Below are 225,251 nucleotides of genomic sequence, written 5' to 3'. Positions count from 1 at the left end.
CGCCGGAATACACAAATAGACCATGAATTGGAATCACGCCACTCAGCGAAGTCCCCCTCAGCGCCATCAGAAAACAAGCTCCATCCCGAAGCTCCGGGGCCAGAGCAGCGGAGCGTGTTGATTAATTTTCCGATGCATATGCCTCCCCATCACCTTACGTAATTTCTACGCTTTTTCTTATACCGGTATGTGCCCGGAGGCGTTGACGGCCCCGTGCTGTAGCGAGGTCGACCGGCGACAGCGAACCGCCCGACCTTGCCGGATACTCATCAATGGAAGCGTCTGGGAAAAGCCCCCAACCAAGACCACTCGGGAAGTTCTATTGAACGATCGAGCGCTGCATGTACTCGAAAAAGCACGACCACTTACGGCGGCGCGCTCTGATGATGTGTTTGCGCCGGAAGGAACGGGTGAAAGATCAGAGCACTATGTCCGTTCCAAAACAGGACCTGACCGCTATGGGTTGAGCGTGCTGCGAACACCTGGTTTGAGGTATCGCAGTGGGTATGTGCCAAGCACCCATAGCCCTGGAAGGTCCGGAACACATAGGGTTTAAGCACCATGTGCGGATTAGCTGGAGTATTAGGAAATGGGGATATAGGGGCTTTGCGGGGCAATAAACACCCCTGAAACCCCCTGAAAAAACCTCATTTGGTACAGAAAGTGGTACGAGCAAATACCCTTCCCCGGCGTCCTGCCGACCGAACACAATCTCAATCACGCGACTTGCAATACCACGACTGCGCATAAAGAAAGCAGTCAATCTCTTCCACGCTACTCAGTGCGAAATTGCACTCCACTTGATTCCCGTGTTTGCATTTGATCTGACCAACGATTGCTTCGGATTTGACCAACACGCTTCGTAGCCATGATCGGTAGAAAACTGCCGATCGGTTCCGATTCAGACAATTGCGCATGCCAGCCTCCAGAATAGGCTGCGGAAGTAATATGTAACGTTCCCAAATCCGGAGTAATGCCTTCAGCGATCTACCCGGCAAGAGAACTGCGGCAATCGTATTGCCGTCCCTCAGTCTCAGCTAAGTTTCGCTAAGTATCTTCCCCCCTGCGCAAGTTCAGCGCCGCTCAGGAGAGGCTACCCGCACATGAATCCCGAAAAATCCGGATGGCTCAACAAAGTACCCGAGGTGACGCTGTCATTCTGGGTGATCAAGATTCTGTCCACGACGGTGGGTGAAACCGGAGCGGACTTTCTGGCCGTGGATGCCGGTTTTGGCGCTGGTTGGACGAGCATCGGTATGGCCGTCTTGCTAGCGCTCGCGTTGTGTTTCCAACTGCGTACCAAGGCCTATTCACCCCGGATCTACTGGTTAACCGTGGTGCTGGTAAGCATCGTCGGGACACAGATCACGGACATCATGACCGACATGCTCGACATCAGCCTGTACACCAGCACGGTGGTCTTTGCCGTTCTGCTGACGATCAATTTCCTGGTCTGGTACCGGGTGGAGCACAACCTGTCGATCCGCGAAATCGTCACCCCGCGACGGGAGCTTTTCTACTGGACGACAGTGCTTTGCACCTTTGCTCTCGGCACAGCAGCGGGCGACCTAGCCACTGAAGCGCTGGGCCTGGGCTTCACCCTCGGCGCCGTGATTTTCGGTGGGCTGATCGCCACCACCCTGGTGGCCTGGCGCTTGGGCGGCAATGTCGTGCTTACCTTCTGGATCGCCTACATCCTTACCCGTCCGTTTGGCGCCTCCCTCGGCGACTTGCTGACCCAGGCCAAAACCTACGGCGGCCTCGGCATGGGCGCCGCCTGGACCAGCGCTATCTTCCTGTGCGTCATTGTTCTTCTGGTTGCGGTCGCGCAAATCAGCATTGGCAACCGCAAAACCGTCACTCAGTAACCCTTCAAAAGCCAATCAAGGATTTGTCATGCGTCCACTTCAAAATGTCATTCGCCACGTTGCCATCGTCTCGTCGATCTTTTTACTCAGCGTCGCCGCCGGCTGCTCGAAACCTGCGGACAAACCCGGTGCCGGCACGCCGAACACATCGGTGAGCGCATCCGCCCAGTCCGGTTCAAAACTGGGCGATCTGTCCGAGTTCCGCACCATCGCCACCGATGTCGCCGCGCTCGTCGATAAAAATGACCTGCCGGGGGCGAAAACCCGCATCAAGGATCTGGAAACGTCCTGGGACTCCGCCGAAGCTGGCATCAAACCCCGGGCTGCAAGTGACTGGCATGTGCTGGACAAAGCCATTGATAGGGCACTCGACGCCCTGCGCGCCAGCACACCGAAGCAGGGCTATTGCAAGGCTTCGATGGATGATCTGTTGAAAGCCTTCGACTCCATGAAGGGCAAGCAGTGACCGACAGCCGCACATTGCGTTGATCCGGCGACGGACAAACGCCGGCCCAGATGCTTCAATACAGGCGCGACGGTCATGATCGGCGCGCCTTTTTCTGGAGTGATAAATGCGGATATTGCTGGTCGAAGATGACCCTATGATTGGGGATGCCATTCAAGGCGCGCTGAACGATGCTAGCTACGCCGCAGACTGGGTAAAAAACGGACTCACCGCCCTTGCAGCACTGGAAACACAAGCTTATGACATGGTGCTGCTGGATCTCGGCTTGCCCGGCAAAGACGGGCTCGATGTCCTCGATGGCATTCGTGGACGCAACAACCCGGTACCGTTGCTGATCATCACCGCAAGGGATGGACTCGATGATCGCCTGCGCGGCCTCGACGGCGGCGCGGACGACTTCCTGCTCAAACCCTTCGCAATGGCAGAGTTACTGGCACGTATGCGCGCCGTTTTACGCCGCAAAGGCGGCAGTGCCCAGTCAGTGCTGGACAACGGTGTAGTGTCGCTGGATCTGCTATCCAAACAAGCGGCTACCGCCGAAACCCCCGACATTCAACTCTCCAGCCGCGAGTTCGCCCTGTTACAGGCCCTATTAATACGACCTGGTTCCATTCTCTCGCGCAGTGAGCTGGAAGACCGTATTTACGGCTGGGGTAATGAAGTGGAAAGCAATGCGGTGGAGTTTCTGATTCATGCACTGCGGCGAAAATTGGGGAACCATGTCATCAAGAATGTCAGGGGAATGGGATGGATGGTTTCAAAAAGCGCTTGAATGACTCGGTACAGGTACGTTTGTCTGTAACGTTGTCGCTGGCCATCCTGATCGTGGCGGTACTGGCAGGTTTTTTCGCTTTTGTCTCTGCGATTAAAGAGACGCACGAAATGCAGGACGAGACCTTGCGTCAAGTGGCCATCCTTTTTGATCGGCAAAAGATGACCTTTCACTATCCTATGGTTGAACAGGTAGTTGGCGACGACGAAGAGTCCAGGGTTATCGTCCAATACCTGACCGACAGCAGTAAAGCGACCGGCAGTGATGACGCAACAACACCGTTGCCCTTCCCGGCAAGACTAGCCGATGGCTTGTCGACCTTGAGCGTGGCAGGCGAAAATTTTCGCGTGCTGGTTAGAACAATGGTCGGTGGCGAACGCATCGTTGTCGCCCAAGAAGCTGACGTGCGTGAAAAAGAGGCGCGAAAGAGCGCTTGGCGTAGTCTGTTGCCGTTTCTCATTCTGTTTCCGGTGCTGTTGCTGGTGGTTAGCGATCTGATACGCAAACTGTTCCGTCCCATAGCAACCCTCTCGGACGAAATCGATCAGCGCGACGAACAGGCGTTGCATCCTATCGACGATAACCACCTGCCAACCGAGATCCGACCTTTCGTCGTGGCCATCAATCGATTGTTGACGCGCGTTGCGCAGTCCATGGAAGCCCAGCGTCGCTTCATCGCCGACGCAGCCCACGAACTGCGTTCCCCGATGACGGCCCTGTCACTACAAGCCGAGCGACTGTCAGCCATAGAAATGTCGGCGGCGGCCTATGAACGTTTTTTGCCATTGTCTCGGGGAATTGAACGCAGCAGACAATTGATCGATCAACTGCTGGCCCTGGCGGCAGCACAATCAAGCTCGGATCGATCACAGACATCAGTTTCAGTCCATGAAGTCTATCGACGGGTACTAGAGGACTTACTGCCGCTGGCAGAGCGCAAGCGCATCGATATCGGTGTTGAAAGCATCGAAGACGTACAGGTCAATATCAACGCAATGGATCTGTTAATCCTGGTCAAGAATCTGGTGGATAATGCTATCCGTTATACCCCCATTGGCGGACGAGTCGACTTGACGGTCGAGTTGGCGCAGGAAACAGTGATCCTTCAAGTCAAGGACTCAGGCCCAGGCATCAGCGCAGAAGAACAAATGCTGGTGTTCGATCCGTTCTACCGCAGTTTGGGAACCGATGAAGCAGGCTCCGGGCTGGGTTTATCGATTGTAAAGGCGATAGCCGATCGTGCGGGGGCGCACATCCGATTGAGTTTTTCGGATGAGATGAAGAAGAGCGGATTATGTGTTTCGGTCTGTTTTAAAAGAGGTAAAACGTGAAGCTTTTGTGCTGGGTTGTGAAGCGTCTCCAATATCCTGGAAACCATAACGAGCAGCTATGATTCGACTTCTGCCGGTCAAGTCCGATGCAAAAGGCTGGTCAGGTCGAATGCTAACGGGTGGGCAAGTCAGTGCAATTACCCAACTCAGCGCGAATCCACCGGTAGCCATCCCTGACAGCCTGACATCGAGCAAGGGGTTGAGCTGCTCCGGCCCGACCGGATTGCTCTTCCTGACGGTGGCTATCTCCGCATTCCGGTTCAACGCTTCGCACTGAGCTGACTGGACATAGATGTCGCCCTCCAGCGGAAAGATGGCATGAATTTTATTCCAGGGTAAAGCGGCTTCGCGTCGCCTCATCTACCGAATAAAAAAGTACATGGCGCAGCCCTATAACTGCTTATCCATACAGTTAACTTTCATTTAGACTCAACGTCAATTACAAGCATGGATAACTCGACGGAGGGCTGACCGGGTGCGGAAGACCGACCCGGTATCGGGGAGCCACGCTTAGGCTTTTCTGCCTATGACGTATACGATATCGCTCGGGAGCAGACGTAATATTGGTAGAGATGCTGCCACTACACAATAAATAAAGATTCGTGATGCAATGCTAATCTTCCCGGCATTAGAAATCCTGGTGTAAAGCCCGTGCAGGCCAAGCGTAGGAAGCGTTCCCGATTTTATAGTTACAAATCCACTCTTTGTCAGAAGCTCGGAAATATTTTTAGCGTTGAAGTAGTGAACGTGAGGTGAAGGAAGGCCCTTCTGCCATAGCCGTTCAAAAAAACTGAATTTACCTACCTTCGTGAATATTCTAGAGATTTGGTAAAAAATGCCATCGCTGCTTGGCAGATTCAATACGAGTAAGCCATCCCCATTAAGTCTCTCATGGCACGCTTTCAGTACTTCTTCTATCTTAGGTATATGCTCTACAACGTCGTTGAACACTATTACGTCGAATGCTTCCCCGGCTTCCAGTGCATCCGGAAAATATCCCTTCCTGACTGGCAATCCCTTTCCTGCTGTAACGTTGAATACTGCTTCGTCGGGCTCAATGCCAAGAACGTTGAATTGGGTTTTTGCTGCTTCTAAAAACCATCCATGAGCACAGCCAACATCGACTAGCGTTCCGCCAGAAGGCTTAAGTAAAACTATTTCTCTCAACAGCTGTCGGAAATTACCCATCCTAATTTCGCGAAGGCCAGCTTCCCTTTCAGGCTCATTAACGAGTTTGTGTGATGATGTTTCGTTAATAGAGGGCTGCAGATTGCTTTTTTCGTAGAGGCAAGCACGGCATTTGTAGTGCCACGACTGGACTCCAGCAGAAAGATTGCTGCTGCATACGGGACAAGTACTGTTAGTCATGCGCATCCAAATATCCATATTTAATGGTCGCAAACCTACTACATCACAATTACCACGTCCACGTATAACTGCGGGAGCCCAGCACGAATGGGTCGCAGCCATCTCTATATGTCCTGCCGAACGAACACATCCCTATCGACACACATTCATCACATACGACCGCAACGCCTTCAAGGCTGCTTGGTCGGCAATGATCCCGGCCCTGATGGAAAGAATAGTTGATCCAGAAGCTGGAGAGAGTTCGACGGTTCCTGCATCGCCCATGCCGGAGCTGATGGCGGTGCTGGGCACGCTGCCGCCACTGGCACTACAACTTCCCGCGATGCGCAGCCAGCGAGCACCAGAAGCAATATCAGCGCGCAGCTTGTCATTTTCAGCGAGTGCATTCGTTTTTTCCTCTGTGGCTTTCTGATCGAGAGCGGCCAGGGCCTGCTCAGCGGATTGTTGTTTGGCGAGAGCCTGGCGTGACTGGGCCGCGCCATCGTTGGCGATGCTGGTCAGATCAGTGTCGAAGGTGGACTTCTGGGTGGCGAGTTGCTTGTCGTAGCTGTTGGCCTGCCAGTTCCATGCGCCTGCTGCGCCGATCCCGATCAGGGCCAGCGCGACCACCAGAGCCCCGATGAGCTTTGCGACTTGATCGTTCATACCAATGCCCGCCGCACGCCTTCCGCAATGACTGCCGGCGCATAAGGGTTGCCGCCGTTCTCATGCTTGATGATTGCGGTCACTACCCCCAGCAAGATGCTCGGTGTGCGGATGTTGATAGGCGCGTTCGGCGTTACGCCAGCAGCATCAGCTACGGCATCAACATAAGCCTCGGTGTCGTTCTCCACGGAGGGCGCCCAACGATTGATCGTCTCGCGTACGGTGTCGATGCCATTGAGGCCGATACCGGGCATGCCATCCTTGCCGCGATAGTTGATGAGCAGCTTACCCAGTGCCCGAATTCCATTTTCAGGGCAGTCGAAACGAGCGAAGCGCTTCTCGATGGTAGGGTCGGGCGGCAATTGGCCCTGCCAGTCATTGCGTGGGTTGTAGTCGATGTTTCCGGGGTTGTTATTTCTGAGGCCGCGAGCAATGGGCATTTACTTTTCTCCAGGCAAAAAATACCCGCTCAAGGCGGGTGGGGTATTCGGTGGATAGCTAGATCAATACATCTGGCGCAAATATAAAACGCCGGCAACTGGGTCAGCGTTCGGGAGGATCTGCAGCACCTGCTGCTGGGGGATGGGAATGGTTTCACCTAAAAATTAATTTAATCGGCAATTTGGCGTTGACGGAAGATAGCCAGCGGTTAGGCTATACCCGCTTCGCAGTGAGGCAGAGCACTGGAGATTTATTAAACAATGACGTCGTTAAAGCTTGAGGATAAATTGCAGGGCGCCGCGAAACACTCGCCGATTCAATACCGTAGTGATATTGATGGGTTGCGCGCAGTTGCAGTTATTTCAGTTGTGCTCTTTCATGCATTCCCCTCGCTACTTGCTGGCGGGTTCGTCGGGGTCGACATATTCTTTGTAATCTCAGGCTTCTTAATTTCTTCGATACTTATCAAAGAACTTCAAGTAGAAAAATTCTCAATCGCAAATTTTTATTCAAGACGTATTGCCAGAATTTTCCCAGCGCTTATTACGATTATGATCGCCTGCCTCGTATTCGGCTGGTTCGCGTTGCTCGGCGATGAATACAAGTTGCTCGCCAAGCACTCAATTGCAGGAGCCGGGTTCGTTTCCAATCTAGTTCTGTGGAGCGAAACAAGCTACTTCGATGTTACTGCTGATACAAAACCGCTGCTTCATCTATGGAGTCTGGGCGTTGAGGAGCAGTTCTATTTCGTTTGGCCCCTGCTGCTGCTCGCCATATGGAGGCTGCGCTTACACCTTCCGACTGCGATTGGGCTGCTCATAGCTGTGTCTCTGGTCCTTAATATTTGCCAGTCCGTAAACGACCCTACGGCTGATTTCTACTCCCCGCAAACGCGATTCTGGGAGCTTCTGGTTGGCGCACTGCTGTCCTGCTTGGCTGAGCGCTGCAGCCCATCTGCACGCCTTGCCAACGTCATGTCCCTGGCAGGGGCGGCGCTGATTGTGCTTGGCCTTCTGACCATCACTAGTGACCATGCATTCCCTGGAGAGCTCGCGCTGATTCCGGTTTGCGGCGCAGCACTTTTGATTTCGGCGGGCGCACGCGGGGTGGTAAATCGCACGCTGCTTTCTAATCGATTGATGGTATTAGTCGGCCTAATCAGTTACCCGCTGTATCTCTGGCACTGGCCACTGCTTTCTTTTGTGCGAATAATTGAAAGCGAAACGCCAGCGATTTACGTTCGAGTACTGGCAGTAATAGCAGCCACAGCATTCGCTTGGGCAACCTATCAGTTTGTAGAAAAGCCTGTACGAGCAATAGGCTCTGGAAGCAAGACAAAAACACTGTCGCTTGTCCTCCTCATGCTCCTAACAGTAATGGCATCTATCGCTATATACGTGAATGAAGGGTTTTCTTCTCGGGTAGGCGCAACCCCTGTCGCAAAATTTTCTAACGACATAGGTAGGGACCCATACATCATATACATGAATACAAAATTCTCGAAGTGCTCCAATCAAAAGTTAAAAGAGCTTTCCTCGCTGGATCCAGTTTATGGATATAGGTGCTTTCAATCTCAGCCCAACACTCAGATCGACACCTTAATAATTGGCGACAGCCACGCCGAGCAACTTCTTCCAGGAATGGCTGACCAGCTCAAAGGAGTAAATGTCGGCGCATTCACACAGCTAGAGCTTCCGGGAGTTGACAGTCCGCAATTCACGCAAGCACTAGAGCTAATTTCCCAAGACAAGCATATCAAAACGATAATAATAAGCGCGCTATGGACCGACAAAATAAAGCCAGGAGTAAAAGACCCAGAGCTGAGCATTACGAAAACTTTGAAAATGCTGCTCGACTCCGGGAAGTCAGTATACCTATTTGGCGATATACCCGTTTTTTCGTTCAGTCCGGAAAAGTGCAAATATGGTCGCCGATTCAGCTTGAGCGATAACAACTGCGAAATGCCTTTGCAGGAACACATAAATGAAAAATCTTATTATCTTGGCATACTCATGGACTCAGTCAAGGCTGCGAGTAGGGCAAGGTTTGTACCAGTAGATCAGTTTTTCTGCAGCGAAAAAACCTGCAGTATGGCAAACAAAAACGATCTTCTGTACCGAGACTCTATACACCTAAACGTTGAAGGCTCAATGTATATAGCCAAGATGATTATTGGATCCGGAGCGCTGAAACTATAGCGTTTGAATCTCGGATTATCATGATGCGCTAGCGACATTAGTTCCGGCGCATCTTCCAAGACCGAGCGGACGGTACCTATGGAGCTTATTACCCCGGAATGTCCGGCCATGTCGGCGATTCTACCGTTAGATCTACCACCTGCACTGCTCGATAGTAGGCCTGCCACGACTTCGCCAAAGCAGTCTCATCAGTCGTGGCATTTCCCAGCTGCAAGGATAGAAGCAGAGGCGTCATGGCCTGCGTTGCAGCTGTAAGTAGCAGTGTTTGAGTTCTGGTATTGGCTGCCAAAATCTCGACAGTAGTCGGAGGTACAGCCGGAGGGGCAGAAAACGCGCCATCCGCATAGGTCCAGCCGATACTGGCGACATCCGTCTGAATGACGATACAATCGTCCGGAGGGCCCCAGGCTGCGCTGTCATCTAAAACAATGGTGTTTACTACCATGCCCGTAGAGATTTCAATCAGTGCGTAATTACTCATGCGTATTCCTCGATGATTAGAATGCCTGAAGATCCAGCAGTGCCACCCTTGGCTGCTGCCGATGGGTTGTTTGTTACGCCTGACGCACCTGGCGCGCCAAGATGTGAAGATCCTCCCGCACCAGGCGCAGTACCGCCGTTAACTGTCAGACCTGAGGCGCCAGCACTGCCGACACCATTAACAATGTTGCCTCCCGTAGCAATCGCCCCCTGAGCCCCGCCCGGAGATACGCCTGCCGAGCTGGTGGATACTGCTCCTGCGGCACCACTACCTAGACTACCCGGGGCGTTAAGTAGAGCTCCGAATGAGGTCGCACCCCCCGCACTACCGTTTGCGCCCGCCGCACCCGCAGCGCCCGCTCCGCCAACGATTACCGACTGACTAGCCCCGATTGTTGCTGCCGAAAGCCACGCATCAAAATAACTACCCGCCGCCGTGCCGCCAGACACTGCGGTCTGTGCAGCCGCGGTGGCTGCAACTCCGCCGCTACCACCAGTGCCGCCCGCCCCTCGCACCCGAGCGTTATTCATGCCGGCCGTGGGCGTGTAGGTTCCGCTCGCCGTAAACTCCTGGATATTGAGTACGCGGCCGACGGCCTGGCCGAGCTGCATCGCATGCTGGCTTTTCGTGGCCGTGGCTACCTGCTCAGCCGCGCCTGTGCAAAACAGCAGGACATAAGACCCGGCGCCCACGCTGGGATTCCACTGCACCCACGCATCACCATTGGCGAGCAGTTCGCCACCCTGAAGCGGTGTATGCGCTCCACCTACCAAGGGGGCCACGCCAAGGCCATCATTGAGCGTGCAGGCTGCGGTATTGGTGGTTTTTACCTTAATCCGCAGCGGGGCCGATTCATTACGAACCGTAAGCGCGGGCGTGAAGGCGCACACATAGGCATTGGCCACCCCAGTATCGGCGGCAAAGCTCGGGCTGCCGGATTGCAGTTGACCAATAGTGGCGGCATGGCTGGAGGCTGAGCCGGGAGCGACTTGGACGGCCCCGCCCAGCGCCTCAGTAATAATCCAGGCACCATTACCGCTGTTTACCCCCGCCTGGACCAGATAGCGCAGCACGGCGATGCCCACGGGCAGTTCGCCACCCTGAAGTGGCTGCAGACCCAAGCCATAGATCGGCTTAGCGGCCAGGCCATCCGGCGCATAAGTCGCCGCCCCGGGGTTGGCGTGCGCGATGTTGACCCACTGCGCGTAGCCGGTGGACGGAAGCGCAGTAAGCGCCGGAACGTTCACCGCCGAGTAGGCGCCGGCAATGCCAGTATCAGCAAGGATAGCGGCCTGTCGGTTCACGCCGCGAATCGCTGTAGCCAGCTGGGTGAAATTCGACTTTGACGGTGCAACGCCAGCAGCAGATAGAACCCCCAGCATCTCCATCATCAGCATGTTCATGAATTCGGCGGGCAGGATCGTCGCCGGAATATTGCTCACCGGGTTGCCATCGGTGAAAAAACCGGGCGAACCTACCGCCGTACTCGCGGGGATGACAGCAACGGCGGTTGAGTTATCAATTTGATACATCTAGGGCCTCACGAATAATGGAATTGCAAAATGGTATGGGCGGGCTTGGCTTCGGACAGCTCGCACTCCAGCACCGTGTTGCCCCAGCAGGACAAGGGCTCGCCCATGGCCGATTGCCCGGACTGGAAGTGGCTGATGGTGTTGATCGGGGCATTGATCGCCCAGGCGAAAAACCAGTCGAGGCCGCCGAGCTGCTGACCGCAGATGCTTTGCCCGCAGCGAAACGGAGCGTATTGCGTGACGGTCACGGCGTACCCCAGCCCCAGGGCAAACGCCTGAAAGAACTGGATGGATTGCCCGCCGCTGTTGGTGAAGCGGGCTAGCACCTGGTTGCGCCGACCCTGAAAGGTGGGTGACATGCCTGCGCAAGGATCGGGCAGGCCCAGAGTGGCCTCCCACTCGCCCAGAAAGTTGATCGTGGTCGCGGGGAACATGTCGCCCAGCAGGCCCACAGCGCTATCACTCAGGCGCTGGAAGGTCGGGGCGAAACAGGACACGGCCTGCGCTTGAATGCTGCTCAGATCCTTGGGCCATACGCGCCCGCGCGGGAGCAAGCCCAGCAGGGCCGAAGTAAAGTCAGCACTGGAAAACGAATATTTCGACATGGCGGCATCACCCATAAATGATGCTGCCCAGCGTCGGCAGGTAGCCGGCGGTGTTCGTCAGGTTGGCCACCGGGGCGGTGATGACAAAGCCTTTGGTCGAGGCGATGGCAGCGATGGCCGACTCGATGTCGCCTAGAGCGACAAAGGAGCCATCCGCCTGCGGTGCGCCCTGCTCGACAAACAGCTCGGCGATGGCCGCCGCAATCGCGGCGCGGACCGTGGCAGAAGCCCCGGTCAGGCCGGTGATGGTGAAGTTGATCGGCTTGGGCAGCGCCGCGCAGACGTACACCATTGCCGTCACTGGCTGGAGGCTGAACAGGCTGTTGGCCACCGTCAGTTGATCGCCAGCCGCCAGACTCGGAGCCGTCACCCGGTTATCGCTGGATGAGATCCCATTCGTGCCTTGGGGAAACCCCAGGTAGGCCGAATTGGCATCATCGAACATCACATACACGACCACGGTGCCGGTGCCGAAGCCATTCGGCGTACACCAGGCGCGGGTCACCCCCTGAACCGCCTCGGCCCAGAGCACGTAATCGTTGCTGGAGCCACCATTGGGCGTGCTTTGGTAAGCCGCCAGCATGCGGCTGAACAGCGAATCGTCTTGCTCCTGGTCCGCACCGCCGGTGATCACGGCGGTGACCGCCCCTGTCGACTGCACCCCGGGAAGCGAAGCACCCAGGGTCATCAAACTGCCGGCTGGGGTATTGCCCGCCTCACCGACCACGTCCGCACTGACCAGGACCGTAATGGTGTTCCCCGCCCCGGCCGTCGCCTGAGCCTGGACACTGAAGGTCGCCGTGTCGGCGCGCACCACTTGCGTACCAGCGGCAATCATTACCCCGGGGGTCGCCGGGAAGGTCACCGCCCCCGGTGCCGCAGGCAACACCCCAGCGGCGGTAGGGGTTTTCCGATAGACCTTTTTCAGTGCCGCCCAGGCTTCCAAAAACTCGCCGGACGCGGTGTAGGGCACCCCCTGGCGGGCGATCCAGTCCAGATAGCCGTAATTCAGATGACCGAGGCCCGCCACCGCCTTGCCCATGATCTGTAAATTGGAGAATCGCAACAGGCCGTCCGCTGTCGGCAGCCCCGAGGTGATATCAGCGGCCACCATCGACCGCAGGTCCGAGAGTGAAGGTCTTGCAAATGGCATGGCGGATAAACTCCAGGCAAAAAAATACCGCTCAAGGCGGTCGGGGTGGGGCGCGGGTTCAGCTCTATCGCCAGGCCCAGCTGAAGCTAAGCGGGATCACGCGGCCATCGCTGCGGGCAATATTGATCAGGGTGTTGAGCTGGCTGTTGCCGGCAATCGCTGTCAGCACCGTGACACTGGCGGCCACGCCATCGTCGATCAGCCATTTCAGTGCCTCTTCCATGTAGATCCGCGCGGTATTGGCGGTCTTCGTGTCCAGGCGCGAGCGATCCAGCAACCACAGGCGCGAGCCCAGAGGGATGTCCTCACCCGCGTCCCCCCACCAGCCTCGGCGATCCGTACTGCCATCCGGGGGAATATCGGACTCATCGGCCAAGCGATCCGTAAACAGGCTGAGCAGGACCGCCGTGGCCAGGTCATCGCCGCTGGCCAGGGCACCGTCACTGATCGACCAATCGCCAGTGCCGTACTCGACGAGCCAGGTGGTGCTGATATCGGTCATTACGCGGTTACCACTGGCGGAACTGCCACCACGCACTGCTCAAAGCTTGAGGCCTTGGCCGCGATGGCGGTCGACAGCGCAGACATCTGCGCCACCAGTTCCGCCAGCTGGGCGGTATAGGTGGTGCACGGCTTGGTCAGCGGGGTCAGGAAACTCGCAATAAATGAGTTGATCCAGGTAACGATTGCGCCCAGGTTAGCCGACGGGCCACTCAGCAGACTAAGCACCGGGGCTAACAGTGCCAATTGGGCCTCAATGCTCGCGATCATCGTATTGATCGAGGCATACGCATCGTTGGTCAGCGTCTGCAGATCTGCGCAACTGGCCGCGCCGTTAACCTGGTCAGTCAGCGACTGGAAGTAGCTAGTATTAACTGGTTGTGATCCCTGGGGATTCATAAGCACCTCAAACACAATTGGTGGTAATTCCGTCTTGTACCGTGACGACTTGTCCGGTCGGGGTGGAATATGAACCGGTCCAGCCAGTACCGACCTTAACCACCCCACCGACGCCATTGAGGCCGGTCACCTGCAACAACGGCGTATTGAGCTGGACCTTTTCCGAGGCGTTTATCGTCACCACCGTGGCGTTATTGACCGTGACCGGGGTGCCCTGCGCCTCGATCACGATGCCGCCATCCGCTGTCAGATAGATGCTCTTGCCCCACAGGTCGTAGAGCATGCTTTCACCACGCACCAGGTCCCGGGGGCGGCTGGGCTGATGCCCCGTCGCCACGACCACCCCTTTCGAACGATCACCGCCCAGAAACACCAGCACCACATCCGACTCATCCGGCGGCCGCGAGGTGAAGCCAAATTCCGCAATGCGCGGGGTGCCGTCGCGGGTTTCCGAATCATTGAGTTTGATCTGTAGCAACTGCGCCGATTGGCTGTCATCACTGAAGCTGACCCGGCCCCAGCCCGTGACCAGTTGCAAGCGGCGCCATAGGCGTTGCATCACCCCGTGGGCATCGTTCATGGATGCACCTGAGCGACATCGCCATACAGGCGCATGAGGTTGATAGGCTGCGGCAGGAAGGCTTCCGGGGCCATCAAGGTCAGTTCGGCCGTGGTCCCCGAGTAGGCATTGCGCATAAAGGTGACCTCACTGATCAGCAGGCTTTCGGCCCTGAACTTCAAGCGCGGCAAGGACACCGGCACCAGGGTATTGGGCTCCCACAAGGCGCCAGAGGCATCACGCCAGCTGTCGGTGGTCAGACGGATGATTCGGGACCGGCCAAACCGCCGGGCCGATTCCCATAGCGCCCGCTGCACTGCCACCTCGTTGCCCAGCCCACCCCCTTCGGAAATGATCACCATCGCCCGGTGCCGCTTGCAGTTCAGGTCATGGGTAGGGATTAGCTGGTTACCGCCCTGGCCCAGGTCGGTATAGGTGTCGATAGACTGGATATAGGTGTTGTAATCCGAATAGATCTGGTCCGCCGAAAAGTCGATATATGCACGCTCGACATTCACCCCTTCGGTAAAACCACTGGCTGCGCGCCGGGTCCCGGCCTGGGTCAGGAACAGGCTGCCATCGGCCAGGTCATAGGCCAGCACCGCCGAGAAGCGCGCCATGCGGTCGATGATTTCAAAGGCCGACTCGCCCAGCATCAGGTTGGTCTGCGGCAGGATAATCAGGTCTTTGACATCCGTCGTCACGGCAATGCCCTCCGGCACACCGTTGATCAATGGCCCATATACCGAGCCCAGCTTCTGGGCGATGCCCAGCACCGTGGTCGCGCTGATCTGCCCCCCCGACCACTCGGCGGCACAATCCACCAGGTCTGAACACTTGGACCGGCCACTGACGCGGATGGAATGATCGCCCGGGCCAATGCTCGGTACAAAGTGGTCCACATAGCCGGTAATCACCGGATCTTCACCTAGACGCACCTGGCAGGGGGCGCCGGGCTCGATGACCAGGTGCGCCAGTTCATCGGGGTACAGCTCAGTCAGGCCAATATTGAAGTCGCTGGGCAAGCGCTCAATGCCCCGCGTGACCCGAATATCTGTCCAGCCGGTGACCACCTGATCGCCTGAGGTCAGATAGAGTTCGTCGTCTTTCACGGGGTGTCCTTACTTGGCCAGCGCCTGAACGCTGATGGGCATAAACGCCGGATGAATCGGGTTGGCCTGCTGGATCAGCTCATCAGCCCGGGCGGGGTCCTGGTACAGCCGATTGGCCATGACCAGGGCCGGCAGTGGCGCCCGGAAGGAAAACGTCTCCAGCGCGGGCAGCGTGGCGCCCGTGGTGGTCAATGCACTGACCACACCCTGGCGCAGCCCGATCAAGGCCCGGTAACTGTCATCGTCCCCGGCATCGCCAGCGACCAGAATTTCCGCGTCGATGAAGCCGGTCACCGTGGTCAGGGTGCGCATGGCTTCGTCATAGGAATTGGGCACATAGGCCGCCACCACCTTGCCTATTGATGCCAGCGCAGCACGGCGCAATAGGGCCGCCGTAGCATCCTGGGCAATCCCACGGGCCACACCAATACTGCCGCTGCCATTGAAGGCGGCCGGGGTGTAGCGGGCCAACGGGGCCAGCAGGGTCAAGGCATGCCCCGGATCGGCAATCCCGGCGACCAGGGCATCCATCACGCCCTGAACCGCAGCGGTGAAGGCCAGGCCGCTGCTGGCGTCCAGATTCGCCGCTGCACTGACCAGGGTATCCAGGGCCGTATCCACTGCCGCCCGGTTGGTGGTGTTCTTGGCGATCAGATCCGCCATGGTTGCACTGCTGTTCTTGGCTTTTTTGCTGTCGATCCGGGCGTTGCTCAGGTTGCCGTCTGCGTAGCGCCCAAAGTTCCCGGTCAACAACCCGGCCAGACTGGTGATGCTGCGCACATCGCGCATGATCCGCCCCACCAGCATTTTGAACGAGGCAATCACCCCGACGACCATGCCGACAATCGCCTTGCCGAACTTGATGACCCCCTCGACCACATTGATGACCGCCGTGATCCCGCCAATGACCTTGCGCACAAAGTCCAACACCGACGACAAGCCCAGGGCCGCCGCCAGCTTATCCAGCAGGCTGCCGGTGGACGTGGTGATACTGGGAAAGATCCGGTTGCCTGACTCGATGAAGGTGAAGCTGATCTCGAAATAGCGACCCATGTCCCAGCGCTCTATAACGCTCAAGCCTTGGTCGGGGATACTGACATTCAGAGCCCCTAGCGTGGGGTGCATCAATGCACCAGGGCCTGACTGCTCTGCCGCACCCACCAATAAATCGCGCTGCGCCAGAACGTTGCCGCCGCCATAGACAAGGCTGTCCGTCACCAGAAAGCCCGTCATCCGGATGCGGCGAGTCGAGCGCCCCATGTCCTCGACAAATGGTTTATCGCGACCAGGGTATTCGTGCAGCGCCAAGCGGCGGCCGAACCGCGCCTCGCCTCCGTAGACCGCAAACGGTACACCCCGGAACGAAGCCTGGTTGAGCATTTCGGGCCATGTCTTATTGGCGTCTGTGGCGATCTGGATGATATCGGACAACAAGCTCATGCGATTGACCCCACTCCAGAATAAGCGATGCGGCTGGATGCCTGGACGTTACCCTCTGACTTCACATTGACCTTTGTGCCTTCTGGCAAGTTTTTGTGCTCGATCTCGACCTTCACCGTTCCGGTGGGACCGGCGGCTCCCGCGGCCCCATTGGCGTCAGCTGGTTTGCTGTAAGGGCCGGCCGGTGCCAGAGCAGGCAGCGTCAGTTGATTGGCTAGGGCGCCGCGTGTGGCGGCCTCTCTTGCCCTTGCTTCTTCACTTGTTCCAGGACGTAGCCATGCCCGCGACCCTACTTCGCCGGCAGACTCGGCATCGGTGGTGCCTTTTAACGCTCTGCCCGCTGCAGCCTCCTTTCCCTGGGTGAGCTCGTAGTTGGCAAATTCCAGTTGTTTCAGTCGGTCGGCTCGATCATCTGTAATTTTGAAGCCAGCCCAGCTCTCAAAGTCTTTTTGCCGATCGGGATGTAACTGAAAGATCCCGCGGGCCGTAGGCCCCGTTAATCCCCAGTCGCCCGTTGCTTTAGGATCAAGATTGCTCTCGGCAATGCCGTTGCCGACGATGCCAGCGGCCTGCTCTTTGGTCCAGCCCTGAGCCTTGAAGTAATCCATGGCGGAGGTTGAAGTGTCTTTGTCGACACCCTTCAACTTCTTCCAGGCATTGGAGGCGGCATCCAAGCCCGGGGTTTTCCCTTCGGTTGCCGAACGACCTTGTGACAACCTAATGCGCTCAACCTCTTTGTCTTCCCCATCGTTCAGCGTGGGCGAATAAAGCATCGCGGCCACGCCTGTCCCGACTGCGGCCGTACCGGCGCCAATCCAGCCCAGCAAACCTCTACTCGCTGCTGCAGCATCAGTTGCAGCGCCTGCCTCCAGCGCCGCGACTTTCCAGCCGCTGAGCAATCCCGTGAAAGCCACGATGCCGACACCGGCACGGAGCAGCGTTGCACCCAGAGAAAGTACGCTGCCGATCAAGCCGATATTCATCACGCCGACGACTACAAGCGCTGCGTTCTCCCAACCTCCCAGCCAGCCAACGACCTTTCCAATACCGTCGCCAAATTTGACGATTCCATCGCCGACGCCTTTCCAGTCGATGCTGTTGATCCACTTGGCGAAGCCTTTCGCCCACTCACCGATGTCGGTGGCGATTAACTCCCGGTTGGTCGCCAGCCATATGCCGAACTGGTCAACCAACGGTTTCATGACAGGAATAAGGTTGTCACCGATAGAGTTTTTGACCCCATCAACAGCAATGCCGAGGCCGGCCAAACTCATGGAGAATTCTTTTCCGCGCTTCACGGCGTCATCACCCATCACATAGCCCAGGCGCTTGACCATCGTTTCGTAGCGCTCGATGCCGTCCGCACCTTCCCGCAGGAATGGCAGCATTGCACCAAGACCTACGCTGTTGGCGATCAGCGCCTGAACCTGCGGGTTTGTTTCCTTGGCGATCGCGTTGGCCACCGCCTTGTATTCACCAATGACGTCGCTCGCTCCTTCCTTGGTCTTCTTCAAGCCGATACCGAGCTTGTTGAGCATCAACAGCGCTCCCTGATTACGACCCCACTGCGCATCCTGCATTGTGGTGGCCAAGCCATCCAGGCTGGCAGTAGTCGTCGACGCATCAATGCCGAGCAACTTCGCCGCACCTTGGGCGCTTTGTAGTTGACCGGCAGAAATGCCGATGCCGCGCGCGCTGTTATCGATGGACCGGCCCAGGTGAGCCCAGTTATCGGCGAGTGCCGCTATACCGGCAACGGAGCCAAGGCCAGTGATAGCGGCCATAGGGGCAACAATGTTGCCGATACTGCGTGCCGCGCTCCCGGCATCCCGCCCTATGCTGCCAAGGCTTTTACCGATTTTTTCGAAACCCAGTTCGTGGCCGAGGCTTTTGAAGGACTTGCCGACGTCTTCGAACGGACGAGTCAGGCGACCAATAGCATCGTTGACCTTGCGCACGGTCGCCGTGGCTTTATCCACCGCGCTGATCGTGATCGTGAAGCTATTGGCCACGTTGCTCACCCTTTTATTCGTAGAGCCTGATCATTCCAATACATCAGCTCGGTCAGATTCAGGGACCACGCCTCACGCGGGCCCCATCCGTAAAACTTGGTCAAGTCAGCGATCAGCTCTGGCCAGCCGCCTCCTCCTGCTGGCCAGCGGCTGTAAAAGTCTGGAAAAACTTGTCAGCCGCCATCAGGTCACGGCGCGTGATTTTTTCGACAACACCGCGCGGAATTAAGGCAATCAGACTGACCAGGGTAATTACAGTGCCGATGTTGGTGTCAGCCCGAGCGGCCTTCTCCATCTCGCCTGCAGTTGGCTCGCGAAGCTTGAGCTCTTCGTAGGTCTGAGCTGTGGCGTCTTTGCCGATGATCACCGGCTTACTCAGGGTGATGGTGATTTCGTCTTCAAACATGGATCAACTCTCCGTGACGGATGCGCCTTCCCACTTCATTTCGATAGTGGCGTCGGCAGCTTTGGATTCGGGTTGTTCGGTAGTCCACATGGCGCTACCAATGACGGTTTTGCCGTTGGCCAGTTCGGCCACAACGGTGACGTTGCTCATGGCGTTGAGGTCGGACAGGCTCAGGTTGGAGGAGTCGCGTAGCGTGCCCGCGATGTACCCCTGTTCGGGCTTCTCGCTATAGCCATGGACGCCATCCATACCCTTCAAGGTTTCTCGCGAAACACCGGAAACCTTGTAGGAAAAATCGCCAGCCAGCATGTAAGTCACACCGTCAACGGACAGGTATGCCGTGCCGGCGAGACGATTGGGGTTATCAGCCATGTTTTTCTCCAGGCGAAAAAAAACCGCTCAAAGGCGGATGTGGTCGAAGGGCCTGGATTACAGGCGGAACTGCAGGAGCAAGGCGAAGACGCTCAGCTGATCTATCAAGGTGTCAGGCGACAAGACATCAACACGGTTCCGGTTCGTACTGTTGCGCTCAACAATCAATGCCTTGGCATAGAGATCAGCGTCTTGAACCATGCCGGTAGTTTCCATCTTTCGATAATTGGCAATCAGATCAGCGCGGATCATGTTAGGAGTCACAATTGCGGAACCAGGTGCGAACCGTGTGCCGTTGTCGGCCAGCTTCACCCGTGCGTATTTGGAGGTCACCAGGGCTTGCTGGGCGCGCAGGACGTACATCAGCAAAAACAGAGTTACCACTTGCAGATAGCTGTTGTCAGCGGCGCCGAAGCTGTTTTTCTGGTAGGTGGTGATCAGGTTTTCAATCGCCACCGTGCCGTCACTGGCCACGGTGAAGGTGGAAATCCCGTCCCAGAGCATGGTATTGCGCTCGCCTACATCAAACTGCGAAGCCACTGGCGGTGGCAGTGCGGTACCCAAAGTCAGGGTCTGCAATGGGCGGCCCGGGTCGGCACGCAAGGCAACCGCCGCCGCACCAGCCACATCCGCCGCCCAGATCCAGGCCGGCGACGGCGAGTCGTAAACCCCCATGATGCTTTCATGCTGGTTGTTGCGCGCATTCCCGGCCGTGGCCAGGGTCGCCAGCGTGCCCCGCTGAGCCGCAAACACATGGCCATAGATCTGGCTCACATAACTCCAACGCCCGGTCTTGTCGCTGAGCAGGGTTTTCAGCGAGTCCAACGAGGCCGTATCAGTGTACGGGCAGACAATGAAGTCGAAGGGCTCGTTGGCCAAGTTACTCAGCGCCGTATCCAGCACCGGGTTAGTGGCGCCTGAGGCCATAGCCGTGATCGTCAGCGTCAGACCGGCCGGAGTGGCTTCGCCGTTAGCCGTGCCCCGGTAGTTCAGGCGCAGATCAATTTCGTTACCGGCTAACCCCTTGTTCTTGGCGGTCAAGGTCACCGTTGCGGTGACAGCCGTGGCAGTCACAGGCAAATCCGGGGTGGCGTTCACCAAGGCCGCCAACGCCGTCGCGATAGCCGCGGCGGTTTGGGCGGCCGTGACCACCTGGCTGATCACCTGCCCAGCGATGTACAGCGAGATCACACCGTTGGCCGTCGGAGTTCCGGCGATCAGTAGTGTGCCTGTCGCGGCTACACCAGCGGCAGCGTCGGCCAGCGGCAGAAACCAGACCTCGCCAAACCGGTCAGAGCTCACATAAGCCGCTGTCATCAGGGCGAGCATAGAGCCTAGGCCGCCCTTCGTCTTCGCATCGCTAACTCCCTGACCAAGGACCGGGATATTCAGCACAGCATTACCACTGGCGGTAACCTGACCAATGATCAGGGTGCGCTGGTTTTGTGCGCCACTGTTGGCCATGGAATTGTCGACTTCCGCATAAAACAGCGGAACCCGTAAATTGGCCGGCGTATTGTTAAACGGTACGGTCACTGTTCATCGCTCCCATCAAGGGGGTGGATGGGGCTGCGGCGATCTCATCGCTCACCAGATCCGCTGCCGAGGCAGACAGGTCCAGGGTCGCGTCCCCGCAGGAAATGCGGCGCAGCCAGTAGAAGTCGCCATCGGGAACATCGCGCCCCTCTGGAGGGAGAAAATCGCGCATGACTGGGTCACGTACCAGTAACCCTGGAGAGGGATAAACGTGCATGAGTGCTCCTATTGAGTGAGATCGATGTCGAGCTCGCCTTCTGCGCGGCCGTCAGGACCAGCAGTACGCGGAGCAGCGGTGACCGCACCCGGGAATGGGGGGTTGTCGTAAACGCCAGTGGCATCGAAGACGTTGGTAAGGTCGGTGGTGATGTTCATGTGTTGCAGCGGTGCGATCGGCTGAAGGGCTGCAATCTCAGCAGCCGGGTCAAGTACCGGCGTCGGGGTCTCGTTCACTTCCAGTGGGTAGAAATCTTCGGGGCCCTGGTAGAACTCCATGCCGATATCCATTACCAGCTCCGCCAGTTCGGTCTCCCCCTCACCGTTGTCGCGGAAGTGAGACCTAACGAACGGGTACTGCTGGAGGCGCCTCATTAGCGGCGGGAAGTTGATCAGCGCCATCTTGATCTGCTGCTGCATGTCCTCGAGTTGGGCCTGCGCTACTGCCGCGCCGCCATTCCTTGGCAGGTTTTTCACCTGGACGCGAGCGCTGACCCGGATCGTGGCGGTGACAGTGAACTGAGGCGCGCTGACAGTACCGAGCGAATCCATGTCTTCGTCAGGCGAATGCAGGTAGAGAATCGGGTAATTCCCGTCCCACGTAGACCAAGTCCTCGCCACGAACACATTGTTGCCCGCGATGGTTTTCCCCTTCAGGCCTTCGGCCGAAAGCAACCGCAGATCAGACGTCGTCGTCATTTACATTTTCCCCAGCATCAATTTTGCCCATCCATGGCTATCGGGCCGGATTTCCTTGATCAGGTACATGTTGCCGGTGCTCGGGATGAACACCTGGTCATCAGGAATCGGGGCCACGGGGAAGATGGCGAGACGAACACCCAGCACAGGGACGACGGTGTTCGCATCGACAAAGGTGTCGACCAGGTGAATGTCGCGGTAAGCCGCGTCAAACACCCCGTCGATGGGGTAAGGCGTGCCGCCGTCGGGATAGAACATGATCGGCCCGTCGGCCTGCACACCTTCGCCGAATACCTTGGCCAGCGGCCCGAGCACGGCCTTATCCCAGTCGACGGCCACAGTTACTTCAACTTGGCCGACTGGAGTACTTCAGGACGAGTGCAGATGTGCAGCGGGTAGCTGTACGCCTCGACCTTCCACCAAGCCTTGCGCTGGGTATCGAAAATCGGCAGGAGGTAGATCGGCTTGCCGGGGGTGTTGACCCACTCGAAAGTCTCACCCGGGGCATAGGCCACCTTGAAGATGCCAGGTGCGCCTTTCGGGAAGAACTTCACCTCGTCCGGCTTGATGCTGATGGTGGTAGCGTCGTCCGAACCGCGGTAGTTGAACCAACTGATACCACCGAAGCGCATCGCCTGGAACGCGCTGCCCTCACGTAGTTCTGCAGCCGCCGCCCAGTTGTAGTAGGTCTTGATCACATCCGGGTGATTGGTAAGGGCATCCCAGAATGCGTCCCCACACAAGGCGTAGACCTCGGTCCCATTTTTGAACGCACCTTGGGACTTGCGAGCCATGGTGCGCACGATTTCGTTGCACAGAGGGCGCACCGAATTCGGCTTGGTGGCAGACCCATCAGCGGTCAGGGTCAGGTCAAAGACGATGTCCTTAGGCTTGCTGATGCCGAACTCTTGGAACCAGTCGTACTTGATCGAGCCATCGGAATCGAGGCACTGACCCTGGATCGCGGCCAGCCGCTGGAATTCCCAGGTGTACTCGATGTTACTGGTCAGGCCAGTCGGGCCATTGACCCGACGAGCGACTTCGGTCTCCAGTTGCATCAGCTCCGATTCGGTACCGAAGGCGCGGATGTTCTGGATTTCCTGAGCGGTGATGGTGTCGTCGTGCATCAGACGCGGAACTTCGAAGTAGCGCGCTTTGCGCTTCTCGGTCTCGCGCTGAGTACCTTCAGCACCGCGCTCACTGAACGGGATGAGGGTAAGTTTTCCTTGGCGCTCCTCGACCGCCAGCGCGGTTGTGCGAATCGGGTCAGGCTCGAACAGCTGGAGATCACCAATGCCAGTGGGCTGGAACGGGTATTTTTCAACAAAGGTAGTCAGGGCAATCGTGGAAAAGATGTCCTGGTGAAACACGTCCAACGTGGCCATGGATACGGCTCCTTAAAAAAGAAAAAGCCCGCAAGTGCGGGCTTCTGTCGGTGGGGTAAGGCGCCTGATTAGCGCGAAATGACGCCTTGGGCCTTGAGGCCGGCCGTAGCTGAATCCTGCTGTGCAGCGCTCAACGAACTGTCCCAGACCAATTCGGCCTGGTTCACCTCTGCCTGACGAACCACCACGGCCGCGTGCGCGGCACCATTGGTGGTGTCGACGCCGCGATACAGCAGGCCGTATTGGGTGATTCCGCTCGAAGTGCTAATAACGGGAGCCCAACCAGCACCGGTATCGGTGACTGCGATGGTGAAGCTATCGCCCTCGATGAAGGCTGTTGCACCAGCAGTGACCAGGAAGCCGATCCCCTGCGAGTTGAAGACCACGCCAACGGTGCCTGGGCCGGTGACGACCTGATCGCCGCCTAGGTCAACGGTGCCCCCCAGAGCCTGAACGGTTTCGCCATTCGGGTTGATCACCATGAACTCGGTAGCCGAGATCATCGAGACCGTATAGGTGCCAGCCAATGCCGGTACAACAGCTGCAGCGCCACCGAGAGTGCCGTTGCCAGTGTTACCAGCGGTGGCAGCGCCAGTGGCGGTGAAAGTTTCACTGGTGAAAGCGATGACGGTGCCAGCCTGTAGACGACCGTGGGCGCCAGCCAGGGTCACGGCGTCAATCGACTGATGACCGTTAGCGAGCGAAACAATAAAGCCGCCCGCGTGGCGGTTTTCCACCAGCGGGGTTTGCGGGGTGTAAGTCATGGTGGTTCTCCTGGTGACCTATGAGCCGGGCGCGATCAGCGGCCGGGGATCTTCGACATGGCACGATCCCAGCGACTGGCGATGGTTGCTGCACGGCCTGGGGCCTCACCGCCACCAGAACCCAACTCGGGGTTTTTCTCGGACCGGGAGTTGTTGACGTTGGCGTTGCCGCCAGCGGGCGTATCACGCAGGACATTGATGGCCTGTGTACGCGTCATGGTGGTGTTGAAGGCCAGGTTCGCGGCCAAGACTGGATTGCGGCTTGCGTAACGGGAGCCGAAGATTTCAGCACAACGAGCGCGCTCGCGACGGCGGGCGCCTGCAGCAGCGCTTTTTCCGTGCATTTCTTCGTCGTCGTCCTCGGCATCAGCATCATCGTCATCGGCCTTGGCGCGCTTGGACTTTTTACCCTTGTCCTTTTGGTCGTCCTCTTCACCCTGATCTTCGTCGTCGCCTTCGTCATCACCGGCATCCTCACCAGCCTTGGCGCGCTTCGCCTTACGGGACTTTTTGTCGGTCTTATCCGACTCTTCGTCCTCATCATCGTCCTGATCGTCTTCGGCACGAGAGTCTTTTTCGCGTTCGTCTTCTTCGTCTTCAGCGCGAGCTTTTTTGCCGCGCATTGGCCCGATTCCGAACAGATGAGCGAACGAAAGCGCGCCCGCCACGCGTGGAAGCTTGGACATGTGAACCTCGATTTTTTAAATGGAGTGGAATGCTTCAGCCCAACTCGGCGAGCAGGGAACGGAACGCCTCGTCCGGCGCCATTACAGCGTCAGCGAAGCCAATCTCGACGCCGGCGGCGCCAAGGAAAGTAGTGGCCTGGGTATCCCGGACCGTCTTCACCGAAAGCCCGCGGTTACGGGCAACGGTTTTACCAAACAACTTGCCCATGACGTCGACATCGGACTGGTACCGAATGCGCGCAGGGGCTGAAAGCGGCTCAGTGTCTGCGCCATCAGCTTTGCGGGCGCCGTAGTGGATCAGCGTGACTTCAATGCCTGCCTTGTTGTACGCACGGGAATACTCGGTGTGGGCAGCGATGACACCCACCGAACCGGTCCCGCCTGTGCGGGGGACGGTCACTTGAGCGCAGGCGCTGGCCAAACCATATGCCGCTGAATAAGCAACCTCGCTGCAGATCGCCAGGCTTGGCTTGATGGACCTGGCTTTGTAAATCATGTCGGCAAGATCGAACAACCCAGCGCAGTCTCCGCCCCCGCTATTGATGTTGAGCACGATCGCATCAACATCCGGATCGGCCAAAGCCTGCAGGAAGTTGATTCGTATCCCGTCATAGCCGGTCACGAAACCCCAGCTATGGACCGTCCCTAGGTTTTGAACCAGCGTCCCCAATACGGGAATCACGGCAACGCCGTCGACAACCTGGTAGCCACAACCTCCTGATTCGACGTCGTCATACCCGCGCGCATCGATGGCCATCGCTGCCTGGAAGTACCCGGGGTGAATAGCCAGCGGTTTGCCCAGAAGCAGCCCGGAGAGGGCAGTTGGTTTTACGATCATTTCAGAGCCCTGTGGTTTAAGTCGCTCGAAATCACTGAGCGTTCTGCGTGTCTTCAGGAGTTGAAGCGTTGGTCGCATTCGCTCCGAACCAACTCGGAGGTGGTAGACCCGCCTCCTGGAACGCTTTCACTTCTGCGGCGCGCTGCTGGATGACCTCTTCGTAGTCGAGGCCCTGCTCAGCACACTCGCGCTTGAGTGTGGACAAGCCAGCGTCCATGCCGAGGATCGCGCCCTGCTTCTCTTTCACCGGATCCACCCAGCCCCGAGCGACACCAAGCCAGTCACAACGGGAGTAAGCGGTGCGAGCCTCCATAAAGTCAGGTGCACCGTTGGGCAACGGCAGATCGTTGCGATCCATCGCCTCATGCAGCCAGCTGGCAAACATAGGTGTGGCCGTGCCGATCTTGAATTCGGTGTTGCGCCGGGTGAGCGTCTTCCAGCTTTCCAACAGGGCAGCCCGCGCACTGGAGTAGTTGGTCTTTGACCAGTCCTGCGTGATCTGCTCGGCAGAGATCCCTGCGGCTGCGGCAAACGTCCGAGACATTTCACTGGCAAATTCGCCGAATCCGTTATGAGGGTGCGCGGCGCCGACAGAAGTGATCGACTCGCCAGGTGCAAGTGTTGGAATTCGAGCACCAGACAGCATCGCAGGACGCTCTTCCGCCCAGTCAGCTCGCATGCCTTGGTACGCTGAAAGCTCATCGGAACTGTCCAGGGCTTCTCGGACCTGATCGGGATCATAGGGGCTGGTGACATAAGTGCCGAAAGTCGCAGCGATGGTTGCGGCCTGCAGTTCGACACCGTAATAACGCGCGAGCATCTTGAAGCGCGCCAGCACCGGAGTGAACACACCAACGCCCCGATTTTGTCCGGCGCGATCGTGTTCGAAGTCATGAATGACGCGGTTCCAGCCATCCTCGTCCTCGCGCAGCACCCGCTCCCAATCCATGCTTTCGATTGAGTTGTACCAATCGTTCTGGTGGGCCTTGCGAATGTGATAGGCGACCGGGACGCCGTGGTCATCAATCTCGACCCCACCGCGCATGTATTTACTGTCGACCATCTGGAATGGATTCGAAAGCCGATCAGGATCAACCACCATGAACGCCGTGGCGTAGTCCGCGCGGCCATAGCCCACACGCTCCGGCATCCAGTAGTTGACCACCAGCGAATCGCCATCGATGAGCTTGTGTCTTAGCGCCAAGCGCATCTGCTGAGAGACGGTCAACTGCCGCGAAACATCTCCGTAGCGCCCGATGTCATCGGCATATCCGCGCCACAGCGCCTCAACCGTGCGCCGATATTCCTCAGCCCACACTGAATCAAACTTGCGATTGCCAGTGCGCGCCGCCAGCGCCCGATAATCAGGGTTAGCTGAGAGACGCAGCGAGGCGCCCACGGTGTTGTCGAGAATCCGGGTGATACCGCCGGCGGCCAGACCATCATTTCGCACCAGATCACGGTGGCGCGCCACCATGCGGTCACGGAACTGGTTTATCTCGGAGTCAGGCGACCGAATCCACGGCAACCAGCTGCCCATTTCCTGGGTTTCCCAGGCGGCCGCCTCGTAAGGGAAAACCGACTGGCCGGCCATTCCCTCAGTCAATGTGGTGGCATTGCCCCGTGCCTTGGGCGGCATGGGGGTGAGTGGCTGACCGCGAGAGTCGACGATTACCGATTCTATAGTCATCAGAACACCGGCCGGATCGCACGGCGCCGACGCATGCCAAGGGCATATTGCAGCGCGAGGATATGAGCTTGCAGCGCGCCGAGATCAGCGCGGGTATAGGTCACCGACTTGGAACCGTCGCCCTGGGTGTAGCTGTAAGACTCGCCCTTGGCGCCGGTGCTCAGTTCATGCAAAGCCTGCTGCGCTTCGATCAGCCATTGCTGCAGGGTGGCCGGTGGCATGCCGCTGAAGTTATTGAGGCGCGGTGTGAACATTGAAACTCTCCTACGCCATGCGTGAGATCGACGACTTTTTGGACGATGGTTTTGCTGGGGCGGCGCGCTGGATCACCGCATCGAGGACTTGTGGTGCCTGCTCAGTCGGTCGTTGAAGCGGTAGCCCAATCAAGGCGTTGACCTCGTCGGCGCGCTTATTCAGTTTGAGTCCGAGGTGCAACAGGCCGCATAGCGCGGCATAGGCATACACGCGGCAGTCGAGCGCTTCGTTCGCGCGCCCTGGCGGGAGCTCCCACATGCGGTAATGTTGTCCACCGGATGTTTTCCGAACGGAACGTTCCGAGGTCAGTTGCGCGAAATAGTTGATGTCGCGTTCAGTCGGAAAGTGCATGTAGCCCGGGCCTTTTTCGACCAGGTGCAGCCGTGAGCGAACCGAATCCTTGGCCGCGTTGACGCCAATGATCACAGGCCGGAAGGCCGACTTGTTCCGCTTGCTTGGGGTCTTGGTTGGCCAGACCGGAGAGCGCTTACCGCCGACTGCTGACTCACCCTTGATCGCCCAAACGCGCCGACCAATACGGGCCTTCGCGAAGTCATAAACTTTTTGCGTGTGGTGACCGCCAGAGTCATGACAAACCGCCATGGCCTCAAAGCCCCGACCATCTGTCCGGTACCAGATTCGCTTCAGATAAGCGTCGAGACGGTCCCAGATATCAGGCGTCTCCATGTCGCCGGAAATGACCTCGAAGTCGATGGACCAACTTTCCTCATTCGCCCCCCACCCAACCACTTCACATTCAAAGCGGTCGCCTTGGGTATCGACACCCACGGTCACGACAGCAACGCCGTCGGGGACTTCGGCGCCCCACACTTCGCAGCGGGCGGCAAGCTTGTCTTCCTGCAGCGCGCGATCGCCGCGGTCCTCGTAGGTCTCGCCCAACACCAGGTTGACGAAGGTCTGCCGCATCAGCGGATCGTCTTTGACCTCCAGCCATTCGGCAACCAGGTTGCGCCAGGCCGCGTTGACAAAAAGGCTGTATGCCGCCCAGATATGGAAGCCTGCGTGCCCTTTGAACGGTTTGGTAGCACGCCACTCGCCCCGCCCGACCATCTCCTCCTTGTCGGTTTCGAAGATAACGCAGGCGGTAGCCTTGCAGACATAGAACACGCTTTCGGGAATACCGACGCCGTTTTCGTCCTTGTCCCACTTCATGCCGTAAGGCGTATCCGGGCCACCCCATTCGAGGACCTGATACTCACCGCAGTGTGGGCAGGGGACGTAATACTTGCGCTGGTCGCTGTTGGCGTAGCTCTTTTCAATCCGGCTTTCGCCCTTCACCGTTGGCGTGCTGCCCAAGATGATCTTGCGATTCCAGAACGACTCGGTACGTTTGATGCCCAGCTTGATCTGGTCGCCTTCCTTGCCGGCGCCCATCACGGGGTAGCCGTCGACCTCATCAAACACCACCACTCGGGCAGTGATCCGCCGGAAGCCGCCAGGGCTGTTTGCCCCGACGAACGATATCGAAGCGCCGTTGCGAAAGATCCGCTTGGCGATTTTCTGTTTCGAATCCTTCCGTTTCAGGTCTCCCGTGATTTCGGCAAGCACTGGCGTGTCGCGCAGCATCGGCTCAATTTCGGTGACGCTGTAGTCCTCGGCATCCTCAACCCGCGGTTGAACGACAAGAATGGGGGCCGGGTCCTGGTGAATATGAAAACCGGCCACATGGTCCATGATCTTCGTGTAGCCAACCCGCGCCGACTTCTGCACGGTGACCGTCTCGACCGTCGGGTCCGTGATCGCGTCCATAATCCCGTTTTGGTACGGGAAAGCATGAAAGCGGCCGGTCTGCGCGCTGGTCTCAGGGGAAAGCATCGCGTAGCGATCAGCCCATTGGCTGAGGCTTAACTTCGGGGGTGGCTGAATGTTCCGGCGGCGAGCATTTAACAGGCCTGCTTGCAGGGCGGCAAAGCCCTCGGCATACCGGCGTCCTTCAAGGGCTGATCCCATCTCCGTCACGGGTCAACTCCTCAAGCGCTTCAACAATGATTCCGTGCAGGGCGTCTTGGATCTCCAGTACGGACTTCAGGCGATGGATTCGGGGGGCATGTTCTGAGGGGATGGCGAGCAAGCGCGTTCGCACCCTGGCGTATTCCACGCCGACGGCCCGCGTCACATCCTCGACGGCTACAACCAGGCGGGCTTCGCGGTCATATTCCAGTTGCTCGCGCAGGGCCAGGTAGTTCTCCTTGACCCGTTTCGCCTCATCGATATTCATGTTGGCGCCGATCGCGATCAGGATCCGAGCGGTGGCCTGCTCGAGCGTCTCACCTGCCTTGATTGTTACCCTGGCGGAAGCGCGGGTAACGGCCTTGGCCGCGCCCGCCGAGCTGTTACCCGAATCCTCTTGGGTAACAACATCGCTGCCATCGCGACGGTACTTTGCGATCAGCGCATTTGAAGCGTCGACGTCGAGCGAATTTCCCTCAAACACAAGCCAGCCGCGCTCTTTCCACTTGGTGACTGTCTTCCGACTGACACTGTGGAGTGCCGCAAATTCGCTCTGGTTCATGGGTCGCCTTGTTACCTGTTACCCAAATTGAAAAATTGCGCAGCTAGAGAAACAGAAAACTGCGCAATGCCCTCGATGCCAGAAGGGCGGGGAGGGACCCGTTGAAGGGGGGGGTCCACCTCGACGGACGGTCACCCTGCCCTCACCCTCACCCCGCCGGGGCAGACGCAGGCCTCAGCCCTGCCCGCCCAGCACCTGCACAGCACGCGCCACGTCAGCGCCTGTCAGCCCGCAGTAGTTGTTCGTCAGCACCACTTGGTGCGCGACCTCAAGCAACTGCTGGAGCTGGTCATCGATGACGACATGATTCGGATTGCCATGCTCAGCAAGCCAGCGGCGAATCTCATTGGATCGCATCGGACCATCTGCATCCGTGCGCCAGTCCTGGTGGAATTGCCCAGTGAACCCACGCTGCGCAAAGATCGCTCGTACATCACGATCAATGCGCCACATGCTCGAGACCACGACGTCGGCGCCGGTATATGCACACAGATCGTTGAGGTGTCGCATCGCAACCGGATCAATCGCCCGTGTTGGACGGCGTACCAGACTGCGGAACAGAGGACGACCATCTAAGGTCCAGCCGGCGCCCTTGCGGGTGCAGATCACACCATCGATATCGAGGAAGATGATCATCGCTGTATCCCGCTACTTGGCAGTGGCCAGCGCCTTGCGCATCGCCGTGTCGAACGCTGACTTAAATTTTCTATTAACAATGGCTTGCGCCCGACTGCGATAGTTGAGTCGCTTGTTGACGGCAAGCGCATCACCAAACCGAATCAGCAGTTTCAAGTGACCAGGCTGGGCGGCTGTTGCTGCTCGACCACGTCTTGCCTTCTGCCCGTCTTTCGGTGGTATCCGCTGCCAAACGCCATTGATAGTTCCAGACTTCGCCTTGACCGGACCAATGAAGATGTCCTTACGTGCGCGCAATTTCTCCAGAATGTTGCGCGGCAACTGACCGAAGCTGTCGAGCTTGATGTCCTTGGGGTTCAGCAGCTTCTGGCCCGGCAGCACATGCACGCCGCCATCCTCATACGGCCGCAGGTATTTCGCGGCGATGGGTTTGACGAAGACGATCGCGGTCAATGTCCTTTTGGTGGCGCCCCGCATGCCAACTGAACGCTGAGTGAACAGCCGAGGCTTTTTGAACGTCGCCTTGATGTTCGCGATTTCTTCCGCTTGGACTTCCTTGGCGATCTCGGTCAGTGCCAGCGCCGTAGCGAATGCAATCTGCTTATGGGCCAGCGCCGAGAGCTTTTTGCTCAGCTCTTTGACATTGGCGCGAACAGAGATGTCGATCGGGCTGGCCATGGCGTCACTCCTTCGAGTCGGCTTGCGGATCATCTTTAGGCGCTTGGCTCAGCACGCGCACCACGGCAACGCCGATGCCAAGCCCCATGTTGATGGCGGCATAGATCAGCGGGTTTACGGCGCCTTGGAACACGGTCCAGCCGATGGCGCCCGCGTTCAGAACTGAGCCAGCGAGTGCCAGACGTACCGACCAGAGTTGATGCCACTTCATAGTTCGCCCGCCTTGCGTTCAGACCAGCGCTTGCCGAGTTGGCGCACCTGGTCAACGCCGAGAATCCCGACGAAGCCAGACGCGAAGAATGCCCAGCCGCTGCTGAGCCCAAAGTTTTGAACCGTCAGGCCGACGACCATAACCATCAGCGCGCCAAGCGTTGCCTCGATCAGCTTGCGGACAGTGCTCGTCTCTTTACCTTCGTACTGAACGCGAAGAAATATCAGGGCGAACGTCAGGGCCATAGCCAGGCCATTATCCCGCAGCGCGGTGAGGACCAAGGCCCAGAACGAGGGGTCTTTCTCGGGCATGATCTTCATCCGGCTTCCTCCCTTCTGGGAGTTGGGAATAAAAAAGGCTGACTGCCAGCCAAAGGAATAGGTGCCTCCCATCTACGCGTTGCCGAAGCAAGAGGCTTGGAGGTCTTTGGGGGAAATCGTTATTCAGCCAGGGTGAAGTCGATGTAGTACGCCCTGCCCGGTTCGAGCTTGTCAGCGACGGACTTGACGATCTTTGCCGTGTAAGAAGCCATCGGCGTGAATTTCCCGAACACGGCGTTCTCACCGGGCAGATCGCCTGGCAGGGCACATACAGCACCGAATCGAACGTCGCAGAGCGGATCTACGCGATCCTGATTGACGTGACGGGTATGCGTGACTTCGTGACAGGTCATTTTGCAGCGCACAACTGGAGACATGATGTTTCCTCGGGTTGTGAGCAGGAGGGCCTATCAGTCTTTCGCCTGCGGAATTTTTGTCACAAAAAACCCCGCACTTCGCGAGGTCATTCATCGAAACGTTTCATCTACTGAATTTTTTCTGCGTTGTCGGTGATGAAAATGTAGTAACCGATCGGCAGTGGTGATTCACCCAAAGCGATCTTCGTTTGAGAAAGCTGTAAGAAATGATCTGGCCCACAGAACTCATCCCAAAGCTCGCCGAGCAACCGCCAGTCAGCAGCAGTGATCTTCTGCTTGTCGAAAATTGCAACCATCTCCCAGCGGTCAATCCTGACAATGCCTTCAGACCATAATTGGTCAAACTTGAGATACAACTGATTTTTATGACGCGTCTGCATAGCCATTGCTCATTGCTCCACACCCCGCTTGCGAACTGCTGCGGGTCAGAGAGCAATCTACCTAGCAAATATAAGAATTTCAATGAATATTAGAATTTTTATATGTATTAAGATTTTAAGAGCCTGCTCGGGGACCACAAAAAACCCGACACAATGGCCGGGCTTTCTCTGCGGTGTCGCGCTGAAACAGCTAAACACGGTGCTATAAAAACAGAGATTATCCGCGCGGAAAAGCTTTTTTACGCGGCCTCGCTCAATCCCTCCAAAACCCCGTCGATCCATGCAGAGCCTTGCCGTACAATTTCCCGCGCAGTCGCTTCGCCCATCTTGTAATGCCTGGCTAACCGAAGCATTGGCCACTTAGCACCGAAGTAGAACCAAACGAAGTCACCCATCTGAGGGCTTCGCTTGCAGAGCCTAGCGACCGCCCCATCGATAACCAGTGCTTGGTCGTCGGTGATGCAATAGCTTGGCATGGAGCTTTCGGCTACGACGCTGTCGCGCATCAAGGCATAAGACGGCGAGATGTACCGAGGTACGCCCATCCCACTCATTCGCCAAAGCCCCCATTGCTCGAGCAAGTTTTCGGTGTCGCCAAGTGGTCGTTCCTGCGGTTTTCTAACAGTCATGCTGCTTTCCTCGGATCTGGATCACTCAAGCCAAACAGGTCACGCAGCAACCGATCAGCAACTTTGTTTTTTGCGCCGCCATCAATCAGCCAGCGCTGACCAAAATCATGAAAACCAATCTCGGCCCGACTGCCGTGCCAGCTGGCGACCATGTTCAACAAACAAGCCAGGGCAGTCGGGCCACCCATCTTGACCTTGGCTAATTCTTCACCCGCGATCTTGAGGAACTGACGCTCCAGGTCGCTCATGGATTTGCGTGGCAATGCTGCAGATACCTTACTCATTGCCGTCTCCTGGCAGGGTTGGGAAAGTGCTGAGGCTGGGGGCTTCATGAGCCTTTTCGGCTAATAAGCTCCTCCCTTGGGATGGATGCATGGAATCGCTAGAGGCCACGCCACTAGCGGTCTGCATGGGTAATGGCGCTCCCGCGTGTCCCGGATATGTCTCACTGTGCAAGGCAATGAAGCCATGCCCATCAAGGTGCTGATGCCACGTCTCCAGGGCTTTGCGTTTCATGCCCTCGGCAGTGGTGTGGATGTAGGTCGCATCGAGGTCTTTCATGGCGTGGTTGAGCAGCATTTCACCCACCATGTAATCCACCCCCAGATCCGCCCACGCGGTGCGCGCCACCTTGCGCAGGTCGTGGCTCGACCATTCACCATTGGTCATCCCCTTGAACAAGGTGCTGGCCGTGGACGCGCTAATGGCCCCACCAGTGCGCCCAGGGAACAGGAATGGCCCCTGATACCCAATGGCCTGTTGAGCGGCCCGGTAACGCTCGATCAGGGCGCAGGCTTGCTCGGTCAGTGGCAGCGTGTGCTCTGCCTTGGTCTTGGTGTCCGGCGCCGGGATGAACCATTGGCGGGTCGTCAGGTTGATGCTCTTCCAGCGGGCCAGCCGTGTTTCGCCCAAGCGCGTGCCGTGGCAGAGCATCATCAGCGCGAGCATGGATTCCACTGGCGCTCGCTCAATTCGCTCCTGCAGGTCCAGCAGCAGCTCGGGCAGGTCATCGCCGCGCAAACGGGCAGGCTTGGGTTTAATCCGGGTGCGCACGAAGTCGGAGTACTTGAGGTCCGCCATGGGGTTCACCCCCAGCAGCGCCAGGCGGCTGGCTTGCCGAAACGCAGCGGCCAACACGCCATAGACCGAACGCACAAACGACAGCTCGTATTTTTCCTGCATGGGCCACATCAGCAGACGGTCCAAAGTGGCGCGGTCGAGGCTGGCCAACTCCAAATGCTGAAGCGTTGGCACCAGGTGGCAACGTAGCGCGGACTGGGCACTGGCCTTGCGCTTGGTCGACAACCCACGGTCACGGCTCATCCGGTCGGTGTACCAGGTCAACACATCGCCGACAGTGGTCCAACTGGTGGTGGTCGAGGCGGCAGCAGGATCGGCAGAACGGCGCGCCAGAATGGCCGGTAGCGTCGCCTGCATCAGCTTGGCGTTGATTCCCGGATAGTTACCGGCCTTGCCCCACTTGCCGCGCACCACGACATGCCACGACCCTTTGGCGCGGTCGACGGTGGAATACCGAAAGTGCAGTGCTGGGTGGCGGGCATCACGCAGTGCACGAACATGCAGACGCTCAGCGTGCCGACGAATCTCGGCATCGGACATGATGATGGTCAGCGTTTTCACTTGATCACTCATCGCTGCCTCTCCCGCGATAGGTGTTGCCCTTGAAGTTGCGGCCCATTTCAACCTCTTCGCTCGACGGATTGGATTGACCCGCGAAGTCAACAAACCGGGCGTACTGACCCTGCTGCTGTACGTTGCGCGAGCCCACCGGCGCGTGTCGGCACTTGGGCATGATCAACTCGGTGACACCGTTCTGACCTGGCTCTGAATCCATGTCGCGATGAACCAGGATGATGCAGTGCGCGTCGGCCTCGATCTGGCCAGAGTCACGCAAGTCGCTGGCAATTGGCTTTTTGCCCGGGCGCTTGGTGGAGTCGCGGTTCAGTTGCGCCAGCAGGATGACCGGTACGTCCAGCTCCTTGGCGATATTCACGATGCCGGTGGAGATCGCGCCCAACTCAGCGCTGCGGTTGAACGCCTTCCCCTCCGACTTGATCAGGCCTATGTAATCGATCACCACAACGTCAAGGCCGTGTTCTCGCTGGACCTGCCGGGCAATGCTGCGGATCTTGGCGACAGTGAGCCCGCCCCGATCGCAGACGTACAACGGCTTGTTGTTGATCTGGCTCACGGCGGAGGTGAGCTTGGGCCAGTCCTCATCGCGCATGGACACCCCATCATCCAAGCGCTTGAGGTCCACCGTCCCCAGAGAGGCCAGCACACGGTTGGCCAACTCCTCCTCAGGCATTTCCAACGAGAACACCATGCCAACGCCAGCGCCAGTACAGGCGACATGCTGGGCGACCTGCAGGCCAAGCGTTGTTTTGCCGCTGCCAGGCAGGCCTGCGAAGATGGTGACGGTCTTCTTCCGCAAGCCCCGGATCAGCTCATCGAGCGCCTCAAGACCAGAGGACAGGCCGCTTGGCAGCGCCCCGTTAAATTTGGCATCCAGCGTATCGATGCTCCGGCCAACCACCTCATCCATCCGCTTGAAATCGCGCTCACCGGTGTCCAGGTCGCGCAGGTCTGCCATTGCCTGCTGACAGCTGGCGATGATCTCGGCGGCCGGGCGTTCGTCGTAACGCATTTCCACAGCCAGGGCGCCAAGCTGAGCGATCTTGCGCAGCGAGGCCATTTCCTGAACGTTCCGGGCATAGGCGCGCCAGTTGGCCAGAGACGGAACGTCACGGCTAAGGGTGGCCGCGAACGCCAGGGTGCTGCCGCCACTTGGCAGCAGGTTACGGTCGTAACTCACCGTGACGGGATCGACTGGCAAACCCTGCTCACGGCACTTCACGATCGCTTCGAACAGCGCGGCATTGTCGTCGTGGCAGAAGTCGGTCGTTTTCATCATGCCGATGATGTCCTCGACAATGCCCTCGTCCTGCTCCAGCGCGGCGAGCAAGATTGCCCCGAGCACACCATGCTCGGCTTCTGGCAAATAAAACGGAACGATCTCGCTCATGCTGTGGCCCTCATCGATGACCAGGTGAAGCCCACCGCCTGCCCACCGTTCTGGCGCAGTCGATCCAGCGCGCGATCACCGATATAGCGGCTCAGATCGGCGGTGGCCAGATTGCTGATCAACACTGTCGGCAAGACCAACTGATAACGCTTGTCGATGATTTCGTGCAGCAGACCCAGTTCGTAATCACTCCCCTTCTGCGCCCCCACCTCATCGATGACGAGCAGATCGAGGCTGGCCAACTCGTTGAGCACATCCCGGTCGGTGTAGGTGGCAGCCTTGGCCATCGTGCCACGCGCTACCCGGACAATCTCCGCGACCGACACGATGAGTGCCCCGGCACCGTGGCGACGAATCACTTCCTGCACCATGCCGCTGCCCAAGTGCGTTTTCCCGGTACCGACGTTGCCGGACAGGATCAGCGAACGACCGGCCTTGTGGTTTTCTTCGAACTGATCGACGTAGGCCTTACAGGTGGACAGCGCCTTGGCCGCAGACAAATTACCCTCAGTTCGAAAGTTTTCGAGCGTACAGCCTGCAAAGCGAGGTGTGACTCCAGAGCCTATGAGTGCGGTGTTGAGGCGCTCCGACTCGCGGCACGCAATCGCCCTGCTCCGGCTGTCGCTGCCCCGTGGCGCTAGGTTGAGGGCTTCCCACATGCAACGCTTGCAGGTGCGGACAAGCATCGAGCCGTCGAACTGCTCGACTTCGGAACCGTCGACCTCTCCGTGGATAGCGCAGTTCTCTGCGAAGTAGCGGACACGCGGCGCCCGACTGAAATTAGAAATTGGGTTGGCCATCGGTCATCTCCTGATACATGTCGTCGGTGTGCGCTGGCAGGTTCTGAAAATTGGACGCCTGGTTGCCCGCAGGCTTCAGCACGTCAGACCAGCGCTCACCGTTGAGCCAGGTAGCGGCGTTCAGCACGTAGCGGCCACCATCCTTGGTCCAGTCTTCGGAAATGCAGTGCTTGCCTAAGGCTGTGATCAGGGTCTGGCGTAGCTCATTGTTCGGTTTCAGCTTCGCCCAGGCCTTGGCGGCGTCCTTGCGTCCCTTCTTCTTCGGGTACAGTTTCCAGAACTGCTCGAACCCCTCCATCGGTTCCGATTTGCACAAAGGTTTAGGTTCATTGACTGGTTCAGAAGGGTGACTGGTTCTGGTGCTTTCTGGGCCTACACCCCCTGTAGGCTGTGTGCCTACACCTGTGCTTTCTGGGCCTACAGGTGTGCTTTTTTGGCCTACACCTCGGAACGTCAGGTAATAGAGGTTTGTAGAGTTTCCTTTTGGACCCTCTCGGTTCTCAATGCGCAGCAACCCTTGCTCCTGCAACTGCTTGATATGCCTACGAACAGTGCTGCGGTCGATCTCGCATTGGTCGGCAATATGCTGATACGACGGCCAGCACTCGCCCTGGTCATTGGCGTTATCCGCCAGCTTGATCAGCACCAGCTTACGCAGCGGACTGCCCACCTTGGTTTTCATGGCCTTGACCATTAATTCCATACTCATTGCAGCGTCTCCCCCGGTTTGCGGCTGATCTGCGCAGCCATGGACTCCAAAGAGCCGCCTGAAAGACGCAAGACAAGCTTGTGCAGAACAGTGGTTGTGTCGATGGCATGGACACGCGCCTGATCCACGGCCAGCGCCTGCGGGGAGCTGGTCAAAATTGCGTCGCGCACACGCTCGCTGTAGTTGAATGCAGCGCAGGCCATTTCCTGATCGGTGAGATCTTCAAAAGCCTCTGACGGCAGCGGGCTCATTGGAGCGGTAACCATAGGAATGAACTGTTCGGGCTGCGGAGCACCTTGCAGCAGATAGCGCCCCATGGCCTCCCAGTGATCCTGCGCGACACGCTTGGCGTCATGCCCGGTCTTGCGCTTGAACAGGACCTTGAGCGCGTAGAACGCCCTGATCAGGTCGACATGCGTGTCGTCTTCCACCTCAATCGTGCATTCGGGTTCACAGATCACTTCCAGAGTGTCCTTCACGACCTCGAAACACTTCAGCAGCAGCGCAGCATCGGCGTATTTTTCGAAGTAGGCCTCGTCGATGACTTCCACCATTGGCGGGGCGAGATTCACAACGTTGGTCATAGGGTCTTCCTCCGGCACAGCTTGAACCGGCCTTGCTGGATATCGGGATGGGTTGCGAACTGCTCTGTTTCGAACGTGCATTCGGAGACGAACCGGTCGAAGAGCCGCGTGATATCGGCTACCGGGTACACGGGATAGGGCTTTCCGCCATCGTCAGCGTGTTTACTTTTGACGAACCCGAAGGGCTTGGGGCAGTAAGGCAAAGCCCTCATGACCTCATTCACAACCCAGGCAGGCACGCCATGACGAAGGCCTATGCGCGAACGCAAGCCCGTAATCGACTCAAAGCCCGCCGGTATCGATTCGAAGTAACGGGTGTGCTCGACTTGAGCCACGCGCGTCTCGATGACTGCTACCGCCTGTTCGGTGTGCACCTGGCGGCGCTCCATGTCGACCATGACTTGGGCGTTGGCCAGCAGTTGCTCGGCTGGGGATAATGGTCGTGAATAGCTGCCTGTCTTGCGGATAGCCGGCAAAACCTCACCCACCACCCATTCCTCGAACGCCTCAGCGGCAGGCATTTGCGAGCGCATAACCAAGCGGTAAAGGTCGCGTTCCGGGATGACTTTCACGTGTCGGACCTGACCCGCCATTTCGACGGGGTAGGTTTTGGATGCCTTGCAGTGGGTGCGAATAGCCTTGTCTGTATCGGAGTATTCGAGAAGATCGGCCACATCCTTTGCGATAAACCAAGGTTCTCCCTGATCATCGGTTATGACGCGAATGTCGCTGCCTTTAAAATTGAAAGGGATCAGGTTCATTAGATGACCTCCGCTTTATCGGTGGCGCAGTCGAACGTCCGGAACGTCTCGGCAGCTGAAGAAATAACGCTGTGCAACATCAGCTCCGGGATATCGGCGACCTGCGCTTCAACGGCGAGATGAAAGATCACGCCGCCCAGGACGACGCCGATGGGCATACCTGCTTGCGTTGAGTGGTCGCAGGCCTGCTCAAAGAACTTTTCTGCAAGTTCCGCATAGTCCGACAGGGCCGGCGATTCGATTCGATTGGTCATTTGGCAAACCCCGCCATGAACGAGGCGTCATCGCGCAGCAGGTGACCGTTTGCCTGCTCGACAAATGACTGCTGCGAAATGGCGTCAAAACTTGATCCAAGCTGGTAAGCAGCAGCGCCGAGCCAGTATGAAAGTTCGCCCAAGAAGCCTGTCCGCTGGCCTGCTAATGCGCGCTCCTCGTCTTCGGTGGAGGGTTGTTTTGCGGCAAGACTGGCGAGCATCGACGAAAGAAGTGTCGATGTGAGACCGACAGGGTTGTCCCGCTCGTCCCTGGCGTACTTCAGATACAGTCGAGCAGCGACTTTTCCGGCTTCGATACCGCCAAAGAAGCCGCCGGTCATGGGGATGTCCCAGCAGGAGGCGTGTTTGCCGTGGTCCTTACCTACAAATGGCAGGCGGTCCCATGCACTAGCTTGCTCGGAGTGGAGGCGCAGGCCCAGTGGCTTACCTTTTGGCAGTGGACGCTTGGATTTAGGGATAGAGGTCTTCATTGGGCGGCCTCCTGATCGACTGCATAAAGAGCTGTCTCTGCACGCTTGATCCAATCCGCTGCATGGGTCGACCATTCATCTGCATGCTTCACTCCGAGATGCGCCAACTCATGGGCAGAGTCTCCTGCCGGCTGGAGCTTGCGGATGGCCACGAAAAGAACCTTCGCGTCATCCAAGGCTTCTTTCAGGCTTTCGAGGTCGTCGTGAAGCTCGTCAGCAATGGCTTGCAATTGGGCGCTCATGCCGGCACCTCCACAGTGCGCGACACGTTTTCGTTTTCAGCGTTTTGTGTCGCGGAATCGAGACGCCTTCTAACCTCTGTAGCCTCATCGGAAAGAACCGCGCCCGCGATCCGAAGACCTGCACCAAGCCCGTCCAAAACAACCTCACCGCCGATCTCGTTGAGAAGGTCGTGATCAATGATCCCGCTAAGCAGTTTTCCAACAGCAAACAGAAAGCTTCCCGCGTCACTCATTGAATGACAGCTGTTCTCTAACATTACGTGCAGGCTGACTTCGCGATTCATTGGGCACCAACTTGGCGGTTGCCATGCTCGATGCTGCAAGCGGATGCATCAATAAGAGCGGCAGACGCATCAATCAGAAACCTAATACCGTAGATTTCGTTCGCGCTCATCCCGTGCTCAGTGAGGCGCTCCATAAGCTCAACCGCTGAATGCAAGAGCATTGAACTCTGAGAGAGCGCCTCGGAAGCCGACTTCCCAGCGCATACTTGAAGTAGGCTTGAATCTCCGTCTCCGACTGCAAGGTAGAAAAAAGGCATGGCTTCGGTAAATGGGGCCTCTTGCGCTTTGGTTGGGGTGGTGGTATTTTTTGAGTGCGTCATTAGTTCGTCCTTTCGGAAGACGATGAGAAACAAAGCACCTGTTGAAGCAAGTGCCGATTTAGAAAGCCCGCCTACGAAGCGGGCTTTTTGTTGCCTGGCAGAAAGTCAGCCGGACAACAAATACGGGGATGGGTAATGCGGGATCATGCAGTCGCCTGCTTAGCACTGTACAAAACGCCAGCACCATCAGAGGACTGATCAGCGGGCGAGATTGGGCGTATCTTTTGGTTCAAGGTCGGAAGCGCCTCTGCCCTGAGGCTTCCCTCGGTCAACCTCTCCAACTGGTACTGACGGAGCTCGGGGACTTCCTCCCACTGGCGAACGGCCTCGTAAGTAACCTTGAGGACTTTTGCCAAGGCAGAAATTGAACCGAAATGGTTGATCGCTTGTGCTTTATTCATATTTGAGTCCTTTGAGCTATATTAATTCAAGCATGCTTGTGCTTACAAAGCAAGCATGCTTGCCAAGTCCTCTTGTAGATTGCCCACATGAAAATCACCGATCGTATTACCAGCCTCGTCCTGCTCAGAAAACCTGATCTAGGTGCGCGCGGCTTCAAAAGGGATGTAGCAGCCACCTGTGGAGTGAGCTATGAAGCCGTTCGTCAGTGGTTTGCCGGTGACACAGGCAACATCAAGAACGAGAACCTGATTGCGATCGCCGAAGGCTATGACACGACCGTCGACTGGCTGCTTTCAGGGAAAGGTGACCCGCCACGGCGCAAGGAGCCGGGCCAAGCGAAAACAGACTTCAAATCCTCGGCCGCCATGGTTCAGCAAATGCTTGCGAAGCACGGCAATAATCTGTCTGAGGATGCCCGGCAGCGGATTGCCGACGCAGTTGAAGAGACGGCGAGCGAAGTAAAGTCTGGCAACGTCATCCCGGCGAACTACGCAGCTCTGAGCCCTACCAATGGCGAAATTCTGATCCCTCAGTACGACGTGCGCGGTGCCATGGGCCACGGCCAGGTTCCCGGCGACTACAACGAGGCTGTCCGAAACCTTGTCGTGCGCGAAAATATCCTGCGTGAGAAAGGCGTCACCTACACGACAGCTTCAGCCCTCGCAATGATCACTGGCTGGGGTCAGAGCATGGAGGGCACGATTAACGACAAAGACCTGGTGATCGTTGATCGCGGTGTTAAAGATTTTATCGGCGAAGGCATTTACGTCGTGACTTGGCACCAAGAGCTATACATCAAGCGGATGATGCGTCTGGACGAGGAACACTACAGATTGATTTCAGATAACCAACATTACGAAAACCAGACAGCGCGGATCGATGATGTGACGATTCATGCAAAGGTATTGCTGATATGGAATGCCAGGAAGGCTTGATGCATCAAAACGAGAATGCGTTTGTCGCAGGAAGCAAAAGCTAGGAAGCGAATCTAGACATGATCCAGTTGAATCCGATTGACGTTGCAGATTGGGGTCGTCACTTAGAGTTTTCGGAAGCCTACCCTGAGGGCGCGCGCCCTAAAAGAATAGTCGTTTCGCCTGCAGTGCCGGTTCAAGCTGTCATCAGGCCGAGCTGGCAATATATGTTTAAGCTTTCCGACCCTAAATATCTAGAGCAATTTTGGGCTGAACTCATAGCTTACCAAATAGGGCTTCTGCTTAGCATTCCCGTCCCGCCTTCTCATGCTGCTTATGATTCCATGACAGGCGAATGCGGCTCTTTAAGCGAATGGTTTTATAAAGAAGGCGAAGATATGTTTTTCGCTGCAGGCCATTTCTTTTACAGAGAAATACGAGGTTTCGACAAGGAAAAAGGAACCCAGCATAATTTGCTAACCGCTCAAAAGCTAAATATAGACTTCATAGGTGAAAGTCAAATTTACGACTTCTGGTCAATGATGATGTTTGACTCAATCATTGGAAATACTGATAGACATCAAGAGAACTGGGGATATCTTTTGAGCTTGTCCGCCAACACAAAAAGCGTGGCAAGGCGTAAAGGTGAACATTACAGTGTAAAACTTCGATTTGCCCCTTGGTTTGATAATGGGACGAGCTTGGGATACCAAATAATCCCAAGAAAATTTGAACAATGGGATGATACACGCCTAGATAACTACATAAAGAAAGGGCGACACCACATTCGGTTTGCGATGGATAACTTAACTCAAATCGGACACCTAGAATCGATAGAATTTATTGCAAAACATAATGCTTTGGTGCGCACGTTGCTCCTTAAGAAACTGAATTCATTCGATACTGCAAGTTTCGTAGGCATGATGTATGCGCTTGTTGACCTGCCTATGCCTTTGCATGCTAGACTCACAAAGAGCAGAGCTGAATTTGTAATTAGGCTAACCTTGAGGCGTATCGAAATTATTACGGGCAAATTAAATGAACATAATTGATCATATATTTGAACCATCACGCCTTTTCCTTGTTTGGCACTGCGCATCTGAGGGAGTGGATCACCACAGACGTATAGTTGGTGAACTATATAGAACTGAAAACTCAGTATCCTTTCAATATTTAAAAGACACCGAGGACTATGTAAAAGCTGAAGAGGAAGGCTTTATTGGCTTTCCTGCATTTACTATGAGAGGTCATGAAAAGTTTGAAAATGCTATTGGCGCTTTTATGAGTCGATTGCCGCCACGCAAGAGGGCTGACTTCGCTAAATATCTAGCACAGTACGCACTACCGGCAAATTTTTCAGGATCGGATCTTTCTCTGCTTGGATATACCGGCGCGCGCCTAGCTAGCGATAGCTTTGAGCTTTGCCCAGACTTCTCGGATGCGTCAGAACCAGTTGATTTAGTCCTAGAAGTTAGCGGCACCCAGTACAATATGGAGAAAGAAACGGCTCTTATTGAAAATGAACCAGTCCAGTTTAAACTAGAACCAGATAACATCTATGACCCAGACGCTATCGCGATTCATGCCAAAAGCGGAAAGCTGGGCTACGTCAGCCGAGCTATGAATAAAAGCTTCAAGTCTTTACTGCAAAGGTGCAATGTAAGTGGCTCTGTTTTGAAGTTTAGCCAACAGCAACACCGATTGCAGGTATTAGTCTTAGCAAGCTTCAGGTAACTACATATCCATATTCGAAAGCCCACCACCCGAGTGGGCTTTTTTGTGACTGTCAAAAAGGCGTAGGCACCTCCACCGATACAAATTCATCCTGCGCCTCTACCTGGGGATCTTGATCGGAGGAAGCCTCCCACTCCAGCAGCACTGATCCGTCCTCATCACTGAAGGTCATCCCAATCCCGTCGGTCTCGCCAAGCACGCTCATCACCTCCTCCCACTCTCGATCTCCATCCGTGTCTAGTCGATGAATTTTCACCCAGCGCTGATCCTGCGCAATGGGGTGATTAATCATTGATGACACCCTCAAGCCAAGCCGCTCGATACCACTCATTTCCTGCCGGACTACCGGTTTAGCCTGTTTTTTTGCCATGCCGCCCACTCCTTTGAAAAACTGTATATCCGTACAGTACTAAAAATTTACACAAGCTTGCTTGCATTATTGATCACCTCATGTTTTTATTAATGCAAGTTTGCTTGCCTTAAAACACAGGCATGCTTGAATATCTATCACTCGGCACGGAGCACTACTCATGACAATCACTTTCGCAGGATTAACCGGCCAACTCGGCAAGGGCGTGGCTCCAAGAGAGCTGCAGTGCCTGCTGGCAGTAGCAGCAGGCATGACTTCAAAAGAAGCTGCCCGCGAGCTGGGCCTGGCGCCAGATAGTGTGGACAAGCGCCTTCTTGCTGCATCGACAAAGCTGGGCTGCACGAAGCGCGCAGCATTGGTCGCCAAGGCTTTTGCAATGGGCCTCATCAGCTTCTCGGGCGGCATGATCCCTGCCCCGCAACGTCAGCAAGAGCAGGAATCTACCCAGGGCATTTTCGTTGCGTGATTGCGTGCGCAGCGGCGAGCCACTTCAGCGGTGTGGCTGTCCAGTGCTCAAGCGATAGCTGACCACGTAATCCAATACAGATTTTTGCGAAAGCCAACAGCGCGGCGGGCATTTGCTCGCTCTGAATAAAGCCAACAAGGAGTTCAAATGCTAATCCTCACGCGCCGCATAGGCGAAACCATCCGCATAAATGACGACATCAGCGTCACAGTTCTCGCAATCACCGGTAGCCAGGTGCGGCTGGGTATCGAGGCGCCAGAAAGCGTCGACGTGCACCGCCAAGAAATCTATGACCGCATTCGTGCAGGTATCCCGGCTAAAGAAGGGGCGCGCCATGCCGCTCAGTGAATTCAAGGCGCGGCCAATCATTGACCGCATCAGCATTGTTCTTCGCCCGGCAGAAGGTGGCTCTCTGGAGCAAATCGCCCAATACGTAAAGCTCGGCGCGCCAGTCGCGATTGGCCGTGCAGGCGCGGTGATCGCCGCGGCGAGCGATGAAGACTTCCACGTCACCATCGGCCGTGAGCGCGAGCGGCACGCCGAGCAGGTTGACCTGCTGCAGGCGGCGCTGGCGGTTGATCCGCTGCTCACCGCGTGCGCACCCGAAATGTTCAGCCTGCTAGAGCGGATCGAAGTTAAGTGCGGAGGATTGAATGCAGTCTTGGGTCACGGCATGGAGCCTTCAGAACAAATGTGGGAAGACTCGCGGCAAGCGCTAGACGATGTATGGCCGCTGCTGTGCAAGGCCCAAGGAAAGGAATACGCGCCCGATCCAGTTGACACAGAGCAAGTCAACCAAATTGCCCACGAAGGCGAAAACGTCAACCAAGAGACAGAGTTCTGCATCGACGATCACGTCCGCATGGCAGCCAACGCCAAGCGCTACGAGTGGCTGCGCAATGTAGCTTTCGATACGCCCCGCCAGGATTTGGTGCCGCGTGATCGCCACCAGAACATGCTGATCGAACAGGGTCTCGACGCAGAGATTGATCGTGCAATGAAGGCTTATTCGGGCGAGCGGGAGGCCTACCCATGCGAGCGGTAATCGCCATCACCCTGCTGCTGATCGTTGGTCAGGCCAGCGCCGGTCAGGCCGAGCAAGTCATCGACGTTCAGCACGATGCCCGCCGTGGCGTCACTTGCTGGATCGTGAACGGCACCGGCATCAGCTGCCTGCCCGACTCGCAACTGAACGGCAAGCCCAACCAGACATCAGCCGCCGACCAGGATCAGCCGACTCCTGCTAGCACCCCTACCCCTCGCAGCCATGAGGAGATATTTCAGCTATGAGACGCCACAACGGAGCCAAAGGCCAGCGCCTGATCGAGCTGTTCAACGCCCTTCAGTGCCGGGAAACCACCTTCGGCCAGATCTACGCCATGTCGGCATCGTGCGGGATTGATGCGCGCCGGGTGCTGGCTGACCACTTTCAGCGCGGTGCTAGTTATGGGTAGCCAAGACGAGCTGAACCGAATGAGCTTCATGGATCACCAGGACGGGGAAATCGTCAAGTGCGCCCACTGCTGGAACAAGGTGAGCCGGGCGCATATCAGCCTGAACGACAGTGCCTGCCCGCGCTGCGACCGATACCTCGACATGGATGAGGAGCCCTACGTCTCCTCCAGCCTGGGAGAGCAGCCATGCGAATGAAGCCTGAACACTCCGACCGTTTACTTCAGATGCTCCAAGTGCAATTCAGTACCCCGCGTAGCGAGCTGATCATGGCGCGACGTGTTGCCCAGTACATCCATGGTGAGCGGAAGTTCTTCAGGGCTTTCAATGATGTGGAAATCCCAAAGGCTGAAGCGGGCCTCCCCTTCACTGCGTCACGCCTGAAGATGCTGAAGGAAGCTCGACGCGAAGCCTCAAAGGCTCACCGCGCGACCCTGGAGGATGTCGGCGTGTGGCTGTACCACAATGACTGCAACCTTACCGCCAAGTATGGCTTCGACGGCATTTGCGACATTTTGAATGTAAACCCAGCTCATCGCCCCGAAGCACTCGACTGCATGGAGGACAAAGGCCGAGCAATTTCCGCCATCGCCTTCATCGCGGGGATCGAGGATAGCGCCAGCATTCGCTCGGGACGCAACCAGCCCGACTTCAAGGATGGCCCTCTCTTCAACGCCTACATGGAGGTGATGATGAAGACAATGCGCGAAAACCCTGGCGCTATGCCAGATCCAGCAGCGCCAGGCGGACCGCTGTACGGGCTACCAACCTACACATGCCAACCAGACGGAACCATGGCGAGGAACAAACCGACGCTCACGGTGCACAGCCCTGATGGGTCGTCGAAGGTTATCAAGGGTAAGCAGGGGGTGAATCATGGCTAAGACAGTCCTCAAGGTCCGTCAAGACGGTGTCGCCTTTTACCTCAACGAGGTGTCGGCCGGAACATCGAACAGCTGTAAGCGCTACGCGCTGAGCCGCACCAGCCAACACAGCGGAACCAAGGACGGATGGGTTCGGGTCAACTCAACGGAATGCCGGGTACTGATCGGCATATCCACCGAACCGGATTTATTCAGGGCGTTCGTGAATATGTTCGATGGCAAAAAGCAGCGTCCACATGCCCACCACGGTGGAATCCGCGGCCTCGCAGGAAAGTGGGAAGGCGAGGCTTTTCCGGCGCGCGTGACGCTCGGCCGTGACGCATCAGTTTCCATGCATTCGGAAAACCTGATGAGTCAGGAGGAATAGCCATGTCCGCAGCCGAAAACCTGCACGAAGACGCAGGGCACGACAAGATCACTGAAAAACGGATGGGAGAGTTGGTGGGGTGTACTGCGAAGGCGCTCCAACGCAAGCGGGAGAAGGGAGTCATCCCCAACTGGGTGTGGATGAAGATTGATGGTCGGATCATTTACAGCAAACGGAGATACGAGGAATGGGTAGAAAGCCTGTGGACCTGCCAGCCGGGGTCGAACTTATCGGGCGGTCAATCCGAATTCGTTTCTCCTGGAACAAGAAGCGGTGCTGTGAGACGCTCCCCCTCCCCCAAACTGCGAAAGGAATCGCAGCAGCAGCGAATTTACGTGCTCAAGTAAAGGGCCTAGACAAGCTCGGCGCTCTCACGGCAGAGAAGTATGCCGGGCTGTTCCCCAATACGCGCAGCGTGGCCGTGCAAGATCAAGTCGCACCTATTTTCTTTGACTACGCCCAAGACTGGCTGGACAGCCTCCAGATCGTCGACGGCACTCGCAGAAACTACAGGTCGGCCCTGCAAGTTTATTGGATTCCGTATCTAGCCAAAATGCCTATCGACACCATCACGTCGGTCAGATTGCGCAAGATCATGAACGAGATCGAATGGACCTCGCCGGTGAGGCGCAAGGGCGTGGTCGGCTTATTGGTGTCGATATTCCAACAGGCCATGATCGACGAAATAGTTACCCGAAACCCAGCCCTATCTATCCCCGGCGCGAAAGTTCCCAAGCGTGACGTTGACCCGTTTACGAAGGAAGAAGCAGATCTCATCATCGCCCACCTGTACAAAACGACGAGCGGATTGACTGCAATCTACGCGGCCTATTTCGAGTTTTGCTTTTACACAGGGATGCGCCCGGGTGAGGTGATGGCGCTGCGCTGGAGCGAACTCGATACCCGCAAAAAAACCGCACATGTTTGCCGAATTCAGATCCGTGGAATCATCGAGGATCGGACCAAAACGAAGAGGCCACGCACAGTTTTATTGAACGATCGCGCTTTGCACGCACTCGAAAAGGCTAGACCACTCACAGCGGCGCGCTCTGATTATGTTTTCGCGCCGAGCGGAACAGGTGATAAATCGGAGTTGTACATACGCTCTGAGACTGGTCAAAAACGTTACTGGCTTACTGCTTTGCGGAAATTAGGAATTAGACGCCGCAGGATGTACGACACCCGCCACACGTACGCAACGATGTGCTTGATGGCCGGCATGAACCCGGCATTCATCGCCGCGCAACTCGGGCACAGCGTACAGGTACTGCTTTCTACGTACGCCAAGTGGATCAGCTCGCCGAACGATTGGGCAGAGCTTGAGAAGCTGAAAATGCTGGAAAGTGGTACGAAAGTGGTACGAGTAAAAAGCCAGTGACGCCAAGAGTGCCGAAACACATAGGGTTCAAGCTACATGTGCGGATTAGCTGGAGAGTTACGTTTCGACCATCAACCGGCAGACCTCGCGGCGGTTGAACGGATCACCCATCATTTGGCCCCTCGCGGCCCGGACGCCTGGGGCTTTCATAGCCAGGGGCCTATCGCGCTGGGTCACCGTCGACTGAAAATCATGGACCTGTCCGAAGGCTCGGCACAGCCCATGGTCGACAATCAGCTCGGACTGGCGCTGGCGTTCAACGGTGCCATCTACAATTTCCCGGAACTGCGCGCTGAACTGGAAGCACTCGGCTATCCGTTTTATTCCGACGGCGACACCGAAGTGCTGCTCAAGGGCTATCACGCCTGGGGCGTCGATCTGCTGCCCAAACTCAACGGCATGTTTGCCTTCGCCATCTGGGAGCGTGACACCCAGACCTTGTTCATGGCGCGCGACCGGCTGGGCGTAAAGCCGCTCTACCTGTCACACACCGACAAGCGCCTGCGGTTTGCCTCATCGTTGCCTGCGCTGCTCAAAGGCGGCGATATCAGCCCGATGCTCGACCCGGTCGCGCTGAACCACTACCTGAACTTCCACGCAGTGGTTCCGGCGCCACGTACCCTGCTCGCGGGCATTGAAAAACTGCCACCTGCCAGCTGGATGCGCATCGACGCCAGCGGCAAGTCCGAGCAAAAAGTCTGGTGGCGCCTGCCCTATGGCCCACGCGCCGACGAAGCGAATCTGACCCTCGAAGACTGGACTGACCGGGTGTTGGACAGCACCCGTGATGCCGTGGCGATTCGTCAACGTGCCGCGGTGGAGGTCGGCGTTTTGCTGTCTGGCGGCGTCGACTCCAGCCTGCTGGTCGGCTTGCTGCGTGAAGTCGGGGTCAAGGAGCTGTCGACCTTCTCCATCGGTTTTGAGGACGCAGGCGGCGAACGCGGTGACGAATTTCAATATTCCGACCTGATCGCCAAACACTACGGCACTCAACATCACCAGTTACGCATCAACGAAAGCGAAATCATCGAGCAGTTGCCTGCGGCGTTCCGCGCCATGAGCGAACCGATGGTCAGCCACGACTGCATTGCCTTTTATCTGCTGTCACGTGAGGTGGCCAGGCACTGCAAAGTGGTCCAGAGCGGCCAAGGCGCTGATGAGCTGTTCGCCGGGTATCACTGGTACCCACAAGTGGACGGCGCCAGCGACCCTTATGCGGCCTATCGCGCGGCGTTCTTCGACCGCACGTATGACGAATACGCCGCCACCGTGCAGCCCCAATGGCTGACCGCCAATGATGCGGCGGGCGACTTTGTTCGCGAGCATTTCGCCCAACCCGGCGCTGACGCCGCAGTGGATAAAGCACTGCGCCTGGACAGCACGATCATGCTGGTCGATGACCCGGTGAAACGTGTCGACAACATGACCATGGCCTGGGGTCTGGAAGCGCGTACGCCGTTTCTCGACTATCGCCTGGTCGAACTGTCGGCCCGAGTGCCGGGGCGCTTCAAGTTGCCCGATGGCGGCAAGCAGGTACTGAAAGAAGCGGCGCGAAGGGTGATCCCGACCGAAGTGATCGACCGCAAAAAAGGCTATTTCCCGGTGCCGGGGCTTAAGCATTTGCAGGGCGACACGCTGAATTGGGTACGCGACCTGTTGCTCGACCCGAGTCAGGACCGTGGCCTGTTCAACCCGGCCATGCTCGACAAACTGCTGACCGATCCCGAGGGTGGATTGACCCCCTTGCGCGGCTCCAAACTGTGGCAGCTCGCAGCGCTGAACCTGTGGCTCAGCGAACAAGGACTTTGATTGATGAAACAGAATGCTTCGGCTTTTAGCCAACGCCTGTTGCGCGGTCAGGCGCCCTCTTATGAGCGCCTGCAAGCACGCTTCGCGGAAGACGGCAGCGAGCCTGACGCCCAACCTCTGGCCCTGCATTGCGGCTGGGGCCGGCTGCTGATCGGGCACACCTACCCTGACCCCGCGACGCTGGCTAACGACTTGCTCAATGAGAAGCCCGGCGAGCGTGATATCGCCCTGTACGTCGCGGCGCCCCAGCAGGTGCTGGCGCAATCGCCACAACATCTGTTCCTCGACCCTTCCGATACCTTGCGCCTGTGGTTCAGCGATTACCGGCCGGCACAGCGAGTGTTTCGTGGTTTTCGCATTCGCCGTGCGCAGAACGATGCGGACTGGCAGTCGATCAACAACCTGTACCTGGCGCGGGGCATGCTGCCCATCGACCCTGCCCTTCTGACTCCGCGCCATCACGGTGGCCCGGTGTACTGGATTGCCGAGGATGAGAACAGCAATGCCGTGATCGGCAGCGTGATGGGCCTCAATCATCAAAAAGCCTTTCACGACCCGGAGAACGGCAGCAGCTTGTGGTGCCTGGCGGTTGACCCGCAATGCACCCGGCCGGGTGTGGGCGAAGTACTGGTGCGGCATTTGATCGAGCACTTCATGAGCCGTGGCTTGAGTTACCTTGATCTCTCGGTGCTGCATGACAACCTGCACGCCAAAAACCTGTACGCCAAGCTCGGTTTTCGCAACCTGCCGACCTTCGCCATCAAGCGCAAGAACGGTATCAATGAATCCTTGTTTCTCGGGCCAGGACCACAGGCGGACTTCAACCCCTATGCGCGGATCATCGTCGAAGAAGCCCATCGACGAGGTATCGACGTACAGGTCGATGATGTCGATGCCGGCCTGTTCACCCTCAGTCATGGCGGACGGCGTGTGCGCTGCCGTGAATCCCTGAGTGACCTGACCAGCGCCGTCAGCATGACCCTGTGCCAGGACAAGAGCATGACCCACCGGGCGCTCAAGGCAGCAGGTTTGAATTTGCCGGCCCAGCAATTAGCGGGCAACGTCGATGACAATCTGGAGTTTTTGAACGAACACGGGCAGATCGTGGTCAAGCCGCTCGATGGTGAACAGGGTCATGGCGTCGCCGTGGACCTGCGCACGATTGAAGACGTCCAGAAGGCCATCGAGCGCGCCCGCCCGTTCGACAGCCGGGTGTTACTCGAGAGCTATCACCCGGGGCTGGATCTGCGCATCGTGGTGATTGGCTTCGAGGTGGTGGCTGCCGCCATCCGCCGACCGGCCGAAGTCATCGGTGATGGCCACCATGCAATTGGCGCGCTGATAGACGCACAAAGCCGACGCCGTGAGGCCGCTACGTCGGGGGAAAGCAGCATTCCGCAAGATGAAGAAACCCAACGCACAGTGCGCGACGCAGGGTTCGACTTCAATACCGTGTTACCACCGGGTAAGCGCCTGGCGGTCCGACGCACCGCCAATTTGCACACCGGCGGTTGCCTGGAAGATGTGACCGCAATTCTGCACCCGGTGCTGGCGGATGCGGCAATACGTGCGGCTCGGGCACTGGACATTCCAGTAGTAGGCCTGGATTTGATGGTGCCCGCCGCTGACCAACCGGAGTACGTGTTTATCGAAGCCAACGAACGGGTCGGCCTGGCCAATCATGAACCCCAACCGACCGCCGAACGTTTCGTCGACCTGCTGTTTCCACACAGCCTGCCTGCACACAGCTAACCGCATCGCTTCAGGAGCGCCCCTCATGACCCCTGCAAAAATCCTCGAACCGGATCTGAATTACCTGCAGAAAGTCCTGCTGGAAATGCTCGCGATCCCCAGCCCAACCGGATTCACCGACACCATCGTGCGTTACGTCGCCGAACGCCTCGAAGAACTGGGCATTCCCTTTGAGCTGACCCGGCGCGGGACCATTCGCGCCACCTTGAAGGGCAAGCAAAATAGCCCCGACCGTGCCGTCTCAGCACACCTGGACACCATCGGCGCCAGCGTACGAGCCGTGCAAGACAATGGGCGCCTGTCCCTCGTACCGATAGGGTGCTGGTCGAGCCGCTTCGCCGAAGGAAGCCGGGTCAGCGTATTCACTGACACCGGTGTGATACGCGGCAGTGTCCTGCCTTTGATGGCGTCAGGGCATGCGTTCAACACGGCGGTGGATGAAATGCCGATCAGTTGGGACCATGTCGAGCTGCGTCTGGATGCCTACAGCACCACCCGTGCCGACTGCGAATCGCTGGGCATCGGCATCGGCGATTTCGTCGCATTCGACCCCCTGCCGGAGTTTACTGAAAGCGGGCATATCAGCGCGCGACACCTGGACGACAAAGCTGGCGTCGCGGCCTTGCTGGCTGCACTTAAAGCGATTGTCGACAGTGGCGCCGAGCCGTTGATCGACTGCCATCCGTTGTTCACCATCACCGAAGAAACCGGTACCGGTGCGGCAGGTGTGCTGCCGTGGGATGTCAGTGAGTTCGTCGGGATCGATATTGCCCCGGTCGCCCCGGGTCAGCACTCCAGCGAACATGCGGTGAGTGTCGCGATGCAGGACTCAGGAGGTCCGTACGACTACCACCTGTCGCGGCACCTGTTGCGTCTGGGGGCCGAGAACGAACTGCCGGTACGCCGGGATTTATTTCGCTACTATTTCAGCGATGCACACTCTGCCGTCACGGCCGGGCATGACATTCGCACCGCCCTGCTCGCCTTCGGCTGCGATGCGACCCATGGGTATGAACGCACCCACATCGACAGCCTCAGTGCCCTGAGCCGTCTGCTGGGCGCCTACATGCTTAGCCCGCCGGTGTTCGCCAGCGATGCACAACCGGCAAAAGGGTCGTTGGAGCGCTTCAGCCATCAGCTCGAACATGATGCCCAGATGGAATCCGACACCCGCGTACCGGCGGTGGAGAGCTTGATCGGTCAGCGCGCCGAGGAGGTTTGAGGCGTTGGGCGGTGGGAAACCTCCTGCCGCCCGGATGGAAGCACCGCCCAGGGATGTAGCCTGCCGACCTCAACCGCGCTAGCATCGCGGGAATTCATACGAGAACACCATGCTGATTCCCTACGACCAACTTGAAGCCGACACCCTCACCCGCCTCATCGAAGATTTCGTCACCCGTGACGGCACCGACAATGGCGACGAGACACCGCTGGAAACCCGCGTACTGAGGGTGCGTCATGCCTTGGGCAAGGGTCAGGCGGTGATCGTATTCGAACCGGAAAGCCAGCAGTGTCAACTGATGCTCAAACACGACGTGCCCAAGGAATGGTTCGACTGATACCGGTCACGCCGTGGGCTCCGGCTCTTGCTCCGCCAGACGACTGGCCATGCGCATGAAGACTTCCGCTCGATTGATTTTGATGTGCTTGGGTGCGGTAATACCTAGCCGGACCTGATTGCCGTTCACGCTCAGAATCTGCACGGTGATGTCATCACCAATTGAAAAGGTCTCTCCAACTTCTCGCGTCAATATAAGCATTTTCCCCACCCTTTTTTGTTACAAAGAGCAAAGATTGCACGGCGAAATCGGCCTCTTCAATGCATCTGAAGTAAATCAGTAATGCCCTTCATGCCCGCCAGACCGATCCTACGGAATCGGCCCAACTGCCGACCAAAACTATAGGAGAAGTCCGCAGCGCGGGCAGGTTTTGGGTTTCTCAGGCGTTGGACAATCGCGGGCCGAACAAGATGATGCTGGCGCCGATCACGCAGAGTGCAGCACCCAGCCAGTCGGACGTCAGTGGCCGAACCCGCTCGATCAGCCCCAGCCAACCAATGGATGCCACGATATAAATGCCGCCATAAGCCGCATAGGCGCGTCCGGCGTAAGTGGCTTCGATTCGGGTCAGCAGCAACGCAAACAGTGTCAGGCTGAGCAGCGCCGGCAGCACCCATAACACGCTCTTGCCCATGCGCAACCACATCCAGAATGCATAACAACCGGCGATTTCGAACAACGCCGCAAGAAAAAACCACAGATAGTTGAGCACGTCGGCATCTCGTCAAGGTTGCTGGGGCAGATTCCGGCAACCCTAACTGCATGCCGGGGCTGGAGCAAGTCGGCGATACCGCATCAGTAAAGCGCGCCCCGGTTGCTGCTTACTCGCGACCCTGCCTGGCCTTGCTGCGCATTTTGTCGGCCATGGAAATCATCTCGTCGTAGAGCATCTGCGGGCTCTTCTGTTTCAGCTGCCAGGCCATGCGTCCTTGCTCGTGGGGCAGGATCATGAATTCACCTTGGGCGACATGCTCAAAGATGTAGTCGGCAATATCGCTGGCAGTAATCGGCGAGCTTTCCAGCAGTTTGCCAACCTGGGCTTTCATCGCCGGGGTTGGACCACGGAAAGAATCGAGCAGGTTAGTCTGAAAAAACGACGGGCATACCACGTGAACACTGACTTCCTGTTGATGCAGTTCGACCAGCAGGCTTTCCGACAGCGCCACGACGCCGGCCTTGGCCACGTTGTAGTTGCTCATGGCCGGGCCCTGCATCAAGGCGGCCATTGACGCGATATTAATGATCTTGCCCTTGCTCGTTTCCAGCAACGGCAAAAACGCCTTGCAGCCCTTGACCACGCCCATGAGGTTGATCGCGATCTGCCAATCCCAATCCTCAAGCGACAGCTCGCTGAAAAAACCACCGGAAGCAACGCCCGCGTTGTTGACGATAACGTCTATGCCGCCAAACTTCTCTTCGCACGCTTGGGCGAAGGCGGTCAGTTGGCTGTAATCCCGCACATCACAGCGTTGGATAAAGCCGTCACCACCGACCTCGCGTACTGATTTAAGGGTTTCCTGCAAGCCAGGTTCATTGACGTCCGACAACGCCAACTGCCAGCCTTCGCGGGCCCAGCGCAGCGCGATTTCGCGACCCAGGCCTGACCCGGCGCCGGTGATCATCATGCGATTTTGCATAGGAAAATGCCTTGTTGTTCCGGGGAAGATGAGTCGCAGTGTAGCGAAGGTCACCCCCGTAACACCTCACCATCCAATTGCTGAATACCAAGGGCAAACCCACGGGTTATAAGGCGTTGCGCTGACGCCGATGGCGCCTTATCACACAGAAATAGACCACCCCGTTGATCACCACTACCCCGGCGCCTAACCACAACTGGGTCTGCGGCGTCAGCCCTGCGGGGTAGATCAGCGGAATCAGGTAATGCTCGATAAACCCACCGCTGAAACCTTGATCACCGGCCTTCACGCGCAATCCGTTTTCCAGCGGCGTAAGCGGGCAGTACAGATGAAATACCTCGACAGCCGCGCCCCATGCAACCGCCGGAAGGTGCAGCGCAATAAGCCAGCGCCAACGTATTGCCAGTAATCCACCGAACAAGGCAAAGACAATAAACAGCACATGCATGAGGACAACGGCATCGGCGGCAATGCGATACAGCATGGTCCTGCCCCTCCCGCGAAATATTACGACACAGTCCACGGACTTTTTTTAAACAGCCGCAGTCGGATCATTTAAGCAGCACACACTTTACGCATTGGGCGTTAAATGCGTGAACTGCAGAAGCCACTCACCAAGAAGGAACTCGTCATGGGCATCGGCACAATTCTTATCATCATCCTGATCCTGCTACTCGTTGGCGGTCTGCCGGTATTCCCGCACTCCAGAAGCTGGGGTTATGGGCCATCGGGCATCATCGGGACTATTCTGGTCATCCTGTTGATACTGGTCCTGCTCGGCAGGATCTAGTCCTCTGGCTGCAGAACGCCCCGCTTTTATAGCGGGGTTTTTTATGGTTCAGCAAAAACAATCATTTTTCACGCCCATAAAAAAAGCAGCCCGAAGGCTGCTTTTTTCATGACATCAACAGACGTTAGTGAGCAACGGCGCCAGTGGCACCCAAGCCAGTCTGCGAGCGGACAAATTGTGGGAGGAACAAGGCACGTTCTCCCTCTGCCGCTTTGGACTTGTCGGTGATGGAGAAGAACCAGATACCGATGAACGCGATGGCGATGGAGAACAGCGCCGGGTATTCATACGGGAAGATGGCTTTCTCGTGGTGCATGATCGTTACCCAGATGGTTGGGCCAAGGATCATCAAGCCTACTGCGCTGACCAAGCCCATCCAGCCGCCAATCATGGCGCCACGGGTGGTCAGGTTTTTCCAGTACATGGAAAGCAACAGGACAGGGAAGTTACAGCTTGCCGCGATGGAGAACGCCAGGCCAACCATGAACGCGATGTTCTGGTTTTCGAACAGAATGCCCAGGAAGATAGCCAGGACACCCAGTGCGAGAGTGGTGATCTTCGATACCCGAATCTCATCTTTCTCGTTGGCTTTGCCGCCCTTGATTACGCTGGCATACAGGTCGTGAGACACCGCCGTTGCGCCAGCCAGGGTCAAACCTGCAACCACTGCCAGGATGGTAGCGAACGCCACCGCCGAGATGAAGCCCAGGAACAAGCTGCCACCGACCGCATCGGCCAGGTGAATCGCTGCCATGTTGTTACCGCCCAACAGCGCGCCAGCAGCGTCTTTGAAGGCCGGGTTGGTGCTTACCAACAGGATCGCGCCGAAGCCGATGATGAAGGTCAGGATGTAGAAGTAGCCGATGAAGCCTGTTGCGTAGAGCACCGACTTGCGAGCTTCTTTAGCGTCGCTCACGGTGAAGAAGCGCATCAGGATGTGTGGCAGGCCAGCGGTACCGAACATCAGTGCCAGACCCAGAGAGAACGCCGACACAGGGTCTTTCACCAGGCCGCCCGGGCTCATGATCGCTTCACCTTTAGGGTGAACCTTGATCGCCTCGGAGAACAGGGTGTTGAAGTCGAAGTTAACGTGCTTCATGACCATGACTGCCATGAAGGTTGCACCCGACAGCAGCAACACCGCTTTGATGATCTGAACCCAAGTAGTTGCCAACATGCCGCCAAACAGCACGTACATGCACATCAGGACGCCCACCAGAATCACCGCAATGTAGTAGTCCAGACCGAACAGAAGCTGAATCAGCTTGCCGGCACCGACCATTTGCGCGATCAGGTAGAACGCAACCACCACCAGAGAGCCGCAGGCAGACAGCGTGCGAATCTGTGTCTGGCCGAGGCGATAGGACGCCACGTCAGCGAAGGTGTACTTGCCCAGGTTACGCAGGCGCTCGGCGATCAGGAACAGAATGATCGGCCAACCCACCAGGAAGCCGATCGAGTAGATCAGGCCGTCGTAGCCGGTGGTGAACACCAGCGCGGAAATCCCCAGGAACGAAGCTGCCGACATATAGTCACCAGCAATCGCCAGACCATTTTGCAGACCGGTAATTTTACCGCCCGCCGAGTAATAGTCTGCCGCCGACTTGGTGCGTTTGGACGCCCAGTAGGTGATGCACAGGGTGAAACCGACAAACACCACAAACATGGCAATAGCGGCAACGTTCAGCGGTTGTTTTTGCACTGCGCCTGTCAGCGCTTCAGACGCCCACAGAGTCGGCGCGAACACAGCAAGGCCAAGGGCCGATAGTAGTCGCCGGATCATTGTTTGGCCTCCTTCAGAATCGCTTTGTTCAGGTCATCAAATTCACCGTTCGCACGGTATACATAGATCCCGGTGAGGACAAACGCTGAAAGAATCAGCCCGACCCCTATCAGGATCCCCCACGTGATTGATGATTCGGGGCTGATTTTGCCCCCGAGAACCGTTGGCGCATAAGCGATTAAAAAGATAAAGCCCGCATACAACCCAAGCATGATCGCTGAAAGAATCCAGGCGAACCGCTCTCTTTTGGAGACCAGCTCCTTAAACAGGGGGCTGTTTTGAATCGAGATGTAAATGCTGTCGTTCATTATTTTTGTCCTCGCAGCACAGATGAGTTTGAACGAATTACACTTTAGTCTGCTCGTGAGCGCACTCCAGACGACCTTAGTATTAGAACGACATTAGCTAACGGCGCGCGACAATGCACGTCTATATGAATAACGCAGGGAATGATTCAGCGAGGGGGGTCGGAAAGCGCGCAGCAAAAGGAAGGCAAAAAGCCACCTGGCAGCGATGCCAGATGGCCTTGAAAGGTGCGACGTAGACGTGTTTAAGCGCTTTTACTTAGTCCACTCGGCAACACGCTCCGGGTGCTTGGCAACCCAGTCTTTCGCGGCGACTTCAGGCTTGGTGCCGTCCTGAATCGCGAGCATGACTTCGCCGATTTCATCCTTGGAGTTCCAGGAGAATTTTTTCAGGAAGGCCACCACTTCAGGTGCCTTTTTCTCTAAACCCTTGCTGCCGATGCTGTTCACCGTCTCGGCTGCGCCATAAACGCCTTTTGGATCTTCAAGGAAGCGCAGTTTCCACTTGGCAAACATCCAGTGCGGAACCCAGCCAGTGACGGCAATGGATTCATGCTTTTCTTCAGCACGGGTCAACTCGGCAATCATTGCAGCGCCGGAGCTGGCCTGCAATTTGTAGCCATCCAGGTCGTAGTCCTTGATCGCTTGATCGGTCTTCAGCATCACGCCTGAACCGGCGTCGATACCCACGATTTTTTTCTTGAAGGAGTCATCGGTTTTCAGGTCGGCAACACTTTGCGCTTTGACGTATTCCGGAACGATCAGACCAATCTTGGCATCTTTGAAGTTAGGACCGTAGTCGACAACCTTGTCCTTGTTCTTGGTCCAGTACTCACCGTGCGTGACTGGCAACCAGGCCGACAGCATCAGGTCGAGTTTACCGGTCGCAACGCCCTGCCACATGATCCCGGTCGCAACCGGCATCAGCTTGACGTCATAACCGAGCTTCTGCTTGATCACTTCAGCGGCCACATGGGTCGTGGCAACGCTGTCGGACCAACCATCGACATAGCCGATGCTCAGGGTTGATTTTGTTTCTGCAATCGCCAGCGTGGAACTGATCGCAAGTACCAGAGCGGCACCTGCGCCAAGGATTCGTCGAATCTTCATCGTTACTTCCCCGAAAGTGCTAAGCCCGACGACTGTCGAGCATGTTTAACGTTGTTTTTAGGGACCGCAGTTCATGCCCGGCTTTGGAGCGCTGCCGCCCCTTCACGCTTCGCCTGTTCACCTGCACAGACACATGTACCGTGCTGGCACCTTGATAATCAACCTGCGGGGGGATGCCTCCTGCTCTGTCAGCGACCTCAAGGCACCGAGAAACGACATCACCAATCCATCAACGACAAACGACTCTAAATAAGTGGCCAAGTCCGCCCGAACTTTGCATGTCCCTCTTCAGGTCAGCGCCAAAGAGCTTATCCCGCCCTGGAAAAATACAGGTAACATGCCGGCCTCAGCCCCATTACGGCCCCATCATGCCTGCGATTTCCCGCTTTCCCGTTGCACCTTATCTGTTCGCTTGCCTGCTTGGTCTGTTCGCCCTTTGCGGCTTCTGGTATGGACTGGGGAAGCCGGTGATTCTGCCGGACGCGGCCACGCCCACGCACAAACTGCAGTGCGCCTCGTACACCCCGTTCGACAAGGATCAATCGCCGTTCGACCAGCCCTTCAAGCTGCGACCAGAACGGATGGATGCCGACCTGGCCCTGCTCGCCACCCGCTTCCAATGCATTCGCACCTATTCCATGACCGGCCTGGAAGCCATTCCGGCGCTCGCGCGCAAACACGGGCTGAAGCTGATGCTAGGCGCCTGGGTTAACGCCAATCCCGTGGACACCGCCAAGGAAGTCGATGCACTGATCGCTTCGGCCAATGCCAACGCTGACGTGGTCACTGCGGTGATCGTCGGCAACGAAGCACTGCTGCGCAAGGAAGTGACCGGCGCACAGCTGGCAAAGCTGATTCTTCAGGTCAAGGGCCAAGTCAAACAACCGGTGACCTACGCCGACGTGTGGGAGTTCTGGCTGCAGTACCCGGAAGTCGCGCCTGCGGTGGATTTTCTGACCATCCATTTGTTGCCGTATTGGGAAGATGATCCCAAGGGCATCGACGACGCCCTGGAGCATGTCGCACAGATTCGTCAGATCTTTGGCAATCGCTTTGCGCCCAAAGACATCGTGATTGGCGAGACCGGTTGGCCCAGCGAAGGTCGTCAGCGAGAAACTGCTGTGCCGAGCCGAGCCAACGAAGCGCGATTCATTCGCGGTTTTGTCGCCATGGCCGAACAGAACGGCTGGCACTACAACCTGATCGAAGCCTTTGACCAGCCATGGAAACGTGCCGCCGAAGGCGCGGTAGGCGGTTACTGGGGATTGTTCGATGCAGACCGCCAGGAAAAAGGCGTGCTGGCAGGCCCTGTTTCCAACCTGCCTTACTGGCCTTTCTGGCTGGTCGTCAGCGGGCTGTTATTTGCGATGACGCTGGCGGTTGCTGGCCGCGTGTCCACCACACGCGCGGCGTTGGTCTTACCGCTGCTGGCCGCGCTGGGTGCTTGCTGCATCGGCACTTGGGGCGAGCTGGCACGGATTACTAATCGCTTTGCGGGCGAATGGGTCTGGGCCGTGCTGCTGGTGGGTTTGAATCTGCTGGTGCTGACCCATGCCACGCTGGCGCTGTCGGCCAAAGACGGCTGGCGGACTCGCGCATTCCTGTGGTTTGAGGCCCGTGCCGGTTGGTGGGTAACCGCCACCGGGTTTGCCGCTGCGGTGATGATGCTGGCCATGGTGTTTGACCCGCGCTACCGCAGCTTCCCCACGCCGACCCTGCTGCTGCCCGCCTTGTTCTATCTGTTCCGGCCAGTGCGTGTTCCGCGCCGGGAAGTCGCGCTGCTGACGTTCATCGTCGGTGTCGGTATCGCGCCGCAGTTGTTCCAGGAAGGGCTCGCCAGCCAACAGGCATTGGGCTGGGCATCGGTCAGCCTGCTGATGACCGCTGCGCTGTGGCGTTGCTTGCGGGTCCGCCACGCCTGAACAGCCTTTGAGTGTACCCATTGTGTTACCGGCCACACAAAGGCTGGTACCCAATCGGGTAACACGGAAACAAATGCTGATGATTTTTATCGACCACACCGATACGATTTTATCTAAGCCACTGTTTTTAAACGAATTTTAAAAACTGGCACGGCTCATGCTATATCTCTTGCACAACAAAAATAAAAACTAAGCAGCAACCCAATAAAAACAATACGTATCGGCTCTGACATAACAAGAACAACACGGACAGAGACGCAGCTAACAGATTTTTTTGGAGTGGAAAGGCTTTACCGGGGTTTCGATCCCGCAACCTGGCAGAGAACAATAAAACTACCTCAGGTAGCTACCAACGGGTTGGATCGCATCAGTGATCAAAGCAAGTCAGCGCTCAAAAAAATACGTTTGCTCTTGATCCCCAATGGGGATCGCACAAAACAGCAGTAAAGGGACAGGTCGCCAAAAACAAGAACAGGCCGCCCTACAATAATAAAAAAAGAGCACGCAATACGATTAGAGGGGAGCCTAGGCTCCCCTCAGTGCTGTCTGGGGTTTGAGATTCTGGATGTGGAATCAGCGCACAGCGCGCGGCGCTCTGACCAACCGCAATCCGGCAATCACCACGGCAAACACGGCAAGGCTCGCACTGTAGAGCACCAGTGCCGGAGTCCCGAGCAGTACCGCCAGCACTGCCAAACCCCATCCGGCGCGACCTGGCACACAGAACGCGATGACCGATGTCACCAACGCAGCCCAGGCGATCACCCCGAAATGAATCATCAACCCAAGGCTCGAACGCATCTGGCATTCCCAGTTCAATGCCTCGTTGGCGCAGAGGCCGACCCAGCGGGCATCTTCCATCAACGAATAGCGTAAGCCATAGCTGGCAGCGAGCCAGAGCGGCAGAACGATCAGCAGCGCAATCAGTGGCAGACGACGGGACATGCAATACTCCAGAAACCAGCGCGGCCGAAGCCGAAAACGGCGCCCAGCATAATCGCCCGACACCCGTATGCAAGGGGCTCCACCAATAATAAGACTAGCTGTACTGTCAGTTAATGGTACAGAGCGTGTATCGTCTCAAACCTATACACGGCGTTCGCTTGAAAGTGCGGCACTTTGGCACTACACCCGTGGTCATAGCCTGCGTACCTCACTCAGCACTTTTCCCAAGGGATTTAGTCATGCTCCGTTTTCTGCGCTGCGCTGCCGTTTTCGGCGGCCTCATTTTGAGTGCGTCCGCTCTGGCGGTCGATGTCGACCCGACCAGTTATGGCTTTCCCCTGACCAACCCCTTCGAAGCGACCATTGCCACAACGCCTCTGGACCTGCGTCCAGACCTGCCGGCCGATGCCAATATCGATCAAGCCGATTACACCCTTAACTTGCGCCCTGAGCGCGACTTCACCCTGCCTGACAATTTCTGGGCGGTAAAAAAACTGCGTTATCGTCTGGCCAAGCAAGATCATCCGGCTCCGTTGGTCTTTTTGATTGCGGGCACCGGCGCGCCATACACCAGCACGCTCAACGAATTCCTGAAGAAGCTGTACTACGGCGCTGGCTATAACGTCGTGCAGTTATCGTCGCCCACCAGCTTCGACTTCATGAGTGCCGCCTCGCGCTTTGCAACACCCGGGGTTTCCAAGGACGACGCGGAAGACTTGTATCGGGTGATGCAGGCCGTGCGTGCCCAACAATCGAACTTGCAGATCACTGATTACTACCTGACGGGTTACAGCCTGGGCGCACTGGACGCGGCCTTCGTCGCCCACCTGGACGAAACCCGACGCAGCTTCAATTTCAAGCGGGTGCTGCTGCTCAACCCGCCAGTCAACCTCTACACCTCGATCACCAACCTCGACAAACTGGTACAGACCGAGGTCAAGGGCATCAATAACAGCACCACGTTCTACGAACTGGTACTGGCCAAGCTGACCCGCTACTTCAAACAAAAAGGTTACGTCGATCTTAACGACGCGGTCCTTTTTGACTTCCAGCAGTCCAAGCAGCACCTGACCAATGAACAGATGGCGATGCTGATCGGCAGCACCTTCCGTTTCTCGGTGGCCGACATCGCCTTCACCTCCGACCTGATCAACCGCCGTGGGTTGATCACTCCGCCCAAATACCCGATCAGTGAAGGGACCAGCCTGACCCCGTTCCTCAAGCGAGCGCTGCAATGTGATTTCAATTGTTACATCACCGAACAGGTAATCCCGATGTGGCGTGCCCGCACCGACGGCGGCAGTCTGCTGCAACTGGTGGATCAAGTGAGCCTCTATGCGCTCAAGGATTACCTGCACAACAGCCCGAAAATTGCCGTGATGCATAACGCCGACGATGTGATTCTCGGCCCTGGCGACCTCGGTTTCCTGCGCAAGACGTTTGGTGACCGCTTGACTGTTTATCCCTACGGCGGCCATTGCGGCAACATTAACTACCGCGTCAACAGCGACGCCATGCTGGAGTTCTTCCGTGGCTAAACATCTCTTGTTTGTCGCTGCTTTGTTGTGCGCAGGCGTAACCCATGCCGCCGATGTACCACCCGCCGCCCACCCCCCGACTGTTGCCAGGGTCTCCAATCCGGACGGTTTCACCGAACCGTTGAAGTCGCTGAAATTCAACCCGGGCCTGGACCAGCGAGAGTTCGAACGCGCAACCCTCAACGCCCTCAACGTCTATGACCCGTTGGAGTCGTGGAACCGTCGGGTGTATCACTTCAACTATCGCTTCGATGAGTGGGTATTCCTGCCGGTGGTCAACGGCTATCGCTACATCACACCGAACTTTTTGCGCTCCGGCGTCAGCAACTTCTTCAGCAACCTGGGCGATATCCCGAACCTGTTGAACAGCCTGTTCCAGTTCAAGGGCCAACGCTCGCTGAACACCACGGGCCGACTGCTGCTCAATACCACGATCGGCGTCGCCGGGCTGTGGGATCCGGCAACCATGATGGGCCTGCCGCGTCAGAGCGAAGACTTTGGTCAAACGTTGGGCTTCTATGGCTTGCCAAGTGGTCCGTACCTGATCCTGCCAATCCTCGGGCCATCGAACCTGCGTGACACCGCGGGCCTGGTTTTCGACTTTACGGCCGAATCGCAGATCAACTTCCTCAACGTCGCCCAAGTCAGCGACGACCACCCGGAAATCTACCTGTTGCGGGCTATCGACCGGCGCTACACCAACAGCTTCCGTTATGGTCAGGCGAACTCACCGTTCGAGTACGAGAAAGTGCGCTACGTCTACACCGAAGCGCGTAAGTTGCAAATTGCCGAGTAAGCAACTGAGCAACTGAGCAACTGAGCAAGCGTCACAAAACGGCCAGCCTGGGTAACAGGCTGGCCTTTTTATTGCCCGGCTTTTATTGCCCATAACGATCAACTGCCGCTGACAGGGGAAAGCATCAGAATAATTGATAACCAACACATAAAAATCGCACCCTTCCCTCGGCCAGACAGGCATAGCATGGATGCCATTCCCACCTGAACAGGAGCTGCCTTGATGACTCAATTTCGCAACGTGCTGGCGATTCAAGCCGGTCAGCCTACTTCCGACGGTGCCGGCGTGCGCCTGACACGGGTGTTCGGCGGCGAAAGCATGGAGCTGTTCGACCCGTTCCTGATGCTCGATGAGTTTGGCTCGGACAAGCCCGACGATTACATTGCCGGTTTCCCTGCGCACCCGCACCGTGGTTTCGAGACGGTCACGTATATGCTTGAAGGTCGGATGCGCCACGAGGATCATCTGGGCAACGTAGGGCTGCTCGAAGGGGGTGGCGTGCAATGGATGACGGCAGCCCGCGGGATTATCCACAGCGAAATGCCTGAGCAAGAGGAAGGCGTGATGCGCGGTTTTCAGCTGTGGCTCAACCTGCCGGCCAAGTCCAAGCTCAACCCCGCCAGCTATCAAGACATTCAACCGCAGAACATTCCCCGGTTGACCACGCAGGCAGGCGTGGAAGTGGTCGTGATTGCCGGTCAGTTCGACGATGGTCAGGTGCAACAGGCGGGTGCGGTGCAGCGCCCGGATACCGAACCGTTTTATTTCGACCTGCACATCCCCGCAGGCGCGAGCATCAGCCCGCAGATTCCACAAGGCCACCGCGTGTTGCTGTACGTTTACGAGGGCACCCTTGAACTTGCAGGTCAGCCACAAACAATCGACACCTGCCGTCTGGCACGTTTGTCTGACGTCGGTGAGTTGCAACTGCACAGTGCCTCGGGGGCGAAGGTGTTATTGATCGCAGGCAAGCCGTTGCGTGAGCCCATCGTGCAATACGGCCCGTTCGTGATGAACACCCGTGAAGAGATCGAGCAGGCATTGCGTGACTTTCGCGATGACCGCCTGACCGCCTGACCGCCTGACCGCCTGATAGACCGCGTAGCCGTTGGCATTGCAGAGAGGACGGATGACGCAGCATCCATAAAAACGCGGACGAATCCATTCCCCGTTATCGGTCTTATCGTTAACGGGGAATGGATTCATTTCAGAGGGGTGTTCATTGCTGGGTTTTGTGATCCAGTGCCGCGTAGAAATGGGCGCTCTGTTGCAGATACTTGGTGGTGTAGCTTTGGGTGATGTTCGATTTTTTATCGCTGATCTCGACACTGGCGCTGGCAGGCAGGGCGACAGTGGCAGAAATGGCGGACGCTGCAATGACAGAGAAGATATTGAAATTCATGTCGTAAGCCTCGGATGTTCGGGTTGGGTAGCTGCCGTTTAAGGCCGTGACTCAAACTTACGCCCGGGGGTCCGATCTCAGAAATGCTTTGTACTGGTAGCCCATATCAACTCAATTAATAACAGGCTGCAGCGCCCGAAAACCGGGGCTCAAGCCTGTTATACGCGGGTTAGCGGGTGAGGAATCTGAAGTCCGAAGGTGAGTCGACGTCGATTTTTTGCACGGTTTCGCCCAGAAGACCGGTCTTGGTATCGCGGCGGAGGATGACGATCTGGTTGCTTTTCTGATTGGCAATCAACAGAAAATGGCCAGTGGGGTCAATGCTGAACTCACGCGGCTCGGTGCCCTCGACCGAGCGCCGCTGGATTTCCTTGAGCTGGCCGGTGGCCGGGGCGATGGTAAACACCACTAACTGATTGGCCTCTCCCCGATTGGCGACGTACAAAAATTTACCGTCCGCCGAGCTATGCAGGCCACCTGCGCTGTTTTTCTGCTGCACGCTCTTGTCCGCCAGATCAATCAGCTGGGTGCGCTTGAAAACCCCGTCGTGGTAGTCGAACAGCGCCACCTGCGCCGACATCTCCAATGTCAGGTAGGCATGCTTGCCGTCGTGACTGAACAGCACGTGGCGAGGTCCACTGCCCGCAGGTAATTCCACCGCCGGGTTTCTGGCGGGTTGAAGGGGTTGCCTGGCCTTGCTGTCGTAGCGGTAGACAAACAGCTTGTCGGCTCCCAGATCACTGGCTATCAGGTACTTGCCGTCCGGTGTCGGTACGACCGAATGCACATGGGACGACGCTTGGCGCTCTGGATCGACGTGGCTGGCCGGATGGGTGCTGGTTTGCGCCACGGCAGACAGCTTGCCCGACGTATCCACCGGCACCACGGCCAGCGCGCCGCCCGGATCGGGGTGCACGGCGTAGTTGGACACGAACAGAAAGCGTCCGTCGGGGCTCAGGCTGGAATGGGTCGGCTCATCGCCCTTGCTCTCGACCTGATTGATCGGTGTCACTTCATGGCTCTTGCCATTGATGGCAAAGCTGCTGACCTTGCCCACCGTGTCGCGCTGGCCTGGACCGTTCTCATTGACCACAAACAGGCGGCGCTGATCCTTGGAGAGCGTCAGCCAGGACGGGTTTTCGCTTTTGATCACTTGCCGCGGTTGCAGGTCGATCTTTCCACTCTGACTGTCGAACCGGTAGCGGTAGATGCCTTCACTTTTACCTTGGGTGTATGACCCCACCAGCACATCGTAGTCAGCGACGTTTTGCGCTAGAACGGGGAAAGCGCTGATCCCGCAGACCATCACCAGCCAGGGCAGAGTTTTACGGTTCATGAGCAGTTCTCTAATTGTTGGAGGTGTTGGGCGCCCTACTTGGCCAATCGCGCCATGGCCATCGGTTCTATGACAGCGCCCGTGATGCAATCGTTTTATCGCGGCGTGTTATCAAGGCTTGGGCAGCGCAAAGGCCATCACGTAATCGCCCTTCCGGGTGCCGAGCGAACCATGACCGCCGGCCACAATCAGCACGTATTGGCGACCGTCTCCACCGGTGTAGGTCATGGGCGTGGCTTGACCGCCCGCTGGCAGACGGCCCTCCCATAGCTGCTTGCCGTTGCGGATGTCGTAAGCCCGCAGGTATTGGTCCAGTGTACCGCCGAGGAACGACACGCCACCGGCGGTGCTGATCGTGCCCCCCATGCTCGGCACGCCCATGGGCAAGGGAATCGGCAGCGGCGCACTGTCGCGGACCGTACCGTTCTTGTGTTTCCAGATCACTTTGTGGGTGGTCAGATCAACCGCCGCGACATAACCCCACGCAGGTGCCTGGCACGGCAAACCCAAGCGCGAAAGCAGTGGCGACAGGATCACCCCATACGGCGCGCCTTTGTTCGGCTGCACGCCTTGGGTTTCACTTTTGCGTGCCGGGCCGCCCTGCACGGCGGTGCGTGGCACCAGTGTCGAGACGAAGGCCATGTAATTGGGCGAGAGAAAGGCAACCTGCCGCACTGGATCGACGGAGATGCCGCCCCAATTGAAGACGCCGACATTGCCTGGATAGATGATCGAACCCTGAGTCGAGGGTGGCGTGTAAATCCCGTCATAGCGCAGCGAACGAAACGTGATGCGACACAGCATCTGATCAATCGGGGTCACGCCCCACATGTCCGCTTCGCGCAGGCGCGGCGGCATCATGTTCAGTGCCGACATGGGCTGGGTCGGCGAGGTGAAATCACCCTCGACAGCGCCCGGCGGCACAGCGGTTTCCTTGATGGGCACGATGGGCATACCGGTGCGGCGGTCGAGGACATAAATGCTGCCCTGCTTGGTCGATGCCAGCAATGCAGGCTTGATCCCGCTCTCGGTCTTGAGGTCCATCAGCGTCGGCTGCCCGCCGACGTCCATGTCCCACAGGTCATGATGAGTGAACTGAAAGGTCCAGCGCACCTTGCCCGTGGCAATGTCCAGCGCGGTCACGCCAGCGCTGTACGGTTCAGGCTGCTGGCGATCACCGCCCCACTGATCCGGCGTATGGTTGCCCATGGGCAGGTAGAGCATGCCCAGCTTTTCGTCGACGCTCATCACCGACCACATGTTGGGCGAGTTGCGGGTGTAGGTCAGGCCGGGCAGGATCGGCTCGGTATTGTCGGGGTTGCCGCTGTCCCAGTTCCACATCAGCTTGCCGCTGCGCACGTCGAAGGCACGAATCACCCCCGACGGCTCGTCGATGGATTCATTGTCGGTCACATGTCCGCCAATGATCACCAGATCGCGGGTGACCGCAGGTGGCGATGTCGAGTAATACCCGCCCGGGGTGAAGTCCCCGATATTGCGGGTCAGATCGACCGAGCCTTGATCGCCAAACGCTTCGCACAGCGTGCCGTTATCCGCGTTCAGGGCGATCAGCCGGGTATCTGCGGTGGGCACGAAAATGCGCCTGGGACAGGTGTTCGTCACAGCCGCGACGGCTTTGCCGGAGGGGGTTTTGCCAGAAGGCGCTTTACCATCAGGGCCTGTGGGATACGCCCCGACATCATGGTAGGCCACACCACGACAGGTCATGTGCGCCCAACCTTTGAAGTTGGCGGCATTCTGCGTACTGAGTTTGGGGTCGAAGCGCCAGATTTCTCTGCCAGAATCCGGGTCCAGGGCGATCACCTGACTGTGCGGCGTGCACAGGTAGAGCATGCCGTTGACCTTGAGTGGGGTGTTCTCGGCAGTGGTTTCCTGCGGATCGTTGGGACCCGGCAGATCGCCAGTGCGAAAAGTCCACGCGAGTTGCAGTTGATGCGCATTGTCCGGGGTAATTTGCGCCAGGGGTGAATACCGGTCACCGAACGCACTGCGCCCGTAGGACTGCCAATCGCCGTCAGGCTGCTTTGGCGCACTCTCCTGCACACCCGCATCAGCACGTGCCAGTTCACCCTTGATCTCATCGTACTGCGTGTATTGACTGGCCCACGCTACAGCACCGGCAACCAACACTGCCAGGCTCAAGCTGGCAGTTGAAAACCGTTGATACTGCGGCCTCAAAGGACGCCGGACTGCCGGCAACAACAGCACGATGCCAAGGACAAACCACAAGGACAAGCGCGGAACCAGCTGCCACCAATCCAGCCCGACTTCCCACCACGCCCACAGCGTGCTGACGAGCAGCAGCACGGCGTACAGCCCAATCGCCGCACGCCGAGCCAGAATCAGCAACACCCCGCTCAACGCAAAGCCGGCACCGGCCAGTCCGTAGTAGAACGACCCGCCCAACTGCGCCAGCTTGACGCCCCCGGTCACCATGACCAGTCCTAACGCCAGCAACACCATCCCGACCAGCGTCGGTAACAGGCCCGCGCGATTTTTTGTTGCACCTTGGGTGCTCATAGTGGATCTCCCTATCGTTTGTGGCTCAAATCCTTTGGGCCGATGTGAAACGCAGTATAGCCGCCGTAGGAGATTCGACCCCCACCGACGCGAATCAGTCCCGCCCGGAAGCGTCGTCGACGTCGACGTCTTCGTCCGCATCATCATCGCTTGGCGTAAACGCACTCAGGCACACGATCCGGTGATCAGCGTTGTCATCGCTGAGGGTCCAGCTCTGCAATTGCGTATCAAACGTCGCTGCCTGCACCTGCGCCAGGCTGAAACGCCAGAATTTGCGCTCGCGACCGTCTATTGCCTCGATCTCCAGATGTTCGTCGCCCAGGGAAAACTCCCAGGCATGCAGCCCGTCAATTTCCAGCATGTTAGACGTTTGCAAGGCCGCAAGCAGGGTTTGGTTAGTGCTGGTCATAACGTTCAATCGCCTGAGTTAAAGGACGAATGATAGGCCAAACGGCTTCCCAATTCCTCAGAGAACACGATGATCGGGTTCCCTGCCAGCCAGTACCTGACGCAAATTGTCTGCCGCCGTACGCGCCATCAAGGCTCGCGCTTCCACGGTGGCGGAGCCGATATGCGGCAATGCCACCAGGTTTTTCAGGCTCAACAGCGGCGAATCGGCAGGCAACGGCTCTTTCTCGAACACATCCAGCCCGGCGGCGCGAATTTTCTGCGCGCGCAGGGTTTCAATCAACGCTGACTCGTTCACCACCTGACCGCGCGACACATTGATAAACAGGGTCTGCGGACGCATCAACCCGAACTCTCGAGGGCCGATAAGCTGCTCGGTTTTGGCCGACAAGGGTACGCAAACGCAGATGATATCGACGCTTGCCAACAACGCGTCCAACTCGAGCTTTTGCGCGCCCAGTTCTTGCTCCAGCGTGGGCTTATGTGAACGACCACTGTAGAAAATCGGCATGCCAAACCCAAAGTGACCACGACGGGCAATCGCCCCGCCGATTCGGCCCAGACCAATGATGCCCAGGCGTTTTCCATGCACATCGACGCCAAACAGTGAGTCGCTAATGTTCTTTTCCAGCCACTGACCGGTTTTCACCAGGTCGGCAACCTCCAGCGCGCGGCGCGCAACCATCATCAACAGGAGAAACGCGGTGTCGGCAGTGGTCTCGGTCACGGCATCTGGCGTATGGGTCAATTGAATGCCCCGCTCGCGCAGGTAATCGAGATCATAATTGTCAACACCGGCCGACACACTGGCGATCACTTTGAGCCTGGGTGCCAGCTCTAGAATGCTACGGTCCAGTTTGAGACTCGCGCCGAGCATCGCGTCGGCCTCGGGCAATGCGTCGAAAAAGCGTGCCTTGTCACGCCCCAGCGGCGCTTCGCAGATCGTCACATTGAACTGCTGCTCCAGCTCGGCCACTACCTCAGCCGAGGACACGCGGCTGAAAATCACTAAATTCTGCTTCATTACCGGTTCCTCAATCGTGAATCGTTTCGCGCACGTAATAACGCGTCGGTATGCCCCAGATAATCAGCGCTGTCGCCACCAGACAAACCGCGCCGAGCAGGTACAGTGCCGGGGTCGCGGTGCCGGTCAGGTCTTTGATGCGCCCGACCATGAAGGGCGCAATTACCCCGCCGAGCTGGCCGAGAGAGTTGATCAGGGCGATCCCGGCAGCCGCAGCCATGCCGCTGAGAAAACGCGGTGGAATGGTCCAGAAAATAGGCATCCAGGCGATGATGCCGGTTAGGATCATCGTCATGCCGATCATCAGCGGCGTGAGCTGCCCGGGATAAACAGCGCAAACCAGATAACCGGCTGCCGTCAACAAGGCGCAACCGGCCATGTGCCAACGGCGTTCGCCATGCCGGTCGGAACTGGCACCAATTAACAGATTGCCGATGACCGCGCCCACGTACGGGATCACGGTAAGCAAGCCGATATTCAAGGTATCTGCCACGCCTGCGGTTTTGATCAACTGCGGCATCCAGAACAGCAGCCCGGTCAAGGCCATTACCAGGCACAGGTAGATGCCCGACATGACGTACGTGGTCGGTTGTTTCCAGATGTCTGCAAACGTGTGCGAAGCCTCCGGCTTTGCCTCCTTGGCCATGCGGTCCAGCATCACCTGCTTCTCTTCGGCGCTGAGCCACGGCGCATCCTGAATGCGGTCGCAGACCAGCCAGAACACCACCCCACCGAGCAGGATCGAAGGAATACCTTCAAGCAGGAATAGCCAGCGCCAGCCGGCAATCCCCAAGGCACCATCAAAATGACCGAGGATCAAACCGGCAATCGGGCCACCGACGATCCCACACAGGCAGATCGAACTTTTAAAGTAGGAATTGACCCGCGCCCGACGCGTGCCTGGGTACCACTGGGTGAAGAAATACAGCACGCCGGGGACGAAACCGGCCTCCATCACCCCGATAAGAAAGCGCAGGGTGTAGAACCAGAATTCATTCTGCACAAACATCATGCAGGCCGAGGTAATCCCCCACGTAACCATGATCCGCGCAATCCAGACGCGCGCGCCGATCTTGTGCAGGAGCATGTTGCTCGGCACTTCGAACAGGAAATAACCCACGAAAAACAGGCTCGCGCCCAACCCGTAAACAGTTTCGCTGAACCCAAGATCGCTCTGCATCTGCAACTTGGCAAAACTGATATTCACCCGGTCCAGGTAAGCGAACAGGAAGCAGGCAATGAACAGCGGAATGATCCGCCAGTTCACCTTGCGATAGATGCTGTCTTCGAACGATTCGGCATACGGTTGCTCAACCGGCACTGTATTAGCGGTCATGGCGTACCTCATTATTGTTATGGTTGTACGGAGCGCGACGAAATTTTGGGTCGATTTTGGCCGAAGACCGTAGGCGCTGGCTCGCCAGCGATCAGCCTGATGCGTTGGATCAGGCATACCGCCATCGCGGGCAAGCGCGCTCCTTCAGGTCTTATGTACGCGTCAGGCTACAAGCCAATCGCAGCCGTTGACGCCACCCCATCCACCAAGCGCTGAATGCCCAGTGGGTTGGCGCTTTTCAGGGCATCGGGCAGTGCGCTGTCCGGGTAGTTCTGGAAACACACCGGGCGCAGGAAACGATCGATCGCCAACGTCCCTACCGATGTCCCACGGGCATCGGAAGTCGCGGGATAAGGTCCGCCGTGCACCATCGAATCGCACACCTCGACCCCGGTCGGATAACCGTTGAGCAGGATACGGCCGACTTTCAGTTCCAGCAGCGCAGTGAGTTCGCCGAACTGCTGCAAGTCGCCCGGTTCGGCGATCAAGGTGGCGGTGAGCTGACCGTGCAAACCGTGCAGGGCTTCGCTGAGTTGGGCTTGATCGGCGACTTCGACGACCACGGTGGTCGGGCCGAACACTTCTTCCTGCAACACCGCGTCGCCCTTGAGCAACAGGCTGACATCGGCCTTGAACAGTTGCGGCCGGGCCTGATGGCCCTGCTGTTCACTGCCTGCCAGATGCGCGATGCCCGGATGCGCCTGCAATGCCTGCAAGCCTTTGGCATAGCTGCCTAGCGTGCCCGCATTGAGCATGGTTTGCGGCGCTTGATCGTTGATCTGCGCGCTGAGTTGTTGCACGAATTCGCTGAACGCGGGCGAGCGCAGGCCAATGACCAGACCGGGATTGGTGCAGAACTGACCGCACCCTTGAACCACTGACGCGGCCAGTTCACTGGCAATACTTTCGCCGCGTGCAGCCAAGGCCTCGGGAAGAATGATCACCGGATTGATACTGCTCATCTCGGCGAACACCGGAATCGGTTGTGGGCGCGCTGCGGCCATGTCGCACAGGGCGCGGCCACCTTTGAGCGAGCCGGTGAAGCCCACGGCCAGAATCGCCGGATGTTTGACCAGCGCTTCGCCCACCCCAGCGCCGTAGATCATGTTGAACACGCCCGCCGGCATGCCGGTTTTTTCAGCCGCGCGGATGATCGCATCAGCGACCTGTTCGGCGGTTGCCATGTGCCCGCTGTGGGCCTTGAACACCACCGGGCAACCGGCCGCGAGGGCCGACGCGGTATCGCCACCGGCCGTCGAGAACGCCAGCGGAAAGTTACTGGCGCCGAACACGGCAACCGGGCCCAGGCCGATGCGGTACTGACGCAGGTCCGGGCGTGGCAACGGTTTGCGTTCCGGCAACGCCTGATCGATTCGCGCACCGTAGAAGTCTCCACGGCGCAGGACCTTGGCGAACAAGCGCATCTGGCCACTGGTGCGCCCGCGTTCGCCCTGGATACGCCCGGCAGGCAGCGCGGTTTCGCGGCAAACCACGGCAACGAAGTCATCACCCAGCGCGTCGAGTTCATCGGCGATGGCGTCGAGGAATTCAGCCCGTTTCACTGCGCTCAATTGACGATAGATCGGGTACGCAGCAGCGGCGGCTTTCGCGGCGCTATCGACTTCTTCGAGGGTGGCCTGATAGAAATCATGGGGCAGCTTTTCGCCGGTGCTGGCGTCGACGCTGTGCACGATGACCTTGCCGGCAGCGCTACGCTGGCCGCCGATGTAGTTGTGACCAAAAATGTGGGACATGAACGATGCTCCTTAAAGGGTGCCAATGGCGCCGGGCTGAAAAGCCGCTTCAGCCGGGGCGATGCCGTTGATCAATGGGGCGCCGAAGTCGGCCTGACTGATTTCGAACGTATCCCCCGGCCGGGCGCACACGCCGTCGGCAAAAGACAGGGTCGCAGTGCCGAAGAAATGAATGTGCACATCGCCCGGACGCAGGAATTGGCTGTACTTGAAGTGGTGGTATTCGAGGTTCTCGAAGCTGTGGCACATGTTGGCCTCGCCACTGAGGAACTCTTTTTCCCAGAGCACTGTGCCGTCACGGAGGATCCGGCTGGTGCCCGACAGGTGTTGCGGCAATTCACCCACCCGCAATTCCGGGCCAAATGAGCAGGCGCGTAATTTGGAGTGAGCGAGGTACAGGTAGTTTTTGCGCTCCATCACATGGTCGGAAAACTCATTGCCGATGGCGAAGCCCAGACGGTACGGCTTATGGTCAGGACCAATCACATACAAACCGCTCAACTCCGGCTCTTCGCCAGCATCTTCAGCGAACGGCGGCAGCGGGAACGAGCGCCCAGGGCGAACGACAATGCTGCCATCACCTTTATAGAACCATTCCGGCTGCACCCCGGCCTGGCCGGCGGCCGGTTTACCCCCCTCAAGACCCCATTGGAAAATGCGCATGCTGTCGGTCAGCGTCGCGTCATCAACCGTGTGCTGGTGCATTTTGTCCCGCGTCGCAGCACTGCCCAAATGCGTCAGGCCGGTACCGCTGACCAGCATGTGCGCCGGATCGGGATGGTCCAGCGGCGGCAGAATGCGCAAGTCTTGCAGCAGTTGCGAGTAATCATGGTCAACACCCAGCCCCTGGCGCTCGACCTGCTGCACCAGACTCACACCCGCCTCGATGGCGGCCAGCGCCAGTTCGCGAACGCTGGCAGCGCCCTCCACTTCGCGCACCTGCTCGCCATTCACCACGCCAACTCGACGCTGGCCATTACTCAATTCGAACTGTACTAAACGCATGTGCATGCTCCCCTCTTTGCAGGATTCAAGGACGGCTGGCAGGCTGAGCCCTTTGGCTTCGGGCGCTGGCAGCAAATTCGGTCGGAGCCAGAGCGTGTTTACGCTCCAGCAGGCGGTAGACGACGCCGGTCAGGAACAAGCCGAAGACCATGACGCCAGACAGGAAGTACAGGCCCGAGGCAAGGTTGCCGGTGTACTCCTTCAGCGCGCCGATCACGAACGGTCCGATGTAGCCACCGAGGTTGCCGACCGAGTTGATCAGGGCGATACCGGCCGCTGCACTGGCCCCGGCAAAGAAGCGTCCCGGCAAGGTCCAGAACACTGCCGTACAGGAAAACAGCGCAAACGCTACCAGGCACAGAGCAGCCAGTTGCAGCACCGGCATCGTCAGCCAGGCGCTGAGAAACAGGCCAATGGCGCCGAGCACATACAGCACCGCCAGATGCCCGTAGCGGTCATTCAATCGGTCGGAGCTGCGCGGGATGATCAGCAAACCAATGATGCCGAAGATATAGGGCACCGCCGAGACGAAACCGGTGGTCAGGTCGCTGCCGCCGAACTGCTTGATCAAGGTCGGCAGCCACAAGCCCAGTCCATAAATGCTCAGGGTCACGGGCAGGTAGAACAGCGCCAGGAGTAACACGCGCTTGTCTTTAAGGGCATGCAACGGATTGCCGTGGCGGGTCTGGCCATACTCTTCCAGGTCCTTTTTCAGCTCACCGGCCAACCAGTTCTTCTCGGCCTGGTCCATCCACTTCACCTGTTTCGGACCATCCGGCAACCAGCGCAACACCGGCCAGGTCAGCAGAATCGCCGGGGTGCCGATGACGATGAACAGCCACTGCCAGCCGTGCAGACCCAACACGCCATCCATCCCCAGCAGGCCACCGGAAACCGGCCCGGTGATCATCATGGCGATGGGTTGCGACAGGATAAACAAGCCGAGGATCTTGCCGCGATGGCGAACCGGGAACCATTGGGTGATGTAGTACAACACCCCCGGAAAGAAGCCCGCCTCCGCCGCGCCCAGCAGCAAGCGCATCACGTAGAAACTGTGCGGCCCTTGAACAAACGCCATGCCGATGGTGATAGCGCCCCAGGTGATCATGATGCGGGCGAACCAGCGGCGGGCACCGAAGCGTTCAAGCATCAGGTTGCTGGGGATCTCCAACAGGAAGTAGCCGATAAAAAACAGCCCGGCGCCCAACCCGTAGGCGGCGTCACCGATGCCCAGGTCCGCGCCCATGTGCAGCTTGGCGAAACCGACGGCAGAGCGATCCACGTAAGCGATCAGGTACAGCAGGATCAGGAAGGGAATCAGTTTCAGGGTGATGCGGCGTATAAGCCGGAGTTCCTGGCTCATGAAGGTGGTCTCCAATTGTTTTTGTTATGGAACCTCGGGGATCGCCTCTGCACCTTACAGCACTGGCAGGGTCGTCCCTCACTGGAAATCGACTATATAGTATTACTATTTAAGCCACAACTCTTCCAAAGACAGGTTTTTAGGCTTACTTTAACCAAAGTAAACGCCATTAAGTATTACAATAAGAGTGATGACCATGTCTGATTCCGAAAAGAAACCACCCCTGCGTTCTGCCCAATGGTTTGGTACTGCCGATAAAAACGGCTTTATGTACCGTAGCTGGATGAAGAACCAGGGCATCGCCGATCATCAATTCCATGGCAAGCCCATCATTGGTATCTGCAATACCTGGTCGGAACTGACGCCGTGCAACGCGCATTTCCGGCAGATCGCCGAGCACGTCAAACGTGGGGTGATCGAAGCTGGCGGCTTCCCGGTGGAGTTCCCGGTGTTTTCCAACGGCGAATCCAACCTGCGCCCTACCGCCATGTTCACCCGCAACCTGACGAGCATGGATGTCGAAGAAGCGATCCGTGGGAACCCTATCGATGGCGTAGTGCTGCTGACTGGCTGCGATAAAACCACCCCGGCACTGCTGATGGGCGCCGCCAGTTGCGACGTGCCTGCCATCGTCGTCACCGGTGGCCCGATGCTCAACGGCAAACACAAGGGCAAGGACATCGGCTCCGGCACCGTGGTCTGGCAACTCAGTGAACAAGTGAAAGCCGGGCAGATCAGCCTTGACGACTTCCTTGCAGCAGAAGGCGGCATGTCCCGTTCGGCAGGCACCTGCAACACCATGGGCACCGCCTCGACCATGGCCTGCATGGCCGAAGCCCTCGGTACGTCGCTGCCACACAACGCGGCGATTCCCGCAGTCGATGCCCGACGCTACGTCCTGGCGCATATGTCCGGCATGCGTGCGGTGGAAATGGTCCGTGAAGACCTGCGCCTGTCGAAAATCCTGACTAAAGAAGCCTTCGAAAACGCCATTCGCGTCAACGCCGCCATCGGTGGTTCGACCAATGCGGTCATTCACTTGAAGGCGATTGCCGGACGTATCGGCGTCGAACTGGACCTGGACGACTGGACCCGCATGGGTCGCGGCATACCGACCATTGTCGACCTGCAGCCCTCGGGGCGCTTCCTGATGGAAGAGTTCTATTACGCGGGCGGTCTGCCTGCGGTGCTGCGTCGTCTTGATGAAGCCAATCTGCTGCCCAACCCGGATGCCCTGACCGTCAACGGTAAAACCCTCCGCGACAACAACAAAGCCTCGCCGATCTATGGCGATGACGAAGTGATCCGTACGATCGACAACCCGATTCGCGCCGACGGCGGCATCTGTGTGCTGCGCGGCAACCTTGCACCACTGGGGGCCGTACTCAAACCGTCGGCTGCCAGCGCCGGATTGATGCAGCACCGTGGCCGTGCCGTGGTGTTCGAGAACTTCGACCACTACAAGGCACGGATCAACGACCCTGAACTGGACATCGACGCCAGCTGCGTCATGGTGATGAAAAACTGCGGACCGAAGGGTTATCCAGGCATGGCCGAAGTCGGCAACATGGGTTTGCCCGCGAAACTGTTGGCTCAGGGCGTGACCGACATGGTGCGTATCTCCGACGCGCGCATGAGTGGCACCGCTTATGGCACGGTGGTCTTGCATGTGGCACCGGAAGCCGCCGCGGGCGGACCATTGGCGGTGGTGCATGAAGGCGACTGGATCGAACTCGACTGCGCCAACGGCCGTTTGCACCTGGACATCTCCGATGCCGAACTGGCCGGGCGTCTGGCCGACTGGCAGGCGCCAGAGAAATTACTGCTGGGTGGTTATCGCCAGCTGTACATCGACCATGTGATGCAAGCCGATCAAGGCTGCGATTTCGACTTTCTGGTTGGCTGTCGTGGCGCCGAAGTACCGCGTCATTCGCACTGAGTCTGCGGGATAAATAACAGGGCGACGATACTATCGTCGCCCTGTCTGGCCCCCTGCGCGATGCTATTATGCGCAGCACTTATTGCTCAGGAACGACCCGCCCCTCATGGACTACCGTAAGCCCTCCGTCCGCAAAAGCATGCATGCCCGAATCGTTCAGGACATCGGCATGCAGATCGTATCCGGCCGCTTCAAGCCCGACGATAAACTGCCTGCCGAAACGACCTTGTGCGAAGAGTACGCGGTTAGCCGGCCAGTGCTACGTGAAGCCACGAGGGTGTTGGTCGCCAAAGGTCTGGTGTATTCCCGGCCGCGGGTCGGCACGGTGGTCAAACCACGTCGCGAATGGCATTTGCTCGACCCGGACGTGCTGCATTGGGTCATGCAAAGCAGCCCGCAAAATGAATTCTTCAACCTCCTGACCAGCGTACGCAGCATCATCGAGCCCGCTGCGGCCGCCCTCGCCGCCCAGTACGCGACCGATCAGGACATTGCTTCGATTGGTGAAGCCTACCAACGCATGGAAGCCGCGCCGACGCCTGAAGCACTGTTGCAGCCAGACCTCGACTTCCACAGCCGGATCGCCGACGCCACCCATAACGACCTGCTCGCACACCTGTGCAACATGCTGTCGCTGGCCCTGCGCGAAGCGTTGAAACACTCCAACCAACGGCCGAACCTGCATGAACTGGCGATGCCTCGTCACAAAGCGATCCTCACCGCCATCGAAAACCGCGACGCCCTCGGCGCACGCCATGCAACGCTGGTGCAACTGGATGACGCAAGAAGCGCCCTGAACGTGGTACTGGGACAGGATGTGGCGTTGTAACAGGAACCGCGCCAGGGCTTACACAGATCAATCGTAGGAGCGCGCTTGCCCGCGATAACGGCCGCAGGACGTTCCTGCGGTTGTGGATCTAATTCATCTGCGTCTGCACGCAGTTGATCGCGGCAGAACGCGTAGTTGCAAGCGGCGTTCCTACAATCTAATCCAACTCGGCAATAAAAAACCGCAGCCCTTGAGCTGCGGTTTTTTTATTGCGGACGACTTCAGTGAGAGAACAACGAGTTCCCGACCTTGCCCGCCATTTTCTCCGGCTTGATCAGGAACCGCGCCAGTGCTGGCAGTAGCCACAGGGCACCGAACATGTTCCACAGGAGCATGAAGGTCAGCATCAGGCCCATGTCGGCCTGGAACTTGATCGCCGAGAAGATCCAGGTGCAAACCCCGATGGAGAGGCACAAGCCGGTAAACAGCACCGCTTTACCGGTGGACTTCAAGGTCTCGTAATACGCTTCTTGCAGGGGCAGACCCGCACGCAGGAAGCTTTCCAGACGGCTGTAAACGTAGATCCCGTAATCCACACCGATACCCACACCCAGCGCGACCACCGGCAAGGTCGCGACTTTCACCCCGATGCCCATGAAGGCCATCAAGGCGTTACCCAGTACGGACGTCAGCACCAGCGGCAGGACGATGCACAAAGTCGCCGCCCACGAACGGAAGGTGATCATGCACATGGTCGCCACGCAGATGTAGACCAGGATCAGAATCGTCAGCTCCGACTCCTTGATCACTTCGTTGGTGGCCGCCTCGATCCCGGCATTGCCCGCGGCGAGGAGGAATTGCAGACCGTCCCTGTCGTTGTCCCTGGCGAAGTCCTTGACTGCATGCACCGCGCGGTCAAGAGTTTCGGCCTTGTGGTCGTTGAGGAACACCAACAGCGGTGCCAGCGAGCAATCGTTGTTGTACAGACCGTCAGCGCGGGAGATGGAGTTGTTCAGCACGTCCTTGTTACGCGACAGGGATTCCCATTTCAGGTTGCCCTCGTTCATGCCCTTGATCATCTGCTTGGACACAGTCACCAGGGAAATCGCCGACTGCACGCCTGGGGTGTTCTCCATCTTCCAGGTCAGTTCGTTGATGGCAGACATCGTCGGGTAGGCCGAGCAGCCTTCTGGCGGGGTCTTGACCATCACCACCAAGACATCCGAGCTGGTGGAGTAGTTTTTGATGATGAAACTGTTGTCTTTGTTGTAGCGCGAATCCGGACGCAGTTCCGGCGCACCCTGGTCGAGGTCACCGATTTTCAGGTTCTGGCTGTACCAGAGCCCACCACCGAAGGCCAACAGCGCCAGGACGATAGACACCGGAGCAACTTTCGCGCTGGCGAAATTCGACAGCAGGCGCCAGAACGGATGCTCACGCACCGCATCCTTTTTGCTGCGCTCAACGGCTTTATTGCTGATGCCGACATAGGAAATCGCCACCGGCAACAGGATCAGGTTGGTGAAAACGATGACCGCCACACCAATCGACGCGCCGATGGCCAGCTCGCGGATCACGCCGATGTCGATAATCAGCAAGGTGATGAAACCCACTGCGTCGGCAAGGATCGCGATCATCCCCGGCAAAAACAGTTGGCGGAACGTCCGTCGAGCAGCGGTCAACGCGTTGTCGGCGTCGCTGGACTGCATGGCGATGCCGTTGATTTTTTGTACGCCGTGGGAAATACCGATGGCGAAAATCAGGAACGGGACCAGCATCGAATACGGGTCCAGGCCGAAGCCCACCACGTGCATCAACCCCAATTGCCAGACCACCGCAATCAGCGTGGTACTGAGCACCGCGATCGTGCTGCGGATACAGCGCGTGAACCAGATGAGCAGCACCAGGGTGATCAGGAAAGCCACACCAAAAAACAGGACCACCATGATCAGGCCATCGATCAGGTCGCCGACTTTCTTGGCGAAACCGACGATGTGTACCTTCACATTAGGGTTCTGCGCCTGGAACTTGTCGCGAATTTTCTCTTCGAGCTGATGGGAAAACTGCCGGTAATCGAGGGCGAGCAGCTTGCCTTGATCATTCGGGTCCGGGTAGGACTCGAGCAACGGAATGTCCACGATGCTCGATTTGAAATCGTTGGCCACCAGTCGACCGACCTGACCCGATTTGAGCACGTTGTTGCGCAGTTGATCGAGGCTGTCTTCGGAACCGTTGTAGCTTTGCGGGATGACTTCACCACCGGCAAACCCTTCTTCGGTCACTTCGGTCCAGCGCACGCTGGGACTCCACAGCGACTTCAACCCGGATCGATCAACGCCGGAGATGTAGAACACCTCGTCATTGATCAGTCGCAGGGTCTCCATGTACTCCTTCGTGAAGATGTCGCCGTCGACCGCTTCCACGGAAACCCGTACGGTATTGCCGAGGTTGGCCAGATCGTTACGGTGTTCAAGCATCTTCTGGATGAAGGGATGCTCGAGCGGAATCATTTTTTCGAAACTGGTCGAGGGCCGGACCAACGTGGCCTGATAGAACAGGAAGGCACTGACCAGCAGGCAGATGAAGACCACTACCGGGCGATTGTTGAAAATCAACCGTTCAAGGAGCGTCGCCTTGTCTTGATGATGAAGTGGTTGATGATTGGTCATGCGAAAACTTCCTCGCCTTAATAGGTCTTATTGTTGGACCAGCTCAGCGCCGGTTGGCGAGGTAACGCGAACGCCACCTTGTCCTACCAGAATCAGATCGCCCTTGTCGTCGGCGGTCACGCCTGCCAGGGAGATGCGGTCAGGGCGATTGGACACTTTGAACGAAACACCGTCGTCCGTGCTGCGCATCACACTGCCGCCATTGCCCACCACCACCAGCGAGCCGTCCGGCAGCAGGGCCGCATTCGACAGGCCGAACTCCAGCGGGCCGCGTGCGCCCTTGAGCTCAATGGCGGTCCAGGTAGTGCCAAAGTCAGTGGACCGAAACAGGTTACCGCGCAGGCCGTAGGCCAACAGCGTGCCGGACTTGGCAGTGCCGATCACACCAAACAGGGAACCCTGATAAGGGCTCTGTACGCGCTCCCAGGTTTGTCCCTCGTCGGCAGAACGGAACATGCTGCCCATTTCCCCCACGATGAACAGACCCGAATCCTTGACCTGGGCGATGCCGTTGTAGTGGTACTGGTCCTGATTGTCGATGCGGTCGCTGACATCGGCCCAATGCACGCCGCCATCAGTGGTCGTCAGCAAGGCGCCATAGGCACCCACGGCAAAACCTGTCTGGGAGTCTTTGAACCAGACATCCAGCAAGGGTGCTTCGCGGTTGAGGTCTTCGAATTGCTTGGTCCAGGTCGCGCCTGCATCGGCACTGGCAAGAATCTGTGCATCGTGCCCGACGGCCCAGCCATGCGTGTCGTCGGCAAAATAGACCGCCGTGAGCAACTGCCGGCTCGGCACTTTGGCCTGAGTCCAGGTCTTGCCCTGATCATCGGAATACAGAATGTGGCCCCGGTCGCCCACGACGACCAGCCGCGCACCGGCATGGGCCACGTCGAGCAATAACCCGCGAGAGGATTTGGGCGATTCGATGGAAAAAGTAGAGTCTTCAGCCGTGCTTTGCGCAGCCTGCAAGGGCGCGGCAAAACCAGATACCGACAGCGCGCCGAGCAGCGAGATGGACACTGAGAGTGCTGCTGCCAGGGACTTGCCTTTACGTAACGCCGATGGACGGCTTATAGCCACATCCACACCGGACTGGGTGCGCCGATTTACAGGCTCACTCATAGACCTCTCCCCCGTTATTGTTATTAGGTCGACCTCAAGGTGTCCCAGAGGGCCGCAACCGCTCTAGAAAAACCCTTTGGAAGCAGACCTATCCTATCCAGCTTTAGAAACGTATGACAATCGACATGACGTTATCTTTTGTTAAGCCGGGCGTGCGTGATTGATGGCTTATTCGTTTGCCTGATGACCGAGGTGCGAGCAGACATACCGTACCGACAAGGGCACATCTGATCGCAAGCCTGCGCATCCCGGCAGATCGTGTACCTCTGTGGTAGCACGCGAGACTGCGATGAAGGGGCCAGCGCAGTCTCGCCGCCCCCTACCGGGTACCGCGCCGGCGCAAGGCCGCTGGTGTGAACTCGCTTTCCTCAGGGCTGATCTGGCTGAAGTCGATGGTATTGGGCTCCTCGTTGTCCAGGTTCTGCACGTGATAGCGGCGGGCCTGAAGATCGTGGAACACATCCAGTGCGGACCAGGTGGTGGGCAACTCGTAGAAGTTCTTCAGGTAGGCCATCGAGACCCGCCACAACTCACCGCGGCTGTCGTACTGATCGACCACCGCCGCTTGCCAACTGTCCTCGTCCAGATACAAGGTCCGCTTGGAGTAGATGTGCCGTGCGTTCGGTTTGAGCGTGCCTTCCACCACCCACACCCGATGCAACTCGTGACGCGTATAGGCAGGGTTCAGATGGCCCGTCTGCAACAGCTGCTTGTAGCTGACCTCAGGGCTGGACACCTTGTAGTTGTTGTAGGGGATGTAAATTTCCTTCTTGCCCATCAGCTTCCAGTCGTAACGGTCCGGCGAACCGTTGAACATGTCGGTGTCATCAGCCGTGCGTAAACCGTCGGCAGCGGGGATTGGCGTGTCATAAGCCAGATTCGGCGCGCGTCGCACCCTGCGCTGGCCGGCGTTATACGCCCAGGCCTGACGCGGTTCCTTAACCTGATCAAGGGTTTCATGCACCAGCACCGCAGAACCGGCTAGGCGCGCCGGGCTTTTGGTGAACGACAGGTAATAGAACATCACATTGCCCAAGCCGGCGTACGAGCCATCGGGTTCATAGAACTTGAACTTGGCCTCCTGCTGCGACGTGATCGGACTGAAACTGCCATTACGCTGTACAGCCACTTCCGACGCACGACGCACCACATAGGTACCGCGGTAGCGGGCAATGTGGTTCCAGAGCGCTTCAACCCCGCTTTGCGGCATCGGGAACGGAATACCTCCGTATGCATCGACAAAGCCGTTGCCGCCACTGATCAATTTGGCGCTGCCGGCGTTCTTGCGGGTGTTGTCATAAACCCATTGCGGCGCCGCACCGCTGCGGCGAGTGGTGTAAACCGGCATCTGGTAGCTGTTCGGGTATGCCTCGAACATCGCGATCTGGCCCGGCGTCAGGCTTGCTTTGTATTGATCCAGATTGGCCTTTGTGATCGTGAACAACGGCGTGTCTGTGCCAAAGGGATCGACATGCGGTTTGCCGGGGCCTTTGTAACCCGCAGGCGCTTGGGTGAGACCACCACTCCAGGCCGGAATGGTGCCCGCAGCGTTGCCAGCCTTTTCAGCACCCAATGGGGTCAGGCTTTTATCCCATGCAGCAGCGTCCGCGGCCTGGGCAGTGTTGGCCGTCAGCGTCAGGACAAAGGCGACTGCCATTGACCGATGCGTCTTGAGCATCTGTTTCATGAACATCTGCGCTCTCCTTGATTTCAAAACGAATATTTGACGTTCAACCCGATGTTGTCCCGGTCGCGAATGGCACTGTTCTGCCCTGCCCCATAGAATTCGGTGTACTGCAGCTCCGCTTCCAGACGGTTCTGGTAGCTGGCCCTGACGCCGAGGGTGTAAGCCTTGCGTCCCTCAATAAAGTTGCCGGTCTGGTGGGAGTTGCCCTCGAAGTCATCCTTGTAGATCACGAAGGGCGACAGGTTGACCCCCGCATACGCATCGTTCCAGGTGCCCTGGAGCATCAGCGTGTAGCCAAAAGCGTTTTTGTTGACCTGATCGTTCCGGTCATGGCCATTGATGTACGGAACGTTGCCGCGGCTGGAGTAATAGCGGGTGCTGCCATCCCAAGCGGTATATTTCAAGCTGCTACCGCGCAAGTGCTCGGAAGACAGCTCGGCGACGCCGGTCAACGAATCAAAGCTCATTCGTGGGCCGAAGTTGTAGATGGTGCCCAATGAGGTGTTGAACATTTCTACGCGCTCGGCGTTATGGATCTTGTCCCCCAGCCCCACGTCATTGCCGCCGATATTGACGTGGGCACCCGAGGCCATTTGGGGGGCCTGCATCAGCAAATCGCCGAGCAAATCGCTGGTGGTGGCGATGCCGATCGGCATATTCGGCCGATAAGCCAGTTCCCCGAACAACGAGGCGTCACCCAGCGTCGTGTTGAAGCTGACACCGAACATGCGGATGTCTTCAGCGTATTCGCGACGCCCCTGGACCTGATTGGCGACGTCCATGGTGGCTATCCCGCCCACCGCAGAGGTCAGGGTGCTGCGATAGGCCTGGGCCAGTGGCGAATTGGGGGCGGCAGCCAGGGCAGCCTGCAATTGCGCCACGCTGATACCGGCCTGCGCGGCCACCGCCTGTTGAATCGCAGGTGTGGTCGCGGCGGTCAGTTCGGCCAGATTCAACCCGCTGTAGCTGCCCAGGTCCGCGTAAATGGTCGGTTCCTTGGCGTGGTAGTTGACGAAGTAGAAGCCGAACTCGGTGGCGTTGAGCTGTTCGGCCAGATAGCGGAAAGCCACGCCGTATTGCCCGTCGTTTTTTGCGTTGATATCCGGCCCGATAGAGGCCACTTTGAAATTGCCGACGGCGTCAGCACCACCCCCGCCTTGCAGGCCCCCGGCACCCGCGGCACTGAGGCCCTGATACAAACCGTTGAGTGCAGTCAACTGCGGCATCACCGCATAGGCCGTATTACCGCCATCGGCAAACAGGTCGGTCTCCGAAAAATAGGTGCCTACCGGATCAACCTGGGTTTCCTTCCAGTTGAATTGGTAAAAAGTTTCCATCGACAGGTTGTCGCTCAACCCCACGTTGAAGTTCAGCGCCTCGATGGGCACCAGTACCTCCTTGAGTTCAGAGCCCGGCAAACGGAATTGCGCAGCATTGATCGGGTTGGTGGTGTTGACTCCACCTCGATAGAACAGCCCTTCGCCCCAATTGAATACTTGTCGGCCCAGACGCGCCGTCAGCGGCAAATCACCGACATCCCAATTACCGTAGACATAAGCATCGAGAATTTGCGCATCGCGCCCGGCACTGTGACGAGTGTCGTAGGTGAAGCTGTCGTTATCCGGAAAGTTCTGACTGGGTTGCGACGGGTTATTGCTACCGGAGTAATCGGTACGTTTATCCATAATCCGTGTGTCATAAAACGCTGAGCCGCGTACGAAAGCTCCATAGTTCTTGTAGGAAACTTCCAAGTCGCTCGTAACTTTATAAACTTCCGAAACCAATCCGGTATCAAAATTACGATTACCGTCATTGATATTGACGTCATCATTAGTTTTGTCCTGGCCTTGCACTCGCCACAACTGACCATAAGACAATGTGGTATCGAACGAGCCTTTGATTTCATCATCGGCGAAACTGAACTCGACAGCCTCGACCTCGGCGCCGCCCAGCAAGGGCAAAAGCCCGGCCAAGGTGAAGCCCGCAACCCTTGGTGCAAAACGCAACCGCGCCCTGACAGGTCTCATCTCCATAATTTTTTTGCTCCCTGAAGTTACTTATTTTTATACATTAATTATTTCCATAAGAAACATCCCTTTATCTTGTAGGAAATTTCACAAGTTAAACGTACGCGAGCCGTTTTCAAGTTGAAAACCCGCAACCCGGATGACAAATGTAATAATAAAAGTGAGGATAAGTGTTACAGAACAAAAAACCAATCATTAAAGCAATAGCATGCGTAGCTCAACGCACAGGGAATATCCCGAGGAGTGTTTCAGGAGAGAATACAATCCGACACACCGCTGAAAGTTAGTAACTGAATGTAAGTTATCCGCCCGAGACAGACAGCCAATATTTTCTTTACGCAATAAAAAAGTGTTACCCCATTGTTTGCGGGTAACACTTTTCAGAGGGGACTTTCTGTTATGCCCTTTGCTGGCGAAGGCGATGAATCAAGCCAGACTTTTGCTCACCACCTCATACACGTCGCTCGACAGATCGCCCGAAGCACGGATGCGCTCCAGTTCGGCCTTCATCAGCGCCTGACGGGCGCTGTCGTATTTGCGCCAGCGTGTCAGCGGTGCCAATTGGCGCGAAGCGATCTGTGGGTTGAAGGCGTTCAGTTGAATCACCAGGTCCGCCAGGAAGCGATAGCCCGAGCCATCCGCCGCATGGAAGTTGATCAGGTTCTGACCGGCGAACGCGCCGACCAACGCACGAACCTTGTTCGGGTTTTTCATCGTGAAGGCTGAGTGCGACATCAACGCTTTAACCCGTTGCAGGCCACCGGGCAAGGTGCTTGCAGCCTGGACGCTGAACCATTGGTCCATGACCAGCGGGTTGTCCTTGAAGTTGTCGGCGAACGTGGCCAGGGCCTTGGCTTTCTCTTCGGCGAATGGCGAGTTCACCAACACCGCGAGCGCGGTCAAGCGCTCGGTCATGTTGTCGCAGGTATCGAATTGCTCAAGGCACGCCGCGAGCACCTGCGGTTTGCCACTGAGCATCAGGTATGACAGGGCGATATTTTGCAGGCCACGACGGGCAAAATGCTCGGCCTCGGCGATGTAAGCGGTCTTTTTCGACAGCTCGCGGTTGGCCTGATAACGCTGCCATAAGCCTTCGAACAAGCTGTCGGCCAATTGCTTGCGGGCAAACTCGCGGGCGGCATGGATCGCGTCCACGTCGGCGACTTCGCTGATTTCTGTCAGGTAGGCCTCGCCCGGCAACGACAGCATCTCGGCGACCATGGCCTGATCAAGCTGATCGTCAGCCAGCACGCTGTTCAAGGCCGTGACCAGACGCTGATCAAGCACCAGGGCCTCACCCTTCTGGTGTTGGCCGATCAATTCCTGCAGCACCTGTACCGACAGCTGCTGCCCGGCTTCCCAGCGATTGAAGCCGTCGCTGTCATGCTGCATCAGGAACATCAGTTGATCGCGGTTGTATGGGAAGCTCAGTTTTACCGGCGCCGAGAAACCACGCAGCAACGACGGCAGCGGCTTTTCAGCGATGTCGACGAAGGTGAAGGTCTGCTCGGCTTCGTTCACCGAAATCACCCGCGAGGTACCCGCCGCCGCTGCTTCGCCGGACAGGCGCAAGGCGATTTCGCCGCCCTGTGCATCCAGCAAGCCCAGTTCCACCGGGATCACGAAGGGTTGTTTTTCCTGCTTGTCCGGGGTCGCCGGGTAGCTTTGACGGAAGGTCAGGCTGTAGGTTTTCGCCGCGCTGTCATACGCCTCGCTGACCGCCAACCGTGGGGTGCCCGCCTGGCTGTACCAGCGTTTGAACTGGGTCAGTTCGACGCTATTGGCGTCTTCCATGGCTTTGATGAAGTCATCACAGGTCACGGCCTGACCATCATGGCGCTCGAAGTACAGGTCGCTGCCTTTACGGAAGCCCTCGGTACCGAGCAAGGTGCGCAGCATGCGCACCACTTCCGAGCCCTTTTCGTACACGGTCAGGGTATAGAAGTTGGAAATCTCGATGAAGCTGGCCGGGCGCACGGCGTGGGCCATCGGGCCGGCATCTTCGGCGAACTGGTGGGTACGCAGGTAAGCGACGTCTTCGATGCGCTTGACCGTGCGCGAGTTCATGTCGGCCGAGAACTCAGCGTCACGGAAGACCGTGAAGCCTTCCTTGAGCGACAGCTGGAACCAGTCGCGGCAGGTCACGCGGTTGCCCGACCAGTTGTGGAAATATTCGTGGGCGACCACCGCTTCGACCCGCTGGTGCGCGGCATCGGTGGCGGTTTCGGCACGGGCCAGCACACAGCTGGAGTTAAAGATGTTGAGGCCCTTGTTCTCCATGGCGCCCATGTTGAAGTCGTTGACCGCTACGATCATGAAGATGTCCAGGTCGTATTCACGACCGTAGGTCTCTTCGTCCCAGCGCATGGACTTCTTCAGGCTGTTCATGGCGTGCTGGCACTTGTCGACGTTTTCAGGCTCGACATAAATGCGCAGTGTCACGTCGCGCTGGTTCATGGTGGTGAACACATCTTCGATGCACCACAGATCACCGGCCACCAGCGCGAACAGGTACGCCGGTTTCATGAACGGATCTTCCCAGGTCGCCCAATGCCGACCGTCCTCTCCCGGGCCGCTGGCAATCGGATTGCCGTTGGACAGCAGCACCGGATAGCTGTGCTGCTCAGCGCTGACGGTGGTGGTGAACTTGCTCATCACGTCAGGGCGGTCGAGGTAATAGGTGATCTTCCGAAAGCCTTCGGCCTCGCACTGGGTGCAGAACATCCCGCTGGATTTGTACAGGCCTTCCAGCGCGGTATTGGTTTCCGGGTGGATCCGTACCGAGGTGTCGAGAGTGAACTGCGCAGCCTTGGGTTGCACGGTCAGGTGATCGGGGCTCTGTTGGTAGTCGCCAATACCCAGTTCAGTGTCGTCGAGCTTGAGCGACAGCAGTTCGAGCAACTGCCCGTCCAGTACCAGCGGCGGCAAACCGGCACCGCGCGCCGGGTTGCGACGCATCACCAGTTGCGCATGGACCAGGGTGTGGTCCTCGAACAGTTCGAAGGTCAGGTGCGTCTCGTCAATGAGGTACTCAGGCGCCTGATAGTCTTTCAGATAGATCATTTTCGGTTGTTCTGTGCGCATGCTGGAGTCCTTACTGATGCACGGCGAGCTGATAAGCCGTGTATTTACGAATATTGATCACGCCGGTATCGAAGATCAGGTATTGCCCCTTGATCCCCATCAGCGTGCCTTCAGCGATCGGGTTCTTGTCCAGATTGAAGCTGACGATCTTGGTCGGATATGCCTCGACCGGGTAACGAATTTCAATCGGCTCGACGTCATGCAAGAGTTGGACGGCCTGCAGGCCGAATCGTTCTTGCAAGCCGAGCAAGCCTTCGCCGCAGGTGTCGAACAGTTGCTGGCGAACGGCTTTAAGGTCCACCGGCGGTGCATCGCCCTTGAGCAAGGCACGCCAGTTGGTACGGTCGGCCACCTGACTGCGCAACAGGTCTTCGACAAAACCGGACTGCTGACGCGTCGCGACGCGCACAATCGGCACCGCCTGACTGGCGCCCTGATCGAGCCAGCGGGTGGGCAACTGCGTGGCGCGGGTGATGCCGACCTTGACCCCGGAAGAGTTGGCCAGATAGACCACATGATCAGTCATGCAGAACTGCTCGCCCCATGCCGGATCACGGCAGGTACCGTGTTCGTAGTGGCATTTCTCCGGGCTCATGATGCAGATATCGCATTGCGCCAGTTTGGTCATGCACGGGTAGCAATACCCCTGGCTGAAGCTGGTCTTGGTCTTGCGCCCGCAATGGGTGCAATTGATCGCGCCCAGGTATTCCAGGCGCACGGTCTTGCCGATCATGGGGTTGACCGGAATCTCCGCGTCGCCCAGACGAAAACCGTACTGCACTAATGGCGCGTCCAGGCGCGCCGACATTTTGCTGATTGCACCGCGGCCAATCTCGATCAATGGATAGCATCCGATTTGAACAGGATGTTAGGCACTGTTATCGATTTTGAGCTGCATTCCTGCGGCCCCATGTAGCCGGTGCGTTGTTCCTCGGGCAAGTTCTGGACTTCCCAGGCGATCAACGCTTGCAGGGACAACTCACGCTGCTCCTGGGACAGCTTGCGACCGTCGGACCACTTGCCGATTTCCACTGCCAATTTCAGGCTTTGGTAAATGTCCGGGGTAATGTTTTCGATCATTTCAACAAAAGAGGACATACCACTCTCCACAGTAAGGACGCAATTTTAACCAGCCCGGCGAGCTAAAGCTCCGCCTACAAGGCCCGTAATACAACCGATGATCAGGCCGCCGACATGAGCGCCGTTGGCGATGGCGCCGAAGCCCAGCATGCTGATCAGACCCGACAGGCACAGCAGCAGCCACACTAGCATCATGATCAACACGCCACGGGGCAGACGATAAACAGGGTTCGGCGCCAGCCACTGGAAGATCCAGCAATGGCCGAGCAAGCCGTAGAGCACCCCCGACAGACCACCAAACAGGGTCGGCCCACTGACCAGATATTGGGTGTAGTTGGACACCAGGCTGAACAGCAACGTCAGCCCGAGCAAGTGCCAACTGCCCTCGCGCGACTCGATCCGCCGCCCCAGTTCCCAGTACCACATGCCGTTCATCGCCAGATGGAGAATACCGAAATGCACCAGCATCGGTGTGACCAGCCGCCACCACTGCCCCGCCGCCAGACTGTCGGCCAGTGGCATGAAGGTGATGTAGTCACCCCGCACGCGGAAGTCGAGAAAAGTCAGCCAGCTCAGGGTGTCAAACTGATCACCTAGCAGGGTGACGGCACCCACCACCAGGCACAGCAGCAACACCAGGGTCGTGAGCGGGCTGTTGCGCAATTGTTGGACAAAGCCCGGCCGGGCGTAGGTCGCCCCCAGCTCGGCAGCGGGCAATTCGTAAGAGGGATCGCCTTCGGGGAAGCGTTGATACAGCACTCGAATGTCATCTGCCAATTGCGCATTTGGCACCCACAAGACTTGCTCGCCCGCCTCCTCGCTGACTCGATGAGGCACGCGCAGGCGTCGCAACAAGCCGACGAAACCGCTCAAATCAGTGGTCAACGGCAAGCGTAGTACTGCAACAGGACTCATTGCACAGCCTCTGGACGTTCAACATCTACCCAGACGAATTTGCGTGGGTCGATGCAGGTTTCCTGGTCCAGCCGATAGGCGACCAGTTTGCCGTAAAGCACGGCGCTGTAATCCAGACAGGCCAGGTTCGGCCGGATTGGGGCGGGGTTGCCACTGCGCCAATAATGGCCAACGAACAGCAAGGGCTCGTCGATGCCGTAGCGTAACAAGGCATTTTTTTCGAGAGGCGACAACGGTGTCTTCGCGACCAGATCCGGCAACGCGTCCGGCTGAAACACGACGTCGCCGTACGTTTGCGGGTCGTCTTCCCAGAACTTGGTGCGGAAAAACGCACGGGTCAGGCCATCGCCGCCGGTCAGGGTCAGGCCGTGCGGCAGGCGCATGTCTGTCCCACGCAGCAGACGGTCGAAGACGTTGCTGGCGAAACTGCCTGGCTCGGCGGATGCCTGAACAAAGTGCTCATCAATGCAACCGTCGCTGTATTGCGCCCGCAGCGGCTCGATCAAACCCGCGTCCCAACAGGCGTGAACCATGCGAAACCGGCCGGCATCGATAAACAGCGGCATCGTGTAGAACCACGCGAGGAAGTCATGCCAGTCCTGAGGATGCTGGTCGAACTGGCTCAGGGTTTCCTCAAGCAGCCGCGCGTGACGCGGTGTATGTTCGCGCACGAATTGCTTGTGGCTGCCCGGCAAAGCCGGCGTGCTCCAGCCCAGCGCATTGAATTCATGGTTGCCCATGATGCAGTGGGCCTGGCCCGCTTCGACCATGTCATGAACAATGTGCAGCGCTTCGCGGATCCGCGGGCCACGGTCGATGATGTCGCCAAGAAACAGCGCGATACGCTCAGGGTGGCGCCAGACGCCCGCCTGAAAACGGTAACCGAGAGTGTCGAGCAAGTGCTCAAGGGTATGGGCACAACCATGCACGTCACCGATCAGATCATAGCTACGCGCGGGATCGAGCATCAATCGCCTCCACCACCGAGCCGGCTGCCCCAGCCAAGCTTGGTGCGGCAGACTTCGTAATAGTTGTGATCCAGTGGATGAATCAGCCGCAGCTTTTGCGGCTTCTTGCTGATGTTGATCGTATCACCGGGCGCGCAGGTGAAATGGTTCTGCCCGTCGCACGAGACTTGCGGGTAGATCTGCATGTCTTTGGACACGACGATCTTCAATTCGCTGTTGCCATCGACCACGATCGGCCTGCCGGACAGGGTGTGCGGGTACATCGGCACAATGACGATAGCGTCGAGTTTGGGGTGCATGATCGGCCCGCCCGCCGACAGCGCGTAGGCAGTCGAACCGGTCGGCGTGGCAACGATCAGACCGTCGGCCTTCTGGCTGCAGACGAACTGGCCGTCGACATACAGCTCGAACTCGATCATCCGCGTCGATTTGCCGGGGTGCAGCACCACGTCGTTGAGCGCATCCCCCTGACCGATGGCGTCGCCATGGCGCCGCACTTCAGCCTGCAGCAGGAAGCGATTCTCCACCAGATAGTGGCCGTCGAGCACTTCAGCGACTTTCACTTCCAGCTCGTCGGGACGGATATCGGTGAGGAATCCCAGGCTACCCCGGTTGATCCCCAGCACCGGCACGTTGTGACGCGCCAAGGCCCGGGCGGCACCCAGAAGGCTGCCATCACCGCCGACGACGATGACCATGTCGCAGACTTCGCCGAGCATTTTACGTGTCGATGTCTGTAGACCATGCCCCGGCAAGACTTCGGCGATGGTGTCTTCGAGGATCACGTGCATGTGCCGCTCGAGCAGAAACGCCTTCAGTCGGCGAACGGTATCAAGCACCTGCGAACTGCCGAGGCGACCAATGATGCCGATATTGCGAAATTGCTCCATGGGGCTCCTGCGGGATTCGATACGACTCAAAGAAAGCGATTATGGGTGAAAGGCCTGCCCAGCGGCAAACCGGCGCGGATTATTTGCCTGCCCGGCCATCCTCGCGAATGACGCAACCCCGTCAACACAGGCTATTCTCGCTGAATGACTTTATTCCCGAGCCTACTCGACCTGCCCCGCCAGTTGCGCCACCCCGAAGTGCGCGACCTGGCGTGGGTCATCCTCGCGCCGCCGATGCTCGCCGAAACGCCCTGGCCGCAACGTCACCCATTGACCGGCAGTGATTGGGTACAGGCGCCGCAAGTGCTGGCCGACTGGTTATTGCGCCTGGATCAGAACAGCAGCGCCCTGAATCACTGGCTGGCACTGGGCGCCACCCGACGCCTGGGTCTGTACTACGAGCGGCTCTGGCAATTTGCCGTGCAGCAGGCACCCGGCGTTGAAATGATCGCCGCCAATTTACCCATTCGCCTGGCCGGTCACACGCTGGGGGAGCTGGACATGCTCCTGCGTGACCGGGACGGCGTGCACCACGTGGAGTTGGCGATCAAACTCTATCTTGGGCCGCAACGGGGCGATGGCAAGGACCCCGCACAATGGCTGGGACCGGGTTGTCATGACCGGCTGGACCGCAAGCTCGCGCACCTGAGCCAGCACCAACTGCCGATCTCGGCACGACCCGAAGCCCGTGAAGCCCTTGATGCGCTGGACATTAGCCAGTTCAGCGCTGAACTGTGGCTGGGGGGTTACCTGCTTTATCCATGGCCCGGAAAAGCACAATCACCGGCGGGAGCGCACCGTCAGCACCTGAACGGACGCTGGCTGCATCAGCATGACTGGCCGGATTTCATCACGCAAAGCGCCGCAGGCCGCTGGCAACCCCTGCCGCGCCATGCCTGGCTGGCCCCCGCCCATTACAGCGAAGCGCAGACCTGGCAGGCCGATCAGTTGCAGGAGTGGCTGCTGCAACTGGACCCGCTGGCGCCAGCACAGCTCTTGGTGCGCTTGACCGAAAACGGTGGCGGCGATTGGGAAGAGGCCGAGCGCCTGTTCCTGGTCTCGGATCAGTGGCCCTATCTCGGGAATACCACCAACGCCGTCGCCTCAATCGCCGTGCCAATGCCGTCCGTCTGAGCGCTCGACCGGAATCTATGCGGTGATCGGTGATCAGACTTTCCTGGTGTTGGGCAACAGAACCGTAAAAATCCCCAGCAGTGGCAGGAACGAGCAAAGCGAGTACACGTAGATGATCCCGTGGATATCCGCCAGGTAACCGAGCAACGCCGCGCCAATCCCGCCGAAACCGAACATCAAGCCAAAGAACACCCCGGCGATCATCCCCACGTTGCCTGGCACCAGCTCTTGAGCAAACACCACAATGGCCGAAAACGCCGAGGCCAGAATGAAGCCAATGATCACGCTCAGCACGCTGGTCCAGAACAGGTCCGCGTAAGGCAGCATCAAGGTGAACGGCGCCACCCCAAGAATCGAGAACCAGATCACCGTTTTACGCCCGACTTTGTCGCCGATAGGGCCGCCAAAGAACGTGCCGGCGGCCACCGCACCGAGAAACAGAAACAGGTGCAGTTGCGAACTGGCCACCGACAGGTCGAATTTCTGGATCAGGTAAAACGTGAAATAACTGGTGAAACTGGCCATGTAAAAGTATTTGGAAAACACCAGAAAGCCGAGGACCATCAACGCGCCGATCACCCGATTTTTCGACAGGCCATGGGTCGCTTGCTGCCCTGCCTTGAGTTTGAACAGGTTCAGGTGCGCACGGTACCAGCGGCTGATCGCGTACAGCAAGCCGATGGCAAACACCGCAAACAGCCCGAACCAGGCGACATTGCCCTGGCCAAACGGAATGATGATGGCGGCTGCCAGCAGAGGGCCAAATGCCGACCCTGCGTTGCCACCGACCTGAAAAGTGGACTGGGCCAGGCCAAAGCGGCCACCCGAGGCCAGTCGGGCGATACGCGACGCCTCCGGGTGAAACGTCGAAGAACCGACGCCGATCAATGCCGACGCCAGCAGAATGAGCGGAAAGCTGCCGACCATCGACAGCATGACAATCCCTACCAGCGTACAAATAGCACCGGCCGGTAATAACAGCGGGTTCGGATGACGATCCGTGTAATAACCCACCCACGGCTGCAACAGCGATGCGGTGATCTGAAAGGTCAGGGTAATCAATCCAACCTGAGTGAAACTCAGCCCGTAATTGGCCTTGAGCATCGGATAGATCGACGGCAGTACTGCCTGAATCAGGTCGTTGATCAAATGCGCCAGGGCCACGGCACCAATGATGCGCATGACCAGCGGACTGCTTTGGCTCGCGGCCAAGGGCGGGACCGGGCTGGACTGAGTATTGCTGATAGCCATGAAGATCATCCGTAACAATGGGTATGCGCTTTACAACCGTGATTGCAAAGGATGCCGCCAACAGTGGCGGCGCCAATGTGCCACTTTTTAGCGCATGAATGCCATTTTTTGTTGCGGACTTTGCCTGGCAGCCAAGGTTTATTCTCCCTGATACCCGTGCATCCAAAAGCATCAGTCGAGGTATTCGCTAAGCGACAGATCCCAGCGGCGACACTTCGAATTCATCTGAGCCATCAGCCCCATGCAAGGAAACCTTCGACGTCTCCGGCAGCGCCAATCCACCCGCCAGCGCCAGCACCGCGACGGCCATCAGGTAAAAAGCCGGGGACAGGTTGCTACCGGTCGTGGTGATCAACCAAGTGGCAACCAGCGGCGCGGTACCGCCAAAAATCGTGTAGGCCATGTTGTAGGTAATCGCCGAGGCGGTGTAACGCGTACGTGTAGGGAACGTTTCGGAGAGCAAGGCCGCCGTGACCACACCACAGAGCACCGCCCCCACCGCCAACAACATAACGCCAATGATCGACGCGATGAACGAGCCGGAACTGGCCATCAGGAATGCGGGATACACCACCACAAGCAACAACACGCCAGCGCTCGCCATTGTCGCCCGCCGCCCGACCCTGTCGGAAAACATCCCGGCCAATGGACAGATCGCTGCGGCAAAAATCAGCGCGATCACCGACACCAGCAATGCCGTGGCCCGGCTCAGGCCGCCTGCGACTTGCAGGTACGTGGCGAAGTAGGTGGTGAACATATAAAACGACAGCGCCGTCAGCGACACGAACGCGCCCAGGCAGCAGATCGCAGCACCGTGGGTACGCAAGGTTTCGCGTAATGGGGAATGGGCCACCGCCGCCTCATTGGCGACGGCCTGAAACGCCGGGGTTTCATCCAGCTTCCAGCGCAGATACAACCCGACCAGCCCCAACGGAGCCGCCAGCAGAAACGGTAAGCGCCAGCCCCAAGTGCTCATGGCATCCAACGACAACGACGACTCCAGCGCATAGGCCACCACCGCCGCGCAGGCAAAAGCGGAGAACGTCGAGACCGGCACAAAGCTGCCATACCAGGCACGCTGGGTGCGCGGTGCATGCTCCATTAGATAAGCGCAGGCGCCTGCGTATTCGCCCCCGGCGGAAAACCCTTGAGCACAGCGGATCAACGTCAACAACACCGGCGCCAGCACGCCAATGGCTGCGTAATTGGGCAGTACGCCGATCAGCGTGGTCGCACCCGCCATCAACAGAATGGTCAAGGCCAGGGTTTTCTTGCGCCCTACCCGGTCACCGAGCATGCCGAAGAAAATACCGCCCAAGGGCCGAAAAGCGAACGCCACGGCAAAGACAGCGAACGTCTTCAACAACGCGGCGCTCGGGTCACCGCTGGGGAAAAACTGCTGAGCGATAGTCGTCGCCAAAAAGCCGTACACCGCAAAGTCGAACCACTCGACGAAGTTGCCAATGGCCGCCGCACAGATCACGCGTCTCAAGGTAGCAGGGTCTACAGCCTTCATTGCTTGGGTTGTCATACTGACCTCGGCGCGCTCATCAGGAAGGTATCGATTAGAAGCTATCGATTATCGGGGCCGCGCCGAGATGTACCTGCTCCACATGTGTCATCCGCGTACTCAGGGCCGACCCGTGACCGAATGAGGGTCGCAGGATTCATGCCATGAGAATCAGAGCGTGGTCCTCGCCGTCATCCCGCGCCGCCCCTGCAAGCCGCCGGTGTGCACAAAAATCAGGCGAGTACCTCGGGAAAACAACCCCGCCGCCACGCGATCATGCAACGCCAGTAGCGCTTTGCCGGTGTACAGCGGCTCCAGTGGCAGGCCGCTGTCGGCTTCGCTGACGGAAATGAAGTCGAGCAAATGCGGATCGGTCTTGGCAAAGCCACCGCGGCTCGCGTCCAGCAGGTGATAACTGCAATGGCGCTCGTTAGCCTGCTCGATGACAGCAGAGACGTGCTCGGCGACACCGTGGTCGTCCGGTACCGCCAGCGCGCCATAGACCGGATGGGCGCCTGCTTCGGCCAGGACAAGCCCGGCCAGGGTGGTTCCGGTGCCTGCCGCCAACCACCAGGCGTGATAATCGTCCCAACCCAGTTGACTCAATTGGCGGCGCGCTTGAACGACCAAATCGGCACACCCCAAAGCACCGGGCAATCCACCGCCGCCTTCGGGTACCGGGTGCAGGTGCGGGTAACGGGCTTGCCATGGCAACCAGAAATCCGCCTGATGCCGAGCGCGATAACCGGCGTAACCCAGCCAGTGCAACTGCATGCCAAATGCTTGCAAATCGAGACTTGTCGGGGTGTCTTGCGCATGACCGCGCAGCAGGCCGACGGTGGGGAAGCCGAAGCGTTTGCCCGCTGCGGCCAAGGCATGCAGATGATTGGAATGCGCACCGCCCAAGCTGATCACGCCTTCAGCACCGGCCTCGGCTGCCGCCGCCAGATGATGAGTCAGCTTGAACCACTTGTTGCCGGAGATCAGCGGGTCGATCAAGTCCAGACGAAGGACTGCCACCTCGACACCGGCCTGTTTTAGCCAGGGCAGATGCAAGGGTTCAAGGGGAGCGCTCGGTGGGCTGGGAAGTGGCGGGGACATTGCGTTTGAGTCGGTGAACCAAAGAGGCCGCAGTTTAGCATTGCGGCCTCTTTGGTTTTTTCAGGCAGACCAGCGACTCGGGTTCATTCGCGACAAAGGAGCATCAGAGCTCGGCCGCCAACCGCGAACCCTGATTGATCGCGCGCTTCGCGTCCAGTTCGGCAGCGACGTCCGCACCGCCGATCAGGTGCACGCTCTGCCCGGCTTCGACCAAGCCGTCATACAGCTCGCGCAACGGGTCCTGACCCGCGCAGATGACAATGTTATCCACAGGCAAAAGCTGCGGTTCACCTTCACCGATGCGGATGTGCAAGCCTGCATCGTCGATGCTCAGGTATTCGACACCGTTGAGCATTTGCACCTGCTTGTTCTTCAAGCCCGTGCGATGAATCCAGCCAGTGGTTTTACCCAGGCCATCACCGACCTTGGTTTTCTTGCGCTGCAAGAGGAACACCTGACGCGCCGGAGCCTGCGGCTCGGCCTTGATTCCGGCGACGCCACCACGCGCTTCCAGCGTCGCGTCGATGCCCCACTCTTTCCAGAACGCAGCGCGGTCGAGACTCGTGGACACGCCCTTGTGCACCAAATATTCCGATACGTCGAATCCGATACCGCCCGCGCCGATCACCGCAACGCTTTTCCCGACCGGCTTACGCCCCAGAATCACATCAAGGTAATTCAGCACTTTTTCATGCTCGACGCCAGGAATAGCCGGCGTACGCGGGGCAATGCCCGTCGCCAGAATTATCTCGTCGTAACCGGCACTCAGCAGATCGCTGACCGCCACCCGGGTGTTCAAGCAGACCTCGACACCCGTGGTTTGCAGCTTGCGAGAAAAATAGCGCAGGGTTTCGGAGAACTCTTCCTTGCCCGGCACCCGTTTGGCAACGTTGAACTGGCCACCGATCTCGCTGGCAGAATCGAACAATGTCACCTGATGCCCACGCTCGGCAGCCACCGTTGCCGCAGCCAGACCGGCTGGACCAGCACCGATCACCGCGATTTTCTTGATCTGCTGCACGGGCAGGTAGTTGAGCTCAGTCTCGTGGCAGGCGCGCGGATTGACCAGACAACTGGTCAATTTGCCACCGAACGTATGGTCCAGACAGGCCTGATTGCAGCCGATGCAGGTGTTGATTTCGTCACTGCGACCGGCGGCGGCCTTGTTGACGAAATCCGCATCCGCCAGAAACGGCCGCGCCATGGACACCATGTCGGCATCGCCCTCGCTGAGGATCTGCTCTGCGATTTCCGGGGTGTTGATGCGGTTGGTGGTGATCAGCGGAATGCTCACCGAGCCGCGCAATTTAGCGGTGACCTTGCTGAAGGCAGCGCGCGGAACCTTGGTCGCGATGGTCGGGATTCGTGCCTCGTGCCAACCGATACCGGTGTTGATCAGGGTTGCGCCCGCCGCCTCGATGGCTTTGGCCAACTGCACGATTTCTTCCCAGACGCTGCCACCTTCCACCAGATCGAGCATCGACAGGCGATAGATAATAATGAAGTTCGGGCCTACCGCCTCGCGCACGCGACGGACAATTTCCACTGGCAGGCGCATGCGATTTTCATAGCTACCACCCCAGCGATCGGTGCGATGGTTGGTGTGAGAGGCCAGGAACTGGTTAATGAAATAACCTTCCGAGCCCATGATTTCAACGCCGTCGTACTCGGCGATCTGCGCCAGGGTCGAACAGGTGACGAAATCCTGAATTTGTTTTTCGATGCCCTCTTCGTCCAGCTCTTTGGGCTTGAACGGGTTGATCGGCGCCTGAATCGCGCTTGGAGCGACTTGCCGGGGGCTGTAGGCATAGCGTCCGGCGTGGAGGATCTGCATGCAGATTTTGCCGCCCGCCTCGTGCACGGCCTTGGTGACGACGCGATGTTTGTCCGCTTCTTCAACCGTGGTCAACTTGGCCGCGCCGGAATACACCCCGCCTTCATCGTTGGGGCCGATACCACCGGTCACCATCAGGCCAACACCACCACGGGCCCGCTCAGCGAAGTAAGCCGCCATGCGTTCGAATCCGCCGGGCTTTTCTTCAAGGCCTGTGTGCATCGAGCCCATCAGGGTGCGGTTGCGCAGCGTGGTGAATCCCAGATCCAGCGGGGCCAACAGGTGCGGGTAGAGAGCGGCGGCCATAGAAACTCCATCGAACGTCATCACGGATGCGGGGGCCTCTATGGGCTCCCGTCAATTATTCAGGCAGGAGGCAAACGCCACTGACCTGTTCATAGCGCAAACATTAAAGAGCCGCCCGGTCACACTCAATGACTGAAAGTGACAAGTTATTGATCCAAACGTACAGCGAGGGTTGGCAAGCGCGGCTCATCGCCCTACCCTAATCGGTGAATCCCCTTATTTTTCAGCCAGACGTGGACTGTGTTCAGTAGGGTTGGACTGATCGCACCGGATTAGAGCAAGAACTGTAGAAAGCCACCTAAGCCGCAGAGGCATAGGTGGCTTTTTACATATAGGAATTGGGATCGCCGCAGGTATTCGTCATAACGGCAGGTGAAGGCTGGGAAGGCACACTCAAAAAACTGTCGCTGCTGTAACAAGGCGAAAAAAGCAGGGCGCCAACTGCGCGTCCTGCTTTCAAGCGGGCCGGACTCCAGCGCTTACAAAGACGCCTTTAACGACTCAACCCCCATCTCGTCCCAGACCTCTTCGGCCAAGTGAAACGTGGCGTTGGCTGCTGGAATGCCGCAATAGATCGCGCTTTGCATCAGCACTTCCTTGATCTCATCGCGGGTCACGCCATTGTTTTTCGCTGCCTTGAGGTGAAGACGCAACTCGCCCTCACGATTCATGCCGATCAGCATGGCGATGGTGATCAAGCTACGGGTGTGGCGTGGCAACCCTGGGCGGGTCCAGATATCGCCCCAGGCATGCCGGGTGATCATTTCCTGGAACTCACCGTTGAAGGGTGTCAGGTGTTCCAGGCTGCGATCCACGTGAGCATCACCCAGCACTTCGCGGCGCACTTTCATGCCCGCTTCGTAACGTTGTTTCTCGTCCATTTCAGGATCCTTTTTCAAGACTCAAAGCGTAAAAGCGTGATGGTCGGCAACCGCGCGCTCGACCCAACGTTGCGCCTGCCCCAGGTAATGGGCCGGGTCCAGCAAGCGATCCAGTTCATCAGCAGACAGCTGCGCAGAGACTTGCCCTTCGGCGCCAAGCACCTCACGCAAATGGGCCCCCTGCTCCACCGCTTTGCGGCAGCACTGTTCGATCAGATGGTGTGCAGCATCGCGACCGATGCGTTGGGCCAGGGCAATGCTCACGGCTTCGGCCAGCACCAGCCCTTGGGTCTGTTGCAGATTGCCCAGCATGCGCTCAGCGTCGACTTCCAGCCCCGGTATCACCTGTAATGCCTGCTGCAAAGAGCCAGACACCAGGCAGCACAGTTCCGGCAGGGTCTCCCATTCAGCATGCCAAAGACCGAGGCTGCGTTCATGTTCTTGCGGCATGGCCGCGAACATCGTTGCAACCAACCCAGGCGCACGCGTCGCAGCACCGATCATCACCGCTGCCCCAACGGGATTGCGCTTATGAGGCATGGTCGAAGAACCGCCCTTGCCTGGTGCTGCGGGTTCAAATACTTCGCCCACTTCGGTCTGCATCAGCAGGCTGAGATCTCGCCCCAACTTACCCAGGCTGCCAGCGATCATCCCCAGCCAGCTGGCGAACTCCACCAGCCGGTCACGTTGTGTATGCCACGGTTGCTCAGGCAGGTTCAGCTTCAGTTCGTGAGCCAAGGCTTCGGACACCGCAAATGCTTGATCGCCCAATGCCGCCAGGCTGCCGGAAGCGCCGCCGAATTGCAGACAGAGCAAGCGCGGTTTGATTTCAACAAGACGCTGGCGGTGACGCGTGACGGCGCCCAGCCAGCCGGCGACTTTCATGCCCAGGGTCACCGGCGTCGCTTGCTGCAACCAGGTGCGCCCGGCCAGCGGCGTGCTCGCGTGACGCAGCGCCTGCTGGGCAAGGGCATCCGCCAGTTCCGCCAAATCGTTTTCCAGCAAATCAATGGCTGAACGCAGTTGCAGCACCAGACCGCTGTCCATCACGTCCTGGCTGGTTGCACCCATGTGCACGTAGCGTTCGGCGGTTTCGTTGCACACGGCAATCTTTTTGCCCAACGCCTTGACCAGCGGAATCGCCGAGTTGCCGGCACTGCCAATGGCAATCGCCAGTTCATATAAATCGTAGAGTTCAGCACGACAAGCCGCCGCAATATCTGCCACGACGTCATTGGGAATCAGCCCGATGCTGGCTTCGGCGCGTGCCAAAGCAGCTTCGAAATCGAGCATGCCTTGCAACCGGCCCAGATCGGAAAAAATCGCCCGCATCGCCGGTTGCGTAAAATAAACATCGAAGAGTTGATTGGTGGGTCTGTTCAAGCCGCTACTCCAGTATTCGAAAATGCTGAGGACGCCGCCGTACGGGAACGACGTACAGACAAACGCCCCAATAACGTACCTTGTCAGGTCGCTTGGGGCGAAAGTCCTTGCAGCGCACGCAGGCTTGAACCATCAGAAATCGAAGAACACTGTTTCGCCTTCGCCTTGTATCCGGATATCGAAACGATAGGCCAACTTGCCATCAACCGTGCAACGTTTGGCGATCAGTGTCTCCCGACGTTGAGGCTGCTCAATCAGATTCAGTACTGGATCGACCGCATTGGCCTGCGCTTCATCGTCGAAATACAGGCGGGTCTGCAAGTGAATATTAATGCCCCGAGCGAACAACGAAACATTGATATGCGATGCCATCGGGACACCCGCAGCGTTTTTCAGGGTACCCGGTTTGATGGTATTGACCGTCCACTCGCCAACATCCGTGGTCGCGGTACGGCCAAAACTGTTGAAGGGCTTTTCCAGGTCGTAGTCGCTGTCGTAGACGCCTTCATGGTTGGCCTGCCAGAACTCCAGGAATGAGTCGCGGATCAGGTGACCATTGCCGTCGTAGACGCTACCCACCAGCAAAATGTGCTCGCCCGGCGCGCCGGGTTTGGCCATCTCGTTCCAGATTTCCTGTTCACGAGGAAGATTGCCGGCAGCCTCCAGCGCCAAACCGATATGCACGTAGGGGCCAGCGGTTTGCGAAGGCGTTTCTTGCAGAAGTTGAACGGGCATGAGCGTGCCTCCTCAGCGGTTTTCGAAGTGAGTCTTGCGCTGGCCGCGCAGGACAATATCAAAGCGATAAGCCAGGCAATCCATGGGATTGGCCATGCTCATGTCGAGCTTGGCGATCAGGCTCTGTACCGCTTCCGGGTTAGCGATCGACTTGACGATCGGGCACATCGGGATAAGCGGGTCACCTTCGAAATACAGCTGAGTGATCAAACGCGTGGCAATGGACGGGCCGCTGATGGAGAAGTGAATATGCGCCGGACGCCAGTCGTTGGGACCGTTGCGCCACGGATACGGGCCAGGCTTGACCGTGCGGAAGCTGTAGTTGCCGTCGCGGTCAGTCAAGGCACGGCCGACGCCACCGAAGTTAGGGTCGATGGGGGCCAGATAGCTGTCTTTCTTGTGCCGATAGCGACCGCCGGCATTGGCTTGCCACATCTCGACCAGGGTGTGTGGGACTGGCTTGCCGTATTGATCGCAGACGCGACCGGAAACAATGATGCGCTCGCCGATCGGCAAGCCACCGTTGTTGAAGTTCAGCAGCAGATCATTGTCGTGCTGCCCCATCTTCAGGTGGGAAAAGTCTGGGCCGCTGGTTTCCGACAGGGACTGGGGAATGCTCACCAAGGCCTGGCGCGGGGAGCGAAGGATAGAGGTTTTGTAATCAGGCGTCAGGGCTTTGGGGTGCCAATTGCGGTCACGAATGACGAAGCGGCTGCTGTCCGCATCAGACATATCTGTCTCCTTATTTTTATGGATAAAGGCTGCTTGAAAGCAGTCCGTAGCCCAGTCTCCCCCGATACGACCTGATGCAACATTGAAAAGAAAACCCCTATCCATATCCAAATGGTTATGGATAACGCCCCTCTCGATAAAGCCGTGCATGACCTGCTGCCAGATTTGTTTTCGACCGTCCGCCAGGAAAACGCCACAACGTCGAACGCGAACATCGCGGAAGAGTAGCTTTCAAAAAAAGCTATTTCACGCCTGCGCGATCTTACGTGTGGTCTGTGCAAAATCCTTGTTCTGGCGCCCCCTTGAAGTCATTGGATCCAACCGAATCTAGAGTTATCAGTGGCGGCCACTGGCACGGCGTTTAGCCTCCCCCGGCGGTTTTACTACCGGGTGCCCCGCCGCCAAGGCGCGACGAACCCGGAGTCGAGATTCACGCGGTCAAAAAAACCATAAGGACTTCATCAGTTGGCAAAGGGTTTTACGTAGGATAATCATTGGCTTGGTTTATTTGGTTTTCACTGAAAAAAATTTAATTATTTAGCAAAACCACAATTAACTCCTTTTTCCCGTAGTCTCGACCCAACTTTTAATACAAAACCATGAATCCTGCTCACGGCTGCTCTCTGTGTCTCCCATGCGCAAAATTTTCAGTGTCTCCGTTGCCCTGCTGCTGATCGCCATGATCACCGGTTATGCCATTTGGACCGGGCAACGCCCCGTAAGCCATTATCTTTCGGATCTGCGCATTCAACTGGCAGTGAATGACGGCCAACCCGGCGAGCGCGGCAACCTGCTGGGTATCCAGCCAGAGCTGTTCCCCACCGATTATCAAAGCCTCGAGCATCTGCACCGCAAGCTGGCGGCCTACCTGCAACAAGCCCGTGACCAAGGCCTGCTTAACGACAAAACCATCGTGGTGTTGCCTGAGCACATCGGTACCTGGCTGTTTGCCAGAGGCGAAAAAGATGAGTTGTATCAAGCCACGACGATCAATGAAGCCATGAACTGGCTGTCGGTCAGCAACCCCCTGCAATTCCTCAACGCGCTGATACGGGCCAAGGGCAGCAACCGGCTCGACGACGCTCATCTACGCATGAAAGCACGGGCCATGGCCAAGGATTACCAGGCACTGTTCGGCGGTCTGGCCAAAGAGTTTGCCGTGACACTGGTGGCAGGCTCAATCGTATTGCCCGAACCGAGCATCGATAACGGCCAACTGCACATCGGCGCAGGTCCTCTGTACAACAGCAGCCTGGTGTTCGGCAGCGACGGCCTGCCAATTGGTCAGCCGCAACGTCAGCTGTACCCGACGTTCGCGGAACGCAATTACATCCAGCCAGCGACACAGGCTGCGCTGAATGTCGTCGACACCCCGGCGGGACGTCTGGGGGTGCTGATTGGCAGTGACAGCTGGTATCCGCGTAATTACGCACAATTGAACAACAACGGCGCCGAATTGATTGCCGTACCGGCGTTCGTCGTGGGCCATGGCCTCTGGTCCAAACCCTGGCGGGGTTATAAAAGTGCCTCGACACCCGAGGGCGTCAGCCTCAAGCCGGGAGAAACCAGCGAAGGCGAAGCCTGGCGCCGCCTGACCCTGACTGGCCATGCACCGGCCAGTACCGCCCGGGCGGGGATCAGTGTGTTCATGCGTGGCCAGTTCTGGGATCAGGGCAGCTCCGGCGATAGTTTTGCCAATCGCCAAGGGCTGACCGGCACCAATCAAATCAGCGCCAACCAGCCTGGGCAAGGTGCGCGCTTGATCAACCTCTGGCTGTGAATCGATGACTTCGCCACGGGTGCGCTTGGGTGATTTGTCAGTAGGCTTCGTGCACAGCCTGGCCGACGCTGTGCGCAGTTTCGGCCAGGACCCGGAGCCGTTGCTGGAACAATACGGGCTGGACCCGGCACGCCTGGCTGAGCCGGGTGCACGCCTGTCGATCCCGCGTTACATGCGCCTTGGGCATGCCGCCATCCAACTGACCGGCGAACCGGGGTTGGGCCTGCGCATGGGCCGGTTGAGTCGTATCAGCCAGGCAGGACTGGCGGGCGTCACTGCCGCGCAGGCGCCCACCGTACGCGAGGCGGCACGCTGCCTGATCCGTTTTGAAGCGCTGTACGGTTCGAATTACCGAGGGCAGTCGAGCTTTCATGAGGACGCCCAAGGCGCATGGCTGCGTTTCTATTCCATCAGCCCGTACAACGCCTACAACCGCTTTGTGGTGGATTCGATTCTCGCCAGCTGGATTCAGCAGCTTTCAAGTCTGGCCGGTTGCCGCCTGCGGGCGGAAAAGGTCGACATCGAGTTTCCCGCGCCGGCCTACGCCGCGTCTTACAGCGACTTGAGCGATAACCCGATAAATTTTGCTGCTGACATCAATCAACTGCGCCTGAGCCAGTCGAGCCTCGGGCTGCGCAACCCGGACCACTGCCCCAGCACTTGGCGGCACTTGTTGCAATTGTGTGAGAAGGAACTGGAACAGCGCACCCGCACCCGCAGCCTGCGAGAGCGCATCACTCAGTTGCTCGGGCCGTTATTGAATGGGGGGCGGGAACCGGATCTGGAAGAAGTGGCCGCACGACTGAAGCTGCCGACCTGGACATTGCGTCGCAAATTGGCCGACGAAGGCACGCAGTTTCGCGCCATTCTCAATGACACCCGCCGCGACCTGGCGATGACCTATATCCGTGATACAGAGCTGGCCTTCGGTGAAATCGCCTACTTGCTCGGCTTTGCCTCGGCCGAGGCTTTTCAACGCGCCTTCAAACGCTGGAACGGGCACACCCCGGGAGAGTTCCGCCGCAGCCAGCGTCAAGCCGGTTGACGCTTACAGCTCGGTAGCGTCGTCGGCCGGTTCCAGTGGATCGAGTTCGAAGGCCTGAAATTCAAGCAGTTCTTCCTGATATTCGTCCATTACGCATGCCCTCTTTGGCTGATGCTCACTGTTGGTTTTGTTACTGACCACGGCCTTCACCTTAAAGTGCCAATGTGACGGAAAAATGAATGCATCGAACACCTCGACACGGCCTGTGCAGGCTTGACTTGCCCACGCCATCCGAAATAATCTTCGAGACATGAACCTGACCCCGCATGTCGTCCGCCCGATTATTATTACCGCCATTCCTATCTTGGCGGGCTAGCTGACGGCTGCACCCAACCCGCCCTCGAGGCGGGTTTTTTCTGTCTCCTGGGCAACACCTCTCGCACCAGGAGCCCATCAATGAGCGATTTGCTCAAGCAGTACGCCAAAAAAATCCTCACCTCGCGCGTCTACGACGTGGCCGTTGAAACCCCCTTGCAGCAGGCCCGCCAGCTGTCCGAGCGCCTCGGCAATCAGGTATTGCTCAAGCGCGAAGACTTGCAGCCGGTGTTCTCGTTCAAGATTCGCGGCGCCTACAACAAGCTGACGCAACTGAGCGAAGCCGAACGGGCCAAGGGTGTGGTCACCGCGTCGGCAGGCAATCACGCGCAGGGGCTGGCGCTGGCGGCCAAGGTATTGGGGGTCAAGGCCACCATCGTCATGCCCAAAACTACCCCCGAGATCAAGGTCGAAGGCGTGCGTTCACGCGGCGGTAAAGTGGTGTTGCACGGCGATTCGTTCCCCGAGGCGCTGGCGTTTTCCCTGAAACTGGTCGAAGAAAAAGGCTACGTCTACGTCCACCCGTATGACGACCCGGACACCATTGCCGGGCAAGGCACCGTGGCGATGGAGATCCTGCGTCAGCATCCGGGCCCTCTGGACGCGATTTTTGTCCCGGTGGGCGGTGGCGGCTTGATTGCCGGCATCGCCGCGTACGTGAAATACCTGCGCCCGGAGATCAAGGTGATCGGCGTCGAGCCGGACGACTCCAACTGCCTGCAAGCGGCCATGGCCGCAGGCGAGCGCGTGGTGCTGAGTCAGGTCGGGCTGTTTGCCGATGGCGTGGCGGTGGCGCAGATTGGCAAGCACACCTTTGATGTCTGCAAGGATTACGTCGACGACGTGATCACCGTCAGCACTGATGAAATCTGTGCGGCGATCAAGGACATCTACGACGACACCCGCTCGATCACTGAACCTGCCGGCGCACTGGGCGTGGCCGGGATCAAGAAGTACGTCGAGCTGTACGGCGTCAGCGGCCAGACCCTGGTGGCCATCGACTCCGGGGCGAACGTCAACTTCGACCGCCTGCGCCACGTCGCCGAACGCGCCGAGCTGGGCGAAGGCCGCGAAGCGATCATCGCGGTGACCATTCCCGAGAAGCCGGGCAGCTTCAAAGCCTTCTGCAAAGCCATCGGTAAACGCCAGATCACCGAATTCAACTACCGCTATCACACCGATCGCGAAGCGCACATCTTCGTCGGCGTGCAGACCCACCCGGAAAACGACCCGCGCGCCGCGCTGCTCAGCAGCCTGACCGAACAGGGCTTCCCGGTGCTGGACCTGACCCACAACGAACTGGCGAAGCTGCACATCCGGCACATGGTCGGCGGTCATGCGGCGCGGGTCAGCGATGAAGTGGTGTTCCGCTTCGAATTCCCCGAGCGTCCCGGCGCGCTGTTCAACTTCCTCAACAAACTCGGTGGCCAGTGGAATATCTCGATGTTCCACTACCGCAACCACGGCGCGGCGGATGGCCGGGTCATGGCGGGGCTGGTGGTGCCGGAGGACGAACGTCACCTGATCCCTGCGGCGCTGGCCGAGATTGGTTATCCGTACTGGGATGAAACTGATAACCCGGCGTACAAGCTGTTTCTAAGCTGAGGTGCACCGCCCATTAAAAAGCCGCTGAACGGAAAAGTCTCAGCGGCTATCTTCATGGCATCGGGTGCTGCTCGCCAGACGTTAAGGTGTCGTTTCCACTGGCGGAACAGGCGTTACAGGCTCGACCTGAATAGACTGCTGTTCCGCGGGTGCCGGCGCCGGTTCGCTTCCGCTAGTGGCAGGCGCGGCTTCCGGAGCAGTTTCTTTGGCAGGTACCGCCTCTGGAGTCGCAGGCTTGGTCTCGACCAGCGCTGCCGGCTTCGGCGCTTGAGCCACCGGTTCTGGAATGCCCAGATCGGTTTTCGGCTTTTCAGGGATATGGGCGGCTTTTTTCACTTCAGGTGGCAAGAAAATCTCCACCAGAGTGAAGAAGCGATCATAGAACTTGGGCGACGAGACCGTCTCGCTGGCGACCTTGACCATCGAATCGTCAGTGGAGCCGATCGGCATCGACACCGAACCCAGCACGCCAACACCCACGCTCGCCGAATTGTTGACCTTCTTCAGCGCATAACGGTCCTGCAAAGCGTTGGCGAACATCGTCGCCCCGTTAGCGGAAGTGCCATCAGACGCGCAGACCACACTGAAGCTGATCTCCATGTGGGTTTCACCCGTCTGCTGGAAGCTTTTGTGCCCGCTGATCACTTTCGGGTCACTGCTACTGATGATGTAGCCCTGACTGAGCAAGGCCCGACGCGCCGCCTCACAGGAAGCAGAATCGGTGACCGGGTAGTTTCTCGAAAAAGTACCGGAATCGTCGAAATTTTCATGCTCGTAGACCGCCGGTTTGGGCGATGAGCAGCCTGCGGCAGCCAGCAGGGTGGTGACCCAGCATGCGGTACGAAAGCTCAGTAATTTAGACATTGAAAATCCTGGGAGAAATAGCTGTCAGCAGAACTGCAGTCCTGAAACGAGGGGGTAAGTCTGCAACAAGGCTGGCGTTCGATCAACGCAGTTTGGAGGTACGGTCGATTTGACTGACGCTTGAGGATTCTACACCGGTTCGGTTAACGCGCCGACGTTGATTATCCAGGGCGCCGATGGGCGTGACGAAATTGAGCTTCTCCCGTAATGTCGACACTGTGCGACGCCGCCTGAGCCAATCGAAGGCCGCCTGGCCCTGATTTGAATTGAACCGATTTTTCCAGGCTGTGATTACGGCCCGCGTATCAAGGATTTCCCATGCATTGCGACACCATCATTCTGGGCGCCGGGATTGTCGGCGTCAGCACCGCCCTGCAGTTACAGGCACGCGGCCGCAACGTGGTATTGCTCGACCGCGAGCAACCCGGCAACGGCACCAGCCATGGCAACGCCGGGCTGATCGAGCGTGCCAGCGTGATTCCCTATGCGTTTCCGCGCCAGTTGTCGAGCCTGTTGCGCTACGCCCTCAACCAGCAATCCGATGTGCGCTACAGCCTGCGGTATCTGCCCAAGGCAGGTCCGTGGTTGCTGCGATACTGGCGTAATTCGGGGCCCAAAGGCCTGGCCGCCGCGACCCGCTCCATGCTGCCGCTGGTCGAGCGCTGTGTCAGCGAACATGACCTGCTGTCGGAACCGGCAGGCATGGGTGGGCTGATCAAGGACAGTGGCTGGATCGAGGCCTTCCGCAACCTGCCCGCGTTTGAAAAAGCCAAAGAAGACGCGGTGGCGCTCAAAAAGTACGGTTTGAACCATGAAGTGCTTGATCAGCAGCAGGTGCACGAGCGCGAGCCAGGGCTGCATGCCAACGTCGTCGGCGGTATTCACTGGCTCGACCCGAAGACGGTCAGTGATCCGGGCGGCCTGACCCGCGGCTATGCAGAACTGTTCATCAAGCGCGGCGGCGTATTCGTGCTGGGTGATGCCTTGAGCCTGAGCCAACGCGCAGGAAAATGGGAGGTGCAGAGCGAAAAGGGCCTGATCATTGCCAACGAAGCCGTGGTGGCCCTCGGTCCTCAGGCCAGAGGCATTTTCGAGCCGCTGGGTTACCGGATTCCGCTGGCGGTCAAGCGCGGCTACCACATGCACTACGCCGCCAAACCCGGCACTCAGTTGCACCATCCCATTGTCGACCGTCAGGGCGGTTATGTACTGGCACCGATGGTGCGAGGGATTCGTCTGACCACCGGCGTCGAGTTCGCCGACAGCGACGACCCTATCAATGAAATCCAGCTGCGCCGTTGCGAAAAGCTGGCACGCGGCTTTTACCCCCTTGGAGAACGCCTGGATGCCGAACCCTGGCTGGGTCGGCGCCCGTGCCTGCCGGACATGTGCCCGGTGATCGGTCCGGCCAAGCGTCATCCAGGGCTGTGGTTCAACTTCGGCCACGCCCACCACGGCCTGACGCTGGGCCCGGTCAGTGGTCGCCTGCTTGCGGAGATGATGACCGGCACCGAACCGTTTACCGACCCCGCCCCCTATAGCGCCGAGCGTTTCCACTGATCGCTGGAGGCGGCAAACTACCCGCGTGAGCGTTACATCGCGGGTCAACCCAGCGCTGAGGCCATTGCAAACTCAAGGGTAAACACAGCCCCGGCGCCGGGCCCGTCACTGTGAACCGTCAAGGTGCCGCCCATCTCCTTGGCCGCCAACGCGCAACTGTGCAGGCCAAAGCCATGGCCCTCTTTGCGTGTCGTGAAGCCATGCACGAAAAGCTGCGGCAGATGCTCGGGCGCGATACCTTCGCCTTCATCTTCCACACTCAATTGCAAACGCCTGCCCTCGCTGTTTTTGACCACCCTTGCGCGCAGGGTGATCGGGCCTGTCAGGTCATCGATAGCGTCCATGGCCTGCTTGGCATTTCGCAGCAAGTTGACCAAAATCTGGATAAACCGCGACTTATCCAGCAGCAGCGCGGGCACATCCGAATACTCCTTGAGCGCGATAATCTGATGCGCACCTACAACCCCGCCCCCCAAACGCAGTACATCCTCGAGCGCGGCATCCAGATCGACATCTTCGATCATGCTGGCTGAGCCCGCATGGGACTGTTGGGTCGCGACGATACTTTTGATGTGGTTGATGTTCTGAGTCAATGAGCCAAGCTCATCCAGCACGTTGCGCTGCTCGGCGGACAGCGCGGCCGCCAGCTTGAACAGGTAAGGCAGCAACAGCTTTCCTTTTTCATCTCGCGCCAGAAACTCACCGATGTCGTCCGGGTGTTCCTGGATAAGCTCCACGACATTACTCAGGCTGCGAACCTTCGATTGTCGCAGCGTGGAACACACGATGTCCGCCGATATATTCACGCTGTTAAGGACGTTGCCGACGTTGTGCAGGACGTTGTTTGCGATTTCGGCCATACCGGCCAGGCGTGCGGAGGTCACCAGCTCGCCCTGGGCCGCTTTCAGCTCGCGGGTGATGCTTTCGTTATTGCGCAGCGCGGTTTCCAGATCCTGTGTGCGCTCATGCACCATGTCTTCCAACATGACAGTGGTCTGAAACAGATCGAAATCGGAACCTTGACCGTTGCTGCCGCGTTCGGCGCGGTCCATCAGGACCTCGATGATCTTGTCCTTGCGAGCGATCTCGGCGCACAGGCGCTTTTCGTCATTAGCGGACAGCTGGATTCGCTCAAGCATGATTCACCTCGGGCAACGCCGCGCCAATCGCGATACCGGTCAATGTCTGGTTGACGTGCACTCCGCGAAATTGCTCACCGTAGGTCGTGAACCCGGTGACATTGTTGCTGCGAAAAATATCCTCAACGGCGTCATTAATGTCATTGAGGGTGATTTCCATCCTGCGCAGGACGCAATCGAACCCCAGAACCAGTTGCGGCGGCCCGATTTCCGAGTTGAATGCCGCAAAGGACTGCTTGAGGTTTTCCACCAGATCCTCGCCATGCGCCAGGCGTAGCACCAGCCCTTCCTCAATGGCACAGAAGAACGTCAGGCTTCCGTCGCTGTTGGCCGACTGAATGGCACGCACATAGCTCGTCTCGCCGATCACCACCACCAGGGGCGATGCGGCGAAACTCAAGGGGTTCAGATCGCTAACCTCAACACCGATATAGCGGGCATATTCCTCGGCGGCGGGCAATCCGTTGATTTCTTTCACCACGCGATGGGCGGGGTCGGCGGCGGTCACCACCAGCCTTTTGGACGTCGGTACAAAATGCTGGATTTTGAACAGCTTGAACGGCAAAGGCGTACTCAGCAGAACCACGGCCGCGCTATCGCTGTGAAATGCCCCGTCGAAGTAGACGTAGGTATGACCGAAAGACAACGCATCGGCTGCAGACCCACCGATGAGTGGCAACTTGCCCAAGGACCGTTGCAACGCATTGGTCAGCGGCTCTTCACGCACTGAAAGGCCATCGGTCAGGAGCAGCGCAAAACCGCTCGGGTCCGCCACCCCTGGCGCCTTGATCGTCAGCCTCTGTAGTTGCTGCTGAGCAAACTCCATGACCTTGGCCGCTTCAAGTTGCTGCAGGTGGTCAATGGCACCCACCACCGCCACAAAATCGCTTCCAGGAAAACTGACCCCAGTGATGCTGTCGGTGCAATAACCGACAGGGCCGATCTCCCCCGCCGTCGAGCAGCCGACAACGTCTACGCCTGGAAACAGACGCGCCATTTCTTGCGCGACTATCTCCCGGTCATAGGTCGGCGAACAGAAGAACAGCACCAGCGCCATGTCGTGCTGAACAACCCCGGCGTGGAACTCGCGCACCGCCTCTCGTGTATCGGAAGCAAATGACTGCGCCCTGCGAATACTGCCTGGAGACTCCATGAGTCACTCCCTCTCATTCCACCACGGCCGCAACCGATGCCAAAACGCCTTCACGCTTCGAGCATAACCCAATCCCGGAGCATGAAAGAAACAGAAGCACTCACCGCATGAGTACTGGAGAGGGCGTTATGTGGAATTCAGGACGCAAAAAAGCGACCTTAAGGTCGCTTGTTTGTTTGCTTCAAGGAGTTCAAGGGCCTTGAAGCGGGATATGGCGCAGCGGACGGGACTCGAACCCGCGACCCCCGGCGTGACAGGCCGGTATTCTAACCGACTGAACTACCGCTGCTTGTCGCTCGAGCTTGCACCCGATGAACTCATTTGAAACTGGCCTTCGAGAGCCTGTTTCGTTGTAACCCTGACTGATCAGCCTTGCGGCTTTCCAGTCTCAGACCGGGCGAACCCAATCTGAAAAATATGGCGCAGCGGACGGGACTCGAACCCGCGACCCCCGGCGTGACAGGCCGGTATTCTAACCGACTGAACTACCGCTGCTTGTCGGTGGACTTTCGTCCTGTTCTCGTTAAAGAACACTCAATAAATGGTGGGTGATGACGGGATCGAACCGCCGACCCGCTGCTTGTAAGGCAGCTGCTCTCCCAGCTGAGCTAATCACCCTTTGCTTCGTTGAGGCCGCGAAATTTACGCAGATATCGAACCTAAGTCAATACCCTGCTTGAAGTTTTTTTAAAAAGTACCCTTTTGAATCAATTGCCCGATATCGCTTTACCGAATCACATTTGCGGGAACGTCTCTATCCGCGAACAGATCGGCACCGCCAAATCACGCGGATCTGATGCGGCGCTTTCGCTGAAAACCTCAATCCTGATAAACCATCTTCTTGGTCATGCCGCCATCAACCACAAACTCCTGGCCGGTGACGAACCCTGCATTTTTCGACAGCAGCCAGACCACCATCGCCGCCACGTCCTCAACCGTCCCCACCCTGCCCACCGGGTGCTGGGCATGGTCGCTATCGGACAAAGGCTCTGCACGACGCACAGACGGATCACGGGTATCGATCCAGCCGGGGCTGACAGCGTTTACACGGATCTCCGGGCCCAAACTGATGGCCAGGGCATGGGTCAACGCCAACAGGCCGCCCTTGCTCGCCGCATAGGCCTCAGTGTCCGGTTCCGATTGTGTGGCACGGGTCGAGGTCAGATTGACGATGGCGCCACCGTGAGCGCGCAGGTAAGGCGCGCAGTGCTTGGCCAGCAGCATCGGCCCACTGAGATTGACGGCCAGTACCCGGTTCCAGTCATGCAGGCTCAAGCTTTCCAGTGTTGCGTTGTGGGGATCGGCAACCGCCGCATTGCACACCAGCGCATCAAGGCGACCGAACTGGCCCAGCACTTCCGCCACACATAGCGTCACTTGCTCTTCACTGGACACGTCCATGGCAATGAACCAGGCGTTTTCGCCAAGCACCTTGGTCACTTTCGAACCGCGAACACGATCCCGGTCCGTCAACACCACCTGCCAGCCTTCGCTGATCAGCCAGGCGGCAATGCCCAGACCGATACCGCGAGCAGCCCCTGTGACCAGCGCGACCCGGCCATTGCTGGCCGGGACAGCTTCCACCGCCCACTCACTCACAAAGCCGCCAGCCCGCGCGCCAGATCCGCCTGCAAGTCGGCAACGTCTTCGAGACCCACTGCAACCCTGATCAAGCTGTCACGAATCCCGGCAGCTTCGCGCTCTTGCGGCGCCAGACGCCCGTGAGAGGTAGTACTCGGGTGGGTAATCGTGGTTTTGCTGTCGCCCAGGTTAGCGGTGATCGAAATCAACCGCGTGGCATCGATAAAGCGCCAGGCGCCCTCTTTGCCGCCTTTGACTTCAAAACTCACCACCGCACCAAAGCCCTTTTGCTGACGTTGCGCCAAGGCATGCTGTGGATGGCTCTTGAGGCCTGCGTAATGAACCTTTTCGATGCCGTCCTGCTGCTCCAGCCACTCGGCCAGAATCTGGGCGCTGGCGCAGTGAGCGCGCATACGCAGACTCAAGGTTTCCAGGCCCTTGAGGAAGATCCAGGCGTTGAACGGGCTCAGCGTCGGCCCGGCGGTCCGCAGGAATCCCACCACTTCTTTCATCTGTTCGCTGCGACCCGCGACCACTCCGCCCATGCAACGGCCCTGGCCGTCGATGAACTTGGTCGCCGAATGCACGACCACGTCAGCGCCCAGCAACAGAGGCTGTTGCAGCGCAGGCGTGCAGAAACAGTTGTCGACGACCAGCATCGCGCCTTTGGCATGCGCAATTTCGGACAGTGCAGCGATATCCACCAGCTCGGCCAGAGGATTGGACGGCGACTCGACGAACAGCAGCTTCGTATTGGCCTTGATCGCTGCATCCCAGCCAGACAGATCGGCCAGCGGAACGTAGTCGACTTCGACACCGAAACGCTTGAAGTACTTCTCGAACAGGCTGATGGTCGAACCGAACACACTGCGCGACACCAGCACATGATCACCAGCGCTGCACAAGCTCATCACTACAGCCAGAATCGCCGCCATGCCTGTGGCGGTAGCGACGGCCTGCTCAGCACCTTCGAGGGCGGCAATACGCTCCTCGAAAGAACGCACAGTCGGGTTGGTGTAACGCGAATAGACGTTGCCCGGCACTTCACCCGCGAACCGCGCCGCCGCATCGGCGGCAGTGCGGAACACGTAACTGGACGTGAAGAACATCGGATCGCCATGCTCACCTTCCGGCGTGCGGTGCTGACCGGCACGCACGGCAAGGGTATCGAAACCCACGCCATCCAGATCACTGTCCAGCCGGCCTGCATCCCATTCGTGAGCCATGCCGCCTACCCCTTCTTAGTTGTTGTACAAATCAATAATGGCACTGACCGCCTGAGTCTTGACCTTGGAGGCGTCGTTGCGCGCCTGCTCGATCCTGTTCAGGTAGTGCTCGTCGATATCGCCGGTCACGTACTTGCCGTCGAATACCGCGCAGTCGAAGTTTGCGATCTTGACCTTGCCGCCGCCCACTGCGTCGATCAGGTCGCTGAGGTCCTGATAAATCAGCCAGTCGGCGCCGATCAGGTCTGCAACGTCCTGCGTCGTACGATTGTGTGCGATCAGCTCGTGAGCGCTCGGCATGTCGATGCCGTAGACGTTCGGGTAACGCACAGCAGGTGCCGCAGAACAGAAGTACACGTTCTTCGCCCCGGCTTCACGGGCCATCTGAATGATCTGCTTGCAGGTGGTACCGCGCACGATGGAGTCATCCACCAGCATCACGTTCTTGCCACGGAATTCCAGCTCGATGGCGTTGAGCTTCTGGCGTACGGATTTTTTCCGCGCAGCCTGCCCCGGCATGATGAAAGTGCGACCGATGTAACGGTTCTTGACGAAACCTTCGCGGAATTTCACGCCCAGGCGATTGGCCAGTTCGAGCGCTGCGGTACGGCTGGTGTCAGGAATCGGGATAACCACGTCGATGTCGTGATCAGGACGCTCGCGCACGATCTTGTCCGCCAGTCGTTCGCCCATGCGCAGACGTGCCTTGTACACCGAGACGCCGTCGATGATCGAGTCAGGACGCGCCAGATAAACGTGCTCGAAAATGCACGGCGCGTATTGCGGGTTGGTCGCACACTGACGAGTGTGCAGCTTGCCGTCTTCAGTGATGTAGACCGCTTCGCCCGGCGCCAGATCACGGATCAGGGTGAAACCGAGCACGTCCAGCGCAACGCTTTCCGACGCAATCATGTACTCGACGCCTTCGTCGGTATGACGCTGACCGAAGACGATAGGACGTATGGCATGCGGGTCACGGAAACCGACGATGCCATAGCCAGTGATCATGGCGACCACGGCGTATCCGCCACGGCAACGATGGTGCACATCGGTCACGGCCGCGAAGACGTCTTCTTCTGTCGGCTGCAACTTGCCGCGCTGGGCCAGTTCGTGAGCAAAAATGTTGAGCAACACTTCCGAATCGGAGTTGGTGTTGACGTGGCGCAGGTCAGATTCGTAAATCTCCTTGGCCAGTTGCTCGACGTTGGTCAGGTTGCCGTTGTGCGCCAGGGTGATGCCATACGGCGAGTTGACGTAAAACGGTTGAGCTTCGGCCGAAGTCGAGCTGCCCGCGGTGGGATAGCGCACATGGCCGATACCCATGTGACCGACCAGGCGCTGCATATGGCGCTGGTGGAACACATCACGGACCAACCCATTGTCCTTGCGCAGGAATAACCGGCCGCCATGGCTGGTTACGATACCGGCAGCGTCCTGGCCGCGGTGCTGGAGGACGGTTAGCGCGTCATACAGCGACTGATTGACGTTCGACTTACCGACGATACCGACGATGCCACACATGCGACGCAACCCCTACTTAGTGGAACTGGATTTACCGAACACTTCTTGCGGTATTGTTGACGGCAGGAGGTGTTCCTTGAACGGGAGATCAGCGGGTACGCTGATACCGCTGGCTAGCCACTTGCTGGACAACCCGAGAATCAGGTTTTTCGACCAGTCAGCGACCAACAGAAATTGTGGCATCAGTTTCGACTGCTGCCACCATTGATCTTGCTGTACGGGGCCCAGGCTCAACAGCCCGACCGCGACAACCACTAGCAAGCCTCCGCGCGCAGCGCCGAAGACCATACCCAGAAAACGATCGGTCCCGGAAAGCCCGGTGACGCGAATCAGTTCGCTGATGAGAAAGTTGACCATGGCGCCTACCAGCAAGGTGGCGACAAACAGGATGGTGCAGCCGGCAATCACGCGAGCTGAAGGTGTCTCGATATAACTGACAAGGTACTGCGAAAGCGAGCCGCCGAACATCCAGGCAACAACACCGGCAATGATCCAGGTGAGTAACGACAATGCTTCCTTGACGAAGCCGCGTTTCAAACTGATCAAGGCGGAGATGGCAATGATCGCAATGATCGCCCAATCAACCGGGGTAAATGGCACGTTGAAGCCTACGGACGGATAAGGCGGCGTATTTTAGCAGAGCACTAGCCCGCCCGTAAGCAGCGATTACCGATTAGATTGTGGACTCAATTTCGCTCAGGCTGAAAGCGCACCACCAAACCGTTGAGTTTCTGCTGTTTGCTCAACTGATCACGCAAACGATCAGCCTCGGCACGCTCAATCAGCGGCCCGACAAACACTCGGTTCAAGCCATCCGAGGACCGAATATAGGCGTTATAGCCCTGAGCGCGCAGGCTTTTCTGCAACGTGTCGGCACTGGCGCGATTGGACAGGCTGGCCAGTTGCACCGACCAACTGACCGACAGGCCATTGGCATCCACACGACTGGGTTCTGCGGCGGGCTTGGCGGGCGCCTGAGCCGCTGCCGGCTTGACTACCGGAGCTGGCTGCGTGGTCGCGACCGACGGGGTCACCGTGGTTATTGGCACAGGCACCGAAGAGGCCTTGGGCTGAGCAAGGTCTTCGTCCGTCGGCACAGGCTCCTGCGGCAACGATTGAGGCTCTGGAACCGCTACAGGCTCGACCTGCACTTGAGACGTTGCCGGTGTTTGCGGCGTGGCGGGCACATCGACCGACACGCGACGCGTTTCATCCTGGCGCGAAAACAACATCGGCAAGAAAATCACCGCCAATGCGACCAATACCAGTGCACCGACCATCCGCTGCTTGAACACGTTATCCAGCAAAGCCATTTGCAATGTCCTCCTTGGCGCGACGGGCCAGCCATTCCAAGGCCTCGGCGACGCAATAAAATGATCCGAACAGCAGAATTTCATCTTCGGCTGTCGCTTGATCGCACTGCCCTTCCAGCGCCAGCGCGACACTCTGATAAGACGTCACGCTTGCGCCAAGGTTCTGTAGCGCAGCCTGCAACTCGCCAGCCGAACAGCTACGGGGGGTCGGTAAAGGTGCAACAGCCCAATCCTGAACGCTGCCAGCCAGTTCGGCCAGTACACCCTTGAGATCCTTGTCCACCAGCAATCCGAAAACGGCCAGGCGTTTGCCAGCGGGGGGCCGACCTGCCAGACGTTGCGCCAGATAGTGTGCCGCATGAGGATTATGGCCGACATCCAGCAAAAGCTTCAGTGGCTTGCCATGCCAGTTGATCTGGCGCCGATCCAGACGACCGGTCAACCGCGTGCCGCTCAAGGCTGCACTAATGTGTTCCGGCACCCAAGGAAGATCCAGCAGCAGATAAGCCTGCAACGCCAATGCGGCATTTTCCATCGGCAGGTCAAGCAGCGGCAAATGGTGCAGTTCAACCAGTCGGCCGCGCGCATCATGCCCCTGCCAATGCCAGTCACTGTCGGTCACCGCCAGATCGAAATCACGGCCGCGCAACAGGAACGGGCAACCGAGGGCCTTGACGCGTTCGAGCAATGGCGCGGGAGGATCGAGGTCGCCGCACAGGGCTGGACGCCCCTGACGCAAGATCCCGGCCTTTTCGAAGGCGACCGACTCACGGGTATCACCCAACCAGTCAGCGTGATCAACACCAATACTGGTGATCACAGCCAGATCGGCATCAATCAGGTTCACCGCATCCAGACGTCCGCCGAGGCCGATTTCCAGGACCACCGCGTCCAGCGCCGCGCGCTCGAACAGCCAAAACGCTGCGAGCGTGCCCATTTCGAAATAGGTCAGGGAGATGTCGCCGCGGGCGGCTTCCACCGCTGCGAAAGCCTCGCACAGCTGACTATCGGTGGCCTCAACGCCCTGGACCTGTACCCGCTCGTTGTAACGCAACAAGTGCGGCGAACTGTAAACACCCACCTTGAGCCCCTGCGCTTGCATCAATGAAGCAATGAACGCGCAGGTCGAACCCTTACCGTTGGTCCCCGTGACCGTGATCACCCTGGGGGCCGGCCGGGTCAATCCCAGCTTGCCCGCCACTTGTTGCGAACGCTCCAGCCCCATATCGATGGCCGATGGATGCAGTTGCTCAAGGTAAGCGAGCCAGTCGCCCAAGGTACGCAGGGTCATACAGTGGCCGGTGCCGGCGGAACGATGATCGGTTCCGAAGGTGCGGCGATGAATTTAGGTGTCGGCAAGTCCATCATTTGGGCCAGCAGATTACCCAGACGCGGACGCAGTTCTTGACGCGGAACGATCAAATCGATGGCGCCATGCTCCAGCAGGAACTCGCTGCGCTGGAAACCTTCTGGCAGTTTTTCACGCACAGTCTGCTCGATCACACGAGGACCCGCGAAGCCGATCAGGGCTTTGGGCTCGGCAACGATCACGTCGCCCAGCATCGCCAGACTGGCGGAAACACCGCCGTAGACGGGGTCGGTCAGGACCGAGATGAACGGCAAGCCTTCCTCGCGCAGACGCGCCAGCACCGCCGACGTCTTGGCCATTTGCATCAGGGAAATCAGCGCTTCCTGCATCCGCGCACCGCCGGAAGCAGCAAAGCAGACCATTGGGCAGCGATTTTCCAGTGCGTAGTTGGCCGCGCGTACAAACCGCTCGCCGACAATGGCACCCATCGAGCCGCCCATGAACGAGAATTCGAATGCGCAGACCACGACAGGCATCCCGAGCAGCGTGCCACTCATGGAGATCAGCGCATCTTTCTCGCCGGTCTGCTTCTGTGCAGCGACCAGGCGATCCTTGTACTTCTTGCTGTCGCGAAACTTCAGGCGATCCACTGGCTCGAGGTCGGCGCCCAGCTCTGCACGCCCTTCCACATCGAGAAAGATGTTCAGACGAGCACGTGCGCCAATGCGCATGTGGTGATTGCACTTGGGGCAGACGTCCAGGGTTTTTTCGAGTTCCGGACGATAAAGCACCGCTTCACAAGACGGGCACTTATGCCAAAGCCCTTCTGGTACCGAGCTTTTTTTCACCTCGGAACGCATGATCGAAGGGATCAGTTTGTCTACCAACCAGTTGCTCATGCTTTCTTTCTCCAGTACCGGTGGCTCGAACGCGCTAGCGATTCACAGCCCCGCGTATGCCCTTGAGCTAATTCATGTGTACAGCGGCGACGGGCAACTTCAGGGATCGGCATACCGCCGGACCTGCCTGAAACGAACCTCGTCACTCGCCATTGTGACGACGCGCATCAGCGTCGTCGCTTATTCAATGTCGACCCGCGCGCTTATCGCTACGCCAGGCTTATGGACGGTGGCCAAACACCAACCGTCACATCAGGCAAACAACCTGTCAATGACCGAATCAAGAACCCCGCACCGCGTGCATGAACGCACGGATCCTGTCGTGGTCCTTGATTCCCTTGCTCATTTCAACTCCGCCGCTGACATCCACCGCATAAGGTCGGACCTGAGCAATGGCTTGCGCGACGTTGTCTGGCGTCAAACCGCCCGCCAGAATAATCGGTTTACTCAGCGTCTGCGGGATCAACGACCAGTCAAACGCTTCGCCTGTGCCGCCCGGCACGCCGGCAACATAGGTATCGAGCAGAATACCGCTGGCCCTGGAATAGGCCCGGCAACTGGCGGCGATGTCATCGCCCGCCTGCACGCGCAACGCCTTGATGTAAGGTCGATGATAGCCGTCACAGTCCTCGGGCGTTTCGTCGCCATGAAACTGCAAGAGATCCAGAGGTACGATTTCCAGTATCTCGGTGAGCTCGCAACGGCTGATATTGACGAACAAGCCAACGGTGGTAATAAACGGTGGCAAGGCAGCAATAATTGCACGCGCCTGCTCGACGCTGACGGCCCGAGGGCTTTTGGCGTAGAACACAAAGCCGATGGCATCGGCCCCTGCATCAACCGCGGCCAACGCGTCTTCTATGCGGGTAATCCCGCAGATCTTGCTGCGAACGCCTGACATGCAGTGAAAACCTCAAGCCTTGTTCGGGAAAGTCCCGGATGTTAGCAAATGCTTTTCCGGGCGTCAGCCGCCAAGTTCAGTGAAGCCGGTCAAGAAGTGCGGGCCGACGTAACGTTCCGGCAAGGCAAACTCATCGTGGTATTCCACTTTCACCAGGTAAAGCCCGAACGGGTGCGCGGTCACGCCACCGGTCCGACGGACGCGGCTCTCCAGTACGTCCCCGGCCCATTCGATTGGCCGCTCGCCGGTGCCAATGGTCATCAACACGCCAGCGATATTGCGCACCATGTGGTGCAAAAAGGCGTTGGCGCGAACGTCGATGACGATCATTTGACCGTGACGCGTCACCCGCAGGTGATGCAACTGCTTGATCGGTGACTTCGCCTGACATTGCCCAGCACGAAACGCACTGAAGTCATGGGTGCCGACCAGGTACTGAGCGGCCAGCGCCATGCGTTCTGCATCCAGCGGGCGGTGATTCCAGGTGATTTCCTGGCCCAGGTGCGCCGGCCGGATTGGATCGTTGTAGATGACGTAGCGGTAACGGCGGGCAATCGCCTTGAACCGTGCATGAAAATGCGCCGGCATGACCTGGGCCCAAGTCACGCTGACATCGTGAGGCAAATTGATATTAGCGCCCATGACCCAGGCTTTCAGCGACCGCTCGGCCTGAGTGTCGAAGTGCACCACTTGCCCACAGGCGTGCACACCCGCATCGGTACGCCCGGCGCACAACAACGAGACGGGGGAAGCAGCGACTTTGGACAATGCATTCTCAAGGGTTTCCTGAACGGTCAGTACGCCGGAAGCCTGGCGCTGCCATCCGCAATAACGCGAACCTTTATACTCGACGCCTAATGCGATTCTGGAAAAGCCGGCGGCAGCCATCTCGGCTGCCGCAGTGGTCATATTTTTCAATTTGTTACGCCAATATCGTTTTCGCAGTGGCGGCCATTATACGCACCTGAAAGCTGAGCACCACGCAGGCCAGCCTTCCTTTATAGAGCGTTCCGTGACCATCGAAGAAACAGTGGCTCGCCGGCCAGCACCTCCACAGCCTGTTCTCGCGTGCTATCTGGCCGCTCTTTTCACCACTCTTTTTTTGCAAAAAAGTGACACTAAGGTGCTCAAGCGCCGCGATTCATCTGTTCCAGCCAATGCTTGAGGTCGGCCACTTCAGCTTCATTGATCGAATGCCCCAAGCCGGGGTATGCATGAAACTGCACCGTGACCGAACCCCTCTTCAAGAGTCGATCCGCCTCGATAGCCAAAGCAAACGGCAATATCGAGTCGGAAGTGCCATGCCCGATGAACGTGGCCGGCATCCCCAGAGGCTTACCCGGCTCCACTTCAGCGCGCAACGAGGGCAGCATCGTTCCGCTCAGCGCCGCAATTCCGCCGATAGCCTGTGGATGGTGCAGTGCAACGTAGTAACTCACCATCGCACCTTGGCTAAAACCTACCAGATACACCTTGTTCGCCGAAGTCCGGTACTTCTGAATCGCCGCAACGACAAACTCGGCGATCAGCCGCTCACTGTTTCTCATCTGTGCAGTGTTGCCGCCGTATTCACCGGTGCGATTAGTCTTGTCGAACCATTGGAAGACGCCATCGGTCAGGGTCATCGGCGCGCGAACAGACAGATAGGTGTAGCGGGCAGGCAAAGATTCTTTCAGCCCGAACAAGTCATTCTCGCTACCACCATGACCGTGGAGAAAAATAACCAGAGGTTGATTGTCCGAACCTGGCTGGGTCTGTTCCAGATAGTTAAGCGGCAAGTCGCGTTGCACAGCCTCTTCGGCATAAACCAGAGACGAGCACAGCAGAACCATCAGTACGAGCCACTTACTCATTATTCACGACCTGATTGAATGAAAGAGGCTAAAAAGATTAACACGTCGGGTTCACGGTATTGCACGCAATGGCGAAGACCACACGTTGTAGGCGATCATGTTCAAGCCCGATAAAATCGCCGGCCGCCTTTATGTGTCGTACGTTCTGAGCGACACACATGGCCACTTGAACCTTGACGGAGTCGCTCATGCAGTTTCTCGAGAACGCACCACGCTTTCTGTTTTTTACCGGCAAGGGAGGTGTAGGTAAAACGTCGATTGCCTGCGCTACAGCCCTGGAACTAACGGCACGAGGGAAACGCGTACTTCTGGTGAGTACCGATCCTGCATCCAACGTCGGTCAGGTATTTGGCATCAGCATTGGCAACCGCATAACCCCTGTACCCGCAGTTGCTCATTTGTCTGCGCTCGAAATCGACCCGCAGGCGGCAGCCCAGGCCTACAGAGATCGTATTATCGGGCCTGCACGCGGCGTGCTGGACGCCAATGTCGTCAAGGGCATGGAAGAACAGCTGTCCGGGGCATGCACAACAGAAATCGCCGCTTTCGATGAGTTCACCGCCCTACTGGTGAGCGCCACGTTGCTCCATGACTATGACCACATCATCTTTGATACCGCCCCTACCGGGCACACTATTCGCCTACTCCAACTGCCTGGCGCCTGGAGTGGATTCCTTGAAGCAGGCCAAGGCGATGCCTCTTGCCTGGGGCCATTGGCAGGTCTCGATAAACAGCGCGATCAATATCGCAAAGCCGTTGAAGCCTTGTCCGACCCGGCACTTACCCGACTCGTCCTGGTCGCTCGCGCCCAGAACGCCACGTTGCGCGAAGCTGCTCACACCCACGAGGAGCTCGCGAGCATCGGCCTGCGCCAGCAATATCTGGTGATCAACGGAGTTTTGCCCAGGACTGAGACGGATAAAGATACTTTGGCCGCCGCAGTATATGCACGGGAACAACAAGCCCTTGCGCAAATGCCGGACGCGCTCAAGGCGTTGCCCGTAGATCAACTCCCCCTGAAAGCTTTCAATCTGGTTGGGATTGACGCGCTGAAACAGTTGTTAAGTGAGGATGACGGCGCGGTCGAAGCGTTTGAGTCTCCGACTACCGAGATTCATGCGCCCAGCCTGAGCGACCTGGTAAACGAGATTGCGGCTGATGGCCATGGGCTGGTTATGGTCATGGGTAAAGGCGGCGTCGGCAAAACAACACTGGCGGCGGCAGTAGCCGTCGAGCTCGCACACAGAGGGTTGCCGGTTCACCTCACCACGTCCGACCCAGCGGCTCATCTCGCAGAAACCCTGGACGGCTCAATGGCAAACCTCACCCTGAGTCGCATTGATCCTCACGTTGAAACCCAGCGGTATCGCGATCAAGTGATGGCCTCTAAAGGCGCGCATCTGGATGAGCAGGGAAAAGCGCTTTTGGCAGAAGACCTTCGCTCTCCCTGCACCGAAGAAATCGCGGTCTTCCAGAGCTTCTCGCGCATTATTCGAGAGGCGGGCAAGAAGTTCGTGATCATGGATACCGCCCCGACCGGGCACACCCTTTTGCTGCTTGATGCCACGGGTGCCTATCATCGCGACATCGCCCGGCAGATGGCAGGCAGCAGCACGCACTTCACGACGCCGATGATGCAGCTTCAAGACCCCAAAAAAACCAAGGTTTTACTTGTCACGCTGGCTGAAACAACCCCCGTGCTAGAGGCTGCCAATCTGCAAGCCGATCTGCGGCGGGCAGGTATCGAGCCTTGGGCCTGGGTGATCAACAACTGCATCGCAGCGTCCAGGACCCAATCCCCATTGCTTCGTAAGCGGGCGATAAATGAGCTCAAGGAAATTGATCATGTGATCCACGAGCATGCTCAACGCTATGCCGTGATCCCCTTGATGGCTGAGGAACCTGTCGGGGTAGAACGCTTGCTTGGACTGAGTGCAGCACTGTAGTTTTTCTGCTGTTTTTCCTTTACAAAAGCGGTGCCGTGCGTACGACAAGCTGCAATCTCTCTGCCCCTTCCACCCCCAAACAAGCCCCTGTTTGGCGGGCGGAAGGCAACGAGACAGCGGCGTGGTTATCTGCGCGTGGGAACTGGCACAAACCTGATACCCGACTAAGCTTGCGCTTGCCGATCGCCAGCAGTAAACATCCACACTACACAGGCGTTTTACGATGAGGGACAGAAGCTATTGGGTTGATTACGCAAAAGCGATAGGTATCATTTTAGTTGTATATGGTCACGTCGCCAGAGGCGTTTACAGTGCCGGCCTGCCTATTGATGCCTATACATTTCGAATGGTAGACAGCATTATTTACAGCTTCCACATGCCGTTGTTTTTCTTCTTGTCGGGCCTGTTCTTTTACGAGTCTCTCACGAAGCGTGGCGCAGGCGGACTGATCGTCAACAAGATTGACACCATCGCCTATCCATTCATCATCTGGTCTTTGTTGCAAGGCAGTATTGAGCTTGCACTGTCGAATTACACCACCCACAGCACCTCTTATCTCGATGTACTTTCTTTTGCCTGGAACCCAAGGGCGCAGTTTTGGTTCTTGTATGCTCTTTTCTGGATCTTTGTTTTAAGTGCGCTTATTTACTCGCTGGTCAGCAAGGCTTATTCAGCACTGTTGCTCTTGTTTTTCGCTGTCCTGTTTGTGGTCAGCAAAGAGCTGCACGCAGGGGTCATCGTGTATTACATAGCCGGAAATACCGTTTTCTTTGTCTTCGGCATCGTGTTCAACGATATAAAGGATTTTTTCGAGCGGCGCTGTAGGGCGTTGGCGATGGGCCTTGGCATTGCTTTTCTGGCGGGGCAATACATTTTTCACTTCGTACTGGGACTGACCTACGACGTCGTCGGCGTTACGGCATTAATGCTCGCGGCGGTCTCGATTCTTTTTGTTGTGTCGTTGTCCATGTGCCTGGATAAAGTTCGCCTGGAATGGTTCATGTTTATAGGGACGTCCTCCATGGCGATCTATCTAATGCATGTTCTGGCCGGCAGCGGTGCACGGATAATCCTGGTGAAGGTCGCCGGAGTACAGGCTGCGTCCGTTCATTTGGCGGTGGGAACCCTGGTTGGCATAACCGTACCACTGCTCGCCCTCACGCTCATTGAACGCTACAAACTAAACTTCCTCTTCGTACCCCCTCCGTCGATTTCTGCAACCTGCCTGGTCGAAAGGCTGAGTAAAAAGGCCAGCTCAACTTAAACCCTGAGTCGCCGGGGTGCTCCTCAGCGAGGACGCCCCGCACCTTCCATGACGAACCTGCTAAACCCCATAAACGCAAACGACCGCCAAGGCGGTCGTTTGCGGTAAAACCCTGGGCATCGACTCAGACCAAACGCGCCAGCATCTCCTGCGCTTCGGTTTTCTGGGTCTCATCACCTTCACCGACTACTTCGTCGAGAATATCGCGAGCACCATCGTTGTCGCCCATTTCGATGTAAGCCCTGGCCAGATCAAGCTTGGTCGCAGCCTCATCCGTACCCGCAAGGAAGTCAAACTCAGGCTCGTCGTCCGCGAGAGCCGCGTCTTTCGCGGTAACGGCTGGAGCTTCGAACGGCTTGGCGATCGGTGGCTGTTCAAGGCTCTGGGACAAACGATCCAGCTCGGCATTGACGTCGTTGAGTTCCGAATCGAAGGCATCGGGCGCTGCTTCAGCGTCGATTTCATCGGCCAAGGACAGGTCGAAATCAGCAGGCAACTCCAGATCGTCCGCAGTCGCCTTATCGTCGACGGGCTGATCCAGGGTCGGAGCGTCATCAAAAGCGGGAAGATCTCGCAGGTCATCTTTGAGGCTCAGCAGGAAATCATCCTCGGCACTCAACGATGGCTGCTCTTCCGGGAGATCCAGGTCGAAATCGGCCAAATCATCGGACTGGGCTTTCCTGGCTTCCGTCTGCTGTTGCAACACCGCGTCAAAATTCAGGTCGTCATCGAGCAACGCGTCGTTCACCAAAGGCGCATCGAGGCTCAGCTCGTCGTCCACAACAGGCTCATCCTCGAGCGTCGATTCAATCGGGTTTTTGATGATCGCAGGCGAGGCCTCCTCCAGATCATCCAGACTCAGGTCGAAATCCTGGTCGAACTCATCGAGATCATCTGATTCCGCGACAGGCGCCGGAGCGGGCGCTGGAGCTGGAGCCGGAGTAGCTGCGGGTGCGGGTGCAGGTGCTTCAGGCTCGTCAAGCATCAGGTCCTTGACGTAGTTGGCGTCAAGCTCTGCTGCCAGGGCTGCAGCGCTCAAGCCAGCAGCAGCTGCCACCAGCATCGTCGGATAGCGGCTTTTCAGTTGTTCGACTTCAGCGTGGTTTTTGCCGGTGGCCACCAACTGGCGTTCCTGGCCAGTAAAGCCATTGCGATTACCCTGCTCTGCATAGACTTCCATCAGCTTCAGGCGCAGGTCGCTGCGTTGCGGCTCTTCCTTGATGGCCTCTTCCAGAAGTTCGGCAGCCTGATTGAGGCGACCGTTGGCGACATGAGTCTCTGCCTGATCAAGAACGTCAGTCGACCGTTCACGCACCGGCTCAACGACAGGCATCGGCGCTGGCGCCAGCATCACGCTTGGCGGCGGAACATCGACACCGTCGAAACTGTCTGCAGGCAAATCCATGTCAGCGGCAAACTGGGTTTCTTCGGCCAGCGCCCGTGCCATACGTTTATGTTTGTCAGACGCTTGCCGAGCATTGCGACGTCGAGCCAGGAGCAGCAACAAGAGCAGCACAATCAACAGCGCGCCACCCCCGACCAACCCCAACATCAGCGGGCTGGCCAGCAATTTGTTCAACGCATTATCTGCGTTTTCTTCTTCTGCGGGCGTGGCAGGCGCAGGGGCAATCGGCTCTGCATCCGGCGCTGCGCTGGCTTGCGCAGCACCCGGTGGCAGGGCATCTTCGGGCGCAATCTCGCCTGGGACCTTAGGCGCCATATCAGCCGACGGCGCAGCAGCGACCAGTTCAGCGGGTATCGGTGGCACGGTATTAGCGGCACCAGGTGCGGTCGCACCCTCAGCCTGCATCTTCGCCAACTGATCGTTTTTCAACTGGATCAAGCGCTGCAACTTGTCCAACTGACTTTGCAAGTCAGTCATGCGGCTTTTCAGTTCAGCATTATCACGACGCGTCGTGTCGAGGTTTTCCTTGGCTATCGCCAGCTTGCTGCTGAGCGCCTTGCTATCACCCGAGGCACCTTTGCCGCCCGCCTTGGAACTGCCCGAGACCAGGCTCAAGTTGTCCTGCGCGTCGACCTTGGAAGGTGCGGCGTCGGCACGAGCGCGACGGGTCGCATCAACCTGACGCGCGGCCGCGGGCAAACTGCGACGCTGGCGCCAGGCAGCATTTTGCTCCGCCACCTGAGCGACGGCCTGCGGCTGAGGGAGCGTGGCGATTTGCTGCTGATCGGGAAGACGCAACACTTGACCGGTTTTCAGCATATTGATGTTACCGCCGATAAACGCATCCGGGTTCAGCGCCTGAATGGCCAGCATGGTCTGCTGAACCGACCCGCCATTGCGCACGCGGGCGGCAATTTCCCACAACGTATCGCGTTTGCTGGTGGTGTATCGAGCAGGTTTGGCCTCCGCGACCGGGGTCGGCGCGGGCGCCTCTGCCGGTGCTGGTGGCGTTGCGGCCGGCGCTTGAGGCTCGACGGCAACGGGCGCAGTGGCCGGAAGTTGCGCGGCAGCGACAGCGGCGGCCTCAGGCGCGGCCTTCGGCGGATCGAGTAACAGGCTGTATTCGCGCAACAACCGGCCGTTAGGCCAGAGCACTTGCACGAGGAATTTCATGTAGGGGTCGCGAACCGGCTTGCTCGACGTAATCCGCAGAACGCTTTTGCCGCTGGCATTCAGCACCGGGGTAAACGTCAGATCATCGAGAAATGCCTGCCGAGCAACACCCGCCTGGGCGAAATCAGCGGATGGCGCCAGGCTCGGCACTACCTGCCTGGCATTCAGGTCTCGGGCATCGAGCAGCTCGATCTCGGCAACCAGAGGCTGGTTCAGGGTCGACTTCAAGGTCAGTTCCCCGAGCCCCAACGCATGCGCCATACCGGATGACAGCGTCGAAGCGGCAGCGATTGCTAATACCAGTTTGCGAACCTGAACCATAGCCCATCCCTTGTTTGAATATTCCTCGGCAACCGAGAAGGTAAAGTCTGAAAGCTAAAATGATTCTTGAATTGTTGCCAAGTATCTTTTACACAAGGTCTTTTATCAACAATTCAGCCACTTGCACAGCGTTCAACGCTGCACCCTTGCGCACATTATCAGACGTGATCCACAGATTAAGTTCCTCCGGGTCGTCGATCCCTGTACGCACTCGTCCTACATAGACAACATCCTGGCCAACGGCATCGCCAACGGCCGTGGGGTAATCGCCCGCTTCAATCAGTTCGATTCCCGGCGCAGCCTCCAGCACAGCATTGACTGCCGCAAGATCGACCGCACCCGATAGCTGCAGCGAAACGCTAAAGCTATCGCCAAAAAATACAGGCGCTTGAACGCAGGTAGCGGACACCTTAAGCAATGGCATGGCCAGCAACTCACGCAATTCCGTGACCAAACGCTTTTCCAGCGGCGCATGGCCTTGGGCGTCGGGCGTACCGACCTGGGCCAGCAGGTTGAACGCCATCTGCCGATCAAAAAAGCGCGGTTCCATCGGTCGCACATTGAGCAACTCAGCGGTTTGTCGAGCCAGTTCCGCCACACCTTCGCGGCCTTGACTGGACACCGCAAGGCACGCGGTAACATTGACCCGAACGACGTCGAGCAGCGCACGCAACGGCGCGATCACCACTGCCAATGCCGTCGCCGATGGGCTGGGACTGGCAATTTGATACGGCTTTTTCAGCGCGCCAAGCAAGGCCGCGTTGACTTCTGGAATGATAGTGGGCGCCTGCTCGGCCGGCAAACCGCCCGACAGTTCAATCACCGTGCAGCCCGCTGCTGTCGCCCGCGCCGCATAGCTGCGGGTAATCGCTGGGCCAGCGGCAAAAAAGGCCAGTTGGACTTTGCTGAAATCGAATTCATCCACTTCACGCACGCGCACGTTCTTGCCCTTGAACGGCACCGAATGGCCAGCCGATTCGATGCTCGCCAGCAAGTGCAGACTGGCCACCGGAAACTCGCGCTCTTCAAGAATCTGGACGAGGGTTTCGCCAACAGTGCCGGTGGCGCCGATCACGGCAATATCAAAGGACTGCTTCATGCAAAAACCTCAAGCAAAAACGGGGAGCGGCACTTTAACCGTCGAGGTACCGACAGGCAATTAACCGCAGGAACAGAGACAGGTCCAGCGCTACTGACAGCCCATTTCAGGGCTCGAGTCCGATTCGAAAAAATTCTCCACCACTCCATACACCCAACCAACGCTGGCCGTCTATTTCTCGCGTCACCGCCAAATCAACCAATTGATAGAACACATTGCGGTGCATCAGCGCTTCCAGGTTGACCCGCACATGGACGTAGGGCGTTGGTTCCTGGGTAACCGGGTCGATTTCTACCCGTATCGGATGCTCGGGCCCCGCCTCGGTCTGATCCTCGACATTGGTGGTGAAGCGCAAGCGCTGATCTTCGCCCTGGCCTTCCACTTCAAGGCTGACCGCGACAAAGGGCGCGTCATCCACCCTGATCCGGACCTTCTCCACCGGAGTGATCAGGAAGTAGTCGTCGCCGTCACGGCGCATGATCGTGGAGAACAGGCGCACCATAGGCTTACGTCCAATGGGCGTGCCGAGGTAATACCACGTGCCATCACGGGCGATACGCATGTCTATATCGCCGCAAAAATCAGGATTCCACAGATGAACAGGCGGCAACCCCTTCGACTTGGGAATCTGCGCGAATAGATCGTTGGCATTGCCGGGACCACTCATGCCTTTCTCCTTAGCGACTCATGCCTAATAGACTGCGAGCGTAGTCCTCCAAGGGTGGACCAAGCAAATCTTCGGGCTTGGTGTTGCGCAGTGTCAGCAATCCGCCGCGAGTGTGAATCCGTGCGGTATCGATCAAATAGCGGGTGCTGGTTTCGATCAGCATCAGCTGAATCACGCCGCTGTCGACACCCAGCCGGTCCACGGCTTGCTGGTCGTGCCATTCGTCAGTGTTGCCGATCCTGTCGTCACCTTTGGCGAAACGGGTGTACAGCAAATAGTGCGCACCCGCCGCGCGCGCCTCACTTAAGGCAGCGTCCAGGCCAATCGGCGCTCGGGCCCGACGAACCATAGGGAAGTATTCGACAAAGCCGTTAAAGGCTTCTTCCGCCACGACATTAGGCCGCGGATAGGCATTGCCGGGGGGAACGAATGAGCCTTGGGCGATATAGATGAAGGAGTCTGCCTGGATACGCAGATTGTTGGCGCGACTCGTGTTGCTGTGATCGAGCAAGCCCGCATCGCTCAACTGATCGTGAGCGCCCTGCCCCATGTCACTGACACTCATGCAGCCACTCAACGCCAGCAGCGTCAGTAGCAAAACCAGACTACGCATCATCCACTCCCTCGTGCCGGTGACGGAAAACCGGCGAATGGGCACAAGATGCAGCTTCCGCGCCATCAGGCAGTGCATGAGCGACAGTGGTGGACAGTTTTGCGCGGGACGCCGGGAGGCGCGAGGCTTAGCCGCCGATAATTTTCATGATCGTGGCGCCGCCGGAAAACGCTACTTCTTGCTTGTCGCCCAAGGCTTTGACCAGCAAACGCTGCAGCGCTGGCAAGGCTTCGTGGCGTGGCTTATCCAACAGATCGCCGACGTAATGGCGGTTGCTGGAGGACAGGCAGCCGTGCAACCAACCCGTGGAAGAAAGGCGCAAACGCGAGCAGGTACGGCAGAACGGCACGCTTTCGTTGGCAATCACGCCGAAAAAACCAAGGTCGGGAATTTGATAGCGGACAGCTGTCGCATCGACCGGCGCATCGGCTTGCAGGTACTCATAACGCTCGCCGATCAATGCCAGCAATTGTTGCAGGCTGACAAACTGCTGCAGGAAGGCATTCGAATCGCTGGCCAGATGGCCCATGCGCATCAGCTCGATAAACCGCAGCTCGTACCCGCGCTCAAGGCAGTAGTCGAGCATCGGCATCACCTGATCCAGGTTTTGCCCACGCAGCGGCACCATGTTGACTTTGATTTTGATCCCGGCAGCGCGCGCCTGATCCATGCCATCCAGCACGCTGGCCAGATCCCCGCCACGGGCGATCTGGCGGAAGGCCACAGGGTCGAGGGTATCGAGGGACACGTTGAGCCGGCGAATACCCGCATCGACCAGCAATGGCAGCTTGCGAGCGAGTAATTGTCCATTGGTGGTCAGGCTGATGTCGGCCAGACCCAACTGCCCGACTCGACCCATGAACGCTTCCAGCTTCGGGCTCACCAGTGGCTCACCGCCGGTAATGCGCAGACGCTCAATGCCCGCGGCTTCGATCAGATACGCTACGCCACGCGCCATGGCATCGGCCGACAACTCATCCTGCGCAGCCACCAACCGTTTGCCGTTGGGCACACAGTAGGTACACGCATAGTTGCAGGCTGAAGTCAGGCTGATTCGCAAGTTGCGGAAACGCCTGCCTTGACGGTCAACGATCATGAGCGACTCCGGCTAAGAAATTAGGCCGGCGAAACATGACTGAGCATCACGTTTTTACCAACCCCGGACCCCAGTATATTCCCGCGCCGACGATCCCTGCATTCACTACCTGTCGCTATAAAGGTACCGAATATATCAGCTGCCTGGCGGGGTATCGGTATCACGCTTGCGCTTGTTGCCCATGCGCACGCCGATGTCCATCAGGAACTGAAAAAAGCCCTCCTGGTCTTCCAGCACATTGCTCCAGAACGGCGAGTGATACAGGGCCACGGCGCCATGCACCAGTGCCCAGGACGCGCAGAAATGGAAATAAGGGGGCACGTCTTCGAGCTTGCCTTCGCTGATCCGACCCTTGATCAACAAGGTCAGGCGCTCGAAGTTCGACGCGCGAATCCGGTGCAACTCCTCGACCATCTCCGGTACTTGATTGCCCTTGACCACTTTTTCTTCCAGACGATCGAACAACCGGTAGCGCTGAGGATCGCGCATGCGGAATTCGAAGTAGGCGCGGGATAAAGCTTCCTTATCCTTGTCGACGTCGGCAGAGTGGAGCAACTCGTTCAAATCGCGCTCGTAGTCGAGCATCAGGCGCAGGTAGATCTCCGCCTTGGACTTGAAGTGCTTATAGATGGTGCCTTTGCCGATACCCACGGCATCAGCGATCATCTCGACGGTGACACTGTCTTCACCTTGATCGAGGAACAGCTTTAGCGCGGTATCGAGAATTTCTTGCTCGCGGCGACGAAACTCACGGACCTTACGAGGTTCTTTTTGCATAAGAAAAGGTCTGTAGGGGTCAAAATCGAAGCCGCGTATTATGCCTAACTTGCGCCAAATTGCACGGATCATCCGACCATGTCTACGTTTCTTGATGAATTTGCACAGGCCCCGGGCCTGCGATATTTAAACCACGCTGCGGTCGCCCCCTGGCCAAAACGCGCCGCGACCGCCGTCAGCCGCTTCGCTCAGGAGAACGTTTTACTGGGCGCGCGGGACTATCCGGACTGGATGGTGGTAGAGCAACGCTTGCGTGAACGCCTGATGCGTCTATTGAACGCGCCGTCGACCGATGACATCGCCCTGGTCAAAAACACCTCGGAAGCGCTGTCATTCGTTGCGTTTGGACTGGACTGGAAAGCCGGCGACCAGATCGTTATCAGCGACGAAGAGTTTCCATCCAACCGCATCGTCTGGGAGGCGCTGGCGCCCCAAGGCGTCGAAGTCATCCAGGTCAGCCTCAAAAATGACGACCCGGAAGCGGCGCTGCTCGCCGCCTGCGGTGCTCGCACACGGCTGCTGTCGATCAGCGCAGTGCAATACGCTTCCGGCCTGCGCCTGGATCTCGAACGCCTGGGCCAGGGCTGCAAACAACGCAGCGTGCTGTTCTGCATCGATGCTATCCAGCAATTAGGCGCCCTGCCCTTTGATGTTCAGGCTAGCCAATGCGACTTCGCCATGGCAGACGGCCATAAGTGGCTGCTGGGCCCGGAAGGCCTGGGCGTGTTTTATTGCCGCAGCGAATTGCGGCCACAACTGAAACTCAGTGAGTTCGGCTGGCACATGCTCGAGCATATGGGTGACTACAACCGCACGACCTGGGAACCGGCCCTGTCCGCGCGCCGCTTCGAATGCGGCAGCCCGAACATGCTTGGCACCATGGCATTGGAGGCCAGCCTTTCGCTGCTCGAAGAAGTCGGCATGGAAACAGTGGGGAAAGCCATTGCCGAGCGTGTTCTCTGGCTCGAAGAAGGGTTGAGCGCCATTCCAGGTGTCCGTTTGCACACCCCGAAAAACCCTGAGAAACGCGCGGGAATCCTGAGCTTCAGCCTGGACGGTATAGCGAACGCCCACGTATTCGAGCACCTTAAACAGGAACAGGTGGTGTGCGTTCAACGCGGACCCGGCATCAGATTTTCCCCACATTTCTATACTGAATCGCGGGTGATCGAGGAGACATTGGCCATCGTACGCACGCTGTCTGCTCGTTGAGAACTCAACAGAAGCGGGTGTATTCCAAATCTGTTTAAAAAATGAGCACCTGCGACTGGACGTCCGCCAATCCTGACCAATACTAAGTTAGTTGACGCGACATCTCCCCCAAGTGACGCGTCAATGAAGGTGCCGATGGACCGAGCGCCTTTGTTTTACTCCTAATGGTCTTAACCCGGATTCCCCCCCCAGAGCCCGGGTTTTTTTTGCATAAAATATCCTGCGGGACAGCGCTCGGGAGGAGACTCGGGAAAAGATCCCCTAGCGCTTCACATGCGCCAAAGGGAACAGCCGCATAAAGTTTTCAGTGGTCTGCTCGGCAAAACGCTCGTAGGACTCACCGCGCAACATCGCCAGGAACTCTGCCACTTCCCGCACATATTGCGGAAGGTTGGGTTTGCCCCGATAAGGAATCGGCGCCAGGTAAGGCGAATCGGTCTCCACCAGTAATCGATCAGCGGGCACCTGACGTGCCACGTCTCGCAGCGCATCGGCATTACGGAAGGTGACGATCCCGGATAACGAGATATAAAAACCCAGATCCAGCGCCGCCTTGGCCATCTCCCAATCTTCGGTAAAGCAGTGCAGTACGCCAGCGTGTGGCAACGCAGCTTCTCGCAACAGGTTCAAGGTGTCGGCGCGAGCGCCACGGGTGTGCACGATGACCGGCTTGCCCGTGATGCTGGCAGCCTGCAGGTGCAGGCGAAACGATTGCTGCTGAAGCTCGGCAGCCTCGGGCTCATAGTGGTAATCAAGGCCCGTCTCGCCAATGGCCACCACCCGCGGGTGATTCAGCTCATCCAGCAGCCAGTCCAGTGCAGGCGCCTCGCCCGGTTGCAGGTCCAGCGGATGAATACCCACCGAACAATCCACGTCGTCATAACGCTCAGCCAAGGCTTTGACCGCTCCGGCATTCTCGGCGCTGACACCGATACACAGAAAATGCCCGACGCCTCGCGCCCGCGCCGCCTCAAGGGCGGCATCGAGCGAACCTGCATGCACAGCGAGATCGAGACGGTCGAGGTGGCAATGGGAATCTACAAGCATGGCAGGATGGCAACTACATGGTATGGGTTGGACGGTCGGATTTCAGGGCTCCGGCCAGGTACGTTTCAATCTTGTTCCGGGCAGTGTTGTCGCCATCATTGAACTGGACGCCAACTCCCGCCGCCCGATTACCCTGGGCGCCCTTGGGCGTTATCCAGGTAACCTTGCCTGTCACCGGGATTTTTTCCGGCTCGTCCATCAGGTTGAGCAGCATGAACACCTCGTCACCCAGCTTGTAGCTTTTGCTGGTGGGGATGAACAGCCCGCCATTTTTTATGAATGGCATATAAGCGGCGTACAACACGGATTTGTCCTTGATCGTCAGGGACAAAATACCATTCCGTGGGCCTGGACTCAGCGGCAAGTTCATTGCAACTCCTGGGGACGTGATCCGAATGACTGAGTCTAACCTTGTCCGGGCAAGCCTGCCCACTGCACCAACAACGCTTCGAGCAACAACACCCGGTTAAGGTTGGCTTTGGACATGACTTTCTGACGCTGGGCCAGCACCCAATCCTGAATACCGAGCACCTTGCCCTGAGTGGATTTCTGCGCCAGGTATTGCAGCACCTTACGCATATCACCCAAACCGAGACCCGCTTCGTCCTGAGTCAGCTGATAGCGCAGAATCAGATGCGACCAGTCGCAGAACCAGTCGAACAGCAACAACAGCGGAATATCTTTCCAGCCTTCAGCCAACTGAGTGGGTGATTGCTGGTGCTTAAGCAGTTTTTTCACACCGTCCACCACCAGCGCCCGCTGCTCCCGTACGCCCTGAGCCTGCAGGCTGACTGCCGCCAAGGGGGAACCGGCGGCCAGAGCCAGCAGCTCGACGCGTTCATCCTCCGCGCAATCGGGCAACGCGTTGGCCAGCCAGTCCAGGCTCATTGCCTCACTGGGCAGCGGACAGGCCTGTTGCACGCAACGGCTTTTGACTGTCGGCAACAAACGGCTCGGCTGATGACTGACCAGCAACAGCACGGTATTGCCAGAAGGTTCTTCGAGGCTTTTGAGCAATGCGTTGGCGGCGTTGACGTTCATCGACTCTGCAGGCTCGATCAATACCACCTTTCGACCGCCCATTTGCGCGGTCTGCACAACGAAGCTGACCAGATCGCGAACCTGATCGACCTTGATCGCTTTGTCCGCCTCTTCCGGCTCCAGCACGTAATTATCCGGGTGACTGCCCGCGACCAGCAGCAGGCAGGACTTGCACTGGCCACATGCATCCAGCCCTTCAGGGCGCTGACACAACAAGCGAGCCATAAGGCGCTCCGCCAGTGCGCGCTTGCCGATGCCCGCAGGCCCATGAAGCAAGTAAGCGTGCGCGTGCTGGCTACGCCCGGCCAGTTGCTGCCAAAGACTTTCTTGCCAGGGGTAGGCCTCAGCCACGTTGAAGCTCCAGCAACTCGGGCAGCAAGCCATCAAGTGACTGCTGAACCTCAGACAGCGACAACGCGGCGTTCACCAGACGGTAGCGCTCAGGACTGGCGGCCGCACGCTTCAGATAGGTACTGCGCACGGCGTCGAAAAACGTCCGGCCTTCCTGCTCGAAACGGTCGAGCCGCCCACGGGCCGTCGCACGCGCCAGACCGACTTCCACCGGCAAGTCGAACACCAGGGTCAGATCGGGACGCAGATCACCCTGGACAAAATGCTCCAGGACGGCGATTCGCTCATGGGACAAGCCACGGCCACCCCCTTGGTAAGCGTAGGTCGCATCTGTAAACCGATCACACAACACCACTGCTCCGCGAGCCAGTGCAGGACGAATAACTTCAGCCAGATGCTGGGCTCTGGCAGCGAACACTAGCAACAACTCGGTATCGGCATTCATCGGCTCATCGCTCGGCGCCAATAACAGCTCGCGAATCCGCTCGGCCAAAGGCGTGCCGCCCGGCTCCCGGGTCAGCACAACATCGACACCATGGGCGCGCAGACGCTCGGCCAGGTATTCGCGATTGGTGCTTTTTCCAGCGCCTTCCGGACCTTCCAGGGTAATAAACAAGCCAGTCACAGGCAGTCCTTAATCAAATTCATTGCGGGCCCTGCTCGCTTTTTTCATCTGGCGTGGCAGTGGGTGCGGGAGCCGGTGCGACCTCTGACTCCGACGGTGACACGGCGCCCGGGGCGGAAACAGGCGCCGGACTGGAGCGATAGTCCGCACGTCGTTTGAGCTGAAACTCGCGAACCGCGTTGTTATGGGCGTCCAGATCAGCAGAAAACACGTGACTGCCGTCACCGCGCGCAACGAAATACAAGCTGCTGCCAGGCACCGGGTTAAGCGCGGCATGGATGGCTTCGCGTCCCACCAATGAGATCGGGGTCGGCGGCAAGCCAGCGATGACATAAGTGTTATAGGGCGTTGGCTCTTTCAGGGAGGCGCGGGTCAGCTTGCCGTTGTAGCGCTCACCAAGGCCGTAGATCACGGTCGGATCGGTCTGTAACAACATCCCCATCTCCAGGCGCCGGACAAAAACGCCCGCGATTTGCGCACGCTCCTGTGGCACGCCGGTTTCTTTCTCGACCAGCGAGGCCATGATCAACGCATGATACGGGTCGACGTAAGGCACGTCGGCCGCGCGCCGGGTCCATTCCTCCGCCAGGACTTCATCCAGTCGGTTGTACGCCTGCTTGAGCAAGTCGACGTCGCTCATGCCGCGTACGTAACGGTAAGTGTCAGGGAAGAAACGACCTTCAGGGAATACATCGGCATGGCCCAGCCTGGCCATCAATTCCGTGTCGCTCAACCCGGCCAGGTTCTGCTCAAGCTTGAGCTGTTTGGCCAAGGCCGCACGGACCTGACGGAAATTCCAGCCTTCGACCAGTGTCAGGCTGTATTGCACGACCTCGCCACGCTGCCACAACCCCAGCAGCGCCTTGGCGTCCATTGCGGGTGTCATGCGGTATTCGCCGCTGTGGAACGACTGATCAGACAGATTGAAACGCCAGTAAAGACGCAACCAGAAGGCGTCTTTGATCACACCGTCGGCCTGCAAACGATTAAGCACGCCAGTGGGCGTGGAGCCTGCGGGGACGTCGAGCAACTGCTCCTGGGTCAGGTTCAAGGGTTGCTTCAGCGCTACATCCTGTTGCCAGACGGACAGACCCAGCAGTAACCCTGCCAGGACCAGACAACCTTCGAACAACACCAATAATTTACGAATCACCGATCAAACATCCAGAAGCGCGCGAGCAATATCCTGCAGTTTACGGGTGAGCGGGCCAACCGGCCAGTTCAGCTGTGCAAACCCTCGCACGGGCCACACACCATAGACACTGTTGCTCAGAAAAACCTCGTCCGCCTGCTCCAGATCGAGCCACTGAATGTCGCGCTCTTCAGTGCCAATGCCCAGCATCCGGGCTTGAGCCAGCAGTTCTGCGCGCATCACACCGGCCACGCCGCAACGGCTCAGGTCAGCGGTCAGCAGCACACCCTCCTTGATCAGAAAGACGTTGCTGTACACGCCCTCGATAATCCGCCCGGAGGTATCGCACATCAGCCCTTCGGCGTATGCGCTGTCCTGCCACTCGCTGCGCGCGAGCACCTGCTCGAGCCGGTTCAGATGCTTGAGCCCGGCCAGCAGGGGTTGTTCAGATAAACGAGTGAGGCATTGAAACAGGTAAACACCCTGCTCGGCATGAGCCGGCGGATAGGCTGGCGCCGCGCTGCCCTGAAGGATGCGCCGCGGCTCGGCCATGAGTGCGGGTGCGTAGCCACGCAAGCTGTCGCCACGGGTGAGAATCAACTTCATCACGCCTTCGCCCAACTGCGCAGCAAACGCCAGCAATTCGCTGCGGACCAACGATTGATCCGCAGCAATCGCCAATCGACTGCAACCTGTCGCCAGGCGCTGCAGGTGACGCTCGAACAGCAAAGGTTGCCCAGCCTTGACGGCAATGGTTTCAAACAAACCATCGCCGTAAGCCAGACCCCGATCCGTCACGGGCAGGGTCTCGGCCGGAAGACCATTGATCCAGCTCGGCATCAATCCGCGTACCGACGGAACACCAGCGACCCATTGGTGCCGCCAAACCCGAAGGAGTTGGAGAGCACAACATCGATAGGCATGCTTCGGGCCTCGTGCGGGACAAAGTCCAGATCGCAGCCTTCGCCCGGCTCATCAAGGTTGATCGTCGGCGGCGCGACCTGACCGTTGATCGCCAGAATACTGAAGATCGCCTCGACCGCCCCTGCGGCACCGAGCAAGTGGCCGGTCATCGATTTGGTCGACGTGATAGCCAGTTTGTAGGCGTGATCGCCAAAGACGGTCTTGATCGCCGACGCTTCGGCCAAATCGCCCGCCAGGGTCGATGTGCCGTGAGCGTTGATGTGCTGGACTTCATCGACGTTGATCTTGGCATCACGCAGCGCGTTGGCAATGCAACGTGCAGCACCGGCACCGTCTTCAGGTGGCGATGTCATGTGATAAGCGTCGCCGCTCATGCCAAAACCGATCAGCTCGGCGTAGATGGTCGCGCCACGCGCCTTGGCGTGCTCCAACTCTTCAAGCACCAAGGCTCCAGCGCCATCGGACAAGACGAAACCATCGCGCCCTTTGTCCCACGGACGGCTTGCCCGGGTAGGGTCGTCATTGCGGGTAGACAGCGCCCGAGACGCACCAAAGCCACCCATACCCAGACCGCAGGCAGCCATTTCTGCACCCCCGGCGATCATCACGTCAGCTTCACCGTAGGCGATGTTGCGTGCGGCCATACCAATGCAATGGGTGCCTGTGGTGCACGCAGTTGCGATGGCGTAGTTAGGCCCCTGTGCGCCCAGATGGATCGACAGGAAGCCGGAAATCATATTGATAATCGAACCCGGCACAAAAAACGGAGAAATCCGCCCTGGTCCTTGCTCATGCAACGAGCGTGCGTTGTTCTCGATATTGGTCAAGCCACCGATACCCGCACCCATGGCAACGCCAATGCGATCACGGTTAGCGTCGGTCACTTCAAGCCCGGAGTTGCGCACGGCTTGAAAGCTCGCGGCCAAACCGTACTGAATGAAAAGGTCGAGACGCCGTGCCTCTTTGGGCGCCAGATATTCCTCAACGTTGAAGCCTTTTACCGAGCCGCCAAAACGGGTGGTAAAGGCCGAAAGGTCCGTGTGTTCGATCAGACCAATGCCACTGCGACCAGCCAGAATGCCCTGCCATGAGCTCGGAACGTCCGTGCCCAATGGCGACAACATACCCATACCGGTGACTACGACGCGTCTACGCGACACAGCACTCTCCTTTAATCTATTGACGACTCTTTACATCACTTCTAAAGAAAAAACCGCACGCCATGATGGCAGTGCGGTTTTTCCCGACAGCAAGCGACGATTACAAACCATTACGCCTGGTGGGCAGTAACGTAGTCGATAGCGGCTTGAACGGTAGTGATTTTTTCGGCTTCTTCGTCAGGAATTTCGGTCTCGAATTCCTCTTCCAGAGCCATTACCAGCTCCACGGTATCAAGGGAGTCAGCGCCCAGGTCTTCAACGAAAGAAGCAGCGTTTGTCACTTCCTCTGCTTTGACGCCAAGTTGCTCCATAACGATTTTCTTGACGCGCTCTTCGATGGTGCTCATACCTTGTTTTAACTCCTAGTGGACAAATTCAGGCAGCTGGCCGGTGGGTAAGTGTAGCGAAGAGGTTTTACGCATTTCAAGCTCAATGCTCATCCTCTGTAACCACACCCGCCTTCCGCCTATTAATAGATTGCAGCTTTATAACGGATTTTAGACCGCTCGTATGACATTTTTTTGAAGCGATCCGTCACATTCAACTCATGTACATGCCGCCATTCACCGGGATTGTAGCCCCGGTAACGTAGGCTGCACCTTCAGATGCAAGAAAAGCGACCACGTGCGCGATCTCTTGCGCCTGCCCCAAACGTCCCAAAGGAATCTGGGTAATCAATGCCTCACGTTGCGCTTCTGGCAGCTCGCGGGTCATATCAGTATCGATAAAACCAGGTGCAACCGCGTTCACGGTGACCGCACGCGAGCCGACTTCACGGGCCAGGGCCCGGCTGAAACCTTCCAGACCGGCTTTCGCGGCCGCATAGTTTACTTGGCCTGCGTTGCCCATGGCACCCACTACCGAGCCAATACTGATAATTCGACCCCAACGCGCCTTGGTCATGCCGCGCAAAACACCCTTGGACAGCCGAAATAGACTGTTCAGGTTGGTGTCGACAACGTCATGCCATTCGTCATCTTTCATTCGCATCATCAGGTTGTCACGGGTGATACCGGCGTTATTGACCAGAATCAACGGGGCGCCAACGCGCTCCTGAATCAATGCCAGCGTCGCACTGACAGACGCATCGCTGCAGACGTCGAGCGCCAGCCCGAAACCTTCAATGCCGTTTTCCTTGAACGTCGCGCTGATACGCTCGGCGCCGGACTCGGACGTTGCCGTCCCGACCACGATCGCACCATGACGTCCCAACTCAAGGGCAATGGCTTGGCCAATACCGCGGCTCGCACCGGTGACCAGTGCAACTTTACCTTGCAGGTTCATGCAAGCTTCTCCTAATCAGGCCAGTGCCGCACGGGTGGCGGCGAAGGCGTCTGGGGTATTGAGGTTGTAGGTTGTCACGCCTTCGGCGCAGCGCTTGTTCAAACCCGCCAGCACTTTACCCGGCCCGCACTCGACCAATCGGGTCGCGCCATGGGCTGCCAGGAACTGGATAGATTCGACCCAACGCACAGGTTTGTACAATTGTTCCAGCAAATCGCGCTTGAGGGTATCGAGGTCGGCCACCGCTGACGCGCTGACATTCTGTACCAGCTTGATCTGCGGCGCCTGCCAGGCAATCGCCTCAATGGATTCAGCGAAGCGCTCAGCGGCCGGACGCATCAATTCGCAATGCGACGGCACGCTCACAGGCAATGGCAATGCACGCTTGGCGCCACGGGCCTTGCAGGCCTCGATGGCACGCTCGACAGCGGCAGCAGAACCTGCGATCACAACCTGGCCCGGCGAATTAAAGTTCACCGCACTGACGACGTCACCCTGGGCAGCCTCGGCGCACGCCGCGAGCACATCGGCATCGTCCAGACCCAGAATGGCAGCCATGCCGCCCTGGCCCGCAGGCACAGCCTGTTGCATCAACTGACCCCGGCGCTCCACCAGCTTGACCGCATCGCTCAAGGTCAGGCTGCCTGCCGCTACCAGCGCGCTGTATTCACCCAGGCTGTGCCCGGCGACATACGCAGGGCGCAAAGCGCTTTCAGACAACCACAGGCGCCACAGCGCCACGGAGGCCGTCAGGATCGCAGGCTGGGTTTTATCGGTTTGATTGAGTTGCTCTTCCGGCCCTTGCTGGGTCAGCGCCCAAAGGTCGTAACCCAAGGCTTCGGAAGCTTCACTGAAGGTGTCGAGGATCAGTTTGTGCTGAGCGCCCTGCTCGGCGAGCATGCCGAGGGACTGTGATCCTTGACCCGGAAAGACGAATGCGAGGGATGCAGACATTGATCAAGCCCCTAATGATTTGTCGTCGAAAATTGACGCCCGGCCAAGCCCGGCGCAAAACTCAAAAATTAACTGTCCGTGAATGGCAGTTGGATGACTGACCAGTCACCAGCGTCACATTTGCGCAACTCACGCCCGGAGACAGCCTAAAGCAGCTCCTCAAGGCGTCCACCCAAGCGTTGCGGGAGGTTTTCCTGTATTTCGATCAAGGCCCGTTGAATCGCACTCTGGAAGCCTTGCACGCCTGCGGCACCGTGGCTTTTCACGACGATGCCCTGCAAACCCAAAAAACTCGCGCCATTATGCCGCGCAGGCGCCAGGTCAGCCCGCAAACGCTTGAGCATGGGCAGCGCTAACGCACCCACGACCCTTGTAAACACATTCTGCTGGAACAGCGATTCGATCCGCGCACCGATCATCGTCGCCAGCCCTTCGCTGGACTTGAGCAGGATATTACCGACAAAACCGTCGCACACCACGACATCAGCCTCGCCACGGTACACCCCATCACCCTCAACGAAGCCGATGTAGTTCAAACCCGGCGCAGCCTGAAGCAGAGTAGCCGCCAATTTGACTTGCTGATTACCCTTGATGTCCTCAGTGCCGATATTGAGCAACGCCACTCGAGGCCGGGGAACACCCAACGCCTCAGCCGCGACCGAACCCATGACGGCGAACTGGTAAAGGTTTTCGGCACTGCAATCGACATTTGCTCCCAGATCCAGCAACTGGCAATAACCACGCTGGGTCGGGATGGCTGCGATCATCGCGGGACGATCGATGCCCGGCAAAGTCTTGAGCACAAAGCGTGACAGCGCCATCAACGCGCCGGTATTACCCGCACTTACACAGGCCTGAACCTGGCCCTCGGCCAACAACCCCAACGCCACCCGCATCGACGAATCGGGCTTGCTGCGCAACGCCTGCGAAGGCCGCTCATCCATGGCGATCACTTCGCTGGCATTTACAACACGCAGACGTGAGCGATCCACACCGGAATGGCGAGCAATCAATTCTTCAATAAGGGGGGCTTGACCGACGAGGGTCAGGTGCAACGAGGGCGTAGCAAACAAACAAGCGATACTGGCCTGCACAATGCTGCGGGGACCGAAGTCCCCACCCATTGCGTCAATCGCGATGATCGGAGCGGACAAGAAATTACTCGTCAGCGCCCTTGTCGATCACTTTGCGACCACGATAAACACCTTCCGGCGATACGTGGTGACGCAGGTGAATTTCACCTGTGGTTTTTTCTACAGACAGAGTGCTTGCCACAAGAGCGTCGTGCGAACGACGCATGTCACGGGCAGAGCGGGATTTTTTGTTCTGCTGAACAGCCATAATTGATTAACTCCTAAACGTTTGGGTCACGCTTTAACTGCGCCAATACACTGAACGGGTTGGACCGCGTTACCTCGTCCACGCTCGGCTCGGACTCGTTAAGGTCCGCCGGCTGCTGGCATTCTTCCGGATGATGAGCAGGCACAATGGGCAAGGCGAGCAACAGCTCCTCCTCGATCAATGCCAGCAGATCCAATGGATCTTCGCCCAGTTCCAGCACGTCATAACCTTTCGGTAACGACTGGGTATTCGCACCCTCTTTCACCACAGCGTAACTGCATTCGCTGTGGATCGGCAGGGTGACCAGCTCAAGACAACGCTGGCAAACCATTTTGACCTCGGCGTCGATGGAACTGTGGATGACCACAGATCTGCGCTCGTCTCGCTCAAAAATGAATTTAGCCTGCACCGTACCGAGGTTATCGGAAAGCGGGTCGCAGAGTCTCTCCAAATCAGCCAGCAGTACTTCTCCCTGAAGAGTAGTGCCACGATCAGCTAATTTGCGCGGGTCAACGTGAGGTGGAATCGGGTCATTCAACATAGGCGCAGCATTCTAGGGACGAGCCCTCCCTCTGTCAAAGGAAATTCAGGCCTTTCAATCTGTTGAAACTACTGCACTTGACAATGCTGCGTTGAGAGCAGGCTCGAAATGCTCATTTACAGCCCGTAAACTCCGCTTTCTCGCCTTCGCTCGCTACGCTTCAGCAGACTGAAAGTCTCAATATTGAATGCTGATTAGAATGACCTTTCATCCTTTGGAGAACAGTATGCCGCCTCTGCTACTCGCATCGAGCTCGCCCTACCGCCGTGAATTACTGGCTCGCCTGCGCCTGCCGTTCACCTGCTGCTCACCTGATATCGATGAAAGCCGCCGCCCTGAAGAACCCGCGATCGAACTGGTTCAGCGCCTGGCCCGAGAGAAAGCACAGGCGCTTGCCGACAGTCACTCAGACCACCTGATCATCGGCTCGGATCAGGTCGCGGTCCTCAATGGACAGATTCTCGGCAAGCCCCACACGTTCGAGCGCGCCCTGGAGCAACTGTCAGCAGCCCGTGGCGCCAGCGTGACGTTCCTGACCGGCCTGGCACTGCTCAACAGCCGTACAGGCCACTGTCAGGTCGATTGCGTGCCGTTCACCGTCCATATGCGCGACCTGGACCAAGCCAGCCTTGAGCGCTACCTGCGCGCCGAGCAGCCCTACGATTGCGCAGGAAGCTTCAAGGCCGAAGGATTGGGTGTAAGCCTGTTTCGCAGCACCGAAGGCAGCGACGCCACCAGCCTGATCGGCCTGCCCTTGATTCGCCTGATCGACATGCTGCTGATCGAAGGGGTCGCGATTCCTTAGTCGCTGAAATGCAGAAGCCCGACCAATGGCCGGGCTTCTTTGCACACACCGCTGATTTCGTTAACGCAACGACGGCCCCTGGAAGCCCATCCACATCGCTATCTGATTAGCCATGCTGACGCCCAACTTCTTGGAAAAGCGATCAAACGGCGACTCTTCAATGGTGTAATCGACTATTTCTTTCTCACCGATGATCTCACGCGCCACATAGCTGGCACTGCCGAGACCATCAACCAGGCCAAGCTGTTGCGCCTGCTCACCGGTCCACACCAACCCGGAGAACAACTCGGGATGATCCTTGTCCTTCAGGCGATCACCACGGCCCTGCTTGACGCTGGCGATGAACTGCCGATGAGTGGTGTCCAGCACGCCTTGCCAGAATTGAGTCTCATCGGCCTTCTGCGGCTGGAACGGATCAAGAAACGCCTTGTGCTCGCCCGACGTGTAGGTCCGACGATCAACGCCCAGCTTATCCATGATCCCGACGAAACCGAAACCGGCTGCCGTTACCCCAATGGAACCCACGAGACTCGCCTTGTCGGCATAGATCTGGTCGGCGGCACTGGCAATGTAATAGGCACCTGAAGCCCCGAGATCGGTGATGACCGCGTAAACCTTGATATCCGGCTTCTCGGCGCGCAACCGACGTATTTCGTCATAAATATAGCCGGACTGTACCGGGCTGCCACCTGGGCTGTTGATACGCAGGATCACACCTTTGGTCTTCGAATCCTCGAATGCCGCACGCAGACTGCCAACGATGTTATCGGCGCTGGCCGGCTCCTTGTCCGCAATCATGCCCTGCACTTCAATCAACGCAGTGTGATTCTTGCCGCGAGAAACACCTTTTTCGACATCCATCAGCGGCGTAAACAACATCAGCGCGCCAATGAGATAAGCGAACGTCAGCAGCTTGAAGAAAATACCCCAGCGTCGTGAGCGGCGCTGCTCTTGCACACCGGCCAACAAGGTCTTTTCCAGCAGTTTCCAGCTTTTGTCGTCGGAACTATTGCCCGCGACTTCAGCCTTGCTGTCTTTCCATTCGTCCGACATGTTCAATCACCCTAAAAAATCAGCGCGCGCCCAACCAGGCGTGCAACTCTGGAAAACTCTCGATAGCCAGACGCGGCTCGTACTCGCGCAGCGATGCCAGAGATTGCGCACCGTAACCCACCGCCACCGAATCCATGCCTGCGTTGCGCGCCATCAACAAATCAAACGATGAGTCGCCGATCATCAGCGCTTCCTCGGGTGCGACGTCGCAGTGCCGAAGGATTTCGTGCAGCATTAAAGGGTCCGGCTTACTCGCGGTCTCATCGGCGGCACGGGTGATCTCGAAGTAATCCTCCCAGCCATGCGCGCTCAGCACCCGATCCAGGCCACGGCGCGATTTGCCCGTAGCCACCGCAAGCTGATACCCCTGGACACGAAACGCCTCAAGCGACTGCACAACACCTGCGAACAACGGAGAAGGCTCGGCCTCCAGCGCGATGTAGCTTTGCGCGTAGTGATCACGAAAGGCCGTCATCAGGCTCGGAGAAATTTCGGGGTACAACGTGCGAATCGCTTCAGGCAAACCCAGACCAATGATGCCTTTGATCGAAAAATCATCGCGCGCGGCCAGATCACTAAGATGCGCGGCAGTACGCATGGCTTCGACGATACGACCAATGGAATCGGCCAGCGTGCCGTCCCAATCGAAAATCAGCAATTTATAATCAGGGCGCACTCAAACGCTCCACGGTTTTGGCCCACATGTCATCGACTGGCGCTTGCAGCTTCAACTCACCACCGTCGGGCAGCGGCACGGTCAGCATATAGGCGTGCAAGAACAGACGCTTGCCGCCCAGATCACGAATTTCACGACTAAAGTCTTCATCGCCATATTTGGTGTCACCTGCGATGCAATGCCCGGCATGCAGGGTGTGGACACGAATCTGGTGCGTCCGACCGGTGACGGGTTTAGCCTCGACCATGGTGGCAAAATCACCAAAGCGACGCAGCACCTTGAAGAGTGTCAGCGCCTCCTTGCCCTCATCGTTGACCTCGACCATGCGCTCGCCGGACCGCAGGTTACTCTTGAGCAACGGTGCATTTACGCGCTTCTGAGCCGTTTCCCAGTGGCCACGGACCAAGGCCATATAACGTTTATCAACACCATCACCGCGCAATGCTTCATGCAGATGACGGAGCATGCTGCGTTTTTTCGCAATCATCAGCAGACCAGACGTATCCCGATCGAGCCGATGGACCAACTCCAGCTCCTTGGCGTCCGGACGCATCTGACGAAAGGCTTCGATCACCCCGTAATTCAGACCGCTACCGCCATGCACAGCGATGCCGGCAGGCTTGTTCAGCACGATCAGCGCCTTGTCTTCGTAGACAATGGCCGCCTCCAGGCGCTGCAACAGGCCCTGAGCCACAGGCACAGGTTCATCACGCTCAGGCAGGCGCAAAGGCGGGACGCGAATGATGTCGCCACCTTTCAGCTTGTACTCAGGCTTGATCCGACCTTTGTTCACACGCACTTCGCCTTTGCGCAAAATGCGATAAATCAAGGTCTTGGGAACACCCTTGAGATAGGTGAATAGAAAGTTATCGATGCGTTGACCGGCAAGTTCCGGCGCAACCTCAACCAGCTGGACGCCGGAGGTTGGGGGGGCAATATTCGTCATGCCGCAAATCATAACAATTTTTATGGATTTGAAGCACTTAATGATTACTGTTATAGTCGCGAACGTCGCCAAAAGCGGCCTGGACAGCGGACAAACGGTATAACCACCGGCCCTGACCATCGCAATTACAAGGACGCAAGGCCGTCCGACGGGGCTTTCGCTGGATAACGGAAGGTCTGGAAACGTAACGAGCGCAGGTGACATGAGGCCTGAAACAAGCCAGATCGCAGAGTTATCACTCGCCTTCGGAGCCTATATTCACGGCCAGTTCACAAAGTGCAGTCGCTTTCAGACACTCAGAGCGAATGCTTCGGAAATAAAGCCTCAAGCAATGATGCGCGATCTTCCCTATCGAAGACCGCGGTAAATGCCAACCCGTTGCGGATTCTGCGCGCGGCAGCACCCGAATTATCAGGGATACGTGCGGGGTGGAGACGCACAACCATCGGACCGTGTAGCACTAGGCTTTATTCAAGACGCTTCATATCGTCCGCTGCCGATGGTTGATTCCTCCTCCTGACAAAGCTTTTGCTGACAGGGTGTCTTTTGTCACCACAGCAAGCAGGAAACGTCGTCGCGACTCCGACCCCTCTGGTCGAAACTCGTTAGACACTGGAGTGGCCAACCGCTCCTGACGCGCCCTGACACCGACCGTGAGAAGTCGTGTGTGCCGAACGCCGTTTCCGGCAGCCCGGAAACCGACGGTACTACATGAAAAGAATGCTGATTAACGCAACCCAACCCGAAGAGTTGCGTGTTGCACTGGTAGATGGCCAACGCCTCTACGACCTGGACATCGAATCCGGTGCGCGCGAGCAGAAGAAGGCCAACATCTATAAAGGCCGGATTACTCGCATCGAACCAAGCCTTGAGGCTGCCTTTGTCGATTTTGGCTCTGAGCGCCATGGTTTCCTGCCACTCAAAGAAATCTCCCGCGAATACTTCAAGAAAGCACCTGAAGGCCGCGTCAACATCAAGGACGTCCTGACCGAAGGCCAGGAAGTTATCGTTCAGGTCGAAAAAGAAGAACGTGGCAACAAGGGCGCAGCCCTGACCACCTTCATCAGCCTGGCCGGTCGTTACCTGGTGCTGATGCCGAACAACCCGCGTGCCGGCGGCATTTCGCGCCGCATCGAAGGCGAAGAACGCAATGAATTGCGTGAAGCGCTGAACGGCCTGATCGCTCCGGCCGACATGGGTTTGATCGTGCGCACTGCCGGCCTTGGCCGCAGCAGCGAAGAAATGCAGTGGGACCTCGACTACCTGCTGCAACTCTGGACCGCTATCAAAGAAGCGTCGCTTGATCGTTCCGCGCCGTTCCTGATCTATCAGGAAAGCAACGTCATCATCCGCGCCATCCGCGATTACCTGCGCCAGGACATCGGCGAAGTACTGATCGACAGCGTTGAAGCTCAGGAAGAAGCCCTGACCTTTATCCGCCAGGTGATGCCGCAGTACGCCAGCAAGATCAAGCTCTACGAAGACAGCGTACCGCTGTTCAACCGTTTCCAGATCGAAAGCCAGATCGAGACCGCTTTCCAGCGCGTCGTCGAATTGCCTTCCGGTGGCTCCATCGTCATCGATCCGACCGAAGCCCTGGTATCCATCGACATCAACTCGGCGCGCGCCACTAAAGGCAGCGACATCGAAGAAACCGCACTGCAAACCAACCTGGAAGCGGCTGAAGAAATCGCCCGCCAGTTGCGTCTGCGTGATATCGGCGGCCTGATCGTCATCGACTTCATCGACATGACCCCGGCCAAGAACCAGCGCGCCGTGGAAGAGAAAGTCCGCGAAAGCCTGGAACAAGACCGTGCCCGCGTCCAGGTGGGTCGCATCTCGCGTTTCGGCTTGCTGGAAATGTCCCGTCAGCGCCTGCGTCCATCGCTGGGCGAAAGCAGCGGCATCGTTTGCCCTCGTTGCAACGGCACCGGCATCATTCGTGATGTTGAATCGCTGTCACTGGCAATCCTGCGCCTGATCGAAGAAGAAGCCCTGAAAGATCGCACTGCCGAAGTGCGCGCTCAGGTGCCAATCCCGGTGGCTGCGTTCCTGCTCAACGAAAAACGCAACTCGATCACCAAGATCGAACTGCGTACTCGCGCTCGCATCGTCATCCTGCCGAACGATCACCTCGAAACGCCGCACTTCGAAGTGCAGCGTCTGCGCGATGACAGCCCGGAAGCCCACACCAACCAGTCCAGCTACGAAATCGCTGCGGCTGCCGCTGAAGTGGAAGAAGTGCCGCCGGCCCCGGCCGCGACCCGCACTCTGGTTCGTCAGGAAGCTGCAGTCAAAACCGCTCCGCCGCGTGCCAACGCGCCGATGCCGGTTGAAGCCGTTGCCGTTGCACCGACACCTGCTCCCGTTGCCCACGAACCAAGCCTGTTCAAAGGCCTGGTGAAGTCGCTGGTCAGCCTGTTCGCCTCCAAGGAAGAGCCAGCAGCACCGGTCGTGGTCGAAAAACCAGCCGCTGCTGAACGCCCTGCTCGCACCGAAGAGCGCCGTAATGGTCGTCAGCAGAGCCGCAGCCGTACTGGCCGCCGCGATGAAGAACGCAAACCACGCGAAGAGCGCGCCCCTCGTGAGGCCCGTGAAGAACGTGCACCGCGTGAAGAGCGTGCCCCTCGTGAAGAACGTGCGCCACGTGAAGTTCGTGAGGTGCGCGAAGAAACTGCAGCCCCTCGCGAAGAGCGCGCACCTCGCCCGCCTCGTGAAGAACGCGCCCCACGTGCTCCACGCGAAGATCGCAAGCCACGCGAAGAGCGTCCGGTCCGCGAACTGCGCGAGCCTCTGGATGCTGTTGCTCCAGCTGAAGCCCGTAGCGAAGAACGTCCTGAGCGCGCCCCGCGTGAAGAACGCCAACCGCGTGCACCGCGTGAAGAGCGTCAGCCACGTGCCGAACAGGCCGTAGCCGTCAGCGAAGAAGAAGTGCTGCCTAGCGAAGAGCTGCTGCAGGATGACAACCAGGATGACGCCGAAGGCGATCGCCCTCGTCGTCGCTCACGTGGCCAGCGTCGTCGCAGCAACCGTCGCGAGCGTCAACGTGATGCCAACGGCAATGTGATCGAAGGTTCGGAAGGTTCGGAAGGCGCTGAAGAAAGCACCAGCGAAGAAACAACTTCTGATCTGGCTGCCGGTCTGGCAGTCACTGCCGCCGTTGCCAGCAGCGTGATCAGCGCACCGGCCGAAGCCGATGCACACCGTCAGGCTGAACGCGCCACTGCCGCTGTAGAAACAACCGAAGCGCCAGCCGTCGAGACCCCAGTGGTTGAAGCGCAGGCCGTAGACGTTGCACCCACTGCAGCAGAAGCCGCTCCGGACGTTGAAGTCCAGGCTGTAGTACCCCGCGAAGAACTCGCAGCACCGGTTGAACAACCAGCAGCCGCTCAGGCTGAGCTGTTCAGCGCACCGGTCGTCGAGCAGGCAGCGTCGTACCACAAAGCACCTGCGGCGCCTGTTCAGGAAGAGGTTCAGGCAACTGAGTCGCCAGAACTGCCGACCGAAGCACCTGCTGCACCGGCCGTCGCTGAACCTGTCATCGCCGAACAGCCTGCACCCGTGACGCCTGCTCCGGAAATCAAAGCCGAACCAGCACCTGAAGCAGTGGTTGAAGCCATCGCTGAAGAAGCCCCGGCTCTTCCAGTCAGCAGTACTGGCCGCGCGCCGAACGATCCTCGCGAAGTGCGTCGTCGCAAGCGTGAAGCCGAGCGTCTGCTGAAAGAAGCTGAAGAAGCAGCTGCCAACGCTCCACAGGTTGTCGCTGTAGAAGCTGCTCCAGTCGTTGCTGAAGTCGAATCGACCCAGCACGTTGAAAGCACCGAACAAGCGCCGGTCATCGATGAGAACCTGCGTTCGATTGAAGAAGTTGTAAAGCTGCACCCTGAAGCACTGGAAGAAAGCAAAGAGCCTAAACCGCTCGCTTAATCCCGGCTGATGAAAAAGCCCCCACCTGCGCAAGCAGATGGGGGCTTTTTCATGCCTGCGAAACGGGTATATCCATCGGACACGAAGGCGCCAAACCCGACATTTCAGCGAATCAAGGCGTGAACACCAACGCCGCTGGCGTATCAACGTCCCACAGCACGCCGGGGTCGTCGACCGGCACTTCTCGCACCCGCCCAAGCTGAAACAAGCGTTTTGCGCCCCGCTCGCCCGCCAATGCCATCAACGGCAGGCAAAACTGACGGCCGAATGCCACGGGATGACCGTATTTTCCGGCGCTGACCGGCACACTGATGGATCCGTCTTCCAGTGACCCCACCACCCGAACCAGGGTATCGGCCAAGATAAATGGCATATCCCCCAACACAATCAGCCAACCACGATGGTCGGGCTGAGCGGTAACCGCCGCAGCAATGCTGTCGCCCATACCACCTGACGCCAGCAACTCCACCTGGCAGCCATAACGCAGTCCCAGCTCAATGACCTCAAGACGCTCAGGACGGGTCAGCAGCACACAGTTATCCACAGCCCCTTTATCCACAGCCGCTTGCAGGCCCAGCAACACCTGCTCAAGCACCGGGCGCACAACGCCGTCGCGCCCGACACACGGCGCCAGCAACTTATCCTGATCCGCGCCGGCAACGGCCCGGTAGCGACTGCCCTGCCCTGCGGCAAGTACCACAGCGCACAGGGTTGTGCTCAATGTGCAGTCTCTGCGCTGAGCGGTCTTTTCTGCTTCAAGGGAATGCCGTTTTTAAGGGCCACGATCTCTGCCATCAACGACAGCGCGATTTCTGCGGGAGTATGGCTGCCAATGTGCAGACCGATAGGCCCATGCAAACGTCCGATAACTTCAGCATCCATGCCCAGTTGAGCAAGGTTTTCCCGGCGCTTCTGGCTGGTGGCCCTCGACCCAAGCGCGCCCACGTAGAACGCGTTGGAACTCAATGCCGTGAGCAGGGCCATATCATCCAGACGCGGGTCATGGGTCAGGGCAACGATGGCGGTGCGTTCATCGGGCTCGATGGTCAACACCGCATCGTCTGGCATGCCAGGCACGAAGCGCGCCTGCTGATCTTCCCAACCGTAGGCAAATTCCTTGCGTGGATCACAGATCAGCACGTCGAAATCCAGCAGACGAGCCATCTCGGCGACATACCGTGACAATTGCCCCGCGCCAATCACCATCAAACGCCAGCGCGGCCCATAGATTGTGCGCAGGGTCTGCCCATCGAACGTCACCCCCTCTTCACGGCTGGCCGGGTGCAGGCTGACAGCGCCAGACTGCAGATTCAGCTCACGAGCGACGATCTGATGATCCTCGCAGCGCTGCAACACCTCGACAACCCACTGCACATCGCCGACCCACTCTTCGGTCAAACGCAGCGTGCCACCGCACGGCAGACCAAATCGGGCGGCCTCATCACGGGTCACGCCATAGGTCACCAGTTGCACGCCATCGCTGGCGTGCACACGCCCTTCCTGCAAGCGCGCAATCAGGTCGTCCTCGATGCAGCCACCGGATACGGAGCCGATGACCATGCCGTCGTCGCGCAAGGCCAGCATCGCGCCGGGCGGCCGAGGCGCGCTGCCCCAGGTCTGCACCACGCTGTACAACAGCACGCGGTGTCCCGCGCGGCGCCATTCGAGCACGCTGCGCAGGACATTCAGGTCAACGCTGTCCATCAGACCTTGGCCTGTTTCGCCTGCCAGCCGTTGAGCTGATAGCGAACCGGCAGGCTGCGGATCCGTTGGCCCGTGGCGGCGAAGATCGCGTTGCACAAGGCCGGCGCAATCGGCGGCACACCTGGCTCGCCAACACCGCCCAACGGCACGTCACCGGCAGGGGTCACCAGGTGCACGGCGACGTGCTTGGGCGCCAGCGACATGCGCGCAACTTCGTACATATGGAAGTTGTCCTGTTGAACCTTGCCGTCCTTGAAGCTGATCTCGCCCAGCACCGCGTTGCCCAGGCCCATCACGCAAGCGCCTTCGAACTGCGAACGAATCCGCTCCGGGTTGATCTGCGGCCCGCAATCCACGGCGATGTCGGCTTTATGCACAATCAAGGTCCCGTCATCCTTGACCTCGACTTCAATCACCGCCGCCACATAGGTGACGAAGCTGTAATGCGCTGCCAGGCCCAGACCACGACCCTTGGGCAATTTACGCCCCCAATCGGCTTCCTTGGTGGCCCGCTCGATCACTGCACGCAAGCGCGCGGTATCAATCGGGTAACGCTCCGGCGATTCACCGTAATTCCACTCTTCGCTGAGGGTGCGTGGATCAATCTGCCGATCCGGACCCAGGAGTTTGAGCTGATATTTCAGCGGATCCTGATTCGCTTTGGCCGCCAGTTCATCGATAAAGCTCTGTACCGCAAACCCGTGGGGAATGTTCGATACCGAGCGGTACCAGCCCACACGGGTATGCGCAACGGCTTCGGGGTTTTCCAGGCGGACATTGGGGATTGCGTACGGCATGTTGGTGAAGCCCATGCCCAGTTCGAACGCCCCCTCGTTCTTGACCCCCGGCGCGAACAGCGCGGTGATACTCGGCGCTACGGTGCGGTGCAACCAGCCAGACGGCATGCCGTCCTCATTGAGGCTGGCCTTGAGGTATTCCGCCGATACCGTGTGGAAGTAAGAGTTATGAACATCGTCTTCACGCGTCCATTGGACCCGCACCGCTTTACCGGGCATGGCTTTAGCAAGGATCGCCGCTTCGATCACGAAGTCCGGTTTGGATTTGCGCCCGAAACCGCCGCCCAGCAAGGTGACATTGACCGTGACCTTGTCGAAGTGGATGCCCAAACGGTCCGCGATCCGCGTGCGGGTCACTTGCGGCGCCTGGCTCGGCGCCCAGGCTTCGCAGACGCCATCCTGAAAACGGGCGATGGCAACCATCGGCTCCATCGGCGATTGCGCCAGATGCGGCAAGTAATACGAAGCGTCGAGCGTGCTGTGAGCCTTGCTCAGGGCGGCGTCGATATCACCAGTGCTGCGGACCACTTTGCCTGGCTTCTGCGCGGCGGCTTCAATCTCCTTACGGTAAGCGACCGAGTCATAACTGGCGTTGACGCCATCGTCCCACTCTATTTTCAGCGCATCACGGCCTTTGATCGCGGCCCAGGTGTTGCTGGCGATCACCGCCACACCGCCCAGCGGCTGGAACTCGGAAGGCAGCGGGCTGCTCTCGATTTCCATGACTTTGATCACGCCGGGTACTTTCAGGGCAGCGCTGGAATCAACGGATTTAACCTTGCCGCCATACACCCGTGGCCGCGCAATGGTGGCGTAGAGCATGCCGTCGAAATGCACGTCAGCGCCATAAATCGCCCGGCCATTGACGATGTCATCACCATCGAGGGCGCGCGTTGCTTCCTTGCCGATGTAACGGAACTCGGAAGGCTGCTTGAGGCGCAGGCTGTCACGGGCAGGCACGGCCAACGCACCGGCAGCAGTGGCCAGCTCGCCATAACCCAACTCACGGCCCGTGGGCTTGTGGATAACTTTATGCAGCTGCGCGTGGCATTCGGCCAACGGCACTTTCCACTGATCGGCAGCGGCTTGTTCGAGCATGGTCCGTGCAGCAGCACCGCAGCGGCGCATCGGCTCATACCAGTGGCGCATGCTGCGCGAACCGTCGGTGTCCTGGTTGCCGAAGCGTACCTCGTCACCGGGTGCCTGCTTGACCTTGACCCGCGCCCAATCGGCTTCCAGTTCGTCCGCGACCACCATGCTCAGGCTGCTGCGAATGCCCTGGCCCATTTCGGAACGGTTGCACGTCACAGTTACGGTGCCGTCTGCATCGATGCTGACGTAGACCTTGGGGTCGTCGACCGAACCGTGCGGCATGCCGTCGGCGCCGAACTTCTTCTCATCGGCAAAGGCATCCTGCCAACCCCAACTGGCAGCCAGTACCAGCGCGCTGGTTGCGCCGACGCCTTTAAGGAAGCCGCGACGGCTCAAATTATTCAGGGCGAAATCGTTCAAGGACTGGCTCATGCCTTGGCCTCCTTCAGGTGAGTCGCGGCCTGATGGATCGCGGTTTTGATCCGGTTATAGGTACCGCAACGGCAGATGTTGCCAGCCATATAGTCTTCAATCTGAGCATCGCTAGGTGCCGGATTGCTCTTGAGCAAGGCGGTCGCAGACATGATTTGCCCACCCTGACAGAAGCCGCATTGGGCCACGCCGTTGTCGAGCCAGGCTTGCTGCACCACTTGACCGACCGGATCGCTGTGCAGGTTATCAATGGTGGTGACCGGTTGACCGACCACGCTGCCGATCGGGGTGACACATGAGCGCGCGGGCTCACCGTTGATGTGGATGGTGCAGGCACCACACACGCCCATGCCACAGCCGAATTTGGTCCCGGTGTAACCCGCGATGTCCCGGATAGCCCACAGCAGCGGCATATCGTCAGTCGCATCCAATTGGTGATCTTTGCCATTGAGATTCAGGGTAATCATGGAGCACGCCGCCTATTTATCAGGGGTTCGAGACGAGCGATCTTTCTCTGGATTCAGCTCTTTGGCTGAGGCAGATCGGCTCAGGCTAATACAGGACCGTGTCGCACGGTCCTCGGTTCGGATGCATCAACGAGTCGCTCGCTTTACACATATCGATAGCAAGCTAACTAAAAAGCGTTTAAGCGAACGAGTCCGCCTCAGAGATTCTGATGGTTCTAACGAAACAGGAACAAAGCGAGGGTAGAGAATAGCCCTAAACGCAACCGAACCTTAGTAAAGGTTCGGCTCCATTTCCAATTGCACGTTATAGCGCTGGGCGATGTCGTTTTGAATACGTTGCGCCAGGTTCAGCAGTTGCAACCCGGTGGCGTTGCCATAATTGACCAACACCAGTGACTGCAGGCGATGTACCCCCGCCCCGTTGCCCGCGTCGCGATACCCTTTCCACCCCGCGTGTTCAATCAGCCAGCCCGCCGCCAGCTTCACTTGACCATCGGCCTGTGGATAAGCAATCAGACCCGGGTAGTGGCGCTTCAGTTCAGCAGCCAGTGCCGCAGGTACCAACGGATTCTTGAAAAAACTGCCGGCATTGCCCAATACGGCCGGGTCCGGCAGTTTTTCGCTGCGGATCGCACAGATCGCCAGACTGACATCCTTGGGCGTCGGTTGACCGATGCCCTGTTCATCCAGACGCTGACGCACCGGGCCGTATTCCAGATGCAGGTGCGCCGCGCGACTCAGCACAAAGCGCACGCGCAGAATCACCCAGCGCCCTGTTTCGCGCTTGAACACGCTGTCGCGGTAAGCAAAGGCGCAGTCACCGAGGGAAAACTCAAGCAACTGGCCTGTCTGGCGGTCCAGCGCCGTCAGGCTGTGGAATACATCCTTGATCTCGACACCATAGGCACCGATGTTCTGCATCGGCGCAGCGCCCACGGTGCCGGGAATCAGGCTGAGGTTTTCCAGGCCGGACAGGCCCTGCTCAATGCTCCACAGCACAAAGGGATGCCAAGACTCACCCGCCTCGGCTTCCACGATGACCTGCTCGCCATCGTCGGCAAGTAGACGAACGCCGCGACTGGCCATGCGCAGCACCAGTGCATGAATATCGGCCGTCAGCAACAGATTGCTGCCACCGCCAATGACCAGCAATGGCAGTCCGTGTTCAGCCGAAAACGCCAATGCCTGACGCACGTCATCGTCGCTGCGGGCCTCGGCGAACGCTTTGGCCTGCACGTCAACGCCAAAGGTGTTGAAAGGCTTGAGGGAAACGGCGGACTGCACCTGCAAAGTCATCAAACCTCCAGCAAGCGGCGCACGCGCTCAAGGTCTTCAGCGGTGTCGACACCGGCCGGCGGCGCTTCCACTGCATCGGCGACGTGAATCCGTACGCCATGCCACAGGGCACGCAGTTGCTCCAGGCTCTCGGTGTCTTCCAGCCAGCACGGGCCCCAACTGACGAAGTCGTGAAGGAAACCCGCACGGTAGGCGTAGATCCCGATATGTCGGCGATAGGGCACGCCGGCCGGCAACTGATCGCGATCCTTGGCCAGGGCATCACGCGCCCAAGGCAATGGCGCGCGGCTGAACGTCAAGGCCAGGCCATTGAGATCAGCCACGACCTTGACCGCGTTCGGATTAAACAGGCTGGCGACATCATCGATCGGTTCGGCCAGGGTCGACATCCGCGCTTCCGGATGCGCAGCGAGGTTGTCCGCCACTTGATCAATCACCGCAGGCGGGATCATCGGCTCATCGCCCTGCACGTTGACCACGATGGCGTCGGGCGCCAGGCCCAGTTGAGCGGCGACTTCGGCCAGGCGGTCGGTGCCGGAGTTGTGATCGTCACGGGTCAGCAGCACTTCGGCGCCAAAACCACGGCAAGCCTCGACGATGCGCGCATCATCAGTGGCCACTACCACGCGCTCAGCGCTGCTTTTACACGCCTGTTCCCAGACGTGCTGGATCATCGGCTTGCCAGCGATCATTTTCAGGGGCTTACCGGGGAAACGGCTGGAGCCGAAACGTGCCGGAATGACAACAGTGAACACTGCAGTCATTTATCCAGACGCTCTTCGGTGGACAGGGTGCGCGCTTCGCTTTCCAGCATCACCGGAATGCCATCACGAATCGGATAGGCCAGGCCAGCGCCTTTGCTGATCAGCTCGGTTTTGTCGGCGCTGAGCTTGAGCGGCCCTTTGCAGATAGGGCAAGCGAGGATGTCGAGCAATTTGGTGTCCATAAGAAATCCTGTGGTGCTGCTGTTATTTATGGAGAAAGCGGAGACAGTGACGAAAAGGGCAACAGGCGTAACAACTGCGAATCGAACCAACTGACGAAGGCGGCCGAAGGCTCCGCATCCACAGCCAGATACCACCAATCATCAGCGGCGAAGGTCCGGCACTTCACGGCGTCCTTCTCGGTCATGATCAGCGGCAACGACGGTGTGAACGTCAACGCCTGCGCGCTATAAACTGCATGGTCGGCGAACGCGTGGGGAACAGGCTGCCAGTGTAGACCTTCGAGGGTGTTGAAGAAACGTTGTGGATTGCCAATACCGGCCACCGCATGCAGCGCTTGTCCGACCGGAAAGTGATCCAGCGGCAGACGCTCGCCGCTGCGCAGGTTGACCAGGGCGGTGGGCTTGAGAGCAAAGGCGAAGCCGTCTTCGCGGTCGCTGGTGGCGCCGTTATAAAGCACCGCATCGACGCTGCTCAGGCGCTCCATCGGTTCGCGCAAGGGCCCAGCGGGCAGGCAGCGGCGATTACCCAGGCCGCGAACAGCATCGATCAATACCAGTTCCAGATCCCGGGCCAGACGATAATGTTGCAGGCCGTCGTCGCTCAGGATCAGGTCCAGCGGCTCGGCATCGAGCAAGGCACGCACGGCGCGACTGCGGTCCGGGTCAATCATCAGGGCTACACCGCTGCGCTGCACGATCAACAGCGGTTCGTCACCGGCCTCGCTGGCACTCTGCCCGACACGGACCCGCCACGGGAAACTCGGCGGTGTGGCGCCATACCCCCGGCTGACCACACCGACCCGCAGACCCTGGCGGCGACAGTGCTCGATCAACCACAGGATCATCGGCGTCTTGCCGGTACCGCCCACCGTGACGTTACCCACCACCAGCACCGGGACCGACGCCTTATAGATGTCGCCTTCACCGGCCAGGAAGCGCGCCCGTTTGTTCTGCACCACTCGCCGGTACACCCATTCCAGCGGGCGTAACAGGCCAAGCGCAGGATGGCCGGTGTACCAGGCATTGAGTAAGCGGTCGGTCAGCGCCATCAGTTAGCCGTTGGCGCCTCGACGGTGGTCATGCGCAGGTGGCTGAAACCCAGCTTGCCAGCCGCATCCATCGCTGTGATAACTGCCTGGTGAGGGGTTTTGCCGTCGGCGCTGATCGAGAGCGGCAGTGTCGTGTCACCTGCCGACTCCTTCTGCAGCGCGTCGATCAGTGTTGGCAGATCATTCTTGGGCAGCAACCGATTGTTCAGCGAATAGACGCCATCGGCACTGATCGCGATGTCCAGGTGTTTGAGTTCCGAATCGGTTTCCGGGCTGCCGGTGACCGCTTGCGGCAATTCAACGCGTAACTGGGTCTCACGGGTAAACGTGGTGGTAACAACGAAGAACAGCAGCAGGATAAACACCACGTCGATCAACGACACGAGGTTGATGTCGATGATCTCCCGCGGTTTACGGCGGCGGAATTTCACGCTTTACCCTCGGTCAGATCGACGTCACGGTCGCCCTGCACCACTTCGACCAGCTTGATCGCTTCCTGCTCCATGCCCACCACCAGTTCATCGACCCGACTTTGCAGGAACCGATGGAAGAAGATGGCAGGAATACCGACCATCAGGCCGGAAGCGGTACAGATCAGGGCTTTGGAAATACCGCCGGCCAATATCGCCGCATTGGTGGTCATACCCGAGTTCACGAACGAACCGAAGATATCGATCATGCCCAGCACCGTCCCCAACAAGCCGAGCAACGGCGCCATGGCCGCAATGGTGCCCAGGGCGCTCAGGTAGCGTTCGAGTTCATGAATGACCCGCGCCGCAGCCTCTTCGATGCACTCTTTCATGATCTCGCGACCATGCCTGGAGTTCGCCAGACCGGCCGCCAGAATCTCGCCCAGCGGTGAATCAGCGCGCAGTTCCCTGAGCTTGTCGCTGGTGAGCTGCTTGTCTTTGATCCAGCGCCACACCTGACCGAGCAAATGTGGCGGGGTGATGCGGCTGGCACGCAACGTCCAGAGCCGCTCGATGACGATCGCGACAGCAGCGATGGAACTCAGAATGATTGGCAGCATCATCCAACCGCCTGATTTGACCAGTTCCCACACAGTGACGACCCCTTGAAAAAAGTGGCGCCACTCTACCATAGGGCCGCCCGCTCGCCGAACCCCGCGATGAATAACCGCCCTGATCAATCACGCCAGAAGCGCCGTCGGGCCCGCTCCCCCTGCGCTTCACCGAACACCCCCAGTTGCAGACGAATCGCGCCCAGTTCGGCGCTGTCATAAGGCTGCACGGCCAGGGCTGCGTAGCGCGCCATCACCTGCGGGTGCGGATGCCCGAAAGCATTGTTGCGCCCACGGGAGATCAATACCCCTTCAGGGGCCACCGCCTTGAGAAACGCCATGGATGAGGAACTACGGCTGCCATGATGTGGCGCCTGCAACCAGTGGGCACGCACATCGAACCCGCTGTTGAGCACGGCACGTTCGGCCCCGGCTTCAATATCGCCAGTCAACAACAGGCGCTCACCATTGGCCTCGACCCGCAGTACGCAGGAAGCCTCGTTACTCTCTGTCGCGTGTTCCCAGCGCCAGGTCGAGAAATGCACGCCATCCCACTGCCATTGCTCACCGTTCCGACAGGGCTGAGCCTGCAAGAGCGGCGGCAAACTGGCCGCCTCGCCCGCTAATACGCGGGCAACGGGCAAGCTTTTATAGACGGCCTGCGCCCCACCCGCATGGTCGGCATGCGCATGACTGATCAACATCAAGTCGAGCTGGCGTACGCCGGTCTTGCGTATCGACGGCAGCACCACGCGCTGACCAATATCGAAATCACCGAAGCGCGGGCCAGCGTCATACAACAGCGTGTGCTGGCGCGTCCGCAACACAATCGCCAAGCCCTGCCCCACATCCAGTTGCATCACCTCGACCTGACCGTGGGGCACGCTCTTCACTGGCGGGAACACGCACAGCAGCAACAGCGGCCAGCCCAACAGACGCAACGGCACGCCCTTGGGCAGCAGCAACAAGACGCCGCCAAGCACGCTCAGCCACCACGCCCACCACGGCACGGCGCTGCCGATCCAGGCCGGCACCCATCCAGCGACCCATGCCAACCCCTGGAACAGCCACCCCAGCAGACCACCGGCCAGCCACAGCAAACCCTCGCCAATACCGGGCACCTGCAATAACACGGTGCCGAGCAGCGCCAGCGGCAGCACGACGACGCTGATCCACGGCACCGCGAGCAAATTGGCCAATGGCCCGCTGAGACTGACCGGCAGGTTCAATGCGAGCAAGACCGGGAGCAACCCGATAGCGATCAACCATTGCGCACGGGTCCAGCTTTGCAGCCAGCTCCAGGCGCCCAGTCGGCCACTGAACACCAGAATCAGAATCGCGACGGCGGTAAAGGACAACCAAAAACCCGGTTGCAAGCTGACCAGCGGTTCGACCACCAGTACCGCGTTCAGGGATAACAACAAGGGCCACCACACGCCCAGGTGGCGAAAGCGCAGGCGCCAGAGCAGGACCATGCCGATCATCGTGCAGGCTCGGCGGACCGGCACTTCAAAACCAGCCAAGAAGCCGTAACCAAGCGCGGCGGCAAACGCCAGACCGCACGCACAGGGCAGCCACGGCAAACGGCGCGGCCACAGCCCCCAACGCGCCAGCCCGGCGACCAGCGCGTAAATCGACCCGGCGAGTAACCCGATATGCTGGCCCGAGATCACCAGCAGGTGCACGGTGCCGGTGTCCTGCAGCACTTGCCAATCAGCCGGCGTCAGCCCTGAATCGTCGCCCAGCACCAATGCCGCCAACCCACCTTGACGCCCTTGTGCATCGACTGCCAGCAACCGCTGACGCACCGCATCGCGCCAGGCTGAACGTGCGGGCGCGAGCAATTGCCCATCCACCACGGTGCCGGTCGCGCCAATGCGCTGCGCCAACAACCAGGCTTCGTAATCGAATGAGTCAGGATTGACCAGGCCCGCCGGACGTTTGAGCTTGACCGCCAGCCGCCAGTGCTCGCCACTGCGCACATTGGAGCCGCCGTACCACGCCAGACGCATACGCTCAGGCAACCGGACACGACGTGATTGCGCACCGTCGAGCTGAAAGCGCACCACGCCGTCGCTCGACTGCGGCAGGCCGACCACCTTGCCTTGCACCCATAGCGTCTGGCCGTCGAGCCGGGGCAGCAGGCGATCATCCAGTGCCCATTGCGCCGACACACACGCCCAACTGAAGCCGAACAGAAAAAATGCCAGTGGATAACTGCGAAACGGCAACAACATCAGCGCCACGACAGGCATCAACAGCAACAGCCAAAACGGCGGCAATGCCGGCATGAAGCGAATAGCCAAAAGACCCAGCGCGAGCGCCACCATCCCTGTGCGCATAAGTCTGTCCTTGAGAAGTCCCTCCCTTGGATTAGCGCACCCTGCCGGACCCCGCTTTTATTAATTGTCACAAAGTCTGAATTTGATGCAGGCAGAATCTAGGCATACTGACCCACACACCCGGGACGAGAACCCCTATGCCGCGTCGTCTATTCAAACGCTACATGCCTGACCCGACCCGCATCAGGGAACACAAATCCTTACGCTTTTTCGGTCGTCTTCTGCATGACCCGAACCTCTGGCACCTCAATCGCCACTCTGTCTCGCGTGCGATGGGCATCGGGCTGTTCGCGGCATTCATGCCCATTCCCTTGCAGATGTTGTTGGCGGCCATGCTGGCCATCGCGGTGCGCGGCAATATGCCGATTGGCGTCAGCCTGGTCTGGCTGACCAATCCAGTCACGATACCTCCGGTGTTTTATTGCACGTACCAGATCGGTGCCTGGCTGATGCAATTGCCACCACGCCACCTGCCGCCTGAACTGTCCTGGGAGTGGATCAGCGGGCAGCTATCAACCTTGTGGCAGCCCTTCTTGCTGGGCTCGGTGGTGACTGGCATCGTTTTTGGGACACTGGCATACGGCCTGACCCAGCTGTATTGGCGCTGGTGGGTTGGCAGGCAGTGGCGTTTGCGGAGGGAGAGGAGGAAGTGAGGGTGTTACGGCTGACGCAATCCGTGGGAGCGAATAAATTAGCTCCCACGGAGATTGAGTACACCGCCTGCACAGGATGAAGCAAAAGACTACTGACGCATCCCTCGCCCACTGATCAACAGACGCGCACAGCCCAGGTACAAAACAACGGTCGCCACCACCATGAACGTGAGGGCGATGCTGATGCGGATGTCCGACACGCCCAGGATGCCGTAACGGAAGGCGTTGACCATGTGCAACACCGGGTTGGCCATGGACACGGTCTGCCAGAACGGCGGCAGCAGGTTGATCGAGTAGAACACCCCGCCCAGGTAGGTCAATGGCGTCAGGACGAAGGTCGGGATAATCGAAATATCGTCGAAGTTGCGCGCAAAGACGGCGTTGATAAAGCCCAGCAGCGAGAAGATCGTCGCGGTCAGCACGACCACCACTATCGTGATCCCCAAATGATGGACCTGCAGGTCGGTGAAGAACATCGACAACAGGGTCACGATCAGGCCCACCATCAAACCGCGCAGTACGCCCCCCAGGGTGTAGCCGATCAGAATGGTGTGCGGCGAGACGGGCGAGACCATCAACTCTTCGATCGAACGCTGAAACTTGGCACCGAAGAAGCTCGACACAACGTTGCCGTAGGAGTTGGTGATCACCGACATCATGATCAGGCCCGGCACGATGTACTGCATGTAGGTGAAGCCACCCATGTCGCCAATCTGCCGGCCGATCAGGTTGCCGAAGATCACGAAGTACAACACCATGGTGATCGCTGGCGGCAGCAACGTTTGCGGCCAGATCCGGGTGAAACGACGGATCTCGCGATAGACGATGGTTTGCAGGGCAATCAGGTTGGGACGCAGCTCGGAGCCAGGATTGGAACTCATACCGCCACCTTCGCCAGGTTTTTTTCCACCAGAGACACGAACAGTTCCTCAAGGCGATTGGTTTTATTGCGCAGGCTCAGGACTTCGACTTTCTGCGCGGCCAACTGACCGAACAGCGCGGTAATGCCAACAGTCTTGTCCACTTGCACTTCCAGGGTATGGCTGTCGACCAGCTTCGCCGGGTAACCGATCAAGGTCGGCGCCACCTGATACGAATCCCTCAGATCAAGCAAAAACGTCTCGACGTGCAGCGTGTTCAACAGCTGCTTCATGCCCATGTTCTGGACGATGACGCCGTGATCGATGATCCCGATATTACGGCACAGGTGCTCAGCCTCTTCCAGATAGTGCGTGGTGAGGATGATGGTGATGCCTTTCTCGTTCAGCTCGGTGAGGAACGTCCACATCGAGCGACGCAGCTCAATGTCCACGCCTGCCGTCGGCTCATCAAGAATCAACAGCCGCGGCTCGTGAATCAACGCCCGAGCGATCATCAGACGGCGCTTCATCCCGCCGGACAACGCACGCGATGGCACGTCACGCTTGTCCCACAAACCCAGTTGAGTCAGGTATTGCTCGGCCCGCTCTTTGGCGATTTTGGGCGGGATACCGTAGTACCCGGCTTGGGTCACCACGATGTCGAACGTCTTTTCGAACTGGTTGAAATTGAATTCCTGCGGCACCACGCCGATGCACCGTTTGAGCGCTGCGGGCTCGCGGTCCAGGTCATGACCAAAGATATTCACTGTACCGCTGGTTTTGTTGACCAAGGTCGAGATGATGCCGATGGTGGTGGATTTGCCGGCGCCGTTAGGGCCGAGCAATGCGAAGAAATCACCTTCAGCGACATCCAGATCGATACCACTCAGGGCCTGGAAACCGTTGCCGTAGGTTTTGGTTAGCTGCCGGATGGACAGAGCGGAACTCATATCTGAAATACGCACCAAGAAGGGGGAAGGAAGAATAAATAAGGTCGAGCGCAATCAATAACAACTGCGGCCAACCGGACAATGGTGCTTGGCAACGCCGCGCAAGTACAGCGACATGTGTTGATAGTCAGTATTAACTCAACGCGGTCATCACTGCTTTCTGATAGGCCGGCCGCGCTTTCAAGCGCTCATACCACGCTTGAAGATGGTGCATCGCCGGGCGTTCAATCGGCATCTCGAACCAGGCATATATAAAGCTGCCCAAGGGAATGTCGCCCATCCCCAACGCCTCTCCGGACAGGTACGGCTGTTTGGCCAATGCGTCGTCGACCACGATCAACAACGCCTGGCACGTTTTGATTGCACCGTTGATCTGCACCCAGTCCTGCTGATCGGCCGGGGTGCGCAACACGCCCCAGAACACGGTCTTGAAGGGTTCGGCAAATGTTGAGGTGGTCCAGTCCATCCACTTGTCCGCCGACGCCCGCGCGGTCAGGCTGTCAGGGTACATGGCCGAGCCCGGCGCATAACGAGCGGCGAGGTAGCGCACGATGGCGTTGGACTCCCAGAGTACGAAGCCGTCATCCTCAATGACCGGAATCCGGCCATTGGGGTTCATCGCCCGGTATTCGGGTTGATCGACAATGCCAAATGCGCCACCGGCATCAATGGTTTCATACGGCACCGCAACCTCTTCTGCGCACCACAGCACCTTGCGCACGTTGGAAGAGTTTTTCCGCCCCCAGATTTTCAGCATGCCTTTCCCCTGTCAAACCTGTGATGACCCAATCGTGCATCAGTTTAATCCGAGCACGCCCCTCTAAATCCAGCTATCTATTATGGAGATTGATCGCCCGCATCGCGGGGTCGGAGCTGAAACCGCGCTCATGCCCGGCGAACTCCGCCACGGCTGGGTGGTCACTATCGATGCGCTCGCTGTTGTCGCCATCTTCACCTGATGCCGACTAAGCTCTTGATGGCGGATTTTTTGCCGCTGTCGTCACGGAGGATTACCTATGCTGTTGTTGTGGACACTGGTTCTGGTCGTCGGGGTTGCTTATCTGGCCCACCGACGCGTCGCACCCCTGCCCGCCCTGGGTGTGGTCGCTGTCTTTTTGCTGGCCATCGGCGCCTTCAGCCACGCGCCGGGCTGGCTGCTGGTGGTGTTCTGGGCGTTGTGGCTGGCAGTCGTAGTGCCTTTGGCTCTGCCAGACCTGCGCCGCAAGTACCTCACTGCGCGGTTGTTCTCATGGTTCAAGAAAACCTTGCCGCCTATGTCGCAGACCGAGCGCGATGCCATCGACGCGGGCACCGTCTGGTGGGACGGTGAACTGTTCAGCGGTCGCCCCGACTGGAATACGCTGCTGGCCTACCCCAAAGTCCAGCTCACAGAAGAAGAACAGGCGTTCCTCGACGGCCCGACCGAAGAGTTGTGCGCGATGGTCAGCGACTGGGAGATCGGCCAGTCAATGGACTTGCCGCCTGAAGCCTGGGAACACATCAAGCAGCACGGCTTTTTTGCCCTGATCATCCCCAAAGAATATGGCGGCAAAGGTTTCTCGGCCTACGCCCACTCCCAGGTGGCGATGAAACTGGCCACCCGCAGCGGCGACCTGGCGTCCACGGTCATGGTGCCCAACTCCCTCGGCCCTGCCGAACTGCTGCTGCATTACGGCACGGACGAACAACGCAATCACTACTTGCCACGCCTGGCACGCGGCGACGACATTCCATGTTTCGCCCTGACCGGCCCCTTGGCGGGCTCCGATGCCGGCGCGATGCCGGACACCGGGGTGATCTGCAAAAGCCAATGGCAGGGTGAAGAAGTCATCGGCCTGCGCCTGAACTGGGAGAAGCGCTACATCACCCTCGGTCCGGTCGCCACCTTGCTGGGCCTGGCGTTCAAGGCATTCGACCCTGAGCACCTGCTCGGCGACAAGGAAGACCTGGGCATCAGCCTCGCGCTGATCCCGACCGAGACCCCGGGTGTGGAAATCGGGCGCCGTCACCTGCCATTGGGCGCCGCGTTCATGAACGGCCCCAACAGCGGCAAGGATGTATTCATCCCCCTCGACCTCCTGATCGGTGGTCAGGACATGCTCGGCAAAGGCTGGATGATGCTGATGAACTGCCTGTCGGTGGGTCGTTCGATCTCCCTGCCGGCGGTCGGCACTGGCGCGGCCAAGTTCACCAGCCTGGTCACCGGGCAATATGCGCAGGTGCGTGAACAGTTCAATGTGCCGCTCTCGGCTTTCGAAGGCATTCAAGAAGCCCTGGCGCGGATCGGCGGCAACGCCTGGCTGATGGACAGCGCGCGGATGCTCACCGCCAACGCCGTGGACCTGGGGGAAAAACCCTCGGTGTTGTCGGCGATCCTTAAATATCACCTCACCGAACGTGGCCGTGAATGCATCAGCCACGCCATGGACGTGCACGGTGGCAAGGGCATCATCATGGGCCCGAACAACTACCTGGGCCGCAGTTGGCAAGGGGCACCCATTTTCATCACCGTGGAAGGTGCCAACATCCTTTCGCGCAACCTGATGATCTTCGGTCAGGGCGCAATTCGCTGCCATCCGTTCGTGCTCAAGGAAATGGCCCTCGCCAGCCGCGAGGATCAGGAACGCGCATTGGAGGAATTCGATGGCCTGCTGCTCAAGCACATCGGTTTCGCGGTCGGCAACGCGGCCAGCACCTTGATTCTCAACCTTGGCCTTGGACGTTTCGAGGCCGTACCGGGAGACAGCCTGAGCCAGGGTTACTTTCGCGCACTGAATCGCCAGGCCGCGGCTTTTGCCCTGCTGGCCGACTTGAGCATGATGCTCCTGGGCGGCGAGCTGAAACGTCGGGAACGGCTCTCCGCGCGCCTCGGCGATGTGTTGAGCCATCTGTACCTGGCCTCCGCCGCGCTCAAGCGTTACCACGACCTCGACTCACCCGAGCACATGCGCCCCCTGTTTCGCTGGGCCATGGAGGAAAGCCTTGGCGAGTCCGAGCGCGCACTGGATGAGCTGCTGAGCAACTTCCCGAGTCGGGTAATGGGTTGCCTGCTGCGTGCGGTGGTGTTCCCGTTCGGTCGCCGGCACACCGGCCCCTCGGATGCACTGGATGCAGAGGTCGCCGAAGTGATCGGTCGCGCCAAGGGTGATCCGACCCTGGAAGAACTGCTAGCTGGCTGCTATCGCCCGCAGTCGGCAGATGACCCGGTCGGCGCCCTGCAATACGCCAGTGACTTGCTGAAAGCCAGCCAACCGCTGCAACAAAAACTGCACCACGCGCTGAAAAGCGGCCAGCTGAAACCAGCGGCAGGTGAGCACGTTATCGATGCCGCCTTGAACGCCGGCGTATTGCTACCGGCCGAAGCACAAACGCTACGCGTAGCAGAGGCAGCGCGGCGCACAGTGATTGATGTCGATGATTTCACTAAAGAGGAACTCACGCTGGCCGAGGGCAAGACTCGCTAGTTGACCAGAGGTAAGACAGCGGGCGCACAGAGCTTTATACTCGTGCGCCCGTTTTTGCTTTAGAGGACTCCATCATGGCCGACGCCACGCTCGACCACCAACTTGCCCTGCTTGCGCACCTGCGCAGCATCCTGGTCGCCCTTGGCGAGGCCGAACAAGTTCCTGAAGAAAGCCATGAGCTGTTCATGGAGCGCTTCGACGAACTGGTCGCGCTATTGCCGCAAGACCCGATCGAAAGCCAATACCTGGGCCAGGAAATGCTCTGCCAGGTCATTCAGCGCTACCCGCAAATTGCCCACCTGGTCCCGCGCGACCTGTTGTGGTTCTTCGCTGGCGACTGCCTGCACTTCATGCCCGATGACGAGATCGACCTGTATCAGGCACTCGAAGAACGCCGCTACGAAGCCGAGCAGAATGAAGAACCGTTCGACTGGAATCAGGAAAAACAACTGATGGCGCTCTCGCTACAAGACAGCAAGCACTGATTGATCAGCCTTCACCTTTGAGCGTTCACCCACAATGAGCTGACGCGTAGTTACACGTCAGCTCCCGGGGCCACACCAAAAAACGCACACACAAAAACGCCGCTCAATGAGCGGCGTTTTTGTTTGTATATGGAGCGGGAAACGAGACTCGAACTCGCGACCCCGACCTTGGCAAGGTCGTGCTCTACCAACTGAGCTATTCCCGCAAATGGCGTCCCCTAGGGGACTCGAACCCCTGTTACCGCCGTGAAAGGGCGGTGTCCTAGGCCACTAGACGAAGGGGACGCTGCCCGAAACATACAAAGTATGTTCCAGTGTCCAAAACATGATCCTAAGACCCTGCCTTGGTTTCACCAGCCCTGCCCGAGAGCAAGACTGCTTAAAAATGGAGCGGGAAACGAGACTCGAACTCGCGACCCCGACCTTGGCAAGGTCGTGCTCTACCAACTGAGCTATTCCCGCAATGGCGTCCCCTAGGGGACTCGAACCCCTGTTACCGCCGTGAAAGGGCGGTGTCCTAGGCCACTAGACGAAGGGGACACACGTACAACTTCACTACTTATCTGCGTTTCGCTGTGTGCTTTACGCTGTAAGTGGCGCGCATTCTATGGATGCCGGGGCAAGTCGTCAACCCCCATCTATAAATATATCTAAATCAACGACTTCCCTACGCTTTGACAGCTGGCCCCGCGCGCATAGGCGCCTGATTTCCCACGCCGTTAGTTTGACGATCGACTGTTACACCTATCGGCAAAAAGGCTTAACCACTACACTCGACGCAAACTACCCGAATGAGGCTTCAACGGTGACACCACTCACAATCACCCTGCTGATAGTCGCTGGCATCGTCATTCTGATTGCCATCGGCTTCCTCAACCACGTCTCCGAAAACAACAAGCTGGAAAAGGCTCGCCTTAAGGTCGAGCTGACTGATCGCCTGCGCCGCTGCGGAGAGATCACCGAAACGTTCCCCGGCCAGTTGATGACGCCTGCTCTCAAGCAGCTGCTGACGCGCCTGGAACTCAACGTGAACCAGCGCCTGCTCGCGCTGAACAAGGGCAACAGCGCGCTCAAGGCACGTATAGATGAACTCGTAACACTGGTGAATCAGGGCAATGCGATCCCGATCAACAACCCACCCGGCCCAATCCTGACCGAAGCCAAGGCCAAGGACGTGCGCTTTCTATTAGAAGCCTTGCACGGCCAGGTGACCCGCGCCGCACACGATGGCTTCTTGCCAACCATCGAAGCCAAGTACTGGATCAAGGAAATCCGCAACATTCTGGTACTGGTGCACATTGAGTTCTTCAATAACCTGGGACAACAGGCGTTCTCCCAAGAGCAGCCCGGCCAGGCGCGACTGGCATTCGAACGCGGCGTGCAGTACCTGCGTAAACAGCCGGACCCAGTCGTTTATCAGGAACAACTCCGGTACATGGAGAGCATGCTGGCCCGCGCCAACTCAATGGTATTGACCAATACCGCGCCTGCCGAAGGCGAAGTAAACGAATTGACCGACGGATTGAAGACTGTCGAAGCAGACGGCGACTGGAAAAAGAAAGTCGTCTACGACTGAGACTCTGGCTGCAAAGCAGACAGGCGCAACGCCTGTCTGCCGATAAACTCATCGATTCTGCAATAGCCACACCATCAGACAATCAATTGCACGTGGTCAGCCTGAGGAAGATGGCGACCAACTGCTCCAGACCTGCTTGATCCTGCTCGGAGAAGCGCCCAACACTTGGGCTGTCCAGATCCAGCACCCCAATCAATCGCCCGTCCTTGACCAATGGCACGACCAGCTCGCTGTTCGATGCACTGTCACAGGCGATATGCCCGGCGAACGCGTGGACATCTTCGACCCGCTGAGTCTGACGGGTGGCCGCCGCCGCACCGCAAACGCCACGACCGAACGGGATTCGCACGCAGGCGATCTGCCCCTGAAAAGGCCCCAGCACCAACTCTTCGTTACGCGCCAAATAGAAGCCAGCCCAGTTCAGGTCATCGAGCTGACTGAACAAAAAGGCAGAAAACTGTGCGGCATTGGCAATGAAGTCACGCTCGTCCGCCAGCAGCGACTCCAACTGCGCGGCGAGCAAGCCGTAGCCATTCAGGCCAGCGCCGGTGTTTTGTAAATCGATCATGCTTGTTGCTCCAACAATTTTAGTCCTACCCAATAACGCGCAAATTGATAAGCACAACGACCGTTGCGATTGCCGCGCCCGGTCGCCCAACGGACCGCCGTAATATCCAGCGCCTCATCGCGCTGCCACTCAAGGCCCGACGCTGATGCCAATTGACCAATCCAGTGCTCGACCACGCTCAGAAAGTGTTCCTGAGTGAAGGGATAGAACGATAGCCACAGGCCAAAACGGTCAGACAAGGCAATCTTGTCTTCCACCGCCTCACTGGGGTGCAGCTCGCCGTCGACCCGCTGCCAGTTTTCGTTATCGCTTTCCTTCTCCGGCACCAGATGGCGACGGTTGGACGTGGCGTACAACAGCACGTTGTCCGGCGCCTGTTCGAGCGAACCGTCCAGCACGCTCTTGAGCACGCGGTAATCGCTCTCGCCCGCCTCGAACGACAGGTCATCGCAAAACAGCACGAAGCGCTGGGGCAATTTCTGCAACTGCTCCACCACGCGTGGCAGGTCGCCCAAGTGATCGCGCTCAATCTCGATCAGACGCAAACCACGCTGATGATTTTCAGCCAACAATGCACGGACCAGCGAAGACTTGCCGGTCCCTCGCGAGCCCCAGAGCAACGCATGGTTGGCGGGCAAGCCATCAATGAACTGCCGGGTATTGCGCGCCAGTTGATCGCGCTGTTTATCGACACCGATCAGGTCAGACAAGCGCGTGTCCAGGCTGACGTGGAGTGGCATCAAGTAACCACTGCGACCTTCCTGCACCCAACGCGCGGCCAGGGAGTGCGTCCAGTCGACGGGATGACGAGGTGCCGGCAATAGCGGCTCCAGACGGGCCAGTACCGCATCGGCGCGTTCGAGAAATGCATTTAACCGAGAGTCCACGGTGTCTCCTTAATTAAACTGAATAAAGGCAAGGCCTGATCGGCTATGATTTCCCGGCGAAGAAACACGAGGAATGGCTTTCCCCCATGGATATATCGTTCACCAACCGTCTGTCGTTCAAGCAAGCACGCCTGACAGTGCTGGTCGGTTTCGCGTTGGGAACTGTGCTTAGCCTGATTCAAATCACCCTCGATTATGCCAGCGAAGACGCCTCCATCGATCGCGAAATTCGCTCCCTGCTGGAAATCAGTCACAACCCCGCCTCGCGAATCGCTTACAACATTGACGCCGAACTCGCCCAGGAACTGACTCTGGGTTTGCTGCGCTCCCCCGCCATCATGGGTGCGAAGCTCAGCGACAACAATAATGTGGTGCTTGCCGACGTCGAACGTCCACGGGCGGAGAGTCGCTACCGGATGATCAGCGACTTTCTTTTTGGCGAAAGCCGCCAGTTCGAAGATATCCTGCACCTGAACCACATGCCCAACGACTCGATCGGCACCCTGCACCTGAATGTCGACACCTTTGCGTTTGGCAGCCACTTCCTCCAACGCGCCGAAATCACCCTGATCAACGGGTTTGCCCGCAGCCTGCTGCTGAGCGGCATCTTGCTGGCGATGTTTTATTTCACCCTGACCAAACCACTGGTGGGCGTGATCCGCGCACTGAGCCGCAGCGACCCGCACAGCCCGGAGCAGACCCGGTTGCCGTGCCCGCCATGTCATGAGCAAGACGAGATTGGTGTCCTGGTGCAGGTCGCCAATGAGCAGTTTGAAACCATCGCCAGCGAACTCGCCCAACGCCGGACGGCAGAAAACCGCCTCACCGAGCATATGAGCGAACTGGAAAACATCGTTTCAGCACGCACTACCGAACTCAAGGCCAGTAATACCCGGCTCAGCCAATCCAACGAGGAACTGCAGATAGCGCGCAGCACCGCTTTGGACATGGCCCAGGCGCGCTCAGCCTTCCTGGCCAACATGAGCCACGAAATCCGCACCCCGCTCAACGGCCTGCTGGGCATGCTCGCGCTGTCTCTGGACAGCCCCCTCAACGCCGAACAGCGCCAACAGCTGTCCATTGCGCATGACTCGGGCAAGGTTCTGGTGGAGTTGCTCAACGACATTCTTGACCTGTCGAAGTTCGATGCCGGCCAGCTGGAGCTTGAGCATATCCCGTTCGATCTGGGCGCTTTAATCGAGGACACCGCCAACCTGCTGTCGCAAAACGCAGCACCCAGCGTCGAGCTGACCTGCCTGATCGATCCGCACTTCCCGGCATTGGTACTCGGCGATCCCACCCGGGTTCGACAAATCGTCAGCAACCTGCTGTCCAACGCATTGAAATTCACCCGCCTTGGCCGCGTCGATGTGCGCCTGAGCACCCACGCTGACGGCGTCCGGATCGAGGTCCGGGACACCGGCATTGGCATCGCTCAGGACGCCCAGGCAAAAATCATTCAGCCGTTCATGCAGGCCGCAGCCGGCATCACCCGACAGTTCGGCGGCACCGGTCTTGGGCTGGCACTGACCCACAATCTATGCGGTGCCATGAAGGGCTATCTGAGCATTGAGTCCCAAGTCGGCTTCGGCAGCCAGTTCTGCGCCGAGCTACCCCTGCCCAGCTACGCCCCGGCGCCGGTGTTCGCACCGCTCAAAGGGCAAGTGATTGTCGTCAGTCCTGCAAGCAGCGGCCTGGCGGAATTGCTGAGCAGCCTGCTGCCCAGCTGGGGCATCGCGTACCGGCGCTATGGTATCGGAGACAGCCTTTACGGCCTTGAGCCCGACCTGCTGATCACCGACTGTCCGGAATGCCTGTTTGGCCTGCGTCCCGCGATCAAAGCACCGATCCTGCTGATCACGGCGTATGGCAACTTCATGCCCAGCGACCAGGTCATGGCCCTCGAGCCCCTGCAACAACAGGCCCGCCCGCTGGCACGCAATGCGCTGTACCAGACCTTGCGACGGGCGCTGCACACAGACGAACCCGACCATCGCGAGCTATTGCTCGGGGATCAGGCAACAGCGCGCAGAGCGCGAATCCTGCTGGTCGAAGACAACCCGGTCAATCAACTGGTGGCCAAGGGCATCCTCAGCAAACTTGGCTGCGACGTGGTCGTCAGCGGGCACGGCGCCGATGCGCTCGAACGGCTTGAGCATCAGACCTTCGATCTGGTACTGATGGACTGCAACATGCCGGTGATGGATGGCTATGAAGCCAGTCGGCAGATTCGCCAGTCCGGACGCTGGCAACAGTTGCCGATCATTGCTTTGACGGCCAACGCCATGCCCGAAGAACGCGAACACTGTCGCGCGGCGGGCATGAGCGACTACCTGGCCAAGCCCTTCCGCCGCGAAGAACTGATCAGCCTGCTGGACAAGTGGCTGCCCGTTGTTCTTGGCGAAGCCCCCTTGTAGGTGCCGGCTTGCCTGCGCTTAAAGCAACGCTTCGATTTCGCTGGAGAGGTCCTCTGGCTTGGTCAGGGGTGCAAAGCGCTTGACCAGCTTGCCGTCCTTGCCAATCAGAAACTTGGTGAAATTCCACTTGATGCGTTTCGAGCCCAGCAGGCCCGGCGCCTGTTTTTTCAACTGGACGAATAAGGGGTGGGCGTTACTGCCATTGACGTCGACTTTCTTGAACAGCGGAAAGCTGACCCCGAAATTCAATTCACAAAACTCGGAAATAGCCCCTTCATTCCCCGGTTCCTGATGACCGAACTGATTGCAGGGGAAGCCCAGCACCACCAGCCCCCGGTCTTTGTAACGCTGCCAAAGCTGTTCCAGGCCTTTGTATTGGGGGGTGAAACCGCATTTGCTCGCAGTGTTGACCACCAATACGGCCTTGCCAGCAAAATCTGCCAACGTCTTTTGCTCGCCCTTGATGGTCGTGCACGGGATGGACAGTAGATTTTCGCTCATGGCAAAGCCCTCAAAGGCTGGAGTGTGGGGGAAACATAGTGCGCAATTAAATTGCGCGCAATTTAATTCACCTCATCAATATCACAGCATAGGCAAATAGCCCGGCGGCGCGTTACTCCCGAGGCACCAGGTCCAGGCACACCGAGTTGATGCAATAACGCAGACCCGTCGGCGGCGGGCCATCAGGGAACACATGACCCAAATGGGCATCGCATTTAGCGCAGACCACTTCGGTGCGGATCATGCCGTGGGTCATGTCGCGAATTTCGACGACCGCACTGCCCTCAAGGGGCGCGTAGAAACTTGGCCAGCCGCAGCCTGAGTCGAACTTGGTCGAAGAATCGAACAACGCCTCGTTGCAGCACACGCAGTGATAGACCCCAGCGGTCTTGGTGCTGTTGTACTTCCCGGAAAAGGGCCGTTCGGTCGCTTTCAGGCGACACACGTTGTACTGCTCCGGATCGAGCATCGCTTGCCATTCTTCACGGGTTTTTTCCAACTTTTCCACGGGTACACCTCCACATCTTAAAAAGCCCGATCTGTATCTTTTCCGCTGATCAGGCGGCACGTATCATTGCGCCTCGTTAGACGTCAGTCTGGCATCCGAGTTTCGCGCATACAAATCCATTTTCATGGCGCTATGCCCGGCAATCCAGGCTATGTGAATACAGTGGATCGTCCATTTTCGGGATCAATCACCATGCAGGTCAGCAAATCGAACAAGCTCGCCAACGTCTGTTATGACATTCGCGGCCCAGTGCTCAAGCACGCCAAACGCCTGGAAGAGGAAGGCCATCGCATCCTCAAGCTGAATATCGGCAATCCCGCGCCATTTGGTTTCGAAGCGCCGGACGAAATCCTTCAGGACGTCATCCGCAATCTGCCGACCGCACAGGGCTACAGCGACTCCAAAGGCCTGTTCAGTGCACGCAAGGCCGTCATGCAGTACTACCAGCAAAAGCAGGTAGAAGGTGTCGGCATTGAAGACATCTATCTGGGCAATGGCGTCTCCGAGCTGATCGTGATGTCGCTGCAGGCCCTGCTCAACAATGGCGATGAAGTGCTGATCCCGGCACCCGATTACCCGTTGTGGACTGCCGCCGTGTGCCTCGCAGGCGGTAGCCCGGTTCATTACCTGTGCGATGAACAGGCTTATTGGTGGCCTGACCTGCAAGACATCAAGGCCAAGATCACACCGAACACTAAAGCCATGGTGATCATCAACCCGAATAACCCGACCGGCGCGGTCTACCCCAAAGAAGTGCTGATGGGCATGCTGGAACTGGCGCGCCAACACAATCTGGTGGTGTTCTCCGACGAGATCTACGACAAGATCCTTTACGACGACGCCGTACACATCTGTACCGCTTCGCTGGCGCCAGACCTGCTCTGCCTGACGTTCAACGGCCTGTCCAAGTCGTACCGCGTCGCGGGCTTCCGTTCAGGCTGGGTTGCCATTTCCGGACCCAAGCACAACGCCCATAGTTACATCGAAGGCATCGACATGCTGGCCAACATGCGCCTGTGTGCCAACGTGCCGAGCCAGCACGCGATCCAGACCGCACTGGGCGGCTACCAGAGCATCAACGACCTGGTGCTGCCACAGGGTCGCCTGCTGGAGCAGCGTAACCGGACCTGGGAACTGCTCAACGACATTCCCGGTGTCAGCTGCGTCAAACCGATGGGCGCGCTGTACGCCTTCCCGAGGATCGACCCGAAAGTCTGCCCGATCCACAACGATGAGAAGTTCGTTCTCGATCTGCTCCTGTCGGAAAAGCTCCTGGTGGTTCAGGGCACAGCCTTCAACTGGCCATGGCCGGACCATTTCCGCGTGGTGACCCTGCCGCGTGTCGACGACCTGGATCAGGCGATTGGCCGCATCGGCAACTTCCTCAAGACCTATCGCCAGTAAGCTAACGATTCACGCTCTGCCTCGCGCGACCTGAACGGGCCACGCCGCCAGCCCACGTGGCTTTCCGCGCCCCAGGGACCCTGGATCGCACAGGTGTGGGCTATGCTGAACGGGCAGGGGAAACAGACAGATGACACAGTTTGAAATAGTCCCCCTGTTGAATAGCCGCGTGCATCCCCTTATATACCCCGCATCACGTTACATACTTTCATGAGGAGAACGTTTCAACCATGATGCGCATTTTGCTGTTCTTGGCCACTAACCTGGCGGTCGTGCTGATTGCCAGCATCACGCTGAGCCTTTTTGGCTTCAACGGGTTCATGGCGGCCAATGGGGTTGATCTGAACCTCACTCAGCTGCTGGTTTTCTGCGCAGTATTCGGTTTCGCCGGCTCGCTGTTCTCGCTGTTCATCTCCAAGTGGATGGCGAAGATGAGCACCAGCACCCAGATCATTTCCCAGCCACGCACTCGCCATGAACAATGGCTGTTGCAAACCGTTGAGCAGTTGGCCCGTGAAGCCGGGATCAAGATGCCTGAAGTCGGCATCTTCCCGGCCTATGAAGCCAACGCCTTCGCCACGGGCTGGAACAAGAACGACGCACTGGTCGCCGTCAGCCAGGGTTTGCTGGAGCGTTTTTCGCCCGACGAAGTAAAAGCAGTCCTGGCGCACGAAATCGGCCACGTTGCCAACGGCGACATGGTGACCCTGGCGCTGGTACAAGGCGTGGTGAACACCTTCGTCATGTTTTTCGCGCGGATCATCGGCAACTTCGTCGACAAGGTGATCTTCAAGAACGAACAGGGCCAGGGCATGGCCTATTACATCGCGACTATCTTTGCCGAGCTGGTATTGGGCTTTTTGGCCAGCACCATCGTCATGTGGTTCTCGCGTAAACGCGAATACCGGGCGGACGAAGCCGGTGCACGCCTGGCAGGCACCAGCGCCATGATCGGCGCCCTGCAGCGCCTGCGCTCTGAACAAGGCGTGCCGGTGCAAATGCCGGACAGCCTGACAGCCTTCGGCATCAACGGCGGCGTTCTCAAGCACGGCCTGGCGGGTCTGTTCATGAGCCACCCGGCACTGGAAGATCGTATCGAGGCGCTCCGTCGTCGTGGCTGATAAGCTTCAGGCAGTGTTACGAGAGGGCGACGCGAGTCGCCCTTTTTGTTTTATCCGGATCAGGGAATAAACCGTCATGCGCTCGCTCGCCCTCGCCTGCATCGCCCTGTTCGCCCTGAGCGGCTGCCAAAGCGCGTACTTCGCCGCCATGGAAAAAGCGGGCATCCCAAAACGACAAATGCTGGTCAGCCGGGTTAATGACGCACGCGACGCGCAACAAGATGCCAAGCAGCATTTCAGCAGCGCGTTGCAGAACTATCGCAGTGTGGTGCAATTCACGGGTGGCGACCTGGAGAAACGCTACAACGCGCTGAATGATGATTACCAAGCCAGCGAAAAAAGCGCCGCCTCCGTACACCACCGCATCGGCGCCATCGAAAACGTGGCCGATGCGTTGTTCGACGAATGGAATGACGAACTCGATCAATACAGCAACAAAGACCTGCGCGCCGCCAGCGCCAAGGAGCTGGTTCGCACCCAGACCGAATACCGAGAGTTGCTACAGAAAATGAAAACCGCTGAAAGCCGCATCGAGCCGGTGCTGAGCGTATTACGCGATCACGTGCTGTTCCTCAAGCACAACCTCAACGCCCAGGCGATTGGCGCACTCAAGGGTGAAAACAGCAACCTGCAAGGCAATGTCGACCAACTGCTTAAAGACATGCAGCGCTCAATCGACGATTCCAATGCGTTTGTTCGCCATCTACAGGGCAGTGCGACGCAGTAGGCGATAGGCCCGCTCCTCAAGCCGCGTAACGCCGCCCTGCAAAAATCTCCAGCTCTTGCCCAGCACATCGCACTCATCAAGGGCGTCCAACTGCCAGTCCGCTGCCAGCAACTGCTGCACTTCGGCATCAGGCACTGAAAACGGTGGTCCGTCGATTTGAGTCTGATCGTAATCCAGGGTGATCAATAACCCTTGGCACCCGCGAGGCAAAATCTGCGTGAGGTGCCGCGTATAGCGTTGGCGCATCTCAGGTGGCAGCGCGATCAAGGCCGCACGATCATAAAGCCCGACACACTCACTGACGTCTTCTGCCGTGAGCGCGAAAAAATCGCCACACCACAACTCGATCGACTCAACACTGTAGACCTTGAACGGCCCGCGCTGGCTGATCTGCGCATCCAGTTGCTGTTCGCTGAAGAAGTCCTCCACGGCCTTTTCCGACAGCTCGACACCCAGTACGTGAAATCCTTGGCCGGCCAACCAGGCCAGATCAAGGCTTTTACCGCACAGCGGCACCAGCACCCTGGCGTGCTCCTTGAGCTCAAGCTCGGGCCAGAAGCGTTGTAAATACGGATTAACCTCGCCAAGATGAAAACCGATCTGATCGAGTGCCCAGCGCTTGTGCCAAAAGTCCGGCTGCATAAATACTCCTGATAATTCGATAAAAATACGCGAAAACTTATATTAGATTTAGATCAATGTTCTACCTGAAGATAGCCCCATCTTAACGCTCAGGACGCTCACTATGTTTCCCAGCTTATTTATCTCTCACGGCTCGCCGATGCTTGCACTCGAACCTGGCGAAAGCGGCCCCGCACTTGCTCGCCTGGCCGCCGAACTGCCTAGGCCGCGAGCCATTGTGATCGTATCAGCCCACTGGGAAAGCCAGGAACTGCTGGTCAACGCCAACCCTCATCCGGAAACCTGGCATGACTTTGGAGGCTTCCCGCCTGCCTTGTTTGCCGTGCAGTACCCGGCACCCGGCTTACCCGAACTGTCAGCACAGGTGGTCGAACTCCTGACCGCTGGCGGCCTGACGGCGAAAATCGACAGTCAGCGACCGCTTGATCATGGCGTCTGGGTGCCATTGTCGTTGATGTACCCGCAGGCCGATATTCCCGTCGTGCAAGTTTCGCTTCCCACCCGCCAGGGGCCTGCCCTGCAAACCCAGGTCGGTCGCGCACTCGCCAGCCTGCGTGAGCTAGGTGTGCTGGTGATTGGCTCTGGCAGCATCACCCATAACCTGCGCGAACTGGACTGGCACGCCGGACCGGAAAGCGTCGAGCCCTGGGCCAAAGAGTTTCGTGACTGGATGATCGACAAGCTGAAGAACAACGACGAAACCGCCCTGCACGACTATCGCCGCCTGGCGCCCCACGCCGTTCGTAGCCATCCCAGCGATGAACACCTGCTGCCACTATTCTTCGCCCGCGGCGCTGGCGGCGAATTCAGCATCGCGCACCAAGGCTTCACCATGGGCGCGCTGGGGATGGACATCTATCGGTTTGGCTGAAAGCCGGTATACCGCGTCACGCTAATCGCGGCGGGACGCGCAGTTGCAAGCCTGCTCCTACAGGGTTTGCGTCAACTGACAGGCAAAAAAATCCCCGAACCAGTCGGGGATTTTTTTGTTCAGACGATCAGCTCAAGAGCAGATCAGTCTTCGCGATAGCGACGCAGCTTCAACTGCTTGCCAGCAACGCGGGTGTCTTTCAACTTGGTCAGCAGACGCTCAAGGCCATCTTCCGGCAGCTCTACCAAGCTGAAGCTATCACGCACCTGGATGCGGCCGATTGCTTCGCGGGCCAGGCCGCCTTCGTTGAGGATTGCACCCAACAGGTTTTTAGCAGCGATACCATCACGCGCACCCAGCGCGGTACGGCAACGAGCACGGCCTTCAGCCAATGGAACCGGAGCGCGACGCTCACGATCAGCACCGCTGCGCTCAGGACGATCACCCGAAGATGAACGATCGCTACGCTCACGTGGCGCGCTGGTCGGAACCAGTGGGCGATCACGTTCGATGGCTGCCAGCGTCAATGCTTGACCGTTGGTAGCTTTGCGCAACAGAGCGGCGGCCAGGGCACGTGGGCTGCAACCGATATCGGCGGTCAGGCGATCAAGCAGATCACCGTGGGTCGATTCAGCGTCAGCAACCAGTGGAGCCAGGCTGTTAGTCAATTTCTTGATGCGGGCATCGAGAACTGCTTGAGCATCCGGCAGGCGGACTTCAGCAACTTTCTGACCTGTAACACGCTCGATCACTTGCAGCATGCGGCGCTCACGTGGAGTCACCAGCAGCAATGCACGACCTTCGCGACCGGCACGGCCAGTACGGCCGATACGGTGAACGTAGGACTCTGGATCGTAAGGCATGTCCACGTTGAATACGTGGGTGATACGCGGAACGTCAAGCCCACGGGCAGCAACGTCGGTCGCAACCACGATGTCCAGACGGCCATCCTTGAGCGATTCGATGACGCGTTCACGTTGGTTCTGAGCAATGTCACCGTTCAGCGCAGCAGCTTTGTAGCCTTTGGCTTCCAGGGCGCTGGCCAGATCCAGAGTCGCTTGCTTGGTCCGCACGAACATGATCAGTGCGTCGAAGTCTTCCACTTCCAGGAGGCTCAGAACAGCAGAGGTCTTCTGGTCAGCGTGAACCAACAGGTGAGCCTGTTCGATCGCGGTAACAGTCTGGGTCTTGGTCTGAATCTTGACGTGCTTCGGATCGCGCAGGTGGCGCTCAGCGATGGCACGGATCGATTGAGGCAAAGTGGCCGAGAACAGAACGGTCTGACGGGTCGCTGGCAAGGCCTTGAAGATAACTTCGAGGTCGTCCATGAAACCCAGCTTCAACATTTCGTCCGCTTCGTCGAGAACCAGGTGGTTCACGGTAGCGAGAACTTTTTCGTCACGGCGAAGGTGATCGCACAGACGACCCGGCGTGGCGACAACGATCTGCGCGCCATTACGGATAGCTTTCAATTGCGGGCCCATCGGCGCACCGCCGTAGACAGCCACAACCGTTACGCCCGGCATTTGCTTGGCGTAGGTTTCGAAAGCGGTAGCTACTTGCAGGGCCAGTTCGCGAGTTGGCGCAAGAATCAGCGCTTGTGGTTCGCGTTTGGTCGGGTCGATGCGATGCAGGATCGGCAAGGCGAACGCGGCGGTTTTACCCGTACCGGTTTGCGCCTGACCAATCATGTCGTGACCGGCCATGATGATCGGGATAGATTGCTGCTGAATAGCCGAAGGCTCTTCGTAGCCAGTCGCGATAACGGCTGCAAGAATAGTAGGGTGTAGTTCAAAAGCGGCGAAGCCGCCGATTTCCTGGGTCATGGGTCTGCCTCTAGTGCATCCGCAAAGACCCATGTTCCAAAGCTGCGCGTGCCGTGTAAGACCCTAGAGTCGCCCTGGCTGCTTTGTCGGCGGGGATTTGCGAAAACGTTTGAATGAATGGATCGTCAAGGATAGTCCGCAGAGCGAACAAGCAGCCGAAGCTGGCTTCGGGGAATTGCAATACCTGTACGAGGGCCCTGTTAAAGGCCGGCGCGCACTATACCGGAATTACGCACAAAAGTGAGGGTTTTTTAACAAAATAATGGCTGCGCGTCCGTCCGTCGCAGGCTTTGCGTAAATTCGTCGCAGTGTCTATTTTGCAAAGGCCCGGTATCGCGAGGCCACGCTGCTTAAACGGTTCACTGATCCAGGTGTTCACCGCACGTCAAATGCCACTCTGCGCACAAGGATTATGCCTATGCCCTCCCCCTCCATCGGCCGAGTCAGTCGCGAACAGCGGGGTCATATCATGCTGATAGGCTTGGATCGCGTCGCCAAACGCAACGCCTTTGACCTTGACCTGCTCAATGACCTGAGCCTCGCCTACGGGGAGTTCGAACGCAACGATGAGGCAAGAGTGGCCGTGGTATTCGCCCACGGTGAGCATTTCACGGCCGGCCTTGATCTGGCTTCGGCTGGACCGACCCTGGCCAGCGGCTGGGAAGTGCCCGAAGGCGGGTGTGATCCCTGGGGCGTGTTCGCCGGTCCCAGGGTCAGCAAGCCGGTGATCGTCGCCGCGCAGGGTTACTGCCTGACCATCGGCATTGAGCTGATGCTCGCCTCGGACATCAACCTGTGCGCCAGCAACACCCGCTTTGCGCAAATGGAAGTGCAGCGCGGGATCTTTGCGTTTGGCGGCGCCACCTTGCGCCTGCATCAGCGGGCGGGTTGGGGCAATGCCATGCGCTGGCTGCTGACTGGCGACGAGTTCGACGCGCATGAGGCTTATCGAATGGGCCTGGTTCAGGAAGTCATGGCCAGCGAGGATTTGCTGCCCCGCGCGATCAAACTGGCCGGGCGCATCGCCGAGCAAGCACCGCTAGGGGTCAGGATCACCCTGGCTTCAGCCCGTCAGGCATTGCTGGAGGGGGAAACCGCAGCGGCGAAAAGCTTGCCAGAGCTCATTCGCAGCGTCATGGACAGCGAAGACGCCAAAGAAGGCGTACGGGCGATGCTGGAACGCAGGCCAGGCGACTTCAAAGGCAACTAGCGGTCCCGACAATCACGTCGCCGGGCGGATGGCCTTGATCAACGGCAGCAGCGAATAACCGAGGCGCGGCGCGAGGGTTTCGGCGCGCTCGGTCAGTTGTTGCAGGTCCAACGTCTGCTCCAGGTTCGCCGGCACCATCAGAATCACGTTGCCCTCCTTCACCGGCAGTTCCCAATAGTGGCGGTGATAAAGACCGCGCAACAGCGCAGCGCCCAAGGGTTTTCCGTCATCGGTCGCCCATTGATTGATCACCAGCCAGCCACCCGGATTGAGGTGCTTCTGACAGTTTTCCAGAAATTGCCAGGCCAGATGACCGACACCCGGGCCCAGATCGGTGTACAAATCAACGAAGATCAGGTCGGCGGTTTCGGCAGTGCCGAGCAATTCAAGGGCATCGCCAATGCGTATGTACAGGCGCGGGTCGTCATCCAGACCGAGAAACTCGATGGCCAGCCGCGGTACGTCAGGGCGCAACTCGATGGCTTCGACGTCTTCGAGCGGCAAAAACTTGAGGCAAGCCTGGGTCAATGTCCCCGCGCCAAGGCCCAGAAACAGTGCAGTTTCCGGCGCTTCGTGGCACAACGCGCCAATCAGCATGGCGCGGGTGTAGTCGTACTCCAGCCAGCTAGGGTCGGCGGTGAACGTGCAGCTTTGCTCGATGGCGTCGCCGAATTCGAGGAAGCGATACTCGTCCACTTCCAGCACGCGAATCATGCCGAAATCATCGTGCACCTCAGCCAGTACACGCTCCACCCTCTCCTCAGTCATTGCCGCTCCTATCAAAAAACCAGTAACTAATTGAAAAATAAATAAAATCTTCAGACAAACGCTGACCCTGCAGATCCCGTCTTGACCCTCACCGCGCAAGCGCACGTTCTGAGTCAAACCCAGCCCCGCCGGAAGCCCGTGCCGGGCTTATTCGCAGACAAGTCAGCTCCTACATGCACATCAAAAGCATTGCCACACCGTCCTAGCGCGCCCCGGTCGCTCCGCCCTACGGGCAGAATCGAGACCGAGCTTGCTGTACGAACGCGCGGATTGTCCGCGAACAAGGCCCGAGAGGTCACGTTAATTATTGATTGAGCCTACAGCCCCCTCCGCTGGCACCCAGGCACTGAACTGCTAACATGGCCGTCCGACCGCACTGACTTAGAGTTCACCATGAGCCAACCCTGGAGCCCCGACAGCTGGCGGGCAATGCCTATTCAGCAGCAACCTCAATACCCCGACGCCGCGCACTTGTTGCGTGTCGAGCAGAGCCTGGCCGGTTATCCGCCGCTGGTGTTCGCCGGGGAAGCCCGAGAGTTGCGGCGTCAGTTTTCCGAGGTGACCCAGGGTCGCGCGTTCCTGCTGCAAGGTGGCGACTGCGCAGAAAGCTTTGTCGAGTTCTCTGCAGCGAAGATTCGCGACACCTTCAAAGTGTTGCTGCAAATGGCCATCGTCATGACGTTTGCCGCCGGCTGCCCGGTGGTCAAAGTCGGACGCATGGCCGGTCAGTTCGCCAAGCCTCGCTCCTCCAACGATGAAACCATTGGCGGCGTGACGCTCCCGGCCTACCGGGGCGATATCGTCAACGGCATCGGCTTCGATGAAAAAAGCCGCGTGCCCGATCCAGACCGTCTTTTGCAGGCGTATCACCAGTCCACGGCCACCTTGAACCTCCTGCGCGCATTCGCCCAGGGCGGTTTTGCCGACCTGCATCAGGTGCACCAGTGGAACCTCGACTTCATCGCCAATTCAGCGCTGGCCGAAAAGTACAGCCAACTGGCCGGCCGCATCGACGAAACCCTGGCCTTCATGCGTGCGTGCGGCATGGACACCTCGCCGCAATTGCGTGAAACCAGCTTTTTCACCGCCCACGAAGCCTTGCTGCTGAATTACGAAGAAGCGTTCGTGCGCCGCGACAGCCTGACCAACGATTACTACGATTGCTCGGCGCACATGCTGTGGATCGGCGACCGCACGCGACAGCTGGACGGTGCCCATGTCGAGTTCCTGCGCGGGGTCAAGAACCCTATCGGGGTCAAAGTCGGCCCGAGCATGGACCCCGAGGACCTGATCCGCCTGATCGACACGCTCAACCCGGACAACGATCCAGGCCGCCTGAACCTGATCGCCCGCATGGGTGCGAACAAGGTGGGCGATCACCTGCCGCAACTGATTCGGGCAGTCGAACGCGAAGGTCGCAAGGTGCTGTGGAGCTCCGACCCGATGCACGGCAACACGATCAAGGCCAGCAGCGGCTACAAGACCCGTGACTTCGCGCAGATTCTCAACGAGGTCAAACAGTTCTTCCAGGTGCATCAGGCCGAAGGCACTTACGCTGGGGGGATCCATATCGAGATGACCGGTCAGAACGTCACCGAATGCATCGGCGGCGCACGCCCGATCACCGAAGACGGCCTGTCTGATCGTTACCACACCCACTGCGACCCACGGATGAACGCCGACCAGTCGCTGGAATTGGCGTTTTTGATTGCCGAGACGTTGAAACAGGTTCGGCACTGATTGAGCCGTTTCTAATGTAGGCGCTGCCAAAGGCTGGGATCGACTCCAGCCTTATTGCAGCCTTTGACGGCGCCTACAACGAGCCGGATGCCACCCGTAACCGTGTCGCGCTCGCCCGCTGACAATTGATCTGAATATCCGGCAATCCCAGCCAGTCGGCCAGTTGCCGCAGATTTCGCGCCAGCGCCTGCATGCCCTCCTCGTCCAGCCCGCTTTCTTCCTCATGCACCGCGTGTACCGCCAACCGTCCCAACCCTCGCTCAGCCCGCAAGTCGACTCGCGCGGCGATCCGTTCGTTGTGCAAAAACGGCAACACGTAGTAGCCGTACACCCGTTTGTGCTGCGGGGTGTAGATCTCCAGGCGATAGCGAAAGTCGAACAACCGCTCGGTGCGACTGCGTTCCCAGATCAGCGAATCGAAAGGCGACAGCAAGGCACTGGCCGATACTTTGCGCGGCAGTTTGATCTCCGGCAGGCAATACGCGGGCTGGCGCCAACTGTCGACCTGCACCACCTGCAACGCGCCCGCCTCTACCAACTCGGCCAGACCCGCACGACTTTGCGCCGGACTCAGGCGGAAGTAATCGCGCAGGTCTTTGTCAGTCCCCACCCCCAGCGCCGTCGCGGCGTGCAACAACAAACCGCGCTGGGCCTCGGCGTCACTCAGTTCCGGGTGATCGAGAATCGCGACGGGCAATACCCGCTCAGGCAGGTCATACAAGCGCTCGAAGCCACGACGACCCGCCACCGTCACTTCACCGGCGGCAAACAACCACTCCAGGGCATGTTTCTCCGCGCTCCAGTCCCACCAAGGGCCCGCGCGCTCCTGGCGACTGCTCAGGCTCCCGGCGCCGAGCGCACCTCGCTCGCGAACCACCTGTAAGACACGGGCAATGGTCGCTTGCTGTTCGCGTCCGAATTTAGCCATCTCCTGATAGATCCCGACACCCTGGGACGCCTGACGCATCCGCCAGCGCAGCAAGGGATAAAGACTGAGCGGCAATAACGAGGCTTCATGCCCCCAGTACTCGAACAACTTGCGCTGCCGGCCCTGGCTCCAGGCCACTTGATCCAGCAACGGTTGGGGATAGTTACCCAGACGGGAATACAGCGGCAGGTAGTGCGAACGCACCAAGGCATTGACCGAATCGATCTGCAGAACGCCCAAGCGCTCGATCATCTGGGTGATGTGCGCGGCCTTGATCGAGGCTGGCGGCTGGCGCCCGTTGAATCCCTGGGCGGCCAGCGCCATGCGCCGTGCCTGTTTGAGCGATAGACCTGCGGACATACAGAACCTCCTGTTCAGTCCACAACGCTACCTGATCGACCGCCGTGCTGTCAGCGTTTCATTGGGTCATTCCAGAACGGCCGCTCGACTTCTTGCTGGGTATCGGCACGACTCAGGCCGATGTCCTTCAGGGCGTCATCACTCAGGCTCGCCAGTTGTTGGCGCTGACGATGCAGTTCATACCAGCGCAGCAACTGGCGCGTGATCATGCTGATCAGGCGTGTACCCAATGAACTGCGATTCACCCTGCCCTGCACCAGCACATAACCTTTTTGACCTTTCATCATCTTGTCCTCCAAGTGGGGATGACTAAAGTCTCGCGCCAGCGCTAAGATCAATCCAACGAATGTTTCTTATGCGCTGCATCTGGGAGATTGATGAATGGCCACCTACCCGAGCATCGACAGCGAGCTGTTGCGCACCTTTGTCGCGATTGCCGACGAGGGCGGGTTCACCCGTGCCGGAGAAGTCGTCAACCGCACGCAATCGGCGGTCAGCATGCAGATGAAACGCCTGGAAGAAGACATTCTTCAGCGCTCACTCTTTCAAAAGGACGGTCGCACCGTCAGCCTCACAGTCGAGGGCCAGGTGCTGCTCGGTTATGCCCGACGCATCCTCAAACTGCACAGCGAAGTGTTCAACACCTTGCGTGAGCCGCACATGGTCGGCGTGGTGAAAATTGGCTCGCCGGACGACTACGTGATGCGGTTTCTGCCGGGGATTCTGTCGCGCTTCGCCCAGGCCTATCCTCTGGTGCAGGTGGAAGTTCACTGCGAACCCTCCAAGCAACTGCTACAGCGCCAGGACCTGGACTTGAGCATCGTCACCCGAGAACCGGGCACCGAAATCGGCCAGATTTTGCGTCAGGAGCGCTTTGTCTGGATGGAGGCGCGAGGTTTTTGCCCTCACGAACAAACGCCGCTGCCGCTGGCGATGTTCAACACCGACTGTTTTTGCCGGATATGGGCCTGCAATGCGCTGGACGCGATGCAGCGCGAGTACCGTATCGCTTACACCAGCGCCAGCCTGTCGGCGATCAGTGCCGTGGTCACCGCTGGTCTGGCGGTGACTGCGCAACTCGAGAGCTTGCTCACACCGGACCTGCGCATCATTGGCGAGGCCGAAGGAATGCCGCAATTGCCGTCCGCCAGCATTGTGCTGCTGCGCAATCCGAAAAATACCTCGCCGGTCACCGAATGCCTGGCCGAACACATCGCTGACGGCTTCAAACTTTAAACGCGAGCACCACGGCGCAAATCACCAGAAAGCCGCAGAACAGCGAACGCAGGAGTCTTTCGGGCAGTGAATGCGCCAACCTCACGCCCCAACTGATGCTCAGCAGGCCGCCCACCGCCAAGGGAATGCCCATCTGCCAGTTGACGTGGTCATGCACCGCGTAAGTAACCAACGTGATGGCGGTGCTGGGCGCTGCCAACGCCAGCGCCAACCCTTGCGCCGCCACCTGTGTCGCGCCGAACACGCCGGTCAGAATCGGGGTCGCCACCACCCCGCCACCGACACCGAACAGGCCGCCCGTCATCCCCGAGCCGACACCCAGCAGCCAAAGCCATTTCACATGCCGCAATTCGCTGCTGGCCTGGCCCTTGTGCCAATACATCTGAATCAGGTTGAACAGCGTCAACACAATCAAGAACGCGACGAAGCCCAGACGCATGCTGTGCGCATCCAGGCGCACCGCCCACAACGACGTCAGCCAGGCGAAGCAAAAGCCGGGAATGATCAGCATCAGGGCATTGCGCAGGGAGATCCGGTTGCGCTGGTGATAACGCAACAATGCCAATAACACGTTAGGCAAGACCATGAGCAACGCCGTGCCTTGTGCCATTTGCTGGTTCAGACCAAACAACACCCCCAGCGCAGGAATCGCGACCAGTCCGCCGCCGATACCAAACAACCCACCCAACGTCCCCATGACGGTGCCCAATAAAACATACATCCCGATTTCAATCACACCGCGTCCCCAGTCAATCCATGGGCGCATGCTACGCAGTCCGATGACGCAGGGAAACGCATAGGCAGGCTCAACGCCTTCACATTCCATGCACAGAGGCTTCACCTTTCATGAATGCGACGGCGACTGACGCTGAGCCGTAGAATTTATCTGGTGCATTAAAGATCGCGGCACTAAATTAGAGCGCATTACCGCACACAGGACTCTCACATGAGCGCTGACGACAGCTCCACCCGCAACGCAGACAATGGCAACCATTTGCTGCTCGACAGTCAGCTGTGCTTCGCCCTTTACTCGACATCGTTGATGATGACCAAGGTCTACAAGCCTTTGCTGCAAGCCTTGGGCCTGACTTATCCACAGTACCTGGCGATGATGGTGCTCTGGGAACACGACGGCATGACGGTGGGTGAAGTCAGCACGCGCCTGCTGACCGACCCGGGCTCCCTGACACCCTTGCTCAAACGCCTTGAAGGCGAAGGCCTGCTGAGCCGCACCCGGAGCAAGGAAGACGAACGTGTTGTGCGGCTGAACCTCACCGAGCAAGGCCGTGCGTTACGCGAAAAAGCCAAAAGCGTGCCCTCCTGCATCTTCGCCGCCACAGGCACGACGGTGGACACGCTGAAAAATCTGCAAAGCGAACTGCTCGCCCTGCGTGGGAATTTGCACGACAGCCTTTGACTGACCGTCACACCGCGAAGACGATTTATCAGACAAAGGCGCGCGCGCCCCGCCCCTAAAACCCGCCGGTCATCACATTCCTCACTATTTATCTTGCGCACTAACTATTCGAGCGATACATTTGCCGCTCATTTAGTTAGCGCGCAAACATTTGGCGCGCTATTTAAAATAAACGCTATGAGGACTCACCATGAACACGCTCTATACCGCTGTCGCAACCGCTACCGGTGGCCGTGATGGTCGCGCTGTTTCCAGCGACAACATCCTCGACGTCAAACTGGCTACCCCAAAAGAACTGGGCGGCGCTGGCGGCGAAGCCACCAACCCTGAGCAACTATTCGCTGCGGGCTACTCGGCCTGCTTCATCGGCGCGCTGAAATTCGTTGCTGGTCAAGAAAAACGCACTGTCCCGGCAGACGCTTCGATCACCGCCCACGTCGGTATCGGCCAGATCCCCGGTGGTTTTGGTCTGGACATCGACCTGCACATCAGCCTGCCAGGCCTGGAGCTCGCCGACGCACAGCAGTTGGTCGAAGCCGCTCACCTGGTTTGTCCTTACTCCAACGCCACCCGTGGCAACGTCGATGTACGGTTGCACGTCACGGTCTGACTCGCTGATGGTGAAGCAAGCCGCCTACTTCACCCATCAACACGTACAAAAAAGCCCGACTCGATGGTCGGGCTTTCGTGTGTTGCGGAACAAGACAACGCTTATTTAGCGCGGCCTTTGTAAGAACCGCCATCACGTGTGTCGATCTCGATCCTGTCGCCGATGTTGACGAAGTCAGCAACGCTCAGCTCGGTACCGTTTTTCAGTTTGGCTGGCTTCATCACCTTGCCCGACGTGTCGCCACGTGCGGAACCTTCGGTGTAGTCAACTTCACGAATGATGGTAGTCGGCAGCTCGACGGAAACCAGGCGTTCTTCAAAGAAGATCGCTTCGCAAACGTCAGTCATGCCTTCTTCGATGAACGGCAGAACAGCTTCCAGGTCTTCAGCGTTCAGCTCGTACATGGTGTAGTCGGTGGTGTCCATGAACGTGTAGGTGTCGCCGCTGATGAAAGACAGCGTGGCGGCCTTGCGATCAAGGATCACGTCGTCCAGTTTGTCGTCGGCGCTGTACACGATCTCGGTCTTGTAACCGGTCAACAGGTTCTTCAACTTGGTTTTCATGATCGCGCTGTTACGACCGGACTTGGTGAATTCAGCTTTCTGAACCAACCAAGGGTCATTCTCGAGCCGAATCACGGTGCCGGGTTTCAGTTCTTTACCAGTTTTCATTACGAATATCCGAATTTGGATGGATTTACAAATATCTAGGCCGCGCATCATATCCAATTTCGGTAAAACTGTACTAGAGCCGCTGCAAGATCTGCCTGCGAAGCCTGCTCCTGACACCAGTATTCGGCGTGCCGGGTGACTTCCGACCAGTGTTGCAGTACATCAGACCAGCTTTGACCCATGTCCTGTCCGGCATTCCAGGCTCGCCAAACATCCCTCAGTGCCTGGGCAGCCGCAGGCGAGAGGCCCTGGAGATAGAGATCGAGGAACGCGTCGAGCTTGACCCAGTGTGCATCGTCATCTTGTTCATAGATGTGCCAGAGGAACGGTCGACCGGCCCATTGTGCACGAACAAACGAGTCTTCCCCGCGTACGGCGTTGAAATCGCAGCACCACAGGAGGCGGTCATAGTCCTCCTGTCGGACGAATGGCAGCACGTGGACCGTCAGCGAATCACGGACTTCCAAGGCTCCCGGCCGCAAACCCTCGACGCCCAGCCAACGCTGCAGGGCGCCCAGAATGCGCCCTTCCGGCACCAACAAGTGGGTCGGTCGGCTGTCGGCGGCCAATGCCGTCAGCCAACTGGCCAGCCCGGCGTTTTCATAGGAGAACAGCGACATCAGGCGCGCGCCTTCCTCCGGAACCACGCCCAAGCTTCGTAAAAAGGTTCGCTGCAGGGCTTGGTCCTGCTGGAAAGCGTGGCGCTGATCGAGCAAGCCGGCTTCGCGCAACAAGCCCCCGGTCGTCTGACGAAACCCGGGAAAGAAGAAAATCTTGCGCAGGCCGTTGGATTGCGGTGATGGCAACGCATGGCAACCGGACACCCACTCCTCGGCGCTGAGGTAGTCCAGGTTCAGCCACAGCGGCGGGCGCATGCGTTGAGGCATGGCGTCCCGATACGCCTGGGGCAAACGGCAGGCAAACGACTCGATCACCACGTCCGCCGGTTCGGTCGGCTGCCAGTCCTTGGTCCAATGGCAGACGCTGACCCCCTCCTGCCACTGCTGCGCGGCGTCCACTTGGGCACCCGGACACAGCCGCACGAAGGGCTGTAAATCATCTACCCACAAACGTACCGCGAAGGGGTACTCCGCCGCCAATTGCCGGGCCAGACGCCACGTAACACCGATATCGCCGTAGTTATCGACAACGTTGCAGAAAATATCCCAGGAGACTTTCATGCCTGGTTCCCTAAAGAAGAAACGCTAAAGCCGCTGATTGTCTGTCATAACGGCCTGTAAGCTCCAGCTTCGGCCGTCTGTCGTGCGACAATCGTCGGCATCCGCTGATCACGCCAGGAACTTGCAATGCTCTCTCAACCCCTGAAATTGATTATTTGCATTGCCTTGGGCGTCTGGCTCGGGTTCATCGCTATCGCGGTGACGGTGGGACTGGCTTACACCACGACGCTCGCCAGTCAGGTCAGCGCATTGAACAGCGTTGTCAGCCAGTTCAAGGCCTCCACCCTCGGCTCGCGTCCTCCGGCGCAACCGGCGTCGGAAAACCCGATGTTCGACAAGTACAAACAGAACCTGCAGGACAGCCAGGCCCAGCAAGCCCAGGAACAGAATCAGGCCGCTCAGGAAAAACGCCTCAGCGCGCCGAAATGCCAATTCTGGCTACAGCAGGATCAAACCGCGCCCAGTGAAAAAACCCGGGCCAATGTCAGTCAGTTTTGTGGTTAGGCCTGATGCAATCAACCCTGAATAAGCAGTCTGTACTCGAACTGATCATCGCCAGACTCGTCGTTGATCTGGACGTTGCGCAACGTGCGGCCCAGACCGCCTACGAAACCGCGACCCACGAAGAAAATATCGCCGAAAACAAGTACGACACCCTGGGCCTCGAAGCGTCGTACCTGGCAGCAGGTCAAGCACGGCGCGTCGAGGAAATCCGCCAGTCGCTGGTGCTGTACCAGAACCTGAGCCTGCGACCTTTCGACGAGCAACGCGGGATTCAAATCGGCGACCTGCTCAGCCTGGAGGCCGGCAACGGCAGCCAGCAGCAGTTATTCCTCGGGCCCGATGCCGCAGGCTTGAAGATCTACCAGGGCGACGTATTGATCACGGTCATCACGGCCCGCGCGCCGCTGGGGCAAAACCTGCTCGGCAAGGCGGAGGGGGATACCGTAGAAATCACCATCAACGGCGCGCGCCAATCGTTCGAAGTCACTCACGTGATGTGAAACCTATCCGTTTGCAGGGTTGATCCCCCCAACTTTTTCTGGGTAAGGTGCACTGTCGCTACATCACCAGTGGCCTGGACAGACATCCGGGAACAAGGACTCAATACGCAAGGAGATTTTTCATGACGAACGTCATCACTTTCCCTGACGCCCATGAACGTGATCGCCTCAAGTCCGATGACCATCCTGGGTTGTTATATCTGAGCAAGAAAGAGCGCCTACTGATCGAGGAGCTGCGACTGACCAGCCATGCGGGTCGGCAATACGTCTACGACTATGCGCACATCATGCAGGTGTCCAAGCCCTTGCACCCTGATTAAGAGCGACCGGCGGTATCGGCTTGCCGAACATATCGAGGCGGCTGGAGTGCGGCTATAGTGGCGGCAAGGGCGTTAGTGCCCGTCCGTTTACTTGAGCATCAGGAATTTTTCATGACTGCCGCCGCGCCCGACTCCCCCGCTTCCGATCCCGCCGCACCGACTGCTCCGAAGAAGGCGCATGTCGATCACTTGCGCTTCCACAAGCAGCATGCCCACCTGTCGCCCACGTTTGGCAACGACAGCTTTGCTCTCAAGGCTGAAGCATTCGCACGCTTCTTTGGCACGCCAATGTTTCTTGGCGGGCAAACGTTGATCGTCGTGCTGTGGATCGGGGTCAACCTGAGTGGCTTCACCCAATTCGACGTCTATCCGTTCATCCTGCTCAACCTGGCGTTCAGCCTGCAAGCGGCCTACGCCGCGCCCTTGATCCTGCTCGCCCAGACCCGTCAAGCCGCACGGGACAAAGCCCACGCAGATGCCGATGCGCAGCACCGTGAAGCACTGGCGTTAGCCAATGAGCAGCGCATGGCAATGGCCGCACAGAACGCTGCGCAAATGCTTCAACTGCTCGAGCAGAACACCCGCCTGACCGAAATGACCAAAGCCCTGACCGAACGCGTCGAGACCCTGACCATTGAGATGCACGGGCACTTCGTCAAAAAGAAAACGGACCCTGTGTAGCGCGCTGTCGCGCAGAAACCGAGGGGTCAGCGTTCGGCCGGAAATCCCACCAAATAAAACGATTATCATTCAATGAGTTACAGCCTTTCCGTAGGAGCTGACTCGTCAGCGAAGACCATTCAACGAGGTCTGTCAGGCACACCGCGTTGCGGCTTTCGCAGACAAGTCTGCTCCTACAGAAGAGCGAAGACTATTCAGCCAGGCCTGTCACTGCCAGCCGAAGCGTCGGATGTAGAAGCCTTTCACCGCCTGGGTCAGGCCCATGTACGCCAGCAGAATCACCGGCAGAAAGGCGAAGTACAGCGACGGCAACGCTTGCAGTTTGAAGTAGTGCGCCAGCGGCCCCATCGGCAGGAAGATCCCCACGGCCATGATGACGAAGGTCATCACCATCAGCGGCATGGCCGCGCGGCTTTGCAGGAACGGGATCTTCGGCGTGCGGATCATGTGCACGATCAAGGTCTGGGTCAGCAGCCCGACGACAAACCAGCCCGACTGGAACAGGGTTTGATGGTCTGGGGTATTGGCGTCGAACACGTACCACATCAAGGCAAAGGTGGTGATGTCGAAGATCGAGCTGATCGGTCCGAAGAACAGCATAAAGCGCCCGACATCCCCTGGCTGCCAACGCTGCGGTTGTTTGAGCATTTCCTCATCGACGTTATCGAAGGGGATGGCAATCTGCGAAATATCGTACAGCAGGTTTTGCACCAGCAGATGCATAGGCAACATTGGCAAGAACGGGATGAACGCGCTGGCCACCAGTACCGAGAACACGTTACCGAAGTTGGAGCTGGCGGTCATTTTGATGTACTTGAGCATGTTGGCGAAGGTCCGACGGCCTTCCAGTACGCCCTCCTCCAGGACCATCAGACTTTTTTCCAGAAGGATGATATCGGCCGCTTCCTTGGCGATGTCCACCGCGCTGTCGACTGAAATACCGATGTCGGCCGTACGCAACGCCGGAGCGTCGTTGATGCCGTCGCCCATAAACCCGACCACGTGCCCGTTGGCTTTGAGCATGCGCACAATGCGTTCCTTGTGCGCAGGCGTGAGCTTGGCGAATACGTTGGTGGTCTCCACCGCGACGGCCAATTCAGCATCGCTCATGCGCTCGACATCCCCCCCGAGCAGCAGCCCTTGTTGCTCGAGGCCCACTTCACGGCAGATTTTCGCGGTCACCAGCTCGTTATCGCCGGTCAATACTTTTACTGCCACACCGTGCGCGGCCAACGCCTTGAGCGCCGGAGCGGTGCTTTCCTTGGGAGGATCGAGGAACGCCACATAGCCGATCAATGTCAGCTCTTGTTCATCCGCCAGACTGTAGGTGTCTCGACCCGGCGCCATTGAACGAGCAGCCACCGCCACAACCCGCAGACCCTCTTCGTTGAATGCCGCAGTCACCTGACGAATACGCGCCAGCAGTTCAGCACTCAGCGCTTCATCGTCATCGCCATGGCGAACACGCTTGCACACCGCCAGTACTTCTTCCACAGCACCTTTGCAAATCAACACGTGTGCCTGATCCTGCTCGGCCACCACCACCGACATGCGCCGGCGGGTGAAGTCGAAGGGGATTTCATCGACCTTCTGAAACGCGGTGGCGACTTTCAGCTCGCGGTGCACTTCAACGTGCTCCAGCACCGCCACGTCCAGCAGGTTTTTCAGACCCGTCTGGTAATAACTATTCAGATACGCCATTTCCAGGACGTCGTCCGACTCATCGCCCCAGACGTCAACGTGGCGTGCGAGGAAAATCTTGTCCTGCGTCAGCGTGCCGGTTTTGTCCGTGCACAGCACGTCCATGGCGCCGAAGTTCTGGATCGCATCAAGGCGTTTGACGATGACCTTCTTGCGCGACAGGAACACCGCGCCTTTGGCCAGGGTCGAGGTGACGATCATCGGCAGCATTTCCGGGGTCAACCCGACTGCGATGGACAGCGTGAAGAGCAGCGCCTGAGTCCAGTCGCCCTTGGTGAAACCGTTGATGAACAGCACCAGTGGCGCCATCACGAACATGAAGCGGATCAGCAACCAGCTGACTTTGTTAACCCCGGTTTGAAACGAAGTCGGGGCGCGGTCGGTAGCGCTGACCCGTTGAGCCAGCGCGCCAAAATAGGTGTTATTACCCGTGGTCAGAATCACCGCCGTGGCGGCACCGGACACCACGTTGGTGCCCATGAACAGAATATTTTCCAGGTCCAGCGGGTTGTGGGTGCCGGCATCCTGCTGACGCGCGTACTTCTCGACCGGCATGGATTCACCCGTCATCGCCGCTTGGCTGACGAACAGGTCCTTGGCGCTGAGCACCCGGCAGTCAGCCGGGATCATGTCACCCGCCGACAACACAATCAGGTCACCGGGCACCAGTTGCTTGATCGGCAGTTCGATCCGCGATGCACCTTGAACCGCCGCTGCAGCACCATAAAATCTGGCGAACATCGGCGTCGCTTCTTCACTGGCCCCCCGACGCATGACGGTCGCGGTGTTGCTCACCATCGCCTTGAGGGCGTCAGCGGCCTTGTTCGACTTGGCTTCCTGCCAGAAGCGCAGCAACGTCGAAAGCACCACCATCGAGAAAATCACGGTGGCAGCTTTCATGTCTTCGGTCAGCCAGGAGATGACCGCCAGCAAGGTCAGCAGCAGGTTGAAGGGGTTTTTATAGCAATGCCACAGGTGAATCCACCATGGCAGCGGTTGCTCATGCTCGACCTCGTTGAGGCCGTATTGCTCGCGCAGTGCTTCGGCTTCGCTGTCGCTCAGGCCTTCGTTGTGGCTGCCGAGTTTCTCCAGCAAAGCACGCGCATCACTGTTGGCCCCCGCCACCAGGGTTTGTGCCAAGGTCGGCGGCACCTCACGGCTGACCGTGGCATCGGTCACGCTGTCGAGCAGCGCCAATCGACGGAAGTGCCGGGAGAAATGCCGGGTCCGCAGAAAACCTGCGAAAAATTCTTTCAAAAGGGTGAGTTTCATCGCTGTTCCCCTAACGGTTTACGGCAGGAGACCTCTTGGCAGGCACAGCCAACCTGAAGCCCTGCTCGACTTATCGGCAAGGCAGGCTTGGCCCGCATGTCGAAAACGACACGCGCGTCCGCAGCACCGCGATGACCGACTCGGGGGTCGGTCAACACGCACTGTTCAGCGTCGATGAGAGGACTTCGGGACAGGAACCTGGTCAGGTCTGTCGGGCTGCCGCTTCTCGCTTTTCGGCGAGACAACGGCAAGGGAATCTGCGCGTTATCGTGCCGAGAATATGCCGGTTATCAAAACCGGCCGACTACTGTCGCTCGAACAAGTACCCACTGTGGGTCTCCGCAATTGGTGAAAACGAGCGAAGCTTACGCCTCGGTATCAAGGGGAGTAAACCGCTGAAAAGCATCCGACGGGTCTATCAGAAACTTCTTCAGGAACGGTTCAGGAACAGTCAGGTAATCGAGGGTTGATCGCGCCAAAACGCCCATGTGAGCGCGATTCCCCTCTGATGCCGATCAGTCGATCAACGAATAAACCAACGCCGAAATAGCCACCAGACCGACCACAGTCACAAAGACATTGGACGCCTTGCCCGCGTAACGACGCATCGCCGGGACTTTATGAATGGCGTACATCGGCATCAGGAACAACAGCGCGGCGATAACCGGCCCGCCCAGGGTTTCGATCATGCCGAGGATGCTCGGATTCAACGTCGCCACCAGCCAGCAGACCAGCAACATGAATGCCGCTGTCAGCCGATCCAGAGTACGCGGCGCCGGACGACGCCCGGTTTTGACGACCAGGCCTTTAAGGCCTTCACTGGCACCAATGTAGTGACCCAGAAACGACTTGGTAATGGCCACAAAGGCAATCAGCGGCGCGACGAAAGCAATCGTCGGGTTGCTGAAGTGATTGGCCAGGTAGGACAGGATCGACAGGTTCTGCGCCTTGGCTTCAGCCAGTTGCAGCGGCGACAAGGTCAGCACGCAACTGAACACAAAGAACAGCACCATCACCACCATCAGGCCGTGGGCGCGCGCGAGAATCTGCGAGCTGCGTACTTCGGCGTGACTGCCGTACTGGCGCTTCTGGTCCACGGCGAAGGCCGAGATGATCGGCGAATGGTTGAACGAGAAGACCATCACCGGAATCGCCAGCCACAAGGTGTGCAACAACGCCGAGGGTTCAGGCAGCGTGGTCGCGGTGGCCAGGATCCCGCCATTCCAGTGCGGGATCAGAAACACCGCCAGGAACAGCAACGCAACGATGAAGGGGTAAACCATCAGGCTCATCGCCTTGACGATTGCCTTCTCGCCACAGCGCACCACAGCCAATAGCCCGACGATCAGCAAAAATGCCAGCAGCGCTCTGGGTGGCGGTTGCACATGCAGTTGATGCTCGAGAAAACTGCCCACGGTATTGGTCAACGCCACGCTGTAAATCAGCAGGATCGGGAACACCGCAAAGAAATACAGCAAGGTAATCAGCGCGCCGGCAGTCTTGCCGAAATGCTGTTCGACGACCTCGGTGATGTCAGCGCCTTCGCGTCCGGACAATACAAACCGGGTCAAGCCACGGTGGGCGTAGAACGTCATGGGGAACGCCAGCACAGCCAGAATCAGCAGAGGCCAGAAGCCCCCGATACCGGCGTTGATCGGCAGAAACAACGTACCTGCACCGATTGCCGTGCCAAACAGGCCCAACATCCAGGTGGTGTCATGGTGGCTCCAGGAGGCAACGCCCGCTGGCACCGATTCAACGCGTTCATCGACGCTGGTGGCCTGGTCATTCATCCGCTCGACATCTCCGCTAGCCAGTCATTACTGCAAGGCCGGGGCGGATCACAACACTTTACAGTCCGCGCCCCCAACCTTAAGAGGGGCGCGATTGTCCGGGATTAGGCTTAAGAATCAAAGGCCTGTCTGAGGAACGGTCTTCCGCGCGTCAGCAAAACCATGCTCAGCGCTTCGCGAAAAACCCTTACATCCAGCCTAGCCACTTCCAGTAGGTCGCGCCGAACACCAGCATCAGCAGGTACCCAATCAGCGTGACGACCAGGCCGACCCGGGCGAATTGTTTGGCGGTGAAAGTTTCCGTGCCCAGGCACACCATATTCTGCGGTGCATTGACCGGCAGGATGAAGCCGTAGCTGACCGCGAAGCCCAGCAGCATGGTCATGCCCAGTCGATTGAAATCGCCGGGCAAGGTTTGCAGCACGGCAATCAGGATCGGCAACATGGCCGAGGTCAGCGCGGTTGCACTGGCGAAACCCAGGTGAATCAAGATCAGAAACGCCCCGAGGATTGCGAAGACGCCCAGCGGACCCACTTGGTCCAGGCCGGTATGGCTGACCACCTGAGTGCCAAGCCATTGACCCGCATGGGTGGTCAGGAGCGCTGTGCCGAGGCTGATCCCCACTCCGAACACAATCACCGTGCCCCATGGAATCCGCGACTGCACATCCTTCCAGGTCATGATCCCCCAGCGCGGCAGCAGCAGAATCACCAGCCCGGCATAGGTCGTCGAGGTGGTGTCGAAGCTGTGCAGCTTGCCCTCGGTGGCCCAGACCAGAAGCAGCAGTATCGAGACGGTCAACAGACGTTTCTGCGCGCCGGTCATGGGCCCGATATCGGCCAACGACTTGGCAACCGCCTCCTTGCCGCCGGGAATGCTGTCGCTTTCAGGCGGGAGCATTTTCAGCACCAGGAACATCAACACACCAGACATGATGATTGCCCACGGAGCGCCGGCAATCAGCCAGTCGATCCAGGCCACACGCTGACCCAGCATTTTGTCCATGAACCCGGCCGTCAGCAGGTTCTGCGCGGCGGCGGTCTGAATCCCGACGTTCCAGATGCTGGTGCCCTGCGCCACGATGATCATGATCGCGGCGGCGATATTCGAGCGTTTATCCACACCAAATGCAGCAATGACCCCCATCATGATGGGCACGACACAGGCACTGCGCGCCGTCGCACTGGGGACCACAAGGCTCAGTAAAATCGTCACCACGATGGCGCCGAGCATGATGCGTCGGGTGCTGGTACCGATCCGCGACAGCGTAACCAGCGCTATGCGCCGATCCAGCCCGGTATGGGTCATGGCCGCGGCGATGAACAGCGCACCCACGACCAGCGCCAGCGCGGCGTTGGAAAACCCGGTCAACGCCATGGTAATCGCGGCAGAAGAACCGTAAATCACCGAAGGGTCCTGAAGCGTCGGCGCGGTCCCCAGCAAAAACGCCATGAGCGAGGTAATCATGATCGCGCTGGCTTCGTACGACACGGCCTCGGTAATCCAGACAACCACGGCGAACGCCAGAATCGCCAGCATCCGATGGCCTGCGACAGGCAAGTCGGTCGGCAACGGCAAGAGCAGCACGCCCACCATTACCAGCGCGGCAACCACCAACCCCACAGGGAATTTGATGCGGGCCGCAGGCTGCGCCGGCACGGTCTCGGGTGCATTCATGTCCATCCCCACTGATCCTTCATGACCTGATTCAGACAGACATCCGCAACACCGCGAGCATCCAGCTACTGCGCGCAGAATAGCAGCACACCCGCCGACAGGCCTTGACCCGAGTCAACAGGCCCGGGCCTGAGCCTTGATCCATCATCAATGCAGGGGGCTACTTCGCCTGATTGCTCCGCAGTGGCACACGCAGTTCGACGCGCAAACCATCAGGTTGGCTGTCGAATGTCAGGGAGCAAGCGCAGCGCTGAACAATGGCTTGGACGATGGCCAGGCCCAGGCCGCTTCCAGGGCTTTTACCGTTGCGCCAGAAGCGTTCGGTGAGGTGCTGCAGGTCCTCGCTCGCAATCCCGGGGCCGTGGTCGCGCACACGGAAGCAGGCGGTGTGCGCATCGGTCTCAAGGCTCAGCTCGACCTGTGCCTCGGCAGGCGTGTGGCGCAACGCGTTATCCAGCAGATTGCGCAACGCGGCGACGGCCAATACCGCAGGCATCTCCACCGCCGCGAGGGAGAGATTCTTCGGCATGTGCAGCTCGATGCGCGAACTGTCGCCCAGGCTAGCGTCGTGGATGGCCAACCGCGCAACCTCTTCAGCGCTGCACTGCACCCCATCATCAAACGACAGACTGCCCTCCACCCTGGCCAGTAACAGCAATTGCTCAAGAGTTCGGTGCAGACGGTCGGCACCCTCTTCCGCGTGGGCCAATGAGCGATCCCGCACCGGGCCTTCGGTCATGCGTGCCACTTGCAGGTGGGTTTTGATAGCGGTCAGCGGGCTGCGCAGTTCATGGGCGGCATCACCGGTCAGGCGGCGCTCGCGCTCAAGGGTCTGGGCGATGCGCTGGAACAATTGATTCTGGGTATCCAGTAACGGCTGCAGCTCGCTGGGCAGATCGGGGACGTGCAGCGGCTCGACGGAGTCCGCACTGCGCCGCTTCAAGGCATCGCGCATTCGATTGAGCGGCGCCAAACCCTGACCAATGCCCAGCCACAGCAACGCCAGGCTACCGAACAAGGCCACCGCCACCGGCACCGACGCCGCGAGCAAGATGGAATGCTGGAGGGTGTCGCGTTCAGCCTGTCGATCTGCCGTGGTAATGCGCAGATCACCCTGGGTCAGGGTGAAACTGCGCCAGTGTTCGTCATTGATCATTTGATCGTGAAAGCCCGACTGCTGGGCGTCGAGGGCCTGATCGGGGTCGGCATGACTGCGCACCAGCACCTCCCCCCGCAGCGAACTGACCTGGCACGCGAGCCCGCCGGGAATACCCAATTGCTCGGCACTCAGAGGCGTGCCGTCACTTTTGCCAGGCGTCGGCAACTGCTCAAGCAGACCGGCAACCATGTGCGCCGACGCGCCCAGACGCTGGTCGAGGGACAGCATCATCTGGCTGCGCAAATCGCAGAGCATCCAGGCCGCTGCCAGGGCCCAGATCAAAACGAACACCGACCCGAGAATCAGGCTCAGGCGCACCCTTAAACTCATCATGGCGCCTCCGGGCCGGTGCTCTTGGCATCCGCTGGACCGAGGCGATAACCCAAGCCACGCACGGTTTCGACGATCGTGTGGCCCAGCTTTCGACGCAGATGGTGGATGTGCACGTTGAGTGCATTGCTCTCCACTTCATCGCCGAAGCCATAGACGCTGTCCTTCAATTGCTCACTCGACAGCACCCGACCGTGGTTATGCAACAAGGCGTGCAACAGCGCCTGTTCGCGACGGGAAAGGTCCACCGGCTGCCCGGCCAGCAGGGTTTCGCGGCTGCTGGGGTCATAGGTCAGGCAGCCATGTTCGATCAGGTTCACCGAGCGCCCCGCCACCCGACGGATCAGGGTATGCAAGCGAGCGCTCAGCTCGCGCAGATCGAAGGGTTTGAGCAGGTAATCGTCAGCCCCCGCCTGTAAACCGGCAACCCGATCAGTCACCGTGTCCCGCGCCGTGAGAATCAGCACGGGCAACTCAAGACCGTTCTGGCGCAACTGACGCAGCAGCGTCAGGCCGTCTTCATCGGGCAAGCCGAGATCGAGAATCAACACATCGAACTGCGCCGCCAGCACCATCGCCCGCGCAGCCGCCGCCGTGGCGACATGGTCCACCGTCAGCCCCTGGGCATTAAGGCCCGCGACAATGCCGCTGGCGATCAAGTCATCGTCTTCGCAGAGCAATACGTGCATGGTGGACTCGGGAAAAAAAGCCATTAAAGCAGAACACGATTAACCCGCGATTAATGATCCCGTGTCCACCCATCCCGGTAAGAGACTCCGCGGCGCCGAAGACAGTGCTCACGCTCAGCCATTAACGCTCGCTTAATCGACACCCCGCATCCTTGCCCCATCTGTCACTTCAAGGCTTTTTTGTTCATGCGGATTTTTTGGCTGTTTATCTTTTACCTGATACCCGCTCTGGCCCAAGCACTCCCGAGCACCGACCCTTTCGCTCAGGCGGACTTTCTGCCTGCGGACAAGGCGTTTACGTTCAGCTCCGAGCGCCTGGCCTCAGGTGAGACGCGCCTGCACTGGCGCATCAGTGAAGGGTATTACCTGTATCAGCAGCGACTGAAATTCGAGGGCTTGTCGCCGGAAAACAGGCCCGCGCTGCCTGAAGGCGAGGCCCACAGCGATGAGTATTTTGGCGAACAGGAGGTCTATCGCACTACCCTGGCGCTACTGATCCCCGCCTCCGCCAGCGGGCAAGTGAAACTGAGTTGGCAAGGGTGCGCCGACGCCGGGCTGTGTTACCCACCGCAAAACAAAGTGCTCGACCTGGGCGGCAACAGCGACGTCAATCCAGGCATTTCCCAGGCGCCGGACCAGGCACTGGCGAGTAGCCTGCAGCAACGTGCACTCGGCTGGAGCCTGTTGATTTTCTTTGGCCTGGGCCTACTGCTGGCCTTTACCCCTTGCTCGTTACCGATGCTGCCGATTCTGGCCGGCGTGGTGGTCGGCAGTGGTGCGAGCCCAAAACGCGGGCTCGCCCTGGCCAGCAGTTATGTGCTGAGCATGGCGCTGATCTACGCAGGTCTCGGTGTACTGGCCGCGTTGCTGGGCGCCAACCTGCAAGCGCTGTTGCAACAACCCTGGTTGCTCGGCAGTTTCGCCGCGCTGTTTGTCATTCTGGCGCTACCGATGTTCGGCCTTTTCGAACTGCAACTGCCCGCAGCCCTGCGTGATCGACTGGAAAGTGCCGGGCGCCAGCGTCAAGGCGGGAGTCTGGTCGGTGCCGGGGTGTTGGGCGCCTTGTCCGGGCTGATGGTCGGCCCTTGCATGACCGCACCGCTGGCCGGCGCATTGCTCTACATCGCACAAAGCGGCAATGCGCTGCACGGTGGTCTGGTGTTGTTTGCCATGGGCTTGGGCATCGGTGTGCCGCTCTTGCTGCTGGTCACGGTGGGCAATCGCTTCCTGCCAAAACCGGGCGCCTGGATGAACCTGCTCAAAGGCGTGTTCGGCTTTCTGTTCCTTGGCACCGCGCTAATCATGGTGCGGCCGCTTCTGGATGAGGCGCTGTGGGTCGGCGTGTGCGGTGTTCTGCTATTGGTCGCGGCCTATGCCGCCGTGATGCAGGCCCGGCAACTCAAACGCGCCGCGATCCTGTTCGGCCCCGGCGGACTGGTGATCGGGCTCTGGGGGGCCTTGATGCTGATCGGCGCGGCAGGCGGCGCCGAAGATCCGTTGCGCCCATTGCAGGTGTACAACGCCACGCAGGGGGCAACGGTGCAAAACGCCGTTGAACATAGCGCGTTCACCACAGTCAATGAACCCGAAGCCCTTCAGCGCGAACTAGACGCCGCAAAGACGCAAGGTCAATGGGTGTTGCTCGACTACTATGCCGACTGGTGCGTGTCCTGCAAGGTCATGGAGAAACAGGTGTTCGCAAAACCCGAGGTGCTGACTGCATTGAAAGAGGTACGCCTGCTACGCCTGGATGTCACTGCCGACAACGCCGCCAGCCGCGAACTCCTCAGTCGCTATCAAGTACCGGGGCCGCCGAGCCTGCTGTGGATAAGTCCAACGGGCGAAGAGCGGCGTGACCGACGCATCACCGGCGAGGTGGACGCCCAGCCCTTTTTGCAACACTGGCAAGCAACCCGGGAGCGTGGCTGATGTTGAGTGTCTCGATTGGCCCCTTCGCCCTCGCGATGAACCACGTGCTGCTGATCGTCGCCCTGGGGTTGGCAACCCTGGTCGGCTGGCGTGTCGCCAAACGTGGCGGCGTCAATCCCGAATCAGCGCTCTTCAGCCTGTTCGTGCTCGGTCTACTCGTCGCGCGGCTGGGGTTTGTGATCGCTTACTGGCCACAGTTCCGCGAAGAACTCTGGCAGATCATCGACATTCGCGACGGTGGCTTTCTGATCTGGCCCGGCGTGCTGGCAGTGATACTCGGCGGCCTTTGGCGCGGCTGGCGTCAGCACGCATTGCGTCGACCGTTGGGCCTGGGCTTGAGCAGCGGCCTGCTGTTCTGGTTGCTGGCAACCATGGGCCTGAACATCTACCAGGAAAGCGCGCGCCTGCCACAGATGACCTTGCGCAATGCTGCCGGAGAATCGGTGCAACTGGCCGACTACACAGGCAAACCGTTGGTAATCAACCTGTGGGCAACGTGGTGCCCACCGTGTCGCCGGGAAATGCCGGTGCTGCAAAAGGCACAGGCAGAACGCGAGGACGTGGTCTTCCTGTTCGTTAACCAAGCCGAAAGCCAGCAGACCGTCGCCGGCTTTATCGCCGACCAAGGCCTGCATCTGCGCAACGTGCTGTTCGATGGCAGCGGCAAACTGGCGCAAAGCGTCGGCTCCATGGCCCTGCCCACCACCATTTTCTATACCGCCGATGGCCGCCTACATGGCAGCCACCTCGGCGAACTGTCCAACGCCAGCCTGGCGCGCTACCTCGATAGCGTCGACAGCGATGCGCCCTCTTCACGCTCAAGGACTATCCCATGACATTACCCCGTCAATTTTTAGCCGTTTCCATCAGCCTGATCGCCCTGCAAAGCTCGCTGCTGCACGCCGAAACATGGCCCGAACCGATCCGGGCGCTAGAAGCCAAGGGCGCGCGCATCGTCGGCAGTTTCGATGCCCCGGATGGTCTGCGTGGGTATGCCGCCGAGTATCAGAATCAAGGCATGGCGTTCTACCTGACACCGGATGGCAAACATGTGCTGGCCGGCAATCTGTACGACGAAAAAGGCAAGGACTTGAGCAAGGCGCCGCTGGACAAGCTGGTGTATGCACCAATGGCGAAAGAAGTCTGGAACAAGATGGAGAACAGCACCTGGATCGCCGACGGCAGCAAGACCGCGCCCCGAGTGATCTACCTGTTCAGCGACCCGAATTGCCCTTACTGCAACATGTTCTGGGAACAGGCACGACCGTGGGTCAAGGCTGGCAAAGTACAGTTGCGGCACATCATGGTCGGTATTATCCGCGAAGACAGCGCCGCCAAATCCGCCACGCTCCTGGCCGACAAATCCCCCGAAACCGCGCTGAACGCTCACGAAAGCGCTGGTAAAAGCAGCCCGCTCAAACCCTTGGCAACCATCCCGAAAGAGATCCAGACCAAGCTCGACGCCAACCTGAAATTAATGACCGACCTGGGCCTGTCCGCCACCCCGGCCATCTTCTACCTCGACGACCAAGGCCACCTGCAACAGCAACAAGGCGCACCATCGGCCGAGACGCTGAGCACAATAATGGGGCCCAAATAACCCTGGCAGGATATGAAGCGGCCTTATCTGCGAGGACAGCGCAGCATTTACCACAGAGAATCAGCGGCGTTTCAACGTCACCGACGGCAACTCACCGAATTGATTCTTGTAGTACTCGGCGAAACGGCCCAGATGGAGGAAGCCGTAATCCAGAGCGATTTCGGTCAGGTTGCGCACGCCGTGACTCGGGTCGGACAAACTGGCCTGGATGCGTTCGAGCTTCTTGCTGCGGATGTAGTTCATCGGCGTGGTGCCCGCATGGCGTTCAAACAGCGCATACAGCGACCGAACGCTCATGTGGCTCAACTGCGCCAGTGACTCGACGGTGATGTCTTGCTTGAGGTTCTGCGAAATGTACTGGGCCAGTCGTTCGAATGGCGCGGACTGCACGTCAAGCGTCTCGCGGTTGACGTTGGTACCCAGTAGCGAGAGCAGTTTGCTCGCAATGATCTGGGTGTAATGCTCACGAACCCGAGGTAACACCAGGTCCGTTTCCGCTTCCTGACAGACCAACCCCAACAGGCTCATAAAACCATCGAGCTCGGCCAGGTTATGGCGATTGGACGCAAAACGAATGCCTTCGCTTGGCTTATGCCAGCGTAACTCGGCGCAGGTCAGGTCGAGCAAAGGCAGCGGCAACTTGAGAATGAATTTTTCGCAATCGGCGGAATACATCAGGTCCACCGGATCGTCCGGGTTAATCAACAGCAACTCGCCCGGCGCGAAGTAATGCTCCTGCCCATAGGATTTGGACAGGCACTGACCCCGCAGCAGAATTTGCAGGTGATAGATGGTTTCAAGCGCGGGAGACGTCACGTGGACACTGGCGCCATAACTGATGCGGCACAGGTCGAGACTGGCGAATTTAGTGTGATTAAGACTGGCCTGCGGCCTTGATGTTGCAGGCAGCCGGATGCAGTGGGAACCGACGTGCTGATTGACGTATTCCGACACCGCGTAAGGGTCGGCGCGCTCAAACACCATGCTCTTTTCGTTAAGCAGAAGGCTTTGCATACACCGCACACCCATCTTGTTTTTATAGTTGCTCACAGTGCCCGGAAGATCCGGGCATTGGCACTATCAAGAGGGTACTGGAGATAGCGGGCAAACAACAGACGACTGTCCGATCACCGAACACTCTCTGCAATCAACTGATAGCCGGGCAACTGTCCAGTGAATGTTTGATGCAGCATGTTGCGCATCCATGTAAAAATGACATACACCATCTCATGAGCCCTAAACGGGAGGCTCCAGCAATGCGCTACTCGGAAGACCATAAAGCCCAAACTCATCAACGGATCGTCAAGGAAGCGTCTGCGCGCTTTCGGCGTGATGGCATCGGCGCCACAGGCCTGCAACCGCTGATGAAAGCCCTGGGCCTGACCCATGGTGGCTTTTATGCTCACTTCAAATCCAAAGATGACCTGGTCGAACAATCCCTGCGCAAGGCTGCCGACGATCTTGCTGATCACTGCAACAATCTTTTCGCAGAGGAAAGCCCGCTGGTAGCCTTTATAGACAGCTACCTGTCGTCAGAGCACCGTGCTTCGCCAGATAAAGGCTGCCCGCTGCCGACCATGTCTGCGGAGCTGGGCCAACGCGGACAGGCCAGTCCGACGACCGATGAAGTTATCCAGTCCCGGCTCAAGTCCATCGAAAACACACTGCCCGACCAAACCCGTGCCCGCGAGCAAAGCATCGTCATGCTCTCGACCCTGGTCGGTGCATTGCTACTGTCGCGCAGCGCAAATGACCCAGAGCTGTCCGACCAAATCCTCGACACCACGCGTGAGTGGCTGAAGCAGCAAGTAACCGCTTGACTATTCGCTTACATACCCCACCGTTTCTGGCCGACAGGCCGTGGGAGCTGACTTGTCTGCGAAGGCCATACGCCTCGGATCGCCTGACCCTTCAGGTTGTCTGACCTTCGCAGCGGGACGCGTAGCTACTAGTCAGCGTCTACAGAATAGACATCGTCCTCACCCCTCAATCGTGCCAGCGCCGAAACAGCACGCTCGCATTGACCCCACCAAACCCGAACCCGTTGGACAAGGCATATTCAATAGCCATTGGCCGTGCCGCGCCATGGACGATATCCAGGCCCTGCGCCGCTTCATCGGGATTGTCGAAATTGAGAGTGGCTGGCGCAATTTGATCGCGAATCGCCAATGCCGTAAAGATCGCCTCGATCCCGCCCGCCGCGCCGAGCAAATGCCCAGTGGCTGACTTGGTCGACGTCACTGCAATCGACGCCTGATCACCAAACACCGCCTTGATCGCCGCCATCTCCCCCTTGTCGCCCACCGGCGTGGACGTGGCGTGCGCATTGAGATGCTGGATCTCGGAAGGTTGAATCCCGGCCTGACGAATCGCCGCCTGCATCGAGCGCCGGGCCCCGCTGCCATCTTCCGGCCCCGCGGTCAGGTGATAGGCATCAGCCGTGGTGCCATACCCCACCAACTCGACAATCGGCTTAGCTCCACGCGCCAACGCATGTTCCAGCGACTCAATCACCAGAATCCCTGCGCCCTCACCCATCACAAACCCATCGCGGTCACGATCAAACGGACGCGACGCACGCTCCGGCGTGTCATTGAAGGCACTGGACAACGCCCGCGCCGCCGCAAATCCGCCCAGACTCACGCGATCAATCGCCGCCTCAGCACCGCCGCAAACCGCAATATCTGCCTCGCCGCAACGAATCATCCGCGCCGCATCGCCAATCGCCTGAACACCCGCAGCGCACGCCGTCACGGGCGCGCCCAGCGGCCCCTTGAAACCATGCTGGATCGAAACATTGCCTGCTGCGAGGTTGACCAGAAACGAAGGGATCGTGAACGGCGACAAACGACGCGGGCCACGGCTGTCCGTGATCCGAACCGCCTCGGCAATCGCACTGAAACCTCCCACACCAGAACCAATGATAGTCGCCGTGCGCTCCTGAGCGTCTTCGCTGTCAGCAACCCAACCCGCCTGAGCCACCGCCTCCTTGGCCGCCGCCAGCGCGTACAGAATGAAGCGGTCCATCTTCTTCTGCTCTTTAGGCGGCGCAGCAGCGTCCACATCGAACCCGGCCTCGGCGTCATCGGCGATCAATGGCACAACGCCACCGACCTTGCCCGGCAGATCGGCCACCACCTCTTCCGGCAAACGAATTACCCCGGAACGGCCCGCCAACAAGCGTTGCCACACCGCCTCCACGCCACTGCCCAAAGGTGATACCAGGCCCATGCCCGTCACTACGACTCGGCGTTCGCTCATGCAATAACCCTCGACTTTAAAATAGAAGCTCAAGCAACCGGAGCTTTGTAACGAGCCGCCGCACTGCTCAAAGACAAACCAGGACCCAGCGCACCACGGGCCGCCATCGCAGCCTCCCAGTCCGCTGCATTCGCCAGAGAAGGAATGGTCACCCGTTCGCCCTGATCAAAACCCGCCAGCGCAGCATCCACCATCTCGCCGACCTCCATCACCATCTCCGGCGGAAACTTATTCACATCCATCCCGCTACGCTCCCAGATCTCAGTACGCGTTGCACCGGGCAACACAGCCTGAACCTGTACACCCAACGGACTGATCTCCTCACTCAACGACTGGGTAAGACTCAACACATACGCCTTCGTCGCCGCATACCCCGCATTGAAACGCTCAGGCATCAACGCCACCACCGAACCCACATTAATGATCGCGCCGCGCCCAACCGTGGAAAACCCCTGCGCCGCTGCCGACGCCAAATGTGTCAACGCCACCACATTGAGCTGAATCATACGATCCACCCCCTGCAGATCCGCCTCGGCCAACGTACCGGCAAACGCCACACCTGCGTTATTGAGCAACAGCGAAATAGACGCATCGCCCCGCAAACGCTGCTCGACCTTCAGCAAATCAGCCGTATCGGTCAAGTCCGCCTTCAGGACCTCTACCTTTACACCCGTTTCGCTGCGCAGTCGCGTTGCCAAGGATTCGAGGCGATCCAGATCGCGCGCAACTAACAACAAATCGTAGCCGCGTTTGGCGAAACGGTCGGCATAAGTAGCGCCGATACCAGAAGAAGCGCCAGTGATCAGGGCCGTGCCTTTTGCGTTCAAGGTGCTCATTGCAATTCTCCTGGGCGCTGAAGGCCCCGTAGCGGAAGACACATTTAATATTACGACCGTAATTTTAAACGATTATATGTCGACCAACATCAAACGTGTCAAGACACTACAGGGAATGGATTCTGCCGGGGGCGTAGGAGCTGACTTGTCTGCGAATAAGCCCGGCACGGGCTTCCGGCGGGTTCGGGTTTAACCCTGCAGCCATGATCACCTGCTGGCGGGTGTTGGATCGAGCTGCGGCAGGTGGACCGGCGCTGAATGGTCTTCGCTGACAAGTCAGCTCCTACAAATAATCTTCTATTTCAAATGGTTATCAATTTTTTGATAGGACTGTCGCGCAGCAAACTGAGTCCAGGTAACCCTGCAGCCATGATCACCTGCTGGCGGGGGCTGGATCGAGGTGCGGCAGGTGGACCGGCGCTGAATGGTCTTCGCTGACAAGTCAGCTCCTACAAATAATCTTCTATTTCAAATGGTTATCAATTTTTTGATAGGACTGTCGCGCAGCAAACTGAGTTCAGGTAGGAGCTGACTTGTCTGCGATAAGGTCGGCACGACCTTCCTGCTGTGGTGAGTCCAGCCATCTTGCGACTGCTGCACAGTCGATTCGCAGACAAGTCACCCCCCATTAAAAAGGCCAGTCAAAAGACCAGCCTTTCATCCACCAACGCCTGTTTAGTTAAGGCTTACCTTGTCGCGATTTTTTTCAAGGATCGCTTTGCCGATGCCTTTCACCTCAAGCAGCTCATCAATCGACGCAAACTCGCCGTTGGCTTCACGGTAAGCCACGATGGCCTTGGCCTTGGCGTCCCCCACTCCAGCCAATTCGCGCTGAAGCATCTCGGCATCCGCAGTGTTGAGATTGATTCTTTCGCCCTGCTCGGCCTGCATGGCCGGGGCGCTAATCGGGACCGGCGCTGAAACCTCGGCAACAGGCGCGGCACTCACAGCGACCGAAGCAGTGGTGAACAAGGCAAACAAGAAGGACGAGAGGACAGAAGTACGCATAAGTGACGCTCCATGTTATCCAGGGTGAGAGCAGCTTTCCGAAGCTGCCTCTCAAAGGTAGCCGAGCGTCGCTCCCCGTCAAAAACCGAAGCGTTACCGAATATTTGATCGCGCGTGCAAAGCCATAGCGAGCATCGGCTCCGTCCTAAAGCGCCCATCAGGTTCATTTGAAACCATTATTTTTCAAACCCATGCTTATTCTGCGTGAGCGACATAATTCTGTCGAAGCACGACAACTCCATATTTTCCCGTGCTATCCATATGAAATAATTCATTTAAATAAGTGACAAAAAAACGCCAAAACATAAAAACGTCAACTTGCCGGCAGCCACACAAACACAGCTCCGAAAAAACAAACAAAAGCCGTTTTTTTGACGACAAAAATAACGGACTTTAACTTGAACAACTTAATTTTAGAGGTAAATTTAGTTCAGGATTTTTTTGACGCTGAGCAAAAAAGGCTCAAATCCGCGGTTGTTCGGACAAAGACATACCGAATCAGGAGCAACAAAATGTTAACTTTTTTTCTGTGCTGGGGCGCTGCTTCGGTAGTCGGCACTTTAATCGCACTAAGCCTTATCTGGAGCGGGAAACGCGCAAGTCAAGAAACCAGCGAACTATCATCCCGCACTGCCCCTGATTCAGCATCAGCGTCCAGAACACTGCAGGCCTGAACACTTGCAACTTCTGCTACTGCCTGAACCCCCCCAGCAGAATCGCCCCACCTGTCATAACGGATCTTTACGACCCTGCTGGTACATCCAGTCGACAATCTCATCCTCGGGGCTGTAGCCGCTGACCACTTCGCGAAGCAACTGACGAACACGCTCGTAGTCATTGGCGTCAACAGCGACCAGTAACTCAGTGATGCTCGCTTTCAATTGATCCCAGCTCAGATGAGCCTCATTGGCGCACATGATCATCGGGTGCTGGGTCTCGGAGACGTTATCTCCAATCAGCAGCTCCTCATAGAGCTTCTCACCAGGGCGCAGGCCTATGAACTCAAGCTCTATGTCGCCCTGAGGGTTTCGCTCCGAGCGAATGCTCAGGCCTGACAGGTGGATCATCTTTTCAGCGAGCTCAACAATTCTCACAGGCCGCCCCATGTCCAGCACAAACACATCCCCACCCTTGCCCATGGAACCCGCCTGAATAACCAACTGAGCGGCTTCAGGGATTGTCATGAAGTAGCGGGTGATCTTGGGATGGGTGACGGTCAGCGGCCCGCCGCTTTTAATCTGCTTGTGGAACAGGGGGATGACTGAGCCTGACGATCCCAACACATTGCCAAACCGAACCATCGTAAAACGCGTGTTATTGACTTGGGAAACATTGGCCTTGTCGCCAAAAAGTACCGGCGCCAGTTCCCGGCTCAATGCCTGCAACGTCAGCTCCGCAAGTCTTTTGGTGCTGCCCATCACATTCGTGGGGCGCACGGCCTTATCGGTGGAGATCAATACAAAATTTGAAACACCGGACTGCAGTGCGGCCTCAGCGGTGTACAGCGTACCCATCACATTATTCAATATGCCTTCGGCAATATTGTGTTCGACCATCGGCACATGCTTATAGGCGGCAGCGTGGTAAACCGTGTCCACCTTCCAGGTGTTCATCACCTCAAGGAGTTTCCACCGGTGCTGCACCGACCCCAGAATCGGCAATAACTCAACAGGAAGCGACTCGCGTGCGATGCGCTTTTCAAGCTCACTCAGAATGCTGTAAAGATTGAACTCGCTGTGATCGAACAACAGCAGTTTTACGGGTCCAAGATGGACGATCTGCCTGCACAACTCAGAACCAATCGACCCGCCCGCCCCCGTCACCAGAACGACCTGCTCTTTAATGCAATGCTCCAGCAACTCCTCTTGAGCCGGTACCGCATCGCGACCCAGCAAATCTCCAATATCCACCTCTTGGATATCACTAACCTTAACCCGGCCACTGGCCAGGTCTGTGAAGTTCGGTACGCTGCGTACGTGCAGTGGAAAGCCTTCCAGATAACCGAGAATCTCCCGACGCCGCGCACGGGTCGAAGACGGCAGTGCCAGCAATAGCTCGGTTGCGCCGGTGACCTCAATCATCTGCTGGATATGCTTGGGTTTGTACACCTGCAAGCCGGCAATCACCCGATCAGCAATGTTGGGATCGTCGTCAATAAATGCCACGGGGCGCAAGACACGCCCCATGCGCAAGGCGGCAACCAGCTGGTTACCGGCGACACCGGCCCCATAGACCGCAACCTTGGTCAGGCCATCGTCACGATTGGTGAACGGAACATGATGGGCACCCGAAAACCAGTCACCCATAAAATACTGGCGCATGGCGAGGCGCAGCCCGCCGATGATCACCATGCTCAACCACCAATAATTGAAGATGATCGAGCGCGGCACGAGGGTCTTGTGATCGCTGTACCAGTAAACGACGAACGCGAGTATCAGCGCAGACAGGCTGACCGCCTTGATGATGGCAATCAGCGCATCATTACCAAAATAGCGCATCACCGCTCGGTACATGCCGAAACGAATAAACAACGGAATGGCCACCACAGGGGCAGCGATAAATAACCACGTGTGCTGGAACAGAGGATGAGTCACATCCTCCACCCCCAAACGAACGACGAACGACAGCAGCAGCGCAACCCAGACCAGCACGATGTCCGCGCAGACCTGTATCAGCCGCTTCCGCCTTCTTGGCAGTCCCACCAGAAACGCACGTAATTTATCCATAAATCGATTAGCCCCTGAAGGCCCCATGCCTCGTGTCAATCAGCGGTGGCAATTGTACGTACCTTTGCACTTTCATCACTGAAAAAATTGGACAACTGCAATGATGCTTAATTACCGCGACCGGGAGTCTCCAGCTCGCCGGCATGAAACTTAATCGCCAAGAACACCAGCGGCACATAGGCCACGATCAGCCCGAGCGTTCCATCCAGTCCAAAACAGGCGACCGCTACAGCGATAGGCAGCAACCAAAGGAGATTAATCAACCCCACGGCCAAGGTGACAGGCAAGTGCCTGCCGTAGAGGCGAGAAGCAAACTGATAAGCATGACTGCGATGCGCCTCATACACTTTGTCCCCGCGTATCAAGCGGCGACTCAACGTAAATGTAGCATCGACAACAAACACCCCCAGCAAAATCAGCCACCCCCAGAATAGCTGAGGCGCAGCCCAGGCGGCCTGAAGAGACAACACCCCAAGCATCACCCCCAGGAACCCGCTGCCGGCATCGCCCATAAAAATTCGGGCAGGAGGAAAATTCCAGCACAGGAACCCTGCCACTGACACAGCAAGCAGCAGGGGCGCCCACATCAGGTCGCCGTGCCCAGTCAATCCATACAGCAGGCAAGCCCCTAGACAGACACAGAGCGCTTCGACACTGGCCAGACCGTCGATACCGTCCATGAAGTTGTAAAGGTTGAGCATCCAGACCAGATAAAACAGAGCAAGAACCTGTCCGAGCCAACCCAACGAAATCGACATGCCAAAAAAGCTGATCGCGGGCAACCCGCCAAGCCAGAACAAGGCCCAGGCTGCCGCTGCGAAATGCCCAAGCAAACGCCATCTGGCAGCAATGTGCCCGTGATCATCCATAAAGCCGATGACCGCGATCAGCACCCCTGCCCCACCCGCCGCTAAAAAAGCGGCTTGCGTCAGTACCCCCAGCCAACATAGAAACCCTAGGGACAAAAGAAACGCCAACACAATGGCCACCCCACCACCCCGGGGCGTAGGCAAAGAGTGAGAACTTCGATCATTAGGGATGTCCAGCAGGCTTCGGGCGAGCGCATAGCGGCGTAGAGCACCGGTCAGAACGAACGATAAAACAGCAATTGCGGGGGGAAGCCACCAATAACTCATGAGTGACCTGATTCCAGAAAGTGGTGCGCAGTCAGTCTTAACCCTTGATCCAGACCGACCGTAGGCGTCCAACCTAATAACGCTTGGTTTTTGCTGATATGCGCTTGCAGTGACCCAAACAGCCGCTGAGCCACATGCATGACAAACTCCAGGCCTGGCAACGCTGGCTGCCGGCTCGTCGACGTTTCAAGATCCGCGATGACCAGAACCTCGACAGACGCAGGAAAGCAAAAGCTCAGATTTCTACCTGGGTCTCTGACGGAAAAAGCTTCAGATGAAGCCTGGTACCTGACCAGCGAAGCGCCCAGAAAACCGTTCACCCACGTAACAAGAATTGATCGACCAACCATTTCAATGACTCTAGATGATGCAAGCGCAGACGCGAGACTGCTGATGATACTGAGAGACCAGAAGACCGTCTTTAGAAAACTCATGAAATTATGTGCGTGCGCCACTCCTAATCGATTCCAGCATCTAAACCCAAGACAGGAACAGTTTAGCGTTGGGACGCACCATGACGTGCTGGCGCCGAAAGGAAATCAGGAGCAACGCGTCAGCCGCACTGAATGTGGGGACCATGAGGCGAATAGGGTGTACTCAGCGCCTGAAGCCGCTGTCTCGCCCCGCTTTTCTCAAAGCGTCATCCGCCTTTAATGGGGGTTGCCAGCAAAGTAAATTTCGAGCTTTGCTGGAATCAACCACCAACGAGCTGCACAGTTGTTCAACTACATGCTGTCTGCCGACAACACCAGCACTTAAACGCATTAAGCTAACAGGCACGGTTAGCAGGCGCACTTTTTTACTCATGCCCTCAGCCAAGTACTTCACGATCTCAGATATGGAAAAATCAACCCCATCCGATACTAAAAAAAGCTCATTGGCAGCGGCAGGATGATCCGTACAAAGAACAATAAAATCTGCTAAATTCTCCAAGGCCACCATGCTGCGCTGATTACGCACCAAGCCAAACGGCAGTGGCACACCCGACGCGACCAGCTTCAATAAACGCGAAAAATTACCCGGTGCATGCCCCGCATACACAAGCGGTGGCCTAATAATAACCAGCTCCATAGTCGTATCCTTCAACAACGCCAATAAAGCTTGCTCAGCCTCAAATTTTGATACCGCATAATCAGCATGAGGATCGGGCAAAGACAGCTCAGAAAAAGGAAAATCTAGAGTACGAAAACCATTAACCCCAATAGAACTGATAAAAACAAAACGCTTTACACCTGCATGCAAAGCCTGTCTGGCCAAAGACAGAGCAGCCTCAACATTGATGCGCCGAAAATCAACTAAAGGATCATTAGAAATTTCTTTTAACACATGAGCGCGCGCTGCAAGATGGACAACTACATCTACGCCAGACAGTGCAGCAGTCCAGTCAGTCTCCGAGGTTAATTCAGCAATCTGCGCAACGCTGACAGCGTCGGAGAAAACTGCAGAAGAACTGCGAACAGCAACAGTCAAAGAATACTTAGCGTCCATAATAATGCGTTGGGCAACAGCTTGACCGACAAAACCGGTGGCACCTGTCAAGAGTAGTTTCATAGTTGATATTTCATCCAAATTCAAGAGTTTCTCATGGCACCGTGCGCGCGCTCGACACAGGCAATACCGTCCATTAAGTTATAGAAATTGAGCATCCAGACCAGATAAAATAGTGCACGAATCCGCCCGAACCATCCCAACGAAATCGACATCCCAAAAAAACTGATCGAGGGCAGCCCGCCATGCCAGAATGATGCCCAGGCTGCCACCGCAAATGCCCGAACAAATGCCATCTAGCGACATTGTGCCGCCCGTGACCATCCATAAAGCCGATGACAGCGACAAACCCCATGCGCCGGCGCCGCAAAAAACGCAGCGGACGTAACCCCCATGGGCCTAGGCAGGTGCTAACCCACTGATGATACTGGCCGGTCTTCAGGTCATTTGGGAGATGACAAGCAGGCGAGGCCTGTCTACGCGTATCGCCGACCAGATGCACTGCGTCAAGCCAAAACACATCCTCACCATACCTACCCCGGGAAGCCAGTCTCTTTCCAGAGAAAACCTATTTCAGAGGCAGTACAAGCAAGCTCCACAGACTTTTTTGAAAATACAACCTAACATACAGTCGGGAAACCGATCCACGTAACGCTTATCGAAAACGCGCCACCTTTCAGCTAGCGTACTCGCATCTAATCAGTTACGAGATTTTCAGATCTTGGTATGTTTGAGATTAAAAAATGAACAAACAGCTATATCCACCCCTTCAGGATGAAGCCAACAATATTTCGGAGGACTCAGCTCCGCCGAAGCCTTTCAAGGACAGGGTGGCGATTCTACTCTGCACCTACAACGGCTCAGCCTTTCTTGAACAGCAATTAGAATCATTCGTATCTCAGACTCATGGCAGCTGGGTCATCTATGCATCAGACGACGGCTCAAGCGATGAAACGCTCGATATTCTCACAGGCTTTCAAACCAAATATGGTCAAGACCGCCTGACTGTCTGCAATGGGCCGCGTCAGGGCTTTGCTAAAAACTTCATGTCCCTTGTCAAAAACCACACGATCACGGCTGATTATTTTGCTTTCAGCGACCAAGACGATATTTGGTTAGAGGACAAGCTCGAACGCAGTATCGCTAAGTTGGCCGGTTCCCCTCAAGGTGTACCAACTCTTTACTGCTCCAGAACACGCTTGATCAATGCTGACAGGCGCGTGACTGGATTTTCACCGTTATTCACCAAACTTCCTGGGTTTCGCAATGCACTGGTCCAGAGCCTGGCTGGGGCAAACACCATGCTGATCAACAATGCGGCGAGAGATTTGCTGGCTGAAACTGCAGACGACGCCCAAATCGTCGCTCACGATTGGCTGGCCTATCTCTTGGTCAGTGGCTGTGGCGGAAAGGTCATCTATGACCCGGTGCCGACACTCGACTATCGCCAACATGGTGGCAACCTGATCGGCGCTAACTCGAGCCTGAAGGAACGCTTGGTAAGATTGGGCAAAATGTGCTCTGGCAGATTTAGCAGATGGAGCTCACAGAACCTTTACATCCTCAATAGCTTCAAGCCCAAGCTCACACCCGAAAACCGGCTGACACTCAGTGACTTTGAGCAGGCTCGCCAAAGCTCGTTCATACAGCGACTATCCCTAATGAGAAAATCGGGCGTTTACCGACAAACCCCTCAAGGTAACGTCAGCCTGATACTCGCTGCCTGCCTTAACAAAATCTGACAAAATCTAAACATCGCTCAAACCCCCAATGCGCTCGAGCTTGCCGAACCGCAATCAAACCGCAACCATTGAAAATGCCACACCCTATTTCTGGTGGAGACCTTGTACCCATGAAAGCCACACCCCTTGCCATTCCTCAAGTCGTTCTCTTTGAGCCAACAGTCTTCGGAGATGATCGTGGATTCTTCTATGAAAGCTTTAACCAGAAAGTTTTTGAAGAGGTGGTGGGGTACCCCGTGCAATTCGTTCAAGACAACCACTCCCGCTCTGCAAAAGGTGTGCTTAGGGGGATGCACTATCAAATCAAGCAAGCCCAAGGAAAACTGGTGCGCGTCACACAAGGTGAGGTCTTTGACGTTGCTGTCGATATACGCAAAAGCTCACCAACATTTGGGAAATGGGTAGGTGCTCACTTGAGCGCCGAAAACAAGCATCAAATGTGGATACCAGAAGGTTTTGCACATGGCTTTGTGGTGCTTTCGGAAAACGCGGAGTTCCTATACAAAACCACGGACTACTGGGCACCAGAACATGAGCGCAGCCTGGCTTGGAACGACCCAGCCATCGGCATCGAATGGCCTTACAGTGCGCCTCCCATCTTGTCGGCGAAAGATCAGGTTGCGGCCCTACTCGAACAAGCAGAGCTCTTCGCCTAAAAAACCTGACTTTTTACGTGATGGGTAGAACGCTTAAGAGTCGGCTAGCTCTCAACATGGCCAGCCGCCTCTTCCCTTGAGCCTGCGCTAGACTCGAGGCGAAAATCTTCCGCGAGCCTACAAGCCAAAAGCTTGGCTTTCTGTCGCAACTCCGGAACCGCCGTAGCCTCCCAAAAGTCAGCCTTGAGCATTGGACCAACATAAGACAACCATGAGGACGCAACGCCTTCAACACTTTTAACCGCCAGCCGCCCATCCACACGCAACCCCAAACCATGTGGGTCCGGCTGCACAAGCCCCTCGTCACATAGCTGGACAATCAGACGGTCATTGACACGATGTAGATTCGAGTTGGGACCGGTGCAATTGATAACCTGCGCTACATCAATCTGCTCAATCCTCTCTCCACCACGCCGCTGAATACTCACCCGCACACCTACAGCACCAGGATCCATAGCCTTGATCCGCCCCGCCATCGGTTTGATACGCCCACTCGCCAACGCCTCTTGAAAGCGCTTGTAAGTCTCGGGGGCAACACGATGACGATGCACATCCCAATAAGGTTGGAGATGGCGCAAGAAGCGGCGGCGCTCTTTTTCAGACAACCGTGCCCAAAGCTCAGGTGTAGCTGGCCGCAAGGTCGCGAGCAAGTCCCGCCAATCAACATCATCATTGGCACCCGCCTTAACCTGCTGACGAATTTCGCGAAGATAGCGACTTGCCGTAGGTGGCACATTCAGTAATCGTTCACTAAACCCAACGACGGGGGCTACGCCACTATGGTGGAGACGATGGGCCAGAGGCAGCAACCCGCGACGCGACAACATATAGATGGGGCCAGGATTGGTCTGGTTGAAACCCAGAGCGACATCCAGCGCCGTCAACCCTGACCCGAGCAACAGCACAGGCTTGCCTGTTTCAGCCTGCACATGATTACGCTCCCAAGGGTCTTGCTGGTAGCGACCAGCGAGAATCGCCGGAGCTACGCCAGGAGGATCAAGGGGCGCAAAATGCCCGAACGCCAATACCACTTGATCAGCGTTCAATACCTCACCATTTGCCAACTCAACGACTGCACCGCTCTCAGCCGGCCGCAAACTATGTACCTCAGTCGATAAACGATGTAGCGATACATCACGACAATTGCGCTCAGCTGCATCCAACATTGAGGCTAGATAATCGCCATAGAGTTTGCGCGGCACAAACGAAGACGCAAGGACACCTGGAAGCCTGCTCTGGCAAAAATTCAAAAACGATTCTGGCTCATCAACCAGGGCGGTCATATTGCCAACCGGCACATTCAACAAATGCTGGGAGCTATTGGTACCGTACGCCAAGCCCCGTGCCATAGCGCCTGATCGATTGATCAGTATCACGCGCACACCACGCGGGCTATGCTTCAAAAACTGAATAGCCGTAATCGCACCACTGAAACCCGCCCCAATAATCACCAGGGTTTTCATGCGAGGCCTCGTTCATCCAGATAGGCCAGAATCTTTCCTACAGCCATCGGTAAGTCATCGACGAGGGTATTGATGCGGATATCTGGATCAACCGGATCCTCGTAAGCAGAATCAATACCCGTGAAATTCTTGATAGCCCCCGAACGTGCTTTCACGTAAAGCCCCTTAGTATCTCGCCGCTCGCACTCAGACAAAGGGGTATCGATGAAAATTTCGACAAAGGCCTTGTCACCTATCACGTTACGCGCTATGGCACGATCACGCTGGAACGGGGATATGAATGCGGTAATGACAATGAGGCCAGCGTCCACAAATAATCTGGCTACCTCGGCAATTCGCCTTATATTTTCCTCCCGGTCCGTATCACTAAACCCAAGGTCCCGGCACAACCCCATCCGCACATTGTCACCATCAAGCAGGTAGGTATGCCGACCGCGCTCAACCATCGCTAACTCTAGCGCGTTGGCAATGGTTGACTTGCCAGCACCACTCAGGCCCGTTAGCCATAGAGTGACCGGCTTCTGTCCTTTCACAAGCGCTCTCGTTGACGCATCTACAACAGACGCTTGAAAAACCAAATTTTTGTTCACTGTCCGGATATCTCTTAAAATCAGCTGTTCCATTAAACCCACCTACCGTTAGATGAGCTTTCCGTTTACCGTAACATCTCTGGCATACAGTTTGTAGTGGCCAACTAATACAAGACCGCTCGTCAATTGTTTCCTCGGCGACTGTCAACGTCAAACCACCGATTAACTGATTGGGCCGATGCCAGTTATACCGGTCGCGGTAGGAATGGCAGTGACCTGCCCCCCCCCCGCACAGATTCGTACGTGCAGAATTACCACATACGGCTCCTGCCTTGGGTTTTGACGCCGAAGCGGGTTATGAGATAAGGATGCATCGTTAGGGAAGGTCTGAAGTAAGCAGCAGTTTTTAACGGCCTCGCTGTTTGAAGTTCAAAAAACGCCGACTTGATCGAAAATCAGACCTTTCCTCCCCCTCAGTGCTCGGCCGTGCTGCGATCGACCAGAACATCTGGCGATCCTGATGTTCGGGACGCTTGTCCACACCGGTGTAACCTGCATCGCCAGAGACGTAAGTTTCCCCGCCATGCAGCAATTGATCGCCCTGAGACACGTCCGCCACATTACCCGCCGTGCCCAAGACGCGGTGCACCAAACCAGATTCAGCATCAACACCGATGTGCGATTTCATCCCAAAATAATACGGATTTCCTTAATGAGATGGTCAGCCCAGCTCGAGAAGCCCAGAGTGCCTAGACTTATCGGGTGTCACTCTTTACCGAAGGAGGATCTCTCATGAACACCGTGACGCTTTTGGGTATCGACATCGGCAAGAACACCTTTCACTTCCATGGCCAGGACGCTAGAAGAAATCAGCTCTTGCGCAAGAGGCTCAATTGTAGCCAATTGCTGCCGTATCTGGCGCAGTTGCCAAGCTGCAAAATTGCCATGGACTCCTGCGGTGCTTCGCAGTAGCTGGCTAGGCAGACTGACG

225 protein-coding genes, 7 tRNA genes and 3 pseudogenes (1 of these 235 running past the window's edge) are annotated in these 225,251 nt (G+C 58.1%); 65 read left to right on the top strand and 170 right to left on the bottom strand.

Annotated elements, in window-relative coordinates:
- Positions 1-1,103 precede the first annotated feature (1,103 nt).
- The 5 genes from AC1MEA_RS15100 (at position 1,104) to AC1MEA_RS15080 (ending at position 4,714) form a co-directional block, all read left to right on the top strand.
- The gene (locus AC1MEA_RS15100; RefSeq protein ID WP_480416641.1) at positions 1,104-1,868 is read left to right on the top strand and encodes a COG4705 family protein; all 765 of its coding nucleotides are present in this window, start codon (positions 1,104-1,106) and stop codon (positions 1,866-1,868) included.
- Positions 1,869-1,896: 28 nt separating this feature from the next.
- Positions 1,897-2,334: a hypothetical protein gene (locus tag AC1MEA_RS15095; RefSeq protein ID WP_201021515.1), complete on the top strand. Its 438-nt coding sequence runs from the start codon at positions 1,897-1,899 to the stop codon at positions 2,332-2,334.
- 106 nt (positions 2,335-2,440) lie between these two features.
- Entirely contained in the window at positions 2,441-3,106 is a 666-nt protein-coding gene (locus AC1MEA_RS15090; RefSeq protein ID WP_480416640.1) for a response regulator, read from the top strand.
- Positions 3,082-4,437, top strand: a complete 1,356-nt coding sequence (locus tag AC1MEA_RS15085; protein WP_480416639.1) for an ATP-binding protein — start codon at positions 3,082-3,084, stop codon at positions 4,435-4,437. Before AC1MEA_RS15090 ends, AC1MEA_RS15085 begins: the two co-directional genes overlap by 25 nt.
- Before the next feature lie 58 nt (positions 4,438-4,495).
- Positions 4,496-4,714, top strand: coding sequence for a hypothetical protein (locus AC1MEA_RS15080; RefSeq protein ID WP_480416638.1), 219 nt, complete (start codon positions 4,496-4,498; stop codon positions 4,712-4,714).
- Positions 4,715-4,947: 233 nt separating this feature from the next.
- On the opposite strand, the gene AC1MEA_RS15075 is transcribed toward AC1MEA_RS15080, so the two are convergent.
- From AC1MEA_RS15075 to AC1MEA_RS15065, 3 genes are all read right to left on the bottom strand, one after another.
- Entirely contained in the window at positions 4,948-5,805 is an 858-nt protein-coding gene (locus AC1MEA_RS15075; protein WP_480416637.1) for a class I SAM-dependent methyltransferase, read from the bottom strand.
- A gap of 132 nt (positions 5,806-5,937) precedes the next feature.
- Positions 5,938-6,450, bottom strand: a complete 513-nt coding sequence (locus AC1MEA_RS15070) for a lysis protein (protein WP_480416636.1) — start codon at positions 6,448-6,450, stop codon at positions 5,938-5,940.
- Entirely contained in the window at positions 6,447-6,890 is a 444-nt protein-coding gene (locus AC1MEA_RS15065; protein ID WP_480416635.1) for a structural protein P5, read from the bottom strand. The genes AC1MEA_RS15070 and AC1MEA_RS15065 overlap by 4 nt, the downstream gene beginning before the upstream one ends.
- A 261-nt stretch (positions 6,891-7,151) precedes the next feature.
- On the opposite strand from AC1MEA_RS15065, the gene AC1MEA_RS15060 reads away from it, so the two are divergent.
- Positions 7,152-9,089 (top strand): acyltransferase family protein, encoded by a 1,938-nt coding sequence (locus AC1MEA_RS15060; protein WP_480416634.1) that lies wholly within the window; start codon positions 7,152-7,154, stop codon positions 9,087-9,089.
- Between the two features lie 88 nt (positions 9,090-9,177).
- On the opposite strand, the gene AC1MEA_RS15055 is transcribed toward AC1MEA_RS15060, so the two are convergent.
- The 45 genes from AC1MEA_RS15055 to AC1MEA_RS14835 all read right to left on the bottom strand — a co-directional run bounded on the left by AC1MEA_RS15055 (position 9,178) and on the right by AC1MEA_RS14835 (position 41,386).
- Entirely contained in the window at positions 9,178-9,570 is a 393-nt protein-coding gene (locus AC1MEA_RS15055) for a tail fiber assembly protein (RefSeq protein WP_480416633.1), read from the bottom strand.
- On the bottom strand, positions 9,567-11,102 hold the full coding sequence (locus AC1MEA_RS15050) for a hypothetical protein (protein ID WP_480416632.1): 1,536 nt from the start codon (positions 11,100-11,102) through the stop codon (positions 9,567-9,569). Before AC1MEA_RS15050 ends, AC1MEA_RS15055 begins: the two co-directional genes overlap by 4 nt.
- Positions 11,103-11,110: 8 nt before the next feature.
- Positions 11,111-11,707, bottom strand: a complete 597-nt coding sequence (locus tag AC1MEA_RS15045) for a YmfQ family protein (RefSeq protein WP_480416631.1) — start codon at positions 11,705-11,707, stop codon at positions 11,111-11,113.
- A 7-nt stretch (positions 11,708-11,714) separates the two neighbouring features.
- Entirely contained in the window at positions 11,715-12,860 is a 1,146-nt protein-coding gene (locus AC1MEA_RS15040) for a baseplate J/gp47 family protein (protein ID WP_480416630.1), read from the bottom strand.
- A gap of 64 nt (positions 12,861-12,924) precedes the next feature.
- The gene (locus AC1MEA_RS15035; protein WP_480416629.1) at positions 12,925-13,362 is read right to left on the bottom strand and encodes a phage GP46 family protein; all 438 of its coding nucleotides are present in this window, start codon (positions 13,360-13,362) and stop codon (positions 12,925-12,927) included.
- On the bottom strand, positions 13,362-13,760 hold the full coding sequence (locus AC1MEA_RS15030; RefSeq protein ID WP_480416628.1) for a hypothetical protein: 399 nt from the start codon (positions 13,758-13,760) through the stop codon (positions 13,362-13,364). The genes AC1MEA_RS15035 and AC1MEA_RS15030 overlap by 1 nt, the downstream gene beginning before the upstream one ends.
- A gap of 7 nt (positions 13,761-13,767) precedes the next feature.
- Positions 13,768-14,340 carry a phage baseplate assembly protein domain-containing protein gene (locus tag AC1MEA_RS15025; protein WP_480416627.1) on the bottom strand — a complete coding sequence of 191 codons (573 nt, stop codon included), beginning with the start codon at positions 14,338-14,340 and terminating at the stop codon, positions 13,768-13,770.
- On the bottom strand, positions 14,337-15,431 hold the full coding sequence (locus AC1MEA_RS15020) for a phage baseplate assembly protein (RefSeq protein WP_480416626.1): 1,095 nt from the start codon (positions 15,429-15,431) through the stop codon (positions 14,337-14,339). Before AC1MEA_RS15020 ends, AC1MEA_RS15025 begins: the two co-directional genes overlap by 4 nt.
- Before the next feature lie 9 nt (positions 15,432-15,440).
- Entirely contained in the window at positions 15,441-16,871 is a 1,431-nt protein-coding gene (locus AC1MEA_RS15015; protein ID WP_480416625.1) for a DNA circularization protein, read from the bottom strand.
- Complete coding sequence (locus AC1MEA_RS15010) at positions 16,868-18,883, bottom strand: phage tail tip lysozyme (RefSeq protein WP_480416624.1); 2,016 nt, start codon at positions 18,881-18,883, stop codon at positions 16,868-16,870. The genes AC1MEA_RS15015 and AC1MEA_RS15010 overlap by 4 nt, the downstream gene beginning before the upstream one ends.
- Before the next feature lie 5 nt (positions 18,884-18,888).
- Entirely contained in the window at positions 18,889-18,987 is a 99-nt protein-coding gene (locus AC1MEA_RS15005) for a hypothetical protein (protein WP_480416623.1), read from the bottom strand.
- Between the two features lie 8 nt (positions 18,988-18,995).
- The gene (locus AC1MEA_RS15000; protein ID WP_480416622.1) at positions 18,996-19,289 is read right to left on the bottom strand and encodes a phage tail assembly protein; all 294 of its coding nucleotides are present in this window, start codon (positions 19,287-19,289) and stop codon (positions 18,996-18,998) included.
- Positions 19,290-19,292: 3 nt separating this feature from the next.
- Positions 19,293-19,661, bottom strand: coding sequence for a phage tail tube protein (locus tag AC1MEA_RS14995; RefSeq protein ID WP_480416621.1), 369 nt, complete (start codon positions 19,659-19,661; stop codon positions 19,293-19,295).
- A 57-nt stretch (positions 19,662-19,718) separates the two neighbouring features.
- Complete coding sequence (locus AC1MEA_RS14990; protein ID WP_480416620.1) at positions 19,719-21,197, bottom strand: phage tail sheath subtilisin-like domain-containing protein; 1,479 nt, start codon at positions 21,195-21,197, stop codon at positions 19,719-19,721.
- A complete protein-coding gene (locus tag AC1MEA_RS14985; RefSeq protein ID WP_480416619.1) occupies positions 21,181-21,414 on the bottom strand; it encodes a DUF2635 domain-containing protein in 234 nt (77 codons plus the stop codon). The genes AC1MEA_RS14990 and AC1MEA_RS14985 overlap by 17 nt, the downstream gene beginning before the upstream one ends.
- A gap of 8 nt (positions 21,415-21,422) precedes the next feature.
- Complete coding sequence (locus AC1MEA_RS14980) at positions 21,423-22,112, bottom strand: phage tail protein (RefSeq protein WP_480416618.1); 690 nt, start codon at positions 22,110-22,112, stop codon at positions 21,423-21,425.
- Complete coding sequence (locus AC1MEA_RS14975) at positions 22,113-22,451, bottom strand: head-tail joining protein (protein WP_480416617.1); 339 nt, start codon at positions 22,449-22,451, stop codon at positions 22,113-22,115.
- 2 nt (positions 22,452-22,453) lie between these two features.
- Complete coding sequence (locus AC1MEA_RS14970; RefSeq protein ID WP_480416616.1) at positions 22,454-23,497, bottom strand: major capsid protein; 1,044 nt, start codon at positions 23,495-23,497, stop codon at positions 22,454-22,456.
- A 68-nt stretch (positions 23,498-23,565) separates the two neighbouring features.
- On the bottom strand, positions 23,566-24,261 hold the full coding sequence (locus AC1MEA_RS14965; RefSeq protein WP_480416615.1) for a head decoration protein: 696 nt from the start codon (positions 24,259-24,261) through the stop codon (positions 23,566-23,568).
- Between the two features lie 35 nt (positions 24,262-24,296).
- Entirely contained in the window at positions 24,297-24,947 is a 651-nt protein-coding gene (locus tag AC1MEA_RS14960; RefSeq protein WP_480416614.1) for a hypothetical protein, read from the bottom strand.
- Positions 24,948-24,981: 34 nt separating this feature from the next.
- Complete coding sequence (locus AC1MEA_RS14955) at positions 24,982-25,785, bottom strand: S49 family peptidase (RefSeq protein WP_480416613.1); 804 nt, start codon at positions 25,783-25,785, stop codon at positions 24,982-24,984.
- Between the two features lie 31 nt (positions 25,786-25,816).
- Complete coding sequence (locus AC1MEA_RS14950) at positions 25,817-27,475, bottom strand: phage portal protein (protein ID WP_480416612.1); 1,659 nt, start codon at positions 27,473-27,475, stop codon at positions 25,817-25,819.
- Complete coding sequence (gene gpW, locus AC1MEA_RS14945; protein WP_480416611.1) at positions 27,475-27,729, bottom strand: gpW family head-tail joining protein; 255 nt, start codon at positions 27,727-27,729, stop codon at positions 27,475-27,477. The genes AC1MEA_RS14950 and gpW overlap by 1 nt, the downstream gene beginning before the upstream one ends.
- A 10-nt stretch (positions 27,730-27,739) precedes the next feature.
- Positions 27,740-29,701, bottom strand: a complete 1,962-nt coding sequence (locus AC1MEA_RS14940; protein ID WP_480918150.1) for a phage terminase large subunit family protein — start codon at positions 29,699-29,701, stop codon at positions 27,740-27,742.
- Positions 29,685-30,263 (bottom strand): hypothetical protein, encoded by a 579-nt coding sequence (locus AC1MEA_RS14935; protein WP_480416610.1) that lies wholly within the window; start codon positions 30,261-30,263, stop codon positions 29,685-29,687. Before AC1MEA_RS14935 ends, AC1MEA_RS14940 begins: the two co-directional genes overlap by 17 nt.
- 174 nt (positions 30,264-30,437) lie before the next feature.
- Entirely contained in the window at positions 30,438-30,899 is a 462-nt protein-coding gene (locus AC1MEA_RS14930) for an HAD domain-containing protein (protein WP_480416609.1), read from the bottom strand.
- A 12-nt stretch (positions 30,900-30,911) separates the two neighbouring features.
- The gene (locus AC1MEA_RS14925) at positions 30,912-31,577 is read right to left on the bottom strand and encodes a hypothetical protein (protein ID WP_480416608.1); all 666 of its coding nucleotides are present in this window, start codon (positions 31,575-31,577) and stop codon (positions 30,912-30,914) included.
- A gap of 4 nt (positions 31,578-31,581) precedes the next feature.
- The gene (locus AC1MEA_RS14920) at positions 31,582-31,788 is read right to left on the bottom strand and encodes a DUF7940 domain-containing protein (RefSeq protein WP_480416607.1); all 207 of its coding nucleotides are present in this window, start codon (positions 31,786-31,788) and stop codon (positions 31,582-31,584) included.
- Positions 31,785-32,108 carry a phage holin, lambda family gene (locus tag AC1MEA_RS14915; RefSeq protein ID WP_480416606.1) on the bottom strand — a complete coding sequence of 108 codons (324 nt, stop codon included), beginning with the start codon at positions 32,106-32,108 and terminating at the stop codon, positions 31,785-31,787. The genes AC1MEA_RS14920 and AC1MEA_RS14915 overlap by 4 nt, the downstream gene beginning before the upstream one ends.
- Positions 32,109-32,227: 119 nt before the next feature.
- Positions 32,228-32,485 (bottom strand): hypothetical protein, encoded by a 258-nt coding sequence (locus tag AC1MEA_RS14910; protein ID WP_480416605.1) that lies wholly within the window; start codon positions 32,483-32,485, stop codon positions 32,228-32,230.
- 107 nt (positions 32,486-32,592) lie between these two features.
- Complete coding sequence (locus AC1MEA_RS14905) at positions 32,593-32,871, bottom strand: hypothetical protein (RefSeq protein WP_480416604.1); 279 nt, start codon at positions 32,869-32,871, stop codon at positions 32,593-32,595.
- A gap of 233 nt (positions 32,872-33,104) precedes the next feature.
- Complete coding sequence (locus AC1MEA_RS14900; protein ID WP_480416603.1) at positions 33,105-33,494, bottom strand: antiterminator Q family protein; 390 nt, start codon at positions 33,492-33,494, stop codon at positions 33,105-33,107.
- Complete coding sequence (locus AC1MEA_RS14895; RefSeq protein ID WP_443690403.1) at positions 33,491-33,778, bottom strand: hypothetical protein; 288 nt, start codon at positions 33,776-33,778, stop codon at positions 33,491-33,493. Before AC1MEA_RS14895 ends, AC1MEA_RS14900 begins: the two co-directional genes overlap by 4 nt.
- Positions 33,771-35,147: a tyrosine-type recombinase/integrase gene (locus tag AC1MEA_RS14890; RefSeq protein WP_480416602.1), complete on the bottom strand. Its 1,377-nt coding sequence runs from the start codon at positions 35,145-35,147 to the stop codon at positions 33,771-33,773. The genes AC1MEA_RS14895 and AC1MEA_RS14890 overlap by 8 nt, the downstream gene beginning before the upstream one ends.
- The gene (locus AC1MEA_RS14885) at positions 35,140-36,540 is read right to left on the bottom strand and encodes a replicative DNA helicase (RefSeq protein ID WP_480416601.1); all 1,401 of its coding nucleotides are present in this window, start codon (positions 36,538-36,540) and stop codon (positions 35,140-35,142) included. Before AC1MEA_RS14885 ends, AC1MEA_RS14890 begins: the two co-directional genes overlap by 8 nt.
- A complete protein-coding gene (locus AC1MEA_RS14880) occupies positions 36,537-37,340 on the bottom strand; it encodes an ATP-binding protein (protein WP_480416600.1) in 804 nt (267 codons plus the stop codon). Before AC1MEA_RS14880 ends, AC1MEA_RS14885 begins: the two co-directional genes overlap by 4 nt.
- Entirely contained in the window at positions 37,321-38,049 is a 729-nt protein-coding gene (locus tag AC1MEA_RS14875) for a helix-turn-helix domain-containing protein (RefSeq protein ID WP_480416599.1), read from the bottom strand. The genes AC1MEA_RS14880 and AC1MEA_RS14875 overlap by 20 nt, the downstream gene beginning before the upstream one ends.
- On the bottom strand, positions 38,046-38,633 hold the full coding sequence (locus AC1MEA_RS14870) for a hypothetical protein (RefSeq protein ID WP_480416598.1): 588 nt from the start codon (positions 38,631-38,633) through the stop codon (positions 38,046-38,048). The genes AC1MEA_RS14875 and AC1MEA_RS14870 overlap by 4 nt, the downstream gene beginning before the upstream one ends.
- A complete protein-coding gene (locus AC1MEA_RS14865; RefSeq protein ID WP_480416597.1) occupies positions 38,630-39,394 on the bottom strand; it encodes a BRO-N domain-containing protein in 765 nt (254 codons plus the stop codon). Before AC1MEA_RS14865 ends, AC1MEA_RS14870 begins: the two co-directional genes overlap by 4 nt.
- Positions 39,394-39,648 (bottom strand): hypothetical protein, encoded by a 255-nt coding sequence (locus AC1MEA_RS14860; protein WP_480416596.1) that lies wholly within the window; start codon positions 39,646-39,648, stop codon positions 39,394-39,396. Before AC1MEA_RS14860 ends, AC1MEA_RS14865 begins: the two co-directional genes overlap by 1 nt.
- Positions 39,645-40,139: a hypothetical protein gene (locus AC1MEA_RS14855; protein ID WP_443690395.1), complete on the bottom strand. Its 495-nt coding sequence runs from the start codon at positions 40,137-40,139 to the stop codon at positions 39,645-39,647. Before AC1MEA_RS14855 ends, AC1MEA_RS14860 begins: the two co-directional genes overlap by 4 nt.
- Positions 40,136-40,381 (bottom strand): hypothetical protein, encoded by a 246-nt coding sequence (locus AC1MEA_RS14850; RefSeq protein ID WP_480416595.1) that lies wholly within the window; start codon positions 40,379-40,381, stop codon positions 40,136-40,138. The genes AC1MEA_RS14855 and AC1MEA_RS14850 overlap by 4 nt, the downstream gene beginning before the upstream one ends.
- Positions 40,378-40,665 carry a hypothetical protein gene (locus AC1MEA_RS14845; RefSeq protein ID WP_480416594.1) on the bottom strand — a complete coding sequence of 96 codons (288 nt, stop codon included), beginning with the start codon at positions 40,663-40,665 and terminating at the stop codon, positions 40,378-40,380. The genes AC1MEA_RS14850 and AC1MEA_RS14845 overlap by 4 nt, the downstream gene beginning before the upstream one ends.
- The gene (locus tag AC1MEA_RS14840; protein WP_480416593.1) at positions 40,662-40,985 is read right to left on the bottom strand and encodes a DUF3077 domain-containing protein; all 324 of its coding nucleotides are present in this window, start codon (positions 40,983-40,985) and stop codon (positions 40,662-40,664) included. The genes AC1MEA_RS14845 and AC1MEA_RS14840 overlap by 4 nt, the downstream gene beginning before the upstream one ends.
- 143 nt (positions 40,986-41,128) lie before the next feature.
- A complete protein-coding gene (locus tag AC1MEA_RS14835; RefSeq protein WP_480416592.1) occupies positions 41,129-41,386 on the bottom strand; it encodes a Cro/CI family transcriptional regulator in 258 nt (85 codons plus the stop codon).
- 87 nt (positions 41,387-41,473) lie between these two features.
- On the opposite strand from AC1MEA_RS14835, the gene AC1MEA_RS14830 reads away from it, so the two are divergent.
- From AC1MEA_RS14830 to AC1MEA_RS14820, 3 genes are read left to right on the top strand one after another with little or no spacing between them, the layout of a single operon-like run.
- Positions 41,474-42,322: an XRE family transcriptional regulator gene (locus AC1MEA_RS14830; RefSeq protein ID WP_480416591.1), complete on the top strand. Its 849-nt coding sequence runs from the start codon at positions 41,474-41,476 to the stop codon at positions 42,320-42,322.
- Between the two features lie 59 nt (positions 42,323-42,381).
- The gene (locus AC1MEA_RS14825) at positions 42,382-43,353 is read left to right on the top strand and encodes a hypothetical protein (protein WP_480416590.1); all 972 of its coding nucleotides are present in this window, start codon (positions 42,382-42,384) and stop codon (positions 43,351-43,353) included.
- Positions 43,340-44,035 (top strand): HIRAN domain-containing protein, encoded by a 696-nt coding sequence (locus tag AC1MEA_RS14820; RefSeq protein ID WP_480416589.1) that lies wholly within the window; start codon positions 43,340-43,342, stop codon positions 44,033-44,035. The genes AC1MEA_RS14825 and AC1MEA_RS14820 overlap by 14 nt, the downstream gene beginning before the upstream one ends.
- Before the next feature lie 52 nt (positions 44,036-44,087).
- On the opposite strand, the gene AC1MEA_RS14815 is transcribed toward AC1MEA_RS14820, so the two are convergent.
- Positions 44,088-44,405: a DUF1654 domain-containing protein gene (locus AC1MEA_RS14815; protein WP_480416588.1), complete on the bottom strand. Its 318-nt coding sequence runs from the start codon at positions 44,403-44,405 to the stop codon at positions 44,088-44,090.
- Positions 44,406-44,565: 160 nt separating this feature from the next.
- Here AC1MEA_RS14815 and AC1MEA_RS14810 point away from each other — a divergent pair, with 160 nt between their 5' ends.
- The 14 genes from AC1MEA_RS14810 (at position 44,566) to AC1MEA_RS14745 (ending at position 54,072) form a co-directional block, all read left to right on the top strand.
- A complete protein-coding gene (locus tag AC1MEA_RS14810) occupies positions 44,566-44,871 on the top strand; it encodes a response regulator transcription factor (protein ID WP_480416587.1) in 306 nt (101 codons plus the stop codon).
- Between the two features lie 147 nt (positions 44,872-45,018).
- The gene (gene csrA / locus AC1MEA_RS14805; protein WP_480416586.1) at positions 45,019-45,219 is read left to right on the top strand and encodes a carbon storage regulator CsrA; all 201 of its coding nucleotides are present in this window, start codon (positions 45,019-45,021) and stop codon (positions 45,217-45,219) included.
- A complete protein-coding gene (locus AC1MEA_RS14800; protein ID WP_480416585.1) occupies positions 45,206-45,916 on the top strand; it encodes a hypothetical protein in 711 nt (236 codons plus the stop codon). The genes csrA (AC1MEA_RS14805) and AC1MEA_RS14800 overlap by 14 nt, the downstream gene beginning before the upstream one ends.
- Positions 45,904-46,161, top strand: coding sequence for a hypothetical protein (locus AC1MEA_RS14795; protein ID WP_480416584.1), 258 nt, complete (start codon positions 45,904-45,906; stop codon positions 46,159-46,161). The genes AC1MEA_RS14800 and AC1MEA_RS14795 overlap by 13 nt, the downstream gene beginning before the upstream one ends.
- Positions 46,158-46,325: a hypothetical protein gene (locus AC1MEA_RS14790; RefSeq protein WP_480416583.1), complete on the top strand. Its 168-nt coding sequence runs from the start codon at positions 46,158-46,160 to the stop codon at positions 46,323-46,325. Before AC1MEA_RS14795 ends, AC1MEA_RS14790 begins: the two co-directional genes overlap by 4 nt.
- Positions 46,318-46,521 (top strand): hypothetical protein, encoded by a 204-nt coding sequence (locus tag AC1MEA_RS14785; protein WP_480416582.1) that lies wholly within the window; start codon positions 46,318-46,320, stop codon positions 46,519-46,521. The genes AC1MEA_RS14790 and AC1MEA_RS14785 overlap by 8 nt, the downstream gene beginning before the upstream one ends.
- A complete protein-coding gene (locus AC1MEA_RS14780) occupies positions 46,512-47,207 on the top strand; it encodes a hypothetical protein (protein WP_480416581.1) in 696 nt (231 codons plus the stop codon). Before AC1MEA_RS14785 ends, AC1MEA_RS14780 begins: the two co-directional genes overlap by 10 nt.
- Positions 47,200-47,574: a hypothetical protein gene (locus AC1MEA_RS14775; protein WP_480416580.1), complete on the top strand. Its 375-nt coding sequence runs from the start codon at positions 47,200-47,202 to the stop codon at positions 47,572-47,574. The genes AC1MEA_RS14780 and AC1MEA_RS14775 overlap by 8 nt, the downstream gene beginning before the upstream one ends.
- Before the next feature lie 2 nt (positions 47,575-47,576).
- Positions 47,577-47,921, top strand: a complete 345-nt coding sequence (locus AC1MEA_RS14770) for a hypothetical protein (protein ID WP_480416579.1) — start codon at positions 47,577-47,579, stop codon at positions 47,919-47,921.
- The gene (locus AC1MEA_RS14765; RefSeq protein ID WP_480918149.1) at positions 47,804-48,952 is read left to right on the top strand and encodes a tyrosine-type recombinase/integrase; all 1,149 of its coding nucleotides are present in this window, start codon (positions 47,804-47,806) and stop codon (positions 48,950-48,952) included. The genes AC1MEA_RS14770 and AC1MEA_RS14765 overlap by 118 nt, the downstream gene beginning before the upstream one ends.
- Positions 48,953-48,988: 36 nt before the next feature.
- Positions 48,989-50,761 carry an N-acetylglutaminylglutamine amidotransferase gene (locus tag AC1MEA_RS14760; RefSeq protein ID WP_480416578.1) on the top strand — a complete coding sequence of 591 codons (1,773 nt, stop codon included), beginning with the start codon at positions 48,989-48,991 and terminating at the stop codon, positions 50,759-50,761.
- Positions 50,762-50,764: 3 nt separating this feature from the next.
- Entirely contained in the window at positions 50,765-52,513 is a 1,749-nt protein-coding gene (gene ngg / locus AC1MEA_RS14755; RefSeq protein ID WP_480416577.1) for an N-acetylglutaminylglutamine synthetase, read from the top strand.
- Positions 52,514-52,538: 25 nt separating this feature from the next.
- A complete protein-coding gene (locus AC1MEA_RS14750; RefSeq protein ID WP_219061557.1) occupies positions 52,539-53,735 on the top strand; it encodes an osmoprotectant NAGGN system M42 family peptidase in 1,197 nt (398 codons plus the stop codon).
- 109 nt (positions 53,736-53,844) lie between these two features.
- Positions 53,845-54,072, top strand: coding sequence for a YheU family protein (locus AC1MEA_RS14745; protein WP_219061558.1), 228 nt, complete (start codon positions 53,845-53,847; stop codon positions 54,070-54,072).
- Positions 54,073-54,078: 6 nt separating this feature from the next.
- Here AC1MEA_RS14745 and csrA (AC1MEA_RS14740) read toward each other — a convergent pair whose 3' ends face one another.
- From csrA (AC1MEA_RS14740) to AC1MEA_RS14725, 4 genes are all read right to left on the bottom strand, one after another.
- A complete protein-coding gene (gene csrA, locus AC1MEA_RS14740; protein WP_219061559.1) occupies positions 54,079-54,273 on the bottom strand; it encodes a carbon storage regulator CsrA in 195 nt (64 codons plus the stop codon).
- A gap of 178 nt (positions 54,274-54,451) precedes the next feature.
- Positions 54,452-54,784: a YnfA family protein gene (locus tag AC1MEA_RS14735; RefSeq protein WP_219061560.1), complete on the bottom strand. Its 333-nt coding sequence runs from the start codon at positions 54,782-54,784 to the stop codon at positions 54,452-54,454.
- A gap of 109 nt (positions 54,785-54,893) precedes the next feature.
- The gene (locus AC1MEA_RS14730) at positions 54,894-55,709 is read right to left on the bottom strand and encodes an SDR family oxidoreductase (protein ID WP_449634899.1); all 816 of its coding nucleotides are present in this window, start codon (positions 55,707-55,709) and stop codon (positions 54,894-54,896) included.
- A gap of 106 nt (positions 55,710-55,815) precedes the next feature.
- Positions 55,816-56,193, bottom strand: a complete 378-nt coding sequence (locus AC1MEA_RS14725) for a DUF2784 domain-containing protein (protein WP_449634898.1) — start codon at positions 56,191-56,193, stop codon at positions 55,816-55,818.
- A gap of 147 nt (positions 56,194-56,340) precedes the next feature.
- Between AC1MEA_RS14725 and AC1MEA_RS14720 the strand changes: the two genes are divergently transcribed.
- On the top strand, positions 56,341-56,499 hold the full coding sequence (locus AC1MEA_RS14720; protein WP_020290439.1) for a DUF3309 family protein: 159 nt from the start codon (positions 56,341-56,343) through the stop codon (positions 56,497-56,499).
- A 124-nt stretch (positions 56,500-56,623) separates the two neighbouring features.
- On the opposite strand, the gene AC1MEA_RS14715 is transcribed toward AC1MEA_RS14720, so the two are convergent.
- From AC1MEA_RS14715 to AC1MEA_RS14705, 3 genes are all read right to left on the bottom strand, one after another.
- On the bottom strand, positions 56,624-58,282 hold the full coding sequence (locus tag AC1MEA_RS14715) for a cation acetate symporter (RefSeq protein ID WP_449633775.1): 1,659 nt from the start codon (positions 58,280-58,282) through the stop codon (positions 56,624-56,626).
- Positions 58,279-58,590: a DUF485 domain-containing protein gene (locus AC1MEA_RS14710; RefSeq protein WP_219061564.1), complete on the bottom strand. Its 312-nt coding sequence runs from the start codon at positions 58,588-58,590 to the stop codon at positions 58,279-58,281. Before AC1MEA_RS14710 ends, AC1MEA_RS14715 begins: the two co-directional genes overlap by 4 nt.
- A 252-nt stretch (positions 58,591-58,842) precedes the next feature.
- On the bottom strand, positions 58,843-59,697 hold the full coding sequence (locus tag AC1MEA_RS14705; RefSeq protein ID WP_219061565.1) for a glycine betaine ABC transporter substrate-binding protein: 855 nt from the start codon (positions 59,695-59,697) through the stop codon (positions 58,843-58,845).
- Positions 59,698-60,065: 368 nt separating this feature from the next.
- On the opposite strand from AC1MEA_RS14705, the gene AC1MEA_RS14700 reads away from it, so the two are divergent.
- The gene (locus AC1MEA_RS14700) at positions 60,066-61,619 is read left to right on the top strand and encodes a glycoside hydrolase family 17 protein (RefSeq protein WP_480416576.1); all 1,554 of its coding nucleotides are present in this window, start codon (positions 60,066-60,068) and stop codon (positions 61,617-61,619) included.
- A 573-nt stretch (positions 61,620-62,192) separates the two neighbouring features.
- Here AC1MEA_RS14700 and AC1MEA_RS14695 read toward each other — a convergent pair.
- Positions 62,193-62,564, bottom strand: a complete 372-nt coding sequence (locus AC1MEA_RS14695) for a hypothetical protein (RefSeq protein WP_480416575.1) — start codon at positions 62,562-62,564, stop codon at positions 62,193-62,195.
- A 239-nt stretch (positions 62,565-62,803) separates the two neighbouring features.
- Between AC1MEA_RS14695 and AC1MEA_RS14690 the strand changes: the two genes are divergently transcribed.
- From AC1MEA_RS14690 to AC1MEA_RS14680, 3 genes are all read left to right on the top strand, one after another.
- A complete protein-coding gene (locus AC1MEA_RS14690; protein ID WP_480416574.1) occupies positions 62,804-64,102 on the top strand; it encodes an alpha/beta fold hydrolase in 1,299 nt (432 codons plus the stop codon).
- On the top strand, positions 64,095-64,898 hold the full coding sequence (locus AC1MEA_RS14685; RefSeq protein ID WP_219061569.1) for an MlaA family lipoprotein: 804 nt from the start codon (positions 64,095-64,097) through the stop codon (positions 64,896-64,898). Before AC1MEA_RS14690 ends, AC1MEA_RS14685 begins: the two co-directional genes overlap by 8 nt.
- A 222-nt stretch (positions 64,899-65,120) precedes the next feature.
- Positions 65,121-65,975 carry a pirin family protein gene (locus tag AC1MEA_RS14680; RefSeq protein ID WP_480416573.1) on the top strand — a complete coding sequence of 285 codons (855 nt, stop codon included), beginning with the start codon at positions 65,121-65,123 and terminating at the stop codon, positions 65,973-65,975.
- A gap of 142 nt (positions 65,976-66,117) precedes the next feature.
- Here AC1MEA_RS14680 and AC1MEA_RS14675 read toward each other — a convergent pair whose 3' ends face one another.
- The 9 genes from AC1MEA_RS14675 to AC1MEA_RS14635 form a co-directional block, all read right to left on the bottom strand.
- The gene (locus AC1MEA_RS14675; RefSeq protein ID WP_219061570.1) at positions 66,118-66,300 is read right to left on the bottom strand and encodes a hypothetical protein; all 183 of its coding nucleotides are present in this window, start codon (positions 66,298-66,300) and stop codon (positions 66,118-66,120) included.
- A gap of 169 nt (positions 66,301-66,469) precedes the next feature.
- The gene (locus tag AC1MEA_RS14670) at positions 66,470-67,636 is read right to left on the bottom strand and encodes a lactonase family protein (protein ID WP_480416572.1); all 1,167 of its coding nucleotides are present in this window, start codon (positions 67,634-67,636) and stop codon (positions 66,470-66,472) included.
- A 111-nt stretch (positions 67,637-67,747) separates the two neighbouring features.
- On the bottom strand, positions 67,748-70,177 hold the full coding sequence (locus tag AC1MEA_RS14665; protein WP_480416571.1) for a glucose/quinate/shikimate family membrane-bound PQQ-dependent dehydrogenase: 2,430 nt from the start codon (positions 70,175-70,177) through the stop codon (positions 67,748-67,750).
- Positions 70,178-70,271: 94 nt separating this feature from the next.
- Positions 70,272-70,586 (bottom strand): DUF5629 family protein, encoded by a 315-nt coding sequence (locus AC1MEA_RS14660; RefSeq protein WP_449633769.1) that lies wholly within the window; start codon positions 70,584-70,586, stop codon positions 70,272-70,274.
- A gap of 57 nt (positions 70,587-70,643) precedes the next feature.
- Positions 70,644-71,609, bottom strand: coding sequence for a 2-hydroxyacid dehydrogenase (locus AC1MEA_RS14655; RefSeq protein WP_480416570.1), 966 nt, complete (start codon positions 71,607-71,609; stop codon positions 70,644-70,646).
- A gap of 10 nt (positions 71,610-71,619) precedes the next feature.
- Positions 71,620-72,945, bottom strand: a complete 1,326-nt coding sequence (locus AC1MEA_RS14650; RefSeq protein ID WP_219061575.1) for an MFS transporter — start codon at positions 72,943-72,945, stop codon at positions 71,620-71,622.
- 167 nt (positions 72,946-73,112) lie between these two features.
- The gene (locus AC1MEA_RS14645; protein WP_480416569.1) at positions 73,113-74,699 is read right to left on the bottom strand and encodes an aldehyde dehydrogenase (NADP(+)); all 1,587 of its coding nucleotides are present in this window, start codon (positions 74,697-74,699) and stop codon (positions 73,113-73,115) included.
- Positions 74,700-74,711: 12 nt separating this feature from the next.
- Positions 74,712-75,704, bottom strand: coding sequence for an AraD1 family protein (araD1, locus tag AC1MEA_RS14640; RefSeq protein WP_480416568.1), 993 nt, complete (start codon positions 75,702-75,704; stop codon positions 74,712-74,714).
- 25 nt (positions 75,705-75,729) lie between these two features.
- Positions 75,730-77,067, bottom strand: a complete 1,338-nt coding sequence (locus tag AC1MEA_RS14635) for an MFS transporter (protein WP_480416567.1) — start codon at positions 77,065-77,067, stop codon at positions 75,730-75,732.
- A gap of 196 nt (positions 77,068-77,263) precedes the next feature.
- Between AC1MEA_RS14635 and AC1MEA_RS14630 the strand changes: the two genes are divergently transcribed.
- Positions 77,264-79,006 carry an IlvD/Edd family dehydratase gene (locus AC1MEA_RS14630; RefSeq protein WP_480416566.1) on the top strand — a complete coding sequence of 581 codons (1,743 nt, stop codon included), beginning with the start codon at positions 77,264-77,266 and terminating at the stop codon, positions 79,004-79,006.
- Positions 79,007-79,112: 106 nt separating this feature from the next.
- Positions 79,113-79,835, top strand: coding sequence for a FadR/GntR family transcriptional regulator (locus tag AC1MEA_RS14625; RefSeq protein ID WP_322180738.1), 723 nt, complete (start codon positions 79,113-79,115; stop codon positions 79,833-79,835).
- Between the two features lie 221 nt (positions 79,836-80,056).
- On the opposite strand, the gene AC1MEA_RS14620 is transcribed toward AC1MEA_RS14625, so the two are convergent.
- From AC1MEA_RS14620 to AC1MEA_RS14575, 10 genes are all read right to left on the bottom strand, one after another.
- The gene (locus AC1MEA_RS14620; protein WP_219061581.1) at positions 80,057-82,444 is read right to left on the bottom strand and encodes an efflux RND transporter permease subunit; all 2,388 of its coding nucleotides are present in this window, start codon (positions 82,442-82,444) and stop codon (positions 80,057-80,059) included.
- A 27-nt stretch (positions 82,445-82,471) separates the two neighbouring features.
- Positions 82,472-83,569: a WD40/YVTN/BNR-like repeat-containing protein gene (locus AC1MEA_RS14615; protein WP_480416565.1), complete on the bottom strand. Its 1,098-nt coding sequence runs from the start codon at positions 83,567-83,569 to the stop codon at positions 82,472-82,474.
- A 319-nt stretch (positions 83,570-83,888) separates the two neighbouring features.
- On the bottom strand, positions 83,889-85,247 hold the full coding sequence (locus tag AC1MEA_RS14610) for a DUF1329 domain-containing protein (protein WP_219061692.1): 1,359 nt from the start codon (positions 85,245-85,247) through the stop codon (positions 83,889-83,891).
- A gap of 32 nt (positions 85,248-85,279) precedes the next feature.
- Positions 85,280-87,289 (bottom strand): DUF1302 domain-containing protein, encoded by a 2,010-nt coding sequence (locus AC1MEA_RS14605; protein WP_480416564.1) that lies wholly within the window; start codon positions 87,287-87,289, stop codon positions 85,280-85,282.
- 420 nt (positions 87,290-87,709) lie between these two features.
- Positions 87,710-90,367, bottom strand: coding sequence for an aminopeptidase N (gene pepN / locus AC1MEA_RS14600; protein WP_480416563.1), 2,658 nt, complete (start codon positions 90,365-90,367; stop codon positions 87,710-87,712).
- 10 nt (positions 90,368-90,377) lie between these two features.
- Complete coding sequence (locus AC1MEA_RS14595; RefSeq protein ID WP_480416562.1) at positions 90,378-91,208, bottom strand: DUF2797 domain-containing protein; 831 nt, start codon at positions 91,206-91,208, stop codon at positions 90,378-90,380.
- Positions 91,205-91,465, bottom strand: a complete 261-nt coding sequence (locus AC1MEA_RS14590) for a YeaC family protein (RefSeq protein WP_219061586.1) — start codon at positions 91,463-91,465, stop codon at positions 91,205-91,207. Before AC1MEA_RS14590 ends, AC1MEA_RS14595 begins: the two co-directional genes overlap by 4 nt.
- Before the next feature lie 27 nt (positions 91,466-91,492).
- Complete coding sequence (locus AC1MEA_RS14585; protein WP_449633759.1) at positions 91,493-92,362, bottom strand: rhomboid family intramembrane serine protease; 870 nt, start codon at positions 92,360-92,362, stop codon at positions 91,493-91,495.
- Positions 92,359-93,330, bottom strand: coding sequence for a metallophosphoesterase (locus tag AC1MEA_RS14580; protein WP_219061588.1), 972 nt, complete (start codon positions 93,328-93,330; stop codon positions 92,359-92,361). The genes AC1MEA_RS14585 and AC1MEA_RS14580 overlap by 4 nt, the downstream gene beginning before the upstream one ends.
- The gene (locus tag AC1MEA_RS14575; protein ID WP_449633757.1) at positions 93,330-94,220 is read right to left on the bottom strand and encodes an NAD(+) kinase; all 891 of its coding nucleotides are present in this window, start codon (positions 94,218-94,220) and stop codon (positions 93,330-93,332) included. The genes AC1MEA_RS14580 and AC1MEA_RS14575 overlap by 1 nt, the downstream gene beginning before the upstream one ends.
- 144 nt (positions 94,221-94,364) lie before the next feature.
- Here AC1MEA_RS14575 and AC1MEA_RS14570 point away from each other — a divergent pair, with 144 nt between their 5' ends.
- Positions 94,365-95,354 carry a DUF1853 family protein gene (locus AC1MEA_RS14570; RefSeq protein ID WP_480416561.1) on the top strand — a complete coding sequence of 330 codons (990 nt, stop codon included), beginning with the start codon at positions 94,365-94,367 and terminating at the stop codon, positions 95,352-95,354.
- A gap of 33 nt (positions 95,355-95,387) precedes the next feature.
- On the opposite strand, the gene AC1MEA_RS14565 is transcribed toward AC1MEA_RS14570, so the two are convergent.
- From AC1MEA_RS14565 to pcaH, 8 genes are all read right to left on the bottom strand, one after another.
- Positions 95,388-96,605: an MFS transporter gene (locus AC1MEA_RS14565; RefSeq protein WP_449633755.1), complete on the bottom strand. Its 1,218-nt coding sequence runs from the start codon at positions 96,603-96,605 to the stop codon at positions 95,388-95,390.
- A 187-nt stretch (positions 96,606-96,792) separates the two neighbouring features.
- Positions 96,793-98,136 carry an MFS transporter gene (locus AC1MEA_RS14560; protein WP_449633754.1) on the bottom strand — a complete coding sequence of 448 codons (1,344 nt, stop codon included), beginning with the start codon at positions 98,134-98,136 and terminating at the stop codon, positions 96,793-96,795.
- Positions 98,137-98,286: 150 nt separating this feature from the next.
- The gene (locus tag AC1MEA_RS14555) at positions 98,287-99,216 is read right to left on the bottom strand and encodes a 1-aminocyclopropane-1-carboxylate deaminase/D-cysteine desulfhydrase (RefSeq protein WP_480416560.1); all 930 of its coding nucleotides are present in this window, start codon (positions 99,214-99,216) and stop codon (positions 98,287-98,289) included.
- A 103-nt stretch (positions 99,217-99,319) separates the two neighbouring features.
- On the bottom strand, positions 99,320-101,356 hold the full coding sequence (locus tag AC1MEA_RS14550; RefSeq protein WP_480416559.1) for an oxidoreductase: 2,037 nt from the start codon (positions 101,354-101,356) through the stop codon (positions 99,320-99,322).
- A gap of 479 nt (positions 101,357-101,835) precedes the next feature.
- Complete coding sequence (pcaC, locus tag AC1MEA_RS14545) at positions 101,836-102,237, bottom strand: 4-carboxymuconolactone decarboxylase (RefSeq protein ID WP_449633751.1); 402 nt, start codon at positions 102,235-102,237, stop codon at positions 101,836-101,838.
- A gap of 21 nt (positions 102,238-102,258) precedes the next feature.
- A complete protein-coding gene (locus AC1MEA_RS14540; RefSeq protein WP_480918148.1) occupies positions 102,259-103,569 on the bottom strand; it encodes a 3-carboxy-cis,cis-muconate cycloisomerase in 1,311 nt (436 codons plus the stop codon).
- 183 nt (positions 103,570-103,752) lie between these two features.
- The gene (gene pcaG, locus AC1MEA_RS14535; protein WP_480416558.1) at positions 103,753-104,355 is read right to left on the bottom strand and encodes a protocatechuate 3,4-dioxygenase subunit alpha; all 603 of its coding nucleotides are present in this window, start codon (positions 104,353-104,355) and stop codon (positions 103,753-103,755) included.
- A 12-nt stretch (positions 104,356-104,367) separates the two neighbouring features.
- Positions 104,368-105,087 carry a protocatechuate 3,4-dioxygenase subunit beta gene (gene pcaH, locus AC1MEA_RS14530; protein ID WP_449633748.1) on the bottom strand — a complete coding sequence of 240 codons (720 nt, stop codon included), beginning with the start codon at positions 105,085-105,087 and terminating at the stop codon, positions 104,368-104,370.
- 634 nt (positions 105,088-105,721) lie between these two features.
- Between pcaH and AC1MEA_RS14525 the strand changes: the two genes are divergently transcribed.
- Both AC1MEA_RS14525 and AC1MEA_RS14520 read left to right on the top strand, forming a co-directional pair.
- Positions 105,722-106,867 carry a carbon-nitrogen hydrolase family protein gene (locus AC1MEA_RS14525; protein ID WP_480416557.1) on the top strand — a complete coding sequence of 382 codons (1,146 nt, stop codon included), beginning with the start codon at positions 105,722-105,724 and terminating at the stop codon, positions 106,865-106,867.
- Between the two features lie 4 nt (positions 106,868-106,871).
- The gene (locus AC1MEA_RS14520) at positions 106,872-107,912 is read left to right on the top strand and encodes an AraC family transcriptional regulator (RefSeq protein ID WP_480416556.1); all 1,041 of its coding nucleotides are present in this window, start codon (positions 106,872-106,874) and stop codon (positions 107,910-107,912) included.
- Positions 107,913-107,915: 3 nt separating this feature from the next.
- On the opposite strand, the gene AC1MEA_RS14515 is transcribed toward AC1MEA_RS14520, so the two are convergent.
- Positions 107,916-108,053: a hypothetical protein gene (locus AC1MEA_RS14515; RefSeq protein ID WP_480416555.1), complete on the bottom strand. Its 138-nt coding sequence runs from the start codon at positions 108,051-108,053 to the stop codon at positions 107,916-107,918.
- Positions 108,054-108,317: 264 nt separating this feature from the next.
- Here AC1MEA_RS14515 and ilvA point away from each other — a divergent pair, with 264 nt between their 5' ends.
- Positions 108,318-109,832, top strand: a complete 1,515-nt coding sequence (ilvA, locus tag AC1MEA_RS14510) for a threonine ammonia-lyase, biosynthetic (RefSeq protein WP_480918147.1) — start codon at positions 108,318-108,320, stop codon at positions 109,830-109,832.
- A gap of 81 nt (positions 109,833-109,913) precedes the next feature.
- Here the strand turns inward: ilvA and AC1MEA_RS14505 are convergent, their stop codons facing one another.
- Complete coding sequence (locus AC1MEA_RS14505) at positions 109,914-110,696, bottom strand: DUF2242 domain-containing protein (protein WP_480416554.1); 783 nt, start codon at positions 110,694-110,696, stop codon at positions 109,914-109,916.
- A gap of 318 nt (positions 110,697-111,014) precedes the next feature.
- On the opposite strand from AC1MEA_RS14505, the gene AC1MEA_RS14500 reads away from it, so the two are divergent.
- Positions 111,015-112,256, top strand: a complete 1,242-nt coding sequence (locus AC1MEA_RS14500) for an NAD(P)/FAD-dependent oxidoreductase (RefSeq protein WP_480416553.1) — start codon at positions 111,015-111,017, stop codon at positions 112,254-112,256.
- A gap of 44 nt (positions 112,257-112,300) precedes the next feature.
- Here the strand turns inward: AC1MEA_RS14500 and AC1MEA_RS14495 are convergent, their stop codons facing one another.
- From AC1MEA_RS14495 to AC1MEA_RS14420, 16 genes are all read right to left on the bottom strand, one after another.
- On the bottom strand, positions 112,301-113,395 hold the full coding sequence (locus tag AC1MEA_RS14495) for a sensor histidine kinase (RefSeq protein ID WP_480416552.1): 1,095 nt from the start codon (positions 113,393-113,395) through the stop codon (positions 112,301-112,303).
- Positions 113,388-114,548, bottom strand: coding sequence for an FIST N-terminal domain-containing protein (locus AC1MEA_RS14490; protein WP_480416551.1), 1,161 nt, complete (start codon positions 114,546-114,548; stop codon positions 113,388-113,390). The genes AC1MEA_RS14495 and AC1MEA_RS14490 overlap by 8 nt, the downstream gene beginning before the upstream one ends.
- A gap of 212 nt (positions 114,549-114,760) precedes the next feature.
- Positions 114,761-114,837: transfer RNA gene (locus tag AC1MEA_RS14485), tRNA-Asp, on the bottom strand.
- A 129-nt stretch (positions 114,838-114,966) separates the two neighbouring features.
- Positions 114,967-115,043 (bottom strand) — tRNA-Asp (locus tag AC1MEA_RS14480).
- Positions 115,044-115,090: 47 nt separating this feature from the next.
- Positions 115,091-115,166 (bottom strand) — tRNA-Val (locus tag AC1MEA_RS14475).
- Between the two features lie 201 nt (positions 115,167-115,367).
- A complete protein-coding gene (locus AC1MEA_RS14470; protein WP_219061694.1) occupies positions 115,368-116,132 on the bottom strand; it encodes an SDR family oxidoreductase in 765 nt (254 codons plus the stop codon).
- 11 nt (positions 116,133-116,143) lie between these two features.
- A complete protein-coding gene (locus tag AC1MEA_RS14465) occupies positions 116,144-117,355 on the bottom strand; it encodes an O-succinylhomoserine sulfhydrylase (RefSeq protein ID WP_219061600.1) in 1,212 nt (403 codons plus the stop codon).
- A 15-nt stretch (positions 117,356-117,370) separates the two neighbouring features.
- Positions 117,371-118,876, bottom strand: a complete 1,506-nt coding sequence (gene purF / locus AC1MEA_RS14460; protein ID WP_219061601.1) for an amidophosphoribosyltransferase — start codon at positions 118,874-118,876, stop codon at positions 117,371-117,373.
- 12 nt (positions 118,877-118,888) lie between these two features.
- Positions 118,889-119,476, bottom strand: coding sequence for a CvpA family protein (locus AC1MEA_RS14455; RefSeq protein WP_449633740.1), 588 nt, complete (start codon positions 119,474-119,476; stop codon positions 118,889-118,891).
- A gap of 86 nt (positions 119,477-119,562) precedes the next feature.
- Positions 119,563-120,189 carry an SPOR domain-containing protein gene (locus tag AC1MEA_RS14450; protein WP_219061603.1) on the bottom strand — a complete coding sequence of 209 codons (627 nt, stop codon included), beginning with the start codon at positions 120,187-120,189 and terminating at the stop codon, positions 119,563-119,565.
- On the bottom strand, positions 120,173-121,480 hold the full coding sequence (gene folC / locus AC1MEA_RS14445; RefSeq protein ID WP_480416550.1) for a bifunctional tetrahydrofolate synthase/dihydrofolate synthase: 1,308 nt from the start codon (positions 121,478-121,480) through the stop codon (positions 120,173-120,175). The genes AC1MEA_RS14450 and folC overlap by 17 nt, the downstream gene beginning before the upstream one ends.
- On the bottom strand, positions 121,477-122,397 hold the full coding sequence (gene accD, locus AC1MEA_RS14440) for an acetyl-CoA carboxylase, carboxyltransferase subunit beta (RefSeq protein WP_480416549.1): 921 nt from the start codon (positions 122,395-122,397) through the stop codon (positions 121,477-121,479). Before accD ends, folC begins: the two co-directional genes overlap by 4 nt.
- Positions 122,398-122,677: 280 nt before the next feature.
- Positions 122,678-123,298, bottom strand: a complete 621-nt coding sequence (locus AC1MEA_RS14435) for a phosphoribosylanthranilate isomerase (protein WP_480416548.1) — start codon at positions 123,296-123,298, stop codon at positions 122,678-122,680.
- A gap of 63 nt (positions 123,299-123,361) precedes the next feature.
- Positions 123,362-124,186, bottom strand: coding sequence for a tRNA pseudouridine(38-40) synthase TruA (gene truA, locus AC1MEA_RS14430; RefSeq protein ID WP_219061695.1), 825 nt, complete (start codon positions 124,184-124,186; stop codon positions 123,362-123,364).
- A gap of 239 nt (positions 124,187-124,425) precedes the next feature.
- Complete coding sequence (locus AC1MEA_RS14425; protein ID WP_480416547.1) at positions 124,426-125,151, bottom strand: alpha/beta hydrolase; 726 nt, start codon at positions 125,149-125,151, stop codon at positions 124,426-124,428.
- A gap of 37 nt (positions 125,152-125,188) precedes the next feature.
- Positions 125,189-125,341, bottom strand: a complete 153-nt coding sequence (locus tag AC1MEA_RS14420; protein WP_449636083.1) for a hypothetical protein — start codon at positions 125,339-125,341, stop codon at positions 125,189-125,191.
- Here AC1MEA_RS14420 and arsA point away from each other — a divergent pair.
- Positions 125,340-127,097 carry an arsenical pump-driving ATPase gene (gene arsA, locus AC1MEA_RS14415; RefSeq protein ID WP_480416546.1) on the top strand — a complete coding sequence of 586 codons (1,758 nt, stop codon included), beginning with the start codon at positions 125,340-125,342 and terminating at the stop codon, positions 127,095-127,097. The genes AC1MEA_RS14420 and arsA overlap by 2 nt on opposite strands.
- A 223-nt stretch (positions 127,098-127,320) precedes the next feature.
- Complete coding sequence (locus AC1MEA_RS14410) at positions 127,321-128,361, top strand: acyltransferase family protein (RefSeq protein WP_480416545.1); 1,041 nt, start codon at positions 127,321-127,323, stop codon at positions 128,359-128,361.
- A gap of 124 nt (positions 128,362-128,485) precedes the next feature.
- On the opposite strand, the gene AC1MEA_RS14405 is transcribed toward AC1MEA_RS14410, so the two are convergent.
- From AC1MEA_RS14405 to AC1MEA_RS14380, 6 genes are all read right to left on the bottom strand, one after another.
- The gene (locus AC1MEA_RS14405) at positions 128,486-131,260 is read right to left on the bottom strand and encodes a motility hub landmark protein FimV (RefSeq protein WP_480416544.1); all 2,775 of its coding nucleotides are present in this window, start codon (positions 131,258-131,260) and stop codon (positions 128,486-128,488) included.
- An 88-nt stretch (positions 131,261-131,348) separates the two neighbouring features.
- Positions 131,349-132,359: an aspartate-semialdehyde dehydrogenase gene (locus AC1MEA_RS14400; protein ID WP_480416543.1), complete on the bottom strand. Its 1,011-nt coding sequence runs from the start codon at positions 132,357-132,359 to the stop codon at positions 131,349-131,351.
- Between the two features lie 106 nt (positions 132,360-132,465).
- Positions 132,466-133,026, bottom strand: coding sequence for a DUF1285 domain-containing protein (locus tag AC1MEA_RS14395; RefSeq protein ID WP_219061613.1), 561 nt, complete (start codon positions 133,024-133,026; stop codon positions 132,466-132,468).
- A 10-nt stretch (positions 133,027-133,036) separates the two neighbouring features.
- Positions 133,037-133,639 carry a DUF4823 domain-containing protein gene (locus AC1MEA_RS14390; protein WP_219061614.1) on the bottom strand — a complete coding sequence of 201 codons (603 nt, stop codon included), beginning with the start codon at positions 133,637-133,639 and terminating at the stop codon, positions 133,037-133,039.
- 127 nt (positions 133,640-133,766) lie between these two features.
- Positions 133,767-134,735: a GTP 3',8-cyclase MoaA gene (locus AC1MEA_RS14385; RefSeq protein WP_449633732.1), complete on the bottom strand. Its 969-nt coding sequence runs from the start codon at positions 134,733-134,735 to the stop codon at positions 133,767-133,769.
- Between the two features lie 135 nt (positions 134,736-134,870).
- The gene (locus AC1MEA_RS14380) at positions 134,871-135,512 is read right to left on the bottom strand and encodes a TetR/AcrR family transcriptional regulator (RefSeq protein WP_219061616.1); all 642 of its coding nucleotides are present in this window, start codon (positions 135,510-135,512) and stop codon (positions 134,871-134,873) included.
- A 78-nt stretch (positions 135,513-135,590) separates the two neighbouring features.
- Here AC1MEA_RS14380 and AC1MEA_RS14375 point away from each other — a divergent pair, with 78 nt between their 5' ends.
- A complete protein-coding gene (locus AC1MEA_RS14375) occupies positions 135,591-136,724 on the top strand; it encodes an aminotransferase class V-fold PLP-dependent enzyme (protein ID WP_480416542.1) in 1,134 nt (377 codons plus the stop codon).
- Positions 136,725-136,985: 261 nt separating this feature from the next.
- Here the strand turns inward: AC1MEA_RS14375 and AC1MEA_RS14370 are convergent, their stop codons facing one another.
- The 13 genes from AC1MEA_RS14370 to AC1MEA_RS14310 all read right to left on the bottom strand — a co-directional run bounded on the left by AC1MEA_RS14370 (position 136,986) and on the right by AC1MEA_RS14310 (position 147,124).
- Positions 136,986-137,771 (bottom strand): TatD family hydrolase, encoded by a 786-nt coding sequence (locus tag AC1MEA_RS14370; RefSeq protein ID WP_480416541.1) that lies wholly within the window; start codon positions 137,769-137,771, stop codon positions 136,986-136,988.
- 13 nt (positions 137,772-137,784) lie between these two features.
- On the bottom strand, positions 137,785-138,141 hold the full coding sequence (locus AC1MEA_RS14365) for a PilZ domain-containing protein (protein ID WP_219061619.1): 357 nt from the start codon (positions 138,139-138,141) through the stop codon (positions 137,785-137,787).
- Positions 138,142-138,176: 35 nt separating this feature from the next.
- Positions 138,177-139,163, bottom strand: a complete 987-nt coding sequence (locus tag AC1MEA_RS14360) for a DNA polymerase III subunit delta' (RefSeq protein ID WP_219061620.1) — start codon at positions 139,161-139,163, stop codon at positions 138,177-138,179.
- Entirely contained in the window at positions 139,156-139,788 is a 633-nt protein-coding gene (gene tmk / locus AC1MEA_RS14355; protein ID WP_219061621.1) for a dTMP kinase, read from the bottom strand. The genes AC1MEA_RS14360 and tmk overlap by 8 nt, the downstream gene beginning before the upstream one ends.
- 19 nt (positions 139,789-139,807) lie before the next feature.
- Complete coding sequence (gene mltG, locus AC1MEA_RS14350) at positions 139,808-140,941, bottom strand: endolytic transglycosylase MltG (protein ID WP_480416540.1); 1,134 nt, start codon at positions 140,939-140,941, stop codon at positions 139,808-139,810.
- Between the two features lie 3 nt (positions 140,942-140,944).
- On the bottom strand, positions 140,945-141,760 hold the full coding sequence (pabC, locus tag AC1MEA_RS14345; protein WP_480416539.1) for an aminodeoxychorismate lyase: 816 nt from the start codon (positions 141,758-141,760) through the stop codon (positions 140,945-140,947).
- Positions 141,760-143,004, bottom strand: coding sequence for a beta-ketoacyl-ACP synthase II (fabF, locus tag AC1MEA_RS14340; protein WP_480416538.1), 1,245 nt, complete (start codon positions 143,002-143,004; stop codon positions 141,760-141,762). Before fabF (AC1MEA_RS14340) ends, pabC begins: the two co-directional genes overlap by 1 nt.
- A 110-nt stretch (positions 143,005-143,114) precedes the next feature.
- On the bottom strand, positions 143,115-143,351 hold the full coding sequence (gene acpP, locus AC1MEA_RS14335; protein ID WP_219061625.1) for an acyl carrier protein: 237 nt from the start codon (positions 143,349-143,351) through the stop codon (positions 143,115-143,117).
- A 193-nt stretch (positions 143,352-143,544) separates the two neighbouring features.
- Positions 143,545-144,288, bottom strand: a complete 744-nt coding sequence (gene fabG / locus AC1MEA_RS14330) for a 3-oxoacyl-ACP reductase FabG (RefSeq protein WP_219061626.1) — start codon at positions 144,286-144,288, stop codon at positions 143,545-143,547.
- A 15-nt stretch (positions 144,289-144,303) separates the two neighbouring features.
- Positions 144,304-145,242: an ACP S-malonyltransferase gene (fabD, locus tag AC1MEA_RS14325; protein WP_219061627.1), complete on the bottom strand. Its 939-nt coding sequence runs from the start codon at positions 145,240-145,242 to the stop codon at positions 144,304-144,306.
- A 146-nt stretch (positions 145,243-145,388) separates the two neighbouring features.
- Positions 145,389-146,396: a phosphate acyltransferase PlsX gene (plsX, locus tag AC1MEA_RS14320; protein WP_219061628.1), complete on the bottom strand. Its 1,008-nt coding sequence runs from the start codon at positions 146,394-146,396 to the stop codon at positions 145,389-145,391.
- Positions 146,397-146,400: 4 nt separating this feature from the next.
- Entirely contained in the window at positions 146,401-146,583 is a 183-nt protein-coding gene (rpmF, locus tag AC1MEA_RS14315) for a 50S ribosomal protein L32 (protein ID WP_219061629.1), read from the bottom strand.
- 13 nt (positions 146,584-146,596) lie between these two features.
- Positions 146,597-147,124: a YceD family protein gene (locus AC1MEA_RS14310; RefSeq protein ID WP_219061630.1), complete on the bottom strand. Its 528-nt coding sequence runs from the start codon at positions 147,122-147,124 to the stop codon at positions 146,597-146,599.
- A gap of 226 nt (positions 147,125-147,350) precedes the next feature.
- Here AC1MEA_RS14310 and AC1MEA_RS14305 point away from each other — a divergent pair, with 226 nt between their 5' ends.
- Positions 147,351-147,929, top strand: a complete 579-nt coding sequence (locus tag AC1MEA_RS14305; protein ID WP_480416537.1) for a Maf family protein — start codon at positions 147,351-147,353, stop codon at positions 147,927-147,929.
- A 60-nt stretch (positions 147,930-147,989) separates the two neighbouring features.
- Here AC1MEA_RS14305 and sppA read toward each other — a convergent pair whose 3' ends face one another.
- The 3 genes from sppA to rluC are packed head-to-tail and all read right to left on the bottom strand — an operon-like array spanning position 147,990 to position 150,604.
- Positions 147,990-148,982 carry a signal peptide peptidase SppA gene (gene sppA / locus AC1MEA_RS14300; protein ID WP_480416536.1) on the bottom strand — a complete coding sequence of 331 codons (993 nt, stop codon included), beginning with the start codon at positions 148,980-148,982 and terminating at the stop codon, positions 147,990-147,992.
- Positions 148,983-149,001: 19 nt separating this feature from the next.
- Positions 149,002-149,658, bottom strand: a complete 657-nt coding sequence (locus AC1MEA_RS14295) for an HAD-IA family hydrolase (RefSeq protein ID WP_480416535.1) — start codon at positions 149,656-149,658, stop codon at positions 149,002-149,004.
- Positions 149,648-150,604: a 23S rRNA pseudouridine(955/2504/2580) synthase RluC gene (gene rluC, locus AC1MEA_RS14290; RefSeq protein ID WP_219061634.1), complete on the bottom strand. Its 957-nt coding sequence runs from the start codon at positions 150,602-150,604 to the stop codon at positions 149,648-149,650. Before rluC ends, AC1MEA_RS14295 begins: the two co-directional genes overlap by 11 nt.
- 711 nt (positions 150,605-151,315) lie before the next feature.
- On the opposite strand from rluC, the gene rne reads away from it, so the two are divergent.
- Complete coding sequence (gene rne, locus AC1MEA_RS14285; RefSeq protein WP_480416534.1) at positions 151,316-154,531, top strand: ribonuclease E; 3,216 nt, start codon at positions 151,316-151,318, stop codon at positions 154,529-154,531.
- A gap of 112 nt (positions 154,532-154,643) precedes the next feature.
- On the opposite strand, the gene AC1MEA_RS14280 is transcribed toward rne, so the two are convergent.
- From AC1MEA_RS14280 to AC1MEA_RS14225, 12 genes and pseudogenes are all read right to left on the bottom strand, one after another.
- Positions 154,644-155,252, bottom strand: coding sequence for a nucleotidyltransferase family protein (locus AC1MEA_RS14280; protein WP_480416533.1), 609 nt, complete (start codon positions 155,250-155,252; stop codon positions 154,644-154,646).
- Complete coding sequence (locus AC1MEA_RS14275; RefSeq protein WP_480416532.1) at positions 155,249-156,235, bottom strand: XdhC family protein; 987 nt, start codon at positions 156,233-156,235, stop codon at positions 155,249-155,251. Before AC1MEA_RS14275 ends, AC1MEA_RS14280 begins: the two co-directional genes overlap by 4 nt.
- Positions 156,235-157,992 carry a xanthine dehydrogenase family protein molybdopterin-binding subunit gene (locus AC1MEA_RS14270; RefSeq protein WP_480918146.1) on the bottom strand — a complete coding sequence of 586 codons (1,758 nt, stop codon included), beginning with the start codon at positions 157,990-157,992 and terminating at the stop codon, positions 156,235-156,237. Before AC1MEA_RS14270 ends, AC1MEA_RS14275 begins: the two co-directional genes overlap by 1 nt.
- A 66-nt stretch (positions 157,993-158,058) precedes the next feature.
- Positions 158,059-158,490: pseudogene (locus tag AC1MEA_RS14265) on the bottom strand (molybdopterin cofactor-binding domain-containing protein); the annotation flags it as partial.
- Positions 158,491-158,552: 62 nt separating this feature from the next.
- On the bottom strand, positions 158,553-159,023 hold the full coding sequence (locus AC1MEA_RS14260; RefSeq protein WP_219061639.1) for a (2Fe-2S)-binding protein: 471 nt from the start codon (positions 159,021-159,023) through the stop codon (positions 158,553-158,555).
- 270 nt (positions 159,024-159,293) lie between these two features.
- Positions 159,294-160,319 (bottom strand): UDP-N-acetylmuramate dehydrogenase, encoded by a 1,026-nt coding sequence (murB, locus tag AC1MEA_RS14255; RefSeq protein WP_480416531.1) that lies wholly within the window; start codon positions 160,317-160,319, stop codon positions 159,294-159,296.
- A complete protein-coding gene (gene kdsB / locus AC1MEA_RS14250) occupies positions 160,319-161,083 on the bottom strand; it encodes a 3-deoxy-manno-octulosonate cytidylyltransferase (RefSeq protein ID WP_480416530.1) in 765 nt (254 codons plus the stop codon). The genes murB and kdsB overlap by 1 nt, the downstream gene beginning before the upstream one ends.
- Positions 161,080-161,265 (bottom strand): Trm112 family protein, encoded by a 186-nt coding sequence (locus AC1MEA_RS14245; protein WP_058437370.1) that lies wholly within the window; start codon positions 161,263-161,265, stop codon positions 161,080-161,082. The genes kdsB and AC1MEA_RS14245 overlap by 4 nt, the downstream gene beginning before the upstream one ends.
- 26 nt (positions 161,266-161,291) lie before the next feature.
- Positions 161,292-162,314, bottom strand: coding sequence for a tetraacyldisaccharide 4'-kinase (lpxK, locus tag AC1MEA_RS14240; protein ID WP_480416529.1), 1,023 nt, complete (start codon positions 162,312-162,314; stop codon positions 161,292-161,294).
- Positions 162,314-162,745 carry an ExbD/TolR family protein gene (locus tag AC1MEA_RS14235; RefSeq protein WP_219061643.1) on the bottom strand — a complete coding sequence of 144 codons (432 nt, stop codon included), beginning with the start codon at positions 162,743-162,745 and terminating at the stop codon, positions 162,314-162,316. Before AC1MEA_RS14235 ends, lpxK begins: the two co-directional genes overlap by 1 nt.
- Positions 162,742-163,377 (bottom strand): MotA/TolQ/ExbB proton channel family protein, encoded by a 636-nt coding sequence (locus AC1MEA_RS14230; protein ID WP_219061696.1) that lies wholly within the window; start codon positions 163,375-163,377, stop codon positions 162,742-162,744. Before AC1MEA_RS14230 ends, AC1MEA_RS14235 begins: the two co-directional genes overlap by 4 nt.
- An 83-nt stretch (positions 163,378-163,460) precedes the next feature.
- Positions 163,461-165,677 carry a DNA internalization-related competence protein ComEC/Rec2 gene (locus AC1MEA_RS14225; protein ID WP_480416528.1) on the bottom strand — a complete coding sequence of 739 codons (2,217 nt, stop codon included), beginning with the start codon at positions 165,675-165,677 and terminating at the stop codon, positions 163,461-163,463.
- Between the two features lie 137 nt (positions 165,678-165,814).
- Here AC1MEA_RS14225 and AC1MEA_RS14220 point away from each other — a divergent pair, with 137 nt between their 5' ends.
- A complete protein-coding gene (locus AC1MEA_RS14220; RefSeq protein WP_480416527.1) occupies positions 165,815-166,330 on the top strand; it encodes a DUF2062 domain-containing protein in 516 nt (171 codons plus the stop codon).
- An 89-nt stretch (positions 166,331-166,419) separates the two neighbouring features.
- On the opposite strand, the gene AC1MEA_RS14215 is transcribed toward AC1MEA_RS14220, so the two are convergent.
- The 3 genes from AC1MEA_RS14215 to AC1MEA_RS14205 form a co-directional block, all read right to left on the bottom strand.
- Positions 166,420-167,211, bottom strand: a complete 792-nt coding sequence (locus AC1MEA_RS14215) for an ABC transporter permease (protein WP_449633714.1) — start codon at positions 167,209-167,211, stop codon at positions 166,420-166,422.
- Positions 167,208-168,140 (bottom strand): ABC transporter ATP-binding protein, encoded by a 933-nt coding sequence (locus AC1MEA_RS14210; RefSeq protein ID WP_219061647.1) that lies wholly within the window; start codon positions 168,138-168,140, stop codon positions 167,208-167,210. Before AC1MEA_RS14210 ends, AC1MEA_RS14215 begins: the two co-directional genes overlap by 4 nt.
- A 133-nt stretch (positions 168,141-168,273) precedes the next feature.
- Entirely contained in the window at positions 168,274-168,897 is a 624-nt protein-coding gene (locus tag AC1MEA_RS14205; RefSeq protein ID WP_480416526.1) for a glutathione S-transferase family protein, read from the bottom strand.
- 259 nt (positions 168,898-169,156) lie between these two features.
- Between AC1MEA_RS14205 and AC1MEA_RS14200 the strand changes: the two genes are divergently transcribed.
- Both AC1MEA_RS14200 and AC1MEA_RS14195 read left to right on the top strand, forming a co-directional pair.
- Positions 169,157-171,604: an acyl-CoA dehydrogenase gene (locus tag AC1MEA_RS14200; protein ID WP_480416525.1), complete on the top strand. Its 2,448-nt coding sequence runs from the start codon at positions 169,157-169,159 to the stop codon at positions 171,602-171,604.
- Positions 171,605-171,678: 74 nt separating this feature from the next.
- The gene (locus AC1MEA_RS14195; protein ID WP_449633711.1) at positions 171,679-172,089 is read left to right on the top strand and encodes a PA2817 family protein; all 411 of its coding nucleotides are present in this window, start codon (positions 171,679-171,681) and stop codon (positions 172,087-172,089) included.
- A gap of 130 nt (positions 172,090-172,219) precedes the next feature.
- Here AC1MEA_RS14195 and AC1MEA_RS14190 read toward each other — a convergent pair.
- The 4 genes from AC1MEA_RS14190 to AC1MEA_RS14175 form a co-directional block, all read right to left on the bottom strand.
- Positions 172,220-172,295 (bottom strand) — tRNA-Gly (locus AC1MEA_RS14190).
- Between the two features lie 3 nt (positions 172,296-172,298).
- Positions 172,299-172,374 (bottom strand) — tRNA-Glu (locus AC1MEA_RS14185).
- A gap of 101 nt (positions 172,375-172,475) precedes the next feature.
- Positions 172,476-172,551 (bottom strand) — tRNA-Gly (locus AC1MEA_RS14180).
- A 2-nt stretch (positions 172,552-172,553) separates the two neighbouring features.
- Positions 172,554-172,629 (bottom strand) — tRNA-Glu (locus tag AC1MEA_RS14175).
- A gap of 265 nt (positions 172,630-172,894) precedes the next feature.
- On the opposite strand from AC1MEA_RS14175, the gene AC1MEA_RS14170 reads away from it, so the two are divergent.
- On the top strand, positions 172,895-173,665 hold the full coding sequence (locus AC1MEA_RS14170; protein ID WP_480416524.1) for a hypothetical protein: 771 nt from the start codon (positions 172,895-172,897) through the stop codon (positions 173,663-173,665).
- 82 nt (positions 173,666-173,747) lie between these two features.
- Here AC1MEA_RS14170 and AC1MEA_RS14165 read toward each other — a convergent pair whose 3' ends face one another.
- Both AC1MEA_RS14165 and AC1MEA_RS14160 read right to left on the bottom strand, forming a co-directional pair.
- Positions 173,748-174,233, bottom strand: a complete 486-nt coding sequence (locus tag AC1MEA_RS14165; RefSeq protein ID WP_480416523.1) for a GAF domain-containing protein — start codon at positions 174,231-174,233, stop codon at positions 173,748-173,750.
- On the bottom strand, positions 174,230-175,120 hold the full coding sequence (locus AC1MEA_RS14160; RefSeq protein ID WP_449633708.1) for an ATP-binding protein: 891 nt from the start codon (positions 175,118-175,120) through the stop codon (positions 174,230-174,232). Before AC1MEA_RS14160 ends, AC1MEA_RS14165 begins: the two co-directional genes overlap by 4 nt.
- A gap of 86 nt (positions 175,121-175,206) precedes the next feature.
- Between AC1MEA_RS14160 and AC1MEA_RS14155 the strand changes: the two genes are divergently transcribed.
- Positions 175,207-177,537 (top strand): response regulator, encoded by a 2,331-nt coding sequence (locus AC1MEA_RS14155; RefSeq protein ID WP_480416522.1) that lies wholly within the window; start codon positions 175,207-175,209, stop codon positions 177,535-177,537.
- A gap of 18 nt (positions 177,538-177,555) precedes the next feature.
- Here the strand turns inward: AC1MEA_RS14155 and AC1MEA_RS14150 are convergent, their stop codons facing one another.
- Together AC1MEA_RS14150 and msrB are read right to left on the bottom strand one after the other, a co-directional pair.
- Positions 177,556-178,038, bottom strand: coding sequence for a glutathione peroxidase (locus tag AC1MEA_RS14150; RefSeq protein ID WP_449633706.1), 483 nt, complete (start codon positions 178,036-178,038; stop codon positions 177,556-177,558).
- A gap of 112 nt (positions 178,039-178,150) precedes the next feature.
- Positions 178,151-178,546: a peptide-methionine (R)-S-oxide reductase MsrB gene (gene msrB / locus AC1MEA_RS14145; RefSeq protein WP_322180891.1), complete on the bottom strand. Its 396-nt coding sequence runs from the start codon at positions 178,544-178,546 to the stop codon at positions 178,151-178,153.
- 192 nt (positions 178,547-178,738) lie between these two features.
- Here msrB and AC1MEA_RS14140 point away from each other — a divergent pair, with 192 nt between their 5' ends.
- The 3 genes from AC1MEA_RS14140 to AC1MEA_RS14130 all read left to right on the top strand — a co-directional run bounded on the left by AC1MEA_RS14140 (position 178,739) and on the right by AC1MEA_RS14130 (position 181,798).
- Complete coding sequence (locus AC1MEA_RS14140; protein WP_323565997.1) at positions 178,739-179,950, top strand: pyridoxal phosphate-dependent aminotransferase; 1,212 nt, start codon at positions 178,739-178,741, stop codon at positions 179,948-179,950.
- A 230-nt stretch (positions 179,951-180,180) separates the two neighbouring features.
- A complete protein-coding gene (gene htpX, locus AC1MEA_RS14135; protein ID WP_449633705.1) occupies positions 180,181-181,071 on the top strand; it encodes a protease HtpX in 891 nt (296 codons plus the stop codon).
- A gap of 76 nt (positions 181,072-181,147) precedes the next feature.
- Positions 181,148-181,798: a DUF2959 domain-containing protein gene (locus tag AC1MEA_RS14130; protein ID WP_480416521.1), complete on the top strand. Its 651-nt coding sequence runs from the start codon at positions 181,148-181,150 to the stop codon at positions 181,796-181,798.
- On the opposite strand, the gene AC1MEA_RS14125 is transcribed toward AC1MEA_RS14130, so the two are convergent.
- On the bottom strand, positions 181,775-182,440 hold the full coding sequence (locus tag AC1MEA_RS14125) for a thiopurine S-methyltransferase (RefSeq protein ID WP_480416520.1): 666 nt from the start codon (positions 182,438-182,440) through the stop codon (positions 181,775-181,777). The two genes, AC1MEA_RS14130 and AC1MEA_RS14125, sit on opposite strands and share 24 nt — an antisense overlap.
- 103 nt (positions 182,441-182,543) lie before the next feature.
- Here AC1MEA_RS14125 and AC1MEA_RS14120 point away from each other — a divergent pair, with 103 nt between their 5' ends.
- Positions 182,544-183,311, top strand: coding sequence for a DODA-type extradiol aromatic ring-opening family dioxygenase (locus AC1MEA_RS14120; RefSeq protein WP_480416519.1), 768 nt, complete (start codon positions 182,544-182,546; stop codon positions 183,309-183,311).
- A 143-nt stretch (positions 183,312-183,454) separates the two neighbouring features.
- Here AC1MEA_RS14120 and AC1MEA_RS14115 read toward each other — a convergent pair whose 3' ends face one another.
- A complete protein-coding gene (locus AC1MEA_RS14115; protein WP_480416518.1) occupies positions 183,455-185,137 on the bottom strand; it encodes a DEAD/DEAH box helicase in 1,683 nt (560 codons plus the stop codon).
- Between the two features lie 418 nt (positions 185,138-185,555).
- Here AC1MEA_RS14115 and AC1MEA_RS14110 point away from each other — a divergent pair, with 418 nt between their 5' ends.
- Complete coding sequence (locus tag AC1MEA_RS14110; protein WP_449633700.1) at positions 185,556-186,347, top strand: crotonase/enoyl-CoA hydratase family protein; 792 nt, start codon at positions 185,556-185,558, stop codon at positions 186,345-186,347.
- Between the two features lie 12 nt (positions 186,348-186,359).
- On the opposite strand, the gene AC1MEA_RS14105 is transcribed toward AC1MEA_RS14110, so the two are convergent.
- The gene (locus tag AC1MEA_RS14105) at positions 186,360-187,115 is read right to left on the bottom strand and encodes a spermidine synthase (RefSeq protein WP_219061664.1); all 756 of its coding nucleotides are present in this window, start codon (positions 187,113-187,115) and stop codon (positions 186,360-186,362) included.
- A 393-nt stretch (positions 187,116-187,508) separates the two neighbouring features.
- Between AC1MEA_RS14105 and AC1MEA_RS14100 the strand changes: the two genes are divergently transcribed.
- A complete protein-coding gene (locus tag AC1MEA_RS14100; protein ID WP_219061665.1) occupies positions 187,509-188,855 on the top strand; it encodes a class II 3-deoxy-7-phosphoheptulonate synthase in 1,347 nt (448 codons plus the stop codon).
- A gap of 73 nt (positions 188,856-188,928) precedes the next feature.
- Here the strand turns inward: AC1MEA_RS14100 and AC1MEA_RS14095 are convergent, their stop codons facing one another.
- Both AC1MEA_RS14095 and AC1MEA_RS14090 read right to left on the bottom strand, forming a co-directional pair.
- Positions 188,929-190,143 (bottom strand): winged helix-turn-helix domain-containing protein, encoded by a 1,215-nt coding sequence (locus tag AC1MEA_RS14095; protein WP_480416517.1) that lies wholly within the window; start codon positions 190,141-190,143, stop codon positions 188,929-188,931.
- A 50-nt stretch (positions 190,144-190,193) separates the two neighbouring features.
- On the bottom strand, positions 190,194-190,430 hold the full coding sequence (locus AC1MEA_RS14090; RefSeq protein WP_219061667.1) for a DUF1127 domain-containing protein: 237 nt from the start codon (positions 190,428-190,430) through the stop codon (positions 190,194-190,196).
- A 94-nt stretch (positions 190,431-190,524) separates the two neighbouring features.
- Here AC1MEA_RS14090 and AC1MEA_RS14085 point away from each other — a divergent pair, with 94 nt between their 5' ends.
- Positions 190,525-191,379, top strand: coding sequence for a LysR substrate-binding domain-containing protein (locus AC1MEA_RS14085; RefSeq protein ID WP_219061668.1), 855 nt, complete (start codon positions 190,525-190,527; stop codon positions 191,377-191,379).
- Here the strand turns inward: AC1MEA_RS14085 and AC1MEA_RS14080 are convergent.
- Positions 191,369-192,115, bottom strand: coding sequence for a sulfite exporter TauE/SafE family protein (locus tag AC1MEA_RS14080; RefSeq protein WP_219061697.1), 747 nt, complete (start codon positions 192,113-192,115; stop codon positions 191,369-191,371). The two genes, AC1MEA_RS14085 and AC1MEA_RS14080, sit on opposite strands and share 11 nt — an antisense overlap.
- Before the next feature lie 210 nt (positions 192,116-192,325).
- Between AC1MEA_RS14080 and AC1MEA_RS14075 the strand changes: the two genes are divergently transcribed.
- Positions 192,326-192,796 carry a MarR family winged helix-turn-helix transcriptional regulator gene (locus AC1MEA_RS14075; protein WP_480416516.1) on the top strand — a complete coding sequence of 157 codons (471 nt, stop codon included), beginning with the start codon at positions 192,326-192,328 and terminating at the stop codon, positions 192,794-192,796.
- 190 nt (positions 192,797-192,986) lie between these two features.
- Positions 192,987-193,406 (top strand): organic hydroperoxide resistance protein, encoded by a 420-nt coding sequence (locus AC1MEA_RS14070; RefSeq protein ID WP_480416515.1) that lies wholly within the window; start codon positions 192,987-192,989, stop codon positions 193,404-193,406.
- A 101-nt stretch (positions 193,407-193,507) separates the two neighbouring features.
- On the opposite strand, the gene AC1MEA_RS14065 is transcribed toward AC1MEA_RS14070, so the two are convergent.
- Both AC1MEA_RS14065 and earP read right to left on the bottom strand, forming a co-directional pair.
- Positions 193,508-194,077 (bottom strand): elongation factor P, encoded by a 570-nt coding sequence (locus AC1MEA_RS14065; RefSeq protein ID WP_330201660.1) that lies wholly within the window; start codon positions 194,075-194,077, stop codon positions 193,508-193,510.
- 47 nt (positions 194,078-194,124) lie between these two features.
- On the bottom strand, positions 194,125-195,258 hold the full coding sequence (gene earP / locus AC1MEA_RS14060; RefSeq protein WP_480416514.1) for an elongation factor P maturation arginine rhamnosyltransferase EarP: 1,134 nt from the start codon (positions 195,256-195,258) through the stop codon (positions 194,125-194,127).
- A gap of 126 nt (positions 195,259-195,384) precedes the next feature.
- On the opposite strand from earP, the gene AC1MEA_RS14055 reads away from it, so the two are divergent.
- From AC1MEA_RS14055 to AC1MEA_RS14040, 4 genes are all read left to right on the top strand, one after another.
- A complete protein-coding gene (locus tag AC1MEA_RS14055; protein WP_449633694.1) occupies positions 195,385-195,762 on the top strand; it encodes a hypothetical protein in 378 nt (125 codons plus the stop codon).
- Between the two features lie 17 nt (positions 195,763-195,779).
- Positions 195,780-196,262 (top strand): GreA/GreB family elongation factor, encoded by a 483-nt coding sequence (locus tag AC1MEA_RS14050; protein ID WP_449633787.1) that lies wholly within the window; start codon positions 195,780-195,782, stop codon positions 196,260-196,262.
- A 122-nt stretch (positions 196,263-196,384) separates the two neighbouring features.
- Positions 196,385-196,582: a hypothetical protein gene (locus AC1MEA_RS14045; RefSeq protein ID WP_219061673.1), complete on the top strand. Its 198-nt coding sequence runs from the start codon at positions 196,385-196,387 to the stop codon at positions 196,580-196,582.
- A 111-nt stretch (positions 196,583-196,693) separates the two neighbouring features.
- Positions 196,694-197,263: a DUF1003 domain-containing protein gene (locus tag AC1MEA_RS14040; protein WP_330201657.1), complete on the top strand. Its 570-nt coding sequence runs from the start codon at positions 196,694-196,696 to the stop codon at positions 197,261-197,263.
- A gap of 207 nt (positions 197,264-197,470) precedes the next feature.
- On the opposite strand, the gene mgtA is transcribed toward AC1MEA_RS14040, so the two are convergent.
- From mgtA to AC1MEA_RS14015, 5 genes are all read right to left on the bottom strand, one after another.
- A complete protein-coding gene (gene mgtA, locus AC1MEA_RS14035; RefSeq protein ID WP_480416513.1) occupies positions 197,471-200,236 on the bottom strand; it encodes a magnesium-translocating P-type ATPase in 2,766 nt (921 codons plus the stop codon).
- 515 nt (positions 200,237-200,751) lie between these two features.
- A complete protein-coding gene (locus tag AC1MEA_RS14030) occupies positions 200,752-202,029 on the bottom strand; it encodes a serine/threonine transporter (protein WP_219061676.1) in 1,278 nt (425 codons plus the stop codon).
- A 187-nt stretch (positions 202,030-202,216) separates the two neighbouring features.
- Entirely contained in the window at positions 202,217-203,707 is a 1,491-nt protein-coding gene (locus tag AC1MEA_RS14025; protein ID WP_480918145.1) for a DASS family sodium-coupled anion symporter, read from the bottom strand.
- Between the two features lie 160 nt (positions 203,708-203,867).
- Positions 203,868-205,199: an ATP-binding protein gene (locus tag AC1MEA_RS14020; RefSeq protein ID WP_480416512.1), complete on the bottom strand. Its 1,332-nt coding sequence runs from the start codon at positions 205,197-205,199 to the stop codon at positions 203,868-203,870.
- Positions 205,196-205,885 (bottom strand): response regulator, encoded by a 690-nt coding sequence (locus AC1MEA_RS14015; protein ID WP_480416511.1) that lies wholly within the window; start codon positions 205,883-205,885, stop codon positions 205,196-205,198. The genes AC1MEA_RS14020 and AC1MEA_RS14015 overlap by 4 nt, the downstream gene beginning before the upstream one ends.
- A 186-nt stretch (positions 205,886-206,071) precedes the next feature.
- Between AC1MEA_RS14015 and dsbD the strand changes: the two genes are divergently transcribed.
- From dsbD to dsbG, 3 genes are read left to right on the top strand one after another with little or no spacing between them, the layout of a single operon-like run.
- A complete protein-coding gene (gene dsbD / locus AC1MEA_RS14010; protein WP_480416510.1) occupies positions 206,072-207,814 on the top strand; it encodes a protein-disulfide reductase DsbD in 1,743 nt (580 codons plus the stop codon).
- On the top strand, positions 207,814-208,650 hold the full coding sequence (locus AC1MEA_RS14005; RefSeq protein ID WP_480416509.1) for a prolipoprotein diacylglyceryl transferase family protein: 837 nt from the start codon (positions 207,814-207,816) through the stop codon (positions 208,648-208,650). Before dsbD ends, AC1MEA_RS14005 begins: the two co-directional genes overlap by 1 nt.
- Positions 208,647-209,414 (top strand): thiol:disulfide interchange protein DsbG, encoded by a 768-nt coding sequence (gene dsbG / locus AC1MEA_RS14000; protein ID WP_480416508.1) that lies wholly within the window; start codon positions 208,647-208,649, stop codon positions 209,412-209,414. The genes AC1MEA_RS14005 and dsbG overlap by 4 nt, the downstream gene beginning before the upstream one ends.
- Before the next feature lie 60 nt (positions 209,415-209,474).
- On the opposite strand, the gene AC1MEA_RS13995 is transcribed toward dsbG, so the two are convergent.
- On the bottom strand, positions 209,475-210,428 hold the full coding sequence (locus AC1MEA_RS13995) for an AraC family transcriptional regulator (RefSeq protein WP_449633686.1): 954 nt from the start codon (positions 210,426-210,428) through the stop codon (positions 209,475-209,477).
- Between the two features lie 242 nt (positions 210,429-210,670).
- On the opposite strand from AC1MEA_RS13995, the gene AC1MEA_RS13990 reads away from it, so the two are divergent.
- Complete coding sequence (locus AC1MEA_RS13990) at positions 210,671-211,234, top strand: TetR/AcrR family transcriptional regulator (protein WP_480416507.1); 564 nt, start codon at positions 210,671-210,673, stop codon at positions 211,232-211,234.
- Positions 211,235-211,400: 166 nt separating this feature from the next.
- Here AC1MEA_RS13990 and fabF (AC1MEA_RS13985) read toward each other — a convergent pair whose 3' ends face one another.
- The 6 genes from fabF (AC1MEA_RS13985) to AC1MEA_RS13960 form a co-directional block, all read right to left on the bottom strand.
- Positions 211,401-212,675: a beta-ketoacyl-ACP synthase II gene (gene fabF / locus AC1MEA_RS13985; RefSeq protein ID WP_449633684.1), complete on the bottom strand. Its 1,275-nt coding sequence runs from the start codon at positions 212,673-212,675 to the stop codon at positions 211,401-211,403.
- A 29-nt stretch (positions 212,676-212,704) separates the two neighbouring features.
- Positions 212,705-213,511: an SDR family NAD(P)-dependent oxidoreductase gene (locus AC1MEA_RS13980; RefSeq protein ID WP_219061685.1), complete on the bottom strand. Its 807-nt coding sequence runs from the start codon at positions 213,509-213,511 to the stop codon at positions 212,705-212,707.
- A 675-nt stretch (positions 213,512-214,186) separates the two neighbouring features.
- A complete protein-coding gene (locus tag AC1MEA_RS13975; RefSeq protein WP_480416506.1) occupies positions 214,187-214,519 on the bottom strand; it encodes a ComEA family DNA-binding protein in 333 nt (110 codons plus the stop codon).
- 728 nt (positions 214,520-215,247) lie between these two features.
- Positions 215,248-217,245: a polysaccharide biosynthesis protein gene (locus tag AC1MEA_RS13970; RefSeq protein WP_480416505.1), complete on the bottom strand. Its 1,998-nt coding sequence runs from the start codon at positions 217,243-217,245 to the stop codon at positions 215,248-215,250.
- Positions 217,246-217,352: 107 nt separating this feature from the next.
- Complete coding sequence (locus AC1MEA_RS13965) at positions 217,353-218,381, bottom strand: MraY family glycosyltransferase (protein WP_449633680.1); 1,029 nt, start codon at positions 218,379-218,381, stop codon at positions 217,353-217,355.
- A gap of 597 nt (positions 218,382-218,978) precedes the next feature.
- Positions 218,979-219,932, bottom strand: a complete 954-nt coding sequence (locus AC1MEA_RS13960; RefSeq protein WP_480416504.1) for an NAD-dependent epimerase/dehydratase family protein — start codon at positions 219,930-219,932, stop codon at positions 218,979-218,981.
- Between the two features lie 680 nt (positions 219,933-220,612).
- On the opposite strand from AC1MEA_RS13960, the gene AC1MEA_RS13955 reads away from it, so the two are divergent.
- Positions 220,613-221,611, top strand: a complete 999-nt coding sequence (locus AC1MEA_RS13955; RefSeq protein ID WP_480416503.1) for a glycosyltransferase family 2 protein — start codon at positions 220,613-220,615, stop codon at positions 221,609-221,611.
- 110 nt (positions 221,612-221,721) lie between these two features.
- Positions 221,722-222,267: a dTDP-4-dehydrorhamnose 3,5-epimerase gene (gene rfbC / locus AC1MEA_RS13950; RefSeq protein WP_449633677.1), complete on the top strand. Its 546-nt coding sequence runs from the start codon at positions 221,722-221,724 to the stop codon at positions 222,265-222,267.
- 44 nt (positions 222,268-222,311) lie between these two features.
- Here rfbC and AC1MEA_RS13945 read toward each other — a convergent pair whose 3' ends face one another.
- The 3 genes and pseudogenes from AC1MEA_RS13945 to AC1MEA_RS13935 all read right to left on the bottom strand — a co-directional run.
- Entirely contained in the window at positions 222,312-223,730 is a 1,419-nt protein-coding gene (locus tag AC1MEA_RS13945; RefSeq protein WP_480416502.1) for an FAD/NAD(P)-binding protein, read from the bottom strand.
- Positions 223,727-224,353 (bottom strand): adenylyl-sulfate kinase, encoded by a 627-nt coding sequence (gene cysC / locus AC1MEA_RS13940; protein WP_449633675.1) that lies wholly within the window; start codon positions 224,351-224,353, stop codon positions 223,727-223,729. Before cysC ends, AC1MEA_RS13945 begins: the two co-directional genes overlap by 4 nt.
- Positions 224,354-224,696: 343 nt before the next feature.
- Positions 224,697-224,969, bottom strand: a pseudogene (locus tag AC1MEA_RS13935) (transposase); the annotation flags it as partial.
- Between the two features lie 83 nt (positions 224,970-225,052).
- Between AC1MEA_RS13935 and AC1MEA_RS13930 the strand changes: the two are divergent.
- Positions 225,053-225,251: pseudogene (locus AC1MEA_RS13930) on the top strand (IS110 family transposase); its annotated part runs 185 nt beyond the window's last position; the annotation flags it as partial.

This window comes from Pseudomonas sp. ASL8 (assembly GCF_056680355.1).
The sequence above is the reverse complement of the archived record's forward strand: the minus strand, read 5'-3'. Positions and strand labels throughout refer to the sequence as shown.

What these genes read in the sequence shown, in the direction of transcription:
- rfbC (WP_449633677.1), top strand. Translation starts at nt 221,722, where the DNA reads ATGAAAGCCACACCCCTTGCCATTCCTCAAGTCGTTCTCTTTGAGCCA.
- AC1MEA_RS14225 (WP_480416528.1), bottom strand. Translation starts at nt 165,677, where the DNA reads ATGCGCACAGGGATGGTGGCGCTCGCGCTGGGTCTTTTGGCTATTCGC.
- fabF (WP_449633684.1), bottom strand. Translation starts at nt 212,675, where the DNA reads ATGAGCGAACGCCGAGTCGTAGTGACGGGCATGGGCCTGGTATCACCT.
- pcaC (WP_449633751.1), bottom strand. Translation starts at nt 102,237, where the DNA reads ATGGACGAGAAACAACGTTACGAAGCGGGCATGAAAGTGCGCCGCGAA.
- AC1MEA_RS14575 (WP_449633757.1), bottom strand. Translation starts at nt 94,220, where the DNA reads ATGGAGCAATTTCGCAATATCGGCATCATTGGTCGCCTCGGCAGTTCG.
- dsbG (WP_480416508.1), top strand. Translation starts at nt 208,647, where the DNA reads ATGACATTACCCCGTCAATTTTTAGCCGTTTCCATCAGCCTGATCGCC.
- AC1MEA_RS14580 (WP_219061588.1), bottom strand. Translation starts at nt 93,330, where the DNA reads ATGCTCGATCCCGCGCGTAGCTATGATCTGATCGGTGACGTGCATGGT.
- AC1MEA_RS14675 (WP_219061570.1), bottom strand. Translation starts at nt 66,300, where the DNA reads ATGAATTTCAATATCTTCTCTGTCATTGCAGCGTCCGCCATTTCTGCC.
- folC (WP_480416550.1), bottom strand. Translation starts at nt 121,480, where the DNA reads ATGACCCTGCGTACCTTGGGCGACTGGCTCGCTTACCTTGAGCAACTG.
- AC1MEA_RS13970 (WP_480416505.1), bottom strand. Translation starts at nt 217,245, where the DNA reads ATGGATAAATTACGTGCGTTTCTGGTGGGACTGCCAAGAAGGCGGAAG.
- AC1MEA_RS14165 (WP_480416523.1), bottom strand. Translation starts at nt 174,233, where the DNA reads ATGATCGATTTACAAAACACCGGCGCTGGCCTGAATGGCTACGGCTTG.
- AC1MEA_RS14425 (WP_480416547.1), bottom strand. Translation starts at nt 125,151, where the DNA reads ATGAGTAAGTGGCTCGTACTGATGGTTCTGCTGTGCTCGTCTCTGGTT.
- AC1MEA_RS14520 (WP_480416556.1), top strand. Translation starts at nt 106,872, where the DNA reads ATGACTTCGCCACGGGTGCGCTTGGGTGATTTGTCAGTAGGCTTCGTG.
- AC1MEA_RS14195 (WP_449633711.1), top strand. Translation starts at nt 171,679, where the DNA reads ATGGCCGACGCCACGCTCGACCACCAACTTGCCCTGCTTGCGCACCTG.
- AC1MEA_RS14200 (WP_480416525.1), top strand. Translation starts at nt 169,157, where the DNA reads ATGCTGTTGTTGTGGACACTGGTTCTGGTCGTCGGGGTTGCTTATCTG.
- pepN (WP_480416563.1), bottom strand. Translation starts at nt 90,367, where the DNA reads ATGCGCACAGAACAACCGAAAATGATCTATCTGAAAGACTATCAGGCG.
- AC1MEA_RS14905 (WP_480416604.1), bottom strand. Translation starts at nt 32,871, where the DNA reads ATGGCTATGCAGACGCGTCATAAAAATCAGTTGTATCTCAAGTTTGAC.
- AC1MEA_RS14015 (WP_480416511.1), bottom strand. Translation starts at nt 205,885, where the DNA reads ATGCACGTATTGCTCTGCGAAGACGATGACTTGATCGCCAGCGGCATT.
- AC1MEA_RS14825 (WP_480416590.1), top strand. Translation starts at nt 42,382, where the DNA reads ATGATCCAGTTGAATCCGATTGACGTTGCAGATTGGGGTCGTCACTTA.
- gpW (WP_480416611.1), bottom strand. Translation starts at nt 27,729, where the DNA reads ATGTTCACACCGCGCCTCAATAACTTCAGCGGCATGCCACCGGCCACC.
- AC1MEA_RS14115 (WP_480416518.1), bottom strand. Translation starts at nt 185,137, where the DNA reads ATGACCCAGGAAATCGGCGGCTTCGCCGCTTTTGAACTACACCCTACT.
- htpX (WP_449633705.1), top strand. Translation starts at nt 180,181, where the DNA reads ATGATGCGCATTTTGCTGTTCTTGGCCACTAACCTGGCGGTCGTGCTG.
- AC1MEA_RS14820 (WP_480416589.1), top strand. Translation starts at nt 43,340, where the DNA reads ATGAACATAATTGATCATATATTTGAACCATCACGCCTTTTCCTTGTT.
- AC1MEA_RS14900 (WP_480416603.1), bottom strand. Translation starts at nt 33,494, where the DNA reads ATGACTGTTAGAAAACCGCAGGAACGACCACTTGGCGACACCGAAAAC.
- AC1MEA_RS14375 (WP_480416542.1), top strand. Translation starts at nt 135,591, where the DNA reads ATGTCTACGTTTCTTGATGAATTTGCACAGGCCCCGGGCCTGCGATAT.
- AC1MEA_RS14490 (WP_480416551.1), bottom strand. Translation starts at nt 114,548, where the DNA reads ATGGAGTCTCCAGGCAGTATTCGCAGGGCGCAGTCATTTGCTTCCGAT.
- AC1MEA_RS14955 (WP_480416613.1), bottom strand. Translation starts at nt 25,785, where the DNA reads ATGATCGTAAAACCAACTGCCCTCTCCGGGCTGCTTCTGGGCAAACCG.
- AC1MEA_RS14065 (WP_330201660.1), bottom strand. Translation starts at nt 194,077, where the DNA reads ATGAAAACTGGTAAAGAACTGAAACCCGGCACCGTGATTCGGCTCGAG.
- AC1MEA_RS14855 (WP_443690395.1), bottom strand. Translation starts at nt 40,139, where the DNA reads ATGAAGACCTCTATCCCTAAATCCAAGCGTCCACTGCCAAAAGGTAAG.
- AC1MEA_RS14930 (WP_480416609.1), bottom strand. Translation starts at nt 30,899, where the DNA reads ATGATCATCTTCCTCGATATCGATGGTGTGATCTGCACCCGCAAGGGC.
- AC1MEA_RS14715 (WP_449633775.1), bottom strand. Translation starts at nt 58,282, where the DNA reads ATGATCCGGCGACTACTATCGGCCCTTGGCCTTGCTGTGTTCGCGCCG.
- AC1MEA_RS15075 (WP_480416637.1), bottom strand. Translation starts at nt 5,805, where the DNA reads ATGACTAACAGTACTTGTCCCGTATGCAGCAGCAATCTTTCTGCTGGA.
- AC1MEA_RS14680 (WP_480416573.1), top strand. Translation starts at nt 65,121, where the DNA reads ATGACTCAATTTCGCAACGTGCTGGCGATTCAAGCCGGTCAGCCTACT.
- AC1MEA_RS14125 (WP_480416520.1), bottom strand. Translation starts at nt 182,440, where the DNA reads ATGCAGCCGGACTTTTGGCACAAGCGCTGGGCACTCGATCAGATCGGT.
- AC1MEA_RS15060 (WP_480416634.1), top strand. Translation starts at nt 7,152, where the DNA reads ATGACGTCGTTAAAGCTTGAGGATAAATTGCAGGGCGCCGCGAAACAC.
- ngg (WP_480416577.1), top strand. Translation starts at nt 50,765, where the DNA reads ATGAAACAGAATGCTTCGGCTTTTAGCCAACGCCTGTTGCGCGGTCAG.
- AC1MEA_RS14895 (WP_443690403.1), bottom strand. Translation starts at nt 33,778, where the DNA reads ATGAGTAAGGTATCTGCAGCATTGCCACGCAAATCCATGAGCGACCTG.
- AC1MEA_RS14625 (WP_322180738.1), top strand. Translation starts at nt 79,113, where the DNA reads ATGGACTACCGTAAGCCCTCCGTCCGCAAAAGCATGCATGCCCGAATC.
- AC1MEA_RS14980 (WP_480416618.1), bottom strand. Translation starts at nt 22,112, where the DNA reads ATGACGACGACGTCTGATCTGCGGTTGCTTTCGGCCGAAGGCCTGAAG.
- accD (WP_480416549.1), bottom strand. Translation starts at nt 122,397, where the DNA reads ATGAGCAACTGGTTGGTAGACAAACTGATCCCTTCGATCATGCGTTCC.
- AC1MEA_RS14495 (WP_480416552.1), bottom strand. Translation starts at nt 113,395, where the DNA reads ATGCTTGAGCGAATCCAGCTGTCCGCTAATGACGAAAAGCGCCTGTGC.
- AC1MEA_RS14610 (WP_219061692.1), bottom strand. Translation starts at nt 85,247, where the DNA reads ATGCTCAAGACGCATCGGTCAATGGCAGTCGCCTTTGTCCTGACGCTG.
- AC1MEA_RS14560 (WP_449633754.1), bottom strand. Translation starts at nt 98,136, where the DNA reads ATGACAACCCAAGCAATGAAGGCTGTAGACCCTGCTACCTTGAGACGC.
- AC1MEA_RS14085 (WP_219061668.1), top strand. Translation starts at nt 190,525, where the DNA reads ATGGCCACCTACCCGAGCATCGACAGCGAGCTGTTGCGCACCTTTGTC.
- AC1MEA_RS14540 (WP_480918148.1), bottom strand. Translation starts at nt 103,569, where the DNA reads ATGCGGGCGATTTTTTCCGATCTGGGCCGGTTGCAAGGCATGCTCGAT.
- AC1MEA_RS14420 (WP_449636083.1), bottom strand. Translation starts at nt 125,341, where the DNA reads ATGAGCGACTCCGTCAAGGTTCAAGTGGCCATGTGTGTCGCTCAGAAC.
- pabC (WP_480416539.1), bottom strand. Translation starts at nt 141,760, where the DNA reads ATGCCGAGCTGGATCAATGGTCTTCCGGCCGAGACCCTGCCCGTGACG.
- AC1MEA_RS14730 (WP_449634899.1), bottom strand. Translation starts at nt 55,709, where the DNA reads ATGCAAAATCGCATGATGATCACCGGCGCCGGGTCAGGCCTGGGTCGC.
- AC1MEA_RS14875 (WP_480416599.1), bottom strand. Translation starts at nt 38,049, where the DNA reads ATGAGTATGGAATTAATGGTCAAGGCCATGAAAACCAAGGTGGGCAGT.
- AC1MEA_RS14075 (WP_480416516.1), top strand. Translation starts at nt 192,326, where the DNA reads ATGAGCGCTGACGACAGCTCCACCCGCAACGCAGACAATGGCAACCAT.
- AC1MEA_RS14565 (WP_449633755.1), bottom strand. Translation starts at nt 96,605, where the DNA reads ATGGCTATCAGCAATACTCAGTCCAGCCCGGTCCCGCCCTTGGCCGCG.
- AC1MEA_RS15040 (WP_480416630.1), bottom strand. Translation starts at nt 12,860, where the DNA reads ATGCCATTTGCAAGACCTTCACTCTCGGACCTGCGGTCGATGGTGGCC.
- AC1MEA_RS14660 (WP_449633769.1), bottom strand. Translation starts at nt 70,586, where the DNA reads ATGACCAGCACTAACCAAACCCTGCTTGCGGCCTTGCAAACGTCTAAC.
- AC1MEA_RS14645 (WP_480416569.1), bottom strand. Translation starts at nt 74,699, where the DNA reads ATGTCCCACATTTTTGGTCACAACTACATCGGCGGCCAGCGTAGCGCT.
- AC1MEA_RS14525 (WP_480416557.1), top strand. Translation starts at nt 105,722, where the DNA reads ATGCGCAAAATTTTCAGTGTCTCCGTTGCCCTGCTGCTGATCGCCATG.
- AC1MEA_RS14215 (WP_449633714.1), bottom strand. Translation starts at nt 167,211, where the DNA reads ATGAGTTCCAATCCTGGCTCCGAGCTGCGTCCCAACCTGATTGCCCTG.
- pcaG (WP_480416558.1), bottom strand. Translation starts at nt 104,355, where the DNA reads ATGCCCGTTCAACTTCTGCAAGAAACGCCTTCGCAAACCGCTGGCCCC.
- AC1MEA_RS14700 (WP_480416576.1), top strand. Translation starts at nt 60,066, where the DNA reads ATGCCTGCGATTTCCCGCTTTCCCGTTGCACCTTATCTGTTCGCTTGC.
- AC1MEA_RS14760 (WP_480416578.1), top strand. Translation starts at nt 48,989, where the DNA reads ATGTGCGGATTAGCTGGAGAGTTACGTTTCGACCATCAACCGGCAGAC.
- AC1MEA_RS14220 (WP_480416527.1), top strand. Translation starts at nt 165,815, where the DNA reads ATGCCGCGTCGTCTATTCAAACGCTACATGCCTGACCCGACCCGCATC.
- truA (WP_219061695.1), bottom strand. Translation starts at nt 124,186, where the DNA reads ATGGCTGCCGCCGGCTTTTCCAGAATCGCATTAGGCGTCGAGTATAAA.
- AC1MEA_RS13955 (WP_480416503.1), top strand. Translation starts at nt 220,613, where the DNA reads ATGAACAAACAGCTATATCCACCCCTTCAGGATGAAGCCAACAATATT.
- AC1MEA_RS14815 (WP_480416588.1), bottom strand. Translation starts at nt 44,405, where the DNA reads ATGGCAAAAAAACAGGCTAAACCGGTAGTCCGGCAGGAAATGAGTGGT.
- AC1MEA_RS14400 (WP_480416543.1), bottom strand. Translation starts at nt 132,359, where the DNA reads ATGAAGCAGTCCTTTGATATTGCCGTGATCGGCGCCACCGGCACTGTT.
- AC1MEA_RS14880 (WP_480416600.1), bottom strand. Translation starts at nt 37,340, where the DNA reads ATGGCCAACCCAATTTCTAATTTCAGTCGGGCGCCGCGTGTCCGCTAC.
- AC1MEA_RS14985 (WP_480416619.1), bottom strand. Translation starts at nt 21,414, where the DNA reads ATGCACGTTTATCCCTCTCCAGGGTTACTGGTACGTGACCCAGTCATG.
- AC1MEA_RS14970 (WP_480416616.1), bottom strand. Translation starts at nt 23,497, where the DNA reads ATGGCCACGTTGGACGTGTTTCACCAGGACATCTTTTCCACGATTGCC.
- csrA (WP_219061559.1), bottom strand. Translation starts at nt 54,273, where the DNA reads ATGCTTATATTGACGCGAGAAGTTGGAGAGACCTTTTCAATTGGTGAT.
- AC1MEA_RS14550 (WP_480416559.1), bottom strand. Translation starts at nt 101,356, where the DNA reads ATGGCCGCCGCTCTCTACCCGCACCTGTTGGCCCCGCTGGATCTGGGA.
- AC1MEA_RS15000 (WP_480416622.1), bottom strand. Translation starts at nt 19,289, where the DNA reads ATGTTTGAAGACGAAATCACCATCACCCTGAGTAAGCCGGTGATCATC.
- araD1 (WP_480416568.1), bottom strand. Translation starts at nt 75,704, where the DNA reads ATGCGTTTAGTACAGTTCGAATTGAGTAATGGCCAGCGTCGAGTTGGC.
- AC1MEA_RS14780 (WP_480416581.1), top strand. Translation starts at nt 46,512, where the DNA reads ATGCGAATGAAGCCTGAACACTCCGACCGTTTACTTCAGATGCTCCAA.
- AC1MEA_RS14840 (WP_480416593.1), bottom strand. Translation starts at nt 40,985, where the DNA reads ATGACGCACTCAAAAAATACCACCACCCCAACCAAAGCGCAAGAGGCC.
- dsbD (WP_480416510.1), top strand. Translation starts at nt 206,072, where the DNA reads ATGCGGATTTTTTGGCTGTTTATCTTTTACCTGATACCCGCTCTGGCC.
- AC1MEA_RS14915 (WP_480416606.1), bottom strand. Translation starts at nt 32,108, where the DNA reads ATGAAGATCATGCCCGAGAAAGACCCCTCGTTCTGGGCCTTGGTCCTC.
- AC1MEA_RS14025 (WP_480918145.1), bottom strand. Translation starts at nt 203,707, where the DNA reads ATGAATGCACCCGAGACCGTGCCGGCGCAGCCTGCGGCCCGCATCAAA.
- AC1MEA_RS14365 (WP_219061619.1), bottom strand. Translation starts at nt 138,141, where the DNA reads ATGAACTTGCCGCTGAGTCCAGGCCCACGGAATGGTATTTTGTCCCTG.
- AC1MEA_RS14650 (WP_219061575.1), bottom strand. Translation starts at nt 72,945, where the DNA reads ATGACCGCTAATACAGTGCCGGTTGAGCAACCGTATGCCGAATCGTTC.
- rne (WP_480416534.1), top strand. Translation starts at nt 151,316, where the DNA reads ATGAAAAGAATGCTGATTAACGCAACCCAACCCGAAGAGTTGCGTGTT.
- AC1MEA_RS13980 (WP_219061685.1), bottom strand. Translation starts at nt 213,511, where the DNA reads ATGAGCACCTTGAACGCAAAAGGCACGGCCCTGATCACTGGCGCTTCT.
- AC1MEA_RS14920 (WP_480416607.1), bottom strand. Translation starts at nt 31,788, where the DNA reads ATGAAGTGGCATCAACTCTGGTCGGTACGTCTGGCACTCGCTGGCTCA.
- AC1MEA_RS13960 (WP_480416504.1), bottom strand. Translation starts at nt 219,932, where the DNA reads ATGAAACTACTCTTGACAGGTGCCACCGGTTTTGTCGGTCAAGCTGTT.
- AC1MEA_RS14090 (WP_219061667.1), bottom strand. Translation starts at nt 190,430, where the DNA reads ATGATGAAAGGTCAAAAAGGTTATGTGCTGGTGCAGGGCAGGGTGAAT.
- AC1MEA_RS14005 (WP_480416509.1), top strand. Translation starts at nt 207,814, where the DNA reads ATGTTGAGTGTCTCGATTGGCCCCTTCGCCCTCGCGATGAACCACGTG.
- AC1MEA_RS15070 (WP_480416636.1), bottom strand. Translation starts at nt 6,450, where the DNA reads ATGAACGATCAAGTCGCAAAGCTCATCGGGGCTCTGGTGGTCGCGCTG.
- AC1MEA_RS15045 (WP_480416631.1), bottom strand. Translation starts at nt 11,707, where the DNA reads ATGTCGAAATATTCGTTTTCCAGTGCTGACTTTACTTCGGCCCTGCTG.
- AC1MEA_RS14870 (WP_480416598.1), bottom strand. Translation starts at nt 38,633, where the DNA reads ATGACCAACGTTGTGAATCTCGCCCCGCCAATGGTGGAAGTCATCGAC.
- AC1MEA_RS14925 (WP_480416608.1), bottom strand. Translation starts at nt 31,577, where the DNA reads ATGGCCAGCCCGATCGACATCTCTGTTCGCGCCAATGTCAAAGAGCTG.
- AC1MEA_RS14570 (WP_480416561.1), top strand. Translation starts at nt 94,365, where the DNA reads ATGACTTTATTCCCGAGCCTACTCGACCTGCCCCGCCAGTTGCGCCAC.
- AC1MEA_RS14720 (WP_020290439.1), top strand. Translation starts at nt 56,341, where the DNA reads ATGGGCATCGGCACAATTCTTATCATCATCCTGATCCTGCTACTCGTT.
- AC1MEA_RS15090 (WP_480416640.1), top strand. Translation starts at nt 2,441, where the DNA reads ATGCGGATATTGCTGGTCGAAGATGACCCTATGATTGGGGATGCCATT.
- AC1MEA_RS15085 (WP_480416639.1), top strand. Translation starts at nt 3,082, where the DNA reads ATGGATGGTTTCAAAAAGCGCTTGAATGACTCGGTACAGGTACGTTTG.
- AC1MEA_RS13965 (WP_449633680.1), bottom strand. Translation starts at nt 218,381, where the DNA reads ATGAGTTATTGGTGGCTTCCCCCCGCAATTGCTGTTTTATCGTTCGTT.
- fabG (WP_219061626.1), bottom strand. Translation starts at nt 144,288, where the DNA reads ATGAACCTGCAAGGTAAAGTTGCACTGGTCACCGGTGCGAGCCGCGGT.
- acpP (WP_219061625.1), bottom strand. Translation starts at nt 143,351, where the DNA reads ATGAGCACCATCGAAGAGCGCGTCAAGAAAATCGTTATGGAGCAACTT.
- AC1MEA_RS15015 (WP_480416625.1), bottom strand. Translation starts at nt 16,871, where the DNA reads ATGAGCTTGTTGTCCGATATCATCCAGATCGCCACAGACGCCAATAAG.
- AC1MEA_RS14590 (WP_219061586.1), bottom strand. Translation starts at nt 91,465, where the DNA reads ATGTCCTCTTTTGTTGAAATGATCGAAAACATTACCCCGGACATTTAC.
- AC1MEA_RS14795 (WP_480416584.1), top strand. Translation starts at nt 45,904, where the DNA reads ATGCGAGCGGTAATCGCCATCACCCTGCTGCTGATCGTTGGTCAGGCC.
- cysC (WP_449633675.1), bottom strand. Translation starts at nt 224,353, where the DNA reads ATGGAACAGCTGATTTTAAGAGATATCCGGACAGTGAACAAAAATTTG.
- AC1MEA_RS14385 (WP_449633732.1), bottom strand. Translation starts at nt 134,735, where the DNA reads ATGATCGTTGACCGTCAAGGCAGGCGTTTCCGCAACTTGCGAATCAGC.
- AC1MEA_RS14405 (WP_480416544.1), bottom strand. Translation starts at nt 131,260, where the DNA reads ATGGTTCAGGTTCGCAAACTGGTATTAGCAATCGCTGCCGCTTCGACG.
- AC1MEA_RS14775 (WP_480416580.1), top strand. Translation starts at nt 47,200, where the DNA reads ATGGCTAAGACAGTCCTCAAGGTCCGTCAAGACGGTGTCGCCTTTTAC.
- AC1MEA_RS15035 (WP_480416629.1), bottom strand. Translation starts at nt 13,362, where the DNA reads ATGACCGATATCAGCACCACCTGGCTCGTCGAGTACGGCACTGGCGAT.
- AC1MEA_RS14130 (WP_480416521.1), top strand. Translation starts at nt 181,148, where the DNA reads ATGCGCTCGCTCGCCCTCGCCTGCATCGCCCTGTTCGCCCTGAGCGGC.
- AC1MEA_RS14020 (WP_480416512.1), bottom strand. Translation starts at nt 205,199, where the DNA reads ATGATGAGTTTAAGGGTGCGCCTGAGCCTGATTCTCGGGTCGGTGTTC.
- AC1MEA_RS14670 (WP_480416572.1), bottom strand. Translation starts at nt 67,636, where the DNA reads ATGAACCGTAAAACTCTGCCCTGGCTGGTGATGGTCTGCGGGATCAGC.
- pcaH (WP_449633748.1), bottom strand. Translation starts at nt 105,087, where the DNA reads ATGTCTGATGCGGACAGCAGCCGCTTCGTCATTCGTGACCGCAATTGG.
- rluC (WP_219061634.1), bottom strand. Translation starts at nt 150,604, where the DNA reads ATGACGAATATTGCCCCCCCAACCTCCGGCGTCCAGCTGGTTGAGGTT.
- AC1MEA_RS15050 (WP_480416632.1), bottom strand. Translation starts at nt 11,102, where the DNA reads ATGTATCAAATTGATAACTCAACCGCCGTTGCTGTCATCCCCGCGAGT.
- AC1MEA_RS14655 (WP_480416570.1), bottom strand. Translation starts at nt 71,609, where the DNA reads ATGAAGCAGAATTTAGTGATTTTCAGCCGCGTGTCCTCGGCTGAGGTA.
- AC1MEA_RS15080 (WP_480416638.1), top strand. Translation starts at nt 4,496, where the DNA reads ATGATTCGACTTCTGCCGGTCAAGTCCGATGCAAAAGGCTGGTCAGGT.
- AC1MEA_RS14785 (WP_480416582.1), top strand. Translation starts at nt 46,318, where the DNA reads ATGGGTAGCCAAGACGAGCTGAACCGAATGAGCTTCATGGATCACCAG.
- AC1MEA_RS15095 (WP_201021515.1), top strand. Translation starts at nt 1,897, where the DNA reads ATGCGTCCACTTCAAAATGTCATTCGCCACGTTGCCATCGTCTCGTCG.
- AC1MEA_RS14410 (WP_480416545.1), top strand. Translation starts at nt 127,321, where the DNA reads ATGAGGGACAGAAGCTATTGGGTTGATTACGCAAAAGCGATAGGTATC.
- AC1MEA_RS14110 (WP_449633700.1), top strand. Translation starts at nt 185,556, where the DNA reads ATGCCCTCCCCCTCCATCGGCCGAGTCAGTCGCGAACAGCGGGGTCAT.
- AC1MEA_RS14205 (WP_480416526.1), bottom strand. Translation starts at nt 168,897, where the DNA reads ATGCTGAAAATCTGGGGGCGGAAAAACTCTTCCAACGTGCGCAAGGTG.
- AC1MEA_RS14890 (WP_480416602.1), bottom strand. Translation starts at nt 35,147, where the DNA reads ATGAGTGATCAAGTGAAAACGCTGACCATCATCATGTCCGATGCCGAG.
- AC1MEA_RS14275 (WP_480416532.1), bottom strand. Translation starts at nt 156,235, where the DNA reads ATGGACAGCGTTGACCTGAATGTCCTGCGCAGCGTGCTCGAATGGCGC.
- AC1MEA_RS14435 (WP_480416548.1), bottom strand. Translation starts at nt 123,298, where the DNA reads ATGTCAGGCGTTCGCAGCAAGATCTGCGGGATTACCCGCATAGAAGAC.
- AC1MEA_RS14995 (WP_480416621.1), bottom strand. Translation starts at nt 19,661, where the DNA reads ATGGCTGATAACCCCAATCGTCTCGCCGGCACGGCATACCTGTCCGTT.
- AC1MEA_RS14950 (WP_480416612.1), bottom strand. Translation starts at nt 27,475, where the DNA reads ATGACTATAGAATCGGTAATCGTCGACTCTCGCGGTCAGCCACTCACC.
- AC1MEA_RS14465 (WP_219061600.1), bottom strand. Translation starts at nt 117,355, where the DNA reads ATGGCTCACGAATGGGATGCAGGCCGGCTGGACAGTGATCTGGATGGC.
- AC1MEA_RS14450 (WP_219061603.1), bottom strand. Translation starts at nt 120,189, where the DNA reads ATGGCTTTGCTGGATAACGTGTTCAAGCAGCGGATGGTCGGTGCACTG.
- AC1MEA_RS14635 (WP_480416567.1), bottom strand. Translation starts at nt 77,067, where the DNA reads ATGAGCCAGGAACTCCGGCTTATACGCCGCATCACCCTGAAACTGATT.
- AC1MEA_RS14745 (WP_219061558.1), top strand. Translation starts at nt 53,845, where the DNA reads ATGCTGATTCCCTACGACCAACTTGAAGCCGACACCCTCACCCGCCTC.
- AC1MEA_RS14665 (WP_480416571.1), bottom strand. Translation starts at nt 70,177, where the DNA reads ATGAGCACCCAAGGTGCAACAAAAAATCGCGCGGGCCTGTTACCGACG.
- AC1MEA_RS14865 (WP_480416597.1), bottom strand. Translation starts at nt 39,394, where the DNA reads ATGAACCTGATCCCTTTCAATTTTAAAGGCAGCGACATTCGCGTCATA.
- murB (WP_480416531.1), bottom strand. Translation starts at nt 160,319, where the DNA reads ATGACTTTGCAGGTGCAGTCCGCCGTTTCCCTCAAGCCTTTCAACACC.
- AC1MEA_RS14690 (WP_480416574.1), top strand. Translation starts at nt 62,804, where the DNA reads ATGCTCCGTTTTCTGCGCTGCGCTGCCGTTTTCGGCGGCCTCATTTTG.
- AC1MEA_RS14860 (WP_480416596.1), bottom strand. Translation starts at nt 39,648, where the DNA reads ATGACCAATCGAATCGAATCGCCGGCCCTGTCGGACTATGCGGAACTT.
- AC1MEA_RS14885 (WP_480416601.1), bottom strand. Translation starts at nt 36,540, where the DNA reads ATGAGCGAGATCGTTCCGTTTTATTTGCCAGAAGCCGAGCATGGTGTG.
- AC1MEA_RS14790 (WP_480416583.1), top strand. Translation starts at nt 46,158, where the DNA reads ATGAGACGCCACAACGGAGCCAAAGGCCAGCGCCTGATCGAGCTGTTC.
- AC1MEA_RS14150 (WP_449633706.1), bottom strand. Translation starts at nt 178,038, where the DNA reads ATGAGCGAAAATCTACTGTCCATCCCGTGCACGACCATCAAGGGCGAG.
- AC1MEA_RS14395 (WP_219061613.1), bottom strand. Translation starts at nt 133,026, where the DNA reads ATGAGTGGTCCCGGCAATGCCAACGATCTATTCGCGCAGATTCCCAAG.
- AC1MEA_RS14100 (WP_219061665.1), top strand. Translation starts at nt 187,509, where the DNA reads ATGAGCCAACCCTGGAGCCCCGACAGCTGGCGGGCAATGCCTATTCAG.
- AC1MEA_RS14800 (WP_480416585.1), top strand. Translation starts at nt 45,206, where the DNA reads ATGCCGCTCAGTGAATTCAAGGCGCGGCCAATCATTGACCGCATCAGC.
- AC1MEA_RS14095 (WP_480416517.1), bottom strand. Translation starts at nt 190,143, where the DNA reads ATGTCCGCAGGTCTATCGCTCAAACAGGCACGGCGCATGGCGCTGGCC.
- AC1MEA_RS14750 (WP_219061557.1), top strand. Translation starts at nt 52,539, where the DNA reads ATGACCCCTGCAAAAATCCTCGAACCGGATCTGAATTACCTGCAGAAA.
- AC1MEA_RS14370 (WP_480416541.1), bottom strand. Translation starts at nt 137,771, where the DNA reads ATGCTTGTAGATTCCCATTGCCACCTCGACCGTCTCGATCTCGCTGTG.
- AC1MEA_RS14830 (WP_480416591.1), top strand. Translation starts at nt 41,474, where the DNA reads ATGAAAATCACCGATCGTATTACCAGCCTCGTCCTGCTCAGAAAACCT.
- lpxK (WP_480416529.1), bottom strand. Translation starts at nt 162,314, where the DNA reads ATGGCGCTGACCGACCGCTTACTCAATGCCTGGTACACCGGCCATCCT.
- AC1MEA_RS14705 (WP_219061565.1), bottom strand. Translation starts at nt 59,697, where the DNA reads ATGAAGATTCGACGAATCCTTGGCGCAGGTGCCGCTCTGGTACTTGCG.
- rpmF (WP_219061629.1), bottom strand. Translation starts at nt 146,583, where the DNA reads ATGGCTGTTCAGCAGAACAAAAAATCCCGCTCTGCCCGTGACATGCGT.
- mgtA (WP_480416513.1), bottom strand. Translation starts at nt 200,236, where the DNA reads ATGAAACTCACCCTTTTGAAAGAATTTTTCGCAGGTTTTCTGCGGACC.
- AC1MEA_RS14620 (WP_219061581.1), bottom strand. Translation starts at nt 82,444, where the DNA reads ATGACCAATCATCAACCACTTCATCATCAAGACAAGGCGACGCTCCTT.
- AC1MEA_RS13995 (WP_449633686.1), bottom strand. Translation starts at nt 210,428, where the DNA reads ATGCAAAGCCTTCTGCTTAACGAAAAGAGCATGGTGTTTGAGCGCGCC.
- AC1MEA_RS15055 (WP_480416633.1), bottom strand. Translation starts at nt 9,570, where the DNA reads ATGAGTAATTACGCACTGATTGAAATCTCTACGGGCATGGTAGTAAAC.
- AC1MEA_RS14770 (WP_480416579.1), top strand. Translation starts at nt 47,577, where the DNA reads ATGTCCGCAGCCGAAAACCTGCACGAAGACGCAGGGCACGACAAGATC.
- AC1MEA_RS14615 (WP_480416565.1), bottom strand. Translation starts at nt 83,569, where the DNA reads ATGAGTGAGCCTGTAAATCGGCGCACCCAGTCCGGTGTGGATGTGGCT.
- AC1MEA_RS14120 (WP_480416519.1), top strand. Translation starts at nt 182,544, where the DNA reads ATGTTTCCCAGCTTATTTATCTCTCACGGCTCGCCGATGCTTGCACTC.
- AC1MEA_RS15100 (WP_480416641.1), top strand. Translation starts at nt 1,104, where the DNA reads ATGAATCCCGAAAAATCCGGATGGCTCAACAAAGTACCCGAGGTGACG.
- AC1MEA_RS13990 (WP_480416507.1), top strand. Translation starts at nt 210,671, where the DNA reads ATGCGCTACTCGGAAGACCATAAAGCCCAAACTCATCAACGGATCGTC.
- AC1MEA_RS14605 (WP_480416564.1), bottom strand. Translation starts at nt 87,289, where the DNA reads ATGGAGATGAGACCTGTCAGGGCGCGGTTGCGTTTTGCACCAAGGGTT.
- AC1MEA_RS14845 (WP_480416594.1), bottom strand. Translation starts at nt 40,665, where the DNA reads ATGAATCGCGAAGTCAGCCTGCACGTAATGTTAGAGAACAGCTGTCAT.
- AC1MEA_RS14585 (WP_449633759.1), bottom strand. Translation starts at nt 92,362, where the DNA reads ATGAGTCCTGTTGCAGTACTACGCTTGCCGTTGACCACTGATTTGAGC.
- csrA (WP_480416586.1), top strand. Translation starts at nt 45,019, where the DNA reads ATGCTAATCCTCACGCGCCGCATAGGCGAAACCATCCGCATAAATGAC.
- AC1MEA_RS14055 (WP_449633694.1), top strand. Translation starts at nt 195,385, where the DNA reads ATGCTCTCTCAACCCCTGAAATTGATTATTTGCATTGCCTTGGGCGTC.
- AC1MEA_RS14140 (WP_323565997.1), top strand. Translation starts at nt 178,739, where the DNA reads ATGCAGGTCAGCAAATCGAACAAGCTCGCCAACGTCTGTTATGACATT.
- AC1MEA_RS14305 (WP_480416537.1), top strand. Translation starts at nt 147,351, where the DNA reads ATGCCGCCTCTGCTACTCGCATCGAGCTCGCCCTACCGCCGTGAATTA.
- AC1MEA_RS14960 (WP_480416614.1), bottom strand. Translation starts at nt 24,947, where the DNA reads ATGTCCAAGCTTCCACGCGTGGCGGGCGCGCTTTCGTTCGCTCATCTG.
- AC1MEA_RS14935 (WP_480416610.1), bottom strand. Translation starts at nt 30,263, where the DNA reads ATGAACCAGAGCGAATTTGCGGCACTCCACAGTGTCAGTCGGAAGACA.
- AC1MEA_RS14045 (WP_219061673.1), top strand. Translation starts at nt 196,385, where the DNA reads ATGACGAACGTCATCACTTTCCCTGACGCCCATGAACGTGATCGCCTC.
- AC1MEA_RS14245 (WP_058437370.1), bottom strand. Translation starts at nt 161,265, where the DNA reads ATGGACACCAAATTGCTCGACATCCTCGCTTGCCCTATCTGCAAAGGG.
- AC1MEA_RS14040 (WP_330201657.1), top strand. Translation starts at nt 196,694, where the DNA reads ATGACTGCCGCCGCGCCCGACTCCCCCGCTTCCGATCCCGCCGCACCG.
- AC1MEA_RS14210 (WP_219061647.1), bottom strand. Translation starts at nt 168,140, where the DNA reads ATGAGTTCCGCTCTGTCCATCCGGCAGCTAACCAAAACCTACGGCAAC.
- AC1MEA_RS14030 (WP_219061676.1), bottom strand. Translation starts at nt 202,029, where the DNA reads ATGAATGACCAGGCCACCAGCGTCGATGAACGCGTTGAATCGGTGCCA.
- purF (WP_219061601.1), bottom strand. Translation starts at nt 118,876, where the DNA reads ATGTGTGGCATCGTCGGTATCGTCGGTAAGTCGAACGTCAATCAGTCG.
- AC1MEA_RS14260 (WP_219061639.1), bottom strand. Translation starts at nt 159,023, where the DNA reads ATGATTACCCTGAATCTCAATGGCAAAGATCACCAATTGGATGCGACT.
- AC1MEA_RS14070 (WP_480416515.1), top strand. Translation starts at nt 192,987, where the DNA reads ATGAACACGCTCTATACCGCTGTCGCAACCGCTACCGGTGGCCGTGAT.
- AC1MEA_RS14835 (WP_480416592.1), bottom strand. Translation starts at nt 41,386, where the DNA reads ATGAATAAAGCACAAGCGATCAACCATTTCGGTTCAATTTCTGCCTTG.
- earP (WP_480416514.1), bottom strand. Translation starts at nt 195,258, where the DNA reads ATGAAAGTCTCCTGGGATATTTTCTGCAACGTTGTCGATAACTACGGC.
- AC1MEA_RS14505 (WP_480416554.1), bottom strand. Translation starts at nt 110,696, where the DNA reads ATGTCTAAATTACTGAGCTTTCGTACCGCATGCTGGGTCACCACCCTG.
- AC1MEA_RS13945 (WP_480416502.1), bottom strand. Translation starts at nt 223,730, where the DNA reads ATGAAAACCCTGGTGATTATTGGGGCGGGTTTCAGTGGTGCGATTACG.
- AC1MEA_RS14940 (WP_480918150.1), bottom strand. Translation starts at nt 29,701, where the DNA reads ATGGGATCAGCCCTTGAAGGACGCCGGTATGCCGAGGGCTTTGCCGCC.
- AC1MEA_RS14695 (WP_480416575.1), bottom strand. Translation starts at nt 62,564, where the DNA reads ATGTCCCGTCGTCTGCCACTGATTGCGCTGCTGATCGTTCTGCCGCTC.
- AC1MEA_RS14500 (WP_480416553.1), top strand. Translation starts at nt 111,015, where the DNA reads ATGCATTGCGACACCATCATTCTGGGCGCCGGGATTGTCGGCGTCAGC.
- AC1MEA_RS15030 (WP_480416628.1), bottom strand. Translation starts at nt 13,760, where the DNA reads ATGAATCCCCAGGGATCACAACCAGTTAATACTAGCTACTTCCAGTCG.
- sppA (WP_480416536.1), bottom strand. Translation starts at nt 148,982, where the DNA reads ATGTCGGACGAATGGAAAGACAGCAAGGCTGAAGTCGCGGGCAATAGT.
- AC1MEA_RS14810 (WP_480416587.1), top strand. Translation starts at nt 44,566, where the DNA reads ATGACAATCACTTTCGCAGGATTAACCGGCCAACTCGGCAAGGGCGTG.
- AC1MEA_RS15025 (WP_480416627.1), bottom strand. Translation starts at nt 14,340, where the DNA reads ATGAACGATGCCCACGGGGTGATGCAACGCCTATGGCGCCGCTTGCAA.
- arsA (WP_480416546.1), top strand. Translation starts at nt 125,340, where the DNA reads ATGCAGTTTCTCGAGAACGCACCACGCTTTCTGTTTTTTACCGGCAAG.
- AC1MEA_RS14380 (WP_219061616.1), bottom strand. Translation starts at nt 135,512, where the DNA reads ATGCAAAAAGAACCTCGTAAGGTCCGTGAGTTTCGTCGCCGCGAGCAA.
- kdsB (WP_480416530.1), bottom strand. Translation starts at nt 161,083, where the DNA reads ATGACTGCAGTGTTCACTGTTGTCATTCCGGCACGTTTCGGCTCCAGC.
- fabD (WP_219061627.1), bottom strand. Translation starts at nt 145,242, where the DNA reads ATGTCTGCATCCCTCGCATTCGTCTTTCCGGGTCAAGGATCACAGTCC.
- AC1MEA_RS13975 (WP_480416506.1), bottom strand. Translation starts at nt 214,519, where the DNA reads ATGCGTACTTCTGTCCTCTCGTCCTTCTTGTTTGCCTTGTTCACCACT.
- AC1MEA_RS14105 (WP_219061664.1), bottom strand. Translation starts at nt 187,115, where the DNA reads ATGACTGAGGAGAGGGTGGAGCGTGTACTGGCTGAGGTGCACGATGAT.
- AC1MEA_RS14155 (WP_480416522.1), top strand. Translation starts at nt 175,207, where the DNA reads ATGGATATATCGTTCACCAACCGTCTGTCGTTCAAGCAAGCACGCCTG.
- AC1MEA_RS14555 (WP_480416560.1), bottom strand. Translation starts at nt 99,216, where the DNA reads ATGTCCCCGCCACTTCCCAGCCCACCGAGCGCTCCCCTTGAACCCTTG.
- AC1MEA_RS14310 (WP_219061630.1), bottom strand. Translation starts at nt 147,124, where the DNA reads ATGTTGAATGACCCGATTCCACCTCACGTTGACCCGCGCAAATTAGCT.
- AC1MEA_RS14725 (WP_449634898.1), bottom strand. Translation starts at nt 56,193, where the DNA reads ATGCTGTATCGCATTGCCGCCGATGCCGTTGTCCTCATGCATGTGCTG.
- AC1MEA_RS14630 (WP_480416566.1), top strand. Translation starts at nt 77,264, where the DNA reads ATGTCTGATTCCGAAAAGAAACCACCCCTGCGTTCTGCCCAATGGTTT.
- AC1MEA_RS14850 (WP_480416595.1), bottom strand. Translation starts at nt 40,381, where the DNA reads ATGAGCGCCCAATTGCAAGCCATTGCTGACGAGCTTCACGACGACCTC.
- AC1MEA_RS14910 (WP_480416605.1), bottom strand. Translation starts at nt 32,485, where the DNA reads ATGTCTCCAGTTGTGCGCTGCAAAATGACCTGTCACGAAGTCACGCAT.
- AC1MEA_RS14710 (WP_219061564.1), bottom strand. Translation starts at nt 58,590, where the DNA reads ATGAACGACAGCATTTACATCTCGATTCAAAACAGCCCCCTGTTTAAG.
- AC1MEA_RS14965 (WP_480416615.1), bottom strand. Translation starts at nt 24,261, where the DNA reads ATGACTTACACCCCGCAAACCCCGCTGGTGGAAAACCGCCACGCGGGC.
- AC1MEA_RS14390 (WP_219061614.1), bottom strand. Translation starts at nt 133,639, where the DNA reads ATGCGTAGTCTGGTTTTGCTACTGACGCTGCTGGCGTTGAGTGGCTGC.
- AC1MEA_RS15065 (WP_480416635.1), bottom strand. Translation starts at nt 6,890, where the DNA reads ATGCCCATTGCTCGCGGCCTCAGAAATAACAACCCCGGAAACATCGAC.